Raw genomic sequence first — 223,380 nt, forward strand, 5'->3', positions numbered from 1 at the left:
GTTCATCTCGTGGCTGCAGACGCTGGTGAACGCGCCGGGGAAGAAGGCCAGCACCAGCGGTGCCTCGTCGAGGCGCTCCGAGAGAGTGAACGAATCGACGTCGCCGTTGGCGAGCGGTGCCGAAAAGTCCGGAGCTTCGTCGCCGGTCGTTGGCATCACGCCCGTGATTCTGGCGGCACGGGCAAGTGCGTTCCGTCTTCGACCGACTCCAGTCCTCAGGGGCGGTAACGTCCTATTTCAACTGAGCAAAAAGCCTATAATAGCCACCACGTTAAGTCCTGCTACGATGGTAGTATCCGTACTTCAGATCGGACTGCCGGGGACCCAGGAGATGATGATCATCCTCCTGATCGCGGTCCTCCTGTTCGGTGCAAACAAGATCCCCAAGCTCGCCCGGTCGACGGGTCAGGCAATGGGTGAATTCCAGAAGGGTCGCGAGGAAGTCGAGCAGGAGCTCGAGGAGATCAAGGACGGCGGCACCGGTTCCGGTAGTACCGCCTCCACCGACGACGTCGGTACGGACGTCGACGCCACGGAGTCGACCACCGAAACGACCGAGCGGTAATCCTTCCCCGGTTTTCCCACTCTTTCCCGACCGACAGTGGAACGCAAAGCGTTTTTCGCAGGCGCACGCTATCGGCCGGTAGGGCGTGTGGCCTAGCGGACAGGGCGAGGGGTTCCTAACCCCTCGATCGCGGGTTCGAATCCCGCCACGCCCGTGCAAGGAACCGACGAGCGTAGCGAGTCGGTGACTGAACCGGAACGGGATTCGAACCCTGCCAGTCGCAGCGGCCGAGCGGAGCGAGGCCGACCGTCTGGCTCCGGTTCGAATCCCGCCACGCCCGTTTTCCGGCGAACGAAGTGAGCCGTGAAAACGGCACGGTGGGATTCCGAAGCAGGGAGGTCGCGCGCAGCGTAGCAAGCACGTCCGACCGTGGTTCGAATCCCGCCACGCCCGCTTCGCGGTTCCTCACGTCCGTTCGGAACACGCTCGCGGGCGTGGCGACCCTCGCGAAGCCTGCGGCTTCGCTCAGTCCCGCCACGCCCGTTCTGCGACGCGCGGACGCGAGGACCGGACGAGACGGGGCATTCGAGTTCCTGATCGTGGAAACTTGACCTTTCGAGCACAGGCTGTGCGTTCACGTGGCTTCGGCGTGCCCGGTGAGTCCTGAACTCCAGCAACGCGGATTGGTGGAAGTGCGGCCTGTCGGTTCGTTTCGAGGAGATTGTGATCTCTCAGACAGTCTCGTTGTCCTCGCCAGTTTCGTTGCCCACTCCCACGTCCGTTTCGTTGTCCATTTCGGTCTCGTTGCCCGCTCCACCGTCCGGAGTCGCAGTCGTGTCGCCCTCGACGCCGAGCCCTTCGGTCGGCGTGCCCTCGCCGGTACGGGTGTCGTTTGCCTCGGGTTCCCCCGGTTCCTCGGCACCGCCGTCTTCGCCGTCTTCGCCCCCGCCGCCGTCGCCGCAACCGGCGAGCGCTCCGACGACTGCGACCGATCCGGCGCGCTTGATAAGGGAGCGTCTGTCGAGAGAATCTGTCATGGTACGGTACAGTTTAGGGTCAGAAGTCGAAAAAGGCGCGCGAAGCCGGGAATTGCCGCCGGGACGCGGTCAACCACCGTCGACGTGGATGGTTACTGGCTCCCTGATAGGCGGTAATAGCGACTTCTGTACGTCGAACCAGTAGTCGACGGGGACGAGAGGCGTCAGCCAAGTGGGAACCAGCGGCCGCGCCGGCTCGGGCCGCGGTCGCACCGACGCGCTACCGGCGGCCGCAGCGCGTCACGTCAGGGCCGCAGGAAGCCCAGCAGGCGGTAGTCCTCCTCGGGCTCGTAGCTCCGGAAGGCGAGGCTGTTGGTCAGCACGGAGACGCTGGAGGCGGCCATCGCGGCGGCGGCCAGGACGGGTTCGAGCAGGCCCAGGCTGGCCAGCGGGATCATGACGGTGTTGTAGCCGAGCGCCCAGAAGAGGTTCTGCTTGATCTTCCGGAGCGTGGCGTCGGAGACGCGGATGGCCTTCAGCACGTCGGCGGGGTCGTCGCGCATCAGCGTCACGTCGGCGGCCTCGATGGCTACGTCGGTACCGCTCCCGATGGCGCAGCCGACGTACGCGGTAGCCAGTGCGGGGGCGTCGTTGACGCCGTCGCCGACCATCATCGCGCGGCCCTCCTCCTGGCTGGCCTCGACGGCGTCGGCCTTGTCCTCGGGGAGGACCCCCGCCTTCACCTGGTCGGGGTCGATGCCGACGCGCTCGGCGACGGCGCGGGCGGTCCGCTCGTTGTCACCGGTGATCATCCACACGTCGAGGCCCCGCCCACGCAGGTCCGCGACCGCCCGCTCGGCGGAGTCCTTGACCGTGTCGGCGTCGGCCAGCACGCCGACGAGGCGGCCGTCGACGGCGACGAGCACGGCGGTCTTGCCCTCGCGCTCGAGTTCGTCCATCGTCGCCTCGGCGGGGCCGACGTCGATACCGCGCTCCGCCAGCAGGCCGCGGTTGCCGACGACCACCTCGCCGTGGCTCGTCTCGGCGACGACGCCCTTGCCGGGGACGTTCTCGAACGCCGCGGGCTCCTCGACGTCGACGCCGCGCTCGCGGGCGCCCTCGACGATGGCCTGTGCCAGCGGGTGCTCGCTGGCGCTCTCGGCGCTCGCAGCGGCTCCGAGGACGAACTCCTCGGTGATCTCGCGGGGTTCGAGCGCGCCGCCGTCAGCGACGGCTCCTCCGTCCGCGGCCGCGTCGATGGGGACGACGTCGGTCAGCTCCATCTCGCCCTGAGTCAGCGTTCCGGTCTTGTCGAAGACGACGGCGTCGACGTCGCGGACGCGTTCGAGGACGTCGCCGCCCTCGAAGAGGACGCCGTTGCGGGCGCCGATAGCGGTCCCGACCATCGTCGCGGCGGGCGTCGCCAGCCCCAGCGCGCAGGGGCAGGCGATCAGTACGGCGCTGGCGAACACGACGATGGAGAACTCGGCGACGCCGAGCGTCCCGCCGACGACGGCGGGGCCGCCGCCGAGCGGGCCCCACAGCGGCAGGGAGTTCACGAAGCCGGCCAGCGCCTGCGGGAACTGCCACCACAGCAGGCCCCACAGGACGGCGTTGCCGATGACCGCGGGGACGAAGTACGCCGAGATGCGGTCGGCGACGCGCTGGATGTCGGGCTGGCGCGACTGGGCGTCCTTCACGCGGCGGACGAGCTGCTGGATCGCCGTCTCCTCGCCGACCTGCGTGGCCTCGACCACGAGGACGCCGTTCTGGTTGACCGTCGAGCCGATCACCTCGTCGCCCTCGCCTTTCTCGACCGGGACGGACTCGCCGGTGACCATCGACTCGTCGACCGCGCTGTTCCCGTCGACGACCACGCCGTCGGTCGGGATCTGCTCGCCGGGCCGGGCTTTCATCCGGTCGCCGACTTCGACGTCCTCGAGGGGGACCTCCTCCTCGACGGTCCGGCCGTCCTCCTCGCGGACGACCGTCGCCGTCTCGGCCTCCATCTCCAGCAGCGAGCGGATCGCCTCGCCGGCCTGGCCCTTCGAGCGGGCCTCGAGGTAGTTGCCCAGCGTGATGAACACCAGGATCAGCGCCGCGGTGTCGAAGTACGTCTGGGCGGGGAGCAGCCCGATGACGACGGCGACGCTGAAGACGTACGCGGTCGTCGACCCCAGCATGATCAGCACGTCCATGTTCGCCCGGCCGTTGGTCGCGAGCGCGCGGTAGGAGTTCTCGTAGAACGGCTTGCCCAGCGCGATCTGGACGGGCGTCGCCAGGGCGAAGGCGATCCACTCGGTGGGTATCCCGAGGACGGCGTCGCCGATCAGGCCGAGGTCCAGCAGGTGATCGGCCATGATCGCCAGCAGGGGCAGCGACAGGACGGCGCCGAACAGGAAGCGGTTCCGCTGGTGGCGGATCTCCTCCTGCCGGGCGACGTCGCGTGCGTCCTCGTTCTCGTCGGCGTCGTCGCTCTCTTCGCGGACCGGGGTGTAGCCGGCCCGTTCGATGGTCCCGTAGAGGTCAGCCCGGTCGGCGTCGGCCGGGTTGTACCGGACCTGCGCCTCGTCGGTCGCGTAGTTGACCTCCGCCTCGATCACCCCGGGCGTTCCCTCGAGGGCCGTCTCGTTGCTCTCGGCGCAGTTCGCACATCTCAGGTCCGTGATGGCGACTGTCGTCGTCGCCGAGACCGCGCCGTACCCCGCGTCCTCGACCGCGTCGTATATCGCCGCGAGCGACGTGCGCTCCGAATCGTACTCGACCTGCGACTCGTCGGTCGCGGCGTTGACGTCGACCGACGTCACCCCGTCGAGGTCGCCGAGCGCGTCCTCGACGGTCGCTGCGCAGTTCGCGCAGGTCATCCCCGTGACGTCCAGCCTGGCCGTCCGGTCACTCATTTTGGTCTGGAGTAGGGCCCGACCGTTCATGCGGTTTGTCCTTTCAGCGGATCGGCGAAGGCCGCTCGTTAGCCGGGTAAACTAGACGATACCACCATCCAGCGTAGACTTCCCGCGTAGAACCCGCCCTCAGTCTCGGAACCCGAACTGGTCACGCGCCCTCGCGGAGCTCCTCGTACTGATCGACGAACCGCGATTCGCAGGACTCACAGCAGAAGTAGTAGGTCTCCCCGTCCAGCGTCGCCGACGCTCCCTCGACGTCGACGGAGTTCCCGCACTCGGCGCACTCGGGGGCCAGTTCCGCGTCGCCGAGGCCCGGCGTCCACTCAGCGTCGACCAGGACGCGCACCTCGTACTCTCGGACGTCGTCCAGCAGGTCGTGGGTGCCGAGCAGCGCCGTCACGTCGCCGTCGGGCACCGTTGCGGTGAAGGTCACCCGGGCGTCGACGCTCCGGAAGACGTGTTCGACGGCGTCGACGCCGGCCAGCGCGTCCGCGACCTGCTCGGCGGCCGCGGGCTCGACGTCGAGCGCGACGAACACGTGGACGCCCTCGCGGAGCAGCGACCGGTCCAGTTCGAGCGTGAACCGCTCGATGAGCCCGCGTTCCCGGAGCCGGTCGATGCGGTCGGCGACCGCGGGCCCCGACAGGTCGACGGCGTCGCCAATCTCGCTGTAGGGGCGGCGGGCGTCTTCGAGCAGCAGGCGGAGGATCTCTCGGTCGGTGTCGTCGAGTCCCTCCATCAGGCGGTCGCCTCCCTGTCGGCGGTCCGGACGTGGATCAGGCCGGCGATCCGGTCCGGTAGCGCCACTTCCTCGCCGTCGACCTCAACGGTGACCATCCCGATAGGTGCGACGTCGACGACGGTCAGTTCGGTCCCGGGCGCGATGCCGCGCTCGGAGAGGTAGGCCAGTTCTTCGGGGTCGCGGTCGCTGACCCGCTCGACGACGAGGACGTCGCTGACCCCGTGCTCGCCGAGCGTGTCCGGCGGTTCCTCGTCGACCGGTTCGAGCGTCTCGCTGGGGATGGGATCCCCGTGTGGGTCGACCTTCGGGTCGTCCAGCGCCGCGGCGACGCGGCGCTCGAACTCCTCGCTGATGTGGTGTTCAAGCCGGTCGGCCTCGTCGTGAACTTCGGCCCAGTCGTAGCCGAGGTACTCCGTGAGATACGTCTCCAGCAGGCGGTGGTGCCGGATGACCTCGAGCGCGACCGTCTCGCCCTCGGGGCTCAGGCGCGCGCCGGCGTACTTCTCGCGCTCGACGAATCCCCGGTCCTCGAGCTTCTCCAGCGAGCTCGATGCCGTCGGCGGGGTGACGTCGAGCGCGTCGGCCAGCGCCGAGGTCGAGACGGGCCCCTCCTCGTCGCGCTGGAGCCGGTAGAGGGCCTTGAGGTAGTCCTCCATCGTCGCGCTCAGCATCACCACTAGTTTGCGCCATGGGACGCAAAAGGCTATCCCTCCGCCTCGTCCTCGGCCGTCCAGTCGTCGCCCCGGCCGGTCAGGAGCCACAGCACGGCGTACCCGACGACCCCGACGACGAACAGCGTCGCCGGGATCAGGAAGGGGCCGAACGTCTCGACCAGCCGCGCCAGGACCTGCATGTTTCGACCTAGCGCGAGGAGCGACAAAAGTCCGTCTGCGAGGGGCCCGCAGCCCCACTGGCCGCGGCCCGTCGCCAGCGATGCCACGGTTTATGTCGGAACGGGACAGACACGCGAGCGTGTACCGGAACGGGCACCTCGGGGCGGCGCTACTGCTGTACGCGCCGGTGGGGTTCGCGACGATCGTGGCGGGCCACCAGGCGCTCGCGCTCGTCGGCGGCGCCGTCGTCGTCTCGCTGGCGACGCTGCCGGACTGCGACCACCGACTGCCGTTCGTCGAGCACCGCGGTCCGACGCACACGCTGGCGTTCGCGGGGCTGATCGGCGCCGGCGTCGGCGCGGCCGGCCACCTCGCTGCCGGCGTCGTTCCCGGCTACGACGCCGCGGCGCTGTCCGGGTTCGGCTTCGCCGCCGGTGCGCTGGCCGTCCTCTCCCACCTGCTGGCCGACGCGCTGACGCCAATGGGAATCACGCCGTTCTGGCCGCTCTCGAAGCGGTGGTTCTCGGCCTCTATCGTCCGGGCGGACAACTGGCTGGTCAACCAGTTGCTGCTCGGACTGGGGCTGGCCGCGGTCGGCGCGGTGATCGTCCTGGCGCGATAGCCGGCCCTAGACGAGGTCCTGCTCGGCGAGTTCGTCCATGACGTCGTCGACGAAGGCGTCGACGTCGTCGTAGGGGAAGTCCCCGGAGAGCTTCGTGTTCAGCTCCATCGCGGTCATCGAGAACTCGCCCGACTCGAACGTCGTCGAGGGGCCGTTCGGGAGCGCCGGCACGAGATCCATCGGGCTGGAGACGGGGTAGTCGGCGTCCTCGAAGGCGTCGACGAACTGCTCTCTGAGCTCCGCTCGGTCGACCATACGCACCGTTCGCCGACCGCCACAAAAAAGGGTTCGGAGGGGCCTCGCTAGCGCTCGCCCTCGCGGCTCGCGTGTCGCTCCTCACGTCGCTCCCGCTCGCACATTCCGAGATTCTTCCCGTCGGTCAGAACCTCGCGTCAGTCGTCGGCGGCGACCGCCTCTCCGTGGCTGACCTCCGTCCCGAGGAGGTCGAGGAACTCGGCGATCCACTCGGAGTGGTCGGGCCACGCCTGCCCGGTGACGAGGTTGCCGTCTCGCGTGACCTCGTCGACCCACGAGCAGCCGGCGGCCTCGCACTCGGCGCGGACGGCCGGGTAGGCGGTCATCTCGTAGCCGTCGAGGACGTCCGCTGCCGCGAGGATCTGCGGCCCGTGACACAGCGCCGCCACGGGCTTGTCCTCCTCGAAGAAGTGTCGGACCGCGTCGAGCACCTCGTCGTAGGTCCGGAGGTACTCCGGCGCCCGGCCGCCGGGGACGACGAGCGCGTCGTACTCCGCCGGGTCCACGTCGTCCATGGTCGCGTTCAGCTCGAAGTCGTGTCCTCGCTCCTCCACGTAGGTCTGGTCCCCGCGGAAGTCGTGGATGGCGGTCTTGATCGAGTCGCCCGCCTCCTTCTCGGGGCACACCGCATCGACGTCGTGCCCGACCGCTTGCAGCGCCTGAAACGGCACCATTATCTCGTAGTCCTCGCCGAAGTCGCCGACGATCATGAGTATGTCCTTGCCCATTGGGAACACCGCGCGTAGCGCGCGTCGGGAGCTACGTCGCCTGCCACGATAAAATAGACGGTCAGTTGATGAGTCGGCCGACGTCGGCCAGGGAGTCGAGGACGTGGTCGGGGGAGACGTCGCTGGCCTCGACGTCCGCCCTGTTGGTGACGCCGGTCAGCACGACGGCCGTCTCCATGCCCGCCCGCTCACCCATGGCGATGTCGGTGTCCAGTCGGTCGCCGACGACGAGGACGTCCTCGGCGGGGACGTCGAGTCGCTCCAGCGCCGCCGCGAGCGCCTCCTCCGAGGGCTTGCCCAGCACGCGGTCAGGCTCCCGCTCCAGCACGCCGGCGACGGCGTTGATGACGGCGCCGGACCCGGGGATGGGCTTGCCCTCGCTGCCCGGGAAGGTCCGGTCGGGGTCGGTGCCGAGCAGTACGGTCCCGTGACCGTCGGCGACCCGGAGCGCGTCGACCAGGTCGTCGTAGCCGAACTCGGGCGTCCACGAGGCCAACAGGACGTCGGCCGACTCGGGCTCGTCGGTCAGCGCTACGCCCGCCGTCCGGAGCATGTCGCCCAGCGCGTCGGTCCCCACCAGGAAGAGCTCGTCGTCGGCGTGACGCTCGACCAGGTACTCGCGTGTCACGTCGGCCGACGAGACGGCCTCGCCGTGGCGGACGTCCAGCCCCATTCCCCGGAGCCGTTCGACGTAGTCCTCGCCGTCGTAGATCGGGTTGTTCGAGAAGAACAGCAGCGACGCGCCCGCGGCCCGCAGCGCGTCGATGCCCTCGCTCGCCCCCGACAGCGGTTCGTCGCCGTGGTACACCGTCCCGTCGAGATCGACGATCGCGGCCTCGACCATCGGACCCGGTTACGGGCCGCCCGGGGTTATACCTCCCCGTCTCGGCGACGCCCCGCGGCCGTCGAGCGGACCGGTCCCGGCGGCCCGATCCGGATCCGGACGCCGGGACTGTAGTGATAGAGCGGGTCACCGCCGGTCTCGATTCCCTCCGCCGACAGGAGCCCGTCGACCTCGACCGTCGCGTCGACCGACTGGAGCGGCCACGGCTCGTGCCCCACCGATCCGACGAGCCGCGTTCCGAGCGGCCCCTCCGTGAAGTAGCGGTACCGCTCCGTCAGGAAGGAGTGGAGCGTGTCCGCCTCCGGCGGGTCGGGGTCGCCCTTCGGCGAGAACGTCGCCGTGACGCCGGCGCCCGACCCGTCTCGCCGTCGAGAGAGGACAGTCGTCTTCCCGCCCTCGGTCGACCGCTCGACCGTCGCGCGGTGATACGGGAGCCTGAACAGTCGCCGGGCCGTCTCGACGGCCAGCCGGTCCGTCGTGTCGAGCGAGAGGAAGTAGACGCCGCGGTCGCCAGACGGCCCCCGGACGTACGTCCGCAGGTTCACGGCCTCCAGCCCCTCCCGCACCGGCAGCCCGAACGCGTCGAAGCGGTCCATCCGCAGGGCGACGACGCTGGTCCATGCCGACCCCGCGAGCGTGTCCGGCGAGAGCCACGGCGGAACGACGTCCTCGGCCGCGTCCTCGGCGATCGGCCAGTGGCAGAACAGCACGTCGCTGACCGCGACCGCCAGCGGTTCGACGCCCGAGTTCATACGGCCGCTTCGGTCGCCCGTCGTTTCAGTATTCTCCCCCAATCCGATCCCCGTCCCGTGCTTCGGGGGCGTTCCCGCACGCTCCGCCGCTGTCGTTCAGTTCCGCCCGCCGGGAAGAGCATTTGGGAATCCGTCACGAATCGCTGCACATGGACTTCGAGGTCGTTCAGGGCGACATCGCCGCACAGTCGGCGGACGTGCTCGTCAACGCCGCCGGGACGAGCCTCCAGATGGGGTCGGGCGTCGCCGGCGCGCTCCGCCGCGGCGCGGGTCAGGAGATCAACGACGCGGCCGTCGAGAAGGGACCCGTCGACCTCGGCGAGGTGGCGGTCACGGACGCGTACAACCTCGACGCCGATCGCGTGATCCACGCCGCCGCGATGCCCCACTACGGCGACGGGAAGGCGACGGCCGAGAGCATCCGCGACGCGACCCGCAACGCGCTGGAGAGCGCCGACGAACTCGGGGCCGTGTCGATGGTGATCCCGGCGCTGGGCTGCGGCGTCGCCGGGTTCGACCTCGCCGAGGGCGCGGAGATCGTCGCCGGGGAGATCCGCGACTACGAGCCCGACTCGCTGGTGGACGTGCGCTTCATCGCCTACAGCGAGGGGGAGTACCAGACCGTCCAGCGCGTGGCCGACCAGGTCCGGGCGCGGTGACCGATGGCGGCGTCAGACCCACCTGACGACTGTCCGATCTGCAACAGCGACTACGCCTCGGTCTCCGTCCACGAGGAAGGCGTCGCCGTAAATCTGATCGAGAACGAGCGGTTCCGACGCGTCTGCTTCGAGCCGATCGGTGGCGATGACGACCGGCCTCTGCTCCGCTTCTACCACCACACCCACGAGCAGGCTGGGACGAGCGAGCGCGGGACGCCCGGCGGTCGGGTGCCCTGACGGCTGTCGAGCGCGCTACTCGCGGCTCCCTGCAGTCGCCGTTCGTCTGTGACGAGGCCTCACGCCGTTCGGCCTCGCTCCGCTCGGCTCCCGCTCGCTTCGAGGCCGTTTGCTCACGACCTCGCTACTCACGGCTCGCTTCGCTCACCGTTCGTTTCGACGTGGTCTCCGCTTCGCTCAGACCACGCTACTCGTGCCCGGAGACTTCCACGGGCTCGTAGGGCTCCTCCAGCCACTCCACGTCGCTCTCGGCGAGGTCGATGTCAAGCGCCTCGACGGCCTGTTCGAGGTGCTCGACGCTCGTGGTGCCCACGATGGGCGCGTCGACCCAGTCCTTGTGGAACAGCCAGGCGAGGGCTATCTGGGCCATCGTGGCGTCGTACTCGTCGGCCAGTTCCTGGACGCGCTCGTTGACCTCCTTCCCGCCGCCCTCGCGGTACGGGTGGTCGTAGATGCGCTCTTCCGTCTCGCCGCGGGTGGTGGCGTCGATGTCCTCGTGCGGCCGGGTGAGGTACCCGCGCGCCAGGGGACTCCACGGGACGACGCCGACGTCCTCCCGCTCGCAGAGGGGCAGCATCTCCCGTTCCTCCTCGCGGTAGACGAGGTTGTAGTGGTTCTGCATCGTCTCGAAGCGCTCCAGGTCGAGGTCGTCGGCCGCGTGCAGCGCCTCCTGGAACTGGTGGGCCCACATCGAGGAGGCCCCGACGTGGCGGACCTCGCCGCGGCGGACGGCGTCGTCGAGCGCCCGCAGCGTCGTCTCGATGGGCGTGTCGTAGTCCCAGCGGTGGATCTGGTAGAGGTCGACCGTGTCCATGCCGAGGCGATCCAGCGAGTGGTCCAGTTCCTGCTCGATGGCCTTCCGCGAGAGCCCCTGCTTGTTCGGGTCGTCGCCCATCTCCCCGTAGACCTTGGTCGCGACGACCTGCTCGTCGCGGTCGTACCCGGAGAGCGCGTTCCCGAGGACGCGCTCGCTCTCGCCCGTCGAGTAGACGTTGGCCGTGTCGAAGAAGTTGATCCCCAGGTCGATGGCCCGGTCGATGATCTCGCGGCTCTCCTCCTCGTCGAGGACCCACTTGCGCCATTCGGGGGTGCCGAAGCTCATACAGCCCAGGCAGATCCGGCTGACCTTCGTTCCGGTCGTACCGAGGGTGGTGTACTCCATACGAACTCGGCCGGCCGGCTGGAGCAAAAAAGTGCGCCGACGTGTCCCCGAAACGACAGTCTCTCCCGGGACTACAGGCCTTCAGGTTCGACCCGCTCGACGTAACGCCGGGCCAGCGCGTACAGCGCGACGGCGGCGACGGCGTAGCCGGCGACGTGGGCGTAGGTGAGCGCGGTCGGGCTGTCGACGGCGAGCTTCGCGGCGGTCGTCGCCGGATGCTCCGGCAGCACCACGGCGCCGCCGAAGACGACGAGCGTCCCCACGGAGTAGAGCAACTGGGCGGGCCGCCGCCGGCCCGTCCGTAGGCCGAGGACGACGCCGATGACCACGGTCAGCGTCGCGACAGCGGCGACGAACGCGAGCAGCGCGAGCGGGTGGGCGACGTCGATGCCGTTGAACCGCAGCAACAGGATCCACAGCGCGGCCTGAGCGGGCGCGAGCAGGACCATCGCCAGCGACTTGCCGTCGACGACGTCCACCAGCGACACCGGCGCGGCCCGCAGCAGCTCCAGGGTCCCCCGCTCGATCTCCTCGGTCACCGCGTCGACCGCCACGGAGCCGCTGATAAAGGGCGGCAGGAAGAGCAACAGCGGGAGGAGGACGGTGTAGGTGAACCCGAAGTACGGGCTGCCGTCGCTCTCCGGCGGCAACGGAACCGGCGAGGTCCCGAGGTGGTCGACGCGCTCGAACCGCTCCTGGCGCTCCAGCGTCTGCAGCACCTGCCGAACCTGGACGACCACGAGCGTCGTGCGGATGCTCCCCTCCGGTGCCGTCGCTCGGACCTGCAGTATTCGTCTGCCACCATCTGAGGCGTCGGCGTAGGAACCCGCCAGTATCGCGTGGACGCGCCCCGACTGGAAGGCCGTCCGCGCCGCGTCGGCGTCCTCGACCGGGACGGCCTCGACGGAGTCGTGGCGTTCGGCGGCCGCGAGGAGTTCGTCCCGCGCGTCCCCCGTGACGGCCATCTCGACCCCGCCCGACTCCACCGACGAGGGGTCGTACATCGAGGTCAGCCCGACCACGAGGAACGAGGAGAAGGCCGCCACGAACAGCTGGATCAGCAGTGCGAGGACGATGGTCTTCTCGCGCCGCAGGCCGGCGAGGTCCCGACGCGCGATCGCCAGGCGCGGATCAGCCAAGGGTGACCACCACCGTGTAGTTGTAGGCGAAGTGAACCGCCATCGCTACCCCGAGCGCGGCGGTGTAGGCGCGGCGGTCCCGCCGCGCGCCAAGCGCCGAGACGGCGGCCGTCGCGACGTGCAGGACTAGCGGGGCCAGCAGGAGGCCGGCGATCAACAGCGGGTTCAGGTCCGACGGTACCAGGCCGGTCGCCAGCGCCGCCCGGCCGGCGTCGATCTCCTGGAGACCGACCACCTGCGCGACGGCGACGAACTTCTCGGCGACGAAAAAGCCCAGGCCGGACAGCGCGCCGACGACGAGGGCCGTCCGGAGTGAGCGGTCGTAGCGCCCGCTCTCGAAGCCCGCGTACAGGTGGAGGCTCTTGGCGACCTCCTCGATCACCACGACCGGGAGCAGCACGAGCACGACTGAGATTTCCCCCAGCGCGAAGAGGAAGGCGACGGCGACCAGCTCCGCGACGAAGACGAACGGCAGCAGGATCACCGAGAGCGTCGCCGCGCTCCGCTTCGACGCGATCCGGCCGGAGAGCGCGTCGAGCACCTTCAGCGGGACGGGCCGCTGGGTGAACATGTCCTCCTCGCGGTAGAGGCCGGCGCCCAGTCCGAACAGCGCCACGGCCGTCAGCGTCGGCGGCAGCGTCGAGAACAGGGCGCCGCCCAGTCCGACGGCCTCGCCCTGGAGGTCCCGGACGACGACCGTCAGCGGGGATATCAGCGCGATGGGCGTCACGTCCGTGAAGATGGCCGGGACGAACGCGTAGCTCGTCAGCGCGACGGTGACCGTCACCGTGACGAAAGTCAGTTCCTTGAACGAGCGGGCGAACATGGCGCCGCAGAACGTCGCCGCGAGGAAGAGCAGCGCCAGCGGTGCCATCGCCAGCACCGCGACGCGGCTCCCGCCCGCGGCGAGCCCGCTCGCCCGCAGCGCCAGCGTGATTGCCGCCACGACGCCCATCGCGCCGGCGAAGTACGGTAGCGTCTTCCCCGCCACGATGTCGGTACGGGTCACCGGAGCCACCAGCAGCAGTTCGCCGCGGCGATTCAGCCGCTCGGAGAGCATCGAACTCCCGTAGGCCTGGATGACGAAGTTCAGCGGGACGACGAAGAGGAAGGCCAGCACGAGCGACTCGAAGGGGAACGGCGGCGAGATGTCCCCCGGCGTCCCCGACGTGTCGCCGCCGGTGAGGCCGGCCCCGAAGTCGCTGAGGCCGCCCGCCGCGTCGCCCGACCCGCCGCTTCCGCTGACCGTACCGCTACCACCGCTGCCGTCGCCGGATCCATCGTTGCCGCCGTCCGATCCAGTGCTGCCGTCGCCCCCGTCGCTACCGCTGGCCGTGCTCTCGTCGTCGCTGCCGCCGTCACCGGACCCACCGCTTCCCGAGCGCACCGTGACGCCGCTCTGTTCCTCGTAGACCAGGGTCACCGAGACGGGGTACGCCGCGGTCCGGTTGCCCGATTCGGCCGCCGCCGCCATCCGCCGTTCGTTGTACCCCTGGACGCTCTCGCGGAAGGCCGTCAGCGCGGCGCGCTGCTTGTCCGTGACGGGCCGGTTCGCGAGGCCGCCGTTCCGGAAGAGCAGGTCCTGCTCGCCCCGCCGGACCGCCGCGGGGTCCGGTTCCTGGACGACGAACGACGGGTCCTCCTTCGCGGGGCCGTAGTAGGGGCTGTTCTCGGCGACGCCCACGCGGTAGATGCCACTGTCCATCCCGGTGCCGCCGGCGGCGGCCACCGCGCCGACGAGCGCCATCGCTAGGACGGCGACGACGGTGACGGCGACGGTCCGGCGGTCGACGCCTCCGGCGTTCTTCGTCACCTCCCACTTCGCGATCCGCAGGAGCTTCCGCGGGTTCATTCAGGCCTCCTCGACGTATCGAGTTCCCGGCGTCTCGTCGTCGGCGACGTTCAGGAAGACCTCCTCGAGGCTCGACTCCTCGGTGCGGATGTCGACCACCTCGCCGCCGTTCCCGGCCGCTGCCTCGCGGGTCGCCTCCACGCCGTCCATCGACTCGACGACCCGCCGCCAGGTTCCGTTCTCGCTGACCGCCTCGGGCACCTCGACGGTCGTGTACACGTGGTAGCGGCGGTCGCCGTACTCGTCCTGTAACTCGTCGAGGTCGCCGCGAGCGACGATTCGCCCCTCGTTCATGATGGCGACGCGGTCGCAGATGGACTCGACGTGATAGAGGTTGTGCGCCGAGAAGACGATGGTCTTGCCCTCCTCGGCCAGTTGCTCGGTGAAGTCGATGACGTAGTTGGTCGTCAGCGGGTCCAGCCCGCTGGCCGGTTCGTCGTAGATCAGCACGTCGGGATCGTTGATCAGCGAGCGCGCGATGGCCACCTTCCGCTTCATCCCCTTGGACATGTCCCCCAGTTTCCGCTCGCGGTGCTGGAGGTCCAGTTCGTCCAGCGTCTCGTGCATGCGCTCGCGGGCGACGTCGTCGGGGACGTCGTAGAGGTCGGCGAAGAAAGAGAGGTAAGAGACGGGCGTCATCTCCTCGTAGAGGGGCGACTCCTCGGGCAGGAATCCCAGCCGCCGGCGCATCTCCGTCTCGCCGGCGTCGTACCCGGCGACGGACACCTCGCCCCCGGTCGGTTCGATCAGCCCGGCGAGCATCTTCAGCGTCGTCGTCTTGCCCGCTCCGTTCGGGCCGATGACGCCGAACACCTCGCCACGCTCCACCGAGAAGGTGCTGCCCGCCACGGCGACGAACTCGCCGTACTCCTTGCGTACGTCCCGCGCTTCGATCATCTTCTCGCCCGTTACGTGCCGACCTCCGTATAGCTGGTCCCCGTTTATTAACAGTGATATCGCCGGCCTCGGGGGCCGACCGCGCGCGGCGGCCGGACGTGCTCGTCGACGGGACCACCGTGAGGAGAGCGATCAGCGACCGCCGGAGAGCGTCGAAAACGGGCGTGATGAGAGTCGGCACGACGAGAATCGACACCTGCCGGGGACGAGCGGGAAGCGCGTCCTGCCGGTACGGACGACCGGGACGACTGGCCGATCTGCGGTCCTCGTTCGGTGAGCGACACGTCGCTCTGTCAGTTCGTCTCTACGCGGATGTCGTCGATGCGGTGGATGTCGTCGCCGATGCCCTCGCCGTCGCAGTCCTCGTTCGGGCATCGATAGTGCCAGCCGTCCGTGGTGGCCGTTCGCTCGGCGAACCGCTCGCCGCAGTCGTCGCAGATGAGCTCGCCGGCCGAGCACGTGTCGCGGTGGAGTTCGAGTTCGAGTTCCGTGCTGAAGGTCCGCTTGCAGTTCCGACAGGTGTGGGGCATATTCGAAGCTTCCGCTTCCCGGCATAAAGCTACATCGGAACGTTCACGGCGGTCGTGTCGCCCGTAATCGACCGATTGCGATACGGTAGCGTTCGTCACGGATCGGGACCGCCGGCCGCAGTCAGCGTCCGATTTCGGAAACTGAGAACGGTACTATCGCGGCCCTGCCGCGGAGTACCGGTCAGCTACCGGTTACAGCAGGTCCTCGACGTGCTCGGCGACCTCTTCGGGCGTGTCGCCCACGGGGACGCCGGCGTCGTTGAGGGCGTCGATCTTCGACTCGGCGGTGCCGGTTCCGGAGCCGGAGACGATGGCGCCGGCGTGGCCCATGCGCTTGCCCGGCGGGGCGGTGCGGCCGGCGATGAAGCCGGCGACGGGCGTGTCCATGTGCTCGGCGATGTACTGGGCGGCGTTCTCCTCGTCCTCGCCGCCGATCTCGCCGCACATGACGACCGCCTTCGTGTCGGGGTCGTTCTCGAACAGCTCCAGGGCGTCGATGAACGACGTGCCGATGATCGGGTCGCCGCCGATGCCGATGGCGGTGGTCTGGCCGATGCCCCGCGAGGTCAGGTCGTCGACGACCTGGTAGGTCAGCGTGCCCGAGCGGGAGACGAGGCCGACGTCGCCCTCGGAGAAGATGTTGCCTGGCAGGATGCCCAGCTTGGCGACGCCCGGCGTGATGACGCCCGGGCAGTTCGGGCCGACGAGGTGCGTGTCGGTCTCCCGCAGCTTGCGCTTGACGCGGGCCATGTCCTGGGTCGGGATGCCCTCGGTGATGGCCACGACGAGGTCGACCGGGGAGTCCAGCGCCTCGAACAGCGCGTCGCCCGCGAACGCCGGCGGGACGAACACGACGGAGGCGTTGGCGTCCTCCTCGCGGGCGGCCTCGTGGACCGTGTCGTAGACCGGGACGCCGGCCACTTCCTGGCCGCCGCGGCCCGGCACTGCGCCGGCGACCACGTTGGTCCCGTACTCCAGCATCTGCTCGGTGTGGAACTTGCCCTCACCGCCGGTGATACCCTGCACCACGACGCGCGTGTCTTCGTCGACTAGAACGCTCATGCATCCACCTCCTGTGCGTACTCCACTGCACGCTGGACGGCGTCCTCCAGCGTGTGCTCGACCGTGACCAGGTCCTCGTTGAGAATCTCCATTCCTTCCTCGGCGTTCGTGCCGGCCAGGCGGACGGTGACGGGCTTGGGGATCTCGTCGAACTGCTCCAGCGCCTGGTTGATACCTTCCGCGACCTCGTCGCCGCGGGTGATCCCACCGAAGATGTTGAAGACGACGGAGTCGACGTTGTCGTCGGAGAACACCATGTCCAGCGCGTTCGCGATGCGCTGGGCCTTGGCGCCGCCCCCGACGTCGAGGAAGTTGGCAGGGGAGCCGCCGAAGTGGTCGACGAGGTCCAGCGTCGTCATGACGAGGCCCGCGCCGTTGCCGATGATGCCGACGTTGCCGTCGAGTCGGACGTAGTCGAAGCCGTACTCGTCGGCCTTCTGCTCGAGTTCGTCGCCGCCGCTGGCCTCCTCCTCCATCTCCTGGATCTCGGGCTGGCGGAAGAGGGCGTCGGAGTCGACGTTGAAGACGGCGTCGGCCGCGACGACCTCGTCGTCGGCCGTGATCATCAGGGGGTTGATTTCGGCGTCGGAGCCGTCGCGGTCGTCCCAGATCTGGTAGAGCGTCTGCAGGACGCTCGCGACGTCGTTGGCCACGGCGCGGTCGACGCCGGCCTCGTAGACGACCTTGCGGGCCTGGTAGGGGTGCATGCCGAACGCGGGGTCGATGTGCTCGCGCGCGATGGCGTCGGGGTCCTCCTCGGCGACCTCCTCGATGTTGACGCCGCCGCGGGTCGAGACCATGGCTACGGGCTCGCCCTCGCCGCGGTCCATGGTGACGCCCACGTACAGCTCGTTCTCGAAGTCGACGGCCTCCTCGACGAGCACGCGGTCGACCTCGTAGCCCTTGAGGTCCATACCGAGGATGTCGTCGGCGTACTCGCGGGCCTCCTCGGCGTCCTCCGCGAGCTTGATGCCGCCGGCCTTGCCCCGGCCACCGACGTGGACCTGCGCCTTGATCGCGACCGGATAGCCGATGTCCTCCGCGGCCGCGACCGCGTCGTCGACGGTCTCGGCCAGCGTCGATGCCGGGGTCGGAATCCCGGCGTCGGCGAAGACCTGCTTCGCCTGGTATTCGTGCAATCTCATGTCACACGATACGGGGTCTCGCGGACGCTTAAATCCCGCTCATCTGCCCCTGTCGCCCCGCCGTCTCCCGGAAAATATCATCGTTAACCACAACAAAGGATAAGTGATATCTGGTCTACGTGTTCCGCCGTGGCATCTCACGATGCCACGCTGCCACTGCCGAATGCAACGGTAGTGCGGCCCGACCAAGGGCGACATCTATCTCTCTTCCGTCCTGTCCGTTTTGCACACCGCTCGGCCAGGTAGATGTACTCGGCTATAGTAGAAATTGAAACTATTTACACATCGAGGGGTACCCCGGGTGCCCCTCGAGCGTGTCAATGCGTTCAATTTCTACTATCGTCACGCGTCCTGAAAAACAGGCACCAGAAAGCCCCGGGAGAGCGAATCTCTCCCGAAATCTCGGTGACTTCGCCGCCGTGAACGTCCCCTTCTGATCGTTCCCACCTGCGAGGACTCCGTTCGAGGACTCGACTGCCATCCGTGAACTTCACTTCTGCCCGACGACAAACCAACGTCATGGACGACGTCGACGCGGTCGCGAACGCGCTGCGCGAGGCCGACACCGCCGTCGCCTTCACCGGTGCGGGCGTCAGCACTGCCTCCGGAGTGCCCTCGTTCCGCGGCGAGGACGGCCTCTGGGAGGAGTTCGACCCCGAATCGTTCCACCGCCGTCGGCTGGACGCCGACCCGGAGGGCTGGTGGCGCGACCGGCTCGAGCTCCGCGAGCGCCTGGCTCCCGGCGACTACGAGCCGAACGCCGCCCACGATGCGCTGGCGGAGCTGGAGTCGGCGGGCCACCTCGACGCGGTGGTGACCCAGAACGTCGACGGCCTCCACGCCGAGGCGGGGACGGCGGAGCTGATCCGGCTCCACGGGACGAACCGCCGGGTCAGGTGCGAGGACTGCGGCGAGCGCAGCGAGGCGGCTCCGGCCTTCAAGCGGGCGCGGGGCGGCGACGTCCCGCCGCGGTGCGACTGCGGCGGCCTGCTCCGGCCGGACGTGGTGCTGTTCGGGGAGTCGCTGCCGGCCGACGCGATGGAGCGCGGCCGGCGACTGGCCCACGAGAGCGACTGCTATCTGGCGGTCGGATCGTCGCTGACGGTCCAGCCCGCAGCGGGGCTCCCGCGGGCGGCGGCCCGGTCGGGCGCGACGCTGGCGATCGTCAACCTGGCGGAGACGCCGCTGGACGACGCCGCTGACCGAGTCGTCGGAGCGGACGTGACGGACGTGCTGCCTGCCCTGGCGGCGCGCGTCTAGAGCTCGACGCCGCCCGGGATCAGGCTCTCCCCCCGCCGCAGGCTCCCCTCCCGGTCGTAGACCAGCAGCGTCTCCTTGTCGTAGACGGTCGACTTGCCGTCGGCGTCCGTGACGCGGACGCGATAGCGCGGTTCGCCGTCGGCTCGCGACCGGGCCGCGTCCACCAGCGCCCGGACGGCCTCGACGTCCGCGTTGGCCTCGAGCACGAACTCGCCGGTGATCCGGTTGGACACGGAGAGGACGCCCACGTCGTCCGTCTCCGTCCGGCGGAACGTCACGTCGATCTCGTCGGCGTCGAGCGTGCCGTCCGCCGTGACGAGGCGGTCTGCCAGCAGCCCGCCGGGCCCGTCGAAGGCCACCGTGACGACCGGCGGTTCCCGCTCGTTCTCGTCTACGTTCCGCATGTCGACCTCGAAGTAGTCACGCCGCATTTCGGTACCCGTCCCTACGTGTCGGGACGCCAAGAACGTAACGGCGATTGGTACCGTCCCGCATACACCGCCCGACCGGGTGCCCGTCGAGGGCAGCCTGGACGCCCGTCGACGTCCAGCCCGTCGCCCTCGCGCGAAACGTTTGATAATCGGGCTCGCCGCTTAAGTAGGACGCCACGTAAGGGCCAGGTACTTCGAACAGCATGGCAGACGATCAGTCGCCCGGTGGAGGCTCGACCGGCCCGCTCTCGGGGGTCAGGCGGTGGCTCTCGCGGACGGCGCGAGCGCTCGGCGGGCCGGCGGTACCCGACTCGAACTACGACCCCGGCCGCCACGGCCCCCTCGTCTCCTTCGACGGCCTCGACGGCCACGATGAGGTCGACCGCTACTGGCTCAACGCCCCCTACGCCTTCGTCTCGATCAACCGCGACCCCGCGGCCGACGAGCACCGGTACCACGTGGTCGAGCCGTCGCTGGACGAGTTCGAGGCCGACCTGCTCGACCGGCTCTTCGATGACGTCCGCGGCCCGCTGATCTACCGGACGGACGTCGCCGACCATCCTGAGCGGGCCCTCCGCGAGGAACTGCGGGCCCGGCTCGTCGAGTACGGCGTCGACGTCGAGCCGGAGACGTTCTACCGGCTGTACTACTACCTCTATCGCTCCTTCCGCGGGTACGGCCGCATCGACCCGATCATGCACGACCCGCACGTCGAGGACGTCTCCTGCGACGGCGCCGGCCTCCCCATCTTCGTCTACCACGAGGACTACACCGACGTCGAGACGAACGTCGTCTTCGACGCCGACGAACTCGACGACTTCGTGGTCCAGTTGGCCCAGCGCTCGGGCCGGCACGTCTCCGTCTCCGACCCAGTCGTCTCGACGACGCTGCCCGACGGCTCCCGGATCGAACTCGCCCTCGGCGAGGAGGTCACGCCCCGGGGGTCGGCCTTCACCATCCGCAAGTACGCCGACGAGCCGTTCACGCCCATCGACCTCCTGGAGTACGGCACCTTCAGCCTGGAGATGCTTGCGTACATCTGGCTGGCCATCGAGCACAACAAGTCGCTGATCTTCGCCGGTGGGACGGCCGCCGGCAAGACCACGTCGATGAACGCCGTCTCGATGTTCGTCCCGCCGCGCTCGAAGGTACTGACCATCGAGGACACCCGGGAGCTGTCGCTGTACCACGACAACTGGCTCTCGGCGGTGACCCGCGAGCGGCTGGACGACTCGGACATCACGATGTACGACCTGCTGCGGTCCGCGCTGCGCCACCGCCCGGAGTACATCGTCGTCGGCGAGGTCCGCGGCGAGGAGGCCATCACCCTCTTCCAGGCGATGAACACCGGCCACACGACGTTCTCGACGATGCACGCCGACTCCGTCCAGACGGTGATCAACCGACTGGAGAACGAGCCCATCAACGTCCCCCGGCCGATGGTCCAGTCGCTGGACGTCCTCTGCGTCCAGGTGCTGGCCCGCTCCGGGGGCGAGCGGGTCCGCCGGGCCAAGACGCTGGCCGAGATCGAGGGGATCGACCAGCGGACCGGCGAACTCGACTACTCCAACGCCTACGCCTGGCAGCCCACGGAGGATCGCTTCACCGACTCCAGCAGCGACCTCCTCGACGAGATCCGGCGGGAGCGCGGCTGGAGCCAGTCGGAACTGCTCGGCGAGATAGACGACCGCAAGCGGTTCCTCCGGTACCTGCAGCGCGAGGGCATCGACGACTACCGCCGCTTCACCGCGATGGTCAACAAGTACTACGCGGACAGCGAGGCGGTGATGGACCGGATCGACGCCGCGGGGGTGACCGCCGGCGACTGACATGGCGTTCGATCCCCTCGGTCTCGCGCCGCTCGCGGTCGTCGCCGCCGTCGCCGTCGGGGCCGCCCTGACGTCGGTCAGCGACGGGTGGGACCGGTCGGTCACGCGCTACGCGCGGCGCTTCTTCGGCCGGTACGTCGAGCCCGACCCCGAGCGCGAGCGCCTGCTCCGGTCGGCCTACGTCGCCGCGACCTACCGCTCCTACGCCGCGCGGACGCTGCTGTACACCGCCGTCGCGGCCCTGGCCGGCGCCGTCGCCGGCGTCTACGTCTTCGGCGGGATTCTGCTCGCCATCCCGACCGTCGTCGACCTCCTGATGGGCCTTCCCCCGACGATGGTATCGGCGCTGGGCCTGTGGGGGTTCGAACTGGTCCTCTCCGAGACGGGGACGTTCGCCGTCGTCACGGCCGGCGGCGTCGTCGTCGGCCTCGGGACGGCGGGGGCGACCTACGGGCTCCGGTGGACGCTCCCGCGGAGCCGCGCCGCCGAGCGCCGCCGGGGCATCGACGAGGGGCTGGCCCGCACCGTCGCCTTCACGTACGCGCTCTCGCGCGGCGGCGTCGCCGTCCCCGCGGTACTGCGGACCCTCTCCGAGAACCGGGCCGTCTACGGTGAAGGGGCGGCCGAGGTCGGCGTCGCCGTCCGCGAGATGGATCTCTTCGGCCGCGACGTGATCACGGCGGTCCGGCGAGCGGCCCGGCGGACGCCCAGCGAGCGCTTCGAGACGTTCGCCGAGAACCTCGCCAGCGTCCTCCAGAGCGGCCAGTCCCTCTCCGAGTTCCTCCGCCAGCAGTACGACCGCTACCGCGACGAGGCCGAGGACCGACAGGAGGAGGTGCTGGAACTGCTCGCGACCGTCGCCGAGGCGTACGTGACCGTCCTCGTCGCCGCCGTCCTCTTCCTGCTGACCATCCTGCTCGTGTTCGGGCTGACGCTCCGGGACACGCTCCCGTTCATGCGGATTCTGGCGTACCTGCTGATCCCGCTCGCCAACGCGGGCTTCGCGGTCTACCTCGCCCAGAAGCTCGACTCGCTGGGCGTCGGCGGGAACGGAACCAGCGCGGTCCTCGACGAGTACGAGACGACGACGTTCGGCCGGCCCGACGCCGGCGGAACGTCGGACGCTGCCACCGGTGTCACTGACGAAGCCCGTACCGACGGCGGCGCCACCGCCCGTCGCGACCACCGACGACAGTTGCGACTCGCGGACAAGATCGCGAGCGTCAAGCGCGTCGTCCGGTCGCCCCTGGCGACGCTGCGCTGGCACCCGGACCGGATCTTGTACGCGACCGTCCCGCTGGCCCTGCTCTACGTCGCGGTCCGCGCGCCGGGCGCGTTCGCCACGGAGGCGGTCAACCTCTACCGCCTCGACGACGTGTTGATCCAGGCGACGCTGTTCGTCCTCGCGACCTACGCCGCGGTCCGGGAGGCGTACGCCCGCCGCATCCGCCGCATCGAGGCGGCCACGCCGGAACTGCTGGAGCGGCTGGCCAGCCTCAACGAGGCCGGGATGTCCGTCGTCGAGAGCCTCCGGCGGATCCGCGGGAGCGACGTCGGCGTCCTCACGCCCGAGGTGGAGCGGATCTGGGCGGACGTGCGGACGGGAGCCAACGTCGAGGACGCCCTCGTCCGGTTCGGCCGGCGCCTGCGCACCACGGCCGTCACCCGGGTCGTCGTCCTGCTCGTCAACGCCATGCGGGCCAGCGGGAAGCTCGGCCCCGTCCTTCGGATCGCCGCCGAGCAGGCCCGCGCCGACCGCCGTCTGCGCCGGAAGCGCCGCCAGACGATGTTCACCTACCTCGTGGTCATCTACGTCTCCTTTCTGGTCTTCCTCGTGATCATCGCCGCCGTCCAGGAGGTGCTGATCCCGAGCCTCCCGTCGCAGGTCCCCACCCCGGAGAACACCGGTCGGCTGGCCGTCAGCGTCGACCAGTTCGCTCGCTTCGGTCGGGTCGACAAGGCCGCCTACACGCTCGTGTTCTTCCACACCGCGCTGATCCAGGCCGTCCTCTCCGGGTTCGTCGGCGGCCAGCTGGGCGAGGGGTCGCTGCGCGACGGCGCCAAGCACGCCGCTATCATGCTCGGTGTCGCCTACGTCGCCTTCCTGCTGCTGTCCTCCCCGGTCGCCTCGGTCACCCTCGACGGCGTCGACGCCGGCAGCGAGGCCGTCGTCGTCGACTCCGTCTCCGCCTCGGAGGGCGGCTTCCTCGTCCTCTACGACGGCGACCGGAACGGAACCGTCCTCGGCGCCTCCGGGTACCTCCAGTCCGGGACCCACCGCGACGTCCGCGTCGACGTCTCCGGCGGCGTTCCACCGAGGCGCACCGTCGTCGCCGTGGTCCACCGCGACACCGACGGCGACGGGTCGCTGACGCTGGACGGGTCCGCGGACGCTCCCTACCCCGAGGCGGGGCAGGGCGACGTGGTCGAGGTCGCCGTCGAGGCGGCGTGACGAGCAGGGGAGGTCCGCCGCCAGTGCGTCCGTCCCGGAACGATTTAACCCCGCACGCGGTCACTGTTCTACCATGACCGTCCACTACGACGGGCTGACGCTCGACTGGCTCGGCTACGCGACGCTGCGGATCGAGGGCGACGAATCGGTCGTCTACTTCGATCCCGGCCGCTACGGCGTGCTCACCGGCGAGTGGGAGCCCCACGCCGACGTCGCCCACCCGCCCGCGCAGGACTACGCCGCCCACGACGCCGACGTGGTCTGCGTGACCCACGTCCACCACTACGACCCCGACGGGATCCGCCGGGTCGCGAACGACGACACCACACTCGTCGTCTTCGAGGGCATCGACGTCCACCGGACCGACCGCGACCTCGACCGGCCCGCGGACCTCCCCTACGACCGCGTCGAGGTGTCGATGGAGGACGACCGCCTCGTCGACGATCTCCCGCTGTGGACCGTCCCCGCGTACAACGAGCCCGACGGCCCCAACGTCGACGCGTCCGGCGACCCCATCCACCCCGAGGGCATCGGCTGCGGCTTCCTCGTCGCCGTCGACGGCACCCGCGTCTTCTGGTCCGGCGATACGGACGTCCTCCCCGGCCACGAGGAACTGGACGTGGACGTGTTCGTCCCCTCCATCGCGAAGAACCTCACCATGGACCGCCGCGACGCGGCCGACCTCGCCGAGGCGATGGACCCCGGGCTCGTGCTGCCGATGCACTACAACACCTTCGAGGCGTTGGAGAGCGACTCCGGCGCGTTCGCCACGGACGTCGCCCGGCGCGGCGTTCCCGTCGCTCTGGACGAGCGGTAGCAGTCGGTTCGGAAGAAGGCGGACGCCCATCTCAGAGAGCCGTTCGGGCACATCTTCCGGAGACGCGCTTCGATGCGCGTGCTTATAGCACGCCCATCTCAGAGAGCCTCTCCGGATTCATCTCCATGAACCTCGGTTCGATGACTGTCCTTACAGGACGCCCATCTCACTGAGACGTTCAGGTCATCTCCCGGAAACGCGCTTCGATGAGCGTCCTTTACAGGACGCCCATCTCAGAGAGCCTTTCCGGGAGATACGTGTCCGTCACGAAGTCCAGTCCGTGGCTGGCCAGCGCCTGCTGCTCGGACTTCTTCTCGATGTCCAGCTGCAGTTCGATCTGCTCCTCCCAGAACTCGGTCTGGAAGCGGGGGTCCTCCAGTTCGGACTCCAGGGCGTTGATGTCCGAGTCCGACAGGGGGTCAGTCGGGAGGTCGTACTCGACGATGTCCTCGGGCCGGATGCCGATGAAGTCGGCCTCCGGTGTGGCGAGGTACTCCGAGAGGTGGGCGGACTTGATCGAGCCGTATGCGACGGAGCCGTAGATGCGGTACGACCACGGGTCACCGTCCGTGAAGACAACCACAGGCAGGTCGAGTTCGTCGTGGAGGCGCTTGGTGATCCGGCGGGTCGCCCGGGCTGGCTGGCCCTTGAGGTGGACGATCAAGGCGTTGTAGTCGTCGTCGAAGCCATTCTCGACGAGGCGGTCGCGCATACCGCCGGTCTCCACGGCGAGCACGAAGTCGGCGTCGTTGTCCAGGAACTCGATGGTGTCGGGGTTGTTGGGAATCTGGTAGCCGCCCTCGCCGACGTCCTCCTGGCAGTGGATCTCCCGCTCGCCGCGGCGGGTCTGCTCGCGCAGTTCCAGCGGGCCCATGAGAGTCGCGCCGGACTCCTCCGGGCGCATGTGGAAGTCCTCGCGGGTGACGTTGGAGACGATCTCCAGGTCCTCGACCAGCTGGTTGGACTCGTCCTGGCTGTTGAACTGCGCCTCCTCGAGGTCCCACGACTCCGAGAGGTAGTACAGCTCACGCAGGGTGGACGAGCGGTCCTCCTCCAGTTGCTGCTGGAGGAAGTCGATGGCGTAGATGGCCTTCAGCAGCTTCTGGGCCCCGGAGACGGTCTTGGCCGTCCGGGTGGAGGTCCGGTCGCCGTACACCCAGACGCTCTTGTCCTCGTCGTACTCGATGTTGGACTTGGTCCGGGTGGGGACCTGCATCTTCGGCACCTCGCCGTCTGCGAACTGGTCGTAGAACGTCTCGGCCAGCTCGATCAGCTTCTCGCGCGCTTCCTCGTCGTTCAGTTGCGTCTCTGCGCTCATGTTATGCGTTCACCGTGAGCTTCTCGTCCTCCACGCCGTCGACGGAGATGTCGAAGTCGGCGTCCTCTGTCACGCTGTACTCCAGTACCGCCTCCTCGCCCGAGGCGATCGTCGTCGACCACTTCACGAACCACTCGCCGTCCATCTCGACGACCTGTGCGCCGTTGGTGTCCTGCGGCTCGGCGGTGACGATGTCGGTCATCTCGACGTCGGCGCTGGTGTCGGCGTTGTTCTCGACGACGACCCGGACGGTGTCGTCCTCGACCTCCCGCTCGACGAGGACGTTGTTCATGATCCGGGCCAGCGAGTCGTCGATCACCAGCTCGTCCTCGCCGGTCACCTCCGTCAGCTTCTCGGCCATCTCCGGGAGGATGGTGGCCAGCTTGTTCTGCTTCTTCCGGCGCTGCTGCATCGAGCGGCGCTTGTTCAGGTAGCTCTTCAGGTCGCGTGCGGCCTCCCGGATGGCCAGTTCGATCTCCGACTCGATCTCGGGGACGTTGGCCACGGCGTCCTTGGACTCGCTGGTGAAGGGCACGTTCGTCGACGCGATGTGGACCATCACGACGACGGGGCCGTTCGGGATGCCGGAGCCGCCGGGTTGGTCGAGCCCGTAGTTGCGCCAGTTGATGTCCTTGACCACGTCGGTCGTGGCGCAGGCACCGCGCTGGTAGACCAGCGGAACGCGGTTGGCGAAGCGCATCACCTGTGCTTTCCCGTCGGCCTCGACGTCGCCGCCGTAGGCGATGCCGGCCTCGACGATGAACGGGTCGCCGCCGTGGACGGAGGCGTCACGGGTCGAGGCGGCGTAGAAGTCCGCGTCGAACTCCTTGGTGAGGCCGGCCTCGACGAGTTCGTCGGTGATCGGGGCGAGGCAGTCGGTCGGCGGCGCGATGATGTCCGTCTCGCGCATCGCCTCCAGCAGGTCGCTGGCGTCGTCGCGGTCGTCGGCCACCTCGGAGACGTTGGGAGCCTCGTCCGGCACCCGGCGGGCCCGAGACCAGAGCTGGTCGACGACGTTCTCGCGGGCGGTGTCGCCGAAGGTGGCGTCGTCGCGCTCCTCGGTCATGTCCGCGGCACGGTCGACGTACTCCTCGAGGTCCGCGAGGGTCACGCGATGGCGCTCGCTGTCCTCGAACTTCGCGGCGACGCGCTCGGCGAGCCCCTGGACGGCGGCGTCGTCCTTGCGCGTGGTGGTCGCCTCGTCGACGAGCTGGTAGACGTCGCCGGTGCGCTCGTCGGTGATCGCCTCCCAGGCGGCCTCGACGGCGGCCTCGCGGACGGTGTCGCCGAAGGTCTTGTCGTGCTCGTCGGCGACGCGGGCCGCGACGTTGTCGACGACGTCGGCCAGCTCGTGATGAGCGAGCGTCTCGTTGTTGCCGACCGTCTCCGCCACCTCGTCGGCGAAGGCGTCGGTGGCCTCCTTGCCCTTGTTCGAGACGGCCCCCTGAACGGCGCGGGCGACGTCGGCGTCCTCGTGGGCCTCCGGCGGCGACCAGGCCATCTCGCGACCGTAGTAGCGGTCCTTGAAGTTCGCGATGACGCCGTCGGCGGTCTTTCCGCCCACGCGAGTGAACTCCTCCTGCAGGAAGCCCGACAGGGAGTAAGAGTCGGTGGCCTCCAGCATCTTCAGGAGCGTCCCGAGTTCGACGCCGTGGGGGTGCGGGCGGATCTCCTCGGTCTCGGCGGGGAGCTGGTCGGTCGCCCGCTCGTACTTGAAGTGCTCCTGGGGCTCACGCAGCTCGATGCGGGCGTGCGGGTTCACGACCGCGGTGTGCTTGACGTAATCGTGGAGCTGGTTGCGGGCCCGCATGTTGGCCTCCATCTCCAGTTCGATGCGGGTCCCGTGCGGGCGGTCCCAGCTGGTCGTGTCCTCGACGTCGATCTCCGGCTCGTTGGTGTCCGTGTCGACGATCAGCTCGAAGTACTGGGCCTCGTCGCTGCCCTGCGTCCGGCTGGTGATCTTCGCGGGCTTGCCGGAGGTCAGCTGGGAGTACAGGACGGCGGCGGAGATACCGATCCCCTGCTGGCCCCGGTTCTGCTCGCGCTTGTGGAACCGGGAGCCGTAGAGGAGCTTCCCGAAGACCTTGGGGAGCTGTTCCTTCGTGATACCCGGCCCGTTGTCCTCGACGATCAGGGTGTAGTAGTCGCCGGACTCCTGGATCTCGACGTAGACGTCGGGCAGGATGCCGGCCTCCTCGCAGGCGTCGAGCGCGTTGTCGACGGCCTCCTTGACCGCGGTCACGAGACCTCGGGCTCCGGAGTCGAACCCGAGCATGTGCTTGTTCTTCTCGAAGAACTCGGCGATCGAGATCGCCCGCTGGCTCTCGGCCAGCTCCTCGGCGACCCCTTCGCCCTCACCGAGTCGCGACTGGTACGACGTCATTGGAGACGTGTACCGCATCGGGGGATAAAAGGGGTTCGACACCGGAGTGAAAGTGGGTGTCGGGGGCACGACGGCAGGGGGTGAATCCGTTTCAGGTCCTTTCGTCACCTGCCGCCGCGTCCCGGCCGCGACGATAGTCAGCCCGTCGATCAGGCACTCGCCGGACGCGTCGCCGGGCAGGACTGCTGTCGAGGGCAGGTCCCACCGGTCGCCGATCGGTGCTCCAGTCGCGGCCGGTCACGCAGTGGTACCGAGCGAGGGTTGACCAGAATCGCCGGGCCGGACCGCCGCCCCCGTGGGAAACGTTGCCTCGCGCGAGCGTGCGCGTGCGGGAGTTTTATAAACCACCATCCTCTACTGGAAGTAGATTCTATGTCACAGGACCCCGAGTACGGTGCGGACCAGATACAGGTCCTCGAAGGGCTCCAGGCCGTCCGGAAGCGGCCGGCGATGTACATTGGCTCGACGGACGCCCGTGGGCTCCACCACCTCGTCTACGAGGTCGTGGACAACTCCATCGACGAGGCGCTGGCCGGCCACTGCGACGAGATCACCGTCACGGTCCACGAGGACGACTCCATCTCCGTGTCCGACGACGGTCGTGGGATCCCCGTCGACACCCACGCCGAGTACGACCGCCCCGCCGTCGAGGTCATCATGACCGTCCTCCACGCCGGCGGCAAGTTCGACAACAAGTCCTACCAGGTCTCCGGCGGCCTCCACGGCGTCGGCGTCTCCGTCGTCAACGCCCTCTCCGAGACCCTCCGGGTCGAAGTCAAGCGCGACGGCGCCCTCTGGCGACAGCGCTTCGACGAGGGCGAACCCGACGGCGGCCTCGACCGCGTCCGCGACCTCGAACCCGACGAGGACACCGGCACCACAATCCGCTTCTGGCCCGACGAGGGCATCTTCGAGACGACCGACTTCGTCTACTCGACGCTGGCCTCGCGCCTGCGCGAACTCGCCTTCCTCAACTCCGGGGTGGAGATCACGCTCGCCGACGAGCGCGACGGCGAGGGCGAGACCTTCCGCTACGAGGGCGGCATCCGCGAGTTCGTCGAGTACCTCAACGAGACGAAAGACCCCCTCCACCGCGACGTCATCTACTTCGCGGACTCCGAGACCATCGAGGACGGCGACGTCCACGTCGAGATCGCCATGCAGGGCACGGACGAGCTACAGGGCTCGATCCACGCCTTCGCCAACAACATCAACACCCGCGAGGGCGGGACCCACATGACCGGGTTCAAGACCGCGCTGACCCGCGTGGTCAACGACTACGCCCAGGCGAACGACCTCCTCTCCGATCTGGACGATACCCTCAAGGGCGAGGACATCCGCGAGGGGCTGACGGCGGTCATCTCCATCAAGCACCCCGACCCGCAGTTCGAGGGCCAGACCAAGACCAAGCTCGGCAACAGCGAGGTCCGGGGCGTCGTCGAATCGACGATGCACGACGGGCTGGGCACCTTCTTCGAGGAGAATCCCGACGTCGCCGAGGCCATCGTCGCCAAGGCCGTCGAGGCCGCGAAGGCCCGCAAGGCCGCCCAGAAGGCCGAGGAGCTGACCCGGCGCAAGTCCGCGCTGGAGTCGACGGCGCTGCCCGGTAAACTGGCCGACTGCCAGACGCGGGACCCCAGCGAGGCCGAACTGTTCATCGTCGAGGGCGACTCGGCCGGCGGCTCGGCCAAGCAGGGCCGCAACCCCGAGTTCCAGGCCATCCTCCCCATCCGCGGGAAGATCCTCAACGTCGAGAAGCACCGCCTGGACCGCATCCTGGAGAACGACCAGATCCGGAACCTGATCACCGCGCTGGGCACGAGCATCGGCGACGAGTTCGACATCGACGACTGCCGGTACGAGCGCATCATCATGATGACCGACGCCGACGTCGACGGGGCGCACATCCGGACGCTCCTGCTGACGCTGTTCTACCGGCACATGCGGCCGCTGCTCGAGGCCGGCTACGTCTACGCCGCCCAGCCCCCGCTGTACCGCATCCGGTACAAGGGCGATACCTACGACGCCATGACCGAGGCCGAGCGGGACACGCTCGTCGAGGAGAAGTGCGACGGCAACCCCGACCAGGTCCAGCGGTTCAAGGGCCTGGGCGAGATGAACCCACAGCAGCTCTGGGACACCACGATGGACCCCGACCAGCGGATCCTCAAGCAGATCACCATCGAGGACGCCGCCGCTGCGGACAAGATGTTCTCGGTCCTGATGGGCGACGCCGTCGAACCGCGCAAGCAGTTCATCAAGGAGCACTCGCCCGAGGCCGAGTGGGTGGACATCTGAGGTGAGAGGATGAGTTCAGAAGCACCAGACCCAGACGACGTGACGGCAGCGCACAGAGTGGAGAACGTCCGCATCGAGGACGAGATGGAGCAGAGCTACATCGACTACGCGATGAGCGTCATCGCGGGTCGCGCGCTCCCGGACGTCCGGGACGGCCTCAAGCCCGTCCAGCGCCGCATCCTCTACGCGATGCACGAGATGGGCGTCACCTCCAACTCCTCCCACCGGAAGTCCTCCTCCATCGTGGGTGAGACGATGGGTGACTACCACCCCCACGGCGACAGCGCCATCTACGACACGCTCGTCCGGATGGCCCAGCCGTTCTCGATGCGGTACCCCCTGGTCGACGGCCAGGGCAACTTCGGTTCGATGGACGGCGATCCGGCGGCCGCCATGCGGTACACGGAGGCCCGGATGGCACCCATCGCCGAGGAGATGCTCGACGACATCGAGAAGGACACCGTCGACTTCCAGGCCAACTACGACGACCGCCTGACCGAACCCGGGGTCCTGCCCGCGGCGCTCCCGAACCTCCTGCTGAACGGCTCCTCGGGCATCGCCGTCGGCATGTCGACGAACATCCCGCCGCACAACCTCGGCGAGATCGTCGACGCCACGGTCCACCTCATCGACGAGCCCGACGCGGGCGTCGAGGACCTGATGGAGCACGTCAAGGGCCCGGACTTCCCGACCGGCGGCAACATCGTCGGCAAGGACGCCATCTACTCCGCCTACTCGACCGGCCGCGGGCGCCTCCGCGTCCGCGCCGAGTACGAGGTCGACCCCGAGGAGGGCCGGATCGTCGTCACCGAGATCCCCTTCCAGGAGAACAAGGCCCGGATGGTCGAGCGGATCGCCGAGGACGTCAACGAGGGCGTCATCGAGGGCGTCGCCGACCTCCGCGACGAATCCGACCGCGACGGCGTCCGCGTCGTCATCGAGCTCAAGCGCGGCGCCAACGTCGACGTCGTCGAGAACCAGCTGCTGGAGAGCCACCTCGAGACCACCTTCGGCGTCATCAACCTCGCCCTGGTCGACGACCAGCCCCGGGTGCTGACGCTGAAGGAGACCCTGGAGCACTACGTCGACCACCGTCGCGAGGTCGTCCGCCGCCGCTCCGAGTTCGACCTCCGGGAGGCCGAGGATCGCGCGCACATCCTCGAAGGCCGCCTGAAGGCCCTGGAGAACGTCGACGACGTCGTCGAGCTCATCCGGAACTCCGAGGACCGCAACGCCGCCAAGGAGGGCCTCAAGGAGGAGTACAACTTCTCCCAGGACCAGGCCGACCACATCGTCCGGATGCAGCTCGGGTCGCTGACCTCCATGGAGGCCCAGGAGATCGAGGAGGAGTACGAGGAGGTCCAGGCCGAGATCGAGCGCCTCGAGGCCATCCTCGCCTCCCGCGAGAAGCTCGACGAGGTCATCAAGGACGAACTCCGCGAGCTCAAAGACGAGTACGACGACGACCGCAAGACCGCCATCCTCGAGGACGAGGGCGAGGTCACCCACGAGGACCTCATCCCCGAGGAGGACAACGTCGTCGTCATCACCGAGGACGACTACATCAAGCGGATGCCCGCCGAGAACTTCGATCCGCAGAACCGCGGCGGCAAGGGCATCATCGGCGCCGACCCCAAGGAGGGCGACCGCGTCTCGAAGGTATTCAAGGCCAACAGCCACGACTACCTGCTCTGTTTCACCAACCGCGGGCAGGTCTACAGCCTGAAGACCTACGAGATCCCGGAGATGTCCCGCACCGCCCGCGGGAAGTCGGCGATCAACCTCGTCGACCTCGACGACGACGAGGAGATCACCGCCGTCGTCTCCACCGACGACTTCGACGCCGACGAGTGCCTGACGATGGTCACCCGGAACGGCTACGTCAAGCGCACCCACGCCGACGAGTTTGAGAACATCCGCTCGACCGGCATCATCGCCGCCAAGGTCGAGGAGGGCGACGCGCTCGTCGACGTCGAGGTCACCGACGGCACGAAGGACCTGGTCGTCGCCAGCGAGGGCGGCATGACCATCCGCTTCGACGAGGCCGAGGTCCGCGAGATGGGCCGCTCCGCCCGCGGCGTCCGCGGCATCGACCTGCAGGGCGACGACAGGGTGGCCGCGATGGTCGCCACCGACGATTCGGACGAGCGCGCGCTGCTGACGGTCACCCGGAACGGCTTCGGCAAGCGGACGAAGCTCTCTGAGTACCGCCGGCAGTCCCGCTACGGCAAGGGCCTCATCGACATCAAGACCGACGACCGCAACGGCCCGGTCGCCACGGCCAAGGCCGTCACCGCCGAGGACCACCTCGTCATCATGAGCGAGGACGGCCAGATCATGCGCATCCGCGCCGGCGACGTCTCCGAGGTCGGCCGGAACACGAAGGGCGTCACCATCATGGAACTCGACGGTGACGACAAGGTCGCGAGCGTGTCCGTGATTCCGGCGGAGAGTGACGAGGAAGTCGTTGAGGAAGCAGCCGAAGAGTAGTATCCGCGCGAACGAAGTGAGCGCGGTTCTCCGGCCCGAGCGAAGCGAGGGCCGGCCTTTTTCGCCCACGTTTTTCGAGGAGTGGTTCGGGAGCGCAGCGACCGAACCCGACGACGAAAAAGGTGGTTAGACGTGTTCGTAGGGCGGTATCTCGGCCTCGACGACGTCGCCAAGCTGGTCGAGTTCCCTGCCGAGCAGGACGACGAAGTCGTCGAAGGCGACGATGCCGGCGAGTCGACCGTCCTCGTCGACCGCAGGGATCCTGCGGACGCTCTCGTCCTGCATGGTCCGTATCACCTCGAAGATGCCGGCGTCGAGGGGGACCGTCACGACGTCTCCGGTCATGACGTCCTCGGCGGTCACGTCCGCCGGGTCCTCCCTCCGAGCGACGACCTTGACCGCGACGTCGCGGTCCGTCACGATGCCGACCGGTCGATCGTCCTCGACGACGATGACGCTGCCGACGTCCTCCTCGTCCATCAGCGTCGCGACGTCGGACACGGGCGCGTCGGGGGCGGCAGTGACGACGTTCTCCCTGACGATAGATCTGATTTCGGGCATCGGGAACACCTCGGAGTCGCCGCGAACGGCGACGTCTTCGACTTCGTGGCAGAGTACGTTAATAACTAGCACGGGCGGCGGTTGCGCCAGACCCTATAGCCCCAGGTTCGGATAGGGCACCGGCACCGCGGTACGGACGCGGTATAGTAGAAATTGAACGCATTGACACACTCGAGGGGCTCCCGGGGTGCCCCTCGATGTATAAATATTTTCAATTTCTACTATAGTCGTGCCACAGACGGGTCAACTGATCGCGACGGAGTGAGCGTCAGGCCTCCACGTAGCCGCTCGCCCGCAGCGTCTCGAAGATGGCGTTGAGCTGGTGGTAGCCGACCTTGACCTCGGGCGAGTCGTCGATGGCGTCGCGGGCCACCTCGTTGTCCGGGGTCAGCTGGAAGTACCAGTTTCCGTACTTCTCGTTGACCACCTCGTCCAGCGCGTACTCCCAGATGCGGTCGTACCACTCCGCGTAGCGGCCCTCGCCGAACCGGTCGTAGAGGAGCGCCGTCGCCCCGATGCCCTCGCACAGCGGCCAGTAGTACTTGTTCTCGACGATGGGTTCGCCGTCGCGGTCGAAGTTGTAGACGAAGCCGCCGCGCTCGTCGTCCCAGCCGGACTCGACTGCCGCGTCGAAGAAGCGGTCGGCCCGCTCGGCCAGCCAGTCCTCGTCGCGGTGCTCGTCGAGCAGGAGCAGGAGCTTGGCCCACTCCAGGAGGTGGCCGGGCTGGTAGCCCCATGGGCGGAAGAGGTCGCCGGGCTTGTCGCGGTTGTACTCCCAGTCGTGTTCCCAGTCGCCGTCGTAGTGCTCCCAGAGGAGGCCGTCGCCCCGATCGGTCAGGTCGCGGGCGAGGGTCTCCGCGATGGAGTACGCCCGGTCGAGGTAGCGGTCGTCACCGGTGGCCTCGTAGGCCGAGAGCAGCGCCTCGCAGGTGTGCATGTTGGCGTTCTGGCCGCGGTAGCCGCTGGTCTCCGACCAGTCACGCTCCAGTTCGACGCGGCAGAGGCCGTGCTCGTCCTCCCAGAAGTGCTCGTCGATGAGGTCGAAGGCGGGTTCGATGCGCTCGGCCGCGCCCTCGATGCCGGCGCGAGCGGCCGTCGAGTACGCCAGCAGCGCGAAGGCGTGGCCGTAGCAGCGCTTGGCGCCGTCCTCGACGTCGCTCCCGTCGAGGACCCAGGCGTAGCCGCCGTGCTCGCGATCGAGGTGGTGGCGTTCGAGGTGGTCCATCCCGTGGACGGCGGCCGACTCGCACCAGTCGGGGCCGCTGAGCATCGTGCCGACGCTGAAGTTGAAGACGAACCGGCAGGTCGCCGGCAGCAGCTTCGCGCGGCTGTCGTAGACGGTGCCGTCGACGTCGCTGATCTGCGCGACGTACCCGCCGTGGGTGTGGTCGATGCTCCGGTGGAAGTAGAAGGAGAGCAGCGTCCGGGCGTGCTCGCGGAGCCAGCGCGGGTCGCGCGCGATGGAACCGTGCCGGTCTATCATCGGCCGGTACGGCGGCCGGAGCCCTGTTAGGTGTGTCGGTCAGAGAATCCGCTTGCCGACGGCGCTGGCGGCCAGTTCGCACGCGAGTTCGGCGGTCTCGTTGTGGTGGTCGAGGATGGGGTTCACCTCGACCAGTTCGAGGCTCCGCAGGTCGTCCGCGTGGTGGGCGACGTGCTCCATCGCTACGTGGGCCTCCCGGTAGGCGACGCCGCCGCGGACGGGAGTGCCCACGCCCGGCGCCTCCGTCGGGTCGAGCCAGTCCATGTCCAGGCTGACGTGGAGCCCGTCGGTCCCGTCGGTCGCCCGCTCGATGGCCTCGTCGACGACGGTCGTGACGCCGCGTTCGTCGAGGTCGGACATGGTGTAGGCCGTCACCTCGGACTCTCGGATCGCCTCGCGCTCACCGGGATCGAGGGCCCGGACTCCGATCAGCGCGACGTTTGCCGGGTCGACCGCCGGCGTGTGCGCCCAGTCCAGTTCCTCGAACGGCCCCAGGCCGAGAACCGCCGCCAGCGACATCCCGTGGACGTTGCCGCTCGGCGTCGTCTCTGGCGTGTTGAAGTCGCCGTGGGCGTCGAACCAGAGGATCCCCAGGTCCTCGCCGTCGGCCGCGCCGGCCGTGGTCCCGACGGCGATGGAGTGATCGCCGCCCAGCACTAGCGGCATCTGATCGTGTGCGCGGGTCTGAGCGATCGCGTCGGCCACGCGTCGGCAGACCGCCTCCACTTCGTCGAGGTACTTGGCCCGTCCGTCGGCCCACGACGCGTCGGGGTCGCGCCCCTCGGGACGGGGGACCTCCAGGTCGCCCCAGTCGACGCACTCGATCCCGGCGCCCTCCAGCTGCTCGACGAGGCCGGCGTACCGGATGGCCGACGGCCCCATGTCGACGCCCCGCCGGTCGGCGCCCAGGTCCATCGGGACCCCGATCACGCGAACTGGTCGGTCCATCGGTGGTGGCTCTGCGCTCGACGGGCAAAAACCCCGTCGACCCGCGCGTCACCGCGCCGGCGGGTTGTACTCGCTGGGCAGCACCACGCGCCGGAGGACCGTTCCGAGGGAGGCGAAGAAGCCGCCCGCGAGGGCGTACACCGGCACCAGCATGACGATGCCGAGCATCCCGATCAGCGAGGAGACGAGCAGGAACGCCTGTCCGGAGGCGCTGAACCAGAGCGCGAACGACCCGACGCCGACCACGACGCTGACCAGCGCCATCCCGACGCCGCCGGCCCTCACGCCGTAGGCGAACGCGTCCACTGGGTTGGTCCCGAGGGCGACGCCGGCGACGAACCCGGCGACGGCACCGCCCGCGTAGGTGACGGCGGTCGGCAGGTCGAGCACCGTCCCCGCGACCACCATCGCCAGCGTGTAGAGGGCCGCGACGCCGACCCCGAGGACCGACACGCGCCACCGCTTCCCGAAGGTCGTGCGGACGGCGTCCCGCCTGAAGCGATTCCAGTTCATATCGGAGAGCCGCTCGGCAGCGGAATAAAGGTTGGTTCGATCCGTGACCGAGGTCGGGCCCGGTGCCGGGATCCGGCCGGGACGTTACGTGTACTGCTCGCAGACCCGCCGGATGCCCTCCTCGAAGTCGATCTGGGGCTCCCAGCCGGTCGCCTCGCGCATCTTCGAGGCGTCGGCGCAGGTGTCGTGGACGTAGACGTCGTCCGGGATGGGGTTCTCGACGAACTCCGGTTCGACGTCGGTGCCCAGTTCGTCGTTGATCATGTCGACGACGGTCACGAAGTCGTAGCTCTCGCCGGTCCCGAGGTTGTAGATGCCCTGTAGCCGGTGGTCGCCGGCCAGTTCCAGCCCCCGGACGATGTCGGAGACGTGGGTGAAGTCGCGGGTCTGTCGCCCGTCGCCGTACAGTTTCGGGGAGCGGCCGTTGGCGACGTCGTCGGCGAACTGCGCGATGACGTTGGCGTACTCGCCCTTGTGCTCCTCGGCGCCGCCGTAGCCCTGGTAGACCGAGAAGAAGCGCATCCCGGCCAGCGAGAGGTCGTAGTGGTTGTGGAAGTACTCGGCGTAGGTCTCCCGGGCCATCTTGGAGGCCTCGTAGCCGGTGTTGACAGTGACGTCCATGTCCTCCGGCGAGGGATCGGTCCGGGAGCCGTAAATCGAGGACGTGGAGGCGTAGACGACCGTGTCGCAGCCGTCCTGTCGCGCCTGGTCGACCGTGTTGACGAACCCCTCGACGTTGACGCGGGCGCCGCGGGTGGGGTCGTCCTCGTGCATGGCGTAGGAGGACAGCGCCGCGAGGTGGAAGACGACGTCGACGTCGGTCGGCAGGTCCTCGTCGACGACGCTGGCCTCGACGAACTCGACGCCGTCGTCGAGGTTCTCCGGCGTCCCCAGATAGCCGTCGTCCAGCGCGACGACCTCGTTGTACTCCGCGAGGCGGTTCGCCAGGTTCGATCCGATGAACCCGGCGCCACCCGTTACCAGAACGCGCTTGTCTCGCATATTCCAGACCCCTCTGTGGAGCAACAAATGGGTATCGCTTTTCGCCGCCCACAGCGGGCTCCGTGAGTCGGTTTCGCAGTACTGAGACTCACCGCCGGGTTTAAGACGCGGTGCGCCGAATAATTCCTTATGTCATCGATCGAACTCACGCCCAGTCAGAAGAACATCCTCCAGGAGCTCGTCAACCTCTACAAAGAGGAGGAGAGCGCCGTCAAGGGGGAGGACATCGCCGAGAACGTCGACCGCAACCCCGGCACGATCCGCAACCAGATGCAGAGCCTGAAGGCGCTCCAGCTCGTCGAGGGCGTCCCCGGGCCGAAGGGCGGGTACAAGCCCACGGCCAACGCCTACGACGCGCTTCAGATCGAGACGATGGACGACGCCGCGAGCGTCCCGCTGCGCCTCGAGGGCGAACTGCTCGACGACGCCAACGTCGAGGAGATCGACCTGACCAGCGTCCACCACCCCGAGCAGTGCCGCGCCGAGATCCAGCTGCAGGGTTCGATGTCCGACTTCCACGAGGGCGACGCCGTGACCGTCGGCCCGACCCCGCTCTCGAAGCTCCAGATCATCGGCACGCTGGCCGGCAAGGACGACACCAGCAACAAGCTCATCCTCACCATCGACGACATGCGCGCACCGGCCGAAGAGCCGGAGCACTGAGCCGCCCCGCATCTCCTCTCTCGTCGGCTGTCTGCAGATATCTTTGCCCTGCCCCGAGAACGACCTATTATTCAGTGCCTCCGGTACAGAACTGAACGCTCGCGACGACCCGCCAGTACACACCCGATTTCAAAGCCTTTGTATCCGGTCACTACGCAGGAGCACGTACATGACTGACAACGTCGTCGTCCTCGGCGCGGGCTACGCCGGGGCGGGCGCGATAAAGAGCCTCGAGGCCGAACTGAACGGCGAAGCCAGCGTCACCTGGATCTCCGATCAGGACTACCACCTCGTTCTCCACGAGTCCCACCGCTGCATCTCCGACCCGAGCGTCCAGCACAAGATTACCATCCCCGTCGACGAGATCAAATCGCCCGGCACCGACTTCGTCCAGGGCGAGGTCACGAACGTCGACACCGACGACCGCGTCGTCGAACTGGCCGACGACTCCGAGGTCGAGTTCGACTACCTGCTGGTCGCTATCGGTTCCCGGACCGCCTTCTTCGGCATCGACGGCCTCCAGGAGCACGCCCACACGCTCAAGAGCCTCGACGACGCGCTCGGCATCCACGACGCCGTCGTCGACGCCTACCGCGAGGCCTCCCGCAGCGACCCCGCCCAGGTCGTCGTCGGCGGCGCCGGCCTCTCCGGCATCCAGACCGCCGGCGAAATCGCCGAGCTCCGCGACGACCGTAGCGCCCCCATCGACATCAAGCTGGTCGAGGGCCTCGACAGCGTCCTCCCCAACGGCGACCCCGAACTCCAGGGCGCGCTCCGCAAGCGCCTGGAGAACAAGGACGTCGACATCCTGACCGGCGAGTTCATCGGCGAGGTCGACGAGGAGACCGTCTACGTCGGCGACGACACCGAACTCGACTACGACGTCCTCATCTGGACCGGCGGCATCACCGGCCGCGAGGCCATCCGCGACGCCGACGTCGACAAGGACGAGCGCTCTCACCGCATCTTCGCCGAGCGCGACTTCCAGACCGACGACGAGCGCGTGTTCGCCATGGGCGACTGCGCGCTGGTCGACCAGCCCGGCGACGACCCCGCGCCGCCGACCGCCCAGGCCGCCTGGCAGGCCGCCGAAGTCGCCGGCGAGAACCTCGCCCGCGCCGTCCGCGACCAGCCCCTGAAGACCTGGACCTACGAGGACCGCGGCACCGTCGTCTCCGTCGGCGAGGACGCCGTCGCCCACGGCGTCTCCTACATGGGCTTCGACGTCCCCATCGCCACCTTCGGCGGCGTCTTCGCGGAGAACCTCAAGAAGGCCATCGCCGCCAAGTGGATCAACTCCATCACCGGACCCGGACAGGCCGCGAAGGCCTGGCCGGACATGTAACCGTACATTTTTACTTCGTCGGGTGTCCTCGGGCGCTCTCCGAGCGCCCTGCGGGCACCACTCCTCGTAAAAATCTACGCTAAAAACTACCTTCTCGCTCGGTCGCTGCGCTCCCTCGCGAGAAGTGAACCGTGCCTCGCTCCGCTCGGCGCGGATGCTGGATCGAGATTTGTTCAGTTCTCGTGATTCCGGCCGCTAGTCAGTATCGCTCGTACGCCTCCAGAACGAGCGCTATCGCCAGCCCGCAGACCAGCACGCCGGCGATCAGTTCGGAGGTCAGCCGCGACAGCAGGAACTCCGGGAACGCCACGTACAGCGGTGCGACGAAATCGATGGCGAAAAACCTGCCCGCGACGCCGAGCGCACCGCCGAGGACGTTGATCTCCGGCGGGAGTTCGATGGTTCGGGCCATACGGCGTGCGGCGGGGAACGAGAGCAGGAACGCCAGGGTCAGCGCGGCGAACAGCGAGCGGACGAGTCGCGCGTACGCCTTCAGGTAGTGATTTCGGCCGCGTGACACTGGCGGCACGTCGGGGCCGGCGGCCCTCATCTGTCCCGACCCCCGCTTCGCTTCCGGGCTTCTACGACGAGCGTGCACACCAGTCCGCCCAGCAGAACGGCGACGAACGGCACCGACGTGAACGCGGCTGTCTGTTCGTGATAGAAGTCGACGTATGGCGTCGGTCCGGGTAGATTTATCGGCGGTTCGTGAGGGATGCCCCCATACACACTGAACCAGGTGCGATGCGTCTGGTATCCGTACCTCGGGCTGTCTATCAGCCCGCCGAGGAGGACCACCGCTGGGACGGCCAGTCCGAGCGAGACGACGAGCCGTCGGTAGGCGGCGACGTGTCTGTTTCGTCCCCGCGGCGTGGCCTGCGGCTTCGATTTGATGGTCCTCATGGTTCTCGACGCCTCACGCGCTCGTGGATCTCCAGCGCGACAGTGCAGAGCAACCCGATGACGAGGAGCGCAACTGTCGGATCGTAGGAGAGTCGCGCGATCAAGAAATCCGCGAAACCGTGAACGAGCGGTGCATCGTAACGGAACGTGATCGACTCGGCGAAGCCGTGGCTGTGCCGCCAGAAGGGACTCTTCTGATAGTGCCTGACGAACGCGGCTAACCAGTTTGTGGCGATGACTTGGAACGAGATGAACGAGGCCACGAACAGGACTGCTACACCGCGAGCGAACGCTTTGACGTGCCAGTACCGACCTCGCGGCATCGCCGGCGGTCTCGGTCTCGTGGTCGTCACGGTGAGGTCTCCCGTCTCCGCTGGCGCATCTCCACGACCACTGTGCAGACGAAACCGCCGACGAGGACGGCCAGGATCGGTTCGTACGAGAACACTCTGACGAGGTAGTCGTCGAGACTCGCGATATACGGTATCCCGACGGCGTCTGTCAGCACTGGGTACTTCGCAGCCATCTCGGCGGCCCGTTCGGGGTACAGAAGCGGATTGAAGCCGGTGGCGCGCGTGAACGTATCGACCGCGTTCGCGGCGATGACGAAGTGTGCGATCGCTGCGACGAGGCCTATCGCTCCGACCGCACGCAGGTACGCTCTGACGTGCCAGTTCCGGCCGTCCGCGATGGCGCGCGGCCGCGGAGTAGCGCCTGCCATTGATCGCATCCAGTATCGACCAGATGAAAAGGTTTGTGACGGACTATCATTCCGGACCGTCAGATCGACAGCCCCGGGTGCCAGGCGTCGGCGTCGGACTCCGCGACGGCGTCGTCCATCTCGTCGAGGTACTTCACCGCGAGGCTGGCCGTCTCGGCGGCCTTGCGCTCGCCCTCGGTGCGGAACTCGCCGGTGACGCGGTTGGCGTAGACGGTACAGACCGCGCCGGCGCGGAGGCCGTAGAGGTTCGCCAGCGTCAGGACGGAGCTGGCCTCCATCTCGAAGTTGAGGACGCCGGCCTGCCGGAGCTCCTCGATGCGCTCGTCGCTGCCGCGGGCCTCGAACCCCTCGAAGCCGGGGCGAGACTGGCCGGCGTAGAAGGAGTCCGTCGAGCAGGTCAGCCCGCGGTGGTAGTCGTAGCCCAACTCCTCGGCGGCGGCGACGAGCGCGGACACGACGCGGTAGTCCGCGGTGGCGGGGTAGTCCTCGCGGACGTACTCGTCGCTGGTGCCCTCCTGGCGGACCGCGCCGGTGGTGATGATCAGGTCGCCGACCGACGCCTCCTCGCGGATGGCCCCGCAGGAGCCCACCCGCAGCAGCGTGTCCGCGCCGACGCTGGCCAGTTCCTCGACGGCGATGGCCGCCGAGGGCGAACCGATCCCCGTCGAGGTGACCGAAATAGGCGTGTCCTCGTAGGTGCCCGTGGCGGTGCGGAACTCGCGGTGGCTGGCGACCGCCTCGTAGTCGTCCCAGGCGTCGACGATCTTCTCGACGCGCTCGGGGTTCCCGGGGAGGAGGACGGAGTCCGCGACGTCGCCCGGTGCCACTTCGAGGTGGTACTGCTCGCCGTCGTTCGGGTCTTCGCTGTCCGCGACGTCGCTCGATCCGTCACCGCTCCCGCTCGCGGGCTCGCTCATTCGAGGTCCTCCCGCTCGATAGTCGTCGGCAGCAGGTCGCCCAGCCGGTACTCCGTGACCTCGTCGCCTTCGTCGCAAAGCACGGCGAAGTCCTCGTCGCAGAACTCCGTCAGGGACTGGCGGCACATCCCGCAGGGGGTCTGGCCGTCCCGCTCCGCGGTCGAGACGGCGATGCGGGCGAACTCGCGGTGGTCGTCCCGGACCGCCGAGCCCAGCGCGACCTCCTCGGCGTGGAGGCTGTTGCTGTAGTTGGCGTTCTCGACGTTGCAGCCAGTGTAGACGGTGCCGTCGGCGGTCTCCAGCGCCGCGCCGACGTAGTACTCCGAGTAGGGCGCGTAGGAGGCCTCGACGGCCTCGCGGGCGGCCTCGATCAGCGAATCCATGCCGGACAGGTCGCCCGCGCGGGCCAAATAGCCACCGGCACCGTCGGGCGATCAGAGCGTCACACCACGTCGTCGACGGCCCGCTCGACGGCGTCGACGACGGTGTCCACGAGCGCGTCGACGTCCTCGCTCTCGGCGTAGGCGCGGACGTACGGCTCGGTCCCGGAGGGTCGAACCAGCGTCCAGGATCCGTCCGGTAGCTCCAGCCGGACGCCGTACTCCGTGTCGACGCTGGCGTCGGGGAACTGGTCGGGCAGCCTCGCCTCCAGTCGCTCCATGACGGCCGGCTTGGCCTCGTCGGGGCAGTCGACGCTGACCTTCCGGTAGGGGCGCTCCGTGACGGACTCGCGCAGTGAGTCGAGTCCCTGCTCGGCGACCAGCCGCATGAGGACGGCGGCGCTGGCGACCCCGTCGATCCAGCCGCCGAAGGCCGGGTGGACGTGCTTCCAGGGCTCGGCGGCGAAGACGACTTCGGTCTCAGCGCCGCCCTCGGCGCGGGCGCTGGCGACGCCCTCGTGGAGCGCGCCGAGGCGGACCCGCTCGACGCGGCCGCCGGCAGCGCGGACGCGCTCGTCGATGCGCGCCGAGGCGTTGGGCGTCGTCACGACGACGGGGTCGCCGGCCGCAGAGGCGCGCGTGTACGCCTCCGCCAGGATCGCGACGACGGTGTCCTCGTGAACGACCTCCCCGTCGCCGTCGAGGACGACGATCCGGTCGGCGTCGCCGTCGTGGCCGATTCCCAGGTCCGCCCCGGAGCGGGCGACGAACTCCCGCAGCGCCGACAGCGTCTCCGGCGTGGGCTTGCTCTCGCGGGCGGGGAAGTGGCCGTCGACGTTGGCCTCCAGCGCCTGGACGTGCGCGCCCGTCCGACCCAGCACCTGCGGCGTCGCGACGCCGGCCATCCCGTTGCCGCAGTCGACCGCGACGCTCAGGTCCGCCGGTGAGGCGCCCCACTCCTCGGCGTAGTCGGCGACCGCCTCGCGGTAGTCGGGCAGGGGCGACTCCGTCCTGTCCGCGCCCCACTCGTCCCACGGCACGGCCTCGTCGTCTTCGACGGCGGCCTCGACGCGGCGCTCGGCCTCGCGGTCGTACTCGGTCCCGTCGGCGAAGAGCTTGATCCCGTTGTCGTGTGGCGGGTTGTGGCTGGCCGTGACCATGACGCCGCGGCGTCCGCGGGAGGCGAACGCCAGCGTCGGCGTGGGCACGCGGCCGACGTCGACGACCCTGGCGCCGCCGCTCTGGAGGCCGGCGGCGACCGCCGACCGGAGCGCGGGGGTGGACTGCCGTCCGTCGCCGCCGACGACGAACTCGTCTCCGTCCGCCGCGACCGCCCGGCCAACGCGGAGCGCGAGGTCCGGCGTCACCTCGGTGCCGACGTCGCCGCGGATCCCGGCGGTCCCGAACAGGTCCATACCAGATGGTACGCTGGCGGGGACTTGGAAATGGCGGTCGAACGAGTGTCAACAGAGCGAACGACGGGAGAACGAGCTGCCGCGGGGACGACACGTTCCCCGCAGGACTACGGACCGTCGCCGGCGCTACAGCAGTTCATCGAACTCGTAGCCGTCGATGTCGACGCCCTCGGCGGTGACCTCGGCGAGGTAGATGCCGTTACCGGAGCCGGTGTCGCGCTCGGCGGCGGCGTTGATGGCGGCCGCGGCGACTTCGCGGGCCTCCTCGTTGGACATGTCCTCCTCCCAGCGGTCCTCGAGGGTCCCGTAGGCGACGGTCAGGCCGGAGCCGGTGACGGTGTAGTCGTCTTCCATCACGCCGCCGGCGGGGTCGATGCTGTAGACGTGGTGGCCGTCGTCGTCGACGCCGCCGAGGATGGGGTTGATGGCGAAGAACGGGCCGCCGCGGGCGAAGTTGCCCGCAAGCGTCGCCAGCGCCTCGATGTCCATGTCCTCGCCGCGGCGGGCCTCGTAGAGGTCCGCCTCGGCCCGCAGCGTCCGGATGAACGACTGGGCGCCGCCGACGCTCCCCACGAGCGTCAGCGCAGCGGTCGGGTGGATCTGCTCGACCTTCTGGACGTTCTTGTTGGAGACGAAGCGGCCGCCCAGCGACGCGCGCTGGTCGGTCGCCACGACGACGCCCTCGGACGTCGTCAGCCCGATCGTCGTCGTCCCCGTCTTGTTGACGGCGTCCTCGTCGTGGTCGACCTCGGGCAGCGACCCCAGTTCCGGCTCGTAGGGGTCGCGCGGCCCGTCGTGGAGAGGCAGCTCGGAGAGGTCGTCGAGTGGGTCCTGCATTACCCTCGGCTATCAGTCCTGCGCTGATAAAAGCATCTCCTCGGTGGTCGGTCGGCGGGCGATGCGGGGACCGCACGCCGTCGTGCGGTCTGGTAGAAGATCAGGCGGGCCGGGCGCTCTCGTGGGCCTCCTCGAGGCGGCGCACCACGCGGTGCATCGGCACGGAGAGGCCGAGCCGTCGCATCAGGAGCGCGACGGGGAGTAGCAGGATACCGGTGAGCACGCTGAGCTGGTACAGGGCGAACACGACCCCGGAGTACAGTTGGGATTCCATCGTCCCTCGAACACGTCTCCGCGGCTGGCACTATATAAGCATTCTGGCACGGACTGATACGCCATATCCGGTTGATCGGCAGATATGAGCCCTCTATGGTGCATTCTGCGTTATGGCGGTGAAAGTGCGGGCGCGCGGCTGCTCCTGCCCGCGTACCGGGTAACGAAACCGGCGCTGATGACTCCGGTTCGCATAAGTTATGGAGATACTCGGCGTCACGTGCGCGGCCCGGACTGTCGACCGAGAATCAAAACGTACGAGTAGCCGGCCTGTGCACCTACGTCCATGAACTACCTCGTGGCGATGGAAGCAGCCTGGCTGGTGCGAGACGTCGAAGACATCGACGACGCCATCGGCGTCGCGGTGAGCGAAGCGGGCAAGCGGCTCAACGAGTCCGAGATGGACTACGTCGAGGTCGAGGTCGGCGCCACCGGGTGCCCCGCATGCGGCGAGCCCTTCGACTCCGCGTTCATCGCCGCCGACACCGCTCTCGTCGGACTGGTCCTCGAGATGAAGGTGTTCAACGCCGAGTCGATCGAACACGCTCAGCGCATCGCCAAGAGCGAGATCGGCAGCGCCCTCCGGGACGTTCCGCTGAAGGTCGTCGACACCGTCGAGTTCGAGGGCGAAGAGATCGACGGCGAGGCCGAGGCCTGACGCGGGCCACCCGCCGCAAGCGGTGACCGACGCCGTCCGCAGCGGCTGTCGGTGCCTTTTTGTATTACCTTGGGTAATCACGGGCATGGACCTCCCGACGCCCGAGGACCTGCGAGAGCGCCGGACCGAACTGGGGCTCACGCAGAGCGAACTCGCCGAGCGGGCCGACGTCTCGCAGCCGCTGATCGCCCGCATCGAGGGCGGCGACGTCGATCCCAGGCTGTCGACGCTGCGGCGCATCGTCGAGGCCCTGGAGGAGGCCGAGGGCGGCATCCTCCGGGCGCGCGACCTCATGAACTCGCCCGTCGTCAGCGTCGCGCCCGACGATTCCGTCAGCGAGACGAAGACGCTCATGGACGAGAAGGGCTACTCGCAGGTACCGGTCGTCCGCGACGGCACGCCCCAGGGGCTGATCGGCAACTCCGACATCCGCCAGCGCACCGAGGAGAACGTCGGCGACCTGCCCGTGGCCGACGTGATGCACGAGTCGATCGCCATCGTCGAACCGAACGCGACGATCGACGAGATCGACGCCTACCTCAACCACAACGCCGCCGTCCTCGTCGTCGAGAACGGCCAGACGGTCGGCATCATCACCGAGGCGGACATCGCCGCCCACGTGAGCTGAGCGCCGTCGCAACGCGAGCTGTTCCCCGCAGGTCGCTTCAGTTCCAGCCCGCGGACCGCGACGCACTCCTCGCCCTCCTCGACGCGACCGACCACGCGCCCGTCAGTGGCCACCGCCACCGCCTCGGCGTCGGATTCGGACAATGCCGCCACGAACCCGGTCCCCCATCCACCTTTTCCGCTTGTGGTGTCCTCGCGTCGCTTCGCGACGCTGCGGGCACCACTCGCGCAAAACGTGGTCCTCCTGAGCGGAGCGAAGGAGGGCTCGAAAGACGAGCGAAGCGGGTCTTTCGGTGGCGAAAAAGGCGCTCCTCGCTCCGCTCGGAGCGTTACTGTAACTCCAGCCCGCGAACCGCGACGCACTCCTCGCCCTCCTCGACGCGACCGATAACGCGCCCGTCAGTCGCTTCCGCCACCGCCTCGGCGTCGTCTTCAGGCAACGCAGCCACGAATCCCGTGCCCATGTTGAACGTCCGGTGCATCTCCTCGTCGTCGACGTCGCCCTCCTCCTGGACGAACTCGAAGACGGGCTGGGCGTCGAAGGGATCCGTGATCTCGTAGCGGTGGGCGCCCATCCGGGTCAGGTTCGTCCAGCCGCCGCCGGTGACGTGGGCCGCAGCGTGTGTCTCGTGCTCGCGGAGCGGTCCGAGGACGTCGCTGTAGATGCGCGTCGGCGTCAGGAGCTCCTCGGCGATGGTCTCGTCCTCGTCGTGCGGGAAGGGATCCGCGTACTCGTGGTCGCGGGTGACCGCCTCCCGCGCGAGCGTCAGCCCGTTGGAGTGGATGCCGGAGGAGGGCCAGCCGACGATTGCGTCGCCGGGCTCGGCCTCGCCGGGGAAGACGCCGTCCTTCGGCGCCAGGCCGGCGCAGGTGCCGGCGATGTCCAGGCCCTTGATGACGTCGGGCATGACGGCCGTCTCGCCGCCGACCAGCGCGACGCCGGCGCGCTCGGCCCCCTCGCGGAGCCCCTCGCCGATCTGTTCGCTGGTCTCCTCGCTTGGCGCCTCGACGGCGAGGTAGTCGACGAAGGCGACGGGCTCGACGCCGGTCGCGATCAGGTCGTTGGCGTTCATCGCGATGCAGTCGATGCCGACGGTCGAGTAGTCGTCGACGGCCTCGGCGACGAGCAGCTTCGTCCCGACGCCGTCCGTCGCCAGCGCGAGGTACTGGTCGCCGATGTCGACCAGTCCCGCGTAGTCGCCCTCGAACTCGCCCGCGGCGCCGATCAGCGCCGCCGTGGCGGCCTCGCTGGCGTCGATGTCGACGCCCGCCTCGGCGTAGGTCAGTCCGTCGTCGTCCTCGTCGGTCATGTCTGAGCGGGCGCGTGCGGCGGGCAAAAGCCCACCGTTTAGCCGGCGGCGGACGACCGCTCAGAGGCCGAAGATGACCAGCAGCGCGAGCCCGATCGACGGGATCGCGACGGCGGCGTAGACGACCTTGCTCCAGGCGAGCACCTTCCTCCCGTCGAGGGGGCCGAAGGGGATCATGTTGAACCCGGCCAGCAGGAGGTTGAGCCACAGGCCGAGGTTGCCGACCCTCCCGAGGAGGTCGGCGTCGGACGCCGCCCCCGCCAGAAGCACGCCGAAGAAGACCGCCGCGAGTGCGAGGTTCGTCACGGGCCCGGCCACGGAGATGAGACCGTTCTCCCGGGCGGTGATCCGGCCGCGGTGGTAGACGGCGCCCGGCGCGGCGAACAGGAAGCCGGCAAGCCCGCCGACGACGGCCAGGAACAGCATGTTGTAGTCGGCGCGGAACTCGGCGACCTGGCCGAACCTGATCGCTACGACCTTGTGCGCCAGCTCGTGCAGGAGAAAGCCCACGCCGGCCGTCAGCAGACTGAGCAGGAACGTCTCGCCAATCCCGGCGAGGTCGAGGGCGCCCGGCGCTCCAGAGAGGGCGCGGACGAGGCTTCGGTCGATGAAGACGGCGAACGCGAACCCCAGCGCGAGCCACGCGATCGCGAGGTCCCGCAGCTCCCGGTCGCTGAACTGCACGTTCACGTCAGGACCCCCCAGAGCAACTCCGCGCTGTTGCGGGCGCCTTGGAGCATCAGGCGCGTGATGCCCTCGATGCCGCCCACGTCGGCGGCCAGTGAGGGCAACACGATGGCGGCGAACAGCGCGCTGGCGATCATGCTGGCGACGTTCGTCATGGCTACTACGAGCATCAGCCGGAACAGCGGGACCTCGCGCATGCGGGCGACGAGGTCGGCGAGGGGCGACTCCTCGTCCTCGAGGATCCTGTTGAGCGTCGCGATGTCGCCGACGTTCACGTCGAGGTAGCGCAGCTCGACGTAGCCGGCGAACCAGCCGGGCGCCAGCAGCGGGTTGACGCTGGTCAGCCAGGCGACCGCGCCGCCGACGCCGGCGCTGGTCCAGTGGCCTCCGGCGACCTTGGCGAAGGCGAACGCGAAGACGCCGTTGACGAGGAACCAGGCGCCGAAGACCCGGATCAGCAGGCCGCTGGAGGCCCCGGGGACGCCCGTCGCGACCGCCATCGCGAGCAGCAGGAAGAAGGCCAGAAAGCCGAGCGTGATGGCGTACCCGAAGAGCTTGTACAGCGAGAAGCGACCGCCGGTCTCCTTGCCGACGAGCGACTCCTTGGGCGGGAGCCGCTCGGGGTGGGCGAGGTACTCCTCGATTCCCTCGCGGTGACCGGCACCGACGATGGCCACGACCTCGTGGCCGGCCTCCCGGAGGGAGACGAGTTCGTGGGCGATGTAGGCGTCGCGCTCGTCGATCAGGGCCTCGGCCCCGCCCGGGGAGAAGCGCCGGAACTCCTCCATCATCGCCGTGACCACGTCCGCGTCGGTCAGGTCCGACATGTCGAGTTCCTCTTCCTCCTCCTCGGGCGCGTAACGACGGATCAGCACGGCCAGGGGGACGGCGAACAGGAGCGTCAGCGCGCCGACGAGCAGCGCCCCGTCCGCGACTGCGACGCCGAGACCGCCGAGCGCCCCGCTACCGGGGAGGGCGCCGCTCGACCACGCGCCCGGCGAGAGCAGGACGGGCCCGGCGAAGGCCTCGATCATCATGCCAGCGACGGCCGAGAAGCCCAGGCTCAGGCCCGTCGCGACGGCCAGCGGATCGCCGAGGCCGGCGAAGAGGCTCAGGAACATGGTGAACTTCTCCCTGAGGCTCAGCCGCGCCCAGAACCGCTGGATGGTCATCTGGATGTCGCGGTCGACGAGCGCGACGCCCAGGCCCAGTTCCTCGGCCGTCTCGACGGCTGCCAGCATGTCCGCGCCGGGCGACACGTCGAACTGCTCGCCGAGCCTGGTCTGGACGTACGAGAGCATCCAGTAAGCCAGGAACTGGAAGACGGTGTTCCCGCGAAGCAGGTCGCCCGCGTCGAGGTCCTCCGGCGTCTCCCCCTTCATCTGCCGGTACCGTCCCTCGTCGAGCTCCACGGCGACCACGTCCGGGCGGCGCTGTTCGATGGTCCGTTCGACTTCCTCGACGCTGTCCTCCGAGACGTGTGCGGTGCCGACGACCGTGACGCTGCCCCCGCCCTCGCCGTCGGGAGGAGCGTCGGTCGACTCGACGCGGTCGGTCATCACCCTCGCTTCACGGCGGTGGTTGTTATGCGTATCGTCATAGCATGCTAACGTGTTACATTCATACGATACGCTCCGAGCGGCGTCGCCCCCACCCCGTTCTCGCTCGCACCGTCGCTTCACCGGGTCGAACGCCGGAATCCGGCGATACGTGCACTTACCTTCGGGTAACCTTCTTTCAAAAATCTCAGAAAAACTGATATGTACGTAGACGAACCATCCGATGGGATCAATGCACGACCTGACTGGCTTCCAGCGGGACCTGCTGTACGTCATCGCGGGGCTGGACGAACCCCACGGGCTGGCGATCAAGGAGGAGCTGGAGAAGTACTACGAGAGCGAAGTGAACCACGGCCGGCTGTATCCGAACCTCGACACGCTCGTCGACAAGGGGATGGTGGAGAAGGGACAGCGCGACCGCCGGACGAACGTCTACACCCTGACCCGCCGCGGCGAGCGCGAACTGAACGCCCGGCAGGACTGGGAAAAGCAGTACGTCACGGCCTGAGACAGCGTCGTTCCGGCCGCGTCAGCCTCCTGGGGTGGGGACGCGCTCGAACGATAGACCGCTGACACTCCGGGACCGTCCCGGTACACTCATTTCCCGTCCACGGCTAGGCGCGCCCATGCCGACCGTGTTGGAGACGCGTCTCGAGAACCGCTGGATGGTCCAGCCCAACCACGCCAACCACCTGGGGACGACTCACGGGGGGAACGTCCTCAAGTGGATGGACGAGCTGGGAGCGCTGTCCGCGATGCGCTTCGCCGGCGAGCAGTGCGTCACGGCGCGGATGGATCAGGTCAACTTCAAGCGGCCGATTCCGGTCGGGGACACGGCCGTCGTCGAGGCGTACGTCTACGACGCCGGGGAGTCCAGCGTCCGCGTCCGGCTGGTCGCCTACCGCGAGGACCCCGAGACCGGGGAGCGCGAGCGCACGACCGAGTCCCACTCCGTCTACGTCGCCGTCGACGAGAACCTCTCGCCGACCGCCGTCCCCGACCTGACCGTCGACTCCGAGCGCGGCGGTGAGCTCCGTGAGGCCGCGCTCTCGGACGCGAAGGCCGACGTCGAGCTCTGACTCGACCGCGCTCCGATCCCCATCGAGAGGCCCGACGCTTATCGCCGTCCGCCGCCAATCGTCCCTATGACACTCGACGTAGAGACGCCGGACCCGCCGGAACTGGACCCCGACGGCGACGACGCGGGCGACTACCGGCGCGAGGAACTGTCCGACTCCCTCCGCGATGGCGCCTGGGACCGGGCGTTCGACGACTGGCGCGACCGCACCGACCTCGACGCGGCGGCGTTCGGCGTCGTCGCGGACCTGGACATGATCGACGGGTTCGACTTCTTCTGGGACGAGTTCGTCGGCCGCGTCGGTTTCCACGCGCCGGGCCTGCCCGAGGACTGGCGCGAGCGCGACCTCCACCCGGACCTGAACTCGTGGGAGACCGCCTCGACGATCAACGCGGACATGGCCGATCTCGGCCGGACCGTCGCAGACCTGCTCACCGAGGAGTACGTCGACTGGGAGGGCGACGACGCCGTCGGCGAGGACCTCCCCGACTTCGAGTGATCGCTCCCCGCCGGCGCCCGCGGCCGCACCGCGTCGCCAGTCGGCGGCCCGCTCGCGGCGCCGCCGGGACCGGCACGCTGATTACTCGGGGGTCCCTTCGGCCGCACATGACGGACGTCGTTCCCCCCGGAGAGCGCATCTGCGAGCGGTGTGGTAGACACGACGAGTGGGACGATGACCGCGGCGCGTGGACCATCGTCACCGATGACGGCGAGCGGCAGTCAGGTGATCCCTTCTGCCTCCACGAGTGGGACATCAACGGCAACTACAGTCCCCTCGCCGAGTGACGAGTCAGAAGGAACACACTTGTGGCTGGTTGGAGTGTGTCCGCGCATGCCACGGTGCAAGCTGTGCGGGGCGACCCTTCCCGGCGCACGCTCGCGGACCCGCTGCTCGTGCGGCTGGCGACTCGACGACCGCTGTCACGAGGCCCACGGCGACTGGTGTCCCGACGGCGGACGGGACGCCTGGATCGGCGCCGTCGAGTTCTGACGGCATAGCTGCGACTTTGCGCTGCGTGGCGCTCGGTGACCCGGACCGATCGCGCGCCGGCGACGTTCTTTCACGACCGTCTCGATACCCGCGTGCCGAGGGCGGGCGGGAGAACTAGCGGGCGGTAGACAGCGAGCGGAACGGAGAGAGCGACGGGACGAGACAGCGGAATCGAAGAAGACAGCTGACTGCGCCTGCGCGCCTCGGGACTGCTACCGCCGGGGCGCCGCGGCGACGCCGATGCTGCTGGCCGTCTCCGTCGTCGCGTTTCCGCCGCCGGTCGTCCCGTCGGTCTCGTTCGCGGCGCCGTCGTCGGTCAGGGCCCCGCCGCTCTCGGTCTCGTTACCGACGGTGGCGTTGCCGTCCGTCGCGTTGCCGCCGGACTCCTGCTGCTGGATCGTGCTGCTCTCCATCTCGACGGTGACGGCCGATTCGTTCTCGCCGATGACCTGTCCCTCGGTCACGTCCGCGGTGCCGAACCAGATCTGCGGGGTGGCGTTCTGGCCGGCGGTGCTGGCGCTGAACTGGTAGCTGGAGTTGGCTCGGACGCTCACGTTCGTGTACCCCTCCTCGGGGCCGTACTCGCCGTAGCCCGTGGTCGAGTACGGGAGCGTCATCTCGAAGTTGCCCTGGTCGTCGGTCTGGGTCCGCTGGGTGTACGTGAACGTCTCGTTGGCCGCGGGGTTCTCCATCTCGACGCGGGCCGTGACGGTCGCGTTCTCGGGGCCGGTGCCCTCGACTGTGGCGCCGGGCACGCGCTCGAAGAACTTCACCCACTGCGGATCGGTGTTCGTCAGCGCGTTCTCGGTCCCCTCCGTCAGGCAGGCCTTCTGCCCGTTGCCGAGGCCGACGGAGACGTCGCTCGGACACTGGCTCCCGTTGGCGGCGCCTGTCGTCTGGAGTCCGAGACCGTAGGCCTCGTAGAGCTTGCCGACGTTGTACTCGCGGCTCTCCGTGGCCGACTGCTCGCTCGCGCCGACCATGCGGTAGTGCTCCAAGGCGGGGACGCGTTCGCTGGGGATGCCGCCGATGCCGCCGATCGCGGCCGTGCCGTCCTCCTGGACGTACTGGCGGGCCTCCTGCATGCTGTCGAACGAGCGGACCGTCTGTCCGTTCTCGGGTGCGACGCGTACCGACTGTCCCCGGGCGTTCTCTGAGACGTCCCAGTCGACGACGACCGGCTGGGGCCGGGCGGCGCTCCCGTGGAACTTGTAGAGCCGCACCATCTGCGTCTCGTAGTAGGCCTGCCGGTGCTGGATGAAGAAGCCGTTACCGCCCTGCAGCGGGAAGGAAATCTGCCGCGTGTAGGGCCCCGGCCGCTCCTCGGTCACGTTGTAGAACGCCGGCGGGGCGCCGAACTTCCCGCCGTAGCTGGTTCCGACCATCTGCCAGTCGACGGCGACGTAGCGGGTCTTCGCGTCGTCCTCGTCGATCTGCTCGAGGACGTCGTTGGCCTGCGTCTCGTTGGGCGCCAGCAGGTAGTTGGCCGCCATCGTCGCGCCCTGCTGGAACGGGTTGGCGTTGGGAATCGCCTTACCCTGCGTCGTTATCCAGTGGCCGTAGTCCCACCAAGACATGACGCCGTACTGCCCCGACTCGTAGTCGAAGTCGTCGGTGACGTCGTAGGTCCCGTAGTAGTCCAGTTCGTTGTTCGCGCCGCCGAACTGCCCCTCGGCGGGCGTGCTCTCGTTGAACCAGCCCAGCCCGTCGGACCAGCCCTCGATGTCCTCTCCCGGCCTGTCGTAGCCGGCGATGCTCGTCGCGGGATTGACGGCGGCCATCGGAGCGAACACGACCAGCAGCGTCGCGACCACGGTGATCGCCTGATAGGTCTTGATACCGTCCTCGCGGACGTCAGCGGCGATCCACCGGAAGATACCCGCGACGACGTAGCCCGTCATCACGGCGACCGGAACGGTGAGGTAGTACTCGAACCGGCCCTGCGTGAACGTCGCGGCCGTGATGAAGGCCAGCCAGACGACCAGCAGGAACTCCTGGGCCGAGACGCGGCCGGTCACCTCGCGGACGAGGACGGCGACCGCACCGACCATCGCGACGAAGAACGTGAACCCGTAGAACGGGAACACGGCGCTGAATTCGAGGGGCTGGACCTCGCCGACTGTCAGGGCCGATCCCGACGCGCCGAACCCGACCACGCGCTCGACGTTGTTCGCGATGTAGCCGAAGACGTCCGGGAGGAGCACGGCGACCAGGCCGGCGCCGACGATCAGGATGCCGCCAACGGTGGCGGGGTACAGCAGCCGCCCGGCGTCCCGGCGCTCGAACTCCCGGGCGAGCCAGGCCATGAAGACGCAGCCCGCGGCCACGCCGTAGGACAGCAGCGGATGCAGCAGCGAGAAGTCGGTCGCGGTGATCTGGAGGGTCTGGAAGGCCGGCAGGATCAGCGTCCCGGCGGTGGCCATCGTGATGGCGCCCGCGATGGCGGTGTGCTCCGGACTCTCGCCGCGGAGGAACTCGATCGTGAGCTGGAGCAGGAAGTACACCCCCAGGATACCGAGCAGGAGGACGCCCGGCGGCCACGTCCAGAGGTACAGCACGACGGCGAACCCCGCGAGGAGGCTCCAGCCGACCGTCTCCCGGAGCGGGGTGAACTCCCGGTCGCGGAACTGCTCGTAGACGGGCTTGTCGCGCTGCGCGACGGTTACGGCGACCATCACGCCCAGAATGCCCAGTGCCTGAAACAGCGCCTCGGCGACGTGGTGGTCGGTGAACCCGACCATGCTACGCTGGAGGAACCGGCCAGCCGCCAGCGCGACGACGGCGAGGGTCACCACGCCCCCGGCGCGACCGCCGACGCGCTTGCCGATGACGTACGCGACGACGGCGACTGCGAGGGCGAACACCGGCGGCGTGAACAGCATCACCATCTTGATCGTCTCGGTGGAGGGGGACCCGAGACCGACGACGAGCGCCGCCGTCGCCATGATCTGGTCGTACAGCGTCCCGAACTGACCCGACGAGGTCCCGTTAGGGAAGTACGTCCACGGATCGAACGGCATCGTCGTCGGCCAGTTCTGCACCGTGTAGACGGTCGTGCGGTAGTGGTACCACGGGTCGTTCCCGCTGAACAGGATCTCCCCGTCTACCACGAAGTTGTCCCAGGGACGGACGCGATTCCACAGCATGAACCCGAGCAGGAGAGCACCGAGGACGAGGTGGTAGTACTCGTCCAGCCAGTCGACGGCCCGCTCGAGTTCGGGGTTCTCCTCAAGGCGGCCCCGCCATTGACTCATTATGTCGAACGGATTGGTATCGCGCGCATAAGCCTTGTCATATTTCGAGACGCCGCCGTCGTGGGAACGCGGATCCGGCCGGCGTCCGGTAGTTCCACCGGCGTACTGTCACCCTTAAGGGAAACGCCTTAGGAGGCGACCGCCCCATTCGACCGTATGCGCGTCTCGGTCGTCCTGTGCACGCACACGATGGACCGGTACGAAGACTTCCGCGAGGCGGCCGAGAGCGTCCTCGACCAGACCCACGACGACGTCGAACTAGTGCTCGTCTCCGACGGCAACGACCGGGTCTGCGAGGCCATCGAGGACGATTACGGCGATCGCGACGACGTCGTCGTCCACTGCAACGAGGCGAACGTCGGACTCCTGGAGAGTCGCAACAACGGCGCCGAGGCGGCCACCGGCGACGTCGTGGCGTTTATCGACGACGACGCGATCGCCGACGAGCGGTGGGTGGAGGAACTCGTCGAAGCCTACGGGTCCCGCGACTACCCCGCCGTCGGCGGCCGGATGACCCCCGCCTGGGTCGCCGGGAAGCCGAGCTTCCTCCCCGAGGAGTTCTACTGGCTCGTCGGGGTCACCCACCGCGGGTTCGGTCCCCGCGGCGCCGACCGGCCCGGCGAGGTCCGCAACACCTTCGGCTCGAACATCTCCTTCGACCGCGAGACGTTCCTCGAGCTCGGCGGCTTCGAGGGCGACATCGGCGGCCGCACGGGCGACAAGAACCTTCAGGGCGGCGAGACGGAGCTGTGCGCTCGCCTCCGAGAAGAACGGGGCCGCGGCGTCTACTACACTCCGGACGCCACTGTCGCGCACAAGGTCTTCGACTACCGGACCGATCCCGGCTGGCTGCTGGACCGCGCCTTCTGGCAGGGCTACTCCAAGCGCGGCATGGAGGTGTTCGTCCCCGAGTCCACCGGCGAGGAGTCGGCCTTCCTCGGCGACCTGCTGACTGAGTTCCTCCCACAGCGGGCTCTCGGACTGCTCCGGGGCCCCTCCGTCGCGAAGGCCCTGCAACTGGTGATGCTCGTCGTCTTCACCGGCACCGTCGGACTCGGATACCTCTACGGCATCTACGAGTGGGGGTGACCGATGAGCAGAGACAGCCCCGACGCCGCCGGTACTGTCGACAGTGCCGTGCCGCCAGAAGCGGACCTCCCCAACGTCTGCGTGGTCACCCACCCGCTGGCCGCCGCCGGCGAGAACGCGACCCGAAGCCTGCTGGACGTGCTGGCGGCGATTACGGGGGTCGTCCTGGTGACCGCGGACCTCCCCGCCGACTCAGAGATCAGGGAGAAGCGAGAGCTGGTCGAGCTCACTCACAAGGGTGCTGGCGACTCGGTGCCCGTCGCCGCCGCCCGCTTCCTGCTGAACCAGGTCCGGATGTGTCGCGTCGTCGCCGACCGACCCGAGCGAGTCGTCCTCTTCTACGGTGCCACGTCGTACCTCCTGCCGATCCTCTTCGCCCGGGCGATCGGCAAGCGGGTGCTCGTCGAGCCGCGCGGCGACGTGCCGCTGACGCTCCGATTGAACTGGGAGCAGCGGATGCCCGACGACCTCGCCCGCGCGCTGGCCGGCCTCGTGCGAGCGCTCGAGCGCGCCGGGTTCGCGGCCGCGCACGGGGTGGTGACGTACACGCCCTCGATGGCCGAGCAACTGGACCTCGACCCGGCGGCGTCGGACGTGTACCCCTCCGGCGCCCGCTACGTCCGCACCGACGAGTTCGACGTCGACACGCCCTACGAGGAGCGCGACGTCGTCGTCGGTTTCCTCGGCCGCCTTGACGAGGAGAAGGGGATCCGCGAGCTGGCGCGGGTCGCGCAGAACCTGCCAGCGGACGTCACGTTCCGATTCGTCGGTGACGGCGACCTGCGCGAGTGGCTAGAGGCGGAGCTCGCCGAGGAGATAGCGGCCGGCCGCGTGGAGATGGCCGGCTGGGTCGACCACGACGACGTGCCCGGGGAACTCGGCCGGATGCGGCTGCTCGTCCTCCCGTCGCAGCCGACGGAGGGCCTCCCGACGACGATTCTGGAGTCGCTCGCCTGCGGGACGCCCGTCTACGCGACGCCCGTCTCCGGCGTGCCCGACGTCGTCCGCGACGGCGAGACGGGCTTTCACATCCGCTCGCGGGACCCCGAGGCGCTCCGGACGGGGATCGAGTCGATCCTCGACCGGGACGACCTCGCCGAATTCAGCGAGCGGGGCCGCGAACTGATCGAGGACGAGTACAGCTTCGAGGCGGCCTGCCGGCGGTACCGGGAGATTCTCGCCCGGGTTGCCGCCTGACCCGGGGCGTCTGTCGACGCCTCACCACCCGTCACTTCCCGAGCGCGTCCGGCGCGACGTCGGCCGGCACGAACGCGACGGCCTTCTCGCGGACCCGGGTGGAGACCACCAGCAGCGCGACGCCGTAGACGGCCGCGCCGACCCCGACGAGGAGGACCGTCACGTAGTGGCTCCGCGGGAGGACCGCCTGGAGCGAGGCGACGGTGAGCGCCATGAGCGTCCCCGCCCCGACCTGTTTGCCCAGCTCCACCCAGGGGACGTCCGGCGGGCCGATGATGCCCCGCAGCGACCGGTACCCGAGAATCAGGACGAGCGATCCGGACAGCGCCGTCGCGGCGGCGGCCCCGCGCCAGCCGAACGCGTAGACGAAGGCGACGTTGAACACGAGGTTCGCCGTCACGAAGACGCTGTTGACGCGGAAGGCGACGTCGGGGCGGTCGACGGCGTTCGCGACGTTGAGCAACTGGTTGCCGTAGGCCGCGAGCATCCGGGCGAAGACGAGAACGACGAGTATCGTCGCGCCCTGCGTGAACTCGGTCCCGTAGATCTGCAACACGCCCCTGCCGACGACGGCCGCCCCGAACAGGCCGGGGATCAGGAACAGCCCCGTGAACACCATCCCCTCGTTCAGGAGGTGATGGACGCGATCGTACCCCTCGTCGGCCGCCAGTTCGCTCAGCTCCGGGAAGAGCGTACTCCGGACGGACGTGGCCAGCAGCGCGAAGATCGACGCGACGTTCCAGGCGATTTCGTAGACGCCGATCAGGCCGGGGCCGACCGCGAACGCGGCGAGGACGATGGTGTCCATCCAGCCGAACGCGCGGGTCTTCAGCTTGCCGAGCCACGAGAAGCGGGCGTAGTCGATCAGGCTCCGCGCCGCAGCCACCGACGGCCGGCCCACGTCGAGGTCCGACAGGTATACGCCGATCGCGGTGGCGATGACCAGCGAGACGACGTGGCCGGCGACCAGCGCCGACACCCGGTAGCCGAGGAGGACGAGGCCGACGTGCAGTGTGGAGCGGACGACGCGCTCGGCCGTCTTCATCCCCCCGGACGCCGCGACCTTCTTCTCGCCCTGCAGGGCTCCGATGACGGTGATCAGTCCGACGTTGGCCGCGACCAGCAGCCCCAGCAGCGGTCCGACCGGGGCCGTCACGTAGCGCTGGAGGAGCGGACTCGCGGCGGCGATACCCAGTCCCAGGACGACGGCGAGGCCCCCCTCGAGCAGCAGCCCAGTCGCGAGGAACGTCGAGCGGTCGTCCCCCTCGCTCAGCCGCTTGGTCAGCGCGGTACTGATCGCCTTCGCGGGGACGTTCATCCAGAACATGATGGCGACGGCGACGGAGTAGAGGCCGAACACGTCGGCGCCGCCGATGCGCGCGATGACGAACGAGGCGACGAACCCGGCGAGGGTGACTCCGACCTGCGAGGCGAAGTGGAGGATCGTCTCGCGGCCGATGCGGAGCGTCATTCGAGGTATCCGAGATCCCGCAGCTGTCGCTGGACGGCCCCGGAGAACTCGCCGCTCTCGCCGGCCTCGACGGGCTGGCCGTACCGGTCGAGCCACGCGTCGAGCGCCTCCGAGAGGTCCGCCGCGACGTCCGGGTGCTCATCCGACACGTCCGTCTCCTCGTCCGGGAGGGCGAACAGGTCGGACCCGTCGTCGCTCTCCTGATAGCGGTACTCGTCGGTCCGGAGGGACGTCAGGGCCGGCAGGTGGAAGGGCGAGGCGTCGAAGTCCTCGTTGTACTCGTAGAACACCTCGAAGTCGACCGGGCCGCGCTGGGAGACGGCATACTCCCGGGTCTCGGACCGGAGGTCGACGCCCAGCATCCCGTCAGTGTCGGCGTCAGCCGTCTCCAGTAGCGTCCGCATCACGTCCGCGTGCTGGACAATATCGTCCTCAGATGCGGCCAGTTCCTCCTCGAGCCCGGAGATCACCACGGGGACGCGCGTGACTGCGTCCGAGAGGACGTATCGGTGCGAGAGGAGCCCGTGCTCGCCGAACAGTTCACCGTGGTCCGCCGTCACGACGACGACCGTGTCGTCGAGCGGGAGCGACCGGACGTGGTCGACGAGCCGGCCGACCATCTCGTCGGTGTAGGCGATCTCTGCGTCGTACATCGCCCGGAGCGCGTCCCACTCGTCGTCGCTCAGGTCACAGCCGTGGGCGACGATCTCCTCCATATTGTAGTGGACGTCCAGCGCGAACTCGGCCGCCTCGCGGGGAGACATGTCGAGGTCGTCAGCGTAGCGGTCGATGTACGACAGCGGCGGGTAGTAGGGACGGTGGGGCTCGTTGTAGTGGAGGTAGAAGAAGAAGGGCTGCTCGCCGCCGAAATCGTCGAGCCAGCGCTTGGCCGTCTCGTTCATGAGGTACGGCGAGGCGTGCTTCGCCGTGTCACGCGTCAGTCCGGCCGAGTGTTTCCGGATGTTGAGAGCGTATTTGAAGAGCGTAGAGAGCGGGAGGTCCGTGATCGTTTCCGAGGCGAGCCACTGGAACCGATCGAACCCGCGGTCGAGGTTCGTTGCGGAACTGACGAAGGAGTTCCGCGAGAGACACGCCGTGTGATAGCCGGCCTCGGAGAACCGATCGGCGACCGTCGTGACGCCGTCCGGGAGGACGTCGCCAGTGATCCCGAGCGTCGTCCGCGACGGGGCGAAGCCGGTCAGAATCGCGCCGCTGGACGGCTGGGTCGACTTGCTGTGGCTGATGCAAGTCGGGAACGCGTGCCCGTCCGCACCGAGATCGGCGATCGCGGGCGTCGTGTCGCGCTCGTAGCCGTCCATCGTCGTGTGATCCGACCGGACGCTATCGAGGGTGATCCAGACGACGTTGGGCGCGTCCATGGAGGTTATGTCGGAATTCTCACGTGCGGTCTTTTGTATTCCGGTTTTTTCTTCCGGCCGTATATTGACCGCCGCTCCGAAAGAGATTAACCTGCCACTACTGATATCGACCATAGCATGGTCCTCGTCGTGCTGGGCATCGACGCGCTCGACCCCGACCTCGTCGACCCCTCGGCACACCCGAACCTCACGCTCGCGTCGCATCGCGCCATCGACACCATCGATAGCCACGCCGGTGAACCCAGCACCCACGAGCTCTGGCCGACCATTATCACCGGGCTCCCGCCGGCCGAACACGGGCTCGAACTCGACGACGGCGTCGCCTGGGAGAACCCGCTGCTCCGCCACGGAAGCACCCTCGCCGACGCCCTGCTGCCGGACGTCCTCCAGACCCGTATCGGCGCGTGGCTCCTGACGAACACGGGCGCGGACGCCTTCCGGACGCCGGCGACCTACTACGATGAGCAGGGAATCGAAACGGTGTTCGACGGGCGGAACGCGAAACCCATCGGCATCCCGAACTACGTCGTCGACCCCGACGCCGAGGACCGGGAGCACGCGCTCAGGCGGAGCCTGGGCGACCTCTTCGAGCGCGACCCGGAGGCGACGGGCGGCCACCGCACCTCCGACCCCTACGAGTTCTACGAGCAGTGCATGGAGATGGCGATGATACGGATCGCCCGCGCCCGGCGCGCGCTGCGCGGTGCCGACCACGAACTCGTGTTCGCCTACACGAGCGGCCTCGACCTGATCGGACACGTCACGTACGACCTCCCGGACCTCCAGATGGAGGCCTACGCCGAGGTCGACGAGTTCGTCGGCGAACTCCGGGACGATCTCCGGGAGGGCGACGAGTTACTGCTCGTCAGCGACCACGGGCTCCAGAACGGCGTCCACACCCACGAGGCGATGGTGGCCGGGACCGATCCCGCCAGAGTCGCGGAGATCGAGAGCGTTCTGGACGTCCGAGACTCGGTCGAATCGGGACTGGTCGGGCGGGAGCACACCCGCGACAGTCCTCAGTACGAACTCGAAGCCGGCGGGGACGACGTGAAACAGCAACTCGAAGACCTTGGATACATGTGACCATGACTGCACCGAACATTCTCTTTCTCGTACTTGACGCGGTCCGCGTGGATCACGCCTCGACCTACGGGTACGAGCGCGAGACGACGCCGACGATGTCCGAACTGGCGGACGACGGCGTCCGATACGACCACGCCTTCGCGCCGTCCATCTGGACACCGACCGTTCACGGCGCTGTCTTCACCGGCAGGTACCCGTCCCACACCGGCATCTACGGCAACTCGCTCGGAATCCCGGACGACGACGAGACACTACCGGAGACGCTCCAGCGTCAGGGGTACCGGACCTTCGCGGCGAGCGCAGGTGCGCACATCCGCGCCGGGCGCGGATACGATCGGGGCATCGACGAGTTCGTCGAGACGCGACGGATCTCCCCGGACGTCGACTTCTTTCGCAAAGTCCTCACTGATCGGTCGTTTGCGAGGCAGGTCCTCTTCTCGCTCACGCGTGGCCCGGACGACAAAACCCAGTACAAGTACGACCGCCTCGAGCGCTTCGTCGATCGATCGATCGACGACGGTGAGCCGTTCTTCGGGTTCATAAACGCCAAGACCGCCCACAACCCGTTCAATCCGCCGCGGCCCTACAAGGAGATGTTCTGTGACGGGTTCGACCGACCGAGGTGGGAGTTCCTGGAGCGACTCCGGGGACAACTCGGCGGCGAGACCCAGCGCCTCAGGGATCACGACACGGAGAAGCTTCGACAGATCAGCAGCAGCGGCGGCGATGGCGTCATGGTCGACGCTGTCGAGATGACTGAGGAGGAGTGGGACGTCATCCGCGCCTGGTACGACGGCGCCATCAGATACCTCGACGACGTCGTCGGTCGGCTGGTGGCCCACCTCAAGGAGCGGGGCGTCTACGAGGACACGCTGATCGTGATGACGGCCGATCACGGCGACAACTTCGGCGACCACGGTCTGGCGAGACACGCGTTCTGTCTGTACGACACGTTACTCCACGTACCGCTGGTCATCAAGCCACCGGCGACCGGTGACGCTGCCTCCGTCGCCGGCCGGACCATCGACGAGCAGGTGTCTCTCGTCGACCTCCACCCGACATTCCTCGACGCGGCGGGTGCATCGATGCCGGAGTACGACTTCGCGGAGAGCCTCCTGAACTTCGAGCAGCGCCGCTACCACGACTTCACGTTCGCCGAGTACGCCGGATTCGAGGGATCGATCCAGCGGCTCCAGCGCAAGTATCCCGACTTCGACCCCACGCAGTTCGCTCGGACCATCCAGTCAGTCCGCGACGATAAGCACAAACTAATCGTCGACAACGACGGGAACAGGGAGCTATACGCGTGGCGAGCGGACCCCGGGGAGACCGAGGACCTCGCCGACCAGCGTCCCGAAGTCGTCGACGCTCTCGAAGCCGAACTGGAGGGCAGCCTGAACCCGCTCGATTCACCAGGGGATTTCGCCACGCCGGACGACCCGGAGCTCGAAGAGCAATTGCGCGACCTCGGGTACATCTGACGGTGGAAGACTGACGATGGGTGTCGGAATTACGCGCGCTTCGCTCGTCTGTCTCCGGTTCGACGACTATCACCAGTCTGTCGATCACGATACCTGGGTCGACGTCCTCTCGCGATACAACGAGCGCGGACTGCGCGGTGTGATCGGTATCGTGCCGAAGTACGAGGGCGAGCGGCTGAATGCCGATGTCGTCGAGTTCCTCCACGAACTCGAAGCGGACGGCTGGGAACTCGCACAACACGGCTATACACACGAGGACGTCGGCGAGGGGAGAGGCGGACCACTGTACCTCGAACGGAGCGAGTTCGCCGGACTTGACCGCGCGGAGCAGGAGCGACGAATCGAAAGTGGACGCGACATCCTGGAGACGCACGGCATCGAACCGGATACGTTCATCCCGCCGTGGCACGAGTACGACAGGACGACGCTTCGCGTCCTCTCCGACCACGGTTTCGAGTGCCTGAACGAGGGGCGCTGGCCGGTACCGCGAAACGTCGAGGGCGTGACGCTCGTTCCGACCCACATCCCCGCGGTAACGCCGGACATGCTCGCGGTGGGCGTCGTAACGCTCGTGTCACATCCGCATCTCGACGACGCGCCGATGGCGGATGCGGAACTGGTGTCCGGACGCGAAGACCGATTGCGCACGCCTATCGAGGTGGCCAGGTGGTGGCAAGAACTCGGCCGAGAAAGATAACGGGGCGATAGGGTGGTATTAAATGTTCGTTAGCCACAGTCGAGGACAGATGCGAATTGCGTACGTGACCCCGTACTACAACGGATCCTGCGACGGTCGATACGGCCGTTTCCTGGACTGGGTCCACACCGCGCGCGACGTTGACAATCCACCGTTCGAGTTCGACGTGTATGCGTTCACCGCCAGTAACCCGGACGGCACGCTCGCGTCGACGGCGCACGGCTACCTTGGCGACGCGGAGTCGCTCTGGGGGACGAAGAAGAACAAGCCGGAGTTCCTCCTCAACGCGCCCCGGATCGGGCGTGCCCTCCGTGAGAATGAATACGACCTCGTCCACGTCGTTCCGATGGACACCATCGTTTATCCCACCGTCCTCGCGGCCGCCCCAGACGTCCCCGTCGTCGTTGGCCCGAACATCGGCGGTTGGTCACCGGTACGGGATGTCCCCCACTGGGATGAAGGGACCGCCGACTACGTCGAGAATCGTCTCCGGTTCGGGCTGAAGAACGCGCTTGCTCGTCTGGGCGAGTTCGATCACGCCGTTGCGTTTAGTGAGCATCACCGGGACATGCTAGAATCGTTCTCCATCGAACGCCCAGACACGACTGTCCTCGAAGCGGGCGTCGACCTGCGTTTCACGCCCGGTGAGGACGATACTATCGGCGAGCCACCGGAGCTGCTCTACGTCGGAGACTTCTCCCATCACAAGGGCTATTACCAGTTTCTCGACGCGATTTCACGACTTGACGTTCCGGTGACGGCGAGGCTCCTTGGCGCCGGGGACCCGGATCGACGGCGTATCTCGGAGCTAGGACTGGAAGAGACCGTTACGGTAGAGGGGTTCGTCCCGAGGAGTGAGCTCCCGGAGTACTACCGTCGGGGGGACCTCCTCGTCGTTCCGACGATCGACGAAACCGCCGGGACGAACGCGCAGATCGAAGCGCTGGCCTGTGGAACGCCGGTCGTCCTGACCGACAAGCCGGGCGTCAACGAATTCGCGCCGGCAGGTGCGTCAGTCGCGTATTCCCCCCGTGGGGTACCACGACTGGTTGAGGCACTCGAAACGGCGCTGGTCGATCTCGAATCGATGACCGAAATCGCACGCCGAGAGGCGCCGAACTACCGAGCAACGGGGACCCTCGAACAGCTCTTCGATCTCTATCAGACGTTACTGGCGGAGAGCGACGACGGCCGAGCGCAGCGGTGACCCTCGTTTCCGACATCCAAACCACTAGACGGCGGTCGGCGACACGGTGGTGACGCACAGGGATTTGCGCTACTCGCCGTCATGTCTCTGAGGCTGACTCTCGTACTCCCACACCAGCTCGAAGTACCGCTTGAGCCCGGCCACGAAAGACGCGTTCTCCGTGATAGCGGCCTGGCGCATGTGATTGGGAACGTCGTCCTCCTGGACGAGCAAAATAGCCCGGCCGCTGTCGTAGTCCATACTGGGATCCGCAATCGTCCCGCGCCAGGGTAGCCGCTCCGTACTGTATCGAACCTCGACGTCGGGGAACGTCTCGGTGATCTCGTCGACGATCTCGCGCTGGGTCGCCCTGTTCTCGGGGGAGAGGTGGTCGGGGTGGAGTAGCAGGATCGAGACGTCGACGCCACGGTCGCGCGCCGTCTCGAACGCCGGCCGCACGGCGCCGAAGTACTCGAAGCTCTTGGAGATGACGACCACCTCCTCGTCGGCGCGCTCGTAGACGCGGCGGGTCTCTCGCTCGCTGGGTTCGCCGACGTCGACGACGTGGAACAGCTCGGCGGTGGGCGAGATGTCCTCGCTGGCGCGGCGGTACTGGGGCTCGTACTCGTCGAGGAACGGCTCGCGGAGCTCCTCGATCCGGGTCTCGAACTGCTCGTACTCCTGGCGGCGGTTCTCGACGGCGCGGTCCAGCAGCTCCTCGGGCGGCTTGGGCTGGTACTGCTTCGGACGACCTGGGATGACCTTCACGAAGCCCCGGTCGGACAGCGCGTCGAGCACGCCGTAGATGCGGGCCTTGGGGACGCCCGTGGCCTCGGCGAGGTTCGGGGCCGTCGTCCGACCGAGCCGCAGCAGTTCCGTCAGCGCCGTCTCTTCGTACTCTGTCAGCCCGAGGAGGTCGAACACGTCGTCGGCGCCGTCGGCCATGTCCGTCCCAACGGGTCGGCGCCTACTAAAGCGGGCCGGAACCTATTTGTCGCTGGCATTAGTTACTCACATACTGAGTAACTATGCCTGACGACAGCACCGACCGGGCCCACGTGGAGGACGTCGAAGACGGCTGTGGCTGCGCCGAGGTGTGGGAGCACCTGAGCGAGGAGCGAAGCGACGACTGACGGGCGGTCGGCTCCGAGAATAGCGACTCGCGGCTCGCGAGTTACCTCCCTGCGGTCGGCCTCGCGGTTCGCGTGTCGTTCGCTTCGCTCACTCCCGCTCGTTCGTCCGGCGACGCTTCACTTCGTTCGGCGTCGCCTGCACCCAGCAGACTTTTGCGCGCAGAGCGTGCATATCGGGGCGATGGCCGACCGCGACGACGTCTGCGTGCTCGTGCCGACCTATCAGGAGGCCGAGACCATCGGCGAGGTTGTCTCGGGCTTCCGCGAGCGCGGATTCGACAACGTGCTGGTGATTGACGGCGGATCGACCGACGGGACCCGCCGGGTCGCCGAGGACGCGGGCGCGCGAGTCGTCACGCAATCGGGCTCGGGCAAGGGGCAGGCGGTCCGCGAGGCGATCGACCGGCACGTACGCCAGCCGTACGTCCTGATGCTCGACGGCGACGCGACCTACCGGCCCGACGACGCCGACCGGATGCTCGAACCGCTGTTCGAGGGGGAGGCCGAACACGTCATCGGCAACCGCTTCGCGGACATGCGGCCGGGGGCCATGACGCGGCTCAACCAGGTGGGCAACCGGATCATCAACGCCGCCTTCTCGGTGATCCACGGCCGGGACCTCGTCGACATCCTCTCTGGCTACCGTGCGTTCACGCTGGAGTCGGCCCGCAGGCTCCCCCTGTCGGCCGACGGGTTCGGCATCGAGACCGAACTGGCCGTCGAGTGCGTGAAGAACGGCGTCACGACGTCGGTGGTGCCGATCACCTACGAGCCGCGGCCCGACGAGTCGGAGACGAACCTGCGGCCGTTCCGCGACGGCGCCCGAATCGTCTTCACCATTTACCGGATGGCGAAGACGAACAACCCGCTGTTCTACTTCGGGAGCGTCGGCATGCTGAGTACGGTCGGCGGCCTCCTCGTAGCGCTGTACGTCGCCTACGATTGGTTCGTCGCGAGCACGTCCCACGAGGTCCTCGCAGTGGTCGCTGCCTCGGGGATCCTCTTCGGCGTCCAGTTGCTGATGTTCGGCGTCCTCTCCGACATGATCGTGACGGTCAACCGGGAGCAGACCCGCCGGATCGAGCGGATCGCGCGCCAGCTCGGCGAGGACGACTCGCCGTCGGTCGATCCGGCCGCGCAGCCCGGCGATACCGCAGATCCGGCCGGGGAAGCGGCCGTCGACGGCGGGAGCGACGGGGCTCCCGAAGCGGCCGGCGACGGCGAGACGTCGGCCGGGGACGACTGAGCGCCGCGGCCGGTGGTCGGCGGGCCGCCGCGTTTCAATTTCGGCTTTAGAAGGGAACGAGGGCCTTGAGTTGCGAGAGCAGGCTGTTGCCGGTCGCTTCGCGCCTGGACTCGAAGACCGGATGGAGCGCGTTCAGCAGTTCCTGCTCGTGGTCGAACTCCCTGGCGTCGACCTCTTCGAGGGCCTCCTCCAGCGTGATGGTGTGCCCGGTCGCGTCGAAGGGGATCTCGAGGTGTCCGAGCCGGTTGGCCAGCGACCGGGCCTCGATCGGGTACTCGACGTCGGCCTCGCTCAGGCGGGCGTCGAGCGCGGCGATACCGAACTCGATGACGTCTGGCTCGTCGTCGTCGTTTGCCGGTGGCCGGACTCCCATTGGGGTCAACCACGGCCCCCATGAGCGAAAAACCCTGCGTTCTGCCCCGTCGGGACGATGGAGCCGTCACCGCCCGCACTCGCGTCCCCCGATGACGCGCCCGTCACCCGGTGACAAAAGTGTTATAAAGATGATAAGTACGCGGAGCCCATAAGGACTCCTGCTATGAGACGAACCGAACTCATCGGAGCGAGTCGACGGCCGAACGACGAGCGGGAGGTGGTCCGCTGATGGCCTTCCTCTCCGGACCGGCGGCGGTGCTGTTCCTCGTGAGCCGGGTCCTCTTCGGCGCCGTCATGGCGTTCATGGGCCTGAACCATGTCCTGAACGTCGACCAGATGACGCCCTACGCGGAGATGAAAGGCGTTCCCGCCCCGCGGTTCTCGGTGCTGTTCAGCGGCGGGATGCTGCTGGCCGGCGGACTCGGCATCGCGGCCGGCGCCTTCCCCGTTCTGGCCGCCGGTGCCGTCGCCGGCTTCCTGCTCGTGGCGACGCCCACGATGCACGACTTCTGGGCGGCCCCCGAGGAGGACCAGCAGGACGAGATGAGCAGCTTCCTGAAGAATCTCGTCGTGCTCGGCGCGTCCGTCGCCTTCCTCGCGGTCGGCGGGCTGGCGTGGCCCTTCGCCGTCGGCGTCGGCCTGTTCTGACGCAGCGTTTCGGTATTTACTACCACTTAATACCATCTTGAGGTATTAAATACCACACCACCCGTCCGCTTCCCGCCTCAGCGAGCGTCGGCGCTGTTCACTCCGACGGTCTCGACCGATCGAAAGACGCGGACGACGAGTGGGACTGATCGTCCGGTCGTCAGCGGCGCGCGAGCGAGTGCGAACGGTGCGTCACGACTAAGCCGCCCGCGTCCAACGGCCGCACATGGTCGTCGAGTGGGTGCCGTCGTGGGTTCCGCTGCGCGCGTTGACCGTGGTCGCCGCCGTGGGGCTCTCCGCCGCCGCGGCCCTCCGGCTTGGCCGACTGGGCCGAAACGCAACCGATCGGCTCCGCACCCGCTTCCTCTTCGGCGTCCCCTGGGGGACGGTCGTCACGATGGCGCTGGTCGTCGCCGTGTACCTCTTCGCCCAGGGCGGGCTCGCCCGCCCGCGGAACCCGGTGGTCGTCGCCTTCCGGTCGTGGTCGTACTTCTACCCGCTCGGGATGCTCGCGGCGGCGTTCACTCACGGGAGCCTGCCGCACCTGACGGGCAACGTCGTCGGCACGGTGGTCTTCGGGACCGTCGTGGAGTCCGCCGTGGGACACTACCCGCGCGAGCGGGGCGTGTCGACGTTCTCCTCCTGGCGGCGCAACCCCTACGCCCGGGCGCTCGCCCTCCCCGTCGCCTGCGTCGCGGTCGGAATCCTCTCCTCGCTGTTCGCGCTGGGCCCCGTGATCGGCTTCTCCGGCGTCGTGTTCGCGCTGGCGGGCTTCGCGCTCGTCGTCCGGCCGGTCACGGCCGCGCTGGCCATCCTGGCCAACCGCGTCGTCGGCCTCGTCGTCACGGCGCTGCGGAACCCCGAAGTGACCGCGGTCGCCCGCCCGCGCGTGATCACCCCCTGGTGGGCCGACGTCGCCATCCAGGGCCACGCCGTCGGCGTCCTGACCGGCGTCCTGCTGGCCGTCGCGTTCGTCCACTACCGGGAGGAGTGGCCCGACCCCGCTCGCCTCTGGTTCGGCCTGCTCGCGTTCGCGACGCTGCAGGGGCTGTGGGCGATCTACCTCCCGCAGAGCAGCAGCCGCTACGTCATGTTCCGGTGGGCGGGCACGGCGCTCGTGTTCGTCCTCGCGGCCGTCGCTGCACTGGCCGCGGCGCGGGAGCGGTTCCCCGGCGACGGCGAGCACTCGTCGCTCGATGCAGCCGCAACCAGGCTGGCGCGCCTCGGCGCGCTGGCCGTCATCACCGCACTGGTCCTCGGGCTCTCCGCGGCGGCCGTCCCGTACAACGTGGCCGACGTCGGGACCGAATCCGCGCCCGGCCAGTCCGTCGAGGTCAGAGACTACTCCGTCGGCTACGCGGAGGACGTCCCCCACGAGTACGTCAACGCCGTCTCGATCCCCTACTTCGACGACCCCGCGTCCGTCAACGCCAGCGGGGTGATCGTCACCAGCGACGAGCGGAACATCTGGTACCCGCTGGTCCTGAAACAGGAGCTCGCAAATCGCGGCCGGGCGCGGGTCCTGCTCGGCGGCGTCGGCTGGCGCCGGCCCGTCTTCGCCGACCGGACCGGCTGGCGCCCCGCCGGCAACGGCACCGTCTACAGGATCCATCTGCGGCCGGCCGGCGGCGAGCGGACGCTCGCCTACGAGTCCCCGCCTCGGCGGGCGGATCCGGTGATCGACGGGCGCAACGTGACCGTCCGGCCGACCGACGGCGGGTTCGCACTCACCGTCACCCGCGCTGGCCAGCGCCTGGGGAGCCTCCCCGTCCCCGAGGACGGCGCGCGCGTCACCGAGGCCGGCCTCACGTTCGCGCGCAACGGGACCGACGTGACCGCCAGCCGCGGCGGGACGCGGGTCACCGTCGCGACGCGGGAGACGTACAACTAGGTGCGGTCGGAGCACCGGTGCCGCGACCCGGAGCGGCGGCCGACCTCAGCGGCCCCACTCGATCCGGAACACCTCGGCCGAGATGGTCCGGGACTCGTCGCTGTGGTGGTCGAACTGGCGCGGCAGCTCGAACTCCGCCGCGTAGGAGTCGGTGACCTCCCCGCCCTCGTCGCCGGCGAACGACTCCACGAACTCGCGGCTGCCGGCGTTGTGGATCGAGTAGGAGACGCCCGCGAGGTCGGCCGTCGTCGCCAGGAACGCCCGGTCGGCGTGCTCGTTGCCGGACTGCGCGCCGAACGGCGGGTTCATGACGACGGTCGTCTCGGCGGGATCCGTCGAGAGCGGCGCCTGCTCGGCGTCGCCCCGGACCCAGGAGACGGACGTCGACGAGGCGACCTTGCGCTCGTTGTCCCGCGCCGTCCGCAGCGGGTCCGGGTCGAGGTCGAGGCCGACCACGCGCTCGGGCCCGCGCAGCGCCGCCCCCAGCGCGAGCATGCCCGTCCCGCAGCCCAGGTCGACCACCGTCCGGCCCTCCAGGTCGCCGCGCAGGTCCGCCAGGTGGATCAGGTGGGCCGCCAGCTCCGGCGGCGTCCGGTACTGTTCCAGCGGCGCCTTCGGGTCGTCGAACCCCGCGACGACGCCGAGCTGCTGGGCGAGGGCGCGCTTCGTTGCCATCGGCGTACATTCTTTCCGCGCATCCAAAAGCGTTGGCGTATTTCCGGCAGTAATCCGTCGGCGGCGACGCGGGCGACGCGATCGGCGGGCGGCCGAGGCACACAGAAGGCTGAACGGGCGTCGCCTCGTAGTCCGCACATGGACGACGCGGAGGCCGAACGAGCGTGCGAGGACCTCGTCGCCCACCTCCGGACGGCCGGCGAGATAACGTCCGACCGGGTCGCAGAGGCCGTCGGAGCCGTGCCGCGCCACGAGTTCGTCGACGACTCGGACCGCGAGCGAGCCTACGAGGACCGGCCGTTCGACGTCGGGCACGACCAGGTCGTCACGGCACCCCGCCTCGTCGCGCGGACCTCGGAGTTACTCGAAGTAGCGCCCGGTGACGACGTCCTCGAAGTCGGCACGGGCAGCGGGTACCACGCGGCCGTCCTCGCCGAACTCGCCGGCCCCGAAGACGTCGTCACGGTCGAGCGACGCCCGGACCTCGCCGAGCGCGCCCGCCGGGTGCTGGACCGGACGGGCTACGGCGGCGTCTCTGTGATCGTCGGCGACGGGTCGCGCGGTCTCCCCGGGGTCGCCCCGTTCGACCGGATCAGCGTGGCCGCGGCCGCGCCGGACGTTCCGTCACCGCTGCGCGACCAGCTCCGCGACCCGGGCCGGCTGGTGCTCCCGCTCGGACCGCGCGAGGGGCCGCACGAACTCGCGCTGTTCGAGAAGCGGAACGGCGCGTTCGACCGGAGCCGGCACGGGAAGGCGCAGTACGTGCCGCTGATCGGCGCGCACGGGTTCGACGAGTAGGAGGGAGCGTGATCGCCGGGCCGGGTCACTCGGTCGACGCGCTGTCGGGGCCCTGTGGGAGCTCGATTACGAACCTGGCACCGCCGTCCGGACCGTTCTCGGCCCACACCTCACCGCCGTAGGACGAGACCATCGCCCGGACGAAGAAGAGGCCGAACCCGGTGCCCGACGACGACGCGCCCTTGTTGCCGCGCTCGAACACCTCGCTGCGACGGTCTTCGGGGATCCCCGGTCCGTCGTCGTCGACGGTTATCCTGACCGCGTCCGCTCCGGCGCGCTCGGCGACGGTGACCGCGATGGCGTCGCCGCCGTGCTCGACGCTGTTGGTCAACAGGTTGCCGAGCACGTCACCGAACAGGTCGTTCGCCATCACGCTCGCGCCGTCGGGGCAGTCGACGTCGATCGTCACGTCGTCGTCGTCCATCGATCGCACGCGGTCGGCCTGTGAGCCGACCACCGGCGCGAGGGCAACCGGTTCGAGCTCCGTCGGCCGCTCCGTCGTCAGCGTGTCGAGGGTCGACCGGACCTTCCGCGTCAGGTCCACGATGTTGTTGCTCCACCGGAGGATCGTCTCCGCGTACTGCTCGCGCTCGCCGGAGAGGTCCGACGAGAGCATCGACGCGCGGCTCTGGACGACGTTCATGCCGTTGAGAAGGTCGTGGCGGAGGATGCTGTTGAAAAACTCCATCTGCTCGGTGCGCCGCTGGAGCTCCCGCTCCTGTTTGCTCCGCTCGACCGCGTACCTGAGCGCGCGCATCAGCCGGTCGGCGTCGATGTCGTCCTTCGGGAGGTAATCCTGCGCGCCGGCCCGGATCGCGTCGATCGCCATCTCGTCGTTGTCGAGTCCGGTGAGGACGATGACCGCCTGGTTCGGGTGGTGCTCAAAGACGCGTTCGACCGTCGCTAGCCCGGTCGTCGCCTCCAGACCGAGGTCGAGCAGGAGGACGTCGTAGGCCCCGTCGGCGAGCTTGTCGAGGCAGGCCGACATCGTCTCGACGTGGACCAGCGAGATGTCGCCGACGAACGCCCTGACCGACGACTGGTCCAGCACGCGCCGGATCAGCGTCGCGTCGCCCTGGTTGTCCTCGACCAGCAGCACGGGGACATCGTCTGTCACTGCCACGGGATCACTCCGGCGGGATCTTCACGACCGTCAGCCAGAACTCCTCGATCCGGCCGACGACGTCGAGGAACCCGTCGAAATCGACGGGCTTGGTCAGGTAGGCGTTCGCGTTCAGGTCGTAGGACTTCGCGATGTCCTCCTCTGCCGCCGAGCTCGTCATAACGACCACGGGAATGCGACGCAGGTCGTCGTCGTCACGGAGCTCCCGCAGGACCTCTTTCCCGTCCTTGCGGGGCATGTCGAGGTCCAGCAGTATGAGGTCCGGACGGCGCGCATCGGCGTGTTCGCCTTCCTGTCGGAGGTAGCCCAGCGCCTCGACGCCGTCTTCGACGACGTGGAGGTTGTTGGCTATCTGGCCTCGTTCGAGGGCCTTTCGCGTCAGCTTGACGTCGCCCGGGTTGTCCTCGGCGAGCAGTATCTCGACGGGCTTGCCCTGTTCTCCGCTCATCGCTGTCTCTCCCCCACGCCGCCTGGTTCGGGCGGAAGCGTGAATCGGAAGGCCGTCCCGTCGCCCGGTTGCGAGTCGATCCAGATGTCGCCGCCATGGCGCTCGACGATCCGCTTGCACACCGCGAGCCCGATCCCGGTCCCGCCGCCGGACCCGCCAGTCCGGAAGATGTCGAAGACGTCGTCCTGCCGATCGAGCGGGACCCCGGGTCCGTCGTCCGCCACCGAGAACTCCCAGCAGTCGTCCCGCTCGGTCGCTTCGACCGCGATCCGCGCGCCCCCGGTGTCGTCGTCTTCCGGTACGCCGTGCTCCACCGCGTTCTTGACGAGGTTCTGGAACACCTGCCGCAACTGGTCCGGATCGGCGACGACGGTCGGTAGCTCGCCGCGGTCGACGGTCGCGCCGTGGTCGTCGATCAGCAGCGCGAGCTCGGCCAGCGCGTCGTCCAGTACGGCCGACGCGTCGATCGATTCGGGGTCCTCGGCGTGCGTGTGGACGCGGGAGTAATCGAGGAGGGCGTCGATCATCTCGCGCATGCGGTCCGCGCCGTCGACGGCGTACTCCAGATACTCGTCCGCCTCCGCGTCGAGTGCGCCGTCGTACTCGTCCGCCAGGAGACTCACGTAACTCGACACCATCCGCAGCGGCTCCTGCAGGTCGTGGGAGGCGACGTACGCAAACTGCTCCAGGTCCTCGTTGGACTGTTCCAGTTCCGTCCGATAAGCCCCCAGTTCCTCGTCGCGTTGCACCCGGTTCAGCGCCGCGGTCGCCGTCCGACTCAGGACCTCGAGGAGGTCTCGCTCGTACGCGCTCAGCCGCTCCCCCGGCGGCGTTCCCACTGTCAGGGAGCCGTAATTACCCAGGGGAACCACCAGGAGGGAGCCGACGTCGATGCTCACCGGCGTCGTCTCCGCGAGCGCGTCCCCGTCCTCGACGAGCCTCGACTCGCCGCCCTCGACGATCTCGTACAGTCTGTCCCCCGACGTTAGGACGGGGAGTTCAGACAGGTCCTCGGCACCGACTCTGTCGAGGACGGCCTCAGTCGCCGCGAGGGGAACGAGCGATCCCGTCTCGGCCTCCTTCCCGCGGACGACGGTCACCGGACAGTCGATCACCGACTCCGCGACGTCCACGACGGTCGCGGCGACGCTTTCCTCGTCGCGTGCGTGGAGGAGGTCCGTCAGCGCCTCGTTCAGCGATCCCATACTCAGCTCCCGCTGTTTCAGGTCGTCTACGTTCCGGGTGAAGCCGGCGACGTACTCGATGTCGCCCGAGTCGCCGACCACCGGCTCGGCGTGGACGCTGAGCCAGCGGGTCTCGCCGTCCATCGTCACGCGGTACTCGAGGTCGGCCGGTTCTCCGCTCGAGACGCGCTCCATCTCGTCGGTGATCGCATCGATGTCCGCGGGGTGGACGCCTTCCAGGAAGTCCCCAGGATCCTCGATCAGATCGGCCACCGAGCGGTCCCAGACCTCCTCGTACGCCGAATTGACGACGACGGTGTCCTCCCAGTCGCCGGTGAACATCCAGAGGAATCGGTGGTGTACTCCGTTAGGCGCAGGAGCAGGCGATTGCTCTCGGCGAGCGCGACTCGAGAGCGCCAGTCTTCGGCGACGGTCTCGATGCGCTCGGCCATTCGGTCGACGGTCTCCGGACCGTCTCCGGCCCGGAAGTATCCGTCGGCCCCGGCGTTGATCGCGTCCGTCGGAGTGGTGTCCGTCCCCGCCGTCGCGTAGACGACGACGGGAACGCCGTCGCGCTCGTCCCGCACACTCGCGAGGAGTTCGAGAGCGGTCGAGTCCGGGAGGTCGGTGCTGGCCACGACGCAGTCGACGCCGCCGTCCGCGACTCGTTCGACGGCGGCCGTCGCGGTTTCCGCCCCGATCAGTTCCGCCGGTCGGGCCCGCCGCTCGAGCGCGTCGGCGAGCGACGTCCGGTCCTCAGCCGGGACGGCCACGGCCAGCACGGTGAGAGCTGACCGGTCCCGGTCGAGCGGCTCGACGTACGTGGAGGCGGTCGATACCCGATCCGTCATGCGTGGGTCAGTGAGTGAGTCATAGCTGTGGGCTCGACGCTGGAGCACGAGACGGAGCGGGTGCCACTCTGTCAGGAGAGTAGACGGCCTGCGACGTCGGTGCTCGGTCGTATGCGTTTCTCAGGCGGACCCTCTCTTAAAAGAACTCGCCTGCGGCTATCAGCTGTGATAGCGCTGGAGCGGTCTCACGCCGGCAGCCGTTCGGTGGTCCGGGACACGCCGAGCGGTCGAACTGCTCGACGAGAGTCAGAAGCGGCGCGACTGGAGCGCGCCCTACCAGGTCCCGTGGAAGGTGTCGAACTGCAGCTCCTCGAGGTCCTCCTCGCCGACGGCGATGCGGTACTCCTGGGGCGTGAGCATCGGCTTCTTGAACTGCGGGCCGTCGTCGGTCGTGATCCGCGGACAGCCAGTGTTGACGTAGGCGTCCATCCCGAAGTTGGTCAGCCGGTCCGGCGTGACCTCGTCCATGGTGATGAGGTAGGCGTTCTCGTTGTTCTCGACGATCTCCTGGGCCTGGTCCCAGCGGCCCTGTCCGATCTTCGTACAGAAGATGACGCCCCAGTTCTCGGCGTCCATCGCCTTGTGGACGGCGGCGTAGCGCTGCTTGATGAACTTCTCCGTGTCGGCCACGTGGACGGCGTTGTTGACGGGGTCTGCGATGACGACCTTCTTCTCGGGGTGCTCCATCGCCAGCCCGAGCGGGTGGAACTTGCCGCCGCCGACGTACAGCACCTGGTCGGCGTCGACGTCGGCGCTGGCGTAGTTACAGCCCAGCACCTGGCCCTCGTGGGTGAGGCGGTCGTCGCCCTTGCGCGTGTGGACGGTGTAGCCGCGCTCCTCCAGCCAGCCCTTCATCTCGTCGAACTTGTTCATGTGCTGGGCCGTCGTGACGAGGCCGACGTCCTCCTGCTCCTCCGGCGGGGCCAGTTCGTCCTCGCGGGCCTGCTCCATGATCGGGAAGACGTCGACGTTGGAGAACAGCGGCACGTAGATGATCTTGTCCGACTCCTTCATCGGGGAGTGGCCGAAGTGGACGAACACGTCCGTCCGGCGCATCAGGTAGGTGTCTAGGTCGCAGGCGCCGTAACAGGGCTGCCCGGAGATCATCACCTGCACGCCGTCGGGCAGCTCCTCGCGGAGGTCGTCGGCGACGGCCGGACCGCGCCGCTTCAGCCCCTCCGGGAACTGCAGGCCGACCGTCTCGGCGTCCCGCTCGTCGACCGCCTCGGCGATCCGGTCGATCTCGTAGTCCCACTCCCGGTCGTGTCGCAGCGACAGACCGGTGTTGCGGAGGTCCCCCTCCGTCCGCTCTTGACTCATTGGAGCGGTTTAACTGCTCAGTGCGTAAAACCGCAGCGCTTCAACACTGTCCGCGGCGTCGGCGCTCACGGCGCGCGCTCGCCGATCAGTCCATGACCGCTTCGAGCCGCCGCTCGACCCGCTCGACGTTCCCCTCGAGGTCGCGGACCATCTGACTCTGGGTCTCGTTGGCGGTCGCGATCTCGTCGACGGCCTGGGAGACGTCCGCAGCGCGGCGGGCGACCTCGTCGATCATGCTGGCGATCTCCTCCGCGCTCGCCGCCTGATCGTCCGTCGCCTCGGCGATCTCCCCGACCCCCTGGTCGGTCTCCGTGACGGCGGTCAGGATCGCCTCCTGGTTGTCCAGCACCGCCTCCAGGTCCGACAGCACCTGCTGGACGGCCTCCGTGGTCTCCTCGACGTTACCGGCGGTGTCGTCGGCCATCTCCCGCACCTCGTCGACGATGCGCTCGACCTCGTCGGCGTGCTCCTTGGACTCGTCCGCGAGGTCCTTGATCTCGTCGGCGACGACCGCGAACCCCTCGCTGTTGCCGTCGCTCCGGGCGGCCTCGATGTTCGCGTTCAGCGCCAGCATGTTCGTCTGATCGGCGATATCGTCGATCACTTCGACGAACTCGTCGATCGCCTCGACGCGGTCGCGCAGTTCCAGCGCGTCCTCGGCCACCTGCTCGGAGGCGTCGGCGACGGTCTCGACGCGGTCGATCGTCTCCGACGCGGTGTCGACGGACTCCTCGGCAAGGTCGCGGGCCTCGGCGCTCTGGTTGCTGACCTCCTCCGCGCTGGAGGCGATCTCCTCGATGGTCGCGCTGAACTCGGAGACCTCGGACTGCACCTCGTCGAGGTCGCCGGCCTGCGCGTCGGCGGTCTCCCTGATGTCGTCGGATCGATCTGCGACCGCCGTCGCGGACTCGCCGAGCTCGGCGACAGCCGCCTCGACGTCGTCGGTCATCCGGGACTGGAGGTCCCGCAGCTCCTCGCGCTGCTCGACGACGTCGGTCACGTCCAGCAGCAGTTCGACGGCCCCGACCACCTCGCCGCCGGGGCTCGTGATCGGGATCCCGACCGCACGCGCGTGGGCCGTCGTCCTGTTCGGTTTCTCGGCCGATCGGAACTCCTCCTCGCGGACGGGTTCGCCCGTCCGGACGACCTTCTCGGCCAGCGTCTCTGACTTCCCGTCGGTCCCGAACACGTCGTAGGCGTTCGTCCCGACGGCCTCGCTGGCCGACAGCCCGAGGAGGGCCTCGACGGCCCCGTTCCAGTGCGTGATGTCGCCGCGCTCGTCGACGACGAACGCCGCCTCCGGCAGGTCCGCGATCACCGACTCGAACGCCTGCCGCCAGAACTCCCCGTTCCCGTCGCCCATCGCCGTCGTCAGTTCGCCCGCAGTCGTTTGCTGTCCCATGGTTCTGGGAGAACGAAACCCGGACTAAACGCTTGCGCCCGATTATAGGCGTTGATACCGACGCACGATAGATGATGTGGGTTTCGCCTGCCGCGGTACCGTGGCGGCGCTCCGCGGATCGCCGTCGCGGGAGCGCTGCTCCGCCGGCACCGTCCGCCCGTCGCGAGCGGCGACCACCGGCCCGTACGGTCCGCGGTTTCGGCAGGTCTATACCCCGCGAGACGTAACCAGTCGGTGATGAGCATCGAGACCGAGACCGGCGAGGTCACCCCCGAGAGCCGCGTCGCTGAACTCGCCGCCGAGTTCGGCGAGGCGATCACCGAGCTCCCCGTCTACCAGAAGTTCGCCGAGGCCAAGGAGCGCGTCGAGAACGACGACGAGGCCCAGGAGAAGATCCAGGAGTTCGAGCAGATCCGCGACGAGTTCATGATGGCCCGCCAGACCGGCGAGGCCGACCAGGAGGCCATGCGGACCCTCCAGGAGGCACAGGAGGAGCTCCACTCCCTGCCGGTCATGAGCGACTACCTCGAGGCACAGAGCGAACTGGAACTGCGCCTCCAGGAACTCAACGAGATGGTCTCCGAAGAACTGGTCGTCGACTTCGGCGAGAAGGCGGGCGGCTGCTGCGAAGACTAGTTCCCGCGAGCGCCGTCGGCGCGAGCGGCTCTATTCGCCGCCGTCAGAGTGGTTCGAGAGAGATTCGCTCTCTCGAACGACTTCGCTCTGCTGGGCCCTCGTTCGCTTCGTCGCCGGCCTGCGGCCGGCTTCCAGCGGGGCCGAAGGCCCAGGTCGGCGCACGAGGACCGCGTTTTCTGGCCGAGCGGTCCGTCGGAGGCGGACCCGCGGCGAAACAGTAGTGTCAAGCATTTAGTGTCTCGCGCTCCCAGTCTGCCCAATGGGAACATCGGGGTCGACGCCCGGGGTCGACCGGCAGGACGTCCGGGCCGTTTTCGCACGACTGGAGGAGTCGACTACGCCGCTCACGACCACCGAAGTATCCGGGGAACTCGACTGCGACGATCAGACCGCGGACCAGTACCTGTCCGACCTCGTCGAGCGCGGCGAGGTCGAATCGAAGCGGGTGGGCGACTCCCACCGGATCTGGTGGTGGAGCGAGGACCGCGAGACGAGCCCCCCTGGCGACGCCGCGGACGACGTCCACGAGAACGAGCGCGAGCGGGAGCTACGGCGGACGGAGCGCCGATTCGAGGCGGTCTTCGAGGACCCGAACATCCTCGTCGGGTTGCTCGATCCCGACGGGACGGTGCTGGACATCAACGAGACGGCGATGGAGTACATCGACGCCGACCTCGGTGATGTCCGGAGCGAGCCCTTCTGGGAGACGCCCTGGTGGGGCACCGGTGACGGGGTGCAGGACGACGTCCGGGAGTGGACCGAGCGGGCCGCCGACGGCGAGTACGTCGACTTCGAGGCCGACCTCACCGACCCGGACGGCGAACGGTACGTCCTCAGCGGGTACTTCCGGCCGGTCACGGACGACGACGGAGAGGTCGTCTCGATCATCGTCTCCGACCGCGACGTCACCGAGCGCAAGGAGCGCGAGCGACAGCTGCGCGAGCGCGAGCGCAGCCTCCAGCGGTACAGGGAGTACACCGACGACGTCCTCGACGCGGTCGACGACATCTTCTACCTCCTCGACGACTCCGGGGCGCTGCAGCGCTGGAACGAGAGCCTCCACGAGGTGACGGGGTACGCGGAGGACGAGGTCGCGTCGGCGAACGTCGTCGAGTTCTTCGACGGGGACGGCCGGGAGACCATCGCCGACGCCGTCGCCGAGGGGTTCCAGACGGGGAGCGTGCAGGTCGAGGCGGACGTGTGCACGAAGGACGGCCGGCGGATTCCCTACGAGTTCGTCGCCTCGACGCTCGAGGACCCCGAGGGCAACCGCGTCCTCGCGGGCATCGGCCGGGACATCACGGACCGCCGGAAGTACGAGCACCGACTGGAGGCGTCCAACGAGCGACTGGAGCAGTTCGCATACGCGGCTTCGCACGACCTGCAGGAGCCGCTGCGGATGGTCTCCAGCTACCTCCAGTTGATCGAATCGCGGTACGCCGACAAGCTCGACGAGGACGGCCGGGAGTTCATCGAGTTCGCCGTCGACGGCGCCGACCGCATGCGCGACATGATCGACGGGCTGCTGGAGTACTCCCGCGTCGAGACCCGGGGCGATCCGTTCGAGCCGGTGGACCTCGACGAGGTGCTCGCGGACGTGCGCGACGACCTGCAGATCCGGATCGAGGAGAGCGACGCCGACGTCACGGCGGACTCGCTCCCCCGCGTCGAGGGCGACCCCGGACAGCTCCGGCAGGTGTTCCAGAACCTGATTGACAACGCCATCGAGTACTCCGGCGACGCGCCGCCCACGATCCACGTCGGCGCTGAGCGGTACGAGGGGCGAAGCGCCTCGAAACGGGGCGGCGACGCAGCGGAGAGCGGCACCGAGTGGGTGCTCTCGGTCAGCGACGAGGGGACCGGCATCCATCCCGACGACGTCGACCGGGTGTTCCGGGTGTTCGAGCGCGGGCCCGACGCCGACGACCACGAGGGCACCGGCATCGGGCTGGCGCTGTGTCGCCGCGTCGTCGAGCGCCACGGCGGTGACGTCCGGATCGACTCCGAGCCCGGTGAGGGGACGACCGTCTTCTTCACGCTCCCCGCGGCGTCGGCGAGCGGGGAGTAACGCGCCTCGCGATGCGTCCGAAATCGTTTAGCGGCCGGTGTGACCACTGTGGGGTATGGTTCACAGCGACTGGGGCGACTGGCTCGTTCGCGCGGTAGAGGACGCCGACCCGGACGGACTGGCCGTCTGGTACCTCGGGTGTAACGGATTCATCCTGAAGTCGAGCGGCGGGACGACCGCCTTCATCGACCCCTATCTGGGCATCGGTGATCCGCCGCGGACGGTCCGGATGGTCCCGATTCCCTTCGATCCCGAGGACGTCGCGGCGGCCGACGCCGTGCTGGCGACCCACGAGCACGTCGACCACGTCCACGGGCCGAGCCAGGCGCCGATCCTGGCGAACACCGGTGCCGACTTCTACGGGGCCGACGCCAGCCTCGACGTCGTCGAGGAGGAGGGCTGGACCGAGGAGTGGGGCGTCGACGAGGGCCAGCTCAACGAGGTCGAGGAGGGCGACGAGTTCGAGGTCGGCGACCTGACGATCCACGTGGAGCCGGCCAACGACCCCGACGCCGAGCACCCGGTGTCGTACGTCGTCGAGCACGGCGACACCACCTTCTTCCACGGCGGCGACGCCCGCCCGGGGGACTTCGAGTCCGTCGGCGAGCGCTACGACATCGACGTCGGCGTCCTCGCGTTCGGCACCGTCGGTATGATCGACGACAAGGCGACCGGTGAACCGAAGCGGACGCGCTGGTACAGCGACGAGAACATGATCGTCGAGGCGGCCAACGAGCTGCAGCTGGACGCGCTCGTCCCGACCCACTGGGACATGTGGAAGGGGATGACTACCGACCCGACCGTCCTCCACAACCACGCGCGTTCGTTCCCCTATCCCGAGGGTCTGGAAATCCTCCAGATCGGTGACAGGCTGGACCGCTGAAGGGACGTAACCGGCCGCTACGCCGCCGTAACGTATCATTTAGCTAGTAGTACGTATCTTTAATACCGTCCGTACGTGGTGTAGGGGTATGAGCGATTCACAGGCGTACGAGGAGGTGACCGTGGCCTCAGACGGGGTGACCGTGACGAAGCGGTACGAGGCCGACGAGTTCCCCGTCCCGGCCATCGCGTTCAACTTCAGGTCCGAGCGGGGTGAACCCGTGACGGTCCACCTCTCCGACGTGGTGCCGGAGGACGTGGCCGTCGAGGACCTGGGCTTCCACCCGGAGTACGGCAGCGAGTTCTGGACCATCGACGACGACGAGATCGCCTTCGAGCGCGAGATCGAGGCGGACTCCGAGTTCACGACCGTCTACGGCATTCGGGCGACCGGGACGGACAACGTCAAGCAGTTCCTCACCGAACCGAACCTCGAGTCGGTCGACCCGCCCCTGGAGGACGACGAGGGCGAACTCGTGGGCGACGGGACCGACGCCGTCAAGGACGTCATCTCCGGCGACGCCGACAGCGTCCCGGGGCTCGACGACGTCGACGACGAGGACATCGAGACGCTCGACCTGAAGGACCCCAACGGCGAGGGCGGCCAGCGGTCCAACGGGCAGGCGACGGCCGACGGTCAGGCGGGGGCCGGCGGGCAGACGGCCGCCGACGCGGCGACCACCGCGACGGCCGCCAGCGGGAGCGTCGTCGAGGCCATGGCGGAGGAGATTCGCAACCAGAACGTCGACAAGGAGGACGTGGAACTGCTCCGGAAGGCGCTGGACCTCGCCGGCGACGAGACGAGCGGGAGCGTCCAGGCTCGCGTCGAGAAGCTCCAGGGGGACGTCAGCGAGGTGCTCGCCTACGCCGACGCCCTCGAGGAGTTCCTCGACGAGAACGGCACCGGCGACCAGCTGATCGAGGAGTTCCGCGACGAGGTCGAGTCCTTCGAGTCCGACCTCGAGGAGTTCCGGTCGACCATCTCGGACAACGAGGAGGCCATCTCCGAGCTATCCGACGACGTCGAGACCGTCGTCGGCGAGGTCGACGACGTGGGCTCGCAGGTCGACGACGTGGGCTCGCAGGTCGGCGACGTGGAGTCGCAGGTCGAGGATCTGGAGGCCCAGGTCGAGGACTACGAGTCCGAGCTGGACGAGCTGCGCGAGCAGGCCGCAGGCGAGGACGTCGAGGAGCGCATCGACCGGATCAGCGAGGACATCCAGGAGCTGCAGGAGTGGCGCGAGCAGCTGTCGTCGGTCATCGGCGGCGGCGAGTAGCGCAAACCGGGCCGGTTTTACCGTCGGCGGCCGTCTCCACGCCCGATGACGACGATCAGCGTGGCCGTTCCCCGGAAAGGGCGGCCCCTCGAGGCCGTCCTGGAGCGGCTGGCGTCGCGGGCCGACGCGACCGAGGTGGCCGACGACGTGATCTCGACGCTGCAGTACGAGAAGGCCGTCACCAAGGACGAGTCCGACGCCGACAGCGGCGTCTACGAGCGACTGGCCGAGTACAGCGACCTCTCCGCGCCGACGGAGCCGGAGTACACGCTGCTGCGCGACGACCGCGAGGGCAAACCCCGCCGCGTCGTCTTCGACAGCCTGACCGTTCCCGTCGACGGCGTCGACGTCAGGCTGGTCGGCCGCGAGGAGCCGTTCCGCGCCCTCCGCAAGCACGAGTTCGCGCTGGGGTTCGACGCCGCCGACCTCGTCCTGGAGGAGGTCGTCCAGCTCCGGGGCGAGCCGCTGACCGACGTCGCCTCGATCAACGAGCGCATCGACCCGCTGGACACCGACGTCCGCGTCATCACCGGGATGGGCGACACCGTCCACCACACCCTGCTGGCGATGCCCGGGGTAGCCGACTCTATCGACGCGGACCTGAACCGCGAGTTCGTCGACGCCTACGAGGGCCCGCTCTGTATCTCCCCGCGGTACGAGCGACTCGTCTCCGCAGTGGTCGGGACCGACGCGCTCGAGGGGGTCTCCTTCACCCATCCCGAGGAGGGTCAGGAGGAGGAGGCTGCCATCGCCGAGACGGGACTGGGCGTCTACCTCACCGTCTCGGGCTCGACGGCCCGCGAGCACGGCCTGCTCGTCGGTGACGCGCTGTTCCCCAGCGAGACGGTCCTACTGGAGAACAGCGCAGAGGCCGACGGCGCCGCCGAGCGGATCAGGGACCTCCTCGTCGGCGAGGCCGAGACGGCGCTGCCGATCCAGTGATCCACCGGGTTCGCGGCCCCTCACGCCGTCGGTAACACCGGTGCTACCCGGTGACGCGGACGCCAGAGAGAGTATAAGACGAGCGAGGCCGTACGATGGAGTACGACCCGGTTCTCCGGCCGTCGATCAGGGAGAGCCGGCCATACCCCACTCATGCAAGTGAACGGACTCCACCACGTGACGGCCGTCGCGAGCGAGCCGGACCGGAACCTGTCGTTCTACACCGACGTCCTCGGGCTCCGGTTCGTCAAGCGGACCGTCAACTTCGACGATCCGACGACGTACCACCTCTACTACGGCAACGAGGCCGGCGATCCCGGGACGGTACTGACCTTCTTCCCGTTCGGGACGACGCGGCAGGGCCAGCCCGGTCGGGGGCAGGCCACGCGGACCGCGTTCGTCGTTCCCGACGGCTCGCTCGAGTACTGGCGCGACCGCTTCGCCGAGCGCGGCGTCGACCACGACGATCCGGCCGAGCGCTTCGACGAGCGCGTCCTCCGGTTCGAGGACCCCGACGGCCAGCCGCTGGCGCTGGTCACCGGAGAGAGCGACGTCGAGCCCTGGGCCGACGGGCCCGTCCCCGAGGACCACGCGATCAGGGGCTTCCACGGCGTCGAACTGGCCTCGGCGGACGTCGACGCGACGGCGGACGTCCTCGGCGTGCTGGGCTACGAGCGCGTCGCCGAGGCGGACGACCGGGCCCGCTACGCGGTCGACGGCGACCGCGCGACGGTGATCGACCTCGTCACGGGCGACGGCCAGCCGGGGCGGCCCGGTTCCGGGACGGTCCACCACGTCGCCGTCCGCGCCGAGGACGAGCGAGCGCAGGACGAGTGGAGAAAGCGCCTGCGGGACGCCGGCCAGCGCGTCACCCAGCGGAAGGACAGGCGGTACTTCCAGTCGGTCTACTTCCGCGAGCCCGGCGGTATCCTCTTCGAGATCGCGACGGAGGAGCCCGGGTTCACCTGCGACGAGTCGGTCGACGAGCTGGGCACGGACCTGCAGCTGCCGCCGTGGCTCGAAGACGACCGCGAGACCATCGAGGCCCAACTGGAACCGCTCGAACCGCCCGCGAGAGCGGACGATGAGGCGGGTGCGAAAGCGGAGACGGAAGCGGAAGCGGAGGGGATCTGAATGGTCGACGGACCCCACGCCGGCCAGCCCGTCCGGACGGCCGGCACCGACCTCGAGGCGGCGGACGCAGCGGTCGTCGCGGTCCACGGCCGCGGCGCGCGCGCCGAGTCGGTCCTCTCGCTGGCCGGGGAGTTCGATGTCGACGGCGTCGCCTACCTCGGACCGCAGGCCGCGGGCAACACCTGGTATCCCAGCCGGTTCGTCGCGCCCGTCGAGGACAACGAGCCCCACCTCTCCTCGGCGCTGTCATTCGTCGACGAGACGGTCCAGCGGGCCGTCGACGCCGGCGTCGACCGCGAGCGGATCGCCCTGTTGGGCTTCTCGCAGGGCGCTTGCCTCGCCAGCGAGTACGTCGCCCGGAACGCGCGCCGCTGGGGCGGCCTCGCGGCGTTCAGCGGCGGCCTGATCGGTCCGCCGGGCACCGAGTTCGAGTACGACGGCGACCTCGACGGGACCCCGGCCTTCGTCGGCTGCAGCGACTCGGACCCGCACATCCCGGAGGAGCGCGTCCACGAGACGACCGATGCGCTGACGGACCTCGGCGGGGACGTCACCGAGCGCCTCTACCCGGGCATGGGCCACACGATCAACCAGGACGAGGTCGAGTTCGTGGCCGGCATGCTGGCCGACCTGGCGTAGGAAACGTACCGTTCGGCCGTCAGATCTGGAGCTCCGGCTCCAGGTCGGTCGAGACGGCGTTCTCGATGATCGTCTTGTGCGCCCGGCGGATCCGCTCGGAGAGGGCCTGGTGAGAGACGTCGAACTCCTCGGCCAGTTCCTGCAGCGTCGTCTCGCGCGGGATGTCGTAGAACCCCGACTCCAGCATCCGCTCGAGGATCTCGTGTTGCTCGGCGCTGAGGCCGTACCGTTCCCGACCGGTCGACGACGTCAGGTCGTGGATGGTCTCGATCTCGAAGTTGACGCCGAAGGCGTGACAGCAGTCGTAGGTCGTGGACACGCAGTCCCGCCGGGGATACATGATCCGGAGTCGCCAGCGGCCGTCGCGGGCGAGCGCCCGGAGCACCGTGTTGTTCCCCTCGAACAGGACGTTCAGCAGGATCCGCGTTCGGGCGTCCCACTCGACCTGAAACATACTCCGGCCTTCGAGCGTGTCGACCTGCTGTACGCCGGCGAGGCTCTCGTCGTCGGCCATCACCTCGGTCAGCCTGTCGGGGTCGGCCCCCCGGGCGATCAACAGCGGCAGCACCTCGTCGGAACCGGCGTCGACGGTCCGGACCGCCTCGAACTCCACGCCCGGGACGGCCGAGAGGGTCTCCTCCAGGCCGACCTGGTCGGCCGGGACCGACGCCTCGATGATCGTACTCATCGTGACTCCGCGGCTGTGATCGGGCCCACGCTCGCCGTGGGTCGGTTTCCGCCGCTCGAGCGCCTGCCTGTCGACGTCGATGTCACGCTCTGTCGCAGCACGTCTTCCACTGGTGCCGTCGGCCACTTTGTTATAGTTCAGATGTACGGGGAAACGTCGAGTTACCCGGTCGACGCGCCCGAGACCGCCGCTTAAGGCGGTCCTTCCGGACGACGCCTCTGTGGCGACCGGCCGCAACTGCCTACCTAACTGCCTTTCACTTGCCGGGGGAACCGCCTTCCCCTCTCCTGACCTACAGTATCGTATGCCGAACGAAGACGACGCCGACGACGGAGCCGGCGACGAGGACACTCGTGAACTCGGCGTCGAACTCGGATCTCTCGAATCGGACCTCGAGTCACACGAGTATCCCACGACCGCAGACGACCTGATCGAGGAGTACGGCGATCACGAGATCGAGCTCCCCGGCGGGGCGACGACGGTCGAGGAGGTGCTGAGCACCCAGAGCGATCAGGAGTTCGAGTCGGCCGACGGCGTCAAACAGCGCATCCTCAACGACGTCGGTTCCGAGGCGGTCGGCCGCGAGGGGTACAGCGACCGGGGCGGCTCCGACGAGGGTGAGTCCGGCGGCGACCCCCAGTCGCTCTGACTTCCCCCCAGTCGCAATCGCTTCGTTCTTGCATGCGACCCCTGCCACTGCAGGCGGCCAGTCCCGGGAGCGAGCCGTGAGCGCCGCTGACCGGATGCGACGGGTCGGCGCGTCGGTCCGGCGGATCGGCGGGAGTCTCGGGCTTCGGTCCGCGGTCGAGAACCCCGTTCACTGGTTCCTGCTCTCGGGGAACCGCCACGCCGTCACTACCACCCTCTTTGCGGTCGTGTTCGCGACCATCCTGGTCGTCGGGACGGTCTGGCCCTTCGAGATGCGGCAGGTCCTGACCGAGACCGGGTCCGTCCAGACCATCCTGAACACGCTGCTGAGCGGCATCATCCTGCTCGTGTCCATCGTCGTCTCGATCAACTCCGTCGTGCTCTCCTACGACCTGGCCTCGATCGGACAGCAGCGCGAGCGCATCGAGAAGGCCATCCAGTTCCGGTACGACCTGGGCGATTACGGCGACCCAGGCTCCAAACCGACGAACCCGTCGATCTTCCTCGACGCGATTCTCGCCGCCGTCGACGACCGAGCGTCGAACCTCCAGTCCGCCCTGGACGGCGCCTCGGACGGGGAACTCCGGCGCGAGACCGAGTCCTTCGCCGTCGCCGTCCAGGAGAGCGTCGCGCAGTTCGACGAGCGCCACGACCGCGGCGACGCCGACGAACTCGCCGTCCTCTGGGCCGGTCTCGAGTTCGACTACACCCAGCACATGGACCGCTCGCAAGACCTGCAGATGCGCTACGCCGACAGCGACGACGACGCGGTCACCGGCGCGCTCGACGACCTCGTCGAACTCTTCGAGCTGTTCGCCACCGGCAAGGAGTACTTCAAGACGCTCTACTACAGCCGCGAGTTCTCGACGCTGTCCCGGACGCTCATCTCGGTGGCGCTCCCGGCCATCGTGATCAACGCCACGTCGATTCTGGCCATCGACGCCGGCCTGTTACCCGACGTGTGGCTGCTGGGACTCCCGCCGCTGTTGACCTTCGTCGCGACGACCTTCGCCGTCTCGCTGTTGCCGTTCCTCGTGCTGACCTCGTTCACGCTCCGGGTTGCGACAGTCGCCAGAATGACCGTCGCCGCTGGTCCGTTCGCCCTCGAAACCTAGGCCCGCGGGACTTCCGCTGTTCCCACGCGAGTCCGCCCTCAGACGGTCTGTCCGGACGCCCGGGCGTCCGGCAGCGTCGGATCGACGGTCAGCGTCGCCACGTCGGCGCGCAGCCAGTCCGCGGCAGCCAGTCGCAGGTCCCGTGCGCGCGACTCCGTGATCGTCGACTGCCCGGAGATCTGGTCGGCCAGCGGGCTGTACGCGGACGGATCCAGCCCCATCCGCCGCAGGTAGGTCTGGACCTGCGGTTCGTCCGGACCCAGCTCGATCGCCCGCGTGACCAGTTCGCAGAGGTCCTCGAACGGCGGGACGCGGATCTCGTCCGACCCGATTTCCGGCTCGCCGACGGCGACCGGTTTCTCGTCCGTCTGCCGGACCACGCGGCCGACGTCGAAGGCCAGCCGGACGGCCTGGCTCGGCAGGCAGGTGTCCGGGGCGCGCCACTCGACGGTGGGCAGCTCGTCGCGCAGTCGCACCGGGCTCAGGACGGTGTCCTCCGGCGTGAAGTGGTCGGCGACGACGCCCTGGCTCACCCCGCGTTCGGCGGCCATGCGGCCGAACCGTCGGTACGCAGATTCCACCGCCGCCCGCCACTCGCCGACGTCGTCGACGTACGACCACAGGTCGCAGAAGTCGGCGAACTGCCCACCCTCTCGCTGGCGGTAGGCCTGGGCGCGCGAGCAGTGCTCGCGGCGCTGCCCGCAGTAGTAGGGCGAACTGCTCACCAGGGCCAGCGCCGGGTCCAGCGCCGTGAGCAGGTTCAGGGCGCCGACGCCGGCGGACTCGCGTTGCTCGTCTCCCGAGCCCGGCCCCGCGCTGCTCGGCCGGACGCCCCCGCGCTCGAAGTGGACGTGCGTGCCGGCGCAGTTCTTCGTGCTGACGATCTCGTCGTCGTAGATGGCCTCGAAGGCCTCGCCGCGCTCGGTGGTCGCGTCCGGGCTGGCCTCGGTCAGCGGCGTCCCGAGCGGCACGAGTCGGTGCCCCTCGCTCCCGGCGGCGCTCATCGCGGCCTGCAGCGTCCGCCGGAGTTCGCGCCGCAACGCGCCCTCGCGCTCGTGCGGCGTCGTCTTCACTTCGATCAGCGGTGCGACGAACTCCGGTTCGATCAGCTCGTGGCGGTCAGCGAGGTACTGACCGTCGGTGAGTCGGCCCGACTCGTCGACGACCCAGAACTCCATCTCGATGCCCAGATTCATAGTAGGGCGGTGTCGTGAACCCGCTCTCACGCACCGTATCCGTTGAAGGTGACAGCCGGAATTGAGGCGACCGCCTGCGCGTGCCACGAGTTCAAGTACGGCGACCGGGAGAGACGCCGACGGCCGATATCTGAAGGGTTTCACGCCGAACGGGCGGCCGGCAGTTCTCGACGCCTGCCCGAACGCGGCGTCGACGAGCGCTGTAAACGGGGTTCACGCCCGATCCCTGCACCGGCGGGAAACTCTCGTCGGCCTTTTATCCGGCTCCCCCTGCGACTGCAAGGTGCCCCACCAGTTTCGTATCGTCATATGCGATTTATTCGGTGTCACTGCGCCACTGCTGCAGGAGATCGAGCACTCGCGTTGCCGCGACAACAGCGACTGAGACCGGGCTGTGCCACCTGCCCCTGGAGTATCCCTATCTCCGTTTATCAGCCAGTCCACAGTAACCCTGGCCTCTGCCAGCATAACCGATTCATTACAAAGCCGCTGACTAGCGTCGGGTTACGGTGTAGGCCCATGATACACACCACAGCGGTTCACGCCCTCGAAACGATCGCCGGCGTCCCCCTGCAGTTCTCCGGGGACTTCCTGTCCCTGGCGATCCTGTTCTTCGTCCTGGCGATCATCGCAGCGGTCGTCGGTGCACGCGGCGTCGCCGGTATCAGCATGGAGATCGCCAAGTGGCTGGTTATTATCTTCATCGTCCTGGCGGTCATCTCGCTGGTACTCTGACGCACGGCGCGGCCCCCTCGCTTCGAGCCCGGGCTCCACCTCGCTGTGCTCGGCCTCTGAGTTCGCACCTTTTCACCGGATAACCCAGACGTAGTCGCGACTACGTTGCTGGTCGATCCGTCGTACGCACTGAGAACGTGCGGGGTGGCTCCGACGGCAGGAAAGACGCTCCGTCAACGGAGAATCAAATACCGCTCCACGGGGTACCTGGCGCATGGCCGACGCGGAAGGGGACGTGCTGGCGGAGACGCTGGCCGCGTTCGATGACGCGGGGTCCCCCTGTGCGCCGCTCCCGACGAGCGGGGTGGCCGAGGCGCTAGACGTCACGCGCCGGTCGGCGTACTCGCGCCTCGACCGACTCGCCGGACGGGGCGACGTGCGCACGAAGAAGGTGGGTGCGAAGGGTCGGATCTGGTGGACGCCGCCTGACGAACGGGACGACGCGGCTGACGGCCTCCCGGCCGACGTCGAACCCGGGCAGACGCTCCGGCGACTCGTCCCCGGGACGGTGTATCGCCGCCGCGCCGACTGGACGACCTGCGTCAGCGACGACCGCGAGGGGCTCACTGGCTACGATTCGTCGTCGCTGGAGCGCGGCAACGTGACCCGGGCGGACGACGTCGTCCACCCGGCCGACGCCGGACAGGTGAGCCGGGAACCCGGCGACGACGGTCGGTTCGACGCCACCTACCGGATTCGGACCGCCGACGGCGAGACGCGGTGGGTCCGCGACTGGGGCTACGACGCCGGCGACGGGGTCGTCGAGGGAATCGTCACCGGCGTCACTGGACGGACCCGAACGGAGCGGGAACTCGAGGAGGAGGCGTTCGAGCGGATCGACGACGCGTTTCTCGCCGTCGACGGCGAGTGGCGGCTCACCGACGTCAACGACCGGGCGGCGGACCTGATCGACAGGGACGCGACCGGCCTGATCGGTCGAGCCGTCTAGGACGAGTTCGAGGAGGCCGCGGCACGCCCTTCCGGCGGGAACTCGCGCGCGACGGAGACGCGGGAGGCCGTCTCCTTCGATGGGCACTACCCGCCGCGTTCCTCGTGGTTCTCCGTCTCGGCCTCCCACTCCGAGACGGGCCTGTCCGTCTCCTCCTGGGACGTCACTACGCCGGGTTCTTGGAGTGGCCCCGCGAGGCCAGCGGCGAGGAGGTCGCCGAATCGCTCGACGTCAGCTCGCCGACCTTCAACCAGCACCTCCGGAACGCCCAGCAGAAGCGACTGGACGTCGTCCTGGCGTAGCGTTCCCCGGTGTGTCCGTGTCGACTCTCGGCGGTGGATGGCCGCTCGTCCGTTGCCGGCCGCGTGACAGTTCGTGGCGGAATCGTTCGCGTCCGCAGCCAGCAAAATTTATGTGCTCGAGTTTAGGATTATTGTGAACGGGAATGATCGAATAATACCGAACAGTATCGGAGTGAGCGATCGACGACGCCGCAGTCGGCCACCGACCGGCGAATAGTCGTCAGTCGGGTCGGACACGGAGGGGACGGGAGTCGTCGACCGGCGACCGAATCGGAGCGCAATCACCGCCGTGCCGTGCAGGCACGGGGACAGACCGAGATCAGCTATGCACGAGACCAGCGATCGCGATCGAGGCGCACAGCACGCGAACGACCAGCCGCGGACGACGACGGGCAGACGGGAGTTCGTCAAGCTCGTCGGCGCGGGAGCGACGGTGGGGGCGCTCGGTGGATCGACGCTCGGCACGGCTGCGGGGCTGCCGGGGGATCCGACGCCGCGGCTCCACCGGGACGGCAACGTCGTGCGCGATCCGAGCGGCAACCAGGTGACGCTCCACGGGCTGAACGTCGTCGACCCGCGGCGGGCGAACGCGAACGTCGACTGGACGCTGCCCATCGAGGACCTGATCGAACTCGCGACGAACCCCGACGAGGGCTGGAACGCGCAGGTGATCCGCCTCCCGCTCCAGCCCGTCGACATCGCCGACCCGACGGGCGACTACGGCGAGCCGGAACCGGGTAACTTCGATCAGACCCGACTGGAGTCGTACCTCGAGAACCACGTCGACAGCGCCGTCGAGGCCTGCAGGGAGCGCGGCGTCTACTGCATCGTCGACTATCACCGCCACCGGACGACCGACTTCACCACGGCAGCCCTGGACGAGGAGGTCACGATGTTCTGGGAGACGGTGGCGCCGCGGTACGCCGAGGACAGCCACGTCCTCTACGAGGTGTACAACGAACCCATCGGCGCGAACCGGGGCGGCTACGGCTCGGACCAGGCGGAACAGAGCTTCCTGCGCTGGCGGGAGACGGCCCAGCAGTGGGTCGACGTCATCCAGAACGAGGCGCCCGAGGCCCCGGTCATCGTGGGCTCGCCCAGCTGGTCGCAGTACACCTACCTCGCCCCGGACAACGAGTTCGAGGGTGACAACCTGATGTACGCCGGCCACGTGTACGCCCATGAGTACCTCCGGCCGCTCTCGGAGTCGTTCGGTGCGCCGGCCGAGGAGGTGCCCGTGTTCATGACGGAGTGGGGCTTCGACTCCACGGGCGGCAGCGAGTCGCACCTCAACGGGACGGTCGACACCGAGGGCGAGCAGTTCCAGTCGTTCTACGAGGAGTACGACCACGTCCACTCGACGGCGTGGATCCTCTCGCACTTCTGGAGCCCGACGATGGTCGACGAGAGCTACGAGGTCGCCACGGAGTACGGGAGCCTCGTCCAGGACTTCCTCGAATCGAAGGCAGACGTCCAGCGGCCCGGCGACGGTGACAGTGGTTCCGACCCCGTCGAACCCCCGGAGGAGAACCGCCCGTCCTGGCCCGGGAACGCGACCGACCCGGACGGCGACGGCCGCTACGAGGACCTCAACGGCAACGGCGAGGCCGACTACTCCGACGTCGTCGAGTACTTCAACGGCATGGACAGCGAGGGGATGCAGAACGACGTCCAGTACTACGATTACAACGGCAACGGCGACGTCGACTACGCCGACCTCGTCGAACTGTTCAACCAGATCTGATCGGGCCTGCAGCGGTCACGAACTGACCATCGCCCGGTCGCTGTCCGATCCCGGGGTAGAGGTCCACACGGTAGCCGACCCCTGATCGAGCAGACGTTCACCTCGGACGCTCGCGGCGACTACAGTTCCCTCTCAGGCTGAGATGACCAGCCGTGAGTGTCGATGGTCCCCCTCGACAGGCCACGTTTGATATAGCGACATACAATTTACGTGTTGTGAGGGCGGCGGAATGTCACAGAATTATACTAAATATAAATTATAATAATGCCCGGTCAACTGCGCGAGTGTCCCCGAACAGCGGTCACAGCAGCGAGTAGACGTTGCGCTCGTACACTTCCCGGACGCGGTCGCCCCAGTCGTGGGTGTAGGTGTCGATGATGTCCTGGGCGACGTCGCCGCGGAGGTACTTGACGATGCCCCGGTCGCCGGTGCGGTCCCGGAGGTGCGTGGTGAAGAAGTGTCGGAAGTAGTGGGGCGTGACGTTCTCGGCGGCCCCGCCGCCGTCGCGGTACCAGCCCCGGTCTCTGGCGTGGCTCTCGACCAGGTGATGGACCATATCGGGCGTCAACCGCTTGCCCCAGTCACCGCTCGTACTGGTGAACAGCGGCTCGGCCCCGCTTCTCGCGTCCGGTCTGATCGCCAGCCACTCGCGGAGGACCGCAGCGAGTTCGTCGTCGACGGGAATCGTCGTGTCCCGCTTGCGCTTGTTCGAGGCCGTCCGCTCCTCGCCGTTGACGACAGCGCCGCGCGCCGGCGTCGACGAGACGAACAGCGAGTTCGACCGCCCCTCGATCTGGCCGCGAACGGGCGTCTCCGGGCCGACGCCGACGCCTTCGAGGTTGAGATCGCGACGATCGAGGTTGCACAGTTCCCCGACGCGCATGCCCGTCTTGAGCAGCGTCACGACGACGGCCCGCTCCAGGGGATGCGTGATCGAACCGACGAACGCACGCATCTCCTCGACGCTGATCTCCCGGCGAGTGGGGTCGGTGTCGATGGTCTCGTCCATCTCCTCCATCACCAGCGTCATGGGGTTGGCGTCGAACGCGCCGACTTCGTTCATGTAGGCGTAGAACCGATGGAGGTAGGAGGCGTAGGTCGCCACCGTCGACTCGCTCTTCTCGCCGCGGAGCTCGTGGACGTACGCCATGCAGTCCCGGTGGCTCGCGCTCTCGAGGGGGACCGGTCGGGCCCCCTCCGTGAGGAACGCCTCGAAGTCGCGCAGCACGCGCTCGTAGTACTGCCGGGTGCGCTCGGTCTTCCCGTGGTAGGTGACGTCCTCGAGGAAGTAGGCGACGGGGTCCTCGTCGACCGCCGCCTCGTCGGCGCGGGAACTCATTCGATCGTGTACCCCCCGTTGCGTCCACTGTAGCGGACCTCGTCTCTGGACTGGAGGTCCTGCAGCGTCTCCTCGAGTCGATCCTCGACGTTCTCGGTCAGCGCGGCGACGAGTGCGTCCCACTCGTAGAACTCGCCGTCGGAGAGAATCTCCAGAACCCGGTCTTCCAGACGCTCACCCCTGGGGTCAGGGCCGGAAGGCCGGCCTTCGTCGGCGTCCTCCTGAGCGGCCGTCTCGTTGCGCTCTATCCCCTCGAATCCGCTCCGGCCGGCCTGAACCATCGATCGGACGAACTCGCTGAGGCTCATGTCCAGTTCGTCGGCGTGGCGCTTCCACTCGTCTTTCTGATAGGCCGGGACGTACGTCTGCACCCGGGCCCGCGAGGTGTCGACGTCCTCCTCGGTCGCCATACTCGTCACTCGGTCCCCGGATACATGAATCTAACCCACGTTCACGGATAAGAGAGGTTATCTGTGGTAGTAACGTCCTATTTCACAGACCTCGGCCGACTTCTCCCGGGTTCGGCTCCGCATTATGACACCACTTTCACGGATAAGAAATATCGACCGACGCTGGCCCGTGCTTGTGTTTATCTGTCGTGGTCGTTCGGTCCGCTCCGAAACGCGCTCGGTCCTTGGCGCTACACGATGCTGTCGCTGTCACTTCGGACAGCGTGCCCGAAGCAGAGTCAGAAGGATCACCCCAGATCGGGACCGTCACAGAGTCGCCGATCCGGTGTATCCTCGGTGGCGGTCCGTCGTAGGCACGCCCCAGATTGTGCCGTGTCGCGTCGACCTCGATATCGTCGAACGTATGTCGGTCCGACATCGACTGACGTCGTTCCGACCGTGTGGGCGGGCAGTCGAGCGGCGATTAGCGACGCCCAGTTCGCCGTCGAAAGCGGCTTCCGATCGAGTCGCCACCTCCGGCGACACGCTTCGCGGGCACTCGCGGGCCGTAGACACGGCCCCAGGCCGTGTGTAGTGCTCCGATTCGGTGGTTCTCTGTGTGACCCTCACAGAGATTATCCCGCCTCAGGCGGCCCTGACGGCCCTCCAGCAGTCGGACGCCGAATCGGCGGATCGCGGAGTGCGCCGACGTCCCGTCGTCGACGGACGACAGCAAGTCACGCACACCCGGACGGTGCTCTGCTGCTCGATCTGAACGATCCAGTCCCACTCCGAGACAGCGACGGCGAGTCGACGGTCCCGCAGTCGGGGAGGAAGGGCTTCGCGAGTCGGACGGCGGGTTCTGCGACGCGTCCGCCCCGCCCAGGCGCAGTCGGGCCGACGCTCGGCGCGCTTCCGGCCGGTCCGCTCTGCTTGTTACCACGGCTGGCGACCGTCCCAGTCGACCCCGTGTCCGGCGCTCCTACCCCCCGGTCGACCGCCGGAACTGGCCACAGACCGGCCTCGAGTTCGCCCCAGTGGTTCGGGAGCAGTCCACTGCCGCCGGCGTGGGATCGAGCTGAGGCGGTGCTTCGTTCCGCCTGGCGAAAACCGATGTGGGACCCGGTTGCGAGACCGGTCCGACGGATTCGGGGTGGTAGTCTCCGAGAGTGACTGGGCCCCCGTCATCCCGGACGGAGCCCGACGTCTCCCTTTCGCCCTACTCGTCGTCGGGGGGAAGGAATCTCCCGGTCGGCGTTGAGTTCTCCGGGCGTCCGGCGACAGCCCGGACGGAGGTATGCCGGAGACCACGAAACCGGCCGTCCGGGAACGCTACGGGCCGGGACCGCTGTCCCGGGCCCCCTCGCGCCCGCTGCCGGCCGGTTAGGTGGCTCGATTCGGTACGCGACGCACCGGCGAGGTCGGCGCGCACCGGGCTACCCAGTCGGCCGAACACCACAACGGAGACCGGACTGGGGGACTCCTCGTCGAAGCCGTTCGGGACCGCAGACCAGTCGTGGCGGGGGCTTCGTCCCACTATTCGACGCAGACCGTCGGCGAGCGATGGCACCGGGCGAGGGTACGCGACGCCCGTCGTCGCGGGCGAGTAGCGAGGCTCGGTCGACGGGCTGGAACGTGGGTTCCGTGCCGCTACCAGCGGCGGCCGAAGAGCGTCCGGGCGAAGGCGTCCGCTGGCCTGAGGTAACCGGACCGGAGCGTCCGGCAGGAACCTTCACTCCGACAGGCGTGGGGGAACCCGGCGACGCATCACCTAGACGAGCGGCGGCCGTGACGTCGATAGGCCAGCCGGGGCCGAAGACGCAACTCGACGACGGTACGGTGGCCTCCGGTTATCGTGGCGGGGATCGCTCGGTTGTCGTACCGCGGACGCTTCTGACGAGGCCGATCGAGGTAGTCGCGACCACCGGTCGTGTCTCGAGCGCTCCCTCCCGAATCGGTGGCGTACCTAGCTCTGCCCTGCCAAACATGTCATACGTCGGTGGTTTCCCGAACAGCCGGATCGCCAGCTGACGTACACATAAATCACATGCCGCTATATCATTTTCCACACGACTGGCAGGGAATCTCCCTGCCCGTTCACCGTCCCGAAAGTCCCGTCCTCAGAGCCCAACACCGGCGTCGCCGCTTTCGAGGGTCCCGGAGAACCGGGCTGCCGTCGCCGCGCCGGTAGCGACGCTGTGTCCGCACCCGCTGGAGGAGTGCCAGATCGGATTCGTCGAGTGCTGCCTCGAGCTACCGGCGGACCTTGGGGCGGTCTGAGCGCTCGAGGGAGGCGATCGCAGGAGATCCGACGGATGGCCGTTCTATCCCAGGCCACTCGCTCGTCTCGCTTGTGGGCTCACCCCCGCTCAGACGCCGAGAGAGGCCGCCCGGTCATCCTCGGACGCTCCAGTATACGGCCCCCGCGACGGCGAGCAGGGCGACGATTCCGGCGACGACCGCGAGCGTCGGTATCCCGCTCTCGGACTGCGACGGCGTTGCCGTCTCGGTCGGCGACGGCGCGCCACCGCCCGTGGACGTCTCGTTCGCGGCGGTCGTCGCCGTCGGCGTGTGCGTGTCCGTGGCCGTCGGGGACGCCGTCGGCGTGGGGGTAGCCGACGGCGTCGGGGACGCCGTCGGTGACGCCCCGTCGTCGGAGCCCGAGCCGTCAGAGCCAGAACCGTCGTCGCCGTCGTCACCGTCGCCCGAGTCCGACTCGTCACCGCCGTCCGCCCCACCTCCCTCGGTCGGCGTCGATCCGGAGCCGACTGTCAGCGTCCGGCCCTGCGTGTCTGCCACGTCGTAGGAGCGCCCCTGCTCGTCGCCCAGGGCGGCGACCGAGAGGGACAGCCGCGCGACGCCGTCGCGCTCCGTGCGCACGGTCACGGTCGCTATGTCCACGGGACCGTCGTCCAGCGTGTCCATCCCCGTCGCGGAGAGGTTCACCTCGTCGGTCCCCGTCGGCTCGTTCGCGTGGGCCGGGTCGTCGGCGTAGTCGACGGCCCGGACGCTCGCGACCGAACTGTCGTTGGTCGACACGGTCGCCTCGAAGGACCCGACGCCGCCGGCCGCCTCCCCGACGACGTCGTACGTGACGCTGGCACCCAGTTCGACCGCGTCGTTCTCCGGCGATAACATCACGTCCGTCGTCCCGGCGGCTGCCGCCACTCCGGCGGCTGCGGCCGTCAGGACGGCGAGTGCGACCATCCCCGCTCCGACGGTGCGCGTTAATTCCATAGTAAATACCGCTACTATATACCATTAAATGTATTCAAAATAAATCAGGTTTTAATCGGGTGTCTCAGGTGGCTGGAACGCAACGCGGACGGGGTGGCCGAGTGGAACTGGTGAGTGATCATCTCAGACCGGTGCTGGCGCTGGCACTAGCGGTACTACTCGTGACGAGTCCGATAGCGGCCGCCGTCCCCGCCGGCGCGCTGGCCACGGCGGGGAACGATGCGAAAGTGGGTAACGACGGCGGCGACGTCGGATCGGTCGGCAACGACGGGCCGGCCGTGACCCCGCCGGACGCTGTCGTCGGGTCACAGCGGCCGACCGATCCGGACGGCGACGGGCTGTACGAGGACGTCAACGGCGACGGCGACGTGAACGTCGTCGACAGCCAGGCGCTGCTGGCCCACCTCGACGACCCGGCGGTCGTCGACCACGCCGGGACGTACGACTTCACCGGCGACGGGCGGACGGGGGCCAGCGACGTGCAGTGGCTCTACGTCCGCGCGGTCGGGCCCGACGACGAGGACGCCGACGGCGACGGACTCGACAACGAGCGGGAGGTCGCCCTCGGGACGAACGCTTTCTCGAACGACACCGACGACGACGGCATCTCCGACTGGGTCGAGACGGACGGCGGCCGGCCCGTCGACACGGACGCAGACGGCGTGATCGACGCGCGCGACAGCGACAGCGACGGGGACCGCGTACCGGACCTGCGGGAGGGGACAGACGACACCGACGGCGACGGTCGGCCGGACTACCGCGACGTAGACGACGACGGCGACGGGGTGCCGACGCGGATCAAGGTCCGCGACGGGGCGAACTTCTCGCACGACGTCGACTTCGACGGGACGCCGAACTGGCGCGACGCGGACGCCGACGGCGGCGGCGCACCCGACGGCGAGGAGGGGACCGGCGACGCCGACGGCGACGGGATGCCGAACTACCTCGACAACGACCGCGACAACGACGGCCTCCCCGACGGCTACGAGCGCAACGTCACCGGGACGGATCCCGCCGACAACGACAGCGACTCGCCGAAGACGGACTACGACGAGGCCGACAACGGCGTCATCGACGGGATGGAGGACCACGACCAGGACACCCTGGGGACCTACCGGGAGTACACGCTCGGGACGGATCCGTTCGACGACGACACGGACGGCGACGGACTGACGGACGGCTTCGAGAGCCGCTATCCCGAGTTCGATCCGCTGGCCGAAGACACGGACAGTGACGGCATCCTCGACGGGGCGGCCGACCCGGACGGCGACGGCCTCGACAACGCCGCCGAGGACGCCAACGGGACGCGGTTCGACGTGGCCGACACGGACGGCGACGGGCTGACGGACGGCCGCGAGGTGGAACTCGGGACCGACCCGACCGTGCGCGACTCCGACGGCGACGGCCTGCCCGACGCGGAAGAGCTCGAGCTGGGCACCGATCCGCTCGACGAGGACACGGACGACGACGGCGTCCTCGACGGATCGGAGACGTTCGAGACGACGGCCGACGACGAGGAGACCGGCGTCTCCGTCGCGCTGCGGGGCGGCGGCGACGTCGCCGGCGACGTGACCGTCGAGCCGAAGCCGACCTACTTCGGGGGGACGAACGCAAGCGCCGGTCCCACGGTCAGGGTGATCAACCGGACCGACTTCGAGAACGCGACCGTCGCCATCCCGATCGACGACGGGGCCCCCGAGTCGGTATACGACGACCTCTCCGTCTACAAGTGGAACGGCTCGGCGAACGACACCTGGACGCCGGTGGAGACGACAGTCGAGAACGGGATGGCGCGGGCGACGGTCGATTCCTTCTCGTACTTCACGGTGCTCGACGCCGACGAGTGGGTCGACGCGACGAACCTCGACCTCGGTGAGATAGTCAGTCTCAACGAGTCCGGCAACGTCACGTGTACGGACGCCTGCGAGACGCGCAACGGCACCACGCTCGTGCTGGGCGGCGAGCCCACGGCGCGGAAGATCACCGTCGAGCAGGGCGACCGGACGTTCGACGTCGTCCCGCTGAGCAACGGCCAGACCATCGAGAACTTCTACGACTACGGCGACGCCGAGATCAACTCGCCGCTGCCGGTCGCCAAGAGCGACACGAGCAGGCTGTTCTTCTGGTCCGGTCCGGACGGTCTGAGCCTCGTGCTGGTCCACGACAAGCCCCGCGACGGCTCCGGAGCGGCGGTCTCGTTCGACATCACGGACCTGCCGACCGGCGAGGGGAACTGGGTCGTCGAGGACGATCCGAACGACTTCCACAGAGACGCTGCCAGACCGACCGCGCCCGACTGGACGTGGTCCAGCGACAACACCGACGGCGGGGCGTTCCGCGGCGGCCTGACCAACGCTTCGATCACTATCGATCCGAAGTTCAACGGGGCGGCAGATCGGAGTCCGCTGACGTCGGGGCGGCTCGACGGCTGGGAGGTCCTGACCGGCCGGGCGACCGATCCGCGGAACCACTCGCTGGCCACGGACGAGCCGATCACCGTCCACGTGCCCGACGACCCCAGCGAGAACGAGTCCGGGAATGCGACCGCGCCCGGCGACTCCGGGTCGGCCTCGCTGACCTACGACCTCGAGCGCGGGACGGACGACATCTCGATCGTCTACCAGTCCGAGCAGACGGACGTCTCGCCCGGCGCCAGCGTCACGGCGACCGGGCCCAACGGCACGACGGTCTCGCAGGACCTCTCTATCGGCACCGTCGGCACCGTCATGGAGACCCTGAACGTCTCCGAACTCGACCACGGCGAGGTCGACGTCGACGTCGCGGCCGACGGCGTCAACCTGCGGACGCAACTGGTCGCGCGGGAGACGTTCGACGCGGACGGGGACGGCATTCCCGACGCCGTCGAGGAGCAGCACTGGACGATCCCGACCGCGAGCGGCGGGACCTTCTCGACGTCGCCGACGAACGCCGACAGCGACGACGACGGCATCCCCGACGGCGAGGAGGTCGAGTTCAAACGCGAGGTCATCGACGGCGAACTCCGGACCACACTGGCCGTCGTGCGGTCGGATCCGACCGAGGTGGACAGCGACGACGACGGGCTGACCGACCCCGAGGAGAACCGCGGGTGGGACACCCACCTCGCGATCAACGTCGGCCAGGCCGAGGCGTTCGTCGAGGCGCGCAAGAACGGCGGCGACGCCCTCGGCGCGCTGTTCCACCAGAACATGAGCGCCGACCCGCTGCAGGCGGACGCAGACGGGGACGGGCTGACCGATCCGGAGGAACGGTGACTGGGACTCAACCCGAACGTCGCTGACTCCGACGGGGACGGGGTCCCCGACGGCGAGGAACACGAGGGCGACGGCGACCCGGCGATCCACGACCACGAGGCCCCGACGGTCCACCCCTACGAGGTCGGTGCGAACAACGTCCAGCGGACGAGCTACACGGTCGAGGTCGGCGTCAGCGACCCGAGCGGGTTCACGACAGTCGAGTTCCACAAGAAGGGCAATTGGCAGGTGCAGATCACCGAGGACGCGGAGACGGCCGACACCTACCGCCGCACCTTTAGCGTCGACCGGGGCTACCTCGACCAGATCTTCACGGGCGTCAGCAGTTTCGTCACCCCGGCAGACGTCGACGTGCGGACCGTCGACGTCCACGGCAACGACGACCACCGCACGCTGCAGGGGCCGGACGGCTTCGGCGAGGTCGCGCGGACGTACGACCAGCTACCGATCGAGGCCAGCGAGACGGGCTTCGTCGGGCTGATGAGCTTCTCCTCCGGGGTGACGACGGTCGCCGGCGAGGCCATCTTCGGCATCGTCGAGATGCTCACCAACCCCGTGCAGTACGCCCAGCAGATGATCCAGTTCACGGAGATGATCGCGAACAACCCCTCGATCATCACGAAGTTCCCGGGGATGATGGCCGAGCAGATCAGCCAGCAGCACGAGACCCGCAATCCGTTCGACGGCGGCGACGAGCACTACGCCACCTTCGGCGGCGGCTGGTCGTTCGGCTACGCGACTGGGACGGTCGCGCCCGCGGCGGCCTCCGGCGGCGGGAGCGTGCTCCAGAAGGGGCTGAGCAGCTCCCGGAAGCTCCAGCGGCTGGTCGACGCGGCCGACTCGGCGGTGCCCTCGCGGACGCCGACCGCGCTGCGGCCGGGCGTGCTGCGGCGGGCGGGCAAGATCGACCGGCGGCTGCCCGACGTGAACGTCCGAACGGGGACGCTGAGCGCGCGGCTGAACGACCTCCCCGGGCCGAAACGGCAACAGGTCGTCGACCAGTTCGACGAACTGGACGACGGGACGAGGCAGTATCTGGGCCGGTCTGACGTCGACGCGCCGGCCAGCGAAGCGGCCGACCTGTTCCGCAACGCCGGGCCGAGCGGCCGGCGGGCGCTGAGGGAGGTGTCGGACGTCGACGAGGAGGCGGCGGACATCCTGTTAGAAATCGACGACGCGAACACCCAGCGGCGTTTCGTGCGGGCACTCGAGAACGGTGAGGTCGACGAGACCGAGCTGGCGAGCGCGCTCCGCCGCTACGACACCTACGATTCTGACGGACAGCGATTCGCCAGCGACGTGATCAAACAGACCGGGGACGACGGTCCCAGGTTGCTCTCGACCGACGTCTGTAATAGCCCCTGTCACGGGACCGTCCGCGCCGTCTACGAGTACACCGACGGCTACAACGGAGTAACGCTGTCAGACCGAGAAGCGAAAGACCTGCTCCAGGCGTACGACGAGGCAGATGATATAACGGATCGCCCCGGCGCGAACGGACCGGGAACCGTGCAGGAACGACTCAATGAGCTCGGCACGAGGAACGACGGCGGCGAACGGGTCGACGGCGTCGACCGGAGCATGAGGTCTGTTTCGGGCGACGGGAGCGGTTACGCAGAAATCGCCGGAGAGACGAGGATCGCCTCCGACGCACTCGACTAGGGATCCGTCAGCAAAGGCGAGGTCCACCTCCAGCGAGAGATTGACTCAAGCGACGTACCGAACAGTCTCTCGAAGTCCAGTTCCGAGGTTGACGTGGAACTTGACTCGGAGGTCACGATCGACGACGAGACGTTCGATTCGCCAGCGATGGAATCGAAGAACTACGACCCAGATGCTTACAGTGAGTCGTTCATCGAGAACGTCTTCGCCGAACGCGTGAGCGCGAAGTTCGCCGCGCAGGCAGGAGCCGGGAGAGACGAACTCGTGCTTGTCGTACCCGATGATTTCAAAAACACTTTCAGCGATGAACTAAGCGGAATACCCGATACGGTTCAACGCAGACTGAACAACAACGGTGTGAACGCAGATCCACGAGTGGAAATAGTGACATACGACGACATAGGTACCTGAAAATGCCCAACGGTATCGCAGTGATCGAGTGCTACGCGTCTCGTCCGCCAGAGAACGTGCTGGACGTCGCGTTCACAAGCGCCGAGTTAGCGGGGTTTGCGACTGACGAGGCCCGGGAAAATGCACAGGCAGGAGCCGACAATGCGACTGTCTTCAACGTCAGTTACGGCTCGCAGAACTTCCGCTTCTTTTTCACCCTGGACGAGGACCGGAGCCCCGGGAACCCGCTACTTCGGGTAGACTGTGACGAAGCGATCTACCCGTCGGAGGCAGACAGTGAGGCTGCCTACCGAGACCTGATGGATGCCCTGTTCGAACTACTCTGCCGGCTTGCTGTCGGCCTGAACGTCGACTACGCCGCTCTGTTCAATCCCGAAAATCGCAACGCATTGGCGCATAGCCGACCATTCGACGACGGTATATCCGAACTCCCTCGCCTGGGGATCTACGCTCAACGAGTCGTCGACCAGTTCGGTGGTATAGACGCGATGTTCGACTCTCCGCCGTGGTACACGGCCGAATTAGACGAAGACAAAACCGTAATCGCCGACGCTGAATCGGGATGGCTCGACGGGCCGTGGCAACCGCCGACAGAGGCACCGTATCTCGTCGATGCCCGCTTCGACACTACCGCGACACCGGCCGTCGATCGGGAGTTAGCCGATCCGTTCGGGTCGTTCGCGACGGGGGCTTACGGGGCAGATCTGTGCGTTCCGCGGGAGCAGATTGGGCCCGAGTTCCGCAACGAGGACCTCGAGCTGGTCCGCGCGTACGTCGACGAGCAGCGGGACCTGCGACGCGTCGCGGACGACTCGTTCGTCCGCAACGTCGTTACCGATACCACCTCGGACAACGTGGAGGTCGTCAAACAGCAGTTAGCCGAGGTTCCCGCGGACGCGAGAGAAGGTGATTTGACGGTCTCCACGCTGCTGCCCGGAGCGATTCCGCCATCGTTCGTCCGTCTGGACGAACCCGACGGGGAGAACGTCGTCACCCGCGTGATGAATCTGGACGTCGACACGAACAAGGTCGAACTGCTGATCTCGCTGGGACGGGCGGCCCAGCACGGTGACGGAATGGACGTCGCCACGATCGAGTCGGCACTGGACGAACTTGCCGGCTTGGAAGACAGCGACGTCGTCGAACGCTGGATCGAACGGGAGTTCCTCTGAGGCGGTGGTCGTCCCGGAAGGGCGGTCGGAACCCGGTCGACGGCTCGGTCTCACCGCGATCGAACGCGGACGCGCGGAGCCGCTGCCGACGTCGACGAAAAGCCGCGGCGTCGATCAGTCCTGCTCGGGTTCGCTGGTGGACTGCGAGGGGCCGCCGGAGAAGACGAACTCGTGTTCGGCCTCGGTCTCGAAGCGCTCGAGGATGTCGCCCAGCGGGCGGGCGTAGCGCTTGAGCCGCTCGGCGCGCGAGGAGACCTCGTTCAGCTCGGCGGCCTGCTCCTCGGCGGCACCGGCGACGTTCTCGGACTCGGCCATCATGCCCTCGCTGGTGTCGGCAGCGTCCTGCAGTTCGGTGGCGACGGAGCGGAAGCCCTCCAGCGCGTCGCTCACGTCGACGTCGGCCTCCGACTCCAGGTCTTCGAGGCTGGCGACGAGTTCGTCGAGGTCCTCGGAGATGGCGCGGAGGCGGTCCTGCTGGTCGTAGGCGTCGTCGGAGATCTTCTGGATGGACTCGGCGACCTGTTCGGAGGCGTCGCGGACGGACTCGGCGCTCTCGAGGACGACGTCGCTGGAGTCGGCCACCTCGTCGGAGAAGCTCTTGAGCTGGCCGGTCGTCTTCTCCAGTTCGTTCATCATCTCGTTGAACTCCCCGGCGATCTGATCCATCGCCTCGTTCTCGCCGTCGGTGTCCATGCGGCTGGTCATGTCGCCGGCGGCGGTCTCCCCCATGACGGCGCTGAACTCCTCGGCCTTCTCCTGGAGGTAGTTGTTCATCTCCATGGCCTCGGCGCGGGAGACCTCGGCCTCCTTGCGGGCCTTCTCGGCCTCCTCGATCTGTCGCTTCAGCGAGTCGCGCATGTCGGCGAACCCGTCGTACAGCTGGCCGATGTTGTCGATCCGCGCGGAGGCGATCTCGACGTCGAGGTTTCCATCGCGCATCTCGTCGGCCTTGCGCCGGAGCCGATCGATCGAGGTAGCGGTGTTGTAGCCCAGCGCGATGCCGACGCCGCCGATCATGACGACGGCGGCCAGCGTCGCAAGGATGCCGCCCCGCTCGATGTCGTTCACCCAGCCGAAGACGGCCGATTCGGGCGCGTGGACGAGGACGACCCAGTCGGTCGACGGGACCGGCGCGTACCCGACCGTGTACGGCTCGTCGAGGACGTTCTCGTTGGGTTCCATCGAGGCGGTGACGCCCGCCGCGGCGTGTTCACCGTGCCCGCCGTGGCCGTCGCCGCCGCCGTGCTCGCGCAGGTGATTCGCCTCCTGGATCGGTCCGTCGGCCTCGCCGTTGCTGTACGACTGCAGCACCTCGCTGCCGACGCCGTGGCCCTCGCGGGCCTCGTCGATCATGATCGTCCCGTCGCTGGCGACGACCTGCGTGAAGCCGCCGCTGGCTCGTTCCGCGCCCTGCAGGTCGTCGGCGATACCGTGGGGGTCGTACTCGATCAGCAGGAACCGGTTGTCGGACGCCGAGACGGGGCTGAGGAAGCCGACGACCGGACCGACGTCGGTCAGATACACCTCGGACATCCGGACGTCACTCGACTGGGAGAAGTTCTGGTTGGCGAGCCAGTCCCGGTTGACCTCGCTCGCGGGGGTACCGCTGTTGAGCGAGGTGCTCGCCTCGATGCTCGTCCCGGAGATGGAGCTCTCGACCACGTGGATAGCGCTGACCTCGGCGGGCAACTCGGACTGCTCGTTCCGGAGCGCCACCTCGAGCCCCTCGTCCCCCGCCCAGACGTCCTGGTTGGAGACGAGGCTCGTCGTCAGTCGATTCTGCCCGATCCACTGTTCGACCAGGTCGGCCTCCTGGCCGGCCACGTTCTGGTACTCCGCCTGGACGTTGGCCTGCGTCTGGCTCTTGACCTCCTGGGTCGCCGCGATGCCGATGACCCCGATGGAGAGGGCCATCACCACGAGGACGATGCCGAACTTCAGGGCGAAGCTTCGCCTGACGACGTCCGGCGTCACCCCCTGGAGGACCGATTCCTCGGCTCGTTCTACCCCGGAACTCCCCTCCCCGGCCATCACCGGGTCACCCCGCGTTCACCGGTATCGGCGGTTCCAGAACCACTCGACCGTTCAACTGCCGCTGGTCGACGCGTCGTCCCACAGTCCATAGGTTTGTGTGCAGAATTAGTTCACATAAGCCTTTGGAGCGTTACATCTGTGAATCAGTCGATTGCCCGACGTATCCGCGGACCGGGAGACGGCCCGGGTGGCCCGGGGCGAACGCGGCCGGTGAGCGTGAACCTGAGACGAGCGCGCCCGGTGAGTTCGAGGGGATTTATACTGACCCGCGGCCCACGGGCGCACGTGACTGACCTCGTCACCTTCGGGGAGACGATGCTCCGCCTCTCCCCGCCCGACGGCGAACGCATCGAGACGGCCGATCAGTACGACGTCCACGTTGCGGGGGCCGAGAGCAACGTCGCGACGGCGGCCCAGCGGCTCGGGCTGGATACCGCCTGGACGTCGAAGATTCCGGACTCGCCGCCGGGCCGGAAGGTCGCCAACGAACTCCGCAGCCACGGCGTCACCGTCGACGTCGTCTGGAGCGACGAGGGCCGGCAGGGCGCCTACTACCTCGAGAAGGCCGAAGCCCCGCGGGGCAACAACGTCATCTACGACCGGCAGGACGCCGCCGTGACGACCGCCAGCACGGAGGAGCTTCCGGTCGACCGAGTCGAGTCGGCCGAGGCCTTCCACACGACTGGCATCACGCCGGCGCTGTCCGACCGGCTCGAGGAGACGACGGCGGACCTGCTGGCCGCCGCGCAGGACGCCGGGACCACGACGTCGTTCGACCTCAACTACCGCTCGAAGCTCTGGGAGCCCGCCGAGGCCCGCGAGGTCCTCGAGGACCTGTTCCCGGACGTCGACGTCCTCGTGGTAGCCGAGCGCGACGCCGAGAACGTCCTCGACCGGAGCGGCGACGCCGAGTCCATCGCCCGCGGTCTGGCCGACGACTTCGGCATCGACGTCACAGTCGTCACGCGCGGGTCGCGCGGCGCGCTCGCGCTCGCAGACGGGGACGTGTACGAACAGCCGACGTTCGAGGCGAGCAACGCCCACCCCGTCGGCACGGGCGACTCCTTCGTCGGCGGATTCCTCTCACAGTACGTGCGGGGCGCGGACGTCCCGGACGGTCTCGAGTACGGCGCTGCGACCGCCGCGCTGAAGCGGTCGGTACCCGGCGACCTCGCCGTCGTGACCGCCGACGAGGTCGAGGCGGTCATCGAGGGCGGCACCGCCGAGATCTCGCGGTAGCGTCCGTCCGATCGCCGGACGGGAGCGGGACGGCTCACCGACAGGACGGTGACGGGTCGCCAACGCTTTTATCCCCACCGTCGTAGCTCACGCTATGAACGGTTGCGTCGCCCATCGAGGAGGGCACAGCGATGCGTAGCGCGAAGATCGTCTGCACGATCGGACCGGCCTCGGAGTCCGTCGAGACGATGACGGAGCTGGCCGAGGCGGGGATGTCGGTCGCGCGGCTCAACGCCAGCCACGGCTCGCCGGAGCACCGCAGGGAGATGATCGACCGCATCCGGGAGGTCGACGCGACGACCGACGAGCCCGTCGCGGCGATGCTGGACATGCCCGGTCCCGAGGTCCGGACGGCGGCGATCCGCGACGAGATCCACCTCGAGGAGGGGTCGACGGTCCGGTTCGTCGAGGGCGACGAGGCGACCCCCGAGGAGGTCGGGCTCTCGGTGTCGATCGAGTCCGTCGAACCGGGCGACCGCGTGCTGCTGGACGACGGGCGCATCGAGACGACCGTCGAGCGCGTCGAGGACGGGACCGTCTACGCACACGTCGAGAGCGGCGGCGAACTCGGGGCCCGGAAGGGCGTCAACGTCCCCGGCGTCGACCTGGACCTGCCGACGATCACCGACAACGACAGGGCGGAACTGGACGTGGCCGCCGAGAAGGAGCCCGACTTCGTCGCGGCCTCGTTCGTCCGCTCGGGCGAGGACATCTACGAGATCGAGTCGGAGATGGAGGAGCGGGGCATCGACATCCCGATCATCGCCAAGATCGAGCGCGCGGGCGCGGTCGAGAACCTCGACTCCATCGTCGACGCCGCCTACGGCGTGATGGTCGCCCGCGGCGACCTCGGGGTGGAGTGTCCCCTCGAGGACGTCCCGATCATCCAGAAGCGGATCATCCGGAAGTGCAACGAGGCGGGCGTGCCGGTCATCACGGCCACGGAGATGCTCGACTCGATGATCGAGTCGCGCCGACCGACCCGCGCCGAGACCTCCGACGTGGCCAACGCCGTCCTCGACGGGACGGACGCGGTCATGCTCTCCGGGGAGACGGCCATCGGCGACCACCCGGTCCGCGTCGTCGAGACGATGGACAGCATCGTCCGCTACATCGAGGGCAGCGACGAGTACGCGGAGACCCGTGAGCAGCGCGTGCCCGCTGCCGACAACACGCGGACCGACGCGCTGGCCCGCTCGGCCCGCTTCCTGGCGCGGGACATCGGCGCCTCCGCGGTCGTCGCCGCCTCCGAGTCCGGCTACACCGCCCAGAAGGCGGCCAAGTTCCGGCCGTCGATCCCCGTGGTCGCGACCACGCCCAGCGAGCGGGTCCGCCGGCAGCTCGCCCTGAGCTGGGGCATCATCCCGGTGACGACGGAGTACACCAGCGGGGGCGCCGACGACGTCATCCAGAACGCCGTCCAGTCGGCGCTGGACACGCGCGCCGCCGAGGGCGGGGACACCGTCGTCGTCCTCTCGGGCATGATGACCGAGCTGGAGGGGATCAACACGGCCAACATGCTGAAGGTCCACGTCGCCGCCGAGACCATCGCCCGGGGTCGGTCCGTCGTCGACGGCCTCGTCACAGGCCCGATCCACCACGCGCCGGACGGCGACCTGACCGACGTGCCCGAGGGCGCGGTCGTCTCGGTCCCCGCGGGCTTCGAGGGTGAGTTCGCCGGCGACCCCGAGTCGATCGGCGGCCTCGTCGACGCTCACGAGGGCATGACGAGCTACGCCGCCATCGTCGCGCGCGAACTGGGGATCCCGATGATCTCCGACGTCGACCTGCCGGACGTGGCCGACGGCACCGTCGTCACGCTCGACGCCGAGCGGGGCGTCCTCTACGAGGACGCCGTCGGTGAGCGGGGCCGGAACTGATCCGGATCTCGATCCGCCGCGGGGAGGCTTTCGTCCCGCGGTAGTGGCCACTTTATCCGCAGGTACGCGCCGCCGGGGCCGCGCAAGATATGTGTAGTTAAGTAGCGGACGGCCGACCGCTCAGGTACAATGGCCGCTTACGCAGGGGTCGACCTCGGCGCGACCAACGTCCGCGCCGTCGTCGGCGACGAGTCCGGTCGGGAACTGGGCTCGTCGGCCGGCGGGACGCCGCGTGGCCCCAACGGGATCGCCGTCACCGAGGCCGTTCTGGAGACGCTCCGGGACGCCTGTGAAGACGCCGACGTCGCGCCCGGTTCGATCGAGGCCGCCGGTATCGGTTCGATCGGTCCGCTCGACCTGGCCGGCGGCGCCGTCGACAACCCCGCGAACCTGCCCGACACCATCGACCGGATTCCGCTGACTGGCCCGGTCGGCGAACTCATCGACTCCGATCGGGTCTACCTCCACAACGACACCACCGCCGGCGTGATCGGCGAGCGCTACTTCAGCGACCGTAACCCCGACGACATGGTCTACCTGACCATCTCGTCGGGCATCGGCGCCGGCGTCTGCGTCGACGGCTGCATCCTCGGTGGCTGGGACGGCAACGTCGGCGAGGTCGGCCACATGACGATCGACCCCACCGGACTGATGACCTGTGGCTGCGGTGCCGAGGGCCACTGGGAGGCGTACTGCTCCGGGAACAACATCCCCCGCTACGCCACCGCGCTGCACCGCGAGGACCCCGTGCCCACGGAGCTCCCGGTCGACGACGGCGACTTCGGCGCGGCGGAGGTCTTCGCCGCCGCCAAGCGGGGCGACGACTTTGCCGAGTACGTCATCGAGCAGGTGGGACACCTCAACGCGATCGGCATCGCCAACATCGTCAACTCCTACGCCCCGCTGGTCATCTACGTCGGGGGCGCCGTGGCGCTGAACAATCCCGACGCGGTCCTCGAACCGATCCGCGAGGAGATCCCGCCGAACCTGATGGCGAACCTCCCCGACGTCAAGCTGACTCAGCTTGGCGACGACGTCGTCGTGATGGGCGCGCTCGCGTCGGCCATCACGGGCGGCACCGGCGAGCGATAGGGGACGCCGCCGACGACCGCAGTCGCTCCCGGCCGCCGGGGTCACTGCTGGAGGTCGTACAGCCGGCGGAACGCCGTCGGCGGGAACCGCAGCTCGACGCGGCTGGGCGGTCGACCGCGCCCGTCCCACTCCTCGGACTGGACGCGCTCGACGACCCCGATCTCGGCCATCTCGTAGAGGAAGCGCTTGACGGTCCCCGGCGACAGGTCGACGTCGGGGTCCGAGCTGACGGCCTCGGTCGTCGCGGTGACCGAGGCGCGGTCGTCGGCGTCGAGGTCGACGAGCTTGCGCAGGACGACCAGTCTGTTGTCCGGGAGCGCGAACACCCTGCCCAGCGAGACGCAGGGCTCGGGCACCTCCTCGATGGCCTCGGCGACGTCGTCGTCACCGAGCGCGCTCCGACCGGCGCGGTCGGCGCGGTCGGCCGCGACGAAGACGACCGCCAGCGCGTCGTGGGCGTTGCCGTCCGCCCACTCGGCGACGCGACGCGCCAGCGCGTGGTCGACCGCCCGCCGGGCGAGTCCCGCCGACATGCGCGCCATCAGGAGGTCGACCAGCGCCTGTCGGCGGTACGGGTCGACCTGGACGGCCGACGCCGTGTACCTGGTCAGCGCCACGTCGTCGGGATCGGCCCGCCCGACGGCGAGCCAGCTCACGTTGCTCGGCAGGCTCGCGAAGCGGTCGATCAGCTCGTCGGCCCCGGCGGTCCCGGGCCCGTCGACGTGATCGACGGCGACGACGGCTCCGGGTGACGCTCCCAGCACGTCGTGCAACCGGTCGCGGAGCTCGTCGGTGCTGATCCCGTGCTCGGGAACCGTCCCCTCGACGAGGGCGTCGAGGACCGCGTGGTAGAACTCGAACTCGCTCGCCGTCGACCGCCCGTCGACGTAGACGAACCGCGGGGCCGCCCGGGTCGCCGCGCGGGTGCTGGTGTGGATCACCGAGCCCCGGTCGCCGCACAGTCGTTCGAGCTCGGCGAACAGGGCCGTGACGACGGCGGACTTCCCGGCACCCGCGGGTCCGTACAGGTACGCGTTCGGCGGGAGCGACCCGTCGAACACCGGATCGAGGTGATCGAGGAGGCGCTCGAGGACGGGACCGCGGTCCGAGGGCTCGTCGACGTGGGCGACGGGCGACAGCGACTCGTAGTCCCGGATCAGGCGCGGCTGGCCGTCCCGGCGCTGGCGTCGCTTGATTCTCGCTTCGATGTCCATCCTTGTGTGGTCGGGTACCGGTAGTCTGGTGACGACGTACTAAATTCGGTCGCCTGCCGCCGGTGCGGGGTGGATCAGAGGTACCCCGCGTTCGGCAGGACGCCGATCGCCGCGAGGACCGCGACGACGAGCATGGCGACCGTGATGGCCATCGCCGGCGGGTCGACGTGAGTCCCCGAGTGCGCGTAGAAGACGCGCTGGGTCAGCTCGCCCAGGAGGCCGCTGACGGCCCCGAACGCGCCGGCCGCGAGCAGCGCGGCGACGCTGCCCGCGACGGGAGCGACGACGACCGCCCCGACCGACCCGATCAGCGTGATGTGGTGGGTCACCGGGATCTTCTCGACGCCGAGGTTCAGGAACAGCAGGCTCATCGCCGAGATGGCGTAGCCGAGGAAGACGCTGCCCGTCTGGATCCAGATGTAACCGCCGAGGATCCCGCCGACGAGGCCGACGGCCGCGACGCCCGGCCACTGATACTGGTGGGGGAGCCACGGCTCGGTCGCCAGCCGCTCGCGCTCGACCCCGCCGTCGGTGACGACGCGCGTCTCGCCGCGCTCGAAGGGGGACATGTCGAGCAGGCCGTCGCCCGCGGCGGTGCCGACGAGCGGGTAGCCGAAGGCGAGGCGAGCGAGGAAGGCGGTCGCCACGACCGACAGCGCGATGGTGTCCGTCGGCGTCCCGATCCCGGCGCCGACCTGGTTGATCAGCATGCCGACGGCGCCGAAGACCGCGCCGACCGCGAGGATGTCCGGCTTCGTGCCGAACGCGTACAGGATGTCCTTCCCGAAGTGGTAGTCCCAGCCGTCGGGCTCCATCTCGGGGTGCTTCTTTCCGGCGTAGGCAGAGGCGGCCACGCCGCCGGCGAAGGCGACGTGCGGGCCGGTGACCGCCCCGAAGCCGATGACGCCGGTCACGCCGACGGCCAGTTCGGCCCCGTCGAGCCCGCCGAGGGCGGCGACCTCGCGCTGGAGGATCGCGAGCCCCTCGCCGAGGAAGACCACGAAGCCCGTGAAGACGAACGCGGGGAGCGCGCCGAGCGCGGCGCCGAACGCGCCGCCGGCCAGCGCCGTGATCAGCAGCAGGACGAACTGCTCGACCTCCATCCCGACGAGCGGCACCTGGAGGAGGGCGGCGTCCATCCTACTCCTCCCGCGCCCAGTCCCTGGCCCGCTCGACGGCCTCGCCCCAGCGCTCGTACTTGGCGTCGACCTCGGCGGCGTCCCGCTGGGGTTCGAACTCGCGGTCGACCTGCCAGTTCTCCCGCAGTTCGTCCACGGAGTCCCAGTAGCCGACCGCGAGGCCGGCGGCGTAGGCCGACCCGAGCGCGGTCGTCTCGTCGACCTCGGGGCGCACGATCCTCGTCTGGAGGATGTCGGCCTGGAGCTGACAGAGGAAGTCGTTCTTGACAGCGCCGCCGTCGACCCGGAGCTCGGTGGTCTCGACGCCGGCGTCGGCCTCCATCGCCTCCGCGACGTCCCGGGTCTGGTAGGCGATGGACTCCAGCGTCGCCCGGACGATGTGTTCCTTCCGCGTGCCGCGGGTCATCCCGACGATGGTCCCGCGGGCGCGACCGTCCCAGTGGGGAGCGCCCAGCCCGGTGAACGCGGGGACGAGGTAGACGCCGTCGGTGGAGTCGACGCTGCGGGCCAGCTCGGCCGTCTGGGCCGCGTTGTTGATGAGGTCGACGTCCTCGAGCCACTCGACGGCGGCGCCGGTGATGAAGATGGAACCCTCCAGCGCGTACTGGACTGGTTCGCCCGAGCGCTGGAAGCCGATCGTCGTCAGCAGGCCGTGATCGGACTCGACGGCCTCCTCGCCGGTGTTGGTCAGGTAGAACGACCCCGTGCCGTAGGTGTTCTTGGCGTCGCCGCGGTCGAAGCAGGTCTGGCCGAACAGGGCGGCCTGCTGGTCGCCCAGCGCCCCCGCGACGGGGACCTCGGCGCCCAGGAAACCATCGGGGTCGGTCGTGCCGTAGTACTCCTCGTCGGAGGAGGGTCGGACCTCGGGGAGCATCGCTTCGGGGACGCCGAACTCCGCCAGTAGCTCCTCGTCCCACGCCATCTCGTGGATGTCGTACAGCATGGTCCGGGAGGCGTTAGTCACGTCGGTGACGTGGTTCCCGGTCAGGTTGTAGACGAGCCACGAGTCGATCGTCCCCATCAGGAGGTCGCCGGCCTCGGCGCGCTCGCGGACGTCCTCGCCCCGCGAGGCAGTCAGCTTGAGCGGCTCGGCGTTGTCGAGGAGCCACTCGACCTTCGTGGCCGAGAAGTACGCGTCCGCCTCCAGGCCGGTCTTCTCACGGATCCACGCGACCTTGTCCGCCTCCTGCAGTTGCTCGACGCGATCCGTGGTCCGGCGGTCCTGCCAGACCAGGGCGTTGTGGACCGGCTTGCCGGTGTCCGCGTCCCAGACCAGCGTCGTCTCGCGCTGGTTGGTGATCCCCACCGCCTCGAGTTGCTCGGCGTCGATACCCGCGCTCTCGAGGGCGTCGGTCACGACCGCCGTCGTGTTCTCCCAGATCTCGAGGGGATCGTGCTCGACCCATCCGGGCTCCGGGTAGATCTGTTCGTGTTTCTCGTACGCGTTCGCGACGACCTGGCCCCCGTGGTCGAAGACCATGAACCGGGTACCGGTCGTCCCCTGATCGATGGCGCCGACGTATGTGTCCGTCATGTGTGCTCCGTTGTGGTCGGACGGGTTATTTACTGCTGATAGCCGACCTAGCGTTAACAATACGGAGAATCATCATAAATGTTGCTGCCGGTACGGGCGGCCCGGAGGAGCGCGCCTCGATCGGGTGAGGGGGCTCGCCAGTGTCAGTTACAGTCATTTCACTTCCGGAAGACGTCCACAAACGTCCCAGACGGAGCAGCGTTCCGAGGACCGACGTACGATGCGAAGTCGCTCCTCCTCGTCTCCGCATACGGCTTCCTCGGGGCTGTCAGAAGCAAATTTACCATCGAACTGTACCCGTCGGTAAAATAAAGTAGCTGGCCGAGAAACGCTTCGGGCGATAGATGGCATCGACACCCCACGTCGCCGTCGTCGGCGGCGGGTCGACCGGGACGGGCATCGCCCGGGACCTCGCGATGCGCGGGCTGGACGTCACGCTCGTCGAGCAGGGGAACCTGACTCACGGGACGACCGGCCGGATGCACGGCCTGCTCCACAGCGGCGGCCGCTACGCCGTCTCGGACCGGTCCAGCGCCGAGGAGTGCATCGAGGAGAACCGCGTGCTCCGCGAGATCGCCGCCCACTGCGTCGAGGAGACGGGCGGCCTCTTCGTCAAGCGGCCCGAGGACCCCGAGGAGTACTTCGAGGAGAAACTGCGCGGCTGCGAGGCCTGTGGCATCCCCGCGGAGGTGCTCTCGGGCCGGGAGGCCCGCCGTCGCGAGCCCCACCTCGCCGCGGACGTCGAGAAGGCCATCGCCGTCCCGGACGGCGCGGTCGACCCCTTCAGGCTGGTCGTGGCCAACGCCGCGAGCGCCGGCCAGCACGGCGCCCGGATCGAGACTCACTCGAAGGTGACCGACCTGCTGGTCGAGGGCGGCGAGGTGGTCGGCGTCGAGGTCGAACACGGCGCGAAGAGCGGCGAGCGCGTCCACGGCGTCCAGTCCGGCCGAGAGCAGATCCGCGCCGACCACGTCGTCAACGCGACCGGGGCGTGGGCCGGTCGCGTCGCCGAGATGGCCGGCCTCGACGTCGCCGTGCGGCCCTCGAAGGGCGTCATGACGATCATGAACGTCCGGCAGGTCGACACGGTGATCAACCACTGCCGGCCGAAGGGCGACGCCGACATCGTCGTCCCCCACGAGACGACGGCCATCCTCGGGACCACCGACGAGGAGGTCTCTGATCCCGAGGACTACCCGGAAGAGCAGTGGGAGGTCGACCTGGTGATCGACGAGCTCTCGGAGCTGATCCCGATCCTCGCGGAGGCCCGGACGATCCGCTCGTTCTGGGGCGTCCGGCCGCTGTACGAGCCGCCGGACGTGGGCAGCGAGGACCCGACCGACATCACCCGCGACTACTTCCTGCTCTCCCACGCCGACCGCGACGGCGTCCCCGGGCTGACCTCTATCGTCGGCGGCAAGTTCACCACCTACCGCATGATGGCCGAGGAGATCGCCGACCACGTCTGCGACCGGTTCGGCGTCGACGCCGACTGCCGGACGGCCGACGTCCCGCTTCCCGGCAGCGAGGACGTCGACCTCCTCCGGGACTACATGGACGAGTTCGGCCTGCGATCGCCCATCGGCCGCCGCAGCGTCGAGCGCCTCGGCTCACGGGCCGACCGCGTGTTGCGGACGGACGAGCCCAACCCCGTCCTCTGTGACTGCGAGGGCGTCACCCGCGCGGAAGTCCGGGACGCGATCGACGACGTCGGCACCGACCTCAACGCCGTCCGGATCCGCACGCGCGCCTCGATGGGGAACTGCCAGGGCGGGTTCTGCTGTCACCGGCTGGCCGCGGAGCTCCACCCCGAGCACGGCGAACCCACGGTCCGTGACTCCTGGGACGACCTGCTACAGGAGCGCTGGAAGGGCCAGCGCCACGCCCTGTGGGGCCGGCAGCTCTCGCAGGCCATGCTCAACTACGCGCTGCACGCGACGACGCAGAACCGCGACCGCGATCCGGCCGCCGGCGGGCCGCCGCTCGACTACGACGCCTTCGACGACGGACCCGGGGCGACGGACGGACCGAGCGACGGCCGGTCGCCGACGGCGACCGACGGGGGCGACCATGGCGATTGAGTCCGACGTCCTCGTGATCGGCGGCGGCCTCGCGGGGCTCACGGCCGGCATCTCGGCCGCGCGCGAGGGCGCCCACGTGCGACTGATCACCCACAAGCAGAGCACGCTCAGGCAGGCCTCCGGGCTCGTCGACGTGCTCGGCTACGTCGACGGCGAGCCGGTGGCGGATCCCTTCGCGGCCGTTCCCGACCTCCCCGCGGACCACCCCTATCGGATCGTCGGCGAGTCCGGCGTCCGCGAGGGACTCGCGCTGTTCGACGACGTCACCGACTACCGCGGCGACCACACCGACCGGAACGCCCTGGTCCCGACCCACGGCGGGACGGTCAAACCGACGGCGCGGTACCCGGCGAGCGCGGCGGCCGGGCTGGCCTCGGACGACCGGGACGCCCTGCTCGTGGGCTTCGAGACGCTGGTCGACTTCGACGCCCCGCTGGCCGCCGACCACCTCGGAGCGGCCGGCGCGCCCTTCGCGGCCGACGGCGCAACCGTGCGCTTCCCCGGGGACCTCAGGCCGGACGCGAAGGTGACGCGCTACGCCCACCTGCTGGACGAGAATCGACCGGTCGACGTTGACGGCCGGCGGCTCCCCGCCTGCGAGGCCCTCGCCGAACGCGTCCGGCCGCACCTCGACGGCCACGAGCGGGTCGGGTTTCCGGCGGTCCTCGGCGACGACGACCCCGCCGCCGTCCGGGCCGCGCTGGCAGCGGAACTCGGTGCGGACGTGTTCGAGGTCCCCATGGGACCGCCGTCGTTGCCGGGCCTGCGCCTGGCTGACCGCCTGTACGACGCGCTCGACGAGGCGGGTGCGAGCCTCGAGACCGGCGTCCCCGTCGTCGACCACGAGGGCGGCGACCGAATCGAGCGCGTGCTCGTCGACCGCAAGGGCGCGACGGTTCCCTACGCGGCCGACCAGTACGTCCTCGCGACTGGCGGCCTCGTCGGCAAGGGCGTCGAGTCCGACCGCGGGGGCGTGCGCGAACCGGTGTTCGACTGCCGCGTTCCCCACCCCGCCGACCGGTACGACTGGTTCGAGGACGGCGTCTTCGGCGACCACGCGTTCGCCCGCTTCGGCGTCGATCCGGACGGCGAACTGCGGCCGACCGACGAGCGCGGCGACCCCGAGTTCGAGAACGTGCGCGCCGCCGGGAGCGTGCTCGGCGGCTACGACTTCCCGGCCGAGAAGTCCGGTGCCGGCGTGTCGCTGGCGACGGGCCGCTCGGCCGGCGTACTGGCGACGGAGGCACTATGACTGGCGAGGACACACAGGATTCGAGTGACGGAGGCGCACAGGACGGCGCGGACGACCCCGACGTCGAGACCGACGGCGGCGCGGTCGGTCCCGGCGACGGGCGAGACGACGCCGGGTTCGCGCCCGCGGAACCGACCGCCGGCGAGGACTTCGAACCCGTCCAGGTGTTCCCGGACGAGGAGACGATGGACCTCCGGCCCGGGGCGGACGACTGCTACAAGTGCTCGACCTGCGACGTCAACTGCCCGGTCGCCGAGGTGGACGACGACTTCCCCGGCCCGAAGTTCCAGGGACCGGAGCAGTGGCGCCTCAAGCAGAACGAGGAGGACTACGACGTCGACGAGTCGATCACCTCCTGTTCGAATTGCATGCGCTGCGACGACGCCTGCCCGTCGGGCGTCCCGCTCTCCCAGATGCACAACGAGGCCCGCGGCGAGTTCGTCCGCGAGGAGATGTCGCTCCTCTCCCCGAAGTACTGGCGTAACCGGATCCTCGCCAACTACCGCGTCTCGGCGCAGGTCGCCAGCGTGGTCCCGCGGCTGGCCAACGCCGCGATGAACTTCGGGCCGGCGCGCTGGGTCATGGAGAAGACGCTGGGCGTCACCAGCGAGCGCGAGTTCCCCGAGTTCGCCGAGCAGACGTTCCGCGAGTGGTGGACCGCCCGCGGCGGCGCGGCGGCGTCCCGACAGAACGCCCGCGAGGCCCGGCAGCGTCGGGGCGACCCGGTCGACGCCGACAGACGGGTGGCCTACTTCCACGGCTGCTACGCCAACTACAACACGCCCGAGGTGGCGAAGGCGCTGGTCCGCGTCTACGAGCACTTCGGCTACGAACTCGTCGTCCCGGAGCAGCGCTGCTCGGGGACGCCGATGTTCGCCAACGGGATGCTATCGGACGCCCGTCGGGACGCCGAAGTGAACGTCTCCTCGCTGGCCGACCTCGTCGATCGTGGCTACGACGCGGTCTGCTCCTGTACCTCCTGCTCGATGGCCATCCGCCAGGAGTACCCGGAGCTGTTCGACTTCGAGGGCACCGGCGAGGTGGCCGGTAGCACCTTCGAGGCGCTGGAGTACCTCCGGATCAACGAGGACCTGCGGGGCGAACTCGCCGACGCGAGCGTCGACGGGTTCGACGACCTGGCCTACCACGCGCCCTGCCACGCCCGCAACCAGGGGCTCTCCCGACAGGCCGTCGAGCTGTTCCGCGAGCTCGACGGGGTGGCCGTCGAGGACGTCGGCGACTCCTGCTCCGGCATCTCGGGCACCTACGGCTGGAAGGCCGAGAAGTACGACGTCTCCATGGAAATCGGCGAGGAGATGTTCGAACACATGGAAGACGCCCCGGGCGAGACCGGCCTCACCGAGTGCCCGACCTGTTCGATGCAGATGGAACACGGCACCGGCTACGAGATTCGCCACCCGCTAGAAGTAATCGAGGAAGCGCTCGTCGACGACCGCGTCGGCGTCTGAGCGCCGTTCGTTGTCGCCGCGGACGACCCGTGCGGCTCGTCGCCGCGATCCCGTCCTCAGTCGCCGCGGACGAACGTGACAGGCGCGGGCGACTCCAGCATGACCTCCTGGGCCGTCGAGCCGAAGACGGCCTTCCCGGTCGGCGAGCGCTTGCGGCCGCCGACGATCACCAGGTCGGCGGACTCATCCTCCGCCATGGAGACGATCTGCTCGCCATGGTTCCCGACCCGTCCGGTGATCCGGTAGTCGATGGCCGCCTCGTCGAGGCTGGCGGCGATGTCGCGGACCGTCGAGTGCCGCCGCGCGACCTCGTCGGGCGTGGCCTCCGACGAATTAGCGAAGTCCAGCCGTCCGACCGCGCTGTCGAACTCCTCGTCGGTGAACACGTGGACGAGGACGATCGTGGCCCCGGCCGGCCCGGCGATGTCGACGGCCGCCTCGGTCATCGCGTCGATCCTGTCTCTGTCTCCCGGCCCGAGGGCCAGCAAGACGGTGTCTAGTGCCATATGTTGACGTTTCCGCGGCGGTACAAATGTGTTCGGGGCGCGACAGGACATGGGGCGTGAAATCTACGACAGCTGCGGTGAAATGAATCTGCGAAGCGGTCGGTCGAGCGACGCTCCCGGCCGCGGCGGCGCCGGGATCACCCGGTGTTCTTCATCCCGGCGGCGACGCCCTGCACCGTCAGCCGGAGGGTGCGCCGCTCGGTCTCGGTGAGGTGGGACTGGTCGAGCAGGCTGACCTGCAGGAGGTTCAGCGGGTCGACGTAGGGGTTGCGGCGCTCGAGGTTCTCCTCGAGCCAGTCGCGGCGCAGCAGGCTGTCCCGGCCCGTGATCTCCTTGACGAGGTCGACCGTCTCCTCGTACTCCTCGCGGACGCGCGGGAAGATGCGCTCGCGCAGGTCCTCGTCGGCGAGGTCGGCGTACTTCTCGGCGATCTCCATGTCGGTCCGGGCCAGCGCGAGCGACGCGTTGTCCAGCTTGGTCCGGAAGAACGGCCACTCCTCGTACATCTCCTGTAGCGTCTCGACGTCGCCGCCGTCGTCGAGGTACGCCTGGATGCCCGTGGCGATGGAGTACCAGCCGGGGACGATACAGCGGGCCTGCGTCCACGAGAACACCCACGGGATGGCCCGCAGATCGTCGACGGAGCGATCCTCGCTGCGCGAGGCCGGCCGCGAGCCCATGTTGAGGTTCTCGATGACCGTGATCGGCGTCGCCTGCTCGAAGTACTCCACGAAGCCGTCGGTCTCCAGCAGGTCCACGTACTCCTCGCGGGCGGCCTCGGAGGCCGTCTCCATGGCCGCCTCCCACTCCTCGGGAATCTCCTCGACAGGCTCCTGCATCGCCTCGTAGCGGGCCCGCATCTGGGCGTCGAGCATCTGCTCTAAGTTCCGCTCGGCAATCGACGGGTTGGCGTACTTCTCGGCGATGGTCTCGCCCTGCTCGGTGAACTTGATCTGCCCGGAGACGGTCTCGTTGGGCAGCGCCAGCATGGCGTCGTTCATCGGGCCGCCGCCCCGGGAGATGGAGCCGCCGCGGCCGTGGAACAGGCGCATCTCCACGTCGAAGTCGTCGGTGATGCTGGCGAGGCGCTTCTGGTTGCGGTAGAGGCTCCAGTTCGCCGCCAGGAAGCCGTTCTCCTTGTTGGAGTCGGAGTAGCCCAGCATGATCTCCTGGACGCCGTCGCGGGCCTCGAGCGCCTGCGAGTAGGCCTCGTTCTCGAAGAGGGTGCCCATGATGCGGCGGGCGCCGTCGAGCGCGTACTTCGACTCCAGCAGCGGGACGATGTCGAACCCGCAGTAGCCCGGCAGGTCGACGATTCCGGCCTGGTCGCCGAGGAAGAGCACTTCCAGCGCGTGCGACGGCTCCTCACACCAGGAGATGGCGTACGTGTCGATGGCGTTGACGCCGAACTCCTTCTGCCACTCGGCGGCCCTGCGGAACCGGCGGATGACCCGCTCGGCGTCGTCGGAGAGCTCTTCGGTGGCCTCCATGTCGATGACCTGATCGTCCTGGAGGATGGCGTCGGTCAGCAGTTCGACGCGGCCGTCCTCGTCGCGGTCCTTGTAGTCGATGCCCTCGCGTTCGAGCGCCTCGTCGATGGCGTCGGTGTGCATCGCGCGGTGGTCGCGCAGGTCGAGGCTGGCGAGGTTGAAGCCGAACGTGTCGACCTTGCGCACCAGCGGGTCGACGTGTGCCTCGGCGATGACCCCGGCGCCGTTCGCCCGGAGGTCGTCGGCCAGGATGCGGAGGTCCGCGAGGAACTCGTCCTCGTCGTCGTAGCCGCCGGAGCGGACGTCACCGACGCGCAGCACCGACTCGCGCATGAGCTTGAGCTTCTGGCGGTAGGGCTCGTCGGGGTAGCGCTCCTCGGCCTCGTCGGCCACGCCGGGGAGGTCGTCCTTGTGCTCCGCGAGCCGTTCGTCGAAGGCCTCGCCCGTCTCGATGTTGCTGGCGTCCTGGCTCAGGATGCCGGACATCTCCTTGAGCCGGTCGCGGTACATCGGCAGGACGACCTCGCGCTGGCGCTCCAGCGTCTCCTCGGTCACTTCGGGCGTGACGAAGGGGTTGCCGTCGCGGTCGGAGCCGGCCCACGAACGGAACTCGTAGAGCTTCGGGACCTCGACGTCCTCGTCGAACTCCGCCTCGACGGCCCGCTCCAGCTCGTCGTACACGTCGTCGATGACGTCGAAGAGGACGTTCTCGAGGTACCACTGGACGTTCAGCGCCTCGTCGGTCACCTCGGGCCGGCGGTCCCGGACCTGCGGGGTCTGCCAGAGGCTAGTGACCTCCGCCTCGAGGTCCCGCTCGACGTGCTCCTCTTCGCGGTCGGTGAGGCGGACCTCGTCCAGCGTCTCGAGGTCGTGGGCGACGTTCCGGAGCTTGGCCTTCACCGTCTTCCGGCGGGCCTCGGTCGGGTGCGCCGTGAACGTCGGCTGGATGAGGACGTCCTCAAGCACCGCCTGGATCGTCCGGGCGTCGGCGCCCGCCTCGGAGAGCTTCCGGACGGCGTCCGCGACGCTGTCCTCCAGCGTGCCCTCCTGGGTCCCCTCCCGGATCTCGCGGACCCGCTCGCGCTCCTCGGCGAGGTTGATCAGCTCGAAGTACGTCGTGAACGCCCGGGCCACGATGTCCTGCATCTCGGGGTCCAGACGCGCTATCGTCTGCTCGACGTCCTCCCGGGAGTCGGCGTCCCCGCGGCGATACTCGACCGACGACGTCCGGATCTGTTCAACTATGTCGAACGCTTCGGTCGAGCACTGCGCCTCGACGATGTCGCCGACCAGTTCTCCGAGCTCTCGTACGTCTTGATTGATCTCCCTGGCGTGCAAAGTCATTACATACCCCTCCCGAGTGGAGGGGTAAAACTTTAGCGAAACCGAGACTTAATGTCGAGAATCCGCTACGTTTTCTACACGTACTTTCCGACGAGATTTTCCGCCACAGTCCGTCGACCGGCCGTCTACCCAATAGTTATATGAATGACGGTTCGTGGTAGGGAGACGCCTGTTCGGTATCGTTGAATGTCTGCCGGAGCGCTATCGTCCGCGACCGGCCCCGGTTCGCTACGCCGGTTAGAGGTAGGCCGCGTCCCACTGGTCTGCGAGGTGCTTGTTCCCGCACTCCTCGCACTCGAGGCGTCCCAGCGAGTCGGACCCGATCTCGACGCTCCCGCAGTTCGAACAGAAGTAGCCGTAGGCGTCCTCGTCCGCCGGGTCCTCGTACGTCCGGAAGAAGGGACCGTCCGTCCCCGGCACGTCGTCGTCGGCGTCGACGGTCCGCTCTCGGCCGTCCACCGTCACCGTGTCGGGGACGTCGACGGGTTCGTCGTCGGCGACGGGGGCCGCTGGGTCCGGGTGCCTGTAGACGTACGCGTGGAAGGACTCCTCGGCGAACTCGATCTCGACCTTCTCGCCGCGCTCGTAGCCGAACTGCTCGCAGAACTGGTCGCCCTCGGGGTCCTCAGCGAGGACGGTGCCGATCAGCGCGCTGTCGCCCTCGGCCGCGACGTCGCGGGCGTCCTCGACGAGCGCGGTGCCGGCGCCCTGTCCGCGGTGGCCCGGTTCGACGTGGAGCCACCGGAGGATCGCGTGGTCGCCGACCTCGACGTCGGCGAACCCGAGCACCTCGCCCTCCTCTTCGGCGACGCGTATCCGGTTCGCGTCGCCCTCGACCCGCTCGCGGACTGCGTCCTCGGAGAGCACCGCGGCCACGATCGTCTCGATCTGGTCCGGGGACAGCGAGTAGGAAGTCTGGAAGGACTGCTCGGCGATCCGCCTGATCCGCCCGGAGTCGTCCGCCTCGGCCGCTCTGACGTCCATGCCGCCACGTCGCCGCCGCGGCGATTAACTGTGCTTGCGACCTCGTTGCCGGGTCCCCTCGCTCGACTGCAGACTGGTGCCCCTTGGTTGCGAGAAACCGGCGACCTCGCCGAATCCCGGGCGGCGGCGTCGAGCGCCCACCACTTTCATCTACAGTGTCAGGTTGAAGGTGGACGAATCACATGAACTACATATGCACTTCACCAGCAACGACGGGGTCCGTGCGAGTTCACGCGGCTGGGCCCGTCGAGAGCGGCCCGACGGGGTTCGACTCCGCTACGAGACGGCGGGTCCAGACGACGCCACGGCGGTGGCGTTCGTCGAGGGACTCGGCTACGGCACCTGGATGTGGGGCTGGCAGCGCCCCGCGCTCGCCGAGTCGTATCGGACAGTGGTCTGGGACAACCGCGGCACCGGCGAGTCGGACGAACCGGAGGGGCCGTACACGACGGAGGAGATGGCCGGCGACATGGCGGCGGTCCTCGACGACGCCGGGGTGGACCGCGCGCACCTCGTCGGCGCGAGCCTCGGCGGGATGATCGCCCTCCAGTACGCGCTGGACTACGACGGCGCCGCGTCGCTCTCGCTGCTGTGTACCTCGGCCGGCGGCGACGAGGCCGTCCCGATGCCGGACGACGCGCGGGCACGCGTGTTCGACGTCCCCCGTGGCCTCGACCGGGTGGAGTCGATCCGGTACAGGATGCGGCCGGCGTTTACGGACGACTTCTGGGACGCGAACCCCGAAGTGATCGACCGCATCGTCGACCGGCGCCTGGAGACGGATCCCTCCGATCGGGCCTACGAGTGGCAGGCCGCGGCGGCGACGTCGTTCGACGCGACCGACCGCCTCGACGAGGTCGACGTCCCCGCGCTCGTCCTCCACGGCACCGACGACCGCGTCGTGCCCGTCGAGAACGGCCGGCTGCTGGCCGACGGGCTCCCCGACGCTCGCCTGGAGACCGTCGCCGGCGGCTCCCACCTGTTCTTCGTCGAGCGGAATGAACTCGTGAACGAACGGCTGCTGTCCTTCCTCGACGATGTCTGAGCACGGTCCCCAGCGCTGGGTCGGGAACTGGAGCGGCCGGCGAGCGGCGCTGACCCCCGACTGGGTCGGCCTGGTCGACGCCGCGACCGGCGCGGAGTACACCTACGCCGACCTCGACCGTCGGGCGAACCGGACCGCCCGGCTGCTGGCCGAGTACGGGGTGACGGCCCCAGACGCTCGTGAGGAGCGCGCGGCAGCGGACCACGAACCCGGGAGCGTGACCGTGCTCGCACGGAACCGTCCGGAGTACGTCGACCTCTTCTTCGCCACGGGGAAGACCGGCGGCGTCCTCGCGCCGCTGTCCTACCGGCTCGCGCCGCCCGAACTCGCCGCCCTGCTGGACGACGTTGACCCGTCGTTGCTCGTGGTCGAGGAGCCGTTCGCCGACGGGGTCGTCGAGGCGCTCGAACTGGCCGACGTCGATCCACCCGCGCTGACGCTGACGACGAACGGCGTCGCGACGTGGGAGCCCTACGGGGACGCCCTCCCGGAGGCGGACGCCGCCTACGACGGTCCGGACCTCGCGCCGGGCGACCCCCACCTCCTGTTGCACACCGGCGGGTCAACGGGCACGCCGAAGGAGACGGAGATCTGCCACGAGGCGGTCGTCTGGAACTCGCTGAACACCATCACGGCGTGGGGGCTACGGCCGGACGACGTCACGCCGATGGTGTTCCCGATGTTCCACACTGGCGGGTGGAACGTGCTGACGCTCCCCGTCTTCCACATGGGCGGGACCGTCGTGATCGACCGGGCGTTCGAGCCCGGCGCGGTGCTCCGGCTGATCGAGGAGCGGTCGGCCACCGTCCTCGTGGCGGTGCCGACCGTCCTGCGGGCGATGACCGAGCACGACCGCTGGGCGGAGACCGACCTCTCCTCGCTGCGCCTCGCAAAGTCCGGTGGCGGTCCCTGCCGCGAGGCCGTCATGCGGGCCTGGTGGGACCGCGGCGTCGACCTCTCGCAGGGCTACGGGCTCACGGAGTGCGGCCCCAACAACTTCGCCATGCCGGAGGGGTGGGACCGCGAGAAGGCCGACACCGTCGGCGTCCCCGCGATGCACGTCGACGCCCGCGTCGTCGACGACGAGGGCGGGGAGCTCGATCCGGGCGCGGTGGGCGAACTCGAGCTGCGCTCGCCCCACTCGGCGACGTGCTACCGGGGGCGCGACGAGGAAACGGCGGCGACGTTCGGCGACGAGGCCGCCGGCGGCGACGGCCCCCGCACCGGCGGCGCGTGGCTCTCGACGGGCGACCTGGCGCGCATCGACGACGACGGGTACGTTAGCGTCGAGGGTCGCAAGTCCGACATGTTCGTCAGCGGCGGCGAGAACGTCTACCCCGCCGAGGTCGAGGACGCCGTCGCAGCCCACCCCGGCGTCGGCGAGGTTGTCGTGGTCCCCGTCGACGACGAGCAGTGGGGTCAGGTCGGAACGGCCGTCGTCGAGCCAGTGGCGGACCCCGACGCGGAGCCCCCGAGCGCCGACGACCTGGCCGAGTTCCTCGACGACCGGCTGGCCGGGTACAAGCGCCCGCGTCGCGTCGCGGTCGTGGACGAACTCCCGAAGAGCGGGCCGGCCAAGGTCGACCGCGAGGCCGTCGAGCGCGAGTTCGGCGGTTGACCGCTCCCCGCCGTCTGGCGGCGGGGCAGCGGGGCTCGCTGGCGATCTCGATTCCTACATGGACGTCCATCGCAGTCCGCCCACACTTATGCCATACCCGTCCGAGCGCTCGCACATGGATCTGGAAGGCCACTTCGACGACTTCGAGCGCCGCGACTGGGAGGAGGACGCCGAGGGCACCGTCCGCTTCGCGATGGTCGGGCTGGGCTGGTGGACCCGGGAGTACGCCGTGCCCGCGACCAACGAGTCGGACATCTGCGAGACGACGGTAGTCGTCAGCAGCTCCACGGAGAAGGCCGAGGACTTCGCCGCGGAGGTCGACACCGTCGAGGCCGCGCTGACCTACGACGAGTTCCAAGACGGCGAGGCCGCGGAGCACTACGACGCCGTCTACGTCGCCACGCCGAACGCGCTGCACCTGCCCTACGTCGAGGCGGCCGCCGAGTCCGGCAAGGACGTGCTCCTGGAGAAGCCCATGGAGGCGTCTTCGGAGCGCGCCGAGCAGATCGTCGAGGCCGTCGACGCCGCCGACGACGTCACGCTGATGGTGGCCTACCGGATGCACACCGACCCGGCCGTCCGCCGGATGCGCGAACTCGTCGAGTCGGGCTTCATCGGCGAGCCTGCCCACGTCCACGGGCACATGGGCCAGCCCCTGCTGGAGATGATCCCCGATCCCGACCAGTGGCGCCTCGACCCCGACCTGGCCGGGCCGGGCGCGTCCGTCACCGACCTGGGCATCTACCCGATCAACACGACGCGGTTCGTGCTTGACAGCGCCCCCCAGTCCGTCCAGGCGGCCACCTACTCCGGTGCCGAGGGCTTCGAGGACGTCCCCGATGAGCGGGCCGCGTTCACGATCACCTACGAGGGCAACGTACTGGCGTCGATGACCGCCAGCCAGAACGTCCACAAGAACGGCTTCCTCCGGATCACCGGCACCGAGGGGGAACTCCTGCTGGAGCCCGCCTTCCTCGGGCCCTCTGACCTGACCGTCTCCCGCGGCGACGTCGAAGCGGACCTGACCCTCCCCGAGTGGGGCGAGAAGCAGCAGATGAACGAGGAGTTCGAGTACTTTGCCAACCACCTGCTCACCGACCGCCAGCCGCCGGGCGACGCCGAGCACGGCCTCGTCGACATGCGCGCCATCGAGGCCGTCTTCGAGTCCGCCGAGCGCGGCGAGCGGATCGACCTCTGACACGGACCTCCAGCAGTCCGTACGAGCGACGACAGGGATTATCCGTCCGGCCCGCGCAGGGACCCACATGGCCCTCCGCACGCTGACGAAGTATGCCCTGCTCGGACTCGCCCTGCTCGTGGCCGTCAGCGCCGTGCTCTCGGTCGTCGGGATGGTCCTGAGCGCCGTCTGGATGGCCCTGGTCGGCGTCGCGGCCCTCGTCGGCATGGCCGTCCTCGGCTACGTCGGGTACCGGGTCGCCAGGTGGGCGTTGAGCGACGGCGGACCAGCGACCGAGACCGTTCCGGGCACCGACCTCGGTCGCGCCACGACCACCGAGACGTCCGACGACCCCGTCGACAGGCTCCAGCAGCAGTACGCCGAGGGCAAGCTGACCGAGGCGGAGTTCGAGCGCAAACTGGAGCGAGCGATGGACGACCGCGAACCCGATCCGATCGACCGGGAACTGGAACGGGAGCGGCGGTAAGCGGCGGAACGGCCCGCTGTATTCTCGGAGGCGCGGCGAACGCAGAAAACTTCGAGAGGCGGCCAGCGGACGGCTTTAGGTCTCACTCGGAAGAATCCGCACCGTCGCCGATACAACGGCTCCGCGTGCCGATTATTCCTCGTCGAACACCGGAAGACTCGCTCCGCTCGTCTTCCGAGCACGACGAAGCTACGCTTCGTCGAACGAGTCGAATTGAAGATTCGCCGGTTCGATCCGGCTTACGCCGGATCGAACAGCGTCTCGCCGTCGACCATGTGCTCCTCGACGGCGTCGAGGTCGAGCGTGACGCCGAGGCCGGGCTCCTCGGGGATCTCGATGTAGCCGTCCTCGATGACCGTCTCCTCGACCAGGTCGCTCCACCAGCCGAGTTCGTAGCTGTGGTACTCGACGGCGAGGGAGTTGGGGATGGCGGCGCCGACGTGGGCGCTGGCCATCGTCGCGACGGGCGAGGAGACGTTGTGCATCGCGACGGGGACGTAGTACTGGTTGGCGACGTCGGCGATCTTGCGGGTCTCGCGCATGCCGCCCACCTTGGGCATGTCCGGCGCGATGATGTCGACGGCCTGCTCCTCGATCAGGCGGCGCTCCTCGGTGACGCGGTAGCGGTTTTCGCCGACGGTGATCGGTGTGGTCGTCGAGTCGGTGACCTCCTTCTGGACCTCGAGGTTCTCCGGCGGGACGGGGTCCTCGAGCCACCAGACGTCGTAGTCCTCGACGGCCTCGGCCAAGCGCTGGGCGGAGCCGCCGGAGAAAGTCCAGTGGCAGTCGAAGGCGACGTCGGCCTCGTCCTTGACCTCCTCGGTGACCTTCTCGACGATCTCGGCCTTGTGGCGGATCTCGCCGGGCCGGAGGTGACGGTTGGCGCGGTCCTTCTCCAGGCCGGAGGGGACGTCGAGGTCGAACTTCAGGGCGTCGTAGCCCAGTTCGTCGACGACGCGGCGGGCCTCGTCGGCGCAGGCCTCGGGGTCGGCCTCCTCCTCGGTGTGGCAGTCGCAGTACACGCGCATGTGATCGCGGTACTTGCCGCCCAGCAGCTGGTAGGCGGGTACTTCGAGGATCTTGCCGGCGAGGTCGTGCAGCGCGACCTCGATGCCGGCGATGGCGGTGACCGTGACGCCCTCGACGCTGCCCTCGCCGGACATCTTCTGGATCAGGTGCTCGTAGAGGCGGTCGATGTCCAGCGGGTTCTCGCCGATGACGAACGGCTTCATCCGCTCGATGAGTTCCGGCACCCCGGCCCCCCAGTAGGCCTCGCCCGTGCCCACGACGCCGGCGTCGGTGTAGACGCGGACGAGCGTCCACGGGAAGTTCCCGTCGACCATGGTGGTCTGGACGTCGGTGATCTCGACGTCGCGGCCGCCGCCGCGCTCGATATCGACGCCCATGGTGTCAGAGGACAGCTCTCGCATCGTGTACTCCGCGTTGGGATCGTGAAGATCGGCGTAGTTGATGTCGTTCCCCATGTGGGACCGTTCCGGCCCCCGGTTCAAAAGCGGTTCTGTCCCGGCTCGGCCGTCCGAGGTCCGGCGGTCCCGGGAGCCACCGTCGATCGCCCGTCTCACGGACGGTTTCATTTCTGATAAATTCCGGGGCGGCTTTATGAGCGGTCCGGCGAAACGCCCGGCAGAGAATTCCCATCGATGACCCCCGAGAACCCCCACAGACGGAGTCTGGCCGCGGGAATCGCCGCCCAGGTCGCCCACGGCTGTTACCAGGCTCTGGTCGCGGCCGCCGCGCCGGCCGGACTGCACGCTCCGCTGTCCCTGGTCGGCCTCGCCGGGGCGCTGGTCGCGGGCGCGTACTCGTTGTTCTCCCTCGACAGGCGCTTCGAGGCACTGGTGGCCGAGCGCGACCGGTACCGGGCGGAGCGGGACGAGGCCCGGAGCCGCCGGGACGAGCTGGCCGCGGAACTCGAATCGGTCCGCGGCGACCCGTCGGCGGCCCGCGAGCAGTCGATGCCGCAGGAGCCCGTCGCGACGACCGACGGCGGCGTCGCGACCGCGGACCCGCCGACGACCGACGAACTGCAGGAGTACCTCCGGGAGTACGGCACCGTCCTCGAAGCGGCCGCCGACGGTCAGCTGGGCCGGCGGATGGACGAGGACGCGCCGGACCCGGCGCTGGCCGACCTCGCCGCGGCGTTCAACGAGATGGCGGGCGCTTTCCAGCAGACCGTCGACGCCGCCGACGAGTTCTCCGGGGACGTCGCCGACTCCAGCGAGCAGGTCGCCGGCGCCACGCAGGCGGTCACAGAGGCCAGCGAGAGCGTCGCCGGGACCATCCAGGAGATCGCCGACGTCTTCGCCGAACAGCACGAGCAGATCTCCCGGATCAGCGACGAGATGTCGGAGATGTCCGCCACGGTCGAGGAGATCGCCGCCTCGGCCGACCAGGTCTCGAAGCGGGCCGACAGGACCGAGGAGCGGACCGAGGAGGGGATCGAGGCCGGCCGCGAGGCCAGTGAGGCGATGGCCGAGACGGCCGACCGGACCGGGGAGGTCGTGGCGACCGACGAGGACCTTACCGAGCGGATGGACGAGGTCGGCGAGATCGTCGACCTGATCGACGACATCGCGGAGCAGACCAACATCCTCGCGCTGAACGCCTCGATCGAGGCCGCCCACGCTTCGTCGGGGGCCGAGAACAACGGCTTCGGCGTCGTCGCCGACGAGGTGAAGTCGCTGGCCGAGGAGACCAAGGAGGCCACCGACCAGATCGAGGACCGCATCGGTGCGATCCAGGAGCGGACCGACGAGGCCGCCGCCGAGATCTGCGAGATGCGCGACTCCGTCGAGCACGGCCGGGAGACCGTCGGGGAGGCCCTTGCGGCCCTGGAGTCGATCGCGGAGCACGTCGAGGACACGGCCCGCGGCGTCGAGGAGATCAGCGAGGCGACCGACGATCAGGCCGCCTCCTCGGAGGAGGTCGCCTCCATCGCCGAGCAGGTCGTCGAGACGTCGCGCGAGAACGTCGACGAGGCCGAACACGTCGCGGCCGTCGCCGAGGAACAGAACCTCGCACTCGGCGAGATGGACGTCGAGGCCCGGACCCTCTCGATGCGGGCCGAACAGCTCTCCGCGCTGTTCGACGAGTACGACGCCGGCGGGGAGTACAGTAGAAATTAAACGCACTGACACACTCGATGGGTGCCCGGGGTCCCCTTCGATGTGTAAATAGCTTCAATTTCTACGACAGCCTCTGTCCTGTACGACGTCGGTTCGCCGGCGAACAGGACCGCCTCCCTCATTTTTATACAACAGGTATAGGTAGTCCCACGCATGGACGTAGGTGTCCTCACCGTTCCGCTCGGCGACCAGCCCATCGACGAAGCGCTCGCGTACCTCGACGACATCGGCGTCGACGCCGTGGAACTGGGGTGTGGCGGCTTCGTCGGCGACGACCACCTGCCGCGCGACGAGTACCTCGACGACGAGGACGCGCAAGCGGACCTCCTCGAGACCGTCGAGGAGCACGACATGTGGATCAGCGCGATCGCGACGCACAACAACCCGATCCACCCCGACGAGGAGCGGGCGCAAGAGGCCGACACCGAACTGCGCGAGGCCATCGAACTGGCCGGCCAGCTCGGCGTCGACGCGGTCACCTGCTTCTCGGGCCTGCCCGCCGGCAGCGAGGCCGGCGAGGTCCCCAACTGGATCACCGCTCCGTGGCCCAACGAGCACAGCGAGGCTCTGGAGTACCAGTGGGAAGAGGTCGCGATCCCCTACTGGTCGGAGATCGCCGAGCACGCCGAGGAGCACGGCGTTGACGTCGCCATCGAGATGCACCCCAACATGCTCGTCTACGAGCCCCGCAGCATGCTGCGGCTCCGCGAGGCCACCAACGAGCGCATCGGAGCCAACTTCGACCCCTCACACCTCTACTGGCAGGGCATCGACGTCACCGACGCGATCCGCCTGCTCGGCGAGGAGGACGCCATCCACCACTTCCACGCCAAGGACACCAAGGTGTACGACGCCAACGCCCGCGAGAAGGGCGTCCTCGACACGGCGCCGTACACCGACGAGCCGAACCGCTCGTGGCTGTTCCGCTCCATCGGCTACGGCCACGACGAGGGCCACTGGAAGGACGTCGTCTCGACGCTGCGGATGGTCGACTACGACGGCGCGCTGTCCATCGAGCACGAGGACTCGCTGACCTCCTCGAACGAGGGCCTGGAGAAGGCCGTCGACGTGCTCTCCCGGGCCGTCTTCGAGACCACGCCCGGCGAAGCCTACTGGGCGTAACCCGTCCGTCGGACGCAGTCCGAATTGACAGCACCGCACGCCAACCACACCGCTTACCACCATACACGATACTCCACTACACATGACACTCGACGTCGGCATCCTGGGCTACCGCTTCATTGGCAACCACCTTTTTCCGCTCGGGTGCGCTCCGCGCACCACTCGCGGAAAAACGTGGGCGAAAAAGCCGCTCGCGCGCCGACGGCGCGCTCGCGGTACAACGGAGGTGACCGCCGCATGACGCTTGACATTGGAATTCTGGGCTACCGCTTCATGGGCAAGGCCCACTCGAACGCGCTGGATCGGCTCCCGATGTTCTTCCCCGACGCCCCGGAGACCAACCGGGACGTCATCGTCGGTCGCGACGAGGAGGCCCTCGCCGAGGCCGCGGACACGCTGGGCTTCGACCGCACTGCCACCGACTGGCGGGACGTCGTCGACGAGGTGGACGTCTTCTACAACCTCGGCCCGAACCACGTCCATCCCGAGCCCTCTGTCGCTGCGCTGGAGGCCGGCACGCCCGTCTTCTGCGAGAAGCCGCTGGCCCCGACGCTCTCCACCGCTGAGGAGATGGCCGACGCCGCCGCCGACGCCGGCGTCGTCGCCGGGACGGCCTTCAACTACCGGTTCGTGCCCGCCATCCGGTACGCGAAGGGACTGATCGAGGACGGCGAACTCGGCGAGATCCACCACTTCCGGGGGCAGTACCTCCAGGACTGGCTCGTCGACCCCAGTGCACCCTGGTCGTGGCGCAACGACGAGGAGATGGCCGGCAGCGGCGCGCTGGGCGACCTCGGAGCCCACACCGTCGACCTCGCGCACTTCCTGCTCGGGGACGCGGCGGGCGACATCACGGAGGTCAGCGGCCACCTCCGGACGTTCGTCGAGGAGCGGCCCGTCGGCGGCGGCGGCAGCCTGGAGGACTCCGGCGACGGCGACGCCACCGAGACCCGCGAGGTCACCGTCGACGACGCCTACAGCGCCCAGGTCGCCTTCGAGAACGGCGCCATGGGCACGCTGGAGGGCTCCCGCTTCGCCAACGGCCACAAGAACGCCCACACCATCGAGATCGAGGGCTCGAAGGGCGGCGTCAAGTTCGACCTCGAACGGCTGAACGAACTGCAGGTCAAGCGCGAGGGCTCCCGCGGCTACGAGCGCGTGCTCGTCACCGACGAGTCCGACCCCTACGTCGACCACTGGTGGCCGCCGGGCCACGTCATCGGCTGGGAACACCTGTTCGTCCACGAGAACTACGAGTTCCTCTCGGCCATCGCCGGCGACGGCGAGTTCGAGCCGAGCTTCCAGGACGGCCTGAAGGCCCAGCGCGTGCTCGACGCCATCGCCGAGAGCGACGAGCGCGGCGAGCGGGTCGCCCTGGAATAGCGGATCCTTTCGCCTTCTGTTCGGACGCCTTTTATCGTGCTATCGAGGGCGTGAACAGCCAGAATGCCCCCGGTCGTCGGCGGGCGCTTTCCGGCTGTTCTCAGTCGTCGATACTGCTACTGTCGAACCGACCGTTGCTATAGTAGAAATTGAACGCACTGACACACTCGAGGGGCCCCCGTGATGCCCTTCGATGTGTAAGTAGTTTCAATTTCTACTATAGCCGCCCCTCCCAATCCTTTAACCCGGAGACGGCGCCACCACCGTGTATGGCAGTCACCGAGCGGCTAGACGAGTATCTCTCCGAGAACGACCTCGAAGCGGTCTGGTTCGCGCGGCCGAACTCCTTCGCCTGGGTGACGGGCGGGGGCGACAACGTCGTGGACCGGGCCGGCGACGTCGGCGTGGCGGCGGCGGGCTACGACGGCGACGGGGTCACTGTCGTGACGGACAACATCGAGGCGCCGCGGCTGCGCGACGAGGAGCTGCCGGCGGACGCCACCGTCGAGGCGGTCCAGTGGTACGAGGACGGACTAGCCGAGGCCGTCGAGCGGGCCAGTCCGACGCCGGCCGCGGCGGACTTCGACGTGCCGGGGTTCGAGTCGGTCGACGCATCGGCGCTGCGCCAGCCCCTGACCGACGAGCAGATCGAGCAGTACCGATCGCTCTCTGAGGACGTGGCGGCGGCGGTGGAGTCGGTCGCGCGCGGGTGCTCGGCCGACGACACCGAACGCGAGGTGGCGGCCGAACTACGCCGGGCCATCGAAGCGGAGGGAGCGGGTACGCCGGTCGTCCTCGTCGGGAGCGGCGAGCGCGCCCAGCGGTATCGCCACTACACGCCGACGGACGTCGAACTAGGCGACTACGCCCTGCTGTCGGTCACCGCGGACCGGGACGGCCTGTTCGCCAGCACGACCCGGACCGTCGCGTTCGACGCGCCGGAGTGGCTGGCTGAGCGGACCCGGGACGCGATGCGCGTCGAGGCGACGGCGCTGGCCGCGACGCGCGAGGTCGGCAACGAAGGCGGCACCGCCGGCGACGTGTTCGAGGCGATTCAGGACGCGTACGCCGACCTCGGCTGGGAGGGCGAGTGGCGCAACCACCATCAGGGCGGCGCGGCGGGCTTCGCCGGCCGGGAGTGGATCGCCACGCCCGACCACGGCGCGCCGGTGGAGCTACCGATGGCCTACTCGTGGAACCCGACGGTCCAGGGGGCCAAGAGCGAGGACCTCCACCTGGTCACGGGCGACGACGTGGAACCCGTGACCGCGACCGGCGAGTGGCCGACCCGCGAGGTCTCGGCGATCGGCTACGACCTGACGCTGGAACGGCACGCCGTGCTGTCGCGGTGATCGGCGGGCGGGGACTACTCCTCGGGGCTCTCGCTGCCGACGCGGATGACCTGCATCAGCGAGTAGACGGGGACGCCCTCGATGTCGCCGAGGCCGCGCTTGTCGGCCATGACGACGCAGGCGACGGGGGTGCCGCCCTGGTCGCGGATGGCCTGGATCGTCTCCGTCATCGTGGTGCCGCTGGTGATGGTGTCGTCGACGACGTAGCAGTTGCGGCCCCGGATCTGGGCGAAGTTGCGCGAGAACGAGCCGTCGAGACCCTCGTCGCGTTCGTCGTCCCACTGGTGCTTGCTGGGGGCGTAGGTGCCCAGATCGGTCTCGAGTTCGCGCGCGACGGTCGTCGCAAGCGGCGCGCCGGCCTTCTCGACGCCGATGGTGAGGTCGACGTCTTCGCCCTGCTTCGAGAGGAGGTCGGCCATCGCCTTGCCCAGGTAGGAGAGGCGGGCGCTGTCCCGGCCGACGGCGCTCCAGTCGACGTGGATGTCGTGGGGTCCGCTGGCGGCGTCGATGGACGGCTCCTGCTCGGCGCCGCCCTGCTGGACGAGCCAGCTCGCCGTCTCGCGGGAGACGTTCAGCTCGTCGGCGATCTCGCCCTTCGAGAGACCGCGCTCGGCCAGTTCCGTGGCGCTCTCGATGAGGTCGTCGATGTTTTTCATACGTGGTAGTCGTCGGGGGAGGAATTAATACCCGGTGGGATCGAACCGCCGAGAGAGCGCCGGGGATCTCTCGTGCCCCACCGTTTCTCCGAAACCGATGGGACGGGCGTCGATCGACACAGATTTACACCGCCCGGTAATAGATTTGCCCGACTGGGCGGTGATGGCAGTCCGCCACGCTGGCGATACCGGCAGATCCCCCCACTCCCCACCCCCACTCCCCCCACGTCTGCCGATATACGACCCCATCACGCCCGGTCCTTTTTGCTACCTCTCGACGTGTCCCTCGCGCGGACAGTCGTGCGTCCCGCTGGCCGGGAGCATCGACCGCCCGATCAGCTCTGTGGCCGGGGAAGCGTCACGACCCGCTGCTGGCACTCCGGACAGACCAGCGTCTCCTGGGGCGTCTGCCGGGGATTCCTGTGGCCGCCGCAACACGACGCCGTCGAGGACGCCTCCAGCGGCGTCTCGCAGACCGGGCACTCCTCGAGGAACTGCCTGAGCGGCCGGGCCGCGGCGAGCGCCACCTCGTCGCGCACGCCGTCGGGCATCGCCCAGACGGCCGCCGCCTCGGCCACGGCGACGGGACGGGGCACGAGCCTCGACTGTCCCTGGACGTCGATCCAGCGGCCGTCGTCGGTCTCGACGGCCTCGGCGGCCTCGATCCCGGGGAACGACTCGACGGCCGCGACGAGTTCCGAGCCCGTCCGCAGCTGATCCATGCCGCCGTGCCAGAGCCGCTCGAACTCCTCGTCGAGGACGATCCGGTCGCCGTCCTCGCGGATCACGCCCGCCTCTCCCAGTCGCCGGAGCACCGCTTCCCCCGAGAGTTCGTTCGCGTCGGCGAGCGATCCGTCTCCGCCGGGCTGGCCGCCGTCGGGCGAGACCGCACCGTCCCGGTGGAACCAGGCGTCGGGGACGGGGAGTGCGGCCACGATGCGGGGCGCGAACTGCGGCGTGTACGGGACGACGTACCCCCGCAGTGCCACGAGAGCGAGGCCCGCGAGCGCCGCGCCGCCGGCGACGAACGGGCGGCCGACGGCGGCGAGGCCCGCAGTTACCAGCGCGACGACGGCGACGTTGACGACCGTACAGGGCATGCACCTGCGTTCGCCCGTGTAGTCCGGGTTCCTGAGGTGACCGACGACGTCCATGCCCCACAGTTGGACGGCGAGCCGCTTCAGCGTTGAGGCCGCGGCGGCGCCGGAGCGGTCGGTCCCGTCGGGGCCGGCGACACATCATTACTGTCGCCTCCGATACCCGTGCCGAGAGATGGCGATCCGTACGACGCCGCGGCCGGTCGCCGTCGGTGGCGGCCGGCGGCCGAGGCGTTCGACTGCCGGGTCGTCCGGACGTCCGGGAGGCCGGTCGAATACAGCGACGAGAATTTAACCCGGCGTGCGGAAGTGGCCACAAACTAATGAACGACGACGAACTGATCGCGGTGCTGGAGGACGCCGGGCTCTCCCCCTACCAGGCCGAGACGTACGTCACGCTGCTGGACCTGGGGAACGCCTCGGCCACCGACGTCGCCGACGCCTGCGACGTCCCCGACCCGCGAATCTACGACGTCCTCCGGGACCTGGAGTCGAAGGGGTACATCGAGACCTACCAGCAGGACACCCTGACCGCCCGGGCCCACGACCCCGAGGAGGTGCTCGACGACCTCCGCTCGCGCTCGAACCAGTACCTGACCGCCGCGGAGGCCATCGAGGACCGGTGGAACCAGCCGGCGATGGCCGAGCACGAGGTCAGCGTCGTCAAGCGGTTCGACACGGTCCTCTCCCGCGCCCGGGACGTCATCGAGGAGGCGGAGCACCAGGTCCAGCTCAGCGTGACCGCAGACCAGTTCGGACTGCTGGCGGACGAACTGGAAGCCGCTCGGGACCGGGGCGTCTACGTCAAACTGAGCCTCTCCACGCGGGACGGCAGAGACGCCCTCCCCGGCAGAGAGGAACTGGCGGCGACCTGCACCGAGGCCCGGTACCGGAACGTCCCGTCACCGTTCCTCGCGATCGCCGACCGGGCCTGGACCTGTTTCGCCCCCCACGAGCAGTCCGTCAACGAGTACGGCGTCCTCGTCAGCGACCGGGCCCACGCGTACGTCTTCCACTGGTTCTTCCAGACCTGTCTCTGGGAGATCTGGGAGACGATCTACACGGAGCGGACAGCGGACACGCCGCGGACCTACGTGGACCTGCGGGCCTGCATTCGCGACGTTCACCCGCTGCTCGACGACGGGGCGACGGTCCGCGCGACCGTCACCGGCCGCGACACCGAGACGAACGCCGAGCGGACGGTCAGCGGGGAGATCATCGGGATCGAGTACTCGGGTGAGTCGACCGACGACGACACCCTCCCGCTGGCCGAACTGTCCGGCCGGGCGAGCATCACCGTCGACACCGGCTCGGGGACGGTGTCCGCCGGCGGCTGGGGAGCGGTCATCGAGGAGATCGAGGCCACGTCGATCATCGTCACTGACGTCGAGTGACGCCGACTGTCGCGTCCCGCTCTCGTCTGTCCGACGCCGGAATCGACTGACGACGCCGCGACAACGGCCCGTGTGAATCGGGATTTACCAGTAGTTCTCGCCGCTTTCGTTTCCGAAAAGCGGTGCTACTCCCGCCAGCAACACCGACTGTATCCGACTAATTCGCAGCGCTGCAGCGTTAACGGTGGGTGTTATCCCGATCGCCGTTCGCGTTGCCTTCGACAACCAAAGGTGCAGAAATAACGGAATCGCCCCATAATGCGAGTCCGGCCCAGATCAAACTATGGAAATCGATCGGAAATAATCTCCAGTAATCCACACGAGCTATTCATTTACAACCACTGTAGTTAACTATTGGTAATGTTTAAGTACATCCGTCGCAACACATCGAAAGAGAATGTCTTCCAACGGCTCAGACGACGATAGAGAGCGTGGCAGCGTTTCGCGCCGCCGGTTCGTGTCCGCTGCGGGCGCCTCGGGTGTGGCCGCTGGACTGGCGGGCTGTGCCGAGTTCATCGGCGGTGGCGGCGACGGCGGCGATGGTGGCAATGGCGGCGACGGCGGACAGAACGGTACCACGACGGGCGACGCCGGCGGCGGCGAGACGACCACCGTTCGGTGGGGTATCGGTCCGACGGCAGTCGAGACGGCCGGCGAGGAGATGAAGACGGCACTCCACGAGGCCGGCGGTCTCAGCGACGACATCGAGATCGAGTGGGTGCCCAGCGCGCAGGACACCGGCGAGGTCCGGACGAACTACAACCGGATACTGGACTCCGGACAGGCGGAGCCGGACATCCTGCAGATGGACAACGGCTGGGTGAACGTGTTCATCCAGCGGGGCCTGATCCAGAACCTCTCGGAGACGCTGTCCGACGACACCCTCTCGACGATCGACGAGGAGTACTTCACCGGGTTCACCGACACGGCGCGGGATCCCGAATCCGGCGACCTGTACGGCGTCCCGCTGTTCCCGGACTTCCCGACGATGCAGTACCGCAAGGATCTCGTCGAGGAGGCCGGCTACGACCCCGAGGGCGAGAACTGGGCGACCGAGCCGATGACCTGGGAAGAGTGGTCGCACATCGCCGCCGACGTCTACGACAACGCGGACGTCGACTACGGGTTCACGACCCAGTGGGACATCTACGAGGGCACCGCCTGCTGTACCTTCAACGAGGTTCTGTCCTCGTGGGGCGGCGCCTACTTCGGCGGCCGCGAGAACCTCTTCGGCCCCATCGGCGAGCGTCCGATCACCGTCGACGAGCCGGAGGTGGTCAGCTCCCTCAACATGATGCGGAAGTTCGTCCACGACGAGGACTTCGGCGGGGAGTTCGAGAACTACGCCGGCGGGTTCACGCCGACGGACGTCCTCGGCTGGATCGAGGAGACGTCCCGGTCGCCGTTCGCACAGGGCAACGCCGTCTTCCACCGCAACTGGCCGTACTCGCTGGCGCTGACCGGCCGGAACCCGGAGGAGACCGAGGACCCCGCGCTCGGCGAGGACCTCGGTGCGATGCCGATTCCCTACGCCGTCCCCGAGAGCGAGGCGGCCCAGCCCGGCACCGGCGGCACCACGTCGGCACTGGGCGGCTGGCACCTGACGTTCAACCCCAACAGCAACAAGCTAGACGTGATCGAACAGGTCGTCCAGGCCGTCATGAGTCCGGACTTCGCGCTCGAACTGTTCCGGCTCCAGGGGTGGCTGCCGCCCCGGCCCGAACTGTTCAACTCCGACGAGGCCCAGAGCGTCGAACCCGTCGGTCGCTACCTGGAGACCCTGCAGGTGGCCGGCGAGAACGTGATGGCTCGCCCGGTCACGCCGGTCTGGAGCCAGGAATCGCAGGCCATCGCCCAGCAGGCCAACCGCGCCGTCGGACAGGAGGTGTCCTCCGAGCAGGCCATGTCGGCGCTCGCCTCGGACCTGGAGAACATCGAACAGGGCTGACGCATCGCGGGACAGATTAACAAAGGCAGTAGTTCATTATTTAATATGGTGATCGACAGGACATGACGGGTGATCCGGAATGAGTGCCGAGACACAGCGGCGAGAATCCGGGCGGTCGGGGCCGATCGTGGCGCTGACCCGGTGGATGGAGAATCTAAGCGACACCGCGTACGCGTACCTGCTGCTACTGCCGGTGTTCTTCCTCCTCGGGACCATCGCCATCTACCCGCTGCTGCGGACGTTCGAGATGTCACTGTTCGCGCAGACGTTCACCGGCCTCGGCGACTTCGTCGGACTGGACAACTACATCAACCTGTTCACCGGCGGCATGGAACGGTACCTGCCGGGCGAGCCGACGTTCCTGCCGAAGGCCTTCAGCGTCAGCGGACTGCTGACGAGCGCGCTGACCGTCACGGTCATCTTCGCCCTCATCAGCGTGTTCTTCGAGACCCTGATCGGGCTCGGACAGGCGCTGATCCTCGACCAGGACTTCTACGGTCGCCGCTGGATGCGGGCCGCGATCATCATCCCGTGGGCCGTTCCCATCGTCATCCAGGGGATGATCTTCTACCTGATGTTCCACCCGAGCGTCGGGTTCCTCACCCCGCCGCTGGCGGACCTGGGGCTCCTGGCGCCGACGAACACGCTCAACGACACGGCCAGCGCGACGTTCGTCGTCATCGTGGCCGACATCTGGAAGACCTCGGCGTTCATGGCGCTGCTGATCCTCGCCGGGCTCCAGAGCATCAATCGCGACCTCTACAACGTCGCGAAGGTCGCCGGAGCGAGCAAGTGGCAGCAGTTCAAGTACATCACGTTCCCGCTGATCCTGCCGACGGTCGGCGTCGCGGTGCTGTTCCGGGCCGTCGGGGCGCTGCGAATCTACGGCCTCATCGACATCGTGTCGAGCTGTACCGTCGTGCCGTCGCTGTCCTGTATGGTCGTGACGTCCTTTTTCAACGGCTTCAACGCGGCCGCCGCGACGATCGCGTTCACGACCGCGGCGATCATCGGGACCATCGTGATGGCACTGATCATCTGGCAGGGGGAGGACGCGATCTGACATGGCGACGGACATCGACACCGACGAACCGCAAGGACCGCTCAACAGGTGGACGCAGCGGGCCATCGACAACCCGGACCGCGTGTACCGCGCGCTGTTCTACACGGCGATGCTGTTCTTCGGCGTCACCACCCTGTTCCCGTTCTACTGGCTACTGGTGCTGGCGCTGACGCCGAACGCGCAGATCACCGGCGGCGGGTTCATCCCCGAGATCGACCTGTTCGGCGCGGACATCCCGTTCCCGCTGCCCGTGCCGCAGGGGTTCAACCCCGAGGCGTTCGTCGCCGTCTTCGAGCAGGTCCCCTTCCACCTGTACATGCTGAACAGCTTCACGCTGGCCGTCTCGACGACGATCATCGTGCTGGTGGTCTCCAGCCTCGCCGGCTACGTCTTCGGCCGGCTGGACTTCCCCGGTCGGGCGATCCTGATGCTCGCCATCCTGGCGATCAGCTACTTCCCGCCGGCGGCGTTCGTCGTCCCGCTGTACGACGTCTTCTCCGGCGGCGCGGTGACCATCCCCTTCACGGACGTCCCGCTGTTCACGTCGATCGAAGTACTGAACACGCCAGGCGCGATGGTGATGCCGTTCAGCGCGCTGTTCATGCCGCTCTCGATCTTCATCCTGACGACGTTCTACGCGCAGATCCCCGACGGCCTGGAGGACGCCGCCCGGGTCGAGGGGACGACGCGGCTCGGCGCGCTCTTCCGCGTGATCATGCCGCTGTCGGCCCCGGGCGTCGCCAGCGCCGCCGTGCTGACGTTCATCGCGGTGTACAACGAGTACTTCTTCAGCTCGATCATGGCGACCTCGCCGCAGCCAGGCAACTGGTCGCCAATCGTGGGCGGCATTCTCCGGTACCAGACCCAGTACACGACGTCGTTCAACCTGATGGCGGCGGCGAGCATCGTCGGCGTCCTGCCCGTCGTCATCCTGGTGGTCGTCGCGCAGGAGCGCATCGTCAGCGGACTGACAGCAGGAGCACTCAAGGAATAACAATGGCACGAGTCAAACTCGAACACGTCACGAAGCGCTACGACGACGGCGAAGGCGGCGTTGTCGCCGTCGACGACATGAACCTCGACATAGAGGACGGAGAGTTCGTCTGTCTGGTCGGCCCCTCGGGCTGCGGGAAGTCGACGACGATGGAGACCATCGCCGGTCTGACCCAGCCCACCGAGGGGACGGTCTACATCGGCGACAGGGACGTCACGAGGCTCCCGCCGAAGGACCGCGGGGTGGCGATGGTGTTCCAGAACATCGCCCTGTTCCCGCACATGGACGTCTACGACAACGTCAGCTTCGGCCTGCGGTTGCGAGACTACCCGCAGGACGAGATCGACCGCCGCGTCGAGCGGGCCGCGGACATCGTCCAGCTCGAGGGCATGCTCGACCGGATGCCCGACGAGATGTCCGGCGGCCAGCGCCAGCGCGTCGCCATCGCCCGCGCGATCGTCCGCGAGCCGGACGTCTTCCTGATGGACGAGCCGCTGGCCAACCTCGACGCGAAGCTGCGGGTCCACATGCGGACCGAACTCCAGCGCCTCCACAAGGAACTGGACACCACCATCGTCTACGTCACCCACGACCAGGCGGAGGCGATGACCATGTCCGATCGCATCGCCGTCATCGACTCGGGCGAACTCCAGCAGATCGACCCGCCGCTGGTCTGCTACAACGAGCCCGCGAACCTCTTCGTCGCCGGCTTCATCGGCTCACCGTCGATGAACTTCGTCGAAGGCACCGTCGACGAGAACGGCGTCGAGACCGAGCACTTCCACGTCGAGTTCGATCCCGCCACCATCGACGGCCTCGCCGTCGGCGACCAGGTGACGATGGGCGTCCGCCCCGAGAACGTCCACCCGGCGCGCGAGACGGACGAGATCGCGCACCCGTCGGCGCCGATCGACGCCAGGACGGACGTGCTGGAGCCGATGGGCGACGAGATCTTCGCCTACCTCCTGATGGGCGAGGGCGAGACCTCCATGGCCCAGGAGACGGCCTCCAGCGACCAGCTGCTGATGTCGATCGAGCCCGACTCGCCCATCCAGGAGGACGACGACATCCAGGTCGTCCTCGACCGGGAGAAGATCCACCTGTTCGACGCGGCGACCGGCGACGCGCTGACCCACGACCTCGTCTCGCCGACCGGCGGCGAGCCGGCGGACACGCGCGCGGAGACGGACGACTGATGGCCGCGGACGTCGTCGCCGCCGTCTACTGGGGCGGCATGGTGGTCCTGTTCTTCTTCTGGGTCTACGGGATCGTCTCCTTTGCCCGGGACCTCAGGTACAAGTACATCCCGGCCGTCCTTCGGTATAGACGCGGGCGTAAAGAGCTGGAGGAAAAACGCGAGGAGGAGCGGGAACGCGAAGAAAAGGAACAACAGCTGTACTGAATTCCTTGCATTTATTATCAGCACCACGGGAGCTACGTCCATGACGGCCATCGAAGACTTGCGCCTTGGGTTCATCGGCCTCGGGAACATCGCTCACTTCCACGCGGACGCGGTTCGCGAGGTCGGCGCCATCGTCGCGGCCGGGACCGACATCGAGGAGGCGGCGCGCCGAACGTTCGCCGAGGAGTACGGGGCGGAGACGTTCGCCGATCCCCAGAAGATGTTCGAGACGGTGGACGCCGTCATCGTCTCGACGCCGAACCGCTTCCACGAGGAGTACGTCGTAGCCAGCCTCGAGGCGGGCGTCGACGTGCTCGTCGAGAAGCCGCTGGCGCACACGCTGGAGAGCGCCGAGCGGGTCGTGGAGACGGCCGAGGAGTCAGACGCCTTCTGCATGGTCGGCTTCCACAACCGCTTCCGGGACCCCGTCAAGGTCCTCAACCAGTACCGCCTCGACGGCGACATGGGCGAGGTCAACCACATCGAGGCGAACTACGTCCGCCGCCGCGGCGTCCCGGGGCGGGGCAGCTGGTTCACCCGCAAGGAGGTCTCCGGCGGCGGCTCCGTCATCGACATCGGGACCCACGCGCTCGACCTCGGCCTGCACCTCATGGGCTTCCCCGAGGTCCACGAAGTCTCCGCCCAGACGCGTTCGCAGTTCGGCACCGAGGAGGACTACACCTACATCGACATGTGGGGCGAGGACCAGGGCTCGGGCGCCTTCGACGTCGACGACTCCGCGACGGCCTTCGTCCGCTGCGAGGGCGGCAAGACCCTCTCGCTGGAGGTCGCCTGGGCGACGAACCGACACCCCACCCAGGAGATCGTGATCCGGGGCACCGGCGCGGGCGCGCACCTCGATATGGCCACCGACTCCCTGGAGGTCCTGGAGACGACGCCGCAGGGCGCGTCCCACCACCGGGACATCGAGATCGAGACGGCCGGCGACGAACCCCACGCCGTCGAGGAGGAGTATTTCCTCGAACACGTCGCCCGGGACGAACACCCCGAGATGAACACCGTCGAGGAGGCGTTCGTCGTCCAGAAGATCATGGACGCCATCTACCGGTCCAGCGAGCGCGGCGAAGCCGTCACCGTTCGCTGAGCGGGCGTTCACCGCGACGCCCCGCCCGGCGCGGCGGCCGTTGTAAAGACTTAATTCGGAATCGAGTTACTAACTCAGTATGAAAGCCGTTGCCATCCGTCGCGGGAGCGACGAACCGGAACTGATCGAAAAGCCCCGGCCGGAGCCGGCCGACGGGGAGGCGCTCGTCCGGACGCTCCGGGTCGGCGTCGACGGGACCGACCACGAGGTCCTCAGCGGGTCCCACGGCGGCTTCCCCGAGGACGAGGACCACATGGTCCTCGGCCACGAGGCCGTCGGCCGCGTCGAGGACCCCAACGGCACCGGGCTCGACGAGGGCCAGCTCGTCGTCCCGACCGTCCGCCGGAAGCCCAACGGCGAGACCAACGAGTACTTCCGCCGCGGCGAGCCGGACATGGCCCCCGACGGCGCCTACCACGAGCGGGGCATCGTCGGCGACCACGGCTACATGTCCGAGTACTTCACCAGCCCGGCTGACTTCCTGATTCCCATCCCCGAGGACCTGGCCGAGTACGGCGTCTTCGTCGAGCCGCTCTCGAACACCGAGAAGGCCCTCGAACACGCCCGCGCCTCCCGGTCCGCGTTCGAGTGGCGGCCCGAGGCCGCCGCCGTGCTGGGCAACGGTCCGCTGGGACTGCTGACGCTGTGGCAGCTCACACAGGAGTTCGACCGGACCTACTGCCTCGGCCGGCGCGACCGGCCCGACCCCACGCTGGAGTTCATCGACGAGGTCGGCGCGACCTACGTCGACTCGCGGGAGACGCCCGTCGACGAGATTCCCGACGAGCACGAGGCGCTGGACTTCGTCTACGAGGCCACGGGCTACGCGCCCCACGCGTTCCAGACCATCCAGGCGCTCGCGCCCAACGGCGTCGGCGCGCTGCTGGGCATCCCGGACTCGTGGGAGTTCGAGGTCGACGGCGGCCAGCTGCACAACGACATCGTCCTCCACAACAAGTGCATCCTCGGCTCGGTCAACGCCGGTATCAACCACTTCGACGGCGCCGTCGACACCGTCTCCGCGATGCCCGACGACCTCCTAGATCACCTGATCACGACCGTCACCGATCCCGAAGACGTCGACCCGGCCTTCGAGGACGGCGACGACCAGATCAAGGCCGTCGTCGAGTTCGAGTCGCCGTAGGCGCCGCTTTCTCCCGCAACCCCGGTCGGGGGATGCGGAGTAGTCGACCCCGACCGGCCTCCATCGTCGGAACGCTCATGTGGGGGGTCGGCTAATCCCCGCCCATGCCAGGCGACGACCTCCGGGACGCCATCGAGCGGGTGATCACCGTCTTCGACCTCGGGGAGTACGAGGTCACGGCGTACCTGGCGGTCCTGGAACACGGCGAACTGACCGCATCGGAACTGGCCGACCGCACGGACATCCCTCAGCCACGGGTCTACGACACCGTCCGGAGCCTCAGCGACGTCGGCCTCGTCGAACTGAAGGACACCCGGCCCATGAAGGTGCTCGCGATCGACCCGCGAGACGCCTTCGAGGGAGTACAGCAGTCGCTCGACGACCTCGTCGACGACCTCTCCCAGCGCTACACCGAGCCAACGCGCAAGCCCGAGGCCGTGTCGCTGGTCAAGTCCAAGCCGACCATCCTCCGGTACCTCGAGGACGTCATCGGAGCCGCCGAGTACGAACTGATGCTCTCGCTGACGCCGCGCCTGCTGGAGCGATACGCGGACACGCTCGCCGAGCGCCAGTCCGATGGCGTGGCCATCGAGGTGGTTGTCTCGCCCGCGGAGGAGGCGCCCGATCCCGACTCGTTCGACTACCACTCGGTCGCCTCGACCGTCAAGGGACGTCGCGGTATCACGACGCCGATCATCGCGGTGGCCGACGGGAGCTACTCGCTGTACGCCAGCCGCGAGAGCGTCCAGGGGAGCAACGACCGCTACGGCGTCATCTTCAACCGCTCCGAACTCGGCTTTCTGATCTCCGGGTTCCTCAACACGGTCATCTGGACCACCGCGGAGGTCATCACCGCCGACGGCGAGCACCTGCCCTTCCCGCGGAAGTACGGTACCATCCGCCGGGCCATCTCCGACATCCAGTCCCTGGAGGGCGACTTCTACGCCACCGTCGAGGGCCGGGACGTCGAGTCGGGCGAGCACTGGGTCCTCGAGGGGCGGATCGGCGAGGTGGAGTTCGGCACCAACCGCGAGGTCGCGACGATGACCGTCGAGACCGACGACGGGGAGGTCGCTGTCGGCGACCGGGTTGCCGCCTACGAGGACATCGAGGCCTTCGAGATAGCCGTCGGACGGGACTCGCCGCCGGGGCTGTGACGGTCACCCCTGATTTTGGCCAACCTAAAAGTTCAAGGCGATCCAGTGGTGAGTGGCTGGTAATGCACCAGCAGGCCGACCAGTCGGACGCGACGGGCGCGTCGGACGAGTACACGTTCGACGACCTGTCGGTCGTCATGGGTACGTACAACGAGGAGGAGGCCATCGGAACCGTTCTCTCGGACATCGACGAGGTCACGGACGGCCGGGCCGAGGTCGTCTGCGTCGACGGCTCCAGCGACCGGACGCCGGAGATCGCGCGCGACCACGGGGCCCGGGTCATCGAGCAGGAACCCCAGGGGTACGGCGTGGCCGTCCGCGAGGCGCTGCTCGCCGCCGATCGCCCCGTCGTCGTCACGACCGACTGCGACGACACCTATCCGATGGAGCGCCTACCGGACCTCCTCGAGGAGATCAACGACGGGGCCGACGTCGTCAGCGGGGACCGCCTCTACTGGGGGGCGGACGCCATGCCCGACGTCAACCGTCTGGGCAACCGGGCGTTCGCACTGCTCGCGAGCGCCCTGATGGGCGAGCGCGTCCACGACACGACAACCGGCATGCGCGCGTACAGGCGCGAGGTGATCCGGAAGATCCGATGGACGGAGAACACCGGACTCTCCGCCGAACTGCTCGTCCGCCCCCTCATGCGGGAGTACGACGTGCGTGAGGTCCCCATCGAGTACCGCGAGCGCGCCGGAGAGACGAAACTCGACCCGCTCTCCGGAGGCGCGGCCATCGCGAAGTCCATCGTGAAGGTCTGCCTGGAAGAGCAGCTCAGATAGCCGAGCGCCGGCGTCGCGTCGTTCTCACGGACACGGACCGTCCGTACGCGACGTCTCGTGACACGTCTCTTCCCGCTGCACGCGCAGGTCGCGGCGCGACCGTCGATCCGGTCCGCTTCCCGCCGGTAACGTCGCCCTATCCCGCGAGATCGACTTTTATACCCCGTGTGAGACTCATTCCCCAACCGATCCCTTTGTCCTCCCTTCTCACGGCCGTTTCGAGACGACGGGTTTATCCGTCACCCACCCATCGGAATGAATGCGAAGGTCGCGCCGGGGTGACCCGGCGAGGTCCGGCCGGTTCGTCTCTGACAACTCCGGCCGGTCCGAGCGAGAGCGCGTCGCGCTGACGTCACGTCAGCCGCCTCTCGCGAACCGATGAGGATTCCAGCCCTGCGGTCCGCCGTACAGGAGGAATCTGATATGAGCCCTGACGGACCCAACACAATGGCACTGATATGGATATCAGTGTGACGCTTCCAATGGAGTGTAACCACTTCCGCCGCTGGTGTATGCCAGCACATTCCGGTTGATCCTGCCGGAGGCCATTGCTATCGGAGTCCGATTTAGCCATGCTAGTCGTACGGGTTTAGACCCGTGGCAGATAGCTCAGTAACACGTGGCCGAACTGCCCTACAGATCGGGATAACCTCGGGAAACTGAGGCCAATCTCGAATACGGCTGCCAGGTTTGAACACCGGCAGCCGGAAACGCTCCGGCGCTGTAGGATGTGGCTGCGGCCGATTAGGTAGACGGTGGGGTAACGGCCCACCGTGCCGATAATCGGTACAGGTTGTGAGAGCAAGAGCCTGGAGACGGTATCTGAGACAAGATACCGGGCCCTACGGGGCGCAGCAGGCGCGAAACCTTTACACTGCACGCCAGTGCGATAAGGGGACTCCGAGTGCGAGGGCATAGCGCCCTCGCTTTTCTGTACCGTAGGGTGGTACAGGAACAAGGACTGGGCAAGACCGGTGCCAGCCGCCGCGGTAATACCGGCAGTCCGAGTGATGGCCGATCTTATTGGGCCTAAAGCGTCCGTAGCCCGCCGTGCAAGTCCATCGGGAAATCGGCTCGCCTAACGAGCCGGCGTCCGGTGGAAACTGCTCGGCTTGGGGCCGGGAGACTCGACGGGTACGTCCGGGGTAGGAGTGAAATCCTATAATCCTGGACGGACCACCGATGGCGAAAGCACGTCGAGAGACCGGACCCGACGGTGAGGGACGAAAGCTGGGGTCTCGAACCGGATTAGATACCCGGGTAGTCCCAGCTGTAAACGATGCCTGCTAGGTGCGCCGCTCGCCACGAGCGCGCGGTGTGCCGCAGCGAAGGCGCTAAGCAGGCCGCCTGGGAAGTACGTCCGCAAGGATGAAACTTAAAGGAATTGGCGGGGGAGCACCACAACCGGAGGAGCCTGCGGTTTAATTGGACTCAACGCCGGACATCTCACCGGTCCCGACAGTAATGATGACGGTCAGTTTGACGATCTTACCCGACGTTACTGAGAGGAGGTGCATGGCCGCCGTCAGCTCGTACCGTGAGGCATCCTGTTAAGTCAGGTAACGAGCGAGACCCGTGTCCGTAATTGCCAGCGATACCCTTGTGGTAGTCGGGTACATTACGGAGACCGCCGACGCTAAGTCGGAGGAAGGAGCGGGCAACGGTAGGTCAGCATGCCCCGAATGGGCCGGGCAACACGCGGGCTACAATGGTCGGGACAACGGGTTCCAATACCGAGAGGTAGCGGTAATCCCTGAAACCCGATCGTAGTTCGGATTGTGGGCTGAAACTCGCCCACATGAAGCTGGATTCGGTAGTAATCGCGTGTCAGAAGCGCGCGGTGAATACGTCCCTGCTCCTTGCACACACCGCCCGTCAAAGCACCCGAGTGAGGTCCGGATGAGGCCTGGATTCCCAGGTCAAATCCGGGCTTCGCAAGGGGGCTTAAGTCGTAACAAGGTAGCCGTAGAGGAATCTGCGGCTGGATCACCTCCTACTGACCGGGACCTGGCCTTCGGGCCAGGCCCACCTACAGGGGCTGTCCTCGTGACAGCCCCGCCGTGTTGGGCCCGTCAGGGCTCGCCGAGATCCATCCGAGGCGGATGTCCCCGTTCGGGGATGTCGGGTGCAACTCCCGGCGGATCCGTTTCCCGTACTGCGATTCGAACCGTGTTCCTTAAGTGGGACACTCGGTTTGGTCGTGGTACGAACGATCGATGCACCGCCCCGTGCGAGCGAGGGCGGGAAGGGTCGATGCACGCACTGCCGCCACAGGCGTGTAAATGACACCGTGTGTACGTGCGCTCCAGGCGTCCACTGGACGTGGTCGCCGCATACTGCTCAGTGTGCTTGTCACACAGAGCATCGAGATCCAAGTGGCTGTAACGCCACCTGGTGGATGGCTCGGCTCGAGAGCCGACGAAGGACGTGCCAAGCTGCGATAAGCCTGAGGGACCCGCACGGAGGGGAAGAACTCAGGATTTCCGAATGAGAATCTCCATCGCAATTGCTTCGCGCAATGGGGAACGCCGGGAATTGAAACATCTCAGTACCGGCAGGAAGAGAAAACGAACGTGATACCGTTAGTAACCGCGCGTGAACGCGGCACAGCCCAAACCGAAGCCCTCACGGGCAATGTGGTGTACGGGCTGGCTCCCATCGTCGGACGGTTTTCGTGAAGTCTTCTGGAACGAAGCGCGAAACAGGGTGAAAGCCCCGTAACGAAGATCGGTACGACGTGCGCCAGTACCGGAGTATCGTGGGTTGGATATCCCGCGAGAATCGAGGCCGGCATCGTACGGCCAAGGCTAAACACTTCTCGAGACCGATAGCGAACAAGTAGCGCGAGCGAACGCTGAAAAGCACCCTCAGAAGGGAGGTGCAATAGGGCCTGAACTCAGGTGGTTATCGAGCGACGGGGCACGAAAGGCTCTGCGGGAAACGACCCGGACGCGAGTCCGCAGTAGGAACCACAGAGAGCCGGTGTTCCGTCGTGCGTTTTGAAAAACGAGCCAGGGAGTGTGTCTGCGAGGCGAGTCTAACCGGTTCATCCGGGAAGGCATAGGGAAACCGACACGACCGCAGCGCTTTGCGCCAGGGTCGCCGTCTTCAAGGGCGGGGAGTCCCGCGGACACGACCCGAAACCGGACGATCTACGCGTAGGCAGGGCGAAGCGTGCCGAAAGGCGCGTGGAGGCCCGTTAGAGTTGGTGTCTTACAATACCCTCTCGTGACCTACGTGTAGGGGTGAAAGGCCCATCGAGTCCGGAAACAGCTGGTTCCGACCGAAACATGTCGAAGCATGACCTCCGCCGAGGTAGTTCGTGGGGTAGAGCGACCGATTGGATGGACCGCCCTCGAGAGAGGTCGGCCATCCTGTCGAACTCCAAACTCACGAACGCTGTCGACGCGGGGAGTCCGGTGCGCGGGGTAAGCCTGTGTACCATGAGGGAGACAACCCAGAGTCGGGTTAAGGTCCCAAAGTGCAGACTAAGTGCGATCGAAGGTGGTCTCGAGCCCTAGACAGCCGGGAGGTGAGCTTAGAAGCAGCTACCCTCCAAGAAAAGCGTAACAGCTTACCGGCCGAGGTTCGAGGCGCCGAAAATGATCGGGGCTCAAGTCTGCCACCGAGACCTGACCGCAGGAGTCAGATCCTGACCGCGTAGGTCGGCGCTCCGATCGGATGGAAGCTCGGGCGAGAGCTCGCGTGGACCGATCGGTGACGACAATCCTGGCCATAGTAACAGCCAAAATCGGGTGCGAACCCCGATGGTCTCAAGGGCAAGGGTTCCTCAGCACTGCCAATCAGCTGAGGGTTAGCCGGTCCTAAGTCTCACCGTAACTCGAATGAGACGACATGGGAAGCTGGTTAATATTCCAGCGCCACCATGCATTCAAAGCCGACGCCCAGGGGTAGTCCGAGCCGGGCCATCGCCCGGTCCAACCGCTCAAGCTCGTGGAAGCCGTAATGGCACGAAGCGAGCGAACGGCGGGACGGCGAAAGTCAGACCGACCTTGGGCCCGTGAAAAGGCGAGCATGGTGTCCGTACCGAGATCCGACACAGGTGCCCTGGCTGCGAAAGCCAAGACCAACGGGAGCAACCGGCGTTAGGGAATTCGGCAATCTAGTCCCGTACCTTCGGAAGAAGGGATGCCTGCTCCGGAACGGAGCAGGTCGCAGTGACTCGGAGGTTCCGACTGTCTAGTAACAACATAGGTGACCGCAAATCCGCAAGGACTCGTACGGTCACTGAATCCTGCCCAGTGCGGGTATCTGAACGCCCAGTACAATGGGTAGAAGGACCCGTCAACGGCGGGGGTAACTATGACCCTCTTAAGGTAGCGTAGTACCTTGCCGCTTCAGTAGCGGCTTGCACGAATGGATTAACGAGAACCTCACTGTCCCAACGCTGGGCCCGGTGAACTGTACGTTCCAGTGCGGAGTCTGGAGACCCCCAGGGGGAAGCGAAGACCCTATAGAGCTTTACTGCAGGCTGTCGTTGTGGTGTGGCCGCTAGTGTGCAGGGTAGGTAGGAGACGCTACACAGGTGCGTGCGCCAGCACGTCGCCGAGTCACTCATGAAACACTACCCACTAGTGGCCGCGCCGCTCACTCCGGGAGGAGGACATAGATAGCCGGGCAGTTTGACTGGGGCGGTACGCGCTCGAAATGATATCGAGCGCGCCCCAAGGCCATCTCAGCCGGGACGGAGACCCGGCGAAGAGTGCAAGAGCAAAAGATGGCTTGACAGTGTTCTTCCCAACGAGGAACGCTGACGCGAAAGCGTGGTCTAGCGAACCAATTCGCCTGCTCGGTGCGGGCAATTGATGACAGAAAAGCTACCTTAGGGATAACAGAGTCGTCACTCGCAAGAGCACATATCGACCGAGTGGCTTGCTACCTCGATGTCGGTTCCCTCCATCCTGCCCGTGCAGCAGCGGGCAAGGGTGAGGTTGTTCGCCTATTAAAGGAGGTCGTGAGCTGGGTTTAGACCGTCGTGAGACAGGTCGGCTGCTATCTACTGGGGGTGTGAAGGCATCTGACGGGAACGTTCGTATAGTACGAGAGGAACTACGAACGGTGGCCACTGGTGTACCGGTTGTCCGAGAGGGCAGCTGCCGGGCAGCCACGCCACACGGGGTAAGAGCTGAACGCATCTAAGCTCGAAACCCACCTGGAAAAGAGATGCCGTCCGAGGTCCCTCGTACAAGACGAGGTCGATAGACTCGGGATGTACGCGCCGAGGTGACGAGGCGTTCAGTCCGCGAGCACTAACAGACCGACTGCCACACATTCATAGTCTCTGACCGGTGACGGTCAGCAGACGCCAGGCGCCCACGTCCAGGCGCAATCTGGAGCGCACGTATACACGGAGTTCGACCGATCACTGGCCCATGCGCGGTTCGATTCCGCGGATCGGCGTTCAGGCGGCCACAGCGGCGGGGCAACACCCGTACCCATCCCGAACACGGAAGTTAAGCCCGCCTGCGTTCCGGCGAGTACTGGAGTGCGCGAGCCTCTGGGAAATCCGGTTCGCCGCCTACCACTCATACTTCATCACCCCTCGAACAGCAGCGGCGCTGTTCGGGGGGTTTCGCATTTCGAACCCGGCCAGTCGCCACGCTGGTCGGGGTTTCGTATTTCGAACAGCGGCAGCACTAATCGAAGTCGACGTTTCGAACGGACAGTGACGACGGTCGTCGGGGTGCGTCTACTCCGGGGGCTGTCGATAGCTGGTGGCCCCGCCGGGGTAGCCCTGTGGGTTCTCGAGTCCGACCAGCTCGCCCCCGGTGGGCGTCGTGTACAGCGCGTACTGGAGGTCGTTCACGAGGTAGTAGCGGACGCGCTCGCGGTCGGTGCCGTCGGGAGCGGCGTCGGCGACGTCGACGCCCATCCGGCGGAGCAGGTCGTCACGCGCGTCCGGATCCTGCTCTCGGAAGGGGCCGTCGGCCCAGGAATCGGCGTAGTCGTCGAGTGCGGCGATCGCCTCGTGCACGCCGGCGGCGTAGTCGGGCCGGTCGGCGACGCGGCCGACGACGTAGCGTTCGACGAACGCGTCGATTCCGGACACGGCGTCGGGATAGATCGTCTTGGCGAGAGCGGTCAGCGTGTCGCGCTCGGCCGGGGTGAAGCCCTCGCGGTCCGGGTCGGCTTCGAGTCGGTCCCAGGCGAGCGCGCCGGCACCGACGGCGCCGAGTGCGACGAGCGCGTCGCGCCTGGTGAGTTCGTGATCGGTCATGGGTGGTCAGTCGTGGATCGTGGCGTTCACGCGGATCCCGTCGCGGTGGGCGCCGGGGACGTAGGCGGATTCGCCGCCGCAGCGGTCGGCGCCGCGACACACCTCGGCGTAGGGGGTCAACGCTCGGACGGCGCCCCCGGCCGCGTCGACGGGGTGTTCGAGGCGGTAGGTGAAGCCGGCACCGGTCCCGTAGTCGACGAAGATCGACGTCTCGACCGTCTCGCGGCCGTCGACGGGGACGGACAGGGAATCGTCGAGCGCGGGGCCGGCGAGCGTCGCGGTGCCGTTGGAGACGGTCAGCGTCCCGGAGAACGACGACGGTGCGGTGACGGTCGTGCTGTCGCGCTGTCCGCTGGCGGCAATCTCGACGGCGATCAGCTCCGCGCCGTCGGGCACGCCGGCGGCGACGTCCTGATAGACGCTCTCTCCCCGGACGTGCCGGATCTCCTGGAGATGCGGTTCGACGGTGGCACCGGCCGTCGGTGCCCAGGGGCCGCGATACGTGTAGCGGTACAGCGTCCGGTCCGGGAAGGCGTCGACGACGGCGAACTGCCGGTCGCGGAGCGCGTAGACGGCGTCGCCGTCGTAGCCGGGGTCGTTCCGGAGCGCCTGGAAGGGGTGGTTGAGCCAGTCGCCGTAGGGGGTGGGGAGGAAGACCAGCGCGTGTTCGAACGACCGGTCCTCGACGGGCTCGTAGGCCGTCTCGTAGCGCTCCGTGACGGCGTAGTTGTCGGCCAGCGGGGCCGCGGTCGCTCCGACCCCGGCGGCACCGATGACGGCGGCACCGACGAGCAGGGCGGCAACGGCGGTGCGCGGGGGTATCAAAGGGCGGGATCGGACGGCCTCGCGGATCCACTGGCCGGCGAACCGGAGACCGACGGCGGCGAACAGCGCCGTCGGGACGAGCAGGTCGACGTGGTAGTAGGGGCCGAGGTAGCTGATCAGGCCGTCGCCGGCGGCGTCGAGGTCGCCGAGGACGTTCAGGTTGCCCCAGAAGTAGACGTTGCCCAGCGGGACGGTGAGGCCGATTCCGGCGACGACGGCCTGACGGTCGGAGAGGCCGCGCCGGGCGGCGACTGCGAGGCCGAGGAACGCCGCCAGCGTGCCGAGGGCGCCCGCGACGACCCAGCGGGCGGCGTAGGCCCACAGGACCTCGGCGTTGGCGCGCAGGGCGAGCGCGGGTGTGTAGTCGCGCTCGTAGCCGAGGATCTCCCGCTGGCCGAAGCCCAGTCCGTCCCGGGGTGCGAACGCCTCGTAGGGGAAGAGCAGCGGGTCGCCCGTGACGACGGCGTTGTAGCCGAGGGCCGCGACGACGCCGAGGAGGCCGAACGCGCCGGTGAGGCTCTGCCGGAGCAGGACCGGCCGGTCGAGGGTCCGCAGGGTCCACACCGCGTGCGCGACGAACGGGGCCGCGAAGAGGACGGCCGTGTAGGGCCGCGCGAAGAAGGCGGCGGCGACCGCGAGGCCGGCGACGGCGGCGGCCCGTCGGCTCCCGGTGCGGTCGGCGTGGAGGTACGCCGCGGCGAACGCGAGGTTCCAGAGGGTCGTGGGGACGTAGGGCAGGAACACCGAGGCGTTCAGGAGGAAGAGCGGAGAGGCGAGCAGCAGAACGGCGGCCAGGTAGCCGGTCCGGCGGCCGAAGACCTCACTGCCGACCCGGGCCGTGAGCGCGACGACGCCGGCCGCGATCAGCGCGAGCGCGATCCGGTACCCGCCCAGTAACTTGCCGACCGCGAACATCGCGGCCGGAACGGGCGAGTACTTGGGGTAGAGGCCCGCGTCGCTCTCCACGAAGAACCAGGGGTGGAACGATTCGGTGACGGGAGGGCTGAGGTACAGCTGCCCGTCCAGCAGCATCGCTGCCTGCTGGAGGTAGACGGCCTCGTCGTGGTTAGAGGTGTGGTACGGAAAGACGCCGTGGGCGACGGCGTAGACGAGGAGAGCGGCGACGGCGGCCAGCCCGGCGACCGCGAGGCGGTGGCGGCGAACGGGATGCAGCGAACTGCGGCGGCGGTCGAGCGACCCGAGGAGGTCGCCGGCGGATCTCATTCGGCGGGGTACCAGGCCAGCGAGTGGTCGGCCCGGAGGTCGATCTCGACGGGCTCGCCGGCCTCGAAGGTCTCGGAGTGGTTGTGGAGGCAGTGGACCTCGTCGCCGCTGTGGAGGGCGATCCGGTAGACGAAGGAGGGGCCGTTGTACTGGCGGTGGGTGACGTAGCCGTCGGCCTTGGGCTCGCTGGTCGGGACGGCCCGGAGGTCGTCCGGCCGGACGAGCACGTCGAGGCGCGCGCCGTCGTACGCCTCGATCGGGCCGTTCAGGAGGTCGGTGTCGTAGGAGCCGATGGCGGTTTCGATGGCATCGTCTGCGACCCGCGCCGAGAGGAAGCTCGCCTGGCCGAGGAAGGAGGCGACGAAGCGGGACTCGGGGTTCTCGAACACCTCGGCGGGGTCGCCGACCTGCTCGATGGTCCCGTCGTTCATGATGGCGACCCGGTCCGAAATCGAGAGCGCCTCCTCCTGGTCGTGGGTGACGGAGACGGCGGTGACGCCGGCCCGCTTGAGGATGCGCCGGACCTCCTCGCGCATCTCCACGCGGAGGCGGACGTCCAGGTTCGAGAAGGGCTCGTCGAGCAGCAGGACGTCGGGCTCGGGCGCCAGCGAGCGCGCCAGGGCGACGCGCTGCTGCTGGCCGCCCGAGAGCTGGCTGGGCATCTTCTCGCGGTGGTTCTGGAGACCGACGAGGTCGAGCATCTCGTCGACGCGCTCCTCGGTGGCGTCCTCGTCGCGGTCCGTCAGCCCGAAGGCGACGTTCTCCTCGACGGAGAGGTGCGGGAAGAGAGCGAAGTCCTGGAAGACGATGCCGACGTCGCGCTCCTCCGGCTTGCGGTACGCCTCGTCGTCGGCGACCCGGTCGCCGGCGATGGTGACGGTGCCGCCGGACGGCCGTTCGAGGCCGGCGATCATTCGGAGCGTGGTGGTCTTGCCACAGCCCGACGGCCCGAGCAACGTCAGGAGTTCGCCGTCGCGGACGGACAGATCGAGCTCCTCGACGGCCGCCTCGGGGCCGTACTCCTTGGTCACGCCGTCCAGTTCCAGCACCGTCGCGGTGGGGTCCTCGACGGCCGTCTCGACGGCGTCGAACTCGGCCGGCGGGGTCACGTCGTTACGTTGCATCGTATTTTTCACGTCCGAGGATCACGAGCATCGAGAGTCCGGAGACGGCGACGAGCACCAGCGCCGGAACCGCCGCCTGCCCGTAGTAACCTGCGTCCCGAACTAGCCAGATGTACGTTACGAACGTTTCGAAACCGGTCGGTCTGAGCATCAGCGTGGCCGGGAGCTCCTTCATCGTCGTCAGGAAGACCAGCGCCCCGCCGGCGACGATGCCGGGGGCGACCAGCGGCAGGACCACCCGGCGGAACGCCGACAGCGGCGGGTAACCCAGCGACCGCGCGGCCTCGACGTAGCTGGGGTCGACCTGTAGCAGGGAGGACTTGGTCGTCCCGACGGCCTGGGGCAGGAAGCGGACGACGTAGGCGAACCCCAGCAGGACCACGCTCTGGTAGAGGAAGGGGACGTACCGCAGACCGAGGTAGACCAGCGCCAGTCCGAGCACGACGCCCGGGACGGCGTAGCCGACGTAGCTCATGCGGTCGGGCAGCGATCCGATTCGGGAGTCGGAGCGCGCCGAGAGGTACGCCAGCGGGAGTGCGGCGACCGCGCAGACGGCGGCGGCCGCGGCCGCCAGCGAGACGGAGTTCCAGGCGTAGACCATCTCGAACGTGAATCCGCCGGCGGCGTAGCCCTCGCCGCCCCGGACCAGCCACAGCAGGAGGATGCCGACCGGGAGGAGGAGACAGAGCGTGGCGACGAGCGCGCAGAACAGCAGGGCGGGGGCCTTCCACTTCCCGAGCTTGATCTCCCCGGGCCGGCGCGCCCCGCGGCTGACGTAGGCGCCGTCGCGCCCGGCGTTGATGCGGGACTCGACGGCGAGGACGGCCAGCGCCATCGCGAGCAAGAGGAACGAGAGGACGGCGGCGTAGTCGAGTCGACTCCCCCTGAACTCGTTGTAGATCATCCGGGTGAACACGTCGTACTTCATGATCGCGGGCGTGCCGAAATCCGACAGCGCGTACAGCGCGACCAGCAGGGCGCCCGCGGCGATGCCCGGCGTGATCTGCGGGAGCGTCACGCGCTTGAACGCCTCCCAGCGCGTGTGGTTCAGCGACCGGGCCGCCTCGACGACGGTCCCGTCGAACGACAGCAGCGCCGCTCGCGTCGTCAGGAAGACGTACGGGTAGGTGAACAGCGTCAGGACGAAGACGGTGCCGTGGAGCCCGTAGATGGGCGGCAGTTCGACCCCGATGAGGTCGGCGAGCAGGCCGTGGGGGCCGAACGCGGAGACGAAGGCGAACGCGCCGATGTAGCTGGGTATCACGAGCGGCAGGGCGCTGGTGACCGTCCAGAACCGGCGAAAGGGAAGGTCGGTCTGGACGGTCAGGATGGCTAGCGGGACGCCCAGCACCACCGAGGCGCCGGTGACGCCCGCGACCAGCGCCAGCGAGTTGAGCGTGACGTCGATCGTGGTCGGGAGCGTCAGCAAGTCGATCGCCTGCGACGGCTCGATGGCGGCGGCGCGCAGGACGAGCCACGCCAGCGGCGAGAGCACGAGCAGCGCGATCCCGAACCCGACCGCGGCCAGCGGGCGTGAGACGCGGCTGTCGGTCGTCTTCCCGCCGACCTGCTCGCGGACGCGGTCGAGTTCGTCGGTCGCCATCAGAGCGCGCCCACGTCGCGGAGCATGTCCACCGTGCCGGAGACGTCAGCCAGCTCGGTGAGGTCGATGTCTGGCGGGTTCAACTCGTCGATGGTCGGCAGGCCGCCGACGGGTTCGACGCCTGGAATCATCGGGTACGCGAAGGTCCGCGTCGCGAAGAACTCCTGGGCCTCCGCCGAGAGGAGGTGGCGGAAGAAGTTCTCCGCGAGGTCGACGTTCTCGCTGCCGTCGAGCAGTTGCGCGCCGGAGACGTTGACGAGCGCGCCGGCGTCGTTCTCGGTGAAGGCCAGGTCGATGGGGGCGTCCGGCCGGTCGCGCTGGACGCGCAGCGCGTAGTAGTGGTTGGCGAAGCCGGCGTTGAGTTCGCCGTCGGCGACGGCGTTGGAGACCTCCCACTCGTTGGAGTACTGCGTGACCCCCGCGTCCAGCATCGCTTCGAGCCACGAGCGGGTCGCCTCGTCGCCGCGGGAGAGCCGCATCGCCGTCACCATCGACTGGAAGGCCCCGTAGCTGGGACCCCAGCCCATCGCGTCGGCCAGGGCGTCGCTCTCGGGGAACTCCTGGATGGAGCTCGGGACGTCCTCGGCCGAGAGCTCGTTCGTGTTGTAGGGGACGGCACGCGCCCGGCCGGCGAAGCCGACCCAGCGGCCCTCGCCGTCCTGGAAGGCGTCGGGCACGGGTTCGAGCACGTCGTCGCTCAGCGACGCCGCGGCGCCCTCCCGTGCGACGGTGCCCAGCGAGCCGGCGTCGACGGCGAGGAAGGCGTCGGCCTGGACCGCTCCGGCCTTGCTCTCCTCGATGATCGTGTTCGCGAGGTCGCTGGAGGAGTTTCGCTGGTGCTGGACCTCGAAGTCGGCGTACTCCTGCTCCAGCAGTTCGATCAGCGTCAGGTACAGCCCGCCCTCGCCCCCGCCGAGGTAGACCGTCAGACTCCCGGAGAGGTCAGGCAGTTCGTCGATGCTGGTCCCGTCGGGTTCGCCGCGCTGCTCGACCATCGGGCCGGAGCCCCGGAAGTCCGAGAGGCCCACTGACCCGCTGTCGCCGTCGTCGGAGCTCCCGGTGAGAACCCCGGAACAGCCGGCGAGCGACGAGGCGGCCGCGGCCCCGGACGCCGCGAGAAAGCGGCGACGGGACCCGGAATCGACGGTCCGTCCGTCATCGTCGTCGTGTGCGTCCATCATTACTTTAGGCTTACCTAAATCACTTAGGCCTTTCTACTTAGTCGTCCGCGGGCGTCGCGGGCGCGGCGGCGACGCTGCCCGGTTCGATGGCGTCGAGGCAGGCCAGCCAGTCGCGCATGTACTCCCCGCAGTGGTTGAGGAAGGCGCCGTTCTCCCAGTCCGAGAAGTCGCCGGTCGCGAGCGCGTCAGCCATCGCCCGGAAGACCCCGGCGTAGCTGCTCGCGTCGGCGCCGACTCTGTCGGACGGGTTCTCCGCCCGACCGTCTCGTCGGACCTCCGGTCCCACGCGGTCGATCACTTCCCAGACGTGCTCGTTGAGCTCCAGCCCGTGGACCTCGTTGGTCAGGTCCGAGAACGTCGAGCGGGGCGCCTTGTTGTGCTCACAGAGCGGGTCGCCGTTGTAGATCTGCTTGCCCAGCACGTCGCAGGCGCGCTTGAGGAAGACGCCGCTCCAGATGTCGTCGAACCGGCCCACGTCCCACTCGTTGTCGTCCATCGGCAACTGGTAGAACGCGGGGACGACCTCGCGGCGGAAGGCGAGGTTCATCGAGCAGACGGTGAGGTACTGGCCGGGCGCGGCGACGAAGTCCCGGTCGTAGTCGTCGGCCGTCGTCCGGGTCCGGGCCTGTCCCTGCAGGTCGCCGTCCATCAGGATGCGGACGGCGTCGAGGTCGGGGACGTTGGTCCACAGGCCCTGCGAGGCGACCACGTCGTCGACGCGGACGCGCTCGGTCTCGACCGTCTCGTCCATCGCGGCGTAGGGGTAGCCCCGCGGGTACAGGTCGTGGTCGGACTGGTAGAGCACGTTGACCCACCGTTCGCTGGCGCTGACCTGCTCGACCTCCCCCTCGAACGCGAGGTTGGCCATGTGCGTGCCGAAGAAGTCGACGTCCTCGTGGGGGAGCGTGTCGTCGTCGACGAACACGCCGTACTCGAAGTCGTTGGCCCACAGGTACAGCAGCCCGAAGGAGGTCTGGGCGTGGCTGGCCTCGGGGATCAGGTGGTCGTACTCGGCGACGCCGTGCTCGGCGAACCACGCTTCGCGCCGACTACCGTCGAACACCTCGCCGGTGACGTCCAGATCGGCGAGCATCCGCTCCATACCGTCCGTATCACAGAAGTCCTCGGTCACCAGGACGAAGTGGAGGCGGTCGGTGTCGAACCCGTGGTCCCGGGCGTTCTCGACGTAGGCCTCGACGCAGTCCCACTCGCGAACCGTGGGGACGATGACGCAGATGTCTGCCATTGTCGGCAGTCTTTAGGCCAGCCTAAAGTACCTGTCGTTGTCCACTCGTTCCCACGTGGGCATCGGTAGCGAGGGACGCCGCCCGCTTCGCGGATCGTCTAGGGCGAACTATTATTTAGCTGTGTGCGGCGATTCCAACTATGAGCGAGTCAAGCGAGGGCGGCCCCCCGGCGACCGGATCCCTCGCCGGTCAGACCTGTCTGGTGACCGGCGCGTCGCGGGGCATCGGCCACGGAATCGCCGAGGACCTCGGCGCACACGGCGCCGAGGTGGTCGTCAACTACCGTTCCTCCCGGAACGAGGCGGAGTCGGTCGTCGACGCCATCGAGTCCGCAGGCGGGGCGGCGATCGCCGCGCAGACGGACGTCTCCGTCAAAGCGGAGGTCGAGGCGATGCGGGACCGCGTCCACGAGGCCTTCGGCCCGGTGGACGTCGTCGTCAACAACGCCGGGATCACCGTTGACAAGCCCTTCGACGAGATGACGCGCGAGGACTGGGACGCGGTGATCGACGTCAACCTCGGCGGCGTGTTCAACGTCACCAAGACCTTCTACGACGACGTCTGCGAGGCTCAGGACGGCCGACTGATCAACATCTCCTCGGTGGTCGGCCAGCAGGGCAACTACGGCCAGGCCAACTACGCGACGACGAAGGCGGGGCTGTTCGGCTTCACGCGGACGCTGGCCCTCGAGATGGCCAGCACGGGCTCGACGGCCAACTGCATCGCGCCCGGGTTCGTCGCGACGGACATGCTGGACGAGGTCCCTAAGCGAGTCCAGGAGAAGATCCTCCGTGAGATCCCCCTCGATCGGTTCGCGACGATCGAGGACGTCGCCCCGATCGTCCGCTTCGTGGCGAGCCAGGAATCAAGTTACATGACCGGGCAGGTACTGGGCGTCAACGGCGGCATGGAGTGGTAAGATGAGCAAGCAGGACGAACCGGACCAGTCGGCAGGCGCACAGGACGACGGCGAGACCGATCCCGTCGAGGAACTGCGCGAGCGGCGCCGCGAGGCGGAACTGGGCGGCGGCGAGGCCCGCATCGAGCGCCAGCACGAGAAGGGCAAGATGACCGCCCGCGAGCGCATCGACTACCTCGTCGACGACGGCACCTTCACAGAGGTCGATCCCTTCGTCGAGCACCGCTCGACGAACTTCGGGATGGACGAGAAGCAGTTCCCGGGCGACGCCGTCGTCACCGGCTACGGCGAAGTCGACGGGCGCAAGGTGTTCCTCTTCGCCCACGACTTCACGGTCCTGGGCGGGTCGGTCGGCGAGGTCGTCGCCGACAAGATCTGCAAGGTGATGGACCGGGCCATCGAGAACGGCGTGCCAGTCATCGGCCTCAACGACTCCGGCGGCGCGCGCATCCAGGAGGGCGTCGACTCGCTGGTGGGCTTCGCGAAGATCTTCGAGCGCAACACGAAGGCGTCGGGGCTCATCCCCCAGATCTCGGCGATCATGGGCCCCTGCGCCGGCGGCGCGACCTACTCGCCGGCGCTGACGGACTTCACCTTCATGGTGAACGACACGAGCCACATGTTCATCACGGGGCCGGACGTCATCCAGACGGTCACCGGCGAGCAGGTCTCGAAGGAGGAGCTGGGTGGTGCGCAATCGCACTCCTCGAAGTCCGGTGTGGCCCACTTCGCCTACGACAGCGAGGAGGAGGCGCTCGACAACATCCGGCGGCTCCTCTCCTATCTCCCGCAGAACAACATGGAGGACCCGCCGGCGGTCCGGTCGTGGGACGACCCCGACCGGCCGGTGCCGGAGGTCGCCGACATCGTGCCCTCGGCCCCGCGCAAGCCCTACGACATGACGCGGGTGATCGACGAGATCGTCGACGAGGACTCGTTCTTCGAGGTCCATGAGAACTGGGCGCGCAACGTCGTCGTCGGCTTCGCGCGCATGGACGGTCGCTCGGTCGGCATCGTCGCCAACCAGCCCCGCGTCAGCGCCGGGACGCTGGACATCGAGGCCTCCGAGAAGGCCGCCCGCTTCGTGCGCTTCTGCGACTCGTTCAACGTCCCGATCTGCACGTTCGTGGACGTCCCCGGCTTCATGCCCGGGACCGACCAGGAGCACAACGGCATCATCCGCCGGGGCGCGAAGCTGATCTACGCCTACGCCGAGGCAACCGTCCCGCTGCTGTCGGTCGTCGTGCGCAAGGCCTACGGCGGGGCGTACATCGTCATGTCCTCGAAGTTCCTCGGCTCGGACGTCAACTACGCCTGGCCCGGATCGGAGATGGCCGTGCTGGGCCCGCGGGGGGCCGTCAACATCCTCTACCGAGACGAGCTCGGCAAGGCCGACGACACCGAGGCCAGGCGACAGGAACTGATGGCCGAGTTCCGCGAGGAGTTCGCCCACCCCTACGGGCCCGCGAAGCGGGGCTACCTCGACGATATCATCGAGCCCGAGGAGACGCGCAGGCGGCTCATCGACGACCTGGACCTGCTGCAGCGCAAGCGCGAGGACACGCCACCGAAGGACCACGGCAACATCCCCCTGTGACCATGGCGGTGGAACGGACCGACGAGGACGGGGCGACGGACGACGGAGCAGACGCGGAGCCGGACGCCGAGGCGGGGACGGCGACGGTCACGCTCGACGGCGAGTCCCTCGCGGTGGACGTCCCAGACGACGCGACGGCGGCGGAGGCGGCCGCCATCGCAGCAGCGATCGGCACGCACCTGTACGACCGGCGACGCGCCGCGGCGGCGGCAGCGGCCGCTGACGACGGATCCGATGCGGTCGACCGGTGGACGTTGACCGGTCGCCTGCGCGGCGTCGGCAAGCGCCGCTTCCCCCGCGACGTGCAGCGAGGCGAGGAGTGGAAAGCGGCCGGCCGCTCGTTCTGAAGGCCGGGCCCGGACGTTTCGACGCCGTTCTCAGTGGAACTCCCGCAGTACCTCGAGGTCGCGGGTCGTCTTCGCGAACTCGCGGGCCGGGTGCGTCTCGCCGCAGTGGTCGCAGGTGAACTCCGACGACGGGGCCGGCATGTCGACGACTTTTGCTTCCCAGTGCTCGCCGCAATCAGGACACTGCAGTTGCATCCACGATTCCTGCATAATCGACTGACGGACCGGAACGGGCAAGTGTTTTCCGTAATATCATCTGACAGGTAGTGGCAATAACACGTCGAACCGCAAGGAACACAACGCACCCCTGCGACGCCCCGGGCATGGGAGTAGCCGTCATCGGTGCGTCGATGACCCAGTTCGGCCAGCGCGACGCCTGGATCCGCGAGTTGCTCGCGGAGGCGGGCGAGGCGTGTCTGGCCGACGCCGACGTACCGCCGGACGAAGTCGATCACCTCTACGTCTCGAACATGGCCAGCGGCGAGTTCGAGGGGCAGGGCGGCGTCATGAACGCCCTGGCCCACGACCTCGGGCTCATGCCGGCCTACAGTGAGCGCGTCGATCAGACCTCCTCCTCGGGCGGTGCCGGCATCTACGAGGCCTGGCAGTCGGTCGCCTCCGGCGCCAGCGACGTGACGCTGCTCGTCGGCGGCGAGAAGATGACCCACAAGACGACGCCGGAGGCCACGGACATCATCGCTTCCATCACCCACCCCGTCGAGTACAAGCACGGCGTCACCCTGCCATCCTTCGCGGGGCTGACGGCGCGCCACTACCTCGAGCGCTTCGACGCGCCACGCGAGTCGCTCGCGCAGGTGGCCGTCAAGAACCACAGGAACGGCGTGGACAACCCCCACGCCCAGTTCCGGAAGGAGGTGGACGTGGAGACGGTCCTGGAGTCGCCCATCGTCGCCGACCCGCTGCGCCTCTACGACTTCTGTCCCATCACGGACGGCAGCGCGGCGCTCATGTTCTGCGACGAGGACCTCGCCGAGGAGTACGCGGACGACTACGCCGTCGTCTCCGGCATCGGCGGCGCGACGGACACACACGTCGTCCACGAGCGCGACGACCCGACCGTGATGGGCGGCGTCGTCGAGTCGGGCCGGCAGGCCTACGAGATGGCCGGTCTCGGCCCGGACGACGTCGACGTCGCCGAACTGCACGACATGTTCACCATCCTCGAGTTCCTCCAGATGGAGGGGCTGGACTTCGCCGAGCAGGGCGAGGCCTGGCAGCACGTCCAGGAGGGTCGCACGGAGAAGGACGGCGAACTGCCGATCAACACCTCCGGCGGCCTGAAGTCCAAGGGCCACCCGCTGGGCGCCAGCGGCGTCGCACAGGGCTACGAGATCTACGAGCAGGTCGTCGGCGAGGCCGGACCGCGCCAGGTCGAGGCCGACGTCGGCCTGGCCTGCAACGTCGGCGGATTCGGCAACTGCGTGATCACGACTATCATGGAGGCGGGACAATGAGCTTCGACGCCCACGTCTGCCCGAACGGGCACGCGACCTACCCCGGGCACGCGCTCTGCCCGGAGTGCGGCGAACCGCAGGACGAGACGGTCGACCTCTCCGACCGCGAGGCCGAGGTCGTCACCTGGACCCACAGCACGAAGACGCCGCCGGGCGTCCGCGAGCCGAACACGCTCGCCATCGTCGAATTCGACGTGAGCGACGACGTCGACGCCGACGACGTCGTCCGCGCCATCGGCCAGGTGACCACCGACGAGGTCGAGACCGGCGATACGGTCGAACCGGTGTACGTCGAGGAGCTCCGGGATCCCGAGGCCGGGATCAAGGAACCGGAGAGTCAGGAGTGGGACGGGTATCGCTTCGAACCGACTCAGTGAGGCGTTTTAGCGCCGAATCGTCGGTTCGGAGCGATCAGTGATTTGATCCTGTCCAGTGAGGAGTTTCATCTCCGAACCACAAGATCAAGCCGGAGCTTCGAACCGACTCAGTGAGCGCGACGGCGCGAACGGGCGGGATCAGTCGGCCGTTCCAACCCCGGCCCGTCGGTCCCGCTCGTCCAGCAGCTCGCTGGCTAGGTCGTCGAGGCACTCCGAGACGGTCGTCGTCCCCTCGTCAGTCGCGTAGGGGGCGACCTGTCGGAGGCCGTCGCCGTCGTAGAGCGCCAGGCAGACGGCCGGCGTGACCAGTTCTCGGCGCTTCTGGCCGGTCTCCATCGAGTAGCACAGCCGCGTGTCGAAGAACGGTGCGAGGCGGACGCCGGCCTCGCGCGCCCAGGCCGAGAACTCGTTGAAGCAGTCCCGCTCGGTGGACGGCGCGTCGCCGTCCCCGAGGGGAACGCGCTTCGCCCACGACGTTACGTCGAACCCGTCGAGCGCTCCCGCCGCGACGAGTCGTTCCAGATGTGCGACGCACCGCCGACGGCAGTTCTGCACCGGTTTCGGCAGGTCCTCCCGAACGTATAGCTCCGCCCGGACCGCGTCATCTGTCGTGGGCATGGGCAGTTGACCCGTACCAACTACATCACCATAAACCATTATGATTTAATTGTTATATTTCCGCCCGTCACGGGCACGTCCGGGAGAAGCAACGCCAGCAGCGCCAGCGACGGCGGAGAACGTGCGTCTTCGACGGAGGGTCTCGGGTCAGGCGTCGTCGCCGTCGCCGCTCCCTCCGTCGTCGTCGAACTCGTCCTTGATGGACCGCAGTTCAGCGTCGACGTCGACGGGGACGTCCCGGGGCTCGTCTGCGTCGTCCTCGATGCCCCCAGCCCGCGCGCCCGTCTCTGCGTCCGAGTCGCCGTCTGCGGACACGAGTCGGTCCTCGACGTCCTCGCGCAGCCGTCGCGCTTCATCGAGTAGCTCACGCGCGTCCTCGTCCTCGGGTCGGCCCTCGACGGCGTCCTGGAGGTCGGCCAGCGCGCCGTCGAGCCGCGAGAGGCTCGCGCGGCTGAGTCGCTCGGCGCGGTCGCGCACCTCGCCGCTGGCGCCCGTCGTCGGCGGGCGGCCGTCGGCCATCCGCAGCGCCCGCTGGAGGAGCTTCAGCGCCTCCACGTTGGTCCGGAGGACGAGAATGGCCGCGGGGATGGCCACGTCGCTGGTGAACCGCATCAGTTCCCGGGGACTGGGCGGGCGCGGCCGACCGCCCTCGGTGCGGGGCTCGAACTCCCGCTCGAGGGCTCGGAGGGCGTCGACCAGCTCACCCACCTGCCGCCCGAGGTCGTCGTCGCCGGTGCTCATGTCGCCGACTTGGCGAGTCAGGTACAAAAAGGACCCGTCGCCGCCGGCCGTCGTGGAATTAGGCCGACCAAAATCCTTATGGCTTTAGGTGCGCCTAACTCCTCGTAATGAGCGAGGTCTCGGACGGACGAGTCGAAGCGGAACTGGACGACGACGAACTCGAGGACGAAGTGGTCGCGGTCACCGCGCACAGGAGTTCGCCCGATCGGGTCGTTTTCACCGAGGAGGACAACTCCGACGGGTGGATCGCCACCGACCTGACCGTGGAACTCCGGCGGTAGTCTCCGCTCGCTGCGTTCTCCTTATTTCATCGCGCCCTCGAAGACGAGAGTGTCGTCCTCGAGGTAGTGCTCGACGTGGTGGGCGTCGTCCTCGACCTGGACGAGGATCTCCCGGAGGATCTCCGCCGTGGCGTGGTCGCCCAGGTTCTGCGCGAGCTCGACGTGGTCGCGCAGCGACTCGATGATGTCGCCGTACACCTCGAGGTCGTTCTCCAGCGAGGTCCGGACGTCGTAGACGTCCTCGCCCTCCATCGGGACGGGCGAGTGCTCGGCGATCTGCTCGGGGCCGGCGACGGGCGTCCCGCCCAGGGCCTGCAGACGCTCAGCGATTTCGTCGGCCCCTTCCTCGAGGTGCTCGGCGGCGTCGCCGAGGAACTCGTGGAGGTCGAGGAACTCCGCGCCGGCGACGTTCCAGTGGTGCTTCTTCACCTGGTGGTAGAGGACGTACGTCGCCGCGAGGTCCGTGTTGAGCGCGTCGACGATCTGCTCGGCCTTCTCCCGGTCGAGCCGCAGCGCGCTGTCCTCGACGGTACCGAACTCCTGGTGGATAGACTCCTGCTTACTCATAGGCGTCCTATAATTCGGCTGGATATAACTTAAAGGTTCGCGTTTAGGTGAACCAAATTTATCGAATCGCAAAAATTCGTTTTCTATTTCCGTGCAGTTACGTCACACGTCGCGCCCGAGCGCCACGTACGCGCCGCTCTCCGGTGGCTCCTCGGGAGCGTTCGTTCTGGCGGCGACCGTCCGTCGATGGACGTCGATGACGGCCGCTTTCTCGGGCTCCGAGATGTCGAGGTGATCGGCGAACTCCGACCAGACCCGCTCGGGGACGAGCAGGTAGTAGGCGTCTTCCGTCCGCTTCAGGAGGGGGCCCGCGTACTCCTTGCGCCACTCGTACACGATGTTCTCCACGCCGGGGAGCGACTCGACGCTCTCCTGGTGGTCGACCAGCGCCGCGCGGAGTTCGTCCTCGTCGACGCCGGCGTCGTCGGCGACGGCGGCCACGACGGACTCCTCGAAGAGCGTTCCCGGGTCTGGACTGCTCATCCTCGGCGCTTCGACGACCCCGGCAAAAAACGAATCGGCGTCCGCGCGAACGGAGTGAGCGCGGGCTCGGGAGACGAACGGAACGGGCTGGTGACACGTTCCGACCCAGATAGCCGCCTTTTCCTCCCAAACTATCGCCCGTGATTACCGCCGAGAGCGCTCCTCGACAGCAGTATTGTTTTCCGGCGGCCGGTCGAAGTCCCACAGGCATGGGACGCCTATCGACGCTGTTCGCGCCGGACCGGGTCGCGGTGATCGGCGCGACCGAATCTGAGGGCGCCGTGGGTCGGGCGATCACGGAGAACCTGCAGGCGACGTACGACGGCGAGGTCGTGGCCGTCAACCCCAACGCCGACGAGGTGCTGGGGCTGCCCTGCCACGACGCCGTCGCCGACGCCGAGGACGCCGACGAGATCGACGTCGCGGTCGTGGTCGTCCCGCCCGGCATCGCCGTCGACGCCATCCGGGAGGCCGGCGAGGCCGGGATCCGGAACGTCGTCGTGATCACCGCCGGCTTCGGCGAGACCGGTAGCGAGGGGGCCGCCCGCGAGCGCGAGTTGCGCGAGGTCGCCGAGGAGCACGATCTGAATCTGGTCGGACCGAACAGCCTCGGCGTGATGAGCACGCCCCGGGGTCTGAACGCCACCTTCGGCAACGAGATGGCCCGCGAGGGCGACATCTCCTTCATGAGTCAGTCGGGAGCGTTCGTCACGGCCGTTCTGGACTGGGCGGCCGAGCGCGACGTCGGGTTCAAGGACATCGTCTCGCTCGGTAACAAGGCCGTCCTCGACGAGGGCGACTTCGTCGCCGAGTGGGGCGACGACCCCGACACCGACGTCATCCTGGGTTACCTGGAGGACGTCGACGAGGGCGCGGAGTTCATCGAGACGGCCCGGGAGGTCACCCGGGAGACGCCCATCGTGATGGTGAAGTCCGGGCGCACAGACGCCGGGGCCAGCGCCGCCGCCTCACACACCGGTGCCATGGCCGGCTCCGAGGAGGCATACGAGGCCGGGCTCGAGCAGGCCGGCGTCCTCCGCGTCGAGACGGTCCAGGAGCTGTTCGACTACGCCCAGATACTGGCCGATCAGCCGCTGCCCGACGGCGACGAGGTGGCCATCGTCACCAACGCCGGCGGCCCGGGCGTGATGACCACCGACGCCGTCGGCGACGCCGACCTGTCGCTGGCGGAGTTCGACGACGAGACCATCGAGACGCTATCGGAGTCGCTCCCGGAGGAGGCCAACATCTACAACCCGGTAGACGTCATCGGCGACGCGCCCGCCGAGCGGTTCGAACTGGCCCTAGAGACGGTGTTGCAGGACGACGGCGTCGCCATGGCCGTCGTCGTGGCCTGTCCGACGGCCGTGGTGGACTTCGAGGAACTCGCCGAGGTGGTGATCGACTGCCAGCGCGAGTACGGCCAGCCCGTAGCGACGACGCTGATGGGCGCGAAGTCGACCGGTCCGGCCGAGGCGCGACTGAACGACGCCGGCGTGCCGACGTACTTCGACCCGGCCCGCGCCGTCGACAGCCTCGACGCGCTGCGCCGGTACGACGAGATCCGGTCCCGCGAGCACGTCGAACCGGCGACGTTCGACGTCGACCGCGAGCGGGCCCGCGAGGTCATCGAGCGCGGCGTCGACCGGGGCTCGAACCGGCTGGGCGTCGAGGCGATGGAACTGCTGGACGCCTACGGCATCCCGACGCCGGAGGGCGAGGTCGTCGACAGTCCGAGCGACGCCGAGCGGGTCGCGGCGGGCATCGACGGCGACGTCGTCATGAAGATCGTCAGCCCGGACATCCTGCACAAGTCCGACATCGGCGGCGTCGAGGTCGGCGTCTCCGCTGAGGACGTCCGGGACACCTACGAGGACCTGGTCGTCCGCGCCCGCGAGTACCAGCGCGACGCCACCATCGTCGGCGTGCAGGTCCAGGAGATGGTCGATCTGGACTCCGGTACGGAGACGATCGTCGGCACCAAGCGCGATCCGCAGTTCGGACCGCTCGTCCTCTTCGGCCTCGGCGGCATCTTCGTGGAGGTCCTCGAAGACAGCACGGTCCGCGTCGCGCCGGTCACCGAGCCGGAGGCGACGGAGATGATCGACGACATCGAGTCCGCCCCGCTGCTGCGCGGAGCTCGCGGCACGGAACCGGTCGACGAGGCGGCCATCGTCGAAACTATCCAGCGGCTGTCACAACTCGTCACTGATTTCCCGTCCATCCTCGAACTGGACGTCAACCCGCTGGTCGCGACCCCGGAGGGCGTCACGGCGGTCGACCTGCGGCTCACCATCGACCAGGAGGAGCTATGAACACTGTACTCGTCACCTCGACGGACCACGGCATCGGCAAGACGGCTATCTCGGTCGCGCTGGCGCGGACCGCCCAGCAGGCGGGCCACGACGTCGGCTACATGAAGCCCAAGGGGACGCGACTGCTCAGCGCGGTCGGCAAGACCCGCGACGAGGATCCAATGCTCGCCCGCGAGCTACTGGATCTCGACGCGGAGATGCACGAGATGGAGCCCATCGTCTACTCCCCGACGTTCGTCCAGGAGGCCGTCCGCGGGCGCGAGGACCCGGACGAACTCCGCGAGCGCGTCGTCGAGAACTTCGAGGGCCTGGCCGAGGGGACCGACCTGATGGTCCTGGAGGGGAGCGACGACCTCGCGACGGGCGGCATCGTCGACCTCACCGACGTCGACGTCGCGGAGGCCGTCGACGCGCGCGTCGTGCTGGTCTCCGGCTACGAGGACGCCGGCACCGCCGACGACGTGCTGGCCGCGGCCGAGACCATCGGCGATCGCCTGGCAGGCGTGCTGTTCAACGGCGTCCGCGACTCGGAGCTCGACGAACTGACCGACGCGGTGATGCCGTTCCTCGAAGGCCAGGGCGTGCCGGTGCTCGGTGCCGTCCCGCGCGTTCAGGAACTGGCCGGCGTCACCGTCGACGAACTCGCCCGGAACCTCGGAGCGGACGTGCTGACCTCCGACGCCACCATGGATGCCCACGTCGAGCGGTTCACCGTCGGCGCGATGAGCGGCAACGCCGCGCTCGAGCAGTTCCGCCGCACCCGCGACGCCGTGATGATCACGGGCGGCGACCGCTCCGAGATCCAGACCGCGGCGCTGGAGGCGTCGGGGATCCGCGCGCTGGTCCTGACCGGCGGCTTCCGGCCCGCCAGCGCCGTCCTCGGTCGGGCCGAGGAGGAGGGCGTGCCCGTCCTGCTCGTCCAGTCCGACACGCGCACCACCATCGACCGCGTCGAGGACGTCCTCGGCTCCGGCCGGACCCGCGATCGGGCCACCGTCGAGCGGATGCAGGAGCTGCTTACCGAGAGTATCGACCTCGAAAACGCCCTGTCAGTCGACCTTTAACCGGTCGAAGGCGCGGTAAACTGTCTCGCTTCCTTTTGTGTGATAGACAAGTACCGACGGTCGGAGCCAGTCGGGCTCCGCAGTGTCACACCCCCCGGGACCCCCCGCCCGGACTCGTTCCCCCTATTCTTCGCCGCGGAAGTCGCGTGGAAGGTGCTCCGCGACGGCGTCCACGACGGTATCGGGGTCCGCGACGTCGATCGGCGGGAGCGTCGCCACGGGCAGGTCGTTCTCGCGCTCGATCACCTCGGGGTTGGTCCGCTCCGCGGTCGTCGCGCCCTCGTACTCGCTGAGGACCACGCCGAGCACGGGCACCGAGCGGCGGCGCAACGCCGCGACGGTCAACGCGGTGTGGTTGAGCGTGCCCAGCCCGGACCGGGCCACGACCAGCGCCGGCAGGCCGAGGTCCGCGGCGAGGTCGATCACGTCCCGGCCGTCGGCCAGCGGGACGCGCAGGCCGCCGATCCCCTCGACTACGGTACGCTCGTTCGCCTCGATCCGCTCCCGGCAGCCCTCTCGGATGCCCTCGTAGGAGAGGTCGGCCCCGATCTCCCGGGCCGCCACGGCCGGCGCGAGCGCCGGTTCCAGCCTGCGCAGGCAGACCGCGGCGTCCTCGCTGCCGGCGATCCGCTGCACCTCGCCCGCGTCGTCGTCCGGCGGGTAGCCCGTCTGACAGGGCTTGACGGCGACGGCGTCGTGCCCGTCTCGCCGGAGCCAGCCCGTCAGGCCGGCGGCGACGACCGTCTTCCCGACGCCGGTGTCGGTGCCGACGACGCAGACGCTCATCGCGACCGCGCCTCTCGGAAGGCGGCCACGCAGGCGTCGACGTCCGCGCCGGTGTGAGCGGCCGTCGGCGCGACTCTGATACGTGCGGTGCCCTCCGGCACGGTCGGTGATCGGATGGCGGGCGCGACGATCCCCCGCTTTCGGACAGCCCGCTCCAGTTCGAGCACGTCGTCGCGGTCGCCGACCAGCACCGGGAGTATCTGCGAGTCGCCCGGCACCTCGAAGACCGCGCCTTCGAGGCCGTCTCGGAGGGGGTCGACGTTGGCCCACAGGCGCTCGCGTCGGTCGCCCTCGCCGGCGATCCGCAGCGCCTCGCGCGCGGCCCCGACCGCCGGCGGCGCCAGCCCGGTCGAGAAGACGAACGTCCGCGCCGCGTTCAGCAGGTGCTCGATCAGGTCCTCGTCGCCGGCGACGTAGCCGCCCTGGGCACCGAGCGCCTTGGAGAGCGTCCCAAGTTCGACGTCGACGCGGTCGGTCAGCCCCTCGCGCCGGACGTTTCCGCCGCCGTCCGCCCCGAACACCCCCGTGGCGTGGGCCTCGTCGGCCATCGTCCAGGCACCGTGGTCGTCGGCGACGTCGCAGAGCCGCTCCAGCGGCGCGACGTCCCCGTCCATCGAGAAGACGGTGTCCGTCACGACGAGCCAGGATTCGTCGGCGTCGGCCTGTCGCTCTCGCTCGGCCATCCTCGCCGCGAAGTCGTCGGGGTCGCAGTGATCGTAGACGACGGTCTCGCCGGCGCCGATCCGGCAGCCGTCGACGATGCTCGCGTGGTTGAGCGCGTCGGAGAAGACGACGTCCGGCGCGAGCGCGTCGACGGTACCGACGTTCGCGGCGTAGCCCGACGAAAACACCAGCGTGTGCTCGCAGCCCTTGCAGTCGGCGAGGTCGCGCTCCAGCGCCCGGTGGAGGTGCGTGTCGCCGGTGACCAGCCGCGACGCACCGGCCCCCGTACCGACGGTCCGGGCCGCCGTCTCGGCCGCCCGCTGGACGCGGTCGTCGCCCGCCAGCCCGAGGTAATCGTTGGACGCGAAGACGAGTGCCGGTTCGCCGAACCGGGGCGGACCGCCCTTCGGGTCCTCTGCGAAGCGCGTGCGCGTCTCGACGGACTCGGTCGGGTCGAGGTGGCGGCGGAGGTCCCCCTCCTCGCGCTCGCCGAGGCGGTCGCCGAGGTCGAAGCCGCGGTCGGTCACGCCTCGCCCTCCCGCGCGGCCTCGGCCGCCGCCGTCAGCTCGCCGTCGCCGATATACGAGACGAACACCAGCCCGTCGGTCTTCAGTTCGTAGTCGACGTCGACGGACAGTTCATTGTAGTTGAACGGTTCCGTGACGACGTGGTAGCCGTTGGGCGTCTCGGTCGCGAACGCGACGTCAGTGTGCTCGGCCACCGCCTCGCGGAGGCGATCGCAGTCCTCGGCCGTCGCGTCGTCGAGGTCGAAAATGAAGTACGTCTCGTCCTTGCAGGCGTCGGACTGGAGGACGGACGCGTACTCGCTGTCGACCTGCTTGAACTTCGTCACGACCCCCCGGCCGCCGTGCAGGCGGGCTTCCAGCCAGTCGTCCATCCGGCCGCGGAGTCGGAAGGTCGCCGACAGCGCGTCGCGCGCGTTCACGGTGAGATAGAGGCGGAACCGCTCGTCGAAACGGGCGACCGCGTGATCCAGTTGCACCATCTTCTCGGTCAGTTCCGCGCGGTCCTCGACGATCTCTCGAATCACCGGCAGGTCGCCGTGGCTCGCGTCCGGGTTCTCCTTGGCGCGCGCGATAGCCACCAGGAGGTACACGCGGTCCTCCCCGAACTCGCAGAACGCCAGCAGATCCTCGGGGTCAGTCATGGCGGGGGCGACGAGCGGGCCGGTATAATGCGTGTCCCTCCTCCGTCAGAGCGTCGCATCCGAGCGCGATCAGAACCCGGGCATGACCTCGGCCGGGCCGTAGACGCCGTAGTCGCCGGCGCGGTTCCGCAGGACGCCGGCCTTCATGTAGCCCAGCGCCGGGCCGTTGACGTTGGCCTCCATGCTCGTGTCGTCGTCCAGCTGGAAGGTGTTCGTGCCGCGCTCGCCGTCGAAGGTCCGGCCCGTCACGCGGACCGTCGTTGTCGTCGGCTTCTCGTCCCGGCGCACGTCGAGGACGCCGCCGACGGTGACGTCTTCGGCGTCGCAGATCCCGGCCCGCTCAAGCAGGACGTCGCCGGCGTGCTCCATGTCGCGGAACTCCAGGCGGCCGTCGTGCCCTCGACGAGTTCCTCGATCTCGTCCTCGCTCATCTCGCGGGCGCGCTCGACGTCGTAGCCGTCGAGGTGGGCGACGTCCTCGCGGACGGTCCCCGGTTGTCCTCGTAGCCGGACTTGAGGCCGACGCCCCACCAGATCTCCACTTCCTCGATCTCGACGAACGACTGGGCGGCGAGCGCCGCCGCACCGGTGAGAAAGCCCGGCGTCGCGCTGGCGCCGCAGATGAAGGTGATGCCCGACTTCTCGAGCGTCTCCGCCCGTTCCTCGAGCATCCCGATCACGCGCGAGCGCTTGAGGACGTCGACCAGGACGCCCTCGTAGTCGGCCCCGGCGAACCGCTCGGCCACGCGCGGGATGAAGTCGTGTTCGAGGTTCGGCAGGGCCATCAGAACGGCGTCGACCTTCTCGGACGCCGCGACGACGTCGTCGATGGGCGACTCCGTCGGTTCGCCCTGTTCGCTGGCGGCGACGCCGGCGCGCTCGCCGGTCTGCTTGACGCCGTCAGACCGCAGGTCTGACGAGGATCGGGAACCGTCGGTTCCCTCACCGCCTGCTGAACCGCTGTCGGCCGCCGTCCCACCGTCGGCAGCGGCGTCGTCCTCGGGGCCGCTGTCTCGCGACTCGTCGCCACTCGACGTTCCCGAGCCACTTCGCGGCCCGCTAGCGATGTTGCCCTCCGTCGCCTCCAGCAGTTCCTCGACGTCGAGGCCGCCGTGGTCGACGGCCACGCCGTTGCGGTCGCAGGCGGCGACGGGGGTGACGCCGTCCCTGTGGCGCGCCACGTCGAGCGTTCGTCGTCCGATGCCTCCGGTTCCGAGCACTGCGAAGCGTACGTCGTCCATGCGTAATCGTCGGGTGGGGGTCTGCAGTCAGTCGTCGGTCGTCACTTCGGTGGCGGTGCCAGCGGCCGTGTCGACGGCCGCGTCGTCGTCGGGACCACCCTCCTTGACCGCCTCGGGGTCGAAGTCGTTGGCCTCGGTGTTGGGCTCCAGTCCGGCGCGCTCCATCACCTCGATGTCGTCGCCGGGGGACTGACCCTCCGTCGTGAGGTAGTCGCCGGTGAGCACGCCGTCGGCACCGGCCTCGAAGGGGAGGTGCTGTTCGTCGGCGTCGAGGTTCGCCTCGCGCCCGCCCGTCAGCCGCACCCGGGCCTCGGGGTGGAGCAGTCGGTAGACCGCGACGGTCTCGACGATCTCCTCGGTCGTGACGTCGGCCGACCCGCCCAGGTCCTCGGCGAGCGGCGTCCCGGCGACCGGGTCGAGGACGTTCACCGGGAGCGAGGAGACGCCGACGTCCTGCAGGGCGACGGCGGCGTCCACCCGATCGGTCGGGGATTCGCCCATGCCGAGGATGACGCCGGCGCAGAGGTCCATGCCGGCCTCCTTCGCGACTTCGAGCGTGTGGACGCGGTCCTCGAAGGAGTGGGTGTCGACGATCTCGGGGAAGTAGTTCGGCGAGGTCTCGACGTTGTGATTGTAGTGGTTGAGCCCCTCATCGGCGAGGATCTCGGCCTCCTCCTCGGTGAGGATGCCGAGGCTGGCGTCGACCTCGACGTCGGTCTCGTCGCGGACCAGGCGGATCGCGCGGATCACGTCCTCCCACTCGTCGGGACGCTGCTCCTTCGAGACGCCCTTCTCGGCGACGACGATACCGAAGCGCTGGGCGCCGTCGCGCTCGGCGCGCTTCGCGGCGTCCAGTATCTCCTCCGGATCGAGGAAGCCGTAGTCGTCGATGCCCGTGTCGAAGTGGGCCGACTGCGCGCAGAAGCCGCAGTCCTCCGCGCAGTTGCCCGCCTTCGCGTTCACGATGGAGCAGGCGTCGACCGTGCCGTCGCCGAACTCCGAGCGGACGTAGTCCGCCGCGGCGGCGAGTTCCTCGACCGGTTGGGCGATCAGCGCGAGCCCGTCGCGGCGGTCCAGTCGCTCGCCGTCGAGCACGCGACGCACCGCCTCGTCGACCGTGCGGTTGCCCGTCTCGTAAACCACGGAAGCAACGTTGGTTGACCGTCGCAAAAAGGTTCGGGTGGCGACAGTCCCTCGTCGCCGAGTGGTAACAAACGACGGCCCTCTGGGCGGCGTAGCTCCGGACGCTATGGTCGCCGAGTCCGAGACAGTCTACCTGATCCCCGTCGACGGCGTCACGCTGGAGGGGCAACTCGCCGTCCCCGACGGAGCGACCGGCCTGGTCGTCTTCGCTCACGGGAGCGGCAGCAGTCGGCACAGCCCGCGCAACAACTACGTCGCCGAGACGCTGCGGGACCGCGGCCTCGGGACGCTCCTGTTCGACCTGCTGACCGAGCGGGAGGATCAGCGGCGCGAGAACCGGTTTGAGATCCCGCTCTTGACGGATCGGCTGGTGGCCGTCACCGAGTGGACCCGCGAACGGCTGGACGCCGCGGGACTGCCGATCGGTTACTTCGGGTCCAGCACCGGTGCCGCAGCGGCCCTGCGAGGAGCGGCGCGGCGTCCTGACGAGATCGAAGCCGTCGTCTCCCGGGGCGGCCGCGTCGACATGGCCGAGGAAGCCCTCGACTCGGTCCGGGCGGCGACGCTGTTCGTCGTCGGCGGTGCCGATCACGACGTGCTGGCGTTGAACGAAGACGCCTACGACCGCCTGCGCTGTGAGAAGGAACTCCACGTCGTCCCCGGTGCCGGACACCTCTTCGAGGGCCCCGGGGAACTCGAGGCGGTCGCCGAGCGGGCCGGGGAGTGGTTCGAGCGTCGCCTCGGCCGGCGGCGGTGATCGGCGGCGGGCAGTCGACGGCGTCGCGGGGAACTCACTCGCCCCAGTAGTATCGCGGCGCCAGCGTCAGGTAGGCCAGAGCGGCGACGAGGAGAATGCGCGGGAACGCGCGGCCCAGCGCCGCCGGCGAGACGATGGCCCCGGCCTGGACGACGCCCAGCACGACTGCGTCGCGGGCCAGTAGCTTCGGGTAGGGGACCGGCGCGACCATCAGCACGGAGAGGACGGCCGCGGCGGCGAACACGAGCGGCACCGATCCGAGGCCGGCCAGATAGCCGGCGGCCAGAATCGTCGCGGCCAGCGTGTTCTGGATGCCCGGCCGGTTCTCGTCCTCGCCGACGTAGACCGTGTAGAACGCGGTCCGGAGCACGGAGAAGACGACGAATCCGGCGGGGACGAGCAGCGCGGCGGCCGCGACGGCTGGGTCCATCTCCCCGAGGTCGCCGTAGCGGGCGCGGGCGACGCCGAACAGCACGAGCGCGGGCGTCGCGCCGAACGAGACGACGTCCGTGATGGAGTCCAGCAGCGGCCCGACCTCGGTGTTGCCGGCGCGGCGCGCGACGATGCCGTCCAGCGCGTCGGCGATGGCCGCCAGCAGGACCAGTCGGGCCGCCAGCGTCGGATCGGTGAAGGCGACCACGCCCGCGACGAACCCGACGACGGCGTTGACCAGCGTCACGGCGTCCGCCAGCCCGAGTCGCTCCCGCACCTGCAATCCCATAGGGGCCACCTGTGGGAGAACGCACATCAACGGTCCGATACCGCTCGGCACTCGTGTCCGGGGATTGAACTGTCGGTCCGAACAGCCAGTCGGGGCTCTCGGAGGTGGTCCAGAAGGCATATACGCACCGCGGAGTAGCTATCACCGAACGCCGACGGCGTCGTGTCCACCGTGAATCCTGCCATCGCACTGAAGTGCACCGACTGCGGGCGCGTGTTCGTCCCGGGAGACGGTCGCCACCAGTGCCCCGACCACGGCGACTTCGGGGGCCTGCTGGACGTCCAGTACGACGAGGACGCAGCGCTCGACGCCCTGAAAGAGCGGGACGGTACCGTCGCTGACATCTGGGACTACGAGCCACTGCTGCCCACCGACGGCGCGGCCGTCAGGCTCGGCGCCGGCGGGACGCCGCTGCTGTCCGCCGACGCGCTCTCGGCGGAACTCGACGTCGACCTGCGACTGAAGGACGAGCGGGGGAACCCGACGGGCTCTATCAAGGACCGGGCCAGCGCCGTCCTCGCGAGTCGCGCACTGACCGGCGGCGCCGACGTCGTGACCTGCGCCTCGACCGGTAACGCGGGGGCCTCGCTGGCCGGCTACGCCGCCCGGGCCGACCTCGACTGCTGCATCTTCGTCCCCGAGGACGTCCCCGAGGGGAAGGCAGTCCAGCCGGCCATCTACGGCGCGGACGTCCTCGCCGTCGAGGGGCACTACGACGACGCCTTCTCGCTGTGTCGCCGCGTGAGCGGCCGCCGGGACTGGTACGACGGCAGCGCCGCGGTCAACCCCTACGCCGTCGAGGGGCTCCGGACGGTCGGTCACGAACTGGCCGATCAGGTCCCGGCGGCCGACTGGGTCGTCGCCCCGATGGGCAACGGCTGCGGCCTCTCGGCGACCTGGAAGGGGCTCGCCGAGTTCGAGCGCATGGGCCTGCTCGACGGCGCGCCGCGCCTGCTGGGCGTCCAGGCCGAGGGCGCCAGCGCCATCCACGATCGATTCCAGGGCGAGGACCCGCGCGCCGGCACCGGTACCCGGGCCGACAGCATCGACGTCGGCCACCCGCACAACGCCGAGCGGGCCTGCCGGGCGCTCTCCGGGAGCGACGGGGACAGCGTCGCCGTCTCCGACGAGGCGATTCTCGACGCCGAGCGCCGCCTCGGCGAGGCGGAGGGCGTCTACGCCGAGCCAGCCAGCGCGGCCACGCTCGCCGGACTGAAGCGCGCCCGGGACGAGGGGGTCGTCGAGCCCGGAGAGACGGTCGTCCTCCTCGTCACCGGCACGGGGCTCAAGGACACCGAGAGCGCGCGCAGCGCGACCGACGACGTCGAGCGCATCCCGGCGTCGCCCGGCGCCGTCCCCGACCGGTACTGAACGGGGACCGCCGGACGCGACCGCTCACTCCTCGACCGTCTCCGAGACGCGGAGGCGAGCTGCCGTGACGAACGTTCCGACGATCAGCAGGAGCAGTTGCCAGCCCGACCGGACGATGGGGAAGAGCCGCTCGACGTCCCCGTCCGCGTCGCCGTCGGGGTCAGGATCGACGCCGGTCGAGACGTTGACCTCCCGGGAGCTCCCGCGGGCCTGCGTGGACGCGCCGTCGGTCACGCCGCCGGCGTCGCCTCCGCCGGTCCCGTCGGCGTCCGGCGGGCTGAGATCGACGAACGTCTGGACGACGCCGCGCTGGTCGGAGAGTTCGATCCGGCCGCCGACCTGATAGAACTGGTCGTGCAGCGGCCACAGGGGGTTCGCGCCGCCGGCGGAGAACAGGTCGAGTCCGATGGCGGCAGCCGCGAACGCGACGACGGTCACCCACGCGATCCGGACGCCGCGGGCGCCGTAGCGGGACCGCAGGGCCGACCGGTCGCTGACCCGGAGGTCAACCGCCAGCGCCAGCGCCGCGGCTCCTGGGACGAGAAACGTGTGGAACACGGTTCGGTGGCCGGCGACGGCGACGAGGCCGACGAAGGCGTCGAGGTCGGCGACGGCCACGGCACCGACGACGACCAGCAGCGAGCGCCGGTCGAACGCGTCACCCAGCAGCGCCGCCGCGATCATGCCGGCGAAGGCCACGTGAACCACCGTAGACGGCATGGTACCACTCTACGTAGCCCAGACAGTCAGTCTTCCGGCCCGGCGGACTGCGTTCGGCGGACAGAACGAGGGGGCTATAGCAGAAATTGAACGCACTGACACACTCGAGGGGTACCCGGGGTGCCCCTCGATGCGTACATAGTTTCAATTTCTACTATAGGCGGACCTCACGCGTACGACTCGACGACCGACCGGAGTCGGTCGGCGTCCTGGGCGCCGACCATGCGCTCGGCCTGTTCGCCGTCGGCGTAGAGGAGCAGCGTCGGGACGCCCTGGACGCCGAACTGGCCGGCCAGGGACTGGTGCTCGTCGACGTCGACCTTGGCGACGGTGGCGTCCGTCTCCGCGGCGATGTCCTCGACGACCGGCTCCAGCATCTGGCAGGGCCCGCACCAGTCGGCGTAGAAGTCCACGAGGACGACGCCGTCGCTCGTGAGGTCCTCGAAGTGGTCCGCTCCCTCGACGTGAACTGGCTCGTCCGGCGAGGTCAGGGACTGCTTGAGCTGCTCGATCTTCTGCTCTCTAATCGACTCGATGTCGTCCGCGTCGCTCATGGAAGCGTGTTCCCGCCAGTCGACCTTAACGGCCGCGGGCCCGTGCGCGACGGGCGCACGGGCGACGCGCGCAGCCCCAACCCATCGGTGGACGGCGGTTATCGTCGGACAGCGCGTCAGACGTCTACCAAAAGTTAAGGTCCCAGCTATCCACCGGGCAGGTATGGATCGAGAGACTGTCCCCCAGGAGATAACGACGCTCGTCGGTCGCGAAGTCTACTCGAAGAACGGGGTCTTCGTCGGCGAAGTGGAGGACCTGCGCCTCGACCTCAAGCAACAGACGGTGACGGGCCTGGCCCTCCACGAACTGAACCACGAGCTGTTCCGCGCGGACGCGCGGAGCTCCCGCGGCGTGATCCTCCCCTACCGGTGGGTCCAGGCGGTCGGCGACGTCGTGATCGTCAACGACATCGTCGAGCGGTTGACCGAGCCGGCCGACGAGGAAGCCGAAGAAGAGGTCGCGGCCTAGCTCCCGTTCGAGCCCTCGCCCGAACTGTCGACGCCCATCGCCTCGAACAGCTTCGACTTGACGGCTTCCTCCGCGAGGCGGAGGAGCGTGTCCCGTTTGTCTTCGCTCGTCTCGATGCCGGTGAAGATGCCCAGCGGGATCTCCACGCTGGCGTCCGTCGAGTGACCGGCGGTGTCGCCGATCTCGCCGAAAGCGTCGTTGAGCACCTTCCCGATGTTCATGCGGATGTCCTTCGATCGGGCGGCGAGGTAGATGGTGTCGTCGGCGATGGCGAACACCGCGGTCGTCGTGATCCCCTCGAGGTTGAGGAGGTGCTGGGCGGCCTGCGAGAGCGCGTCCCGGTCCCGGATGAAGCCGGCGTTCGAGACGAGGTGCGAGCCCTTGACCTCGCGGTTGCGGATGGCCTCGGCGAGCACGTCGAGCGTCTCCGGAGACATCGACGGCGACTCGACCTGCTCCAGGGTGTCGTGGTCGGCGAAGGGATAGAGGTAGGCGGCCGCGGTCAGGTCCGCCGGCGTGGTGTCGCGCTTGAAGTCGAGCGTCTCAGCCCGGATGCCGTACAGCAGCGCCGTCGCCACGGCCTGGTCGAGGCTGAGGTCCAGCTCCTGGATGTACTTGGTGAGAATCGTCGAGGTCGAGGAGACGTTCGGGCGGATGTCCTCGAAGGTCGCGTCGTGGTCGTGGTCGTGTTCGTAGTGGTCGATGATGACGTCGACCCGATCGACCTCCGGTTCCCCACCCTTGGCCGCGTCGACGAGCGCGAAGGTGTCGTAGTCCTCGAGGTCGATGTCCCCGCGCGAGACGAGTTCGATCCCCAGCAGGTTGACGAACGCGCGGTTCTCCTGGTGGCCGATCTCGCCCTCGTAGACGATGTCGGCATCGACGTCCCGGTCGGCGGCGATCAGCCGCAGCGCGGCGGCGCTGGCGATGGAGTCCGGGTCGGGCGAGCGGTGGACCATGATCGCCATGCGCTCCTCCGTCGCGTCGATGACGTCCCCGAGCTGGCCGGCCTTGTACTCGAGTTCGCCCGTCTCCAGCGCCCGCAGAGCCGAGTCGGCGATGACCGCCGAGGGGTTGACCACCACGTCTGCGCCGAGTTCGGTGAGGTCGTCGGCCGACACCGGGTCGTCGGCGCGGGCGACGACGAACTGCTCGCCGCCCGACGCCCGGATGTGCCGCACCGCGGCCGCGTTGGCCTCGACGTCCGGCGAGAGGATGAGGACCACGTCGCGGTCGGTCAGGTCCGAGACGATGCTCTCGTCGGCGATGTCGGCCGTCCGCGCGTTGAGGTCCTGATCACGGAGCGCCTCGACCCGCCCCTCGTCCTGGTCGAGGATGAGGACGTCCTTCCCCTCGTCGACCAGCTCCTCCGCCACCGCGTGGCCCACGCTCCCACAGCCCAGAATCGCGTAGGTCGACATCGAGGCCATCGTGATGCCGGTACTCATTGATATCACCAATCGGTGCGGGATCCACTTTAAAGACACCTTCTCGACCAGGGACGCGCCCCGAGACGGTCGCTGTGTCGGGTGGCTGGTGCCATCGAACGAGGGGCGTGTGACCCCGGCCCACGTCGTCCCCGAAGGGAAACGTATATGATCCAAACCCCGTTACGTCGAAGTGCGAGGGCCGGTAGCTCAGTCTGGCAGAGCGACGGCCTCTTAAGCCGTCGGTCGAGGGTTCAAATCCCTTCCGGCCCGCTTTCTGCTGTGAACTTCCCAGCGAGCACCGCGTCGCGTGTGCTCGAAACTCGTGAGCGGCGAAAGCGGCACAGGGATTTGAACGAGACCAGACGCGCGCAGCGTAGCGAGCACGTCTGGGCGTGGTTCAAATCCCTTCCGGCCCGTTATCCTGCGAACGAACGTGAGCAGTGATAACGCTACGGAGGGATTCGAAGGCGGTGTTCAGATAAGATTGAAAGGTGAGGCGGATGCGGTTTTTAGTGCTCTATACCAAAAACCGACCGCCTCAGCGGTTGTTTGGACCAGATCGAGTTAGAGTTTGTGGAGCGAGAAGCGACACCGCGACTACTGATGAAGCTCAGTATTCAGCTGCATCTGGCTGGACTCTCGCTTTCGAATACTGTCTCGTTTCTTGAGGTATTCGGTGTCCAACGCGCTCGGTCAACCGTTCACAACTGGGTTCACAAAGCCGATCTACAGCCCCAGGATGGGCGAGAACCGGATCACGTCGCGGTCGACGAAACCGTGATCCAACTCGATGACGAGCACTACTGGCTGTACGCTGCCGTCGATCCAGACACGAACGAATTACTCCATACACAGCTTGAACCGACGAAAACAAACGTTCTCGCTCGTGCGTTCTTCACCGAGCTCCGCGAGAAACACGATGTCGACGACGCCGTCTTTCTCGTCGATGGTGCGACACCGCTGAAAGACGCCTGCCAGCGACACGGCCTCGATTTCAAATACGAACGCCATGGAAATCGAAACAGTGTCGAACGTGTCTTTCGAGAAATAAAACGCCGTACATCTTCGTTCTCAAACTGCTTCAGCAACGCCGAAGCGGACACAGCCGACGACTGGCTCAAATCGTTCAGCTTCGCATGGAATCAGCTAATCTGAACACTACCGATTCGAAGCAGGGAGGAGCTTTGCTCCGACCGTGGTTCAAATCCCGGAAGACGGCTCCGCCGTCTTCCGACCTTCGCGAACGCGATGCGTTCGCTCAGTCCCTTCCGGCCCGCTTTCTGCCGCGAACTACCCGACGAGCACCGCGTAGCGTGTGCTCGCCACGACGGAACAGCGAAATCGCCTACAGCGACCGTTCCATCTCGACGTGCGGAATCCCGGTGGGGTCCTCGACGGGTCCGAGTTCCTCGTACCCGAGCGACTCGTAGAACTCGGAAACGCGAGCCTGAGCGTGGAGGACGGCGCGCGAGCGGCCCTGATCGCGGACGTAGTCGTGCGCGGCTTCCATCACTCGACGGCCCATGCCCTCGCCCCGGTATTGGGGTAGGACGGCGACGCGCTCGACTTTGGCGGTCTCCCCGTCGATCAGGCGGACGCGGGCGGTCCCGGCGGGGTCGCCGTCGACCCGGGCGAGAAAGTGGCGGGCCTCGTCGTCCTTATCGTCGAACTCCAGCGCCTCGTCGACGTCCTGTTCCTCGACGAAGACCGACCATCGGATCCCGATGGCGGCGCCCGGTTCGTCCTGGTCAGTCACGACGACTTCACTGGTCACGACCGGGAGTACGACCAGACGGCGAAAAGCATTCTCATCATCGAAGCTCCGTCTCCATCTCGACGTGGGGGATGCCGGCCTCCTCGAAGACGTCGCTGGTCGTCTGATAGTCGAGCGCGCGGTAGAACCCCTCGACGCTCGTCTGGGCGTGCAGCCGGAGTCGGTCGAGGCCGCGGCGGCGGGCCTCGTCCTCGACGGCGGCCATCAGCCGGCGGCCCCATCCCTCGCCGCGGTGGTCGGGGAGGACGGCGACTCGCTCGACCTTCCCGGTCGCGTCGTCGACCCGCCGTAGCCGTGCGGTCCCCACCGGGTCGCCCGCCTCGCACGCGAGGAAGTGGACGGCGGCGGCGTCGCGGCCGTCGCGCTCGCGGTCCTCGGGGACGCCCTGCTCCTCGACGAAGACGGCCCTGCGGACGGACAGTGCGGGCTCCAGCGACTCGTCGTCGACGCGTTCGACGCCGGCTTCGGGCACGCGGGCGCGTAGGTACCGGATCAACAAGGAGTTTTCCGCCTCGCAGTCCGGCAGAGCCGCGCGGCCGGTCCGACGGTCGAAACCGGTGGTCGCACCCGCCCCTCTTAAACACCATTAGCCAGCAAGCAGTCCCCGGTTTCGCGTGGTCCTACTAGGGGAAGGCGACCATGGACAGACGCCAGTACCTCGCGAGAGTCGGATCCGGACTAGTCGTCGGAACAGGAGCGCTCGCGGGGTGTACGTCGCCGGGCGCGGAGGAGGCCACCGAGACGGAGGCCGGGGGTGAGGAAACGGAGCCGGAGGCCACGGAAGCGGAGGGGACCCCGACCGAGGGCGTCGAGACGGCGAGGAACGAGACGAATGGCAACGAGTCGGCCGGCGGGACCGGAGGCGGCGGAAGCGAGGTGGCGATGATCACCGAGGGTCAGGACTACATCTTCGATCCGATCGGCCTCTACGTCGAGCCCGGAGCGACGGTCACCTGGGTCAACGAGTCCGGAAGCCACTCCTCGACGGCGTACACCGAGGACAATCCCCAGTCCGAGGTGAATCGGATCCCCGAGGGCGCCGAGGGCTGGAACAGCGGGACGCTCACCGACGAGGGGGCCGAGTTCATGCACACCTTCGATACGGAGGGGACCTACGACTACTACTGCATCCCGCACAAGACTCTCGGGATGGTCGGGCGGATCGTGGTCGGCGAGCCCAGCGGATTCGAGGATGACCCGCCGGACGGCGCGGTGCCGTCCGAGCAACGGATCGTCGACGAGGGCGCGGTAGCCGCAGGCGACTTCGAGGGGTAAGCCCCGCCCCGGTAGGGAAGCGATTTTCCGGAGGCCGCCGACACCGGCTGAACCCGGAGTCCGGTTCGCGTCCGTCGAATGCGCGCGCCGGCGCGGTCGAGAACCGGTATCGCAGCCCCGCCTGGGAGTCCGCCGACGAAGGGCGCTGTGGAGCGCCGTCTTTTTGTCAGCGGTCCGAGCACGGACCGCATGGACCGAGTCCGCGTTTCGACGGGCACCGACTGGGAGCCGCGGGTGGGCTACTCACGGGCGATCAGAACCGGAGACCACGTCCACGTCGCCGGGACGACGGCCACGGACGACGACGGGGCGGTCGTCGCGCCGGGCGACCCCGAGGCGCAGACGCAGCGTGCACTGGAGATAATCGAGGCCGCGCTGGCCGGGGCCGGTGCCGACCGCTCGGACGTGGTGCGGACGCGGCTGTTCGTCACGGACGTCGACGACTGGGAGGCGATCGGTGAGGTCCACGGAGAGTACTTCGGCGACGTGCGACCGGCCGCGACGATGGTCGAGGTCGAGCGACTGATCGATCCGGACGCGGTGGTCGAGATCGAAGCGACGGCGATCGTCGGAGAACGGAGGGACTGCGGAACGTGAGGCGCCGGCCGATCAGGCGTCGTCGGGGCTGTAGTTGGGCGCCTCGTCCGTGATCATCACGTCGTGGGGGTGGCTCTCCTGCTGGCCGGCCGCGGAGACGCGGACGAACTCGGCGCGCTCCTTGAACTCGGGGATGGTCTCGGCGCCGACGTAGCCCATGCCGGACTGCATGCCACCGACGAGCTGGTGGAGCTCGTCCGCCAGCGGGCCCTTGTACGGCGTCGCGGCCTCCACGCCCTCGGGGACGAACTCCTCGTCCTCCTCTTCCTCCTTGAGGTAGCGCTCGCCGCTGCCCTCTGACATCGCGCCGACGCTCCCCATGCCGCGGTACTGCTTGTACTTCTTGCCGTTCATCGTGATGACGCGACCCGGCGCCTCGTCGGTACCGGCGAAGTACGAGCCGAGCATGACGGCGTCGGCACCGGCGGCGATGGCCTTGATCGCGTCGCCGGAGTAGCGGATGCCGCCGTCGGCGATGACGGGCACGTCGTGCTGGCTGGCCACGTCGGCCACCTGCGAGACGGCCGTGATCTGCGGCATGCCGGCACCGGTGACGACGCGAGTCGTACAGATCGAGCCGGGGCCGATGCCGACCTTGACGCCGTCCGCGAAGTCGACGACGTCCTCCGCGGCCTCGCGGGTGCCGATGTTGCCGACGACGACGTCGGCGTCGACGGTCTCCTTGATCTCGCGGGCGCTCTCGATGACGTTCAGGTTGTGCGCGTGGGCGCAGTCGATGAACAGCACGTCGACGCCGGCCTCGTCGGCGGCCTCTGCGCGGTCAACCTCGAAGGGACCCACGGCGGCGCCGGCGATGGGGCGGCCGTCCTCGTCGCGGGCGGCCTGGTCGTACTCGCGGCGCTGGAGGATCCCCTGCATCGTGACGAGGCCGATGAGGCGGTCGTCGTCGTCGACGATGGGGACGCGCTCGATCTTGTGCTCGTACATCAGCTCCAGCGCCTCCCGCGGCGTGACGTCCTCGCCGGCGGTGATGACCTCGTCGGTCATCGCCTCGCTGACCTGGTCCTCCTCGCCGACCTCCAGGTACGGGCGGATGTCGGTGCCGGAGATGATGCCCAGAACCTCGTCGTCCTCGTCGACGACCGGGGCGCCAGAGACGCCCTGGCGGCTCATCATCTCGTCGACCTCGCGGACGGTCTGGTCGGGCTCGGCGGTGACGACGTCCCGGATGATCAGCTCGTCGGCGCGCTTGACGCGCTCGATCTCCGCGACCATCTGGTCGACGTCCATGTTCTGGTGGAGGACGCCGAGGCCGCCGTGGCGTGCCATTGCGATCGCCAGGTCGCTCTCCGTGACGGTGTCCATCGCCGCGGAGAGGACGGGCACGTTCAGCGTGACGTTCGTCGAGACGCGCGTCGTGGTGTCGGCCTCGTCCGGCTCGACGCGGGACTCCTTGGGTCTGAGGAGCACGTCGTCGAACGTCAGGGCCTCCGGTACGCGGAGCTTCTCCGAGAAGGGCTCGGGCTCGTTCGCCATGTAAATCGTCGCAGACGACAGGTCAAAAGCGTTGCGAGAGCGCGACAGCGTGCAGGACCGTCCCACGACGGTACGGGAAGAGCAGGGGCGGGCGGCACAGAAACCTCCGGTAGGAGAGAACGTACGTCCAGTTTCGAGGCCGAGAGGCTGTAATACCTGAACGAATACCCGGGATAGCAATACGAATCGAGTGGTGTGGGGACGAAACTCACACAACGCTTATGCATGAATCAATGATAATTACATACATGCGCTCCGCCAGCGCCACCATCGAGAACACCGCCCGTGGAACGACCGTCGACCAGTCGGTCGTGAAAACATTCGGGGGGACGCGCTGGCGGAACGGCTTCGGCGACCGGTCCGGCGGACGGTACCGACGCCGAGAGTACCCACTGGCCGCGGGTGACGGCCCCAGTCCCTGATGAGCAGCTCCCAGCATCCGGTTGCCCTCGCCCTCGAGCGACGCGTCGGCGGCGCGACCAGGCTCCTCGCGACGGTGATGCTCCTGCCCCTGCTGGACGGGGTGTTCGTCGCCGTCGTCCTCGCGGGCGGGCTCACGACCGTCACCGGCATCGTCGAGGTCGGCCTGCTCGTGTTCGGCGGGTCCGCGACCCTCGCGGTCATCCTCGCGGAGATGGAGGGTTCACCGAAAAGGATGGCCGTCTCGATCCTGACTGTCGGGGCCGTGGTCATCGCCGGCGCGGTCCTCGTCGCGGCGCTCGCGCCGACCGTCCGCGGACTGCTCCGACTGGAGGTGTTCGAGCGCTTCGCCGCCGTCATCATCCTCGCCATCGCGGGCCGCACAGCCAGCGCCCGGATCGGCGAGTGGCTGCCCCGCCCGTCTATCATCCTCCTGCTGGGGTTCGTCGCGAGCGTGACCCCCACCGGCGTGAGCCTGACCGTCCAGACGGATCCGGCGCTCATGCTCCGCGCGGCGGCGTCCGCCGGCGTCGGCGTCGCCTTCGCCCTCGCCGCCGCGCTCAGCGCCCCGTGGCTCCGCAACGCCGTCGACATCGATCGCTTCCGCTTCGGCAGCGCCGTCGCGCTGGGCGTCCTCCCGCTGTCCATCTTCGGCGTCCTCGGAAACGCCCCCGTCGCGCTGGCCGTCCTCGGCGTGACGACGCTGCTGTCCTTCGACCCCCAGCGGGCCCGAGAGCGCGACGCCGAGTGGGACCCCGACCACGTCGACGTCACCGCCGCATTCGCCGACGGCGGGGCGTCACAGGGCGTCGGCCACGACGAGGCCGACTCCGAACCCCATCCGACCGTCGACGTCGACGAGGAGGTGGAGGAGGACGTCGACGAGGACCGCCTCCCGTGGCTGTGAGTGATACTGACGGCTGTCCCAGTGAGACCGTGTTCGGCGCTCCGGGCGTCGAATCCGCCCCGTACGGGCAACCGGCAGTATGAGAAGGTTTAGGGCCGTCACGGTCCACCTCGCTTCCATGACCGAGAACCGCGTGGTTCAGGGTCGGATGGTCACCCCTGAGAGCCTCGCCGAGCTGATTGAGGACGAAGACGTCCTGGACGCCGAGGACATCGAGGACGCCGACCGCGAGTGCCCCGACTGCGGCGGCGACGTCATCGCCGTCGGCTACATGCCCAGCGCCGTCGAGTTCGTCACGGGCTACAAGTGCCAGGACTGCGACTGGGCGACGACCGACCGCGACGAATAATCGTAATCCCTTTAGGGGAATCCAGCAAAGTGGCTGGTGCGGGGTCGTGGCCTAGTCCGGGAAGGCGGCTGACTCCAGAGGCTACGTGCCCGGTGACGACGCTCCAGAGCTGATATACTGAGCGATCGACTGATCATCGATCGCGTTGATGACCCTCTGGAGTACCGAGGCGCAACCGGAGATATCAGCCGATCGGGGGTTCAAATCCCTCCGACCCCACTCCGTATAAAAGTAAAGCGGCGCTTCTTGCCGCTTGTACTCCGCCACTCCAGAGCGGTGCGTTCGGGAGGTGGTCGGCGTGAGCCGGACTCGCCGGTCTCACGACCAGCCCCTCCCGCTCATCTGTGAGTTCTGCGGGAGCACCATCGAGGACGGAGAGCAAAGCTGTCCTGCTCTCGACGAAGGGAGGTGTCGGCCGTGAGCTCCGAGTCCGTTATCGGCGACACCGGCCACACGGAAGTCCGAAAGGACTCGGAGTTCATCTGTCCGCGCTGCCTCGCACGCTGCACTGAGTCGCCCAACAAGCCTATCGAGTACGGTCACTACGAGGGATGTCCTCGTCGAGACGACGATCTCCCGTGGGTCGGCTGTCGTACCTACAAGCCTGAGAAGGATCCGCTGCTAAAGGGATCACCCGAGGTCGCTGCCGACGGTGGCCGCCTCACTTGTGACGACTGCGGCGATGATATCGATCCCGACCAGCACAAGATCCAGATCCGGATCAACCAGCATCATCTGGACCTCTGCGCTGACTGCCAGAGCGAGTACAGGGCCGACCGGCAGTATGCTCCCGTCACCGACGGAGGTGAGCAGCAGTGACCTGGCCTGTCGAGGTCGACGACTGGGAGTTCCACCCGATCCCCCAGTCGTGGATCGAGCACGGTGTCGACGCCGACGCCGGCCAGAAACCCCGCGTCTACGCCGTCAGCGCGGCGACCGAGTACGGCGGCCGGATGCTTCAGATCCGGTACGCTCACCCCACCGAGCCCTACGTCATCCGCTACTCTCACGAAGGATACGAAGGCGAGAACGGCATCGTTCCTGCTGCGCTTTCCGATCGCCAGAGTGAGTGGCCACGTTCGCTCGTTCCAGCTACCGAACCGTCCGACGCGATTCGGGACTGCGAGTGGGATCACTTGCAAACGCTGTGGGGGGACCGCGTCGGGCGAATCCCCACACCTGACGACGCTGACGACCAACGGCTCATCGCTGACGGAGGACAGGTCGCGGAAGTTGATCGCACCGAGTTCCCGCGGCTGAAGGCCGATATTGGAGAAGACCCGGCTCGGTGGCTTGCACCGCAGACGGACATGGATCCGACACCACGGATCCGTGGCATCAGCGAGCCCGAGGTCGCCGCCGCGTGGCTCGCAGTCGCTCGCCGCCTTGGCGTCGATGGCGACGTCCGCGACAAGATCAAGCGTCGGCGCGATTATCTCGCTGATCGCGAGGCCGATCAACGGGGGGTCGACAAATGATCGTAGAGGAGGAGAACCCGATCGGCCTCGAGACTCACGGTCTGGGCCAGAACCTTCTCTGGGAGGATCACGGCCTCTCTCCGTACTGGGGCGTCGTCAGTGTCTTCGAGCCCGATCACGACGAGACTCTCGGCCCGTTCGAGGCCTGCGGCGAAACTTGGGAGATCGTCGGTGCCAAGCACTGGAACGGTCAGCTCGCCCATCCCGAGAATCCCGATGAGTTCGAAGACGGACTCTACGAATATCAGTACAAGCTCGAGGCTGTCGACGACTGGGGAGACCGTGACGCTGTTTTCCAGTTCCGGCCCGGCTTTCCCGACGCGATGAACGTCCACTCCGGGAACCCGATCCAGTCGATGCCTGACGACTGCCCGGAGTCAATTCGCGTCCAGTCCATCACGACAAACCTCTCAGTCGACGAGTCGCTCGAGTTGCTTCAGGCACTCGCTGATCACATCGGCCTGAACCCGGATTACTTCCACGAAAATCCGCACCCGTACTCCAGCATCTACCAGTTCGAACGCTACGGGCGTCTCGATCGGGCTGTCGCGCAGGATCACCTGACCGGGTCCGGCGGCATCATCGACGAGATTGCCGACTTCGCAAAGGATCAGCGCGGCCGTGGCGAGTACAAGTGGGACCACGAGGAGATTGAGGGCCACTACCAGAGCGTCGCGATCGATCCCGATACTTGGGACCTATTGCTTGAGGATCAGTCCTACGGTAAGCATTTCAAGTGCTATCACCCATTCCACGTTCGTTCAGAGAGTACGGACCGCGACGATGATCCGCTCGCCGATCCGAAGATCGAGATGTCCTATTCCAGTGAGTACCACCCCGGCGAGTCTCTCGACTGGCACGAGCGCGACGAGGTCGTCTCTGAGCTCGACGAGGCCGTCCACAACATCCTCTACTGGGCTGACGTTCCCGTCACGCCCGACGCGGACGTCTGGACCGACGAAGATCCCTACTTCGACGGCAACGCTGGCGACGCGGTCGAACTCGTCTCAAATCCGCTGCCTGACCTCCGCGATGCAACCGAGCATCACGTCGAAAGCGAGTTCGTTCGCGCTGACGTCACCGATACCGACCTCGAGATCGCGAAGGTCCTCACCGATGGCGGGAACCAGCACTACGAGGAACTCGCCGAGAACGCCGACGCCAGCACGTCGGCTGTCTACCGTCTCCTCGATAAGTTCTCCGCGCTCCTGGAGTCAGACAACGGGATCGTCAAGTTCATCGACGACGCTACGCGCCAGCACGCGACGGATATCCTCGAGCAGGTCCGCGAAACGACCGAATGGGCCGGAGACGCGATTCGTGAGGTCGTCGATCGGGATTCGCTGCTTCGTGGCGAAGGCACCTCTGCCCTTGAGAAGTGGATGCAGCGCCACGGGATCAAACTTGTCAACAGCCAGCGAGACCGTATTCGCCTCAAGCTCGGTCGGCGTGTCGGCGAGCGAGAGCTTATGAAGATTCTCCGCTCCGGGCTCGAGGCCGCCGAGGGCTCTGGTATCCCCACCGAGAAGATCAGGAACGGCCTGATTGACTGGGTCGACCGCGACGGCAATCCCCGGAAGGGCTGGCAGATCGTCGTCGACGGCAGCATCCTCAGGAAGGGCGGGGGCGACCCCTACGATTCAGTTTCGTTTACTGGCACGCCTGACGGGAACGTGAATAAGAGCGGCTGACGCCCGACAGGATAGAGGCATCACTATCCAGCCCCCTGTTTATTTTATAAAGGCAACCGCGTTCCAGCCGTTTTATTGCTGAAATATTACCAGTTCTCTCGACGCCTACGGTGGGCTGTTGGTCGCGCTTTGTCGTCGGCTGGGCATACCCCCTTTAGGGCGTGTACCTAAGGGCACGAATTTCAAATACACCCGGACCTTCGCTGGCGCTCGGTCCGGCTACCGCACTGCAACCGCAATACTACCGCCGATCAACAGCCAGTTGGGCTTTGAATGGGGGTTGATAGGTAGATACGTCGCCCCTACTGGCATGAGCGTCTCGAAAGCCAGACAGCTCGCTCTTCAGGGGAACTACCCAATGGCGGCCGTCGAGGCCGTCCCCGAGCCGGCGTTCGCGAGGATCTTCAACCTCCGCACACCACATCGCCTTGGACGACTTGCAGACGGCACCTGGCGACTCCAGCACGACCGCGACGGTCGGGACTGGATCGTGCCGCGTGCGCACGATGCACTCCGACTCTCACACATCGGCGCGGATCCACTGACCCGGACTCGAGAGAAGTACTTCGGTGCCACTCCGACCGAGTTCCACGATAGCGACCGAGACCACGTCGTCGACGTTGGCGCTTTCATCGGCGAGCTTGCCACCAGCCTCGAGGACGATCACGAGCGGATCCTCGCTGTGGAACCGGATCCACGGAACGCCACCTGCCTCCGACGCAACGTCGGCGAGAGAGTGGACGTAGACGGCCGTCTCGCGTGGCACTCGGACGAACCTGTCGAGATGGACCTCGCCACGGATGGCCCGAGTCCTCTGCTCTCGGTCTCGATCGAGGAACCACTGCTCGAGACACCACGTCGATCGACGGTCGAACCGTCACGACGATGGTCGACGAGTGGGGATACAACCCGGATCTGGTCAAGGTCGAAGCCGAGGGTGCAGAGCCAGAAGTCCTCGCCGGGACTGTCGATCTCGACTGCGAGATCGTCGTCGACGTCTCCGACGAGCGGGTCGGAGAGTCGACACGGACGATGTGCGAGGGGCTGCTCAACTCACACGGCTACGCTACCGAGTTCTGTGCAGCCGAGAGCGTTCTCTACGCCGAGCCATGATGGAGAACTGGGATTCGCTTTCTGAGTATCTCCTCGACGCCTACATTCACTTGCTGCTGCTCGTCGTTGGATTCCTGTCCGGCTGGCGAGCGAGCAACAACGCCACGCTACAGGAGGTGACGATTGGCTCTATCGGACAGATCCAGAACGCACCGATATCTGATCCTCCCGTCTGGATCTTCGCCTCGCTCCTTCCTGGAGTCGTCGTGATCCCGCTAAAGATTCGCGACTATCTCGACTGAAACAGCCGGCCAGTATTTCTCACTATGAGGTAGTGCCAATGGTGTTTGATCCGTTGTCTGTCACTGGCACCCCCACTATCGTATCCGCCACACCACCCGAGGTTCCAGAGCTAAATGTTATCGAACCGTTGCCACGGATCTTAGTGAGTAAACAATCAGGCTGATCGACTGTGATTGAGCCGCCCAGCCAGACCCGTTCAACAGCCGTCTCAGGCCCAGAGACTGTCCAATCCCCAGTTACGTATGTTGAATCTTGATATCTGATCCCTGTACCGACCAGCGTAATACCACCGAATGATCGATTAGAAGAATATTCCATCGGCTCAAGAAAGATAAGACTCCCTTCGCTCGGAGCGTCAGATAGCGCGTTATCTAATCTACTGTCAGGATCAGACCCATCGTACGCGCCAGCATAGAACCATCCGTTGGCCATCTCTTCTACACTGACCGGTCGCAGGAATTCGACTGCGCCCGTATCGTCGACGTCGGCGACGACATCCCCGCTGGGATCCTTCAGTTCGTCGAGGTAGACGTCGACCTCGTCGCCCGGCGCTCCGGCACGACGTGAGGACGTATCCGATCCGGATGCCGTTCCAGCCCCGAAGCCGAGCAGACCAGCGCCTGCCGCCGCTCCGCCGGCCTTCAGTACGTCTCGCCGGTTCGGCATCATCCGCTTGACCATGCTCTCCAGCTGCTCGATTCGCTCCTCCTGTTCGCGAACTCGCTGTCGCAGTTCGTTGGGATCTTCGTCGGTCATAGTTGTCTCGTTGGGTGACCCGCAACCTCGCCGATTTGCCGGGTCATCGGGAGCGGGTAGTCAGCGGATGGCTCTCAACAGGACCGTCGCGGCGACGACGCCGACGACGAATAGCGTCACCGGGTACGCCCACGTCGGGCCGATCCCGACCGTCAACATCGCGAACGTCGCGACGACGGCGATCACCGCACCTGCGACCGTCCCGACACCTGCACGGAACCCGGACGCCGCCATCACGCCACCGACGAGCAGGCCGGTCAGGAGTACGCCGGCACTGCCGACGCCGCCCTGGGCTGAGAACCCGCTCCCGATGATGAACGGACCGACCCTCGTCGCCATGTCGAGGATGCTCGAGAGCGATCCGTCGGTGACGCCCGACATCCACGTCTCGTTTCCGACCTCAGTGCTCTCGTTGTCGTAGTATGGCGCGTCGTTGGCGGCTGCTGCCGTTCCACCCATCGTGAGGGCCACAACAGTCAGCATCAGTACTCCGACCACGTACGCGGCCGCCACCGCCTGCTTGGTTCGTTTCTTCATCATGCACTCCCCCGGATCAGTCGGACAGTCGCTCCGATGAACGCCATCGAGAACGACCCGCCGAGCAGGACTGTCACGCGCGGCGGTGCGTTCGCGCTCTGGAGGACTGTAATCGGCCAGAACACGTAGCCGATCAATTTGACGATGAAGTTCCAAACTGCCAGAAGTGGACCACCCAGCTGCTGAAGCGACTGCTGGATCGGTCCACCCATATTTTCGAGATCGTCCGCGGTCGACTCGTTGGCGTCTACGCCGCCGGTCGTCGGGTCGTCGATGATGAAGCCCCCGACACCAGCCGAGTCCCACATGATCGCACCGCCACCCCACATGATTGCGCCGATCACGAAGTACGTGAGGATCACGTGCGAGAACCGCATCGTTAGATCCCCCTCCTGAGCGCGGTGAAGCTGATCCACGCCACGCTCGAGGCGAAGACCAGCCCGTACTGTACCCAGCCGATCACGCTGAACGCCGCGAGCACCAGCACGACCACCAGCCCGATCGACTCCGACGAGAGACGATAGTTGGTCGCCACAGCGCCCGCCATCAGGATCGACAGCAGGACCGACACCATCGTCTGGAACGCCGCCACGTCGCCAGCAGGCAGCAACGACGGCACGTCACCTGCGACGCTCAGTAGCGAGTTCGGATTCTCGAACTGCCGGTTGATCGAGTAATTCCGGTATCTGGTCCCGCTTCTGCCGGAGTCCATCTCGAACTGGGTCTTGACCACGAGTGTACTGTCGCTCATGTTGCTGAGGTCAAGTGAGAGCGTCAGGCTCCCGGCCCCTGTCGCCGAGTCGTTCGCGAGTACCGTCGAGTTCGTCTCGTTCTCGCGAATCGCCGTCACGTTGAACGACGACACCGACTCGTCGAGCTCGCGGACGTCGACCGTGACGTCCGTCTGGCCCGCCGGGACGACCCCGAGCATCGGCTTGTTGTTGACGATCGGCCCGACGTCGCGAATCTCGATCTCGCCGTCGGCGTGGACCCGAATCTGCTGTGCGCCGTCCGCAATGGGAGTGTATGGACCGAGGACCATTCGCTCGCCAGTCTCCGTGTTGAGGACAACGAGCCGATGCCTGACGTTATTCGCCAGTTGGACGCGGTACTCACCCGTCGATCCGATCACGTCGCCCTGGACAGTCCTCCACGATCCGTTGATCGCTCGCTGGACGAGGAGTGCCGTATTGTCTGCTCCGAATCGGCCAGTGTAATCGCTGTACTCGAAGACCTTCGAGTTGTATTCGGCCGACTCGTTCAGCAGGAACATGTCCTGCTGCTGGTAGAGCGACTCGACGTAGACTCGTCGTGGGAGGTATCCATCCGCGTCGACTAGCGCGACGAACTGCGCGTCGCTCGGCAGGCCGGTGAAGTTGACCGTCCCATCAGAGGACTGCCGTTCAACGACCTCCGTCGACTCCTTATCGTCGACGTAGAACCGAATCTCGGCAGAGACGTTATCAAGCAGTTCGTTGGTCTGCTCGTCCCTGATATACAGCGTCTCCGGCGTCTTCCGGATCCGGATGTCGTGGTCACCGCTGGACAGACCCTGGAACGTTGCCCGTCCGTCCGCGTTTGTCGTCGAGGTCGCCAGAATCTCGTCCGACTGGTCGTCGATTGCCGCGACGTCAGTGTCGCCCGGGAGGCCGCCGATCGAGACGTTCGCCGACGAGGTCGCCGAGTACCGGAAGTCGACAGTCCCGTCGTCCAGTTCGGTCGCGCTCTCGGGTTGCCACTCGATCGAGTCGAGGCCACCTCCGACCGTCACGCGCTGCTTGTCCGACGGGTTGATCGAGATGTCTCCCGTGCTGGCGTCGACTTCCGAGACCGTCGTCCACGACCCCTCGATGTTGTCGAGTCGGGCGCGCGTCCCCGCGGCACCGTCGACGGTCGCGTTCCCGGCCGTGGAGTTCACCACGATCGTCGACCCGCGCGTGAAGTTGCTCATGTCGACCTCGCACTCGCACTGGACGATCACGTCCGTCCCGTCGTCGTGACCGAGCGGGACGTTCCGCGTCGGAGTCCAGTAGTCGGCCGCCGCAGCGACGACGCCGGCCGTCAGCAGGAGTGCGATCACGACGTACACGCCGAGCCTGGCCCTCGGCGCGCTGTCGTCCGTCATCGTCGACCCCCCGCGGCGGCTTTCCTGAAGATGAGCCCGAAGATGACCAGGACCATCAGCGGCAGCATCAGACGGAACAGGTAGATCGTCCCCTGATCCATCTGGCCCAGATTATCCTCGAGGCCGGCCGCGAAAACTGGATACAGCGCTCCGACCATCGCTATCGCGCCGAGGAACATTGCGACGTCGGGCACCGTGATCCTGGCTCTGTCGTCCATGGTTACCCTCCTCGTCGAGCACTTGCGCCGATCGACAGGATCAGTCCGATCAGCAGGATCGGGATCGTCATCTGGAGGAGCAGGCTGCTGAACGGATCCGCTTCCGACGCTGCCATCGACGTGAACTTGCTGAAGAACGGTGCCATCGCGAGGATTGCGACGAGCGTGAATAACGCCAGGATGGCATCCGTCAGTTGGATTGCCGCGCGGTCGTTCATCATGCCGGACCACCCTCGAGCCACGATGCCAGGTAGAGCAACGCCAGCAGCGGGAACGTAATGTTCACCAGAAACGTTGACTCCGGGCTCAGGCTATCGACGGTCTGGAAGTTGTTGATGTACCAGAACCAGACCGGCGCGATCGCGACCAGCCCGAGGAACGTCAGGAGCGCAAACGGGACTTCAAAAACGTCCATCCCAGAACCCTCCTTCGCTCGAGTCGCCGCCGAAGGTGAACAGGTCCTCGGCGTCGGCGATCGCCTCGCGCGTCTCCGCGTCGCCGGTCACCTGTGCCTCCGTCGGCAGTTCGCCCGTCAGCCGGAGACCGAGTGGCTGGCCCTCGAGCGTCTCCGGATCGGGGGCGCGGGCCGCCTCGGGATCTGGGCCGAGTGCCGTCGAGACGACCGTCTCTTGGAACCAGCCCGTTGTGAGCGAGTTGCCCGAACTTCCACCACTGGCAGACCACGGATCGTCACCCCGGTCCGGCCCGTCCGCGCCGCTGAATTCGAAATCACGGGGCCTGCGGCGTCGGTTCCGGGAGTTGCTGAACTGGTTCGGATTCGGGAACTCATCGGGCTGTTGGAACCCTTGGCCTGTCTCAGGAGGAGACTCGAACGGATTACTGAGTTGCTGTGCCAGAGCAGGCTGTGCAACCGCAGCCGTATCGAGAGCTTCTAAACCGCGGGTCCGGGCATCTTCTCTGAACAGCGGCAGCGATCCGACGCCGGGTCGCGACAGAGGATCTGCTCTACCCGTCGATCCCTCTCCAACGCCGGTCTCTGGTCCGACACCGATTCCTTGGCCGATATCGGGCTGCTGAGCCGCTAACTCATCTGCCTCTTGGACTTGTCGTTCGCTCGCTTCATCTGACCTCTGCTGTGCTTCTTGCGACGACTGCTCAGCTGCGCTCTCTCCCGGGACCACGAGCGACGGGAGGTTTCGTTCTTGGAAGCTTGGTTCATCTTGCTCAGTCACTTCGCGCTGCTGTCCTTGCCTGTAGAGGTCCGAGATTCCGGAACCGCGCTCTTGATTGATCCGCTGCCCGGGGGCACGATTTCCAGGCTGCTCCGAGATGCGATCGTCGACGAGGTCCTCTTCCGTGATCTCGACGACATCGTCTCCAGTCTGTTCACCGACTTCGCCGATGACGATCTGTTCTGTCTGGATCGTCTGCGGATCAGTTTGGTCCTGCTGATCGGGAATCCCAATCTCAGAGGTGACCGTCGGATCTCGGATCGGGAGTTCCTGCTCAGTTGACTGCTGGTTCTCGGGCACCTGAAGTTCGCCAGTCTGCTCCTGCTGGTCGGGCACCTGGACCTCGGTCCGGTCTTCGACGGCGTCCCCCGGCTGAAGCTCTCCGTCGTCGGAGAACTCTCCGTAGGCGGCGAGTGCCGGGATGGCGACGGCACCAGCCGCCGCGCCGCCCAGACCGACGCTGGTCCCGCCAGCACCGCCGACACCAGTGCCGAGGCCTGTCCCAGTCCCGAAGCCCGTTCCGACGCCGGTTCCGGTTCCCACGCCCGTTCCGACGCCAGTCACGCCGACAGCCGCGGATGCACGTCCGAGATCTCCAGACGGCACGTCTGACGTGATGTCTTCCGCCTGCTGGTCAGCGTTCTCGATGACGGTATCGAACCCGTCAGTCACCCAGTCGACCCCACTGCGGACCGTGTTCGCTGCTTCCTGTCGCGTCTCTCGGACGGGCTCGCCGGGGATCCAGAACGCATCCTCGATGGTCTGAGCGATCGACTGCTCTGTCTGCCCTTCGACGCCGGTCGCCTCTTCGATGACCCCGAAGAACTGGCGCTCGGGACCGGTCTGCTGGGCATCGAGTTGAGCTTCTGGCGTGAGCCGGCCCGTCACTTGGCCACCCTCGCGTTCGAACTCCACGTCCTCGCGCGTGACGTCCATCCCAGTCTCGTCTTCCAGCTGCGCGATGATCTGCTGCTCCGGGTCGCGCTGCTGGCTGCGTTGTGGATTCTGGGGCGTCGGTGACTGCTGATCATTCTCGCCGAACACCCGCTCCTGGCCCGATTCTGTGAGCCCAGCCTGGACGTTCCCGTCGACGATCTGGACGTCGAAGTCATCAGTCGTCAGGTTCTCGTCGGTCTGGCTCTGGAGCCCCTGAATCGCCGCGATACGCGCCTGATCCCGTTCCTCGAGGCGCTCTTGCTCTGCGCGGGCCTGCCCGGTTTCGGTGACCTCGACGCTGAGTTGGTCGCCCTCCTGGACTACCCGAACGTCCTCCGGAGACTGGAGCGTGTCCGACTGCTCGATTGCCTGTTCTTCGTAGTACTGGGGCGTTATGTCGGCCTGAATCCCGGAGTCAGTCTCCTCCAGCACGAAGTCGTCGCCCCGCTCCAGCCCACGCTCCGACAGCTGGGAAGTAATCGATTCGGCTGCGCGCTGTTCGCGTGCGGCCGCTGCGGCTTGCTCTGCCTCTGGACCGACGTAGGCAGCGATATCGCCGGATGGCGTCTCAGCGAGTGCGATGTCGTCGCCCGGATCCGCTTGATCCCGGGCGCGGTTGAAGATGTTTCGGACCTGACTATCTGAGAGGTCGGTGTCTTCGTACGTGACCGCCGCGTCGGCTTGATAGTCGGTCGGACTCTCGGTTCCGACGTCTGATCGGTCTGGTTCCGACGTTTCCAGCCCCTGATCACTGTCCGGGAGTCGATCTTCGGCCTCTCGTGCCCGGTCGATCTCCGGCGCGGATGGCGACGACTGGTCGGCCGTCTGATCCGGAACGCCTCTGGACTCCGACGGGGACGGCTGTCCGCGAGACACCGGATCGTCCATTTCGGACTCCGTTTCCTGGGTCGACCGGTCGACCGGATCGGACGGCGTCGGTGCTCCGCGAGACTGTGAGGGTGATGGTTCCGAGCTGCTACTGCCGCTGGACTCATCACTGTCCTCGTCCCCGTTCCGGTCGTTTCGAGACGAGTCCTGTGTCGACCGGTCGACTGGATCGGACGGCGTCGGTGCTCCGCGAGACTGTGAGGGTGATGGTTCCGAGCTGCTACCGCCGTTGGATCCCCCGCTATCCTCGTTTCCGACGCTGTCGTTCCGAGACGAGTCCTGCGTCGATCGGTCGATGGGATCAGTCGGCATTGGTGCTCCACGTGATTGCGAGGGCGACGGAGCCGGGCTGCTATCGGTGGTCGACCCATTGCCATCGTCAGGGCCGCTGCTGGTCGAGCCAGATCCGCTCTCAGACGATTCGTCTTCATGACCCGACAAGAATCCGGGATTGTCAACCATCCCGTCACCGTCCTCGTCTCCAGCAACCATCACTCGTCACCTCCCCAGAACGGTGAGTCGAACGTCATCGGGTCGTCGCTGTCCTCGCGATCGTCGTCGCCCCCGCTGACGACGAACGATTCCATGTCCAGGTCGTTGTCATCGCTGGTCGCTTCGAATCCCGGCCCGTCGCTGTGAACGAACGACTCCATTTCACCGTCACCGCCGTTCCCGGCGGCCAGGTGCTCGACCTGTTCGGGTCGTCCAGGGACCAGTGTCGCGTCGACCGGTGCGGCCGTTGAGGCGTTCTCTTCCGCACGGGCGAACATCCGCTCGGCCTCGTCCTCGGGAGGATCAGACCGACCTCCCGAGCCACTGTCTAGCTCCGCGGCCATCTGCCTGAGTTCGAGATCGGACAGCTGCCGTCGTGCCTGGTTGCCGGCACGACTCGCGGCGTCGCGCCCGTGACCGGCAGCGTTACGGAGCTTCTCTCTCAGTCCCATGATTCACCTCCCATGGCCTCGATCTTCTCGCGGAGTTCCTCGAGGCTGTCCGCCGAGACGATCTCCTCCTTGCCGTACTGCCCACGCTTCTGGATTACGGAGTACTCGGAACGTCTGGTGCTCATGGCAGACCACCGCCGAACATCCCCTGGAGGACTGCCAGCGCGATGATCCCGGCGATGAGGTAGGTCATCACGTCGGACTTGTCCATGTCGATCCGGTCGAACAGGGACGGAGCCTTGCTCGTGACGCGCATGTTGAGCCACTCTTCGGCCTGGTCTGCGGAGAGGGCGTACTCGGTCGGGTCGTGGAGTGGGATCGGATCCAGCTCCCCGGACTTGTGGACGACGGTCCACATCCCGGTCGATCGATCTGGCAGGAACGCCTCCCTGGGGAACAGGTAGCGCTGGCCGTTGTGCTCGAGTTCCCTGACGCCGCCGCCCTTCTTCTCGGGCTTGACGAACTTCGGCGACGGGAACGAGTCCTCGACGAGATACCAGCGTACGTAGCCCTTCCCAGCCAGTTTCTGGAGCTTCCTCTGATGCTTGTACTGTTTCCAGACCTTTCCGAACGTCCCCAGCCGAGACTTGAGTCGCGGCGGGTCGAGTGTAACAACGTCAGGATCCTCGTCTGGATCCTCGTCGACGGCTGGCGTCACGTCTTCGGGGAGATCAGGACCGACGTCAGAGCCGTCTGTTGCTTCGGTCGCCATCACTTATCCCTCCGGAGGAGCGAGCGGCCCTTGTCCTCCGTTTCGTCCATGATCCGCTTTACCGACTCGCGCCCGAACAGGTTGTCCAGCAGGCGAGCGCCGCGCGATCGCGACGTCTCGTGCCGCACCGCGACCATTCGCCAGTGGGGAGGCGTCCAGCGCTGATCGACGCCCGTCGCCGTCTCCAGCGCCTCTCGGCGCTGTTCGTCGGATAGGGCCTTCCAGATCTCCTCGCCCTTGCGCTCGATGAACCGGCGTCGATCCTTCTCCTCGCGGTCGTCTTCGTCGAGATCTTCCCAGCCCTCGATCGCACGCGGCGTCTCTGCTCGCTCGTCGTAGAACGCCTCGCCTTCCAGGGCGAGCTTGCGCTTGGTTTCCTCCACCGCACGGTCGATGATGCGGTCGCCGAACGCCGACGCTCCGAACATTCCGTAGCGGTAGGACTCGACCTGCTGCCAGCGCTCGCCGTCCTCGTAGTAGCCCAGGCCGAGGTTGTTATCGTCGAGGAACTCGTCGACCTCCGACGAGTCGATTGCTTTGCCGTACACGTCCAGACCGTCGCGCGGGCGACCGTCGTCTGCCGTCTCGTTGAGGTTTGGCTGTCTGTTAGGCATCTGGATCGACACCTCGCATAACTAAAACGCCACCGAGCAGCATCCAGACGAATCCGAGGCTGAAGCTGCCGATGAAGTCGATCTCGGACGTCTGGTACGAGATCTCCGTCGTGTTCGAGTCGACTTGCTCCTCGACCTTGCCGTCGCGCTGCTCGAGGCCTTCAGTCATCACCATCGCGCCGACTGCCACGACCAGCACGGCACCGATCGACGCGAGACCATTCAGGTTGAAGATATAGCCGGCTCCCCAGACGACGAAGCCGACCAGCGTTATCGTAACTGCGGGTACTAAAAGCATGGAATTCTGGGGATGGGGGACTACATCCGGTCCATCACGGCTCTCGCCAGCACGACCAGAGATGAGCAGTGCGAGGAACAGCGGGAGCAGTCCCGCGATCGTCGTCGTCGTTCCGCTGGTGCTCTCGTAGTCGTAACTGGTGTAGACCGTCTCTCCGTCGGAGATGTTACCGCCGCTGAGGGCCTGCAACTCGCCCGATTCGTAGTCCACTTCGTAGTCCGATCCCTCGGAGTACGAGGTCCCATCTTCTGCTTCGACGGTTACCGAGCCGTCGACCAGCTGGTAGCCGTCGAGTTCGACGTAGTTGCCGACGTCAGCCGTCACTGACTCGTTGGCGACACTCTGCTCGCCAACGTTCGAGTCGACGACGCTGATGAATGGACTCACTAAAACGACGGCTATCACCGCAACGATCGCGACACGAGCTACATTCGTTGCCATGATGATGTGACCCCGTTAGATGCGGCGCATGAGCGGTGCGGCCAGCGCGATCATCACGAGCAGCGCGCCGAAGAGCGGCAGCAGCTCGAGGATCGTCTGCGTCGTCCCGCTTGCGTTCGAGGACGCAACCGCATCGTTGACGGTCGGGATGAACACCTGAATGACGACGATTGCGCTGATCAGAACACCGATGATGAGGCTTGTGAGGTTACCCTGTGCGCGGTCGTCGTCCGGGGTCAGCTTGCTTAGTTTGTTAAACATGTGGGGTATTTTTCGTCACCACCTACTCACCACAGCGAGGTCTTAACATATAATTAGTTCGGGGAATTGATAGGTGTTCTATTGCCGATTAACCGATTAGCTATGCTTTGCTGGTGGTTTTTTAATCGCTTCCTAGACGATTAGACATATGGCGACATCACACCGCCGCCAGCAAACTGGACCAGAGCGGAAGATTGTTGGATCGTTCAAACTTACCGGCGACGAGGACAACACGCGGTTGACGATATCCTCAAATCTTGACCCCGAACCGTTTCCCAACGAGAAGGGAACGAAGGTCTCCGTCGAGTTCGTGAACCCTGACGACGGCCCGGCCTTCCTCGAAGTCCATCCTCATGAGTAGCATGAGCGACGATCAGGAACGCGGAGTGAGCACGCGCTGGCAGGGATATAGTGACTACCAATCCGTCAGTCGGCGGATTGCTGAGTCGATACAAGACGCGACCGACGCCTGGGCCACACTTCAGCGAGCGCACGTTGAGGACGCCCGTGTCAGTGCCGAACTCGCATCACGGGCCGGATCCCAGATGCTTGCCCCGGCAATACTGCTCAAGCAGCATATGGAACGCGATCGCGAGTCGGTCAAGGAGTACGACGAGATTCTCAGTCGATGGGAGGGTAGTGCCGACGACGTCGAGCGGGGTTATCTTGAGGAGCTTCGGCGCGTCCAGCTCCATCGCAAGTGTCCCGACTGGCTCGAGCAGTTCGTCCAGGACCTCAACACGGCTGGGCTCGAGCTTGGCTACCTCGCTGCCGGCCGGAGCGAGAAGCAGGAAGAAGCGCTCGATCCCATCGACGAATCAGTCAAGGACATGTTCGAATGACGTGGTTCCTGTTGACCATCGCTGTTGGATACGTCGCCGTCGGCCACGTCCTGCTCCTCGCTATCCTGTTCCAGCATAGTCGCGTCAGTAACTCCGGCATAAGGATGTAACCATGAAGCCCTTAGAACCTACTCGACGGTACTACGAACGGTTGTATCGAGACAAAATCACGGAAGACTTCGATGCAGTCATTCCGATTATCGGTGACGAGGGGATGGGTAAGTCGACATTTATCCTCCAATCAATCTGGATATATCAGCAGGTACGTGGTGTCGAGCCTACGCCAGAATCCGTACTCGACACGATCGTCTGGGGTGGCCGGGACGAATTCAAGCAGGCGCTGTCAAACCGCCCTGAAGAATCGGCGATTTGCAGTATGGACGCTGCTCGGGTGATGTATAAGAAGGATGCAATGGACCCAGATCAGAAGAATCTGGAAAAGGACCTGTTGGACGTCAGGATGAAGAATAACGTCTATTTTCTCGGTTTTCAAGACTGGGAAATTGTTCCTACGATGCTTCAAGAGCGGAGGGCGAAGTACGCGTTCTATATCCCATCACGAGGTGCTGTTCGCGGATATAGTCGAGAGTCGATTGACAAGCGGAACGAAACGGGCTCCTGGCCCGCTGCCGACATGAAGGACAAGTTCCCAGATCTGGAAGGAACAGACCTCTGGAAGTCGTTTAGGGAACTCGACAAGCAGCATAAGATCGACCGGATCGACAGCAGCGATGACGACGGGGATGTCGAAGACTCATCGCACAGTCTGAAAGACGTCGTCTCGGACATCAAGGACACTGGAATACAGGACTTCATCTCAATCAACCCAGGAAACAAGCAGCCCTACATCGACCCGGATCTCATCGAATTCGAATACGAGTTGAGCGCCAGAAAGGCGAAGAAGGTCAAGAAGGTCCTGGCGAAGGATCCCGATGTCGAGATTCCAGACGAAGTGGCGAGCGCATAGCGCGCCCGCAACGCACACACCATACTCAGTTTTCCATTATATTTGCGCGTGAGCGTTGCCCGCGCGGGCGCGCGCGACCCCGGGTCGAGTTGATCGGCGAAGAGAACCCGCTGATCCCGACTGTTCTCCTTCGAGCTCGCTGTCAACGACGATCGTCGTCGACGGATCCAGAACAGGGCCGATTTTGACGCTGGTGACGATCTCCACTCCGAGGACTGCACCCGTAGCTGGTAGCAAGTGCAACTATCCAGAACAGTCTCACGAGAACTCCGCTGTGATTAGCCTCGAGGCCGCCAGCGTTGCATCAGTCCGGGTGATTCGCGTGCGGCCCACGATGGTCATATCTCACCCAGCAGCATCGCCGCAGCCACCGCCCAGAACATCATGCCGACTACACCGGCCAGGTAGTCGAGCGGACGATCGGCCTCGTCTCGGAAGATGCTGACCGGCGCAACGGCGACCACGTACATCGTCGCAACCATCAACGCAACCGGTGTTAGTCGGAAAGCAATCCTGATGCGCTGAAGCCAGTCCGCTTCGCTGTTTGTTCCGGTCATTCGAACACCCTCCAGAGTCGCTTTACGGTTACCTCAATAGCCGGCGCCATCATTACCAGCAACGCGGCGATCATCATTACCCCAGCCAACTTACCACCCCGCTCGAAGTAGCCCATCTCAACCCATCCAGAGGTGAAAGACCAGGGCTAGCGTCATTATCCGAGTGGCGGCAGCCATGTTGGGTGGGCTAACACCGTCTGATTTGGGCATAGTTCCGGTCATCGTTCGCAGCCCTCCGATACTTTATGTGAGTACGCCGGGTACAGAGACGGATATTCCGCCTTGTTTTCCCACGGCCTCTCAAGTGCTGAAGCGACAACCCCGGCGATGCTCAGGGACACTGCGCTCTCTTGTAGCCGGTGGAGCGAATCTACGCGATCGTCTGCTTTCGGAGTGCTATCGTTCATACTCTGGAACCTCCACGAAATCCTCCGCTGTCCAGTCGTCTGACGTGCCGATACCCATCCGCTCGCAGTGGACGCACCGGGCGGTGAGTCCGCCGCTGGCACTCTCCATGAGTACCCACGTCCGAGAGCCACACTCGCACTGCGCACGCTCGCCGATCCGGTCCGGCGGCACTACTGCTCACCCCCGTCCGACCCTCCGCCGTTCTCGGACCCCTCGATTATCGCGCTCACTTCCTCCGCGTAGCAGCTATCACAGAGCGCGTGAAACACGTCGTTGAACGGTTCGTATCTTTCCTCCCGCCGCCAGTGCGGTTCCTCCATCTCGTCGCTCTCCGGGTCCTGCTCGACCTCCGCGCCGCACTCCTCGCACTCGACAGTCCGCTCGTGGAGCGAAAACTCGTAGAGGTCCTTTTCCAGTACGGTCGTCATGCCGATCCCTCCAGCATCTCGTGAATCTCGTCGTCGTCCATCTCGGCGATTGCCTCGGCCCACGGGTCGTACTCGTACCCCTTCGGGCCGCAGTTGTCGCAGTGGAACACCTCGCAGTAGGACGGGCCGCGCCACTCGTAGCGAACGCCGCCGAAGCGACCGCAGTTTCCGCAGCGCGGCGGGTTACTCATCGCTATCACCGTCCGGAACGGGAGTGTTGTCGGGCCTGAGCTGATACACCCATTTCCGCCTCTCGTAGTCCTCCCACGTGTCGCGGTCCTCGCCGTGGGGAGAGCCAGCCGGAACCGTCCGCCTGCCTCACTTGGGTACACTCGAAACCCGCTGCCTCGTAGACTGTTCCGTAGTTCCCGGCGACGCCTGAATTGGCGCTAAACGTATCGAAGCCCTCCAGCGAGCCCAATCGCGGGCGCGGGCGATGAGCCACGAGCCCGTGTTCGCCGGGCGCGGTCGTCGCGGCGACAGTAGCGCGTGATGCTCAACTCCGTCCCGTCGTCCGCCATGCGAGCGACCGGGCGACCGACGACACACCACGGCGACGATGCTACCGCGATACCGAGCGGAGAAGCACGCTTTCCAGCCGGGGACACCGCCGAGCGGATGGCGCTGTTCCAGAAACTCATTGATCGGTGCCTTCTCTCGCTCGCGCACGAGCTCAAGGTCGTCGACCGACGAGGGGCTCGGCGGGCTCCGCGATCGTGCCGACATTTTCGTCTGCTTTGGCCTCACTCATCGGTACCAACCAACCGATTCATTGCGTGGGACCGGTCCCACCCTCGCGCTCCTCGAAGCGGAGTCGGTTGTAGGGGGAGAACGTCGCGCCGGAGAACGCCCACCCGGCCCGCCGCATGATCGTTGCGACGTCCTCGGTCCCGCGACCTGCGTCGTCCTCGACCCGACCGTGATAGTCGTCGGTCGCCAGTCCTCGTCCTCGCCGTCGACGAGGAGCTCGATAACGCACGGGAGGTCGTAGACCATGTTCGCCAGCTCCTGGCGATCGAGGTCGTCGCGCGCGCGTTTCCTTCGCCTGTTCGTAGGCGTTCGGAGTAGTGTTCATGGCTCGTAGTTCGGGTCGAACTTCTCCGCCTGTTCGTGCTCGTCGATCAGTAGGACCGTCTCGTCGTCCGCCTCCGCGCCGCAGTACGGGCAGGCAGAACGTCGCGTCGTCGTGGCTCTCCTTGAAGCGGTTCGCCCCGACGATATGGGCGTCAGCGCCGCACTCGCCGCAGTCGACGTGATAGACGCCGCGGAGGTCGTTGTTCTCTTTGAGGTACTCTATCAGGTTCATAGGCCAGCTCCCTCGTAGCGACAGTCGGGACAGACGCGCTTCGGGTCGTAGGTGCGTCCGTCGCAGTAGCGGCATTCTTTCGGCTCCGGTTCTTCTCGCGAGACTTTCCGCGGGTCGTTGCCTAAGCTCATTGTTCGTTCTCCTGTGTCCGGGAAGGCCCGGAGTCGGGACGGTCCATTTCCGGCTGGAATGAACGGCCACATTCCGGGCAAGCGAGCCCGTCGTCCGTCTCCTGTAGCACGAGTTTGCACTCCGGACAGGCGGGGATCGTGGAGCCAGTGCCGCTCATTGACGGAACACCTCGACCTCGTCAACCTCGCTACTCTCTTCGACGATTCCTTTGATTGCCTCGGCTTCCGCCCTGGTTTCCATACCCGGCCCCTCGAACGTGACACCGCCGAGGTGGACCTGGACGTTCCAGTCGTATTGGTTCGCGTTCATCGGTCACCACCGTCCCGGTTTGGTGCTGAGTCGGCACCCGTCATAGGACACCGACCTCCTCGTCAGTCGGGTCGATGACCTCGATGTCGTGGTCCTCCGGATCGATATTGAACTCGTCGCGCAGCTCCTCGGCGACCCAGTGCGTCACCGCGTCGGGGTGCATCGAGCTATCGCCAGCCCCGATCTGGGCGTCGTACGTGTCCACGACCGGGTTGTGGCCCCGAACGATCGCCGGCTGGTTGACGTTGACCCAGTTGAAGACCTCGGTCTCTTCGCCATCCTGTACGACCGTCAGCCGCTCTTTCCGCCGAAGTTCTTGCTCGCTGAAGCTCATGCTGAGTCCTCCACGTCGAACGGGCCAGCGACTTGATAGACCTCGTAGGAGTCGCTGATGCCGATGATAGAGTCGATGCCGCGCTTGGCCATCTCGACGGCCTTCTCTTCGGCTGTCTCCTCGTCGGAGGCCCGCGGGTGGTAGTGTTCCCAGCGAGCTTCGCCGGGCTCGTCGTCGGGGCCGTACGCTCTGATTCCGACCTCCCACTCGGGATCTTGCACGTCGTCGTTGTCCTCCGTCAGATTTGGTGCTTTCTCGGACATGTCTATCTGAGGTTGGCTTCGTCCATCATCTCGACCGCGAGTTCGTCCGTCTCACGGCCCAGATAGTTGTTCACGAACGTGTCTCGATCAGACCAGCCTCCCCAGCGCATGATGCAATCGACGGCGTAGTGCGAGTCGAGTGCGTAGTACGTCGTCGTCGCCCAGGTGCGCCGGAGATCGTGCGGAGAAACGTGGCACCAGTCGTCGTCCTCGAGCTTCTCTGCCAGCTCCTCGCCGGCCCGACTGACCCAGCGGCGAACGGTCCGACCCGTCGCTTGGATCAGTTCGTCGTCCTTCCGGATCCCGCGAGCGTTTTTGAGCATCACCATCTGCTCCTTCATCTTCGTCGAGACCGGCGCCTCGCGGTACCCGGTCTTGCCGCCGCGGACGCGCAGCTTGTACGCCTCGGGCTCCGTGTCGAGCCGGCGGATGCTGTCCGTTCGTACCCACTGGAGTTCGTCCGACCGGAGCCCGTGGAGCATCCCGCGCACGGCCAGCTGGCGCTGAGGCTTCTCCGACAGGTGATCGATCAGTTCCTCCTGCTCGTTCTGCGACAACCAGCATCGATACTCGTCGCTTTCTGGCATCGGTTCAAGTTGCATTTCTGATAGCCGGTCTACCAGATATGGGCGGCAAATCGGTCATAAAGCCCCATTCAAAGCTAACTCGTGAGCGCCGATAGGCGGTTCAGACGGAGATTGAGGAACGAAACTCGGCCGAGAAGGATGATAGACGGACAGTACTACGGATAGGTGACTCAGTTAGTGCAGAAGCATCACGTACACCATACTGACCAGTAGAACGCCAAACACTACTTTAACACTAAACACGGGATCCGCGGGAAGTTCGTCGTCTATTGAGCGTTCTCGATACTTTTCAGGACTGCGAACTGCAAGTACATCACTCTCTGTCGCCATTCCAAAAACTACGAGAAACGGTAGTAATACAATCAGAACCGTCAGCGGGTTGATCTCTACAGCTAAGATTCCCAGCGAAAGAATCCATGGGGGTAGCCAAAGGAATATAGACAGACCAGAAAGCCGTATTATCGCGCCGTCAATCGTCTCTATTCTTTTATGGCGAACAGCCTGCGGCACAAGCCCTCTTGCGATCCGCCAGTCGACTTCCGGGCCTGTATCCCCGAGTTTACCGACAGCCCAATGACTGCCCTCATGCAGATATGGTGCTATGATAAATCCAATCAGATAGACAGCAGCATACGCGAGAGTCCCTTCAACGTCGACCATATTGCCTGAAGGGGACCAGATTCTATAAAGTTAGTTTCCGCACCACGTCCTTCTCGGTCAGTCCCTACAGACCTCCAAGGTAGTACAGAACTGCACCGAACACCAGTAGGAATGCGAGAATCGCGAGTGCGTAATGGCGGATCAACCATAACGGGGCAAGTAGTATCGCCCGAAGCTTGTACCAGATCGATCTGATCATGCCACCCATCTGTTTCTCTTCTACCTTATATCTACAGATAAAGCCAGTCTGGTTACCACTTTCACTTTCACTACGCGTACAAGGATTTCCACTTTTACATAGGCTATCCTCGGTCGCTCCTGTCTATGTCCCAGAAGGAGCGCATCAACCTCGAAGACGACTACGATCGGTGGCAGTGGACCTGTCCGAACGGCCACCACGACTGGGAGCCGACGAACCACCACTTCTGGTGTGCCGCCTGCGCTCGGATTCCTGAAGTGGATGCCTCGTTCGACGAACTCCGAGATCAGAAGACTGGTCGGCTCTACGAGCGCGACGACGTCGAGCTCCACACGCCCGCTGGCCCCTACGACAGCGATCTCGACGGGAGGGGTTCCGCGTGATCCGAAGACAGTCAGACGTGAGGCTCGGGTTCGTCGCGGAGATCCTCCTCCTCGCGGAGATAGTCCTCTCCTTTCTCAGTAATCGCATAGTAAGATCCCTCTCCTTCGATCTCATAGATCAAGCCAGCTTCCTCCAACTTGGGGATTCTTCTCTTGAGAGTAGTGTAGGAGATGGACTGGCCCCTCTCCGCGAAGTTGTTCTCAATCCCGCGCAGACTGTGGCCGGCCCCCGTGTCTTCGAGGAACTCCAGAATACGATCGTCACTCCCAGTCATCCAGTCTGCCCGGAGACGGCCCATACTGTCTTGGCCAAAAAGCCAGTCAAAAGCGTCTTCGATAGCATTCATGATCCTGATATAATGGTTCTATTTGGTCCAAAGATAGCCCAATATTTATATCCAATGAACCATGATTGGGTCACTACGATCGACGCGGAGCTCCTCGGGGCGTCGTTGCGGAAAAGAGTCGACGCCCGTGTGGCAGCACGGGCGCCGCGTTGATCGCGACTACAACGATGCGAAATATAGAACTCCAGGGTCTTCAAACCCCACGAAAGGCCGCTTCACAGTCATCGATTACTTACGGGTTATGTCCCGTTTGTGGAGCGGCTGTTGACGGCATCGATGCCGACGCGCGCGCCACCGCTGAGCCTTGCGGGCACGCGCTCGGAGAAGTAAGCCTTCGACTACTCACCATGACAGACTTCCCCGACACCGACGAGCATCGCGACCACCTGCGAGACATCTACGTGCGCGCTGGCGTCGTCGAGCCAGAGCGTGTCGAGGAGATCGCCACCGACGGCGGTCACGTCGAGCGCCAGCCCCTCCGAGAACTGGACGGTGCGACGGTTTACTACTACGACCACCGGGACTCGTCGACTCCGACACGGTCAGAGGACGTTCACGTCGAGATCTACGACGAGTGCGTTCGCCTGCGCTCGCCTGCTGACACGTGGATCCCCCGCCACCTCGTCGAAAAGGTGCTGCTATGAACGAGTGCCCGGACTGCGGGAGCGAGCACATCCACCCGTCGGGCGGCTGCCCGTTCTGCCCCGAGTGCGGGTGGTCGAAGTGCGGAGGTGGTCGCGCTTGAGTGCGCCCGTCGAGGATCCGAGTGAGCTGTCGGTCCGCGAGGTCTACGAGATGTTCCTCGACGCGAAGCAGCTCGACTACACGGACGAGACGCTCCGCGACTACGAGACCCGCCTTCGCCAGTTCGTCGAGTGGGCCGAGGACCAGGAGGCGATCGAGACCGTCGGCGACCTCTCGGGCTGGCACCTGGAGCAGTTCAAGCTGTTCCGGCAGGGGCAGGACCTCGCTCCAACGACGATCAAGGGCCAGATGGCGGCGTGCAAGGTCTTCCTCGAGTACGCCGCCGGCATCGAGGCCGTCGACGAGATGTTGCCCTACAAGGTCAACATCCCGAAGCTGGAGCAGAGCGAGGAGACCTCCGACGTCCGCCTCGACGCCGATCGCGCGTTCCGGCTAATCCAGCACTACCGTGATTCGCCGACTGAGTACGCCAGCGAGCGTCACGTCGCACTGGAACTGGCCTGGTTCACGGGTGCGCGGCTTGGTGCCCTCCGAGCGCTCGATCTCGACGACTACCGGTCGGACGACCAGATCCTCTGGTTCCGCCACCGGTTGCCGTCGACGCCGCTGAAAAAGAAGGAGCACGGCGAGCGTCCAGTCGCTGTTCCGGACCCCGTGTGCGAGGTGATCGACGCTTACCTGGAGGGCGTCCGCTACGACAAGCGCGACGAGCACGGTCGCGATCCGCTACTGTCTGGTCGCCAGGGACGCCCGGCGGCGTCGACGCTCCAGACCTGGGTTTACCAGGCTACGATTCCGTGCGCGGCTGCTCCGTGCCCGCACGACGAGGATCCGCGGTCTTGCGACTGGACCGCGCGCAACACTGCCAGTAGCTGCCCGTCCTCCCGATCTCCCCATCAGGTGCGTACGGGCAGCATCACCTGGCAGCTGAACAGTGGCCTCTCCTACGAGGCCGTGGCGGAGCGCGTCAACTCTGACCCTGATACGCTCCGTCGCTACTACGACAAGGCCGACGACGTTGAGCGGCTCGAGCAGCGTCGTCGGGAGTTTGTCGACCGACTGGAGTTCGATCCCGATGATCAGGACTAACCCCAACCGGCAGTCGAACGGCTCGTCGTATCGACAAGAAAGTGACGGAAAGTCGAAATACCGATACCCCTCCGACCCCATATTCTCGCCGCGAACAAACTCGCGAGCTGCGAGTACTGGAAGAGGGGGATTTGGATCACGCGAGACGAGCGAAGCGAAGTCCTCGCAGTTCAAAATCCGCCCTATCTGTTAATGATCTCCCATTCGTCATCATATCTGATGACGCTGTCGAAGAGGTGGAAGAACGTCCCGATTGTCTGCTCGTCGTGGACCGACGGGTCCATATGAAAATGAGCGATCGCGTCCTTCCGGGCAAACGTATACGTCACCTTATGAAGGAACTGAAACAGTTCCTCGCTGGATACGTACTGGAGAAGCGGCGTCAACGAGTGGAAGCAGACGACGGGTTGCCAGTCCTCGTCCGCGTCTGCGAACTCATCGATTGCGTTGATGATCTCGATACCGAGACCAGTCAGGTCAGACGGGGAAGCGACGGTCCGCCGGGAAATCGTCTCGCACGAACGGCTCTCATCAGTTGCCGGCTGAGAGACTGACCGCGTCGACGCGTCAACCTGAACCGCCGTCGCTGCTGCAGGCGCTGAATTGGTATGCTGTTGCCACTGTCGAATCCGGTCGTCCGTCGATTCCGTTACTGTGACCGAGAGCACCGCCTCATCGGACGGCGGTTCGACAGTGAGCAGGCCCATGCAAACCGGCGAGTCGTCTGCTCCAAATTTCGAACTGAGGAGGAGAATGTTCTCACCGGGATCTACCGATTGACCAATTGAAGTCATACGGCCACCCATCAGATGACAACACATATCTAAACGATATGAAGTTTTCTTTAACTAAAGGTATAGAACACGTCTGTCCAAAATGTTAATCTAAACATCACATATCATAGGTGGGATCGAGTACGCGTGGAGTGCACCGACTGTCCGTTCGTCGAGGTCGTCGAGCCCGTGGAGGAGCGGCGGCCCGCGGACGTGATCATCGATCACGGTAGCGAGACGGGCCACACCGTCGTCCCGGAGCTGGCGGAAGAGTGACTGCCGGCCGTGGGAAGTGGCCGATAGCGTGCCGGGCGAGCGACGGGTCCCGGCGGACACCCGTTCGACGCGGGACCTCAGTTGTCGTCGACGTCGAGGATGTAGTCGGGCCCGCGTCGCCAGTACCGGCGCTTCCACGACCGTACGACGTGGAGCTGCCGGAGCGCGACCAGCGAGAGGCCGGCGATCAGCGCCGCGCTCAGGCCGAAGAACGTCTGGGTCGCGAGGAACCCCAGCTGTCGGAGGGCGAACAGCGCCAGCACGAGGACGTCGAGCCCGACGATGAGTCCCAGGTACTTGCAGTCCGGGGCCCCGTTCGCCGCGCATCGGAGGGTGACGCGCTCGCCGGCCTCAGTGATCGAGACCGTCTTGTCGTCGTCGTCGTACCGGACGAGTCCGATCTGCTCCAGTTTCGGCAGGTGGGTCTGGTACAGCGAGCTGTACACCGAGTCCCGCTTCCGACCGGGGACGTCGCCCGCCGCCGAGCCGTGCTCCCAGGTGGCGACCCGGTCGACGAGTTCGTCGATCCTCGCGGCGCCGCCGCTGTGGTGGAGGTAGTACAGGATGTACCGGCGCCGCATGTTGCGGACGGCTTTCCGAATCTGTTCCAGCCCCGTCCCGTCGAGTTCGATCTGGACTCCCATACTGTGGCGGAGAAACGTGACGTTTCATCTACACATAAATCAGTGATATCGTGGGCCCTCTTTCTCGGCGCCTACTCGGCCTGTCGCGTGTGGCGGTTCCGATAACGCTCGCCGTAGTAGCGACGCTGGATGACCATACTCGCTGATAGGGTCGCGTTTGGCCGACGGAAGCGGCGCCGTCGCGGCCGAATCGAAAAAACGGCGTCCGGGAGCGTCAGGTCTGCGTCTGGTTGGTCGTCAGCGACGTCGACTGGCTCTGGTCCTGGTCGATGCCGTCGCCGTCGAGTTCCTGCTCCTGCTGCTGGTCGACGGTAGCGCCCTGAACCTGGCTCTGGCCCTCGTCGCCGTCCGCGCTCTGGGCGGACTCCTGCTGGACGTCGGCGCTCTGATCGGCGTCCTGCTCGTTGCCGCTACCGCCCCGGATGATCCGGTCCTGTTCCTGGTCGACGGTGGCGTCCTGGTCGCTCTGCTGGTCGGCGTCGTCGTTGCTGGCCGACTGCTCGCTATCCTGCTGGACGCTGCTGGGTGTCGGTGCCCTCGTCGACGGACTGCTCCTGACTCTCCGCCTAGTCGACGTCCTGCTCGTTCTCCGTGCCGACCGATGTCTGGCCGCTCCCCTGGCCGGCGGCCTGCGTGCCGTTCGCGTCCTGCTGGTTGCCGTCGCCGTCGTCGACCGATTGGTCCTGACTGCTCTCCTGATCGACGTCCTGCGCGGCGTCCTGCTGATTATCGTCGCCGAACGCGGCCTGTTCGTTCTCCTGGCCGGCGCTCTGGGAACTGTCGGCGTCCTGCTGGTCGTCGTCGCCGTCCGCGACGGACTGCTCCTGCTCGGCGCTCTGGTTCGCGCTCTGGTCCGACGACTGGGCGTTGCCGGCACCGGTGAGGACGACCTGCGTCAGCTCCTGCACGCCGTCGTCGTCGTTCTGTTCGGCGGACTGCGCGTTGCCGTCGCCGTTCTCGACGCTCCGGGACTGCTCGAACACCTGACCGGTGCTCTGCCCGCCGGCCTGACCGTTCCCGGCCCCGACGACCACGAGCTGGGTCTGTAGCTGCGCGACGTCGTTGTCGTTCTGCTCGGCGTCCTGCTGGTTCTCGGTCCCGTCTGCGACGCCCTGGGACTGCTCGAGGAGCTCGAGGACGCTCTGCTCGCCGGCCTGCTCATCGTCCGACCCCTCGATAACGACCTGCGTCAGCGCCTGGGCGGCGTCGTCGCCCGTCTGTTCGGCGACCTGCCCGTTGCCGTCGCCGCCCGCAACGTCCTGGGACTGGCCGAAGCGGGACTCGACGCCCTAGTCTCCGGACTGGGACGTCCCGGTACCGAGGACGGCGACCTGTGCCGCCGTCTGGCTGACGTTCCCGCCCTGAAGCGCGATCTGGTCGGAACCGTTGCCGGATTCGAACGACTGGGACTGGACCAGATACGCCGCGGCCTCCTGCGCGGAGAGCTGTTCGCTCCCCGTTCCGAAGACGACGGCCTGCACCTGCTCCTGATCGACGTCGCCGGCCTGGGCCGCGCTCTGGTCGCCGTCGTCGCCGGCCGATTGCCGGTCCTGCGTGTAGAAGACGAGGACGCCCTCGCCCTGGACCTGCTCGTCGTCGGTGCTGTTTATCGCCCACTGATCCTGGCTCTGCAGGAAGTACAACGTCTGAACCTGCCCCTGACAGTCGCCGCCGTCGTCCTGTGCCTAGCTCAGATCGCCGGCGACTGTCGCGGTCTGGTTCTGATCGATGCCGTCGCTGCCGGTCGCGTTCTGCGTCGCGTCCTGCGCTCCGGACGTGACCTGTATCTGTCCGCACTCGTCCGTCACCTGCGCGTAACTGGTCCCGACGACCGATCCCGACAGGATCATCCCGAGCGCGAGGAGCGCGACTATCACTACCGTTCCGTGCCGTAACCCGGTTCCGTTTCTATCGGACATTGTTAGGTGGACGACCACCAGCGAGGGAGTGGAACCCACCCCCAATTGTTATCGAGGCGCATCAGTTGGTTACTAGCCATTACCGGACCTGGTAACGGGAGTTACCTCGTCCGCTAAGCCGGCGTTATCGGGGACGAACTGTCGCGAACGTCGGCGGCGAGCGCGTCAGAGTGCGGCCGACAGAGTCCGGGCGAGGGCGGTGACGGGGCCGCTCAGCGACGACCCCGCCGTCGTCGCGCCCGGTTGTCCGGTGGTCGTCCCGTTCGCGACCGTGGCCGCCTCGGTTTCCTCCGCCGTCGGGGCTGTGACGGTCGCTGTCTCCGTTTCCCGGCCGGACGTGTCCGGTTCGCCGGACTCCGTCGCCGTGGCCGTCGCGTCCGAGTCCGTGCGTTCCGCGTCTCCGTCCTCGACAGTGGCGGCCTCGGTCGCCGGGGGTTCCGTAGCCGTCCCGGCCACGGCCGACTCGGTCTGCGCGGGCTCGACCACGTCGGTGGGCGTCACGGCGGTCCGATCCGTGGTCGGCGTGACCGGTACGGTGTCGGTCGCGGTCGGAGCGGTGTCCGTTGCGGTCGTCTCCCGTGTGCTGGTTTCCGCGTCGTCGGCCGCGTCGGTCTCATCGCCGTCGGTCGAGTTCGACGCCGAACCGATCGCGGTGCCGGTCGATCCGGTGCTCGACTCCGCCGGGGTCGCCGCGCCCGTCCCCGTCGGAGTTGCGGTGCCCGTCTCTGTCGTCGAACCCGTCTCCGTGGCGGTGTTCGCCGCGTTGTCCGGCGTCCCGTTCGTCTCGGTTCCGCTCTCCGCTTCAGTCCCATCGGACTCGTTCGCCGCGCTCGTCGTCACGTTCGCCGCTGACTGGGACTGGTTCTGCCACTGCTCGCCGGCGACTGACTCGTTTTGCGCCTGCACGCCGTCGTTTCCGGTCGCGGTCTGGTTCTGCGTCTGGTTCACGGCGACGGTGCTGTTCTGGGTCTGCGCGCTCCCGTTCGCGGACTGGGTCTGGGACTGCTCCTGCTCCAGGACCGCGTCCTGGCTCTGGTTCTGGACGCGGACGCCCTCGGTCCCGTTCTGCTCACTGGTCTGGTTCGCGTCGAGCGACTGGCCCTGCGCCTGTCGCTGTGCGTCGCCCTGCCTCTGGGCCTGCCCCTGATCGACGCTGATCGACTGGTTCTCGGACTGCGGGCCCGTCGTCCCGTTCTGGCGCTGCGCCTGTCGCTGGGTCGCCGCGACGCTCTCGTTCTGCGTCTGCGAGACCGATCCGTCGGTCCAGTTCTGTCCCTGCCGCTGGCTCGCGCCGACCGACTGCGACTGGGACAGGTCGGCGCTGCTCTCCGCCTGCTCCTGATCCTGCTCCTGGTTCACCGAGATCCGCTGGGACTGGCGCTGCTCTCCGGTCCCGTCGCCGCTCGGCTGTCGCTGCACGCCGAGGAAGGTCACCTCGAACGCCTGGACCTGCGCCTGCTCTCGGACGGTGTCGTTCCCGATCTGCGACTGGCTCGCGTCGGACGTGACGATCTGGGCCCCCTGCTCGTCCGCGCCGGGTGCCTGCGTCTGAGACTGGTAGACGAACTCGATCAGCAGGAACTGCCGCTGTCGCTGCCGACTCGCGGTCTGGCCGCCCTGGCGCTGACACTGGGTCTGGTCGACGGTGACCGACTGCACGCCGCCCTGGACGGTTCCGCCCGCACCGATCTGCTCTCCGTTCTGAGAGACGTAGACGTCCTGCTGCTGGCTCTGGGACTGCCCCTGGACCGTCTGGTTCTGGCACTGCTCCTGAACGATCGTCACGCCCTGCCCGTGCCGCTGCCCGGGCTCGTCGGGCGCTTCGGTCTCGTCGCCGCCGTCGTCCGGGTCCCCGGCACCACCGTCGCCGGGATCGGTCTCGTCGCCGGAGTCACCGTCGTCAGTCTCGTCCTCGTCGTCGATCTCGTCGCCGGAGTCACCGTCGCCCGGCTCTCCCTCTTCACCGCCTCCTGAGTCCTGGTCTCCACCGTCGGCAGCGTCGCCGTCCTCGTCGCTAGAGCCCTCTCCGTCGCCGTCGTCAGTGCCTCTTTCGTCGCTGCGTTCGCCGTCAGCGTTGTCCTCGTCGTCGCCGGAGCCGCCCTCGCTGCCGTCGTCGGCATCACCGTCGTCAGCGTCGCCGCGGTCGCCGTCTGCACCGTCCTCGCTCTCGTCGCCGCCGGTATCAGTCTCGTCCTCGGCGTCGTCGCCGTCCTCCGGCGCGCTGCTTGGAGTCGCTTCGTCGGCGGACGTCTCGTCACCGCCGTCCACCTCGGACGGAGTCCCGGCAGCTCCGTCGTCGGGTTCCGCGCCGGGCGCGGCGTCGTCCCCGGCTCCGTCAGTCCCGCCCCGGACGCCGTCGTGGCCGCCGTCGGACTCGGCGTCGGACGCGTCGCCGTCTGACCCGTGCTCTACCGCCGGCTCCGCACAGCCGCCGGTGAACAGGGTCACGCCGGACTCGTTCGACTGATCGCTCGGTCCCGGAGCGCCGACGAGGACGTCGTCGGCCTCGTCGCCCGCGACGTCGCCCGTTGCCAGCGCGGACCCCGCCCGGGACCGCGGAGACCCGGCGAACTTCGCCATCGCCACGCCGGACCGGTCGGAGCCGCCGTACAGCAGGTAGGCCGCCCCGGCCGCCGTCCCGTCGATTTCGCGGTGGGGTGCGCCGACGAGGACGTCCGCGCGTCCGTCGCAGTTCACGTCGCCCTCGCCCGCGACGGACTCCCCGAGGCGGTCGCCGGCAGCCTCGCCGTGCATCGTGGCGACCGCACCGCTCCGGACCGACGCCGTCCCGTCGAGCGCCTCGCCGGCGTGGACCACGTACGCGGCCCCGGCGTCGTCCCCGCGGCGGTCGGTCCCGGGCGCGCCGACGAGCAGTTCGTGCCGCCCGTCGCCGTCGACGTCGCCGGCGTCGCTCACGGCCGCGCCGAGTTCGGCACCCTCGCGCTCCCCGAACACGCTCCCGGCGGCGTCGGAGAGCGGCCGTTCCCCGCCGAACGGGGCCCCGACGACGAACGCTGCGCCTGCGTCCTGCTCGTCGCCGTCGTAGCCGGGCGCTCCGACGAGCATCGCCGGCGCGTCGTCGCCGCTGAGGTTCCGCGCCCAGGCGACCGATGCGCCCGTCCTGTCCCCCGCCCGCTCACCGCGCAGCGTCGCGTCGGCGTCGGCAGTCGAGGCCGGATCGCCGATCGCCGCGCTCGCGAACGCGAACGCAGCACCGCGGTCGCCGTGCGTTCCGGGAGCACCGAGCAACACGCTCGTGGCTCCGTCGTCCTCGACGCTACGGGCGTCGACTGCGGCCCCGAGTCGGTCGCCGGGTTCGCCGACGACCTTCTCGCCGACGTCGGCGAGCGCGCGGGTCCTGGTCGGGGACTCGTCGACGACGTACGCCGCCCCGGCGTTCGCGCCGCCGTCGGCGTCGCCCGGCGTGCCCACGACGACTTCAGCGCGGCCGTCGCCGTCGACGTCCGCGCTCGCTACCGACTGGCCCGCCCGGCCGCCGTCGGCGCTGCCGCGGAGGACAGCGTCGGCTTCGTCGAGCGAGACGGTCGCGGGGACGACCGGGCCGTAGAAGAGGTACGCGGCGCCGGACTCCTGCTCGCCCCCAGGCGCACCTATCACCACGTCCCGCACGCCGTCGCCGTTCACGTCCCCGGTGGTGACGGACCGCCCGGCGTCCCGGTCGGCGCTGTCGGACTCGAAGACCGTCGCGGCGTTCGATGGGTTCAGCAACCCTTTCGGCGGCGCGTCAGTCCCCGCGTCCGCCGCTGCGTCGCCCTCGAGGGCCGGTCCGTGCTCGATCGGTTCGGCTGCGGTCAGTCCCGGTCCGAAACCGGCTGTTACCGACCACGCGACCACGAGGGCGACGACGCCGACGGCGCGAGCCGCCCTGAAGGCCTGGTTCATACCCCGCCCTGTTACCCCCCCTCTCTGATTGTAACAGATCGGTTAGCCCGGAATAGCGGGCGGTAGCCTGACGGAACGGTCACGCTTCCGGACGGGGACGGGGGACGGCGCTACGGTGGCGCTGGTGCGCGTTCGGATCGATCCGATCAGTCCGTCATGGACTCCTGCCCCTGCGCGCCGACGATGTCCCGTCCGGTCGTGTCGGCCATCGCCGTCGCGACGGCGCCGTAGAGGCCGACGTCGTCGCCCAGCGTCGTGGGTCGGATCTCGGGTCGGTCGACGAACAGGTAGTCGTCGAGGTAGCGGTCGATGCCCTCGGCGACGCGGTCGGCGTTGTTCAGCGCGACGCCGCCGCCGAGCGTGACGAGGCCGGGATTGAGGGAGTTGCAGACGGTCGCTACCCCGGCCGCGTTGTATCGGTCGACGCGGTCGAGGCACTCCTCGGCGAGGGGGTCGCCGGCCCTCGCCGCGGCGAACACGTCCTGGGCGGTGCAGCCGCCGTCGGCGAACTCGCTGCCGTGGTCCTCGTAATCGCGGGCCAGGTCCCGGGCGAACTCGGCGATGCCGCGCCCGGAGCAGAAGGCCTCCCAGGCGCCCGTGACGCCCGTGCTTTCGCGGTCGCTCTCGGGTGCAACTGGAATGAGTCCGAACTCGCCGGCGCGGTCAGATTCACCACGCAGGAGACGGCCGTCTTCGACGGCGCCGCCGCCGATGCCGGTACCCATCGTCAGGTGGACCACGCAGTCGTGGCCGCCGGGGTCGCCGAACTGCCACTCCGCGAGCGCGGCCGCGTTGCAGTCGTTCGCCAGCGCGACGGGGAGGTCGTGGGCGGCCGCCACCGGCGGCCCGACTTCCACCGTCGAGACGACGTCGCCCGCGGGCGTGTCGACGTCGTGGACGGTCCCGGCTCCGGCGTCGACCAGGCCGGTACAGGAGACCCCCACGGCGTCGATGCCGCCGACGGCGTCTTCGAACCGGTCGACGGCCGCGACGATCTGCTGGCCGAGTTCGCGATGGCGCGTGGGCTCGACGGAGACGTCGGTCAGGAACTCGCCTTCGGGAGTGGCGACGACGGAACGGAAGTTCGTGCTTCCGATGCCGAACGCGGCGACGCGATTCATGCCCGAGTAGAGGGGTGAACGCCGGTTAAAAACGCGCTGGCTACCACCGGACGGCGCGCGGTAGCCGGTGCTTACGCCGCTGCCCTGAGGACCGGTACGGGCGTCTCGAAAGCCATTACCGGCGCGGCCGCCCAGTCGCGGTCGATGACGACCATTCGCGACTCGCTGCCGGAGCGACCCCTCTCGGCGACGGAAGTCAAGGCGCTCGAGGCCCAGCACGACGACATCGGCGTGGCCCCGGTCGGCTTCTTCCCGGACCTGGGCATCGTGCCGGCGTTCGTCGTGATCGTCGGGGACGAGCGCGGATACAGCCTGGGGTTCGACAGGGACGACGAGCGCTGGGTCGTCGTGGAGTCGTTCGACGAGGGCGACGCCTTCGCCGACGTGACCGATCGGCTCCGGGACTGGGTCGGCGACGACTGGGAGGACGTCGATCAGGAGACCGTTGCGGTGGAAGCGGGGCTGGTCGACGATCCGGAGCAAGATTGAAGTGTGTCAACCGATAACACTCGAACGGAGCCACCGTGCTCCCGGCGGGAACCACCGTCGACGCTACAGGGAGTAGCACCGGTGGACGACCATTTCGGGGCGGCGGGCCTGGCCACCCGCCGCACGGCGGTTCTTCCGGACGCATCCTCGTTGCGAAACGTTCAACCGCACGAGCGGTTTGTGGACCGATAATGGGTGGTCTGGACGACGTCTATCGGGCGCTGGTCGACGAGCGACGGCGCATCGTGCTCTCAGTCCTCCGGGAACACCACACCGTTCCGCTGCCAGACCTGGCCGAGTTCGTGGCCGAGAGCGAGTTCGACGAGGACGTCGCCGCGATCCCGGGCGAGGACGTCCGGGACGTGTACATGTCGCTCTACCACACGCACGTGCCGCTTCTGGAGGCGGCCGAACTGGTCCGCTACGAGCAGTCGGACGACGTCGTCGCGTGGACGGAGCGGGCGAGCGAACGGCTGTCCACTGCGCGTGACCGGGTCGACGCGCTGCTCGCCGAGGAGTACAGTAGAAATTGACGCAACGACACA

219 protein-coding genes, 3 tRNA genes, 3 rRNA genes and 2 pseudogenes (1 of these 227 only partly in view) are annotated in these 223,380 nt (G+C 67.6%); 108 read left to right on the forward strand and 119 right to left on the reverse strand.

From position 1 onward, the window contains the following. A protein-coding gene (locus LCY71_RS15625) for a redoxin domain-containing protein (RefSeq protein WP_225334069.1) crosses the window boundary here: on the reverse strand, positions 1–156 show its 5' portion. Its footprint begins 318 nt before the window's first position; 156 of the gene's 474 nt are visible here — the first part of the coding sequence; the start codon lies at positions 154–156; its stop codon lies beyond the left edge, outside the window. Positions 157–313: 157 nt separating this feature from the next. Here LCY71_RS15625 and LCY71_RS15630 point away from each other — a divergent pair, with 157 nt between their 5' ends. Together LCY71_RS15630 and LCY71_RS15635 are read left to right on the forward strand one after the other, a co-directional pair. Continuing rightward, the gene (locus LCY71_RS15630) at positions 314–565 is read left to right on the forward strand and encodes a Sec-independent protein translocase subunit TatA/TatB (protein ID WP_373325172.1); all 252 of its coding nucleotides are present in this window, start codon (positions 314–316) and stop codon (positions 563–565) included. Positions 566–646: 81 nt separating this feature from the next. Continuing rightward, positions 647–719: transfer RNA gene (locus tag LCY71_RS15635), tRNA-Arg, on the forward strand. Between the two features lie 517 nt (positions 720–1,236). Here the strand turns inward: LCY71_RS15635 and LCY71_RS15640 are convergent. From LCY71_RS15640 to LCY71_RS15660, 5 genes are all read right to left on the reverse strand, one after another. Beyond that, on the reverse strand, positions 1,237–1,542 hold the full coding sequence (locus tag LCY71_RS15640) for a hypothetical protein (protein ID WP_225334071.1): 306 nt from the start codon (positions 1,540–1,542) through the stop codon (positions 1,237–1,239). Between the two features lie 245 nt (positions 1,543–1,787). Continuing rightward, positions 1,788–4,382 carry a heavy metal translocating P-type ATPase gene (locus LCY71_RS15645; protein WP_225334072.1) on the reverse strand — a complete coding sequence of 865 codons (2,595 nt, stop codon included), beginning with the start codon at positions 4,380–4,382 and terminating at the stop codon, positions 1,788–1,790. A gap of 151 nt (positions 4,383–4,533) precedes the next feature. Beyond that, the gene (locus tag LCY71_RS15650; protein ID WP_225334073.1) at positions 4,534–5,124 is read right to left on the reverse strand and encodes an AsnC family transcriptional regulator; all 591 of its coding nucleotides are present in this window, start codon (positions 5,122–5,124) and stop codon (positions 4,534–4,536) included. After that, on the reverse strand, positions 5,124–5,798 hold the full coding sequence (locus tag LCY71_RS15655; RefSeq protein WP_225334074.1) for a metal-dependent transcriptional regulator: 675 nt from the start codon (positions 5,796–5,798) through the stop codon (positions 5,124–5,126). Before LCY71_RS15655 ends, LCY71_RS15650 begins: the two co-directional genes overlap by 1 nt. 32 nt (positions 5,799–5,830) lie before the next feature. Next, a complete protein-coding gene (locus LCY71_RS15660; RefSeq protein ID WP_225334075.1) occupies positions 5,831–5,980 on the reverse strand; it encodes a hypothetical protein in 150 nt (49 codons plus the stop codon). A gap of 119 nt (positions 5,981–6,099) precedes the next feature. On the opposite strand from LCY71_RS15660, the gene LCY71_RS15665 reads away from it, so the two are divergent. Then, on the forward strand, positions 6,100–6,582 hold the full coding sequence (locus LCY71_RS15665) for a metal-dependent hydrolase (RefSeq protein ID WP_225334076.1): 483 nt from the start codon (positions 6,100–6,102) through the stop codon (positions 6,580–6,582). A gap of 6 nt (positions 6,583–6,588) precedes the next feature. On the opposite strand, the gene LCY71_RS15670 is transcribed toward LCY71_RS15665, so the two are convergent. The 4 genes from LCY71_RS15670 to LCY71_RS15685 all read right to left on the reverse strand — a co-directional run bounded on the left by LCY71_RS15670 (position 6,589) and on the right by LCY71_RS15685 (position 9,161). Continuing rightward, entirely contained in the window at positions 6,589–6,837 is a 249-nt protein-coding gene (locus LCY71_RS15670) for an MTH865 family protein (protein WP_225334077.1), read from the reverse strand. A 137-nt stretch (positions 6,838–6,974) separates the two neighbouring features. Continuing rightward, complete coding sequence (locus tag LCY71_RS15675) at positions 6,975–7,565, reverse strand: DJ-1/PfpI family protein (RefSeq protein ID WP_225334078.1); 591 nt, start codon at positions 7,563–7,565, stop codon at positions 6,975–6,977. Positions 7,566–7,626: 61 nt separating this feature from the next. Beyond that, positions 7,627–8,409 carry an HAD-IIA family hydrolase gene (locus LCY71_RS15680; protein WP_225334079.1) on the reverse strand — a complete coding sequence of 261 codons (783 nt, stop codon included), beginning with the start codon at positions 8,407–8,409 and terminating at the stop codon, positions 7,627–7,629. A gap of 26 nt (positions 8,410–8,435) precedes the next feature. Further along, positions 8,436–9,161: a YqjF family protein gene (locus LCY71_RS15685; protein WP_225334080.1), complete on the reverse strand. Its 726-nt coding sequence runs from the start codon at positions 9,159–9,161 to the stop codon at positions 8,436–8,438. Between the two features lie 149 nt (positions 9,162–9,310). On the opposite strand from LCY71_RS15685, the gene LCY71_RS15690 reads away from it, so the two are divergent. Next, on the forward strand, positions 9,311–9,820 hold the full coding sequence (locus tag LCY71_RS15690; protein ID WP_225334081.1) for a macro domain-containing protein: 510 nt from the start codon (positions 9,311–9,313) through the stop codon (positions 9,818–9,820). Positions 9,821–9,823: 3 nt separating this feature from the next. Then, a complete protein-coding gene (locus tag LCY71_RS15695; protein WP_225334082.1) occupies positions 9,824–10,057 on the forward strand; it encodes a DUF8145 family protein in 234 nt (77 codons plus the stop codon). Between the two features lie 187 nt (positions 10,058–10,244). On the opposite strand, the gene LCY71_RS15700 is transcribed toward LCY71_RS15695, so the two are convergent. The 7 genes from LCY71_RS15700 to sucC form a co-directional block, all read right to left on the reverse strand. Continuing rightward, positions 10,245–11,219 (reverse strand): aldo/keto reductase, encoded by a 975-nt coding sequence (locus LCY71_RS15700; RefSeq protein ID WP_225334083.1) that lies wholly within the window; start codon positions 11,217–11,219, stop codon positions 10,245–10,247. A gap of 71 nt (positions 11,220–11,290) precedes the next feature. Then, entirely contained in the window at positions 11,291–12,358 is a 1,068-nt protein-coding gene (locus LCY71_RS15705) for an ABC transporter permease (RefSeq protein WP_225334084.1), read from the reverse strand. Further along, complete coding sequence (locus LCY71_RS15710) at positions 12,351–14,210, reverse strand: ABC transporter permease family protein (protein WP_225334085.1); 1,860 nt, start codon at positions 14,208–14,210, stop codon at positions 12,351–12,353. Before LCY71_RS15710 ends, LCY71_RS15705 begins: the two co-directional genes overlap by 8 nt. Continuing rightward, positions 14,211–15,107, reverse strand: coding sequence for an ABC transporter ATP-binding protein (locus tag LCY71_RS15715; RefSeq protein WP_225334086.1), 897 nt, complete (start codon positions 15,105–15,107; stop codon positions 14,211–14,213). Positions 15,108–15,400: 293 nt separating this feature from the next. After that, positions 15,401–15,637 (reverse strand): HVO_2901 family zinc finger protein, encoded by a 237-nt coding sequence (locus tag LCY71_RS15720; RefSeq protein ID WP_225334087.1) that lies wholly within the window; start codon positions 15,635–15,637, stop codon positions 15,401–15,403. A 192-nt stretch (positions 15,638–15,829) separates the two neighbouring features. Next, entirely contained in the window at positions 15,830–16,699 is an 870-nt protein-coding gene (gene sucD, locus LCY71_RS15725; RefSeq protein ID WP_225334088.1) for a succinate--CoA ligase subunit alpha, read from the reverse strand. Continuing rightward, positions 16,696–17,844: an ADP-forming succinate--CoA ligase subunit beta gene (sucC, locus tag LCY71_RS15730; protein ID WP_225334089.1), complete on the reverse strand. Its 1,149-nt coding sequence runs from the start codon at positions 17,842–17,844 to the stop codon at positions 16,696–16,698. Before sucC ends, sucD begins: the two co-directional genes overlap by 4 nt. Positions 17,845–18,363: 519 nt before the next feature. Here sucC and LCY71_RS15735 point away from each other — a divergent pair. Further along, positions 18,364–19,104: an NAD-dependent protein deacylase gene (locus LCY71_RS15735; RefSeq protein ID WP_225334090.1), complete on the forward strand. Its 741-nt coding sequence runs from the start codon at positions 18,364–18,366 to the stop codon at positions 19,102–19,104. Here LCY71_RS15735 and LCY71_RS15740 read toward each other — a convergent pair. Then, positions 19,101–19,535 carry a DUF5793 family protein gene (locus tag LCY71_RS15740; protein ID WP_225334091.1) on the reverse strand — a complete coding sequence of 145 codons (435 nt, stop codon included), beginning with the start codon at positions 19,533–19,535 and terminating at the stop codon, positions 19,101–19,103. The two genes, LCY71_RS15735 and LCY71_RS15740, sit on opposite strands and share 4 nt — an antisense overlap. A 203-nt stretch (positions 19,536–19,738) precedes the next feature. Between LCY71_RS15740 and LCY71_RS15745 the strand changes: the two genes are divergently transcribed. From LCY71_RS15745 to LCY71_RS15755, 3 genes are all read left to right on the forward strand, one after another. Beyond that, entirely contained in the window at positions 19,739–21,364 is a 1,626-nt protein-coding gene (locus LCY71_RS15745) for a type II/IV secretion system ATPase subunit (protein WP_225334092.1), read from the forward strand. Position 21,365: 1 nt separating this feature from the next. Continuing rightward, positions 21,366–23,816, forward strand: a complete 2,451-nt coding sequence (locus LCY71_RS15750) for a type II secretion system F family protein (RefSeq protein WP_225334093.1) — start codon at positions 21,366–21,368, stop codon at positions 23,814–23,816. A 73-nt stretch (positions 23,817–23,889) separates the two neighbouring features. Further along, positions 23,890–24,633, forward strand: a complete 744-nt coding sequence (locus LCY71_RS15755; RefSeq protein WP_225334094.1) for an MBL fold metallo-hydrolase — start codon at positions 23,890–23,892, stop codon at positions 24,631–24,633. A 217-nt stretch (positions 24,634–24,850) separates the two neighbouring features. Here the strand turns inward: LCY71_RS15755 and LCY71_RS15760 are convergent, their stop codons facing one another. Next, a complete protein-coding gene (locus tag LCY71_RS15760) occupies positions 24,851–25,951 on the reverse strand; it encodes a DNA topoisomerase IV subunit A (protein WP_225334095.1) in 1,101 nt (366 codons plus the stop codon). A gap of 1 nt (position 25,952) precedes the next feature. Next, the gene (locus LCY71_RS15765; RefSeq protein ID WP_225334096.1) at positions 25,953–28,334 is read right to left on the reverse strand and encodes a DNA topoisomerase VI subunit B; all 2,382 of its coding nucleotides are present in this window, start codon (positions 28,332–28,334) and stop codon (positions 25,953–25,955) included. A 372-nt stretch (positions 28,335–28,706) separates the two neighbouring features. Between LCY71_RS15765 and gyrB the strand changes: the two genes are divergently transcribed. Both gyrB and gyrA read left to right on the forward strand, forming a co-directional pair. After that, the gene (gene gyrB / locus LCY71_RS15770) at positions 28,707–30,632 is read left to right on the forward strand and encodes a DNA topoisomerase (ATP-hydrolyzing) subunit B (RefSeq protein ID WP_225334097.1); all 1,926 of its coding nucleotides are present in this window, start codon (positions 28,707–28,709) and stop codon (positions 30,630–30,632) included. A 9-nt stretch (positions 30,633–30,641) separates the two neighbouring features. Then, positions 30,642–33,122 carry a DNA gyrase subunit A gene (gene gyrA / locus LCY71_RS15775; protein WP_225334098.1) on the forward strand — a complete coding sequence of 827 codons (2,481 nt, stop codon included), beginning with the start codon at positions 30,642–30,644 and terminating at the stop codon, positions 33,120–33,122. 126 nt (positions 33,123–33,248) lie between these two features. On the opposite strand, the gene LCY71_RS15780 is transcribed toward gyrA, so the two are convergent. The 5 genes from LCY71_RS15780 to LCY71_RS15800 form a co-directional block, all read right to left on the reverse strand. Next, on the reverse strand, positions 33,249–33,683 hold the full coding sequence (locus tag LCY71_RS15780; protein WP_225334099.1) for a CBS domain-containing protein: 435 nt from the start codon (positions 33,681–33,683) through the stop codon (positions 33,249–33,251). Positions 33,684–33,951: 268 nt separating this feature from the next. After that, positions 33,952–35,166, reverse strand: coding sequence for an AGE family epimerase/isomerase (locus tag LCY71_RS15785; RefSeq protein ID WP_225334100.1), 1,215 nt, complete (start codon positions 35,164–35,166; stop codon positions 33,952–33,954). A 39-nt stretch (positions 35,167–35,205) separates the two neighbouring features. Beyond that, on the reverse strand, positions 35,206–36,114 hold the full coding sequence (rocF, locus tag LCY71_RS15790) for an arginase (RefSeq protein WP_225334101.1): 909 nt from the start codon (positions 36,112–36,114) through the stop codon (positions 35,206–35,208). Between the two features lie 48 nt (positions 36,115–36,162). Further along, positions 36,163–36,627, reverse strand: coding sequence for a hypothetical protein (locus LCY71_RS15795; protein WP_225334102.1), 465 nt, complete (start codon positions 36,625–36,627; stop codon positions 36,163–36,165). Between the two features lie 84 nt (positions 36,628–36,711). After that, positions 36,712–37,629 carry an NAD-dependent epimerase/dehydratase family protein gene (locus tag LCY71_RS15800; RefSeq protein WP_225334103.1) on the reverse strand — a complete coding sequence of 306 codons (918 nt, stop codon included), beginning with the start codon at positions 37,627–37,629 and terminating at the stop codon, positions 36,712–36,714. A gap of 129 nt (positions 37,630–37,758) precedes the next feature. On the opposite strand from LCY71_RS15800, the gene LCY71_RS15805 reads away from it, so the two are divergent. Both LCY71_RS15805 and LCY71_RS15810 read left to right on the forward strand, forming a co-directional pair. Then, complete coding sequence (locus tag LCY71_RS15805) at positions 37,759–38,292, forward strand: HTH domain-containing protein (RefSeq protein WP_225334104.1); 534 nt, start codon at positions 37,759–37,761, stop codon at positions 38,290–38,292. Positions 38,293–38,461: 169 nt separating this feature from the next. Beyond that, positions 38,462–39,637, forward strand: a complete 1,176-nt coding sequence (locus tag LCY71_RS15810) for an NAD(P)/FAD-dependent oxidoreductase (RefSeq protein WP_225334105.1) — start codon at positions 38,462–38,464, stop codon at positions 39,635–39,637. A gap of 199 nt (positions 39,638–39,836) precedes the next feature. Here LCY71_RS15810 and LCY71_RS15815 read toward each other — a convergent pair whose 3' ends face one another. The 8 genes from LCY71_RS15815 to LCY71_RS15850 form a co-directional block, all read right to left on the reverse strand. Further along, positions 39,837–40,157: a hypothetical protein gene (locus LCY71_RS15815; RefSeq protein WP_225334106.1), complete on the reverse strand. Its 321-nt coding sequence runs from the start codon at positions 40,155–40,157 to the stop codon at positions 39,837–39,839. Positions 40,158–40,536: 379 nt separating this feature from the next. Then, positions 40,537–40,803, reverse strand: a complete 267-nt coding sequence (locus LCY71_RS15820; RefSeq protein ID WP_225334107.1) for a hypothetical protein — start codon at positions 40,801–40,803, stop codon at positions 40,537–40,539. A gap of 86 nt (positions 40,804–40,889) precedes the next feature. Further along, on the reverse strand, positions 40,890–41,261 hold the full coding sequence (locus tag LCY71_RS15825) for a hypothetical protein (protein WP_225334108.1): 372 nt from the start codon (positions 41,259–41,261) through the stop codon (positions 40,890–40,892). A 59-nt stretch (positions 41,262–41,320) separates the two neighbouring features. Next, the gene (locus LCY71_RS15830) at positions 41,321–42,178 is read right to left on the reverse strand and encodes a nucleoside phosphorylase (RefSeq protein WP_225334109.1); all 858 of its coding nucleotides are present in this window, start codon (positions 42,176–42,178) and stop codon (positions 41,321–41,323) included. Next, positions 42,175–42,561 (reverse strand): cytidine deaminase, encoded by a 387-nt coding sequence (gene cdd, locus LCY71_RS15835; protein WP_225334110.1) that lies wholly within the window; start codon positions 42,559–42,561, stop codon positions 42,175–42,177. Before cdd ends, LCY71_RS15830 begins: the two co-directional genes overlap by 4 nt. A gap of 59 nt (positions 42,562–42,620) precedes the next feature. Beyond that, positions 42,621–43,973, reverse strand: a complete 1,353-nt coding sequence (locus LCY71_RS15840; RefSeq protein WP_225334111.1) for a phosphopentomutase/phosphoglucosamine mutase — start codon at positions 43,971–43,973, stop codon at positions 42,621–42,623. 126 nt (positions 43,974–44,099) lie between these two features. Next, entirely contained in the window at positions 44,100–44,810 is a 711-nt protein-coding gene (gene psmB, locus LCY71_RS15845) for an archaeal proteasome endopeptidase complex subunit beta (protein ID WP_225334112.1), read from the reverse strand. Positions 44,811–44,910: 100 nt separating this feature from the next. Then, entirely contained in the window at positions 44,911–45,084 is a 174-nt protein-coding gene (locus LCY71_RS15850) for a hypothetical protein (protein ID WP_225334113.1), read from the reverse strand. 285 nt (positions 45,085–45,369) lie between these two features. Here LCY71_RS15850 and LCY71_RS15855 point away from each other — a divergent pair, with 285 nt between their 5' ends. Both LCY71_RS15855 and LCY71_RS15860 read left to right on the forward strand, forming a co-directional pair. Further along, positions 45,370–45,741: a DUF555 domain-containing protein gene (locus tag LCY71_RS15855; protein ID WP_225334114.1), complete on the forward strand. Its 372-nt coding sequence runs from the start codon at positions 45,370–45,372 to the stop codon at positions 45,739–45,741. Between the two features lie 85 nt (positions 45,742–45,826). Beyond that, positions 45,827–46,369: a CBS domain-containing protein gene (locus LCY71_RS15860; RefSeq protein ID WP_225334115.1), complete on the forward strand. Its 543-nt coding sequence runs from the start codon at positions 45,827–45,829 to the stop codon at positions 46,367–46,369. 38 nt (positions 46,370–46,407) lie between these two features. Here LCY71_RS15860 and LCY71_RS21830 read toward each other — a convergent pair. The 4 genes and pseudogenes from LCY71_RS21830 to LCY71_RS15880 all read right to left on the reverse strand — a co-directional run. Beyond that, a pseudogene (locus LCY71_RS21830) lies at positions 46,408–46,533 on the reverse strand (phosphoribosylformylglycinamidine cyclo-ligase); the annotation flags it as partial. A 164-nt stretch (positions 46,534–46,697) separates the two neighbouring features. Beyond that, on the reverse strand, positions 46,698–47,678 hold the full coding sequence (gene purM, locus LCY71_RS15870; RefSeq protein WP_225334116.1) for a phosphoribosylformylglycinamidine cyclo-ligase: 981 nt from the start codon (positions 47,676–47,678) through the stop codon (positions 46,698–46,700). 60 nt (positions 47,679–47,738) lie between these two features. After that, a complete protein-coding gene (locus LCY71_RS15875; RefSeq protein ID WP_373325138.1) occupies positions 47,739–48,368 on the reverse strand; it encodes a metalloprotease in 630 nt (209 codons plus the stop codon). After that, complete coding sequence (locus LCY71_RS15880; RefSeq protein WP_225334117.1) at positions 48,365–49,924, reverse strand: TraB/GumN family protein; 1,560 nt, start codon at positions 49,922–49,924, stop codon at positions 48,365–48,367. The genes LCY71_RS15875 and LCY71_RS15880 overlap by 4 nt, the downstream gene beginning before the upstream one ends. A gap of 232 nt (positions 49,925–50,156) precedes the next feature. Here LCY71_RS15880 and LCY71_RS15885 point away from each other — a divergent pair, with 232 nt between their 5' ends. The 5 genes from LCY71_RS15885 to LCY71_RS15905 all read left to right on the forward strand — a co-directional run bounded on the left by LCY71_RS15885 (position 50,157) and on the right by LCY71_RS15905 (position 51,993). Then, on the forward strand, positions 50,157–50,432 hold the full coding sequence (locus LCY71_RS15885; RefSeq protein WP_225334118.1) for a PadR family transcriptional regulator: 276 nt from the start codon (positions 50,157–50,159) through the stop codon (positions 50,430–50,432). Positions 50,433–50,550: 118 nt separating this feature from the next. After that, positions 50,551–51,003: an acyl-CoA thioesterase gene (locus tag LCY71_RS15890; protein ID WP_225334119.1), complete on the forward strand. Its 453-nt coding sequence runs from the start codon at positions 50,551–50,553 to the stop codon at positions 51,001–51,003. Positions 51,004–51,069: 66 nt separating this feature from the next. Then, positions 51,070–51,501 (forward strand): DUF7992 family protein, encoded by a 432-nt coding sequence (locus LCY71_RS15895; RefSeq protein WP_225334120.1) that lies wholly within the window; start codon positions 51,070–51,072, stop codon positions 51,499–51,501. A 107-nt stretch (positions 51,502–51,608) separates the two neighbouring features. Next, entirely contained in the window at positions 51,609–51,788 is a 180-nt protein-coding gene (locus tag LCY71_RS15900) for an HEWD family protein (protein WP_225334121.1), read from the forward strand. Positions 51,789–51,834: 46 nt separating this feature from the next. After that, entirely contained in the window at positions 51,835–51,993 is a 159-nt protein-coding gene (locus LCY71_RS15905; RefSeq protein ID WP_225334122.1) for a hypothetical protein, read from the forward strand. Between the two features lie 212 nt (positions 51,994–52,205). Here LCY71_RS15905 and LCY71_RS15910 read toward each other — a convergent pair whose 3' ends face one another. Further along, positions 52,206–55,247 (reverse strand): oligosaccharyl transferase, archaeosortase A system-associated, encoded by a 3,042-nt coding sequence (locus tag LCY71_RS15910; protein ID WP_225334123.1) that lies wholly within the window; start codon positions 55,245–55,247, stop codon positions 52,206–52,208. A gap of 156 nt (positions 55,248–55,403) precedes the next feature. Between LCY71_RS15910 and aglG the strand changes: the two genes are divergently transcribed. Both aglG and LCY71_RS15920 read left to right on the forward strand, forming a co-directional pair. Then, a complete protein-coding gene (aglG, locus tag LCY71_RS15915; RefSeq protein ID WP_225334124.1) occupies positions 55,404–56,336 on the forward strand; it encodes a glucosyl-dolichyl phosphate glucuronosyltransferase in 933 nt (310 codons plus the stop codon). Positions 56,337–56,339: 3 nt separating this feature from the next. After that, on the forward strand, positions 56,340–57,533 hold the full coding sequence (locus LCY71_RS15920; RefSeq protein WP_225334125.1) for a glycosyltransferase: 1,194 nt from the start codon (positions 56,340–56,342) through the stop codon (positions 57,531–57,533). A 31-nt stretch (positions 57,534–57,564) separates the two neighbouring features. Here LCY71_RS15920 and LCY71_RS15925 read toward each other — a convergent pair whose 3' ends face one another. Next, positions 57,565–59,004 (reverse strand): oligosaccharide flippase family protein, encoded by a 1,440-nt coding sequence (locus LCY71_RS15925; RefSeq protein ID WP_225334126.1) that lies wholly within the window; start codon positions 59,002–59,004, stop codon positions 57,565–57,567. Then, a complete protein-coding gene (locus tag LCY71_RS15930; RefSeq protein ID WP_225334127.1) occupies positions 59,001–60,383 on the reverse strand; it encodes a sulfatase in 1,383 nt (460 codons plus the stop codon). Before LCY71_RS15930 ends, LCY71_RS15925 begins: the two co-directional genes overlap by 4 nt. A gap of 117 nt (positions 60,384–60,500) precedes the next feature. Between LCY71_RS15930 and LCY71_RS15935 the strand changes: the two genes are divergently transcribed. From LCY71_RS15935 to LCY71_RS15950, 4 genes are read left to right on the forward strand one after another with little or no spacing between them, the layout of a single operon-like run. Beyond that, positions 60,501–61,469, forward strand: a complete 969-nt coding sequence (locus tag LCY71_RS15935; RefSeq protein WP_225334128.1) for an alkaline phosphatase family protein — start codon at positions 60,501–60,503, stop codon at positions 61,467–61,469. A 2-nt stretch (positions 61,470–61,471) separates the two neighbouring features. Next, positions 61,472–62,950, forward strand: a complete 1,479-nt coding sequence (locus LCY71_RS15940) for a sulfatase family protein (RefSeq protein ID WP_225334129.1) — start codon at positions 61,472–61,474, stop codon at positions 62,948–62,950. A gap of 16 nt (positions 62,951–62,966) precedes the next feature. Further along, entirely contained in the window at positions 62,967–63,647 is a 681-nt protein-coding gene (locus LCY71_RS15945; protein WP_225334130.1) for a DUF2334 domain-containing protein, read from the forward strand. Positions 63,648–63,696: 49 nt separating this feature from the next. Continuing rightward, the gene (locus LCY71_RS15950; RefSeq protein WP_225334131.1) at positions 63,697–64,854 is read left to right on the forward strand and encodes a glycosyltransferase family 4 protein; all 1,158 of its coding nucleotides are present in this window, start codon (positions 63,697–63,699) and stop codon (positions 64,852–64,854) included. A 69-nt stretch (positions 64,855–64,923) separates the two neighbouring features. On the opposite strand, the gene LCY71_RS15955 is transcribed toward LCY71_RS15950, so the two are convergent. Next, positions 64,924–65,778, reverse strand: a complete 855-nt coding sequence (locus tag LCY71_RS15955) for a TrmB family transcriptional regulator (RefSeq protein WP_225334132.1) — start codon at positions 65,776–65,778, stop codon at positions 64,924–64,926. 83 nt (positions 65,779–65,861) lie between these two features. Here LCY71_RS15955 and LCY71_RS21885 point away from each other — a divergent pair, with 83 nt between their 5' ends. Together LCY71_RS21885 and aglJ are read left to right on the forward strand one after the other, a co-directional pair. Further along, positions 65,862–65,966, forward strand: coding sequence for a DUF8595 family protein (locus LCY71_RS21885; protein ID WP_505706962.1), 105 nt, complete (start codon positions 65,862–65,864; stop codon positions 65,964–65,966). A gap of 181 nt (positions 65,967–66,147) precedes the next feature. After that, positions 66,148–67,212: an S-layer glycoprotein N-glycosyltransferase AglJ gene (gene aglJ, locus LCY71_RS15960; protein WP_225334133.1), complete on the forward strand. Its 1,065-nt coding sequence runs from the start codon at positions 66,148–66,150 to the stop codon at positions 67,210–67,212. 46 nt (positions 67,213–67,258) lie between these two features. Here the strand turns inward: aglJ and LCY71_RS15965 are convergent, their stop codons facing one another. Then, positions 67,259–67,585, reverse strand: a complete 327-nt coding sequence (locus LCY71_RS15965) for a DUF5789 family protein (RefSeq protein WP_225334134.1) — start codon at positions 67,583–67,585, stop codon at positions 67,259–67,261. 230 nt (positions 67,586–67,815) lie between these two features. Here LCY71_RS15965 and LCY71_RS15970 point away from each other — a divergent pair, with 230 nt between their 5' ends. Beyond that, on the forward strand, positions 67,816–68,235 hold the full coding sequence (locus LCY71_RS15970) for a DoxX family protein (RefSeq protein ID WP_225334135.1): 420 nt from the start codon (positions 67,816–67,818) through the stop codon (positions 68,233–68,235). 226 nt (positions 68,236–68,461) lie between these two features. Next, entirely contained in the window at positions 68,462–70,126 is a 1,665-nt protein-coding gene (locus tag LCY71_RS15975; protein ID WP_225334136.1) for a rhomboid family intramembrane serine protease, read from the forward strand. Between the two features lie 45 nt (positions 70,127–70,171). On the opposite strand, the gene LCY71_RS15980 is transcribed toward LCY71_RS15975, so the two are convergent. After that, positions 70,172–70,801 (reverse strand): METTL5 family protein, encoded by a 630-nt coding sequence (locus tag LCY71_RS15980; protein ID WP_225334137.1) that lies wholly within the window; start codon positions 70,799–70,801, stop codon positions 70,172–70,174. Positions 70,802–70,939: 138 nt separating this feature from the next. Between LCY71_RS15980 and LCY71_RS15985 the strand changes: the two genes are divergently transcribed. Next, the gene (locus tag LCY71_RS15985) at positions 70,940–71,599 is read left to right on the forward strand and encodes a protein-L-isoaspartate(D-aspartate) O-methyltransferase (protein ID WP_225334138.1); all 660 of its coding nucleotides are present in this window, start codon (positions 70,940–70,942) and stop codon (positions 71,597–71,599) included. 25 nt (positions 71,600–71,624) lie between these two features. On the opposite strand, the gene LCY71_RS15990 is transcribed toward LCY71_RS15985, so the two are convergent. The 6 genes from LCY71_RS15990 to LCY71_RS16015 all read right to left on the reverse strand — a co-directional run bounded on the left by LCY71_RS15990 (position 71,625) and on the right by LCY71_RS16015 (position 77,927). Then, positions 71,625–72,716, reverse strand: coding sequence for a hybrid sensor histidine kinase/response regulator (locus LCY71_RS15990; protein WP_225334139.1), 1,092 nt, complete (start codon positions 72,714–72,716; stop codon positions 71,625–71,627). A 10-nt stretch (positions 72,717–72,726) separates the two neighbouring features. Next, positions 72,727–73,170, reverse strand: a complete 444-nt coding sequence (locus LCY71_RS15995) for a response regulator (protein ID WP_225334140.1) — start codon at positions 73,168–73,170, stop codon at positions 72,727–72,729. Next, positions 73,167–74,696, reverse strand: a complete 1,530-nt coding sequence (locus tag LCY71_RS16000) for a sensor histidine kinase (protein ID WP_225334141.1) — start codon at positions 74,694–74,696, stop codon at positions 73,167–73,169. The genes LCY71_RS15995 and LCY71_RS16000 overlap by 4 nt, the downstream gene beginning before the upstream one ends. Continuing rightward, positions 74,615–75,205 (reverse strand): response regulator, encoded by a 591-nt coding sequence (locus LCY71_RS16005; RefSeq protein ID WP_225334142.1) that lies wholly within the window; start codon positions 75,203–75,205, stop codon positions 74,615–74,617. Before LCY71_RS16005 ends, LCY71_RS16000 begins: the two co-directional genes overlap by 82 nt. Before the next feature lie 273 nt (positions 75,206–75,478). Further along, a complete protein-coding gene (dph2, locus tag LCY71_RS16010) occupies positions 75,479–76,525 on the reverse strand; it encodes a diphthamide biosynthesis enzyme Dph2 (RefSeq protein ID WP_225334143.1) in 1,047 nt (348 codons plus the stop codon). A gap of 85 nt (positions 76,526–76,610) precedes the next feature. Beyond that, positions 76,611–77,927: a methyl-accepting chemotaxis protein gene (locus LCY71_RS16015; protein WP_225334144.1), complete on the reverse strand. Its 1,317-nt coding sequence runs from the start codon at positions 77,925–77,927 to the stop codon at positions 76,611–76,613. Between the two features lie 237 nt (positions 77,928–78,164). Between LCY71_RS16015 and LCY71_RS16020 the strand changes: the two genes are divergently transcribed. The 7 genes from LCY71_RS16020 (at position 78,165) to LCY71_RS16050 (ending at position 85,505) form a co-directional block, all read left to right on the forward strand. Then, positions 78,165–78,563: a YlbF/YmcA family competence regulator gene (locus LCY71_RS16020; RefSeq protein ID WP_225334145.1), complete on the forward strand. Its 399-nt coding sequence runs from the start codon at positions 78,165–78,167 to the stop codon at positions 78,561–78,563. Between the two features lie 259 nt (positions 78,564–78,822). Then, a complete protein-coding gene (locus tag LCY71_RS16025) occupies positions 78,823–80,631 on the forward strand; it encodes a sensor histidine kinase (RefSeq protein WP_225334146.1) in 1,809 nt (602 codons plus the stop codon). A gap of 55 nt (positions 80,632–80,686) precedes the next feature. Beyond that, positions 80,687–81,514 carry an MBL fold metallo-hydrolase gene (locus tag LCY71_RS16030; RefSeq protein ID WP_225334147.1) on the forward strand — a complete coding sequence of 276 codons (828 nt, stop codon included), beginning with the start codon at positions 80,687–80,689 and terminating at the stop codon, positions 81,512–81,514. Between the two features lie 88 nt (positions 81,515–81,602). Beyond that, positions 81,603–82,790 (forward strand): putative sodium/potassium/calcium exchanger, encoded by a 1,188-nt coding sequence (locus LCY71_RS16035; protein ID WP_225334148.1) that lies wholly within the window; start codon positions 81,603–81,605, stop codon positions 82,788–82,790. A 45-nt stretch (positions 82,791–82,835) separates the two neighbouring features. Next, complete coding sequence (locus tag LCY71_RS16040; protein ID WP_225334149.1) at positions 82,836–83,732, forward strand: phosphoribosyltransferase HisG-related protein; 897 nt, start codon at positions 82,836–82,838, stop codon at positions 83,730–83,732. A gap of 153 nt (positions 83,733–83,885) precedes the next feature. After that, on the forward strand, positions 83,886–84,866 hold the full coding sequence (locus LCY71_RS16045; protein ID WP_225334150.1) for a ring-cleaving dioxygenase: 981 nt from the start codon (positions 83,886–83,888) through the stop codon (positions 84,864–84,866). Beyond that, positions 84,867–85,505 (forward strand): alpha/beta hydrolase, encoded by a 639-nt coding sequence (locus tag LCY71_RS16050; RefSeq protein ID WP_225334151.1) that lies wholly within the window; start codon positions 84,867–84,869, stop codon positions 85,503–85,505. Positions 85,506–85,524: 19 nt separating this feature from the next. Here LCY71_RS16050 and LCY71_RS16055 read toward each other — a convergent pair whose 3' ends face one another. Continuing rightward, positions 85,525–86,193 carry a helix-turn-helix domain-containing protein gene (locus LCY71_RS16055; protein WP_225334152.1) on the reverse strand — a complete coding sequence of 223 codons (669 nt, stop codon included), beginning with the start codon at positions 86,191–86,193 and terminating at the stop codon, positions 85,525–85,527. A 304-nt stretch (positions 86,194–86,497) separates the two neighbouring features. Between LCY71_RS16055 and LCY71_RS16060 the strand changes: the two genes are divergently transcribed. Together LCY71_RS16060 and LCY71_RS16065 are read left to right on the forward strand one after the other, a co-directional pair. Then, positions 86,498–86,842, forward strand: coding sequence for a DUF5789 family protein (locus LCY71_RS16060; protein WP_225334153.1), 345 nt, complete (start codon positions 86,498–86,500; stop codon positions 86,840–86,842). Between the two features lie 76 nt (positions 86,843–86,918). Continuing rightward, entirely contained in the window at positions 86,919–87,956 is a 1,038-nt protein-coding gene (locus LCY71_RS16065) for a DUF7972 family membrane protein (RefSeq protein WP_225334154.1), read from the forward strand. Between the two features lie 38 nt (positions 87,957–87,994). Here LCY71_RS16065 and LCY71_RS16070 read toward each other — a convergent pair whose 3' ends face one another. Then, the gene (locus tag LCY71_RS16070; protein ID WP_225334155.1) at positions 87,995–89,152 is read right to left on the reverse strand and encodes a glutamate-cysteine ligase family protein; all 1,158 of its coding nucleotides are present in this window, start codon (positions 89,150–89,152) and stop codon (positions 87,995–87,997) included. A gap of 519 nt (positions 89,153–89,671) precedes the next feature. Here LCY71_RS16070 and LCY71_RS16075 point away from each other — a divergent pair. From LCY71_RS16075 to LCY71_RS16090, 4 genes are all read left to right on the forward strand, one after another. Then, positions 89,672–89,887 (forward strand): DUF1328 domain-containing protein, encoded by a 216-nt coding sequence (locus tag LCY71_RS16075; protein ID WP_225334156.1) that lies wholly within the window; start codon positions 89,672–89,674, stop codon positions 89,885–89,887. Between the two features lie 214 nt (positions 89,888–90,101). Continuing rightward, positions 90,102–90,836, forward strand: a complete 735-nt coding sequence (locus LCY71_RS16080; protein ID WP_225334157.1) for a PAS domain-containing protein — start codon at positions 90,102–90,104, stop codon at positions 90,834–90,836. A gap of 179 nt (positions 90,837–91,015) precedes the next feature. Then, positions 91,016–91,138: a helix-turn-helix domain-containing protein gene (locus LCY71_RS21490; protein WP_263654209.1), complete on the forward strand. Its 123-nt coding sequence runs from the start codon at positions 91,016–91,018 to the stop codon at positions 91,136–91,138. A 325-nt stretch (positions 91,139–91,463) separates the two neighbouring features. Further along, on the forward strand, positions 91,464–92,882 hold the full coding sequence (locus LCY71_RS16090; RefSeq protein WP_225334159.1) for a cellulase family glycosylhydrolase: 1,419 nt from the start codon (positions 91,464–91,466) through the stop codon (positions 92,880–92,882). A gap of 301 nt (positions 92,883–93,183) precedes the next feature. Here LCY71_RS16090 and LCY71_RS16095 read toward each other — a convergent pair whose 3' ends face one another. From LCY71_RS16095 to LCY71_RS16105, 3 genes are all read right to left on the reverse strand, one after another. Further along, positions 93,184–94,221 carry a tyrosine-type recombinase/integrase gene (locus LCY71_RS16095; RefSeq protein ID WP_225334160.1) on the reverse strand — a complete coding sequence of 346 codons (1,038 nt, stop codon included), beginning with the start codon at positions 94,219–94,221 and terminating at the stop codon, positions 93,184–93,186. Continuing rightward, positions 94,218–94,631 carry a DUF5805 domain-containing protein gene (locus LCY71_RS16100; protein WP_225334161.1) on the reverse strand — a complete coding sequence of 138 codons (414 nt, stop codon included), beginning with the start codon at positions 94,629–94,631 and terminating at the stop codon, positions 94,218–94,220. The genes LCY71_RS16095 and LCY71_RS16100 overlap by 4 nt, the downstream gene beginning before the upstream one ends. A 2,373-nt stretch (positions 94,632–97,004) precedes the next feature. Beyond that, the gene (locus LCY71_RS16105) at positions 97,005–97,847 is read right to left on the reverse strand and encodes a hypothetical protein (RefSeq protein WP_225334162.1); all 843 of its coding nucleotides are present in this window, start codon (positions 97,845–97,847) and stop codon (positions 97,005–97,007) included. Positions 97,848–97,957: 110 nt separating this feature from the next. Between LCY71_RS16105 and LCY71_RS16110 the strand changes: the two genes are divergently transcribed. The 4 genes from LCY71_RS16110 (at position 97,958) to LCY71_RS16125 (ending at position 104,346) form a co-directional block, all read left to right on the forward strand. Beyond that, positions 97,958–101,101: a dockerin type I domain-containing protein gene (locus LCY71_RS16110; protein ID WP_225334163.1), complete on the forward strand. Its 3,144-nt coding sequence runs from the start codon at positions 97,958–97,960 to the stop codon at positions 101,099–101,101. A gap of 228 nt (positions 101,102–101,329) precedes the next feature. Beyond that, positions 101,330–102,763, forward strand: coding sequence for a hypothetical protein (locus LCY71_RS16115; protein WP_225334164.1), 1,434 nt, complete (start codon positions 101,330–101,332; stop codon positions 102,761–102,763). Positions 102,764–102,856: 93 nt separating this feature from the next. Then, complete coding sequence (locus LCY71_RS16120) at positions 102,857–103,174, forward strand: hypothetical protein (protein WP_225334165.1); 318 nt, start codon at positions 102,857–102,859, stop codon at positions 103,172–103,174. 2 nt (positions 103,175–103,176) lie between these two features. Next, the gene (locus tag LCY71_RS16125) at positions 103,177–104,346 is read left to right on the forward strand and encodes a hypothetical protein (RefSeq protein ID WP_225334166.1); all 1,170 of its coding nucleotides are present in this window, start codon (positions 103,177–103,179) and stop codon (positions 104,344–104,346) included. A gap of 114 nt (positions 104,347–104,460) precedes the next feature. Here the strand turns inward: LCY71_RS16125 and LCY71_RS16130 are convergent, their stop codons facing one another. After that, entirely contained in the window at positions 104,461–106,377 is a 1,917-nt protein-coding gene (locus LCY71_RS16130; protein ID WP_225334167.1) for a HAMP domain-containing protein, read from the reverse strand. Between the two features lie 288 nt (positions 106,378–106,665). Here LCY71_RS16130 and kdgK1 point away from each other — a divergent pair, with 288 nt between their 5' ends. The 3 genes from kdgK1 (at position 106,666) to LCY71_RS16145 (ending at position 110,591) form a co-directional block, all read left to right on the forward strand. Next, positions 106,666–107,619 carry a bifunctional 2-dehydro-3-deoxygluconokinase/2-dehydro-3-deoxygalactonokinase gene (gene kdgK1 / locus LCY71_RS16135; protein WP_225334168.1) on the forward strand — a complete coding sequence of 318 codons (954 nt, stop codon included), beginning with the start codon at positions 106,666–106,668 and terminating at the stop codon, positions 107,617–107,619. A 131-nt stretch (positions 107,620–107,750) separates the two neighbouring features. Continuing rightward, a complete protein-coding gene (gene pyk / locus LCY71_RS16140) occupies positions 107,751–109,499 on the forward strand; it encodes a pyruvate kinase (protein ID WP_225334169.1) in 1,749 nt (582 codons plus the stop codon). A 129-nt stretch (positions 109,500–109,628) separates the two neighbouring features. Then, positions 109,629–110,591, forward strand: coding sequence for an ROK family protein (locus tag LCY71_RS16145; RefSeq protein WP_225334170.1), 963 nt, complete (start codon positions 109,629–109,631; stop codon positions 110,589–110,591). 41 nt (positions 110,592–110,632) lie between these two features. Here the strand turns inward: LCY71_RS16145 and LCY71_RS16150 are convergent, their stop codons facing one another. From LCY71_RS16150 to glpK, 3 genes are all read right to left on the reverse strand, one after another. Then, entirely contained in the window at positions 110,633–111,805 is a 1,173-nt protein-coding gene (locus LCY71_RS16150; protein WP_225334171.1) for a Cdc6/Cdc18 family protein, read from the reverse strand. Positions 111,806–111,879: 74 nt separating this feature from the next. Beyond that, positions 111,880–112,944, reverse strand: a complete 1,065-nt coding sequence (locus LCY71_RS16155; protein WP_225334172.1) for a DUF7973 family transport facilitator — start codon at positions 112,942–112,944, stop codon at positions 111,880–111,882. A gap of 1 nt (position 112,945) precedes the next feature. Next, positions 112,946–114,478, reverse strand: a complete 1,533-nt coding sequence (gene glpK, locus LCY71_RS16160) for a glycerol kinase GlpK (protein WP_225334173.1) — start codon at positions 114,476–114,478, stop codon at positions 112,946–112,948. Between the two features lie 344 nt (positions 114,479–114,822). On the opposite strand from glpK, the gene glpA reads away from it, so the two are divergent. Genes glpA through LCY71_RS16175 form a run of 3 tightly spaced genes read left to right on the forward strand, consistent with a single transcriptional unit; the run spans position 114,823 to position 119,280 of the window. After that, positions 114,823–116,559, forward strand: a complete 1,737-nt coding sequence (gene glpA, locus LCY71_RS16165) for an anaerobic glycerol-3-phosphate dehydrogenase subunit GlpA (RefSeq protein ID WP_225334174.1) — start codon at positions 114,823–114,825, stop codon at positions 116,557–116,559. Next, a complete protein-coding gene (glpB, locus tag LCY71_RS16170) occupies positions 116,549–117,811 on the forward strand; it encodes a glycerol-3-phosphate dehydrogenase subunit GlpB (protein ID WP_225334175.1) in 1,263 nt (420 codons plus the stop codon). Before glpA ends, glpB begins: the two co-directional genes overlap by 11 nt. Then, complete coding sequence (locus LCY71_RS16175) at positions 117,808–119,280, forward strand: anaerobic glycerol-3-phosphate dehydrogenase subunit C (RefSeq protein ID WP_225334176.1); 1,473 nt, start codon at positions 117,808–117,810, stop codon at positions 119,278–119,280. Before glpB ends, LCY71_RS16175 begins: the two co-directional genes overlap by 4 nt. 56 nt (positions 119,281–119,336) lie before the next feature. On the opposite strand, the gene LCY71_RS16180 is transcribed toward LCY71_RS16175, so the two are convergent. The 3 genes from LCY71_RS16180 to LCY71_RS16190 all read right to left on the reverse strand — a co-directional run bounded on the left by LCY71_RS16180 (position 119,337) and on the right by LCY71_RS16190 (position 123,604). Continuing rightward, positions 119,337–119,786, reverse strand: coding sequence for a universal stress protein (locus LCY71_RS16180; protein WP_225334177.1), 450 nt, complete (start codon positions 119,784–119,786; stop codon positions 119,337–119,339). 137 nt (positions 119,787–119,923) lie between these two features. Further along, positions 119,924–122,620: a phosphoenolpyruvate carboxylase gene (gene ppc, locus LCY71_RS16185; RefSeq protein WP_225334178.1), complete on the reverse strand. Its 2,697-nt coding sequence runs from the start codon at positions 122,618–122,620 to the stop codon at positions 119,924–119,926. Positions 122,621–122,857: 237 nt separating this feature from the next. After that, positions 122,858–123,604 carry a GNAT family N-acetyltransferase gene (locus LCY71_RS16190; RefSeq protein WP_225334179.1) on the reverse strand — a complete coding sequence of 249 codons (747 nt, stop codon included), beginning with the start codon at positions 123,602–123,604 and terminating at the stop codon, positions 122,858–122,860. A 193-nt stretch (positions 123,605–123,797) separates the two neighbouring features. On the opposite strand from LCY71_RS16190, the gene LCY71_RS16195 reads away from it, so the two are divergent. The 4 genes from LCY71_RS16195 to LCY71_RS16210 all read left to right on the forward strand — a co-directional run bounded on the left by LCY71_RS16195 (position 123,798) and on the right by LCY71_RS16210 (position 127,931). Next, positions 123,798–124,649, forward strand: coding sequence for an alpha/beta fold hydrolase (locus tag LCY71_RS16195; RefSeq protein WP_225334180.1), 852 nt, complete (start codon positions 123,798–123,800; stop codon positions 124,647–124,649). Beyond that, positions 124,642–126,267, forward strand: coding sequence for an AMP-binding protein (locus LCY71_RS16200; protein ID WP_225334181.1), 1,626 nt, complete (start codon positions 124,642–124,644; stop codon positions 126,265–126,267). Before LCY71_RS16195 ends, LCY71_RS16200 begins: the two co-directional genes overlap by 8 nt. Before the next feature lie 115 nt (positions 126,268–126,382). Beyond that, positions 126,383–127,465, forward strand: a complete 1,083-nt coding sequence (gene gfo6, locus LCY71_RS16205) for a D-xylose 1-dehydrogenase Gfo6 (RefSeq protein WP_225334182.1) — start codon at positions 126,383–126,385, stop codon at positions 127,463–127,465. Between the two features lie 67 nt (positions 127,466–127,532). Continuing rightward, on the forward strand, positions 127,533–127,931 hold the full coding sequence (locus tag LCY71_RS16210; protein ID WP_225334183.1) for an SHOCT domain-containing protein: 399 nt from the start codon (positions 127,533–127,535) through the stop codon (positions 127,929–127,931). A gap of 239 nt (positions 127,932–128,170) precedes the next feature. On the opposite strand, the gene LCY71_RS16215 is transcribed toward LCY71_RS16210, so the two are convergent. Continuing rightward, complete coding sequence (locus LCY71_RS16215; protein WP_225334184.1) at positions 128,171–129,415, reverse strand: mandelate racemase/muconate lactonizing enzyme family protein; 1,245 nt, start codon at positions 129,413–129,415, stop codon at positions 128,171–128,173. Between the two features lie 177 nt (positions 129,416–129,592). Here LCY71_RS16215 and LCY71_RS16220 point away from each other — a divergent pair, with 177 nt between their 5' ends. From LCY71_RS16220 to LCY71_RS16235, 4 genes are all read left to right on the forward strand, one after another. Beyond that, the gene (locus tag LCY71_RS16220; RefSeq protein ID WP_225334185.1) at positions 129,593–131,077 is read left to right on the forward strand and encodes a methyl-accepting chemotaxis protein; all 1,485 of its coding nucleotides are present in this window, start codon (positions 129,593–129,595) and stop codon (positions 131,075–131,077) included. 153 nt (positions 131,078–131,230) lie between these two features. Further along, positions 131,231–132,199, forward strand: coding sequence for a sugar phosphate isomerase/epimerase family protein (locus tag LCY71_RS16225; protein ID WP_225334186.1), 969 nt, complete (start codon positions 131,231–131,233; stop codon positions 132,197–132,199). 237 nt (positions 132,200–132,436) lie between these two features. Beyond that, positions 132,437–133,582, forward strand: a complete 1,146-nt coding sequence (locus tag LCY71_RS16230; protein WP_225334187.1) for a Gfo/Idh/MocA family protein — start codon at positions 132,437–132,439, stop codon at positions 133,580–133,582. A 269-nt stretch (positions 133,583–133,851) separates the two neighbouring features. Beyond that, a complete protein-coding gene (locus LCY71_RS16235; RefSeq protein WP_225334188.1) occupies positions 133,852–134,934 on the forward strand; it encodes a M24 family metallopeptidase in 1,083 nt (360 codons plus the stop codon). A gap of 14 nt (positions 134,935–134,948) precedes the next feature. Here LCY71_RS16235 and gfcR read toward each other — a convergent pair whose 3' ends face one another. Together gfcR and LCY71_RS16245 are read right to left on the reverse strand one after the other, a co-directional pair. Then, positions 134,949–135,590: a transcriptional regulator GfcR gene (gene gfcR, locus LCY71_RS16240; protein ID WP_225334189.1), complete on the reverse strand. Its 642-nt coding sequence runs from the start codon at positions 135,588–135,590 to the stop codon at positions 134,949–134,951. A 335-nt stretch (positions 135,591–135,925) separates the two neighbouring features. After that, a complete protein-coding gene (locus LCY71_RS16245) occupies positions 135,926–136,744 on the reverse strand; it encodes a DUF8054 domain-containing protein (protein ID WP_225334190.1) in 819 nt (272 codons plus the stop codon). Positions 136,745–137,010: 266 nt separating this feature from the next. Between LCY71_RS16245 and LCY71_RS16250 the strand changes: the two genes are divergently transcribed. The 13 genes from LCY71_RS16250 (at position 137,011) to rrf (ending at position 153,223) form a co-directional block, all read left to right on the forward strand. After that, positions 137,011–138,081: a TrmB family transcriptional regulator gene (locus LCY71_RS16250; RefSeq protein ID WP_225334191.1), complete on the forward strand. Its 1,071-nt coding sequence runs from the start codon at positions 137,011–137,013 to the stop codon at positions 138,079–138,081. Positions 138,082–138,478: 397 nt separating this feature from the next. Next, entirely contained in the window at positions 138,479–140,029 is a 1,551-nt protein-coding gene (locus LCY71_RS16255; protein ID WP_225334192.1) for an extracellular solute-binding protein, read from the forward strand. Between the two features lie 79 nt (positions 140,030–140,108). Continuing rightward, a complete protein-coding gene (locus LCY71_RS16260) occupies positions 140,109–141,092 on the forward strand; it encodes a carbohydrate ABC transporter permease (protein ID WP_225334193.1) in 984 nt (327 codons plus the stop codon). A gap of 1 nt (position 141,093) precedes the next feature. After that, on the forward strand, positions 141,094–142,086 hold the full coding sequence (locus LCY71_RS16265) for a carbohydrate ABC transporter permease (protein ID WP_225334194.1): 993 nt from the start codon (positions 141,094–141,096) through the stop codon (positions 142,084–142,086). A 2-nt stretch (positions 142,087–142,088) separates the two neighbouring features. Further along, positions 142,089–143,282 (forward strand): ABC transporter ATP-binding protein, encoded by a 1,194-nt coding sequence (locus LCY71_RS16270; protein WP_225334195.1) that lies wholly within the window; start codon positions 142,089–142,091, stop codon positions 143,280–143,282. Then, on the forward strand, positions 143,282–143,488 hold the full coding sequence (locus LCY71_RS16275) for a DUF8005 family protein (RefSeq protein ID WP_225334196.1): 207 nt from the start codon (positions 143,282–143,284) through the stop codon (positions 143,486–143,488). The genes LCY71_RS16270 and LCY71_RS16275 overlap by 1 nt, the downstream gene beginning before the upstream one ends. 40 nt (positions 143,489–143,528) lie before the next feature. Next, a complete protein-coding gene (locus LCY71_RS16280) occupies positions 143,529–144,593 on the forward strand; it encodes a Gfo/Idh/MocA family protein (protein WP_225334197.1) in 1,065 nt (354 codons plus the stop codon). Between the two features lie 79 nt (positions 144,594–144,672). Continuing rightward, positions 144,673–145,737, forward strand: coding sequence for a glucose 1-dehydrogenase (locus LCY71_RS16285; protein ID WP_225334198.1), 1,065 nt, complete (start codon positions 144,673–144,675; stop codon positions 145,735–145,737). A gap of 104 nt (positions 145,738–145,841) precedes the next feature. Then, positions 145,842–146,894, forward strand: coding sequence for an HTH-type sugar sensing transcriptional regulator TrmB (gene trmB / locus LCY71_RS16290; RefSeq protein WP_225334199.1), 1,053 nt, complete (start codon positions 145,842–145,844; stop codon positions 146,892–146,894). A 62-nt stretch (positions 146,895–146,956) separates the two neighbouring features. Then, on the forward strand, positions 146,957–147,679 hold the full coding sequence (locus LCY71_RS16295; RefSeq protein ID WP_225334200.1) for a dolichyl-phosphate hexose transferase: 723 nt from the start codon (positions 146,957–146,959) through the stop codon (positions 147,677–147,679). Positions 147,680–148,201: 522 nt separating this feature from the next. Then, positions 148,202–149,674 (forward strand): 16S ribosomal RNA (locus LCY71_RS16300). Between the two features lie 375 nt (positions 149,675–150,049). Next, positions 150,050–152,973 (forward strand): 23S ribosomal RNA (locus LCY71_RS16305). Positions 152,974–153,101: 128 nt separating this feature from the next. Further along, positions 153,102–153,223: ribosomal RNA gene (gene rrf, locus LCY71_RS16310) — 5S ribosomal RNA — on the forward strand. The 16S, 23S and 5S rRNA genes sit together here, the layout of an rRNA operon. A gap of 166 nt (positions 153,224–153,389) precedes the next feature. On the opposite strand, the gene LCY71_RS16315 is transcribed toward rrf, so the two are convergent. The 6 genes from LCY71_RS16315 to LCY71_RS16340 are packed head-to-tail and all read right to left on the reverse strand — an operon-like array spanning position 153,390 to position 161,120. Next, the gene (locus LCY71_RS16315; protein ID WP_225334201.1) at positions 153,390–153,917 is read right to left on the reverse strand and encodes a gluconate 2-dehydrogenase subunit 3 family protein; all 528 of its coding nucleotides are present in this window, start codon (positions 153,915–153,917) and stop codon (positions 153,390–153,392) included. A 6-nt stretch (positions 153,918–153,923) separates the two neighbouring features. After that, positions 153,924–155,966 carry a DUF7846 domain-containing protein gene (locus LCY71_RS16320; RefSeq protein ID WP_225334202.1) on the reverse strand — a complete coding sequence of 681 codons (2,043 nt, stop codon included), beginning with the start codon at positions 155,964–155,966 and terminating at the stop codon, positions 153,924–153,926. After that, a complete protein-coding gene (locus LCY71_RS16325; protein ID WP_225334203.1) occupies positions 155,963–157,090 on the reverse strand; it encodes an ABC transporter ATP-binding protein in 1,128 nt (375 codons plus the stop codon). Before LCY71_RS16325 ends, LCY71_RS16320 begins: the two co-directional genes overlap by 4 nt. Then, positions 157,080–158,693, reverse strand: coding sequence for an ABC transporter permease (locus LCY71_RS16330; protein ID WP_225334204.1), 1,614 nt, complete (start codon positions 158,691–158,693; stop codon positions 157,080–157,082). The genes LCY71_RS16325 and LCY71_RS16330 overlap by 11 nt, the downstream gene beginning before the upstream one ends. Then, on the reverse strand, positions 158,693–159,871 hold the full coding sequence (locus LCY71_RS16335; protein WP_373325173.1) for an extracellular solute-binding protein: 1,179 nt from the start codon (positions 159,869–159,871) through the stop codon (positions 158,693–158,695). Before LCY71_RS16335 ends, LCY71_RS16330 begins: the two co-directional genes overlap by 1 nt. A 40-nt stretch (positions 159,872–159,911) precedes the next feature. Then, positions 159,912–161,120, reverse strand: a complete 1,209-nt coding sequence (locus tag LCY71_RS16340) for an alpha-1 4-glucan-protein synthase (protein ID WP_225334206.1) — start codon at positions 161,118–161,120, stop codon at positions 159,912–159,914. A 140-nt stretch (positions 161,121–161,260) separates the two neighbouring features. On the opposite strand from LCY71_RS16340, the gene LCY71_RS16345 reads away from it, so the two are divergent. From LCY71_RS16345 to LCY71_RS16355, 3 genes are read left to right on the forward strand one after another with little or no spacing between them, the layout of a single operon-like run. Next, positions 161,261–162,040 (forward strand): beta-ketoacyl-ACP reductase, encoded by a 780-nt coding sequence (locus LCY71_RS16345; RefSeq protein WP_225334207.1) that lies wholly within the window; start codon positions 161,261–161,263, stop codon positions 162,038–162,040. A 1-nt stretch (position 162,041) separates the two neighbouring features. After that, positions 162,042–163,637, forward strand: a complete 1,596-nt coding sequence (locus tag LCY71_RS16350) for an acyl-CoA carboxylase subunit beta (RefSeq protein WP_225334208.1) — start codon at positions 162,042–162,044, stop codon at positions 163,635–163,637. A gap of 2 nt (positions 163,638–163,639) precedes the next feature. Beyond that, positions 163,640–163,984 carry a DUF8022 family protein gene (locus tag LCY71_RS16355; RefSeq protein ID WP_225334209.1) on the forward strand — a complete coding sequence of 115 codons (345 nt, stop codon included), beginning with the start codon at positions 163,640–163,642 and terminating at the stop codon, positions 163,982–163,984. A 30-nt stretch (positions 163,985–164,014) separates the two neighbouring features. On the opposite strand, the gene LCY71_RS16360 is transcribed toward LCY71_RS16355, so the two are convergent. Then, positions 164,015–164,194 (reverse strand): DUF7836 family putative zinc-binding protein, encoded by a 180-nt coding sequence (locus LCY71_RS16360; RefSeq protein WP_225334210.1) that lies wholly within the window; start codon positions 164,192–164,194, stop codon positions 164,015–164,017. A 113-nt stretch (positions 164,195–164,307) separates the two neighbouring features. Here LCY71_RS16360 and LCY71_RS16365 point away from each other — a divergent pair, with 113 nt between their 5' ends. After that, positions 164,308–165,459, forward strand: coding sequence for a thiolase family protein (locus tag LCY71_RS16365; protein WP_225334211.1), 1,152 nt, complete (start codon positions 164,308–164,310; stop codon positions 165,457–165,459). Continuing rightward, positions 165,456–165,836 (forward strand): Zn-ribbon domain-containing OB-fold protein, encoded by a 381-nt coding sequence (locus tag LCY71_RS16370; protein WP_225334212.1) that lies wholly within the window; start codon positions 165,456–165,458, stop codon positions 165,834–165,836. The genes LCY71_RS16365 and LCY71_RS16370 overlap by 4 nt, the downstream gene beginning before the upstream one ends. A 138-nt stretch (positions 165,837–165,974) precedes the next feature. On the opposite strand, the gene LCY71_RS16375 is transcribed toward LCY71_RS16370, so the two are convergent. Beyond that, positions 165,975–166,454, reverse strand: coding sequence for an HTH domain-containing protein (locus LCY71_RS16375; RefSeq protein ID WP_225334213.1), 480 nt, complete (start codon positions 166,452–166,454; stop codon positions 165,975–165,977). Between the two features lie 147 nt (positions 166,455–166,601). Further along, entirely contained in the window at positions 166,602–167,195 is a 594-nt protein-coding gene (locus LCY71_RS16380) for a DUF7547 family protein (protein ID WP_225334214.1), read from the reverse strand. Positions 167,196–167,302: 107 nt separating this feature from the next. Between LCY71_RS16380 and LCY71_RS16385 the strand changes: the two genes are divergently transcribed. Then, positions 167,303–167,476: a hypothetical protein gene (locus LCY71_RS16385; RefSeq protein WP_225334215.1), complete on the forward strand. Its 174-nt coding sequence runs from the start codon at positions 167,303–167,305 to the stop codon at positions 167,474–167,476. 21 nt (positions 167,477–167,497) lie between these two features. Here the strand turns inward: LCY71_RS16385 and dpsA are convergent, their stop codons facing one another. Both dpsA and LCY71_RS16395 read right to left on the reverse strand, forming a co-directional pair. Next, entirely contained in the window at positions 167,498–168,043 is a 546-nt protein-coding gene (dpsA, locus tag LCY71_RS16390; RefSeq protein ID WP_225334216.1) for a DNA starvation/stationary phase protection protein DpsA, read from the reverse strand. 102 nt (positions 168,044–168,145) lie between these two features. Further along, positions 168,146–168,526 (reverse strand): DUF8048 family protein, encoded by a 381-nt coding sequence (locus LCY71_RS16395; protein WP_225334217.1) that lies wholly within the window; start codon positions 168,524–168,526, stop codon positions 168,146–168,148. Positions 168,527–168,735: 209 nt separating this feature from the next. On the opposite strand from LCY71_RS16395, the gene acs reads away from it, so the two are divergent. Next, positions 168,736–170,841 carry an acetate--CoA ligase alpha subunit gene (gene acs / locus LCY71_RS16400; RefSeq protein ID WP_225334218.1) on the forward strand — a complete coding sequence of 702 codons (2,106 nt, stop codon included), beginning with the start codon at positions 168,736–168,738 and terminating at the stop codon, positions 170,839–170,841. Then, entirely contained in the window at positions 170,838–171,905 is a 1,068-nt protein-coding gene (locus tag LCY71_RS16405) for a phosphotransacetylase family protein (RefSeq protein ID WP_225334219.1), read from the forward strand. The genes acs and LCY71_RS16405 overlap by 4 nt, the downstream gene beginning before the upstream one ends. Before the next feature lie 123 nt (positions 171,906–172,028). Here the strand turns inward: LCY71_RS16405 and bioD are convergent, their stop codons facing one another. From bioD to bioB, 5 genes and pseudogenes are all read right to left on the reverse strand, one after another. Then, positions 172,029–172,691, reverse strand: a complete 663-nt coding sequence (bioD, locus tag LCY71_RS16410) for a dethiobiotin synthase (protein ID WP_225334220.1) — start codon at positions 172,689–172,691, stop codon at positions 172,029–172,031. Next, positions 172,688–173,881, reverse strand: a complete 1,194-nt coding sequence (locus LCY71_RS16415) for an aminotransferase class I/II-fold pyridoxal phosphate-dependent enzyme (RefSeq protein WP_225334221.1) — start codon at positions 173,879–173,881, stop codon at positions 172,688–172,690. The genes bioD and LCY71_RS16415 overlap by 4 nt, the downstream gene beginning before the upstream one ends. After that, positions 173,878–174,522, reverse strand: a complete 645-nt coding sequence (locus LCY71_RS16420; protein ID WP_225334222.1) for a hypothetical protein — start codon at positions 174,520–174,522, stop codon at positions 173,878–173,880. The genes LCY71_RS16415 and LCY71_RS16420 overlap by 4 nt, the downstream gene beginning before the upstream one ends. Positions 174,523–174,591: 69 nt before the next feature. Beyond that, positions 174,592–175,762 (reverse strand): annotated as a pseudogene (gene bioU, locus LCY71_RS16425) ((S)-8-amino-7-oxononanoate synthase BioU). Between the two features lie 27 nt (positions 175,763–175,789). Next, complete coding sequence (gene bioB, locus LCY71_RS16430) at positions 175,790–176,905, reverse strand: biotin synthase BioB (protein WP_225334223.1); 1,116 nt, start codon at positions 176,903–176,905, stop codon at positions 175,790–175,792. Between the two features lie 106 nt (positions 176,906–177,011). Between bioB and LCY71_RS16435 the strand changes: the two genes are divergently transcribed. Next, the gene (locus LCY71_RS16435) at positions 177,012–177,662 is read left to right on the forward strand and encodes a dienelactone hydrolase family protein (RefSeq protein WP_225334224.1); all 651 of its coding nucleotides are present in this window, start codon (positions 177,012–177,014) and stop codon (positions 177,660–177,662) included. Positions 177,663–177,696: 34 nt separating this feature from the next. On the opposite strand, the gene LCY71_RS16440 is transcribed toward LCY71_RS16435, so the two are convergent. Next, positions 177,697–178,383: a protein sorting system archaetidylserine synthase gene (locus LCY71_RS16440; RefSeq protein ID WP_225334225.1), complete on the reverse strand. Its 687-nt coding sequence runs from the start codon at positions 178,381–178,383 to the stop codon at positions 177,697–177,699. A 171-nt stretch (positions 178,384–178,554) separates the two neighbouring features. Here LCY71_RS16440 and thrC point away from each other — a divergent pair, with 171 nt between their 5' ends. Then, complete coding sequence (thrC, locus tag LCY71_RS16445) at positions 178,555–179,754, forward strand: threonine synthase (RefSeq protein WP_225334226.1); 1,200 nt, start codon at positions 178,555–178,557, stop codon at positions 179,752–179,754. 24 nt (positions 179,755–179,778) lie between these two features. Here thrC and LCY71_RS16450 read toward each other — a convergent pair whose 3' ends face one another. Then, the gene (locus LCY71_RS16450; RefSeq protein ID WP_225334227.1) at positions 179,779–180,474 is read right to left on the reverse strand and encodes a metal-dependent hydrolase; all 696 of its coding nucleotides are present in this window, start codon (positions 180,472–180,474) and stop codon (positions 179,779–179,781) included. A 167-nt stretch (positions 180,475–180,641) separates the two neighbouring features. Then, positions 180,642–181,028 (reverse strand): thioredoxin, encoded by a 387-nt coding sequence (trxA, locus tag LCY71_RS16455; RefSeq protein WP_225334228.1) that lies wholly within the window; start codon positions 181,026–181,028, stop codon positions 180,642–180,644. A 163-nt stretch (positions 181,029–181,191) separates the two neighbouring features. On the opposite strand from trxA, the gene LCY71_RS16460 reads away from it, so the two are divergent. Next, positions 181,192–181,497: a PRC-barrel domain-containing protein gene (locus LCY71_RS16460; RefSeq protein WP_225334229.1), complete on the forward strand. Its 306-nt coding sequence runs from the start codon at positions 181,192–181,194 to the stop codon at positions 181,495–181,497. Here the strand turns inward: LCY71_RS16460 and LCY71_RS16465 are convergent. After that, on the reverse strand, positions 181,494–182,951 hold the full coding sequence (locus LCY71_RS16465) for a DHH family phosphoesterase (RefSeq protein WP_225335933.1): 1,458 nt from the start codon (positions 182,949–182,951) through the stop codon (positions 181,494–181,496). The two genes, LCY71_RS16460 and LCY71_RS16465, sit on opposite strands and share 4 nt — an antisense overlap. A 172-nt stretch (positions 182,952–183,123) precedes the next feature. Here LCY71_RS16465 and LCY71_RS16470 point away from each other — a divergent pair. Then, positions 183,124–183,197, forward strand: a tRNA-Lys gene (locus LCY71_RS16470). A gap of 249 nt (positions 183,198–183,446) precedes the next feature. Next, on the forward strand, positions 183,447–184,082 hold the full coding sequence (locus tag LCY71_RS16475) for an IS6 family transposase (protein WP_225335934.1): 636 nt from the start codon (positions 183,447–183,449) through the stop codon (positions 184,080–184,082). A 190-nt stretch (positions 184,083–184,272) separates the two neighbouring features. On the opposite strand, the gene LCY71_RS16480 is transcribed toward LCY71_RS16475, so the two are convergent. Together LCY71_RS16480 and LCY71_RS16485 are read right to left on the reverse strand one after the other, a co-directional pair. After that, positions 184,273–184,701, reverse strand: coding sequence for a GNAT family N-acetyltransferase (locus tag LCY71_RS16480; RefSeq protein WP_225334230.1), 429 nt, complete (start codon positions 184,699–184,701; stop codon positions 184,273–184,275). Between the two features lie 37 nt (positions 184,702–184,738). Continuing rightward, entirely contained in the window at positions 184,739–185,173 is a 435-nt protein-coding gene (locus LCY71_RS16485) for a GNAT family N-acetyltransferase (protein ID WP_225334231.1), read from the reverse strand. A gap of 167 nt (positions 185,174–185,340) precedes the next feature. Here LCY71_RS16485 and LCY71_RS16490 point away from each other — a divergent pair, with 167 nt between their 5' ends. Both LCY71_RS16490 and LCY71_RS16495 read left to right on the forward strand, forming a co-directional pair. Further along, positions 185,341–185,976, forward strand: a complete 636-nt coding sequence (locus LCY71_RS16490) for a plastocyanin/azurin family copper-binding protein (protein ID WP_225334232.1) — start codon at positions 185,341–185,343, stop codon at positions 185,974–185,976. Positions 185,977–186,165: 189 nt separating this feature from the next. Continuing rightward, a complete protein-coding gene (locus tag LCY71_RS16495) occupies positions 186,166–186,573 on the forward strand; it encodes a RidA family protein (protein ID WP_225334233.1) in 408 nt (135 codons plus the stop codon). Between the two features lie 12 nt (positions 186,574–186,585). On the opposite strand, the gene guaB is transcribed toward LCY71_RS16495, so the two are convergent. Beyond that, positions 186,586–188,070: an IMP dehydrogenase gene (gene guaB, locus LCY71_RS16500; RefSeq protein WP_225334234.1), complete on the reverse strand. Its 1,485-nt coding sequence runs from the start codon at positions 188,068–188,070 to the stop codon at positions 186,586–186,588. Positions 188,071–188,318: 248 nt separating this feature from the next. Between guaB and LCY71_RS16505 the strand changes: the two genes are divergently transcribed. From LCY71_RS16505 to LCY71_RS16535, 7 genes are all read left to right on the forward strand, one after another. Then, entirely contained in the window at positions 188,319–188,492 is a 174-nt protein-coding gene (locus LCY71_RS16505) for a hypothetical protein (protein WP_225334235.1), read from the forward strand. After that, positions 188,492–189,397, forward strand: coding sequence for a DUF5794 domain-containing protein (locus LCY71_RS16510; RefSeq protein ID WP_225334236.1), 906 nt, complete (start codon positions 188,492–188,494; stop codon positions 189,395–189,397). Before LCY71_RS16505 ends, LCY71_RS16510 begins: the two co-directional genes overlap by 1 nt. A 118-nt stretch (positions 189,398–189,515) precedes the next feature. Next, positions 189,516–189,746 (forward strand): DUF5795 family protein, encoded by a 231-nt coding sequence (locus LCY71_RS16515; RefSeq protein WP_225334237.1) that lies wholly within the window; start codon positions 189,516–189,518, stop codon positions 189,744–189,746. Between the two features lie 40 nt (positions 189,747–189,786). Further along, a tRNA-Trp gene (locus tag LCY71_RS16520) sits at positions 189,787–189,965 on the forward strand. 198 nt (positions 189,966–190,163) lie between these two features. Beyond that, on the forward strand, positions 190,164–190,565 hold the full coding sequence (locus LCY71_RS16525; protein WP_225334238.1) for a hypothetical protein: 402 nt from the start codon (positions 190,164–190,166) through the stop codon (positions 190,563–190,565). Next, positions 190,562–191,224, forward strand: coding sequence for a hypothetical protein (locus LCY71_RS16530; RefSeq protein ID WP_225334239.1), 663 nt, complete (start codon positions 190,562–190,564; stop codon positions 191,222–191,224). The genes LCY71_RS16525 and LCY71_RS16530 overlap by 4 nt, the downstream gene beginning before the upstream one ends. Beyond that, positions 191,221–192,915 (forward strand): DUF7845 domain-containing protein, encoded by a 1,695-nt coding sequence (locus tag LCY71_RS16535; protein WP_225334240.1) that lies wholly within the window; start codon positions 191,221–191,223, stop codon positions 192,913–192,915. Before LCY71_RS16530 ends, LCY71_RS16535 begins: the two co-directional genes overlap by 4 nt. A gap of 520 nt (positions 192,916–193,435) precedes the next feature. On the opposite strand, the gene LCY71_RS16540 is transcribed toward LCY71_RS16535, so the two are convergent. After that, a complete protein-coding gene (locus tag LCY71_RS16540; protein WP_225334241.1) occupies positions 193,436–193,681 on the reverse strand; it encodes a hypothetical protein in 246 nt (81 codons plus the stop codon). Between the two features lie 119 nt (positions 193,682–193,800). Here LCY71_RS16540 and LCY71_RS16545 point away from each other — a divergent pair, with 119 nt between their 5' ends. Further along, positions 193,801–194,028 (forward strand): hypothetical protein, encoded by a 228-nt coding sequence (locus tag LCY71_RS16545; protein ID WP_225334242.1) that lies wholly within the window; start codon positions 193,801–193,803, stop codon positions 194,026–194,028. Further along, positions 194,025–194,270, forward strand: coding sequence for a hypothetical protein (locus LCY71_RS16550; protein ID WP_225334243.1), 246 nt, complete (start codon positions 194,025–194,027; stop codon positions 194,268–194,270). Before LCY71_RS16545 ends, LCY71_RS16550 begins: the two co-directional genes overlap by 4 nt. A 22-nt stretch (positions 194,271–194,292) precedes the next feature. Here the strand turns inward: LCY71_RS16550 and LCY71_RS16555 are convergent, their stop codons facing one another. The 14 genes from LCY71_RS16555 to LCY71_RS16615 all read right to left on the reverse strand — a co-directional run bounded on the left by LCY71_RS16555 (position 194,293) and on the right by LCY71_RS16615 (position 204,194). Next, on the reverse strand, positions 194,293–195,027 hold the full coding sequence (locus LCY71_RS16555; RefSeq protein ID WP_225334244.1) for a twin-arginine translocation signal domain-containing protein: 735 nt from the start codon (positions 195,025–195,027) through the stop codon (positions 194,293–194,295). A 60-nt stretch (positions 195,028–195,087) separates the two neighbouring features. Continuing rightward, positions 195,088–195,567 (reverse strand): hypothetical protein, encoded by a 480-nt coding sequence (locus LCY71_RS16560; protein ID WP_225334245.1) that lies wholly within the window; start codon positions 195,565–195,567, stop codon positions 195,088–195,090. Beyond that, a complete protein-coding gene (locus LCY71_RS16565) occupies positions 195,564–195,941 on the reverse strand; it encodes a hypothetical protein (RefSeq protein ID WP_225334246.1) in 378 nt (125 codons plus the stop codon). The genes LCY71_RS16560 and LCY71_RS16565 overlap by 4 nt, the downstream gene beginning before the upstream one ends. A gap of 2 nt (positions 195,942–195,943) precedes the next feature. After that, positions 195,944–197,689 (reverse strand): hypothetical protein, encoded by a 1,746-nt coding sequence (locus tag LCY71_RS16570; RefSeq protein WP_225334247.1) that lies wholly within the window; start codon positions 197,687–197,689, stop codon positions 195,944–195,946. Next, the gene (locus tag LCY71_RS16575) at positions 197,686–197,907 is read right to left on the reverse strand and encodes a hypothetical protein (protein ID WP_225334248.1); all 222 of its coding nucleotides are present in this window, start codon (positions 197,905–197,907) and stop codon (positions 197,686–197,688) included. The genes LCY71_RS16570 and LCY71_RS16575 overlap by 4 nt, the downstream gene beginning before the upstream one ends. Positions 197,908–197,909: 2 nt before the next feature. After that, positions 197,910–198,128: a hypothetical protein gene (locus LCY71_RS16580; RefSeq protein WP_225334249.1), complete on the reverse strand. Its 219-nt coding sequence runs from the start codon at positions 198,126–198,128 to the stop codon at positions 197,910–197,912. Continuing rightward, on the reverse strand, positions 198,125–198,322 hold the full coding sequence (locus LCY71_RS16585) for a hypothetical protein (RefSeq protein WP_225334250.1): 198 nt from the start codon (positions 198,320–198,322) through the stop codon (positions 198,125–198,127). Before LCY71_RS16585 ends, LCY71_RS16580 begins: the two co-directional genes overlap by 4 nt. Next, complete coding sequence (locus tag LCY71_RS16590) at positions 198,309–200,924, reverse strand: hypothetical protein (protein ID WP_225334251.1); 2,616 nt, start codon at positions 200,922–200,924, stop codon at positions 198,309–198,311. Before LCY71_RS16590 ends, LCY71_RS16585 begins: the two co-directional genes overlap by 14 nt. 491 nt (positions 200,925–201,415) lie before the next feature. Beyond that, positions 201,416–201,868, reverse strand: coding sequence for a hypothetical protein (locus LCY71_RS16595; RefSeq protein ID WP_225334252.1), 453 nt, complete (start codon positions 201,866–201,868; stop codon positions 201,416–201,418). Further along, entirely contained in the window at positions 201,859–201,993 is a 135-nt protein-coding gene (locus tag LCY71_RS21495; RefSeq protein WP_263654210.1) for a hypothetical protein, read from the reverse strand. The genes LCY71_RS16595 and LCY71_RS21495 overlap by 10 nt, the downstream gene beginning before the upstream one ends. Next, entirely contained in the window at positions 201,990–202,580 is a 591-nt protein-coding gene (locus tag LCY71_RS16600) for a hypothetical protein (protein WP_225334253.1), read from the reverse strand. Before LCY71_RS16600 ends, LCY71_RS21495 begins: the two co-directional genes overlap by 4 nt. Beyond that, a complete protein-coding gene (locus LCY71_RS16605; protein ID WP_225334254.1) occupies positions 202,580–203,194 on the reverse strand; it encodes a hypothetical protein in 615 nt (204 codons plus the stop codon). The genes LCY71_RS16600 and LCY71_RS16605 overlap by 1 nt, the downstream gene beginning before the upstream one ends. After that, positions 203,187–203,933, reverse strand: coding sequence for a hypothetical protein (locus LCY71_RS16610; RefSeq protein WP_225334255.1), 747 nt, complete (start codon positions 203,931–203,933; stop codon positions 203,187–203,189). The genes LCY71_RS16605 and LCY71_RS16610 overlap by 8 nt, the downstream gene beginning before the upstream one ends. Positions 203,934–203,948: 15 nt before the next feature. Next, positions 203,949–204,194, reverse strand: a complete 246-nt coding sequence (locus LCY71_RS16615) for a hypothetical protein (RefSeq protein ID WP_225334256.1) — start codon at positions 204,192–204,194, stop codon at positions 203,949–203,951. Between the two features lie 148 nt (positions 204,195–204,342). On the opposite strand from LCY71_RS16615, the gene LCY71_RS16620 reads away from it, so the two are divergent. The 3 genes from LCY71_RS16620 to LCY71_RS16630 all read left to right on the forward strand — a co-directional run bounded on the left by LCY71_RS16620 (position 204,343) and on the right by LCY71_RS16630 (position 206,003). Further along, positions 204,343–204,555, forward strand: coding sequence for a hypothetical protein (locus LCY71_RS16620; RefSeq protein ID WP_225334257.1), 213 nt, complete (start codon positions 204,343–204,345; stop codon positions 204,553–204,555). A 217-nt stretch (positions 204,556–204,772) separates the two neighbouring features. Next, complete coding sequence (locus tag LCY71_RS16625) at positions 204,773–205,036, forward strand: hypothetical protein (RefSeq protein ID WP_225334258.1); 264 nt, start codon at positions 204,773–204,775, stop codon at positions 205,034–205,036. A gap of 112 nt (positions 205,037–205,148) precedes the next feature. Beyond that, positions 205,149–206,003, forward strand: coding sequence for a hypothetical protein (locus LCY71_RS16630; RefSeq protein WP_225334259.1), 855 nt, complete (start codon positions 205,149–205,151; stop codon positions 206,001–206,003). A gap of 338 nt (positions 206,004–206,341) precedes the next feature. Here the strand turns inward: LCY71_RS16630 and LCY71_RS16635 are convergent, their stop codons facing one another. The 9 genes from LCY71_RS16635 to LCY71_RS16675 all read right to left on the reverse strand — a co-directional run bounded on the left by LCY71_RS16635 (position 206,342) and on the right by LCY71_RS16675 (position 210,987). Further along, on the reverse strand, positions 206,342–206,560 hold the full coding sequence (locus LCY71_RS16635) for a hypothetical protein (protein WP_225334260.1): 219 nt from the start codon (positions 206,558–206,560) through the stop codon (positions 206,342–206,344). Between the two features lie 578 nt (positions 206,561–207,138). Further along, positions 207,139–207,396 (reverse strand): hypothetical protein, encoded by a 258-nt coding sequence (locus LCY71_RS16640; RefSeq protein ID WP_225334261.1) that lies wholly within the window; start codon positions 207,394–207,396, stop codon positions 207,139–207,141. Continuing rightward, on the reverse strand, positions 207,393–207,587 hold the full coding sequence (locus tag LCY71_RS16645; protein WP_225334262.1) for a hypothetical protein: 195 nt from the start codon (positions 207,585–207,587) through the stop codon (positions 207,393–207,395). Before LCY71_RS16645 ends, LCY71_RS16640 begins: the two co-directional genes overlap by 4 nt. A gap of 578 nt (positions 207,588–208,165) precedes the next feature. Beyond that, positions 208,166–208,375: a hypothetical protein gene (locus tag LCY71_RS16650; RefSeq protein ID WP_225334263.1), complete on the reverse strand. Its 210-nt coding sequence runs from the start codon at positions 208,373–208,375 to the stop codon at positions 208,166–208,168. 612 nt (positions 208,376–208,987) lie between these two features. After that, entirely contained in the window at positions 208,988–209,143 is a 156-nt protein-coding gene (locus LCY71_RS16655) for a hypothetical protein (protein WP_225334264.1), read from the reverse strand. Between the two features lie 40 nt (positions 209,144–209,183). Then, a complete protein-coding gene (locus LCY71_RS16660; RefSeq protein WP_225334265.1) occupies positions 209,184–209,477 on the reverse strand; it encodes a hypothetical protein in 294 nt (97 codons plus the stop codon). Further along, positions 209,474–209,740 carry a hypothetical protein gene (locus LCY71_RS16665; RefSeq protein WP_225334266.1) on the reverse strand — a complete coding sequence of 89 codons (267 nt, stop codon included), beginning with the start codon at positions 209,738–209,740 and terminating at the stop codon, positions 209,474–209,476. Before LCY71_RS16665 ends, LCY71_RS16660 begins: the two co-directional genes overlap by 4 nt. Positions 209,741–209,742: 2 nt before the next feature. Then, a complete protein-coding gene (locus LCY71_RS16670) occupies positions 209,743–210,327 on the reverse strand; it encodes a site-specific integrase (protein ID WP_225334267.1) in 585 nt (194 codons plus the stop codon). A 174-nt stretch (positions 210,328–210,501) separates the two neighbouring features. Further along, the gene (locus tag LCY71_RS16675; protein ID WP_225334268.1) at positions 210,502–210,987 is read right to left on the reverse strand and encodes a hypothetical protein; all 486 of its coding nucleotides are present in this window, start codon (positions 210,985–210,987) and stop codon (positions 210,502–210,504) included. Positions 210,988–211,311: 324 nt separating this feature from the next. Between LCY71_RS16675 and LCY71_RS16680 the strand changes: the two genes are divergently transcribed. Beyond that, positions 211,312–211,569, forward strand: a complete 258-nt coding sequence (locus LCY71_RS16680; protein ID WP_225334269.1) for a hypothetical protein — start codon at positions 211,312–211,314, stop codon at positions 211,567–211,569. Positions 211,570–211,580: 11 nt separating this feature from the next. Here the strand turns inward: LCY71_RS16680 and LCY71_RS16685 are convergent, their stop codons facing one another. Then, on the reverse strand, positions 211,581–211,916 hold the full coding sequence (locus LCY71_RS16685; protein WP_225334270.1) for a winged helix-turn-helix domain-containing protein: 336 nt from the start codon (positions 211,914–211,916) through the stop codon (positions 211,581–211,583). Between the two features lie 347 nt (positions 211,917–212,263). On the opposite strand from LCY71_RS16685, the gene LCY71_RS16690 reads away from it, so the two are divergent. Together LCY71_RS16690 and LCY71_RS16695 are read left to right on the forward strand one after the other, a co-directional pair. After that, complete coding sequence (locus LCY71_RS16690) at positions 212,264–212,560, forward strand: hypothetical protein (protein ID WP_225334271.1); 297 nt, start codon at positions 212,264–212,266, stop codon at positions 212,558–212,560. A gap of 97 nt (positions 212,561–212,657) precedes the next feature. Further along, on the forward strand, positions 212,658–213,710 hold the full coding sequence (locus tag LCY71_RS16695; RefSeq protein WP_225334272.1) for a tyrosine-type recombinase/integrase: 1,053 nt from the start codon (positions 212,658–212,660) through the stop codon (positions 213,708–213,710). A 182-nt stretch (positions 213,711–213,892) separates the two neighbouring features. Here LCY71_RS16695 and LCY71_RS16700 read toward each other — a convergent pair whose 3' ends face one another. Continuing rightward, positions 213,893–214,531, reverse strand: a complete 639-nt coding sequence (locus LCY71_RS16700) for a DUF7504 family protein (RefSeq protein WP_444542722.1) — start codon at positions 214,529–214,531, stop codon at positions 213,893–213,895. A gap of 99 nt (positions 214,532–214,630) precedes the next feature. On the opposite strand from LCY71_RS16700, the gene LCY71_RS21500 reads away from it, so the two are divergent. Next, a complete protein-coding gene (locus tag LCY71_RS21500) occupies positions 214,631–214,759 on the forward strand; it encodes a hypothetical protein (protein ID WP_263654211.1) in 129 nt (42 codons plus the stop codon). Between the two features lie 77 nt (positions 214,760–214,836). Here LCY71_RS21500 and LCY71_RS16705 read toward each other — a convergent pair whose 3' ends face one another. The 6 genes from LCY71_RS16705 to LCY71_RS16730 form a co-directional block, all read right to left on the reverse strand. Next, on the reverse strand, positions 214,837–215,403 hold the full coding sequence (locus LCY71_RS16705) for a DUF7344 domain-containing protein (RefSeq protein ID WP_225334274.1): 567 nt from the start codon (positions 215,401–215,403) through the stop codon (positions 214,837–214,839). A gap of 566 nt (positions 215,404–215,969) precedes the next feature. Then, positions 215,970–216,437 (reverse strand): hypothetical protein, encoded by a 468-nt coding sequence (locus LCY71_RS16710; protein WP_225334275.1) that lies wholly within the window; start codon positions 216,435–216,437, stop codon positions 215,970–215,972. 255 nt (positions 216,438–216,692) lie between these two features. Next, positions 216,693–217,046: a hypothetical protein gene (locus tag LCY71_RS16715; RefSeq protein WP_225334276.1), complete on the reverse strand. Its 354-nt coding sequence runs from the start codon at positions 217,044–217,046 to the stop codon at positions 216,693–216,695. Positions 217,047–217,088: 42 nt separating this feature from the next. Beyond that, positions 217,089–217,280 (reverse strand): hypothetical protein, encoded by a 192-nt coding sequence (locus LCY71_RS16720; RefSeq protein ID WP_225334277.1) that lies wholly within the window; start codon positions 217,278–217,280, stop codon positions 217,089–217,091. 207 nt (positions 217,281–217,487) lie between these two features. Continuing rightward, positions 217,488–221,225 (reverse strand): hypothetical protein, encoded by a 3,738-nt coding sequence (locus LCY71_RS16725; protein ID WP_225334278.1) that lies wholly within the window; start codon positions 221,223–221,225, stop codon positions 217,488–217,490. A 146-nt stretch (positions 221,226–221,371) separates the two neighbouring features. Beyond that, a complete protein-coding gene (locus LCY71_RS16730; protein ID WP_225334279.1) occupies positions 221,372–222,346 on the reverse strand; it encodes an ROK family protein in 975 nt (324 codons plus the stop codon). 144 nt (positions 222,347–222,490) lie between these two features. Here LCY71_RS16730 and LCY71_RS16735 point away from each other — a divergent pair, with 144 nt between their 5' ends. Then, positions 222,491–222,835 carry a DUF7964 domain-containing protein gene (locus LCY71_RS16735; RefSeq protein ID WP_225334280.1) on the forward strand — a complete coding sequence of 115 codons (345 nt, stop codon included), beginning with the start codon at positions 222,491–222,493 and terminating at the stop codon, positions 222,833–222,835. 191 nt (positions 222,836–223,026) lie between these two features. Then, the gene (locus LCY71_RS16740; RefSeq protein WP_225334281.1) at positions 223,027–223,368 is read left to right on the forward strand and encodes a DUF7344 domain-containing protein; all 342 of its coding nucleotides are present in this window, start codon (positions 223,027–223,029) and stop codon (positions 223,366–223,368) included. Positions 223,369–223,380 lie beyond the last annotated feature (12 nt).

It is taken from the genome of Halomicrobium urmianum, assembly GCF_020217425.1.
GTDB lineage: Archaea > Halobacteriota > Halobacteria > Halobacteriales > Haloarculaceae > Halomicrobium > Halomicrobium urmianum.

Coding starts and splice junctions, on each gene's coding strand:
- LCY71_RS15945 (WP_225334130.1), top strand. CDS start 62,967: ATGGGTGTCGGAATTACGCGCGCTTCGCTCGTCTGTCTCCGGTTCGAC.
- LCY71_RS15695 (WP_225334082.1), top strand. CDS start 9,824: ATGGCGGCGTCAGACCCACCTGACGACTGTCCGATCTGCAACAGCGAC.
- LCY71_RS15940 (WP_225334129.1), top strand. CDS start 61,472: ATGACTGCACCGAACATTCTCTTTCTCGTACTTGACGCGGTCCGCGTG.
- LCY71_RS16730 (WP_225334279.1), bottom strand. CDS start 222,346: ATGAATCGCGTCGCCGCGTTCGGCATCGGAAGCACGAACTTCCGTTCC.
- LCY71_RS15740 (WP_225334091.1), bottom strand. CDS start 19,535: ATGCGGCGTGACTACTTCGAGGTCGACATGCGGAACGTAGACGAGAAC.
- LCY71_RS16040 (WP_225334149.1), top strand. CDS start 82,836: ATGACGACGATCAGCGTGGCCGTTCCCCGGAAAGGGCGGCCCCTCGAG.
- LCY71_RS16150 (WP_225334171.1), bottom strand. CDS start 111,805: ATGGACATCGAAGCGAGAATCAAGCGACGCCAGCGCCGGGACGGCCAG.
- LCY71_RS16670 (WP_225334267.1), bottom strand. CDS start 210,327: ATGCCAGAAAGCGACGAGTATCGATGCTGGTTGTCGCAGAACGAGCAG.
- LCY71_RS15640 (WP_225334071.1), bottom strand. CDS start 1,542: ATGACAGATTCTCTCGACAGACGCTCCCTTATCAAGCGCGCCGGATCG.
- LCY71_RS15735 (WP_225334090.1), top strand. CDS start 18,364: ATGGACGACGTCGACGCGGTCGCGAACGCGCTGCGCGAGGCCGACACC.
- LCY71_RS16535 (WP_225334240.1), top strand. CDS start 191,221: ATGATCGTAGAGGAGGAGAACCCGATCGGCCTCGAGACTCACGGTCTG.
- LCY71_RS16585 (WP_225334250.1), bottom strand. CDS start 198,322: ATGGACGTTTTTGAAGTCCCGTTTGCGCTCCTGACGTTCCTCGGGCTG.
- LCY71_RS16330 (WP_225334204.1), bottom strand. CDS start 158,693: ATGGCGACCGACGAACTCGACCGCGTCCGCGAGCAGGTCGGCGGGAAG.
- LCY71_RS16655 (WP_225334264.1), bottom strand. CDS start 209,143: ATGAACGCGAACCAATACGACTGGAACGTCCAGGTCCACCTCGGCGGT.
- LCY71_RS15795 (WP_225334102.1), bottom strand. CDS start 36,627: ATGAACTGGAATCGCTTCAGGCGGGACGCCGTCCGCACGACCTTCGGG.
- LCY71_RS16355 (WP_225334209.1), top strand. CDS start 163,640: ATGGCGGTGGAACGGACCGACGAGGACGGGGCGACGGACGACGGAGCA.
- LCY71_RS16600 (WP_225334253.1), bottom strand. CDS start 202,580: ATGGCGACCGAAGCAACAGACGGCTCTGACGTCGGTCCTGATCTCCCC.
- LCY71_RS21495 (WP_263654210.1), bottom strand. CDS start 201,993: ATGAGCACCAGACGTTCCGAGTACTCCGTAATCCAGAAGCGTGGGCAG.
- aglG (WP_225334124.1), top strand. CDS start 55,404: ATGCGCGTCTCGGTCGTCCTGTGCACGCACACGATGGACCGGTACGAA.
- LCY71_RS16035 (WP_225334148.1), top strand. CDS start 81,603: ATGAGCGATTCACAGGCGTACGAGGAGGTGACCGTGGCCTCAGACGGG.
- glpB (WP_225334175.1), top strand. CDS start 116,549: ATGGCGATTGAGTCCGACGTCCTCGTGATCGGCGGCGGCCTCGCGGGG.
- LCY71_RS15645 (WP_225334072.1), bottom strand. CDS start 4,382: ATGAGTGACCGGACGGCCAGGCTGGACGTCACGGGGATGACCTGCGCG.
- LCY71_RS15985 (WP_225334138.1), top strand. CDS start 70,940: ATGGACGACGCGGAGGCCGAACGAGCGTGCGAGGACCTCGTCGCCCAC.
- LCY71_RS15920 (WP_225334125.1), top strand. CDS start 56,340: ATGAGCAGAGACAGCCCCGACGCCGCCGGTACTGTCGACAGTGCCGTG.
- LCY71_RS16200 (WP_225334181.1), top strand. CDS start 124,642: ATGTCTGAGCACGGTCCCCAGCGCTGGGTCGGGAACTGGAGCGGCCGG.
- dpsA (WP_225334216.1), bottom strand. CDS start 168,043: ATGAGTAAGCAGGAGTCTATCCACCAGGAGTTCGGTACCGTCGAGGAC.
- LCY71_RS16615 (WP_225334256.1), bottom strand. CDS start 204,194: ATGTTTAACAAACTAAGCAAGCTGACCCCGGACGACGACCGCGCACAG.
- LCY71_RS16405 (WP_225334219.1), top strand. CDS start 170,838: ATGAACACTGTACTCGTCACCTCGACGGACCACGGCATCGGCAAGACG.
- LCY71_RS16725 (WP_225334278.1), bottom strand. CDS start 221,225: ATGAACCAGGCCTTCAGGGCGGCTCGCGCCGTCGGCGTCGTCGCCCTC.
- LCY71_RS16190 (WP_225334179.1), bottom strand. CDS start 123,604: ATGGACGTCAGAGCGGCCGAGGCGGACGACTCCGGGCGGATCAGGCGG.
- gfo6 (WP_225334182.1), top strand. CDS start 126,383: ATGGATCTGGAAGGCCACTTCGACGACTTCGAGCGCCGCGACTGGGAG.
- LCY71_RS15710 (WP_225334085.1), bottom strand. CDS start 14,210: ATGAACCCGCGGAAGCTCCTGCGGATCGCGAAGTGGGAGGTGACGAAG.
- LCY71_RS15670 (WP_225334077.1), bottom strand. CDS start 6,837: ATGGTCGACCGAGCGGAGCTCAGAGAGCAGTTCGTCGACGCCTTCGAG.
- LCY71_RS15810 (WP_225334105.1), top strand. CDS start 38,462: ATGACTGACAACGTCGTCGTCCTCGGCGCGGGCTACGCCGGGGCGGGC.
- LCY71_RS16280 (WP_225334197.1), top strand. CDS start 143,529: ATGACGGCCATCGAAGACTTGCGCCTTGGGTTCATCGGCCTCGGGAAC.
- ppc (WP_225334178.1), bottom strand. CDS start 122,620: ATGACTTTGCACGCCAGGGAGATCAATCAAGACGTACGAGAGCTCGGA.
- LCY71_RS15880 (WP_225334117.1), bottom strand. CDS start 49,924: ATGACCGACCGCGTCGAGTCGACCGACGCTCCTCCCGACGGCGAGGGC.
- dph2 (WP_225334143.1), bottom strand. CDS start 76,525: ATGAGTCAAGAGCGGACGGAGGGGGACCTCCGCAACACCGGTCTGTCG.
- LCY71_RS16590 (WP_225334251.1), bottom strand. CDS start 200,924: ATGGACGATCCGGTGTCTCGCGGACAGCCGTCCCCGTCGGAGTCCAGA.
- LCY71_RS16435 (WP_225334224.1), top strand. CDS start 177,012: ATGGTCGCCGAGTCCGAGACAGTCTACCTGATCCCCGTCGACGGCGTC.
- LCY71_RS16235 (WP_225334188.1), top strand. CDS start 133,852: ATGGCAGTCACCGAGCGGCTAGACGAGTATCTCTCCGAGAACGACCTC.
- LCY71_RS16320 (WP_225334202.1), bottom strand. CDS start 155,966: ATGAGATCCGCCGGCGACCTCCTCGGGTCGCTCGACCGCCGCCGCAGT.
- aglJ (WP_225334133.1), top strand. CDS start 66,148: ATGGCCGACCGCGACGACGTCTGCGTGCTCGTGCCGACCTATCAGGAG.
- LCY71_RS16570 (WP_225334247.1), bottom strand. CDS start 197,689: ATGACGGACGACAGCGCGCCGAGGGCCAGGCTCGGCGTGTACGTCGTG.
- LCY71_RS15675 (WP_225334078.1), bottom strand. CDS start 7,565: ATGGGCAAGGACATACTCATGATCGTCGGCGACTTCGGCGAGGACTAC.
- LCY71_RS16350 (WP_225334208.1), top strand. CDS start 162,042: ATGAGCAAGCAGGACGAACCGGACCAGTCGGCAGGCGCACAGGACGAC.
- gfcR (WP_225334189.1), bottom strand. CDS start 135,590: ATGAAAAACATCGACGACCTCATCGAGAGCGCCACGGAACTGGCCGAG.
- LCY71_RS16255 (WP_225334192.1), top strand. CDS start 138,479: ATGTCTTCCAACGGCTCAGACGACGATAGAGAGCGTGGCAGCGTTTCG.
- LCY71_RS15680 (WP_225334079.1), bottom strand. CDS start 8,409: ATGGTCGAGGCCGCGATCGTCGATCTCGACGGGACGGTGTACCACGGC.
- LCY71_RS16660 (WP_225334265.1), bottom strand. CDS start 209,477: ATGAGCTTCAGCGAGCAAGAACTTCGGCGGAAAGAGCGGCTGACGGTC.
- LCY71_RS16675 (WP_225334268.1), bottom strand. CDS start 210,987: ATGGTCGACGTTGAAGGGACTCTCGCGTATGCTGCTGTCTATCTGATT.
- LCY71_RS16260 (WP_225334193.1), top strand. CDS start 140,109: ATGAGTGCCGAGACACAGCGGCGAGAATCCGGGCGGTCGGGGCCGATC.
- glpA (WP_225334174.1), top strand. CDS start 114,823: ATGGCATCGACACCCCACGTCGCCGTCGTCGGCGGCGGGTCGACCGGG.
- LCY71_RS16665 (WP_225334266.1), bottom strand. CDS start 209,740: ATGTCCGAGAAAGCACCAAATCTGACGGAGGACAACGACGACGTGCAA.
- LCY71_RS15660 (WP_225334075.1), bottom strand. CDS start 5,980: ATGCAGGTCCTGGCGCGGCTGGTCGAGACGTTCGGCCCCTTCCTGATC.
- gyrA (WP_225334098.1), top strand. CDS start 30,642: ATGAGTTCAGAAGCACCAGACCCAGACGACGTGACGGCAGCGCACAGA.
- LCY71_RS16225 (WP_225334186.1), top strand. CDS start 131,231: ATGGACGTAGGTGTCCTCACCGTTCCGCTCGGCGACCAGCCCATCGAC.
- LCY71_RS16090 (WP_225334159.1), top strand. CDS start 91,464: ATGCACGAGACCAGCGATCGCGATCGAGGCGCACAGCACGCGAACGAC.
- LCY71_RS15720 (WP_225334087.1), bottom strand. CDS start 15,637: ATGCCCCACACCTGTCGGAACTGCAAGCGGACCTTCAGCACGGAACTC.
- LCY71_RS15850 (WP_225334113.1), bottom strand. CDS start 45,084: ATGGAATCCCAACTGTACTCCGGGGTCGTGTTCGCCCTGTACCAGCTC.
- LCY71_RS16635 (WP_225334260.1), bottom strand. CDS start 206,560: ATGACCGGAACAAACAGCGAAGCGGACTGGCTTCAGCGCATCAGGATT.
- LCY71_RS16335 (WP_373325173.1), bottom strand. CDS start 159,871: ATGGACGCACACGACGACGATGACGGACGGACCGTCGATTCCGGGTCC.
- LCY71_RS16245 (WP_225334190.1), bottom strand. CDS start 136,744: ATGGACGTCGTCGGTCACCTCAGGAACCCGGACTACACGGGCGAACGC.
- LCY71_RS16735 (WP_225334280.1), top strand. CDS start 222,491: ATGACGACCATTCGCGACTCGCTGCCGGAGCGACCCCTCTCGGCGACG.
- trmB (WP_225334199.1), top strand. CDS start 145,842: ATGCCAGGCGACGACCTCCGGGACGCCATCGAGCGGGTGATCACCGTC.
- LCY71_RS16560 (WP_225334245.1), bottom strand. CDS start 195,567: ATGATGAAGAAACGAACCAAGCAGGCGGTGGCGGCCGCGTACGTGGTC.
- LCY71_RS15840 (WP_225334111.1), bottom strand. CDS start 43,973: ATGGACCTGTTCGGGACCGCCGGGATCCGCGGCGACGTCGGCACCGAG.
- LCY71_RS15805 (WP_225334104.1), top strand. CDS start 37,759: ATGTCATCGATCGAACTCACGCCCAGTCAGAAGAACATCCTCCAGGAG.
- LCY71_RS16605 (WP_225334254.1), bottom strand. CDS start 203,194: ATGCCTAACAGACAGCCAAACCTCAACGAGACGGCAGACGACGGTCGC.
- LCY71_RS16580 (WP_225334249.1), bottom strand. CDS start 198,128: ATGATGAACGACCGCGCGGCAATCCAACTGACGGATGCCATCCTGGCG.
- LCY71_RS15950 (WP_225334131.1), top strand. CDS start 63,697: ATGCGAATTGCGTACGTGACCCCGTACTACAACGGATCCTGCGACGGT.
- LCY71_RS16460 (WP_225334229.1), top strand. CDS start 181,192: ATGGATCGAGAGACTGTCCCCCAGGAGATAACGACGCTCGTCGGTCGC.
- LCY71_RS16285 (WP_225334198.1), top strand. CDS start 144,673: ATGAAAGCCGTTGCCATCCGTCGCGGGAGCGACGAACCGGAACTGATC.
- LCY71_RS15975 (WP_225334136.1), top strand. CDS start 68,462: ATGGTCGTCGAGTGGGTGCCGTCGTGGGTTCCGCTGCGCGCGTTGACC.
- sucD (WP_225334088.1), bottom strand. CDS start 16,699: ATGAGCGTTCTAGTCGACGAAGACACGCGCGTCGTGGTGCAGGGTATC.
- LCY71_RS15655 (WP_225334074.1), bottom strand. CDS start 5,798: ATGCTGAGCGCGACGATGGAGGACTACCTCAAGGCCCTCTACCGGCTC.
- LCY71_RS15830 (WP_225334109.1), bottom strand. CDS start 42,178: ATGAGCGAGCCCGCGAGCGGGAGCGGTGACGGATCGAGCGACGTCGCG.
- LCY71_RS15800 (WP_225334103.1), bottom strand. CDS start 37,629: ATGCGAGACAAGCGCGTTCTGGTAACGGGTGGCGCCGGGTTCATCGGA.
- LCY71_RS16100 (WP_225334161.1), bottom strand. CDS start 94,631: ATGGCGACCGAGGAGGACGTCGACACCTCGCGGGCCCGGGTGCAGACG.
- LCY71_RS15935 (WP_225334128.1), top strand. CDS start 60,501: ATGGTCCTCGTCGTGCTGGGCATCGACGCGCTCGACCCCGACCTCGTC.
- LCY71_RS16230 (WP_225334187.1), top strand. CDS start 132,437: ATGACGCTTGACATTGGAATTCTGGGCTACCGCTTCATGGGCAAGGCC.
- LCY71_RS15965 (WP_225334134.1), bottom strand. CDS start 67,585: ATGGGAGTCCGGCCACCGGCAAACGACGACGACGAGCCAGACGTCATC.
- purM (WP_225334116.1), bottom strand. CDS start 47,678: ATGACCGACGAGGACGACGACGGACTGACCTACGCCGAGGCGGGCGTC.
- LCY71_RS16360 (WP_225334210.1), bottom strand. CDS start 164,194: ATGCAGGAATCGTGGATGCAACTGCAGTGTCCTGATTGCGGCGAGCAC.
- LCY71_RS16325 (WP_225334203.1), bottom strand. CDS start 157,090: ATGCAACGTAACGACGTGACCCCGCCGGCCGAGTTCGACGCCGTCGAG.
- LCY71_RS16705 (WP_225334274.1), bottom strand. CDS start 215,403: ATGGGAGTCCAGATCGAACTCGACGGGACGGGGCTGGAACAGATTCGG.
- LCY71_RS15900 (WP_225334121.1), top strand. CDS start 51,609: ATGACGGACGTCGTTCCCCCCGGAGAGCGCATCTGCGAGCGGTGTGGT.
- guaB (WP_225334234.1), bottom strand. CDS start 188,070: ATGGCGAACGAGCCCGAGCCCTTCTCGGAGAAGCTCCGCGTACCGGAG.
- LCY71_RS16685 (WP_225334270.1), bottom strand. CDS start 211,916: ATGAATGCTATCGAAGACGCTTTTGACTGGCTTTTTGGCCAAGACAGT.
- LCY71_RS15995 (WP_225334140.1), bottom strand. CDS start 73,170: ATGAGCGGAGAACAGGGCAAGCCCGTCGAGATACTGCTCGCCGAGGAC.
- LCY71_RS16440 (WP_225334225.1), bottom strand. CDS start 178,383: ATGGGATTGCAGGTGCGGGAGCGACTCGGGCTGGCGGACGCCGTGACG.
- LCY71_RS16020 (WP_225334145.1), top strand. CDS start 78,165: ATGAGCATCGAGACCGAGACCGGCGAGGTCACCCCCGAGAGCCGCGTC.
- gyrB (WP_225334097.1), top strand. CDS start 28,707: ATGTCACAGGACCCCGAGTACGGTGCGGACCAGATACAGGTCCTCGAA.
- LCY71_RS16620 (WP_225334257.1), top strand. CDS start 204,343: ATGGCGACATCACACCGCCGCCAGCAAACTGGACCAGAGCGGAAGATT.
- LCY71_RS16025 (WP_225334146.1), top strand. CDS start 78,823: ATGGGAACATCGGGGTCGACGCCCGGGGTCGACCGGCAGGACGTCCGG.
- LCY71_RS16385 (WP_225334215.1), top strand. CDS start 167,303: ATGAGCGAGGTCTCGGACGGACGAGTCGAAGCGGAACTGGACGACGAC.
- LCY71_RS15895 (WP_225334120.1), top strand. CDS start 51,070: ATGACACTCGACGTAGAGACGCCGGACCCGCCGGAACTGGACCCCGAC.
- trxA (WP_225334228.1), bottom strand. CDS start 181,028: ATGAGCGACGCGGACGACATCGAGTCGATTAGAGAGCAGAAGATCGAG.
- LCY71_RS16545 (WP_225334242.1), top strand. CDS start 193,801: ATGGTCGACGAGTGGGGATACAACCCGGATCTGGTCAAGGTCGAAGCC.
- LCY71_RS16050 (WP_225334151.1), top strand. CDS start 84,867: ATGGTCGACGGACCCCACGCCGGCCAGCCCGTCCGGACGGCCGGCACC.
- LCY71_RS16315 (WP_225334201.1), bottom strand. CDS start 153,917: ATGACCGATCACGAACTCACCAGGCGCGACGCGCTCGTCGCACTCGGC.
- LCY71_RS15750 (WP_225334093.1), top strand. CDS start 21,366: ATGGCGTTCGATCCCCTCGGTCTCGCGCCGCTCGCGGTCGTCGCCGCC.
- LCY71_RS16680 (WP_225334269.1), top strand. CDS start 211,312: ATGTCCCAGAAGGAGCGCATCAACCTCGAAGACGACTACGATCGGTGG.
- LCY71_RS16005 (WP_225334142.1), bottom strand. CDS start 75,205: ATGACGGATCGGGTATCGACCGCCTCCACGTACGTCGAGCCGCTCGAC.
- LCY71_RS16595 (WP_225334252.1), bottom strand. CDS start 201,868: ATGGGACTGAGAGAGAAGCTCCGTAACGCTGCCGGTCACGGGCGCGAC.
- LCY71_RS16055 (WP_225334152.1), bottom strand. CDS start 86,193: ATGAGTACGATCATCGAGGCGTCGGTCCCGGCCGACCAGGTCGGCCTG.
- LCY71_RS16420 (WP_225334222.1), bottom strand. CDS start 174,522: ATGACTGACCCCGAGGATCTGCTGGCGTTCTGCGAGTTCGGGGAGGAC.
- LCY71_RS16515 (WP_225334237.1), top strand. CDS start 189,516: ATGACCGAGAACCGCGTGGTTCAGGGTCGGATGGTCACCCCTGAGAGC.
- LCY71_RS16045 (WP_225334150.1), top strand. CDS start 83,886: ATGCAAGTGAACGGACTCCACCACGTGACGGCCGTCGCGAGCGAGCCG.
- LCY71_RS16075 (WP_225334156.1), top strand. CDS start 89,672: ATGATACACACCACAGCGGTTCACGCCCTCGAAACGATCGCCGGCGTC.
- LCY71_RS16640 (WP_225334261.1), bottom strand. CDS start 207,396: ATGACGACCGTACTGGAAAAGGACCTCTACGAGTTTTCGCTCCACGAG.
- LCY71_RS15690 (WP_225334081.1), top strand. CDS start 9,311: ATGGACTTCGAGGTCGTTCAGGGCGACATCGCCGCACAGTCGGCGGAC.
- bioD (WP_225334220.1), bottom strand. CDS start 172,691: ATGAGCGTCTGCGTCGTCGGCACCGACACCGGCGTCGGGAAGACGGTC.
- LCY71_RS16210 (WP_225334183.1), top strand. CDS start 127,533: ATGGCCCTCCGCACGCTGACGAAGTATGCCCTGCTCGGACTCGCCCTG.
- LCY71_RS15910 (WP_225334123.1), bottom strand. CDS start 55,247: ATGAGTCAATGGCGGGGCCGCCTTGAGGAGAACCCCGAACTCGAGCGG.
- LCY71_RS16130 (WP_225334167.1), bottom strand. CDS start 106,377: ATGGCCGGGGAGGGGAGTTCCGGGGTAGAACGAGCCGAGGAATCGGTC.
- LCY71_RS15745 (WP_225334092.1), top strand. CDS start 19,739: ATGGCAGACGATCAGTCGCCCGGTGGAGGCTCGACCGGCCCGCTCTCG.
- LCY71_RS16555 (WP_225334244.1), bottom strand. CDS start 195,027: ATGACCGACGAAGATCCCAACGAACTGCGACAGCGAGTTCGCGAACAG.
- sucC (WP_225334089.1), bottom strand. CDS start 17,844: ATGAGATTGCACGAATACCAGGCGAAGCAGGTCTTCGCCGACGCCGGG.
- LCY71_RS15825 (WP_225334108.1), bottom strand. CDS start 41,261: ATGGCAGGCGCTACTCCGCGGCCGCGCGCCATCGCGGACGGCCGGAAC.
- LCY71_RS15970 (WP_225334135.1), top strand. CDS start 67,816: ATGGCCTTCCTCTCCGGACCGGCGGCGGTGCTGTTCCTCGTGAGCCGG.
- LCY71_RS16630 (WP_225334259.1), top strand. CDS start 205,149: ATGAAGCCCTTAGAACCTACTCGACGGTACTACGAACGGTTGTATCGA.
- LCY71_RS16015 (WP_225334144.1), bottom strand. CDS start 77,927: ATGGGACAGCAAACGACTGCGGGCGAACTGACGACGGCGATGGGCGAC.
- LCY71_RS16700 (WP_444542722.1), bottom strand. CDS start 214,531: ATGTGTTGTCATCTGATGGGTGGCCGTATGACTTCAATTGGTCAATCG.
- LCY71_RS15955 (WP_225334132.1), bottom strand. CDS start 65,778: ATGGCCGACGGCGCCGACGACGTGTTCGACCTCCTCGGGCTGACAGAG.
- LCY71_RS16220 (WP_225334185.1), top strand. CDS start 129,593: ATGACCCCCGAGAACCCCCACAGACGGAGTCTGGCCGCGGGAATCGCC.
- LCY71_RS16610 (WP_225334255.1), bottom strand. CDS start 203,933: ATGGCAACGAATGTAGCTCGTGTCGCGATCGTTGCGGTGATAGCCGTC.
- LCY71_RS16575 (WP_225334248.1), bottom strand. CDS start 197,907: ATGGACGACAGAGCCAGGATCACGGTGCCCGACGTCGCAATGTTCCTC.
- rocF (WP_225334101.1), bottom strand. CDS start 36,114: ATGGACCGACCAGTTCGCGTGATCGGGGTCCCGATGGACCTGGGCGCC.
- LCY71_RS16490 (WP_225334232.1), top strand. CDS start 185,341: ATGGACAGACGCCAGTACCTCGCGAGAGTCGGATCCGGACTAGTCGTC.
- LCY71_RS16270 (WP_225334195.1), top strand. CDS start 142,089: ATGGCACGAGTCAAACTCGAACACGTCACGAAGCGCTACGACGACGGC.
- cdd (WP_225334110.1), bottom strand. CDS start 42,561: ATGGATTCGCTGATCGAGGCCGCCCGCGAGGCCGTCGAGGCCTCCTAC.
- LCY71_RS16030 (WP_225334147.1), top strand. CDS start 80,687: ATGGTTCACAGCGACTGGGGCGACTGGCTCGTTCGCGCGGTAGAGGAC.
- LCY71_RS16175 (WP_225334176.1), top strand. CDS start 117,808: ATGACTGGCGAGGACACACAGGATTCGAGTGACGGAGGCGCACAGGAC.
- LCY71_RS16380 (WP_225334214.1), bottom strand. CDS start 167,195: ATGAGCACCGGCGACGACGACCTCGGGCGGCAGGTGGGTGAGCTGGTC.
- LCY71_RS16295 (WP_225334200.1), top strand. CDS start 146,957: ATGCACCAGCAGGCCGACCAGTCGGACGCGACGGGCGCGTCGGACGAG.
- LCY71_RS15755 (WP_225334094.1), top strand. CDS start 23,890: ATGACCGTCCACTACGACGGGCTGACGCTCGACTGGCTCGGCTACGCG.
- LCY71_RS16395 (WP_225334217.1), bottom strand. CDS start 168,526: ATGAGCAGTCCAGACCCGGGAACGCTCTTCGAGGAGTCCGTCGTGGCC.
- LCY71_RS16550 (WP_225334243.1), top strand. CDS start 194,025: ATGATGGAGAACTGGGATTCGCTTTCTGAGTATCTCCTCGACGCCTAC.
- LCY71_RS16000 (WP_225334141.1), bottom strand. CDS start 74,696: ATGTTCACCGGCGACTGGGAGGACACCGTCGTCGTCAATTCGGCGTAC.
- LCY71_RS15785 (WP_225334100.1), bottom strand. CDS start 35,166: ATGATAGACCGGCACGGTTCCATCGCGCGCGACCCGCGCTGGCTCCGC.
- LCY71_RS16155 (WP_225334172.1), bottom strand. CDS start 112,944: ATGGACGCCGCCCTCCTCCAGGTGCCGCTCGTCGGGATGGAGGTCGAG.
- LCY71_RS15780 (WP_225334099.1), bottom strand. CDS start 33,683: ATGCCCGAAATCAGATCTATCGTCAGGGAGAACGTCGTCACTGCCGCC.
- LCY71_RS16625 (WP_225334258.1), top strand. CDS start 204,773: ATGGAACGCGATCGCGAGTCGGTCAAGGAGTACGACGAGATTCTCAGT.
- LCY71_RS16180 (WP_225334177.1), bottom strand. CDS start 119,786: ATGGCACTAGACACCGTCTTGCTGGCCCTCGGGCCGGGAGACAGAGAC.
- LCY71_RS16105 (WP_225334162.1), bottom strand. CDS start 97,847: ATGGAATTAACGCGCACCGTCGGAGCGGGGATGGTCGCACTCGCCGTC.
- LCY71_RS16345 (WP_225334207.1), top strand. CDS start 161,261: ATGAGCGAGTCAAGCGAGGGCGGCCCCCCGGCGACCGGATCCCTCGCC.
- LCY71_RS21885 (WP_505706962.1), top strand. CDS start 65,862: ATGCCTGACGACAGCACCGACCGGGCCCACGTGGAGGACGTCGAAGAC.
- LCY71_RS16365 (WP_225334211.1), top strand. CDS start 164,308: ATGGGAGTAGCCGTCATCGGTGCGTCGATGACCCAGTTCGGCCAGCGC.
- LCY71_RS16125 (WP_225334166.1), top strand. CDS start 103,177: ATGCCCAACGGTATCGCAGTGATCGAGTGCTACGCGTCTCGTCCGCCA.
- LCY71_RS16265 (WP_225334194.1), top strand. CDS start 141,094: ATGGCGACGGACATCGACACCGACGAACCGCAAGGACCGCTCAACAGG.
- LCY71_RS16060 (WP_225334153.1), top strand. CDS start 86,498: ATGCCGAACGAAGACGACGCCGACGACGGAGCCGGCGACGAGGACACT.
- LCY71_RS16275 (WP_225334196.1), top strand. CDS start 143,282: ATGGCCGCGGACGTCGTCGCCGCCGTCTACTGGGGCGGCATGGTGGTC.
- LCY71_RS15715 (WP_225334086.1), bottom strand. CDS start 15,107: ATGATCGAAGCGCGGGACGTACGCAAGGAGTACGGCGAGTTCGTCGCC.
- acs (WP_225334218.1), top strand. CDS start 168,736: ATGGGACGCCTATCGACGCTGTTCGCGCCGGACCGGGTCGCGGTGATC.
- LCY71_RS15860 (WP_225334115.1), top strand. CDS start 45,827: ATGGACCTCCCGACGCCCGAGGACCTGCGAGAGCGCCGGACCGAACTG.
- LCY71_RS15885 (WP_225334118.1), top strand. CDS start 50,157: ATGCACGACCTGACTGGCTTCCAGCGGGACCTGCTGTACGTCATCGCG.
- LCY71_RS15890 (WP_225334119.1), top strand. CDS start 50,551: ATGCCGACCGTGTTGGAGACGCGTCTCGAGAACCGCTGGATGGTCCAG.
- LCY71_RS16145 (WP_225334170.1), top strand. CDS start 109,629: ATGGCCGCTTACGCAGGGGTCGACCTCGGCGCGACCAACGTCCGCGCC.
- LCY71_RS16495 (WP_225334233.1), top strand. CDS start 186,166: ATGGACCGAGTCCGCGTTTCGACGGGCACCGACTGGGAGCCGCGGGTG.
- LCY71_RS15980 (WP_225334137.1), bottom strand. CDS start 70,801: ATGGCAACGAAGCGCGCCCTCGCCCAGCAGCTCGGCGTCGTCGCGGGG.
- LCY71_RS15700 (WP_225334083.1), bottom strand. CDS start 11,219: ATGGAGTACACCACCCTCGGTACGACCGGAACGAAGGTCAGCCGGATC.
- LCY71_RS16195 (WP_225334180.1), top strand. CDS start 123,798: ATGCACTTCACCAGCAACGACGGGGTCCGTGCGAGTTCACGCGGCTGG.
- glpK (WP_225334173.1), bottom strand. CDS start 114,478: ATGACGGACACATACGTCGGCGCCATCGATCAGGGGACGACCGGTACC.
- LCY71_RS16340 (WP_225334206.1), bottom strand. CDS start 161,120: ATGGCAGACATCTGCGTCATCGTCCCCACGGTTCGCGAGTGGGACTGC.
- LCY71_RS16215 (WP_225334184.1), bottom strand. CDS start 129,415: ATGGGGAACGACATCAACTACGCCGATCTTCACGATCCCAACGCGGAG.
- LCY71_RS16450 (WP_225334227.1), bottom strand. CDS start 180,474: ATGCCGTCTACGGTGGTTCACGTGGCCTTCGCCGGCATGATCGCGGCG.
- psmB (WP_225334112.1), bottom strand. CDS start 44,810: ATGCAGGACCCACTCGACGACCTCTCCGAGCTGCCTCTCCACGACGGG.
- LCY71_RS16565 (WP_225334246.1), bottom strand. CDS start 195,941: ATGCGGTTCTCGCACGTGATCCTCACGTACTTCGTGATCGGCGCAATC.
- LCY71_RS16740 (WP_225334281.1), top strand. CDS start 223,027: ATGGGTGGTCTGGACGACGTCTATCGGGCGCTGGTCGACGAGCGACGG.
- LCY71_RS15930 (WP_225334127.1), bottom strand. CDS start 60,383: ATGGACGCGCCCAACGTCGTCTGGATCACCCTCGATAGCGTCCGGTCG.
- LCY71_RS16690 (WP_225334271.1), top strand. CDS start 212,264: ATGACAGACTTCCCCGACACCGACGAGCATCGCGACCACCTGCGAGAC.
- LCY71_RS16080 (WP_225334157.1), top strand. CDS start 90,102: ATGGCCGACGCGGAAGGGGACGTGCTGGCGGAGACGCTGGCCGCGTTC.
- LCY71_RS15685 (WP_225334080.1), bottom strand. CDS start 9,161: ATGAACTCGGGCGTCGAACCGCTGGCGGTCGCGGTCAGCGACGTGCTG.
- LCY71_RS15765 (WP_225334096.1), bottom strand. CDS start 28,334: ATGACGTCGTACCAGTCGCGACTCGGTGAGGGCGAAGGGGTCGCCGAG.
- LCY71_RS16070 (WP_225334155.1), bottom strand. CDS start 89,152: ATGAATCTGGGCATCGAGATGGAGTTCTGGGTCGTCGACGAGTCGGGC.
- LCY71_RS16645 (WP_225334262.1), bottom strand. CDS start 207,587: ATGAGTAACCCGCCGCGCTGCGGAAACTGCGGTCGCTTCGGCGGCGTT.
- LCY71_RS15905 (WP_225334122.1), top strand. CDS start 51,835: ATGCCACGGTGCAAGCTGTGCGGGGCGACCCTTCCCGGCGCACGCTCG.
- LCY71_RS15760 (WP_225334095.1), bottom strand. CDS start 25,951: ATGAGCGCAGAGACGCAACTGAACGACGAGGAAGCGCGCGAGAAGCTG.
- LCY71_RS16370 (WP_225334212.1), top strand. CDS start 165,456: ATGAGCTTCGACGCCCACGTCTGCCCGAACGGGCACGCGACCTACCCC.
- LCY71_RS16510 (WP_225334236.1), top strand. CDS start 188,492: ATGAGCAGCTCCCAGCATCCGGTTGCCCTCGCCCTCGAGCGACGCGTC.
- pyk (WP_225334169.1), top strand. CDS start 107,751: ATGCGTAGCGCGAAGATCGTCTGCACGATCGGACCGGCCTCGGAGTCC.
- LCY71_RS15925 (WP_225334126.1), bottom strand. CDS start 59,004: ATGACGCTCCGCATCGGCCGCGAGACGATCCTCCACTTCGCCTCGCAG.
- LCY71_RS16095 (WP_225334160.1), bottom strand. CDS start 94,221: ATGAGTTCCCGCGCCGACGAGGCGGCGGTCGACGAGGACCCCGTCGCC.
- LCY71_RS15855 (WP_225334114.1), top strand. CDS start 45,370: ATGAACTACCTCGTGGCGATGGAAGCAGCCTGGCTGGTGCGAGACGTC.
- LCY71_RS16505 (WP_225334235.1), top strand. CDS start 188,319: ATGCGCTCCGCCAGCGCCACCATCGAGAACACCGCCCGTGGAACGACC.
- LCY71_RS16250 (WP_225334191.1), top strand. CDS start 137,011: ATGAACGACGACGAACTGATCGCGGTGCTGGAGGACGCCGGGCTCTCC.
- LCY71_RS16375 (WP_225334213.1), bottom strand. CDS start 166,454: ATGCCCACGACAGATGACGCGGTCCGGGCGGAGCTATACGTTCGGGAG.
- LCY71_RS15650 (WP_225334073.1), bottom strand. CDS start 5,124: ATGGAGGGACTCGACGACACCGACCGAGAGATCCTCCGCCTGCTGCTC.